The organism is Paenibacillus sp. MAEPY2, assembly GCF_000499205.1.
Classification (GTDB): Bacteria; Bacillota; Bacilli; order Paenibacillales; family Paenibacillaceae; genus Paenibacillus; species Paenibacillus vandeheii.
The window spans coordinates 173,014-403,699 of sequence record NZ_AWUK01000004.1 but is presented as its reverse complement, the minus strand read 5'-3'; the positions used below and the strand labels follow the sequence as shown (position 1 = coordinate 403,699).

The window sequence follows — 230,686 nt, the reverse complement described above, 5'->3', positions numbered from 1 at the left end:
GTTAACAAACCAAAAAGCCGTGTCCACGTAAACAGAAAACATTCTGTTCCACGTTGGACTCGGCTTTTGTTCCTATTCCTACTCTTGTTCCGGTCCCTTACCACCATACAGGGTAAGTAACGGTTCTTGAACCCGAACTTGTCCCGTAATCAAAGGAACCACTTCCTCATAATCCGTAGAATTCGTTACAATGATAGGTGTTACCGTATGATAACCTGCAGCCTTGATCTGAGCGATATCGAATTCCAGCAGCAAGTCTCCCGCTTTCACCCGATCACCTTCCTGAATATGTGATGTAAAGTGCTGACCATCGAGCTTCACGGTATCGACCCCGACATGGACCAAAATCTCAGCCCCCGTATCAGATACAACAGCCAGTGCATGTTTCTTCTTGAAAGCCACGGTAATTGTACCGTCAAAAGGAGCAACGACTCGGCCGACTGCCGGCTCAATCGCAATGCCTTTGCCCATCGCGCCCGATGAAAATGCCGGGTCAGGTACATCGCTAAGATCCACAATGGTTCCCTCGATCGGGCTGAGTACTTCTTGATCCGATGAAGCCGCTGTTCTTTCGGATGGCTTGGTGGTTTCCGTGCTTTTTTCTTTTTCTTCTTCTTCAACCGGATCTTTGAACCCCATAATGTAGGTCAGTGCAGCCGCAACAACAAAGGATACGCAGATCCCAAGGATCAGTCCAGGGAAGCCCTCCCCACCCGGTCCATAGAAGATCGGTAAAGTCAGCAGGCCTGGAGCGCCCGAAGCGAATGCCTGAGTACCTGCTTGACCAATGATGGCCCCACCAACAGCACCACCGATAACTCCTGCGATGAATGGACGTTTGAGTGGAAGAGTCACACCATAGATGGCAGGCTCGGTAATCCCGAACAGGGCTGTCAGTGTGGATGAACCCGCCAGCGTTTTCAGCTTTTTATTTTTGGTTTTCAGCATAACACCGAAGGCAGCTCCGGTCTGTGCGAAGATGGAAGCTGTCGCAGCCGGCTTGACGCCATCACGTCCATACACAGCAACGTTGTTAATGAATACGGGAATGAGACCCCAATGAATTCCGAAAATAACGAGCAGCTGCCAGCTTGCACCCATAACGGCTCCTGCCAATAACGGACTGAATCCGAAGGCGGCCACGAGTCCTGATGCAATAGCATTACCTACATATACTCCAAATGGACCGAATACGAGCAAAGTAAGTGGTACCATAATGACTAGCAAAAATAATGGAGTGACAAAATTTTTCACACTTTCGTGAAGAACTTTATTGAAGAATTTCTCCAATTTGCTCATGACAATCACTGCCAGAATAATAGGAATAACGGTAGATGAATAGTTCATCAAAATGACAGGTATCCCGAAGAAATCAATTGGCGTACCCTCCGCCTTGAGTGTAACGATGGAAGGATAGATTAATGCGCCTGCGATCGTCATCGCCACAAACATGTTACCCTGGAATTTGCGGGCGGTTGTAACCGCTAACAGCAACGGCAGGAAATAAAACAGACTGTCTGCCGCCGCAAACAAGATCTTATACGTGGTTTCCGTCGTTTCCAGCCAGCCGACATTACTTGCAATGAGCAGCAATCCTTTCAGGATACCGGCCCCCGCCATAACCCCTAGCAGCGGAGCAAAAATACTGGAAATCACATCAATAATGCCACCTAGGCCTTTTGCGGCCTTCTTCGGCTTTTCCTTATCGGAAGAGTCATCCAAAATGTTGCTGATCTGACCAATGGCGCTGTAAACCTCAGGCACCTTATTGCCAACGACTACCTGGAACTGACCCCCGTTTTCCTTGACTGCGATAATTCCCTCTGTCTTTTCCAGCTTGGCTTTGTCTGCCTTGGCATCATCCTTCAATACAAACCGCAAACGTGTTGCGCAATGTACCAGTGATACCACATTCTTTTCGCCTCCGACCAGCTCGACGATCTCTTTTGCGAGTTTTTCCTGACTCATGCTGTGCACCCCCATATTTACTAAAACAGGCATCTTACCGATTTTTTTGCACGCAAAAAACCTAAGCCTTGAGTAAGTTTTGGACACACATCGGGTCCTGTCTTCTCATGACTTAGGTTTTGCCTGCATAACCAGTAACAATCCCAGTTAAATCGTATTCAATTCCTGTTAATCTCATATTATTATGATTTAACCAAATTTGTCAACATTTAATTATTAACGATTAACAACACGCTCAATGTGGACGGTCAGATACAATTTCTCTTCGTTGGTAAGCTGATGGTTATATTCCTTGTTAACGAACATTTCGATTTTCTCCGCACATGCCGCTGCTTCCGGGTGCTTCTCTTTGATCATGTCATAGAAGTGGTCATAGTTGTTGTCATAATGCGTTCCGCTTAATACCCTCTGGGAGAAGAACTTCAGATGCGTAATGAAGCGAAAATAACTGAGAGACTCTTCATCGAATTCCATCTTGAAGTGATATTTTGCTATATTAATAATCTGTTGAATAAACTTCGTGATGTTCATCGTTGTAATGACTTCTTCATTCATCTCTGCATTGACAATATGCAGGGCAATATACGCTGCTTCATCCGGTGGAAGCTCAATATCCAGTCTGGCCTTAATCTGTTCCAGCGTTTTCAGACCCAATCCGAACTCAGCCTTGTACAGCTGTTTGATTTCCCACATCAGTGCATTCTTGATTTCAACCCCTTCACGATATCGTTCAATCGCAAAGTTAATGTGATCTGTTAGGGAAACATAGATATTTTCATTCAGGTTACGGCCCAGATTCTCTCTGGCATAGCTAATAATTTCCTCCACTATCTCGATTAGTTCCATCGGCACTTCGCGCAGCAGCATTTTGAAATTGTCGGATGTCTGCTTGTTTTTAAGCGCAAAGACTTTCTGGATGCGGGTCTCGTCTACTTTATCCCCCGGTTTTTTCTTAAAGGCAATCCCACGCCCCATCACGACAAGCTCTGCTCCATCCGCTTGATAGATGCTAATGACGTTATTATTGATAACCTTTGCTATTTTCACTTCAATCCCCCCGTCACGATCCACTCTCTTGGCAGTCATATATCCCTTTTGGGCGTACAAAAAAAACCTGAAGCATCACAAAATAAACAAGACATGTACGTCTGTTTTTTTGGTGCTTAGGTTTTGCCTACTTCAAGTAGTAACAATCCCAAAACGATATAATTGCGTCAAGTATAGCGCGAAGAGACATATATGTCAACGCTTTCAATGAGGGAACAATCGGAAGTTCCATGAAGAATGGTCCTTCCGATCATATGAGGGAGAATTATCCCGATAATGCACTTTTTACTCTTCACCTAAATTGCTGCCATCCGATTCAATAACGTTTTTGTACCAGTGGAAGCTCTTCTTCTTGATTCGCTTCAGGTCACCCTTACCTTCATTGTCACGATCCACATAGATGTAACCATAGCGTTTTCTCATCTCTCCCGAAGAAGCACTGACAATATCAATGGGCCCCCAGCTGGTATAACCGATAATCTCTACACCGTCCTGCAGAGCTTCACCCATCTCGGCAACATGGCGTTTCAGATAATCAATGCGGTACGCATCATCAACCTCACCTTCAGGTGTAACCACATCATTGGCTCCAAATCCATTTTCCACAACAAACAGCGGTTTTTGATATCGGTCATGCAGTTGATTGGCTGTAATACGGATACCTTTGGGATCAATTGTCCAGCCCCACTCCGATTTCGCCAAATACGGATTCGCTACTGAACCAAATACATTGCCAGTCGTCATGTTTTTGACCACTTCAGGGTCCGTGGAGGTTGTACGACTTGAATAATAACTAAATCCGATATAATCAACCGTATGGTTTTTCAGAATTTCAGCATCTCCTGGCTGCATGGCAATATTCAATCCATGGTCCTTGAAGAAACGTTTGGCATAGCCCGGATACTCTCCTCGCGACTGAACATCAATGAAGAAATAGGACTCCCTGTCTTTCTCCATGCCCTGGAATACATCTTCCGGATTACATGTATACGGATAGAAGCTGCCTGCCGCAAGCATACAGCCGATCATTGCGCCGGGAATTATCTCATGACAGGCTTTAACAGCCAGAGCACTTGCCACCAATTGATGGTGTGCGGCTTGATACTGGATCTCCTTCACATTTTCACCATCCTTGAAGACAAGTCCCGCACCCAGGAATGGCAGATGCAGCAGCATGTTAATTTCATTGAAGGTCATCCAGTATTTCACCTTGTCCTTGTAACGGCTGAATACGGTTTTGGCATAGGTTTCAAACAGACTCACCAGTTCACGATTTCTCCAACTGCCATATTTCTCAATTAGATTAACCGGTACATCGAAGTGAGCAAGTGTTACTACTGGCTCGATACCATGTTTCAACAGTTCATCGAACAATTGATCATAAAATTGCAATCCCGCTTCATTTGGCTGAGCATCTTCTCCGGTCGGGAATATCCGTGCCCATGCAATTGACACACGCAGCGCTTTGAATCCCATCTCGGCAAACAGCACGATATCCTCGGGATAACGATGGTAAAAATCAATCGCTTCATGTGAAGGATAGAACTCGGTTTCCAGCGGGGTCAATGCAGGAACATTGCCCTTCATGATGCTTCTGCGATTCTCTCCTGTCGGCAGCAAGTCAACAATACTCAGCCCTTTGCCATCTTCCAAATAAGCGCCCTCTACCTGATTGGCAGCAATGGCTCCACCCCACAAAAAGTCTTTGGGAAACTTAAAATTAGTCATCATTCATTCTCCTTCCAAATATGTAATTCAGATATCCGCTCCAATCGCAAGAAACATTAATAAGACAAAATATTTAAGTTGAATTACACATTTACATCATAAACGGAGAGGACAGAAAAAATCTGGAGAAGCGAAGCTAAAAGCTTTCTGAAAGAAAGCTGCATCGGAAGCATATGCTTTGCCTTTATCACCGGATTTTTCCTTTGAGAAAAGGGAATCAAAAAATCTGGGATAACAGCGATTGGAAGGTTATTCTGTCAACGGAGTGTTCAGTGTAAAATCTTTAGTTCAAATTATATAACAGATCCATTCATTTAATTGTTGAATGGGTCTATTGAACTTTTCTATTATACTTTCCAGGGACGGTATCCTAATATGGATAATAACCTACTTTTTATATAGGAATTATATAGTATGGAGAATGCCAAGATGCCGCATTGGAAGCGAAATCTGTACATTTTGTGGTTTGGCCTGTTTTTTAATCATATGTCTTACACTTTGTCTGTTCCGTTCTTTCCGCTGTTTCTGCAAAATGATCTCGGTATTCAGAGCGGGTTGGAAGTCTGGTCAGGCATTTCGATCTCAATCAGCTTCCTGATCAGTGGACTATGTGCTCCCTTCTGGGGATCGCTGGCTGACAGATACGGCAGCAAACTGATGCTGATTCGTTCGGGTGTGGGTCTCGCCATTGCTCATCTGGCTAATTATTTCGTTTATGATCCTTACACGTTTATTGCTGTTCGGATATTTCAGGGACTCATGGCCGGCTTCAATCCCGCCTCCATTACGTTGGTCGGCACCAACACACCAGAGAAGCATGTAGGTTATGCGCTTGGCGTCATCTCCACATCCACGGCTGCCGGGGGAATTCTGGGACCGCTTGTGGGTGGTGTACTAAGCCATTGGATCGGGCTGCGCGGATGCTTTATCGCATCGGGAATCATTACGCTGCTCTCGGCTGTGATGGTGATATGGGTAAAAGAAGCCCGCGGTCCCCGTACTATGGTTCGCACAAGTATTCTGGGTGATCTGAAAAAAGCAGCCTCCACTCCCGGATTAATGCGAATCTATGGTTTGATTTTACTCATTTCGACTTCCGTGCTCATTATTGAACCTGTGCTGACGCTTTATGTGGTCCAGATTGGCGGCGACGTCAATAGTGCAACACTTAGTGCAGGAATCGTTTTTTCGGCCATCGGCGTAGCAACGGTCATCATGGGTCCGCGCTGGGGACGGATTGGCGGGAAGATTGGCTACGAGAAAACGCTGTTTATCGGTCTGCTGGGCGGCGGCATTGGCAGTTTGCTGCAATTGACGGCGTATAACCTCATTTATTTTGGAAGTCTGCGATTTATCTATGGCCTGTTCTTCGCTGCAGTGTATCCAGCCTTGAATGCGTTAATTATCCAATATGCGGATCGTGATTTCCGGGGAAGGGCTGTCAGTCTGAGTCAGACCGCGAATCAATTCGGTATTGTACTCGGCCCGTTATTCGGCGGTTTTCTGGGCGGATGGACGGGGATTCCTTTTGTTTTTCTGTTAACAGGCATTGTCCTTCTAGGAGCAGCTTGGATAGTCCGAGTAAGCGGTAGGAACCAGGCGAATAAAACGGGATTAGGCATGGCACCAGCAGAAGCAGGCGGAAACAGCATAAAGAAATGATGAAACGACTCTCAGCGAAAAAAGGATACTCGGACTGAATGGGTCATCACCACAATATAGGGAGGAATTCATATGACACAACGAAGATTGAGATTGGGAGCAAACTTGAATGGAGTCGGCAATAGCATCTCTTTTTGGCGACACCCGGATATTCCGATCAATGCCAGTGTTAATCTGGATTTCTACAAGAAGCAGGCGCTTAAGGCTGAGGAGGGGAAATTCGATCTGCTCTTTATTGCGGACGGCCTCTTTATTAATGAGAAATCCAATCCGCATTTCCTGAATCGTTTTGAGCCTTTAACCCTGCTCTCCGTTCTCGCGGGGGCAACCTCACGCATCGGGCTGGTTGCGACGTTGTCCACCTCATATAGTGAACCGTTCACGGTGGCAAGACAATTTGCCTCTCTGGATCAGATTAGTGGAGGACGAGCCGGATGGAATGTAGTAACCTCACCACTGGAAGGCTCGGCACTGAATTTTGGCAAAGGCGAACATCCGAACCACGCGCTGCGTTACGAAATTGCAGAAGAACATCTGAATGTGGTCAAAGGGCTGTGGGACTCCTGGGAGGATGACGCGTTTATTGGAGATAAAGAGAAAGGCGTTTTCTTCGATCCATCCAAGTTACATACGCTGAACCACAAAGGAGAGCATTTCTCCGTTCAGGGGCCACTTAATGTGGCGCGCTCGGAGCAGGGACACCCGGTCGTTTTCCAGGCAGGTTCTTCTGAATCCGGCAAGGATCTGGCAGCCCGATCAGCGGATGCTGTGTACACTGGGCATGAGACGCTGGAGGAAGCCAAGGAGTTCTATCGTGATGTGAAGGCAAGAGCGGTGGCTTATGGGCGTAAGGCAGAAGATATCTTGATTTTCCCTGGCATCGGTCCCATCGTGGGCAGAACGGAGGAAGAGGCCGAGCGTAAGTATCAGGAGATCGCGGAGCTGGTCGATATTGACCATGCACTGAATTATTTGGGACGTTACTTTGATCATTATGACTTCTCCCAATTCCCATTGGATGAGCCCTTCCCGGAGATTGGTGATTTGGGCAGTAACAGCTTCCGCAGTACAACGGACAAGATCAAGCAGCAGGCACGAGAACAGGGATTGACCCTCCGCCAAGTCGCATTGCTTGCATCGACGCCTCGCACATCCTTTATCGGTACACCGGATCAGATCGCAGATCAGATTCAGGAGTGGTTCGAAGGCGAAGCCGCAGATGGTTTCAATATCCGCACAGTCGTACCGAACGGACTAGCGGACTTCGTGGATCTGGTCGTGCCTGTTTTACAAGAGCGCGGGCTTTTCCGTACCGAGTATGAGCATGAGACACTACGGGGTAATCTGTGTCTTGAGATTCCACGCAATCGTTATTCATTGGAGACGGCAAAATAAATCAATTATGGCACATCGAACTTGCTTCCAGTTCAGAATGCTTTAAAGGCGATCCATAAAGCCTCCATAATAACGACAGCACGAAGAAACCAGCAAGTCGCCCATCATCGGGGACTTGCTGGTTTCATTCGTTAAGCTGTTGCAGTTATACGACTATACTCTCAGATCAATCTCAAACGTCTTGATTTCATAAGGTTCAAGAGCAAAAGTTATCGGTGTATCATACAGGAGTTCGCCCTCCGGTACTTCCATAAGATTGCATTCTCTCCACGCTTGAATCCGTAGATCGCTTGTCAGTTCATGCGTATTCATGCTGCCGGAATAATCATGAACGCGTACGATGACACAATTGGAATCCTCGGCCTTCTTGACCGCCGAGATCATGGCTGTGCTGCCGGACAAGGTGAACATTGAGCGACTTGGCTGCTCTGATTGGCCCTGTGTATATCGAAGTGGAGCATTCAGAAGCCAGGCCTGCTGCACGGTTCCACCCACCAGCCAATCCCCTTGGTGCGGAAGAAGAGCATAGGTGAAGTGGTGGAACCCTTGATCGGCATGTGGATCAGGATGCGTCGCGCTCTTGATCAGGGTTAACCGCATCACGTTATCTTTAATGTCATAACCGTATTTGGAATCATTCAGCAAGCTGACGCCATAACCTCTGTCGGACAGATCGGCCCATTGATGGCCAACGGATTCGAAACGTGCCCAGTCCCAGCTTGTGTTCCAGTGCGTTGGCCGTTTAACGTTGCCGAACTGAATGTCATAGGTAGCTTCGGTAGAGCGGACACCGACAGGGAAGGCAACCTTCAGCAGTTGCTGCTGTTCATGCCAATCCACCTCAGTGTCATAATCAATCCGGCGATGCCCGGCATATAAAGTCATGTTCTGCGTAATGGTAGAGCCAAGGTATTCCCAAGCGAAACGGATCACGGCCTGAAGCGACCCGGTCTCTATGACTTCAATGCTGGTGCATTTCGTAATCTCTCGCATATCTTCCTGATAGAAGATATCAATATCCCAGGCCTCATGGGCCAGCGGTTTATCCTCGAATACCTGAAGCACATTGCCTCTTGCCCCTTTGGCAAGCACCTCACGTTGTGACTCTTTATCGTAAAGGCGGGTCAACTGTCCATCCTCGTTCCACTCGAGCTGATAGAACGGTGTCTCGATTCCATTCGTTGTATGGGTGAATGAAGAATGCACAAGTCTCTCGTTTACCGTACTGCTCTGGAAGTGAATTGTGGTATACCCCAGCGAAGGGATATCCTTCACCTCAACGGACCAATCTCCATCCTGGTATTGAGCGTTCAGGATTACGCCGGAATCGCTCAGCCAGGTCCCCGTTGCCAATTCGCCTGATGCCGCAGGAATGCTCACGATTTCTGTAACGACCCATGGGGAGGAGTTCCAAATGGTATACGTATGTGGAGATTCTCCGCTGCCAGCGATAGCGGTCCGAGCCTGCGTGTCCACGTGACGGCCAATCTGTTCGGCTTCTGCATATTCAATTCTGCTGTCCTCATACACCTCCGTGATGGAGGAACCGGGAATGATGTCATGGAACTGGTTGCGCAAAATGATTTTCCATCCCTCGGTCAAGGACTTCGCTTGATACAGATTCCAGTCATTGTGCACAATACTTTGCAATGCATTCAGCCATTCCGCTTCACGGTAAGCCAGCTCAAGCTTGCGGTTCATCCGTTTGTTGTACGCCTGGCTGGTATACGTTCCGCGGTGATATTCCAGATACAGCTCGCCATCCCATGTATGGATGTACGAATCGGTTTTCTCCACCGTCTCCTGCAGCTTTTCAAAATAATCATCTGCGCGTCCGGTCTTGACCTTGGGCAATCCGGGCAGTTGATCCAGTCGCCGTCTCATCTCCAGCATTTCGCGGTTAACTCCGCCTCCGCCGTCTCCGTATCCGTATGACAGCAGCAGATCCTGGTTCATCTCCTTATCGCGGTAGGCATCCCAGATGCCCTTGACCGTCTTCGGAATGATTTTTCCGTTATAGGTATAGAACCATGACCCCGGCTCGGACCAAGGCTCGGGTGTAGTAATGAAGTGGGTCAGCACCTCTGAGCCGTCAATTCCTCGCCAGTGGAATGTATCGAATGGCATGCGGTTGTATTGGTTCCAGCTGATTTTGGTCGTCATGAACGTATGAATGCCGGATTTTTTCAGAATTTGCGGCAAGGACCAGCTGTAGCCGAACACATCCGGCAACCATAGATATCGGCATTCTGTCCCGAACTCTTCTTTTAGAAAACGAGTGCCGATCAGTAACTGCCGAACCAAAGACTCGCCAGAGGTCAGGTTGCAGTCTGCCTCCAGCCACATGCCTCCGCCTGCTTCCCAGCGCCCTTCAGCGACACGTTCCTTGATGGATTCGTACAGCTCCGGATAGTCCTCTTTCACATATTCGTACAACTGAGGCTGGGTTTGGAGGAACACGTACTCCGGGAACATCTCCATCAGGCGCATAACGGTGGAGAAGGAACGAGCGCATTTCTCACGCGTATGCTTCAACCGCCACAACCAGGCAACGTCAATATGAGTATGGCCGATACAGGTGACAGTCACATCAGAAGCTTTGTCCATCGTACTCAGTCGTGCACTCAGGTCATCCCTTGCGTCATGGACAGATGCATAGAAGACATCGGACTTAGGCTGCGACCAGTCAATGAGGCGGAAGGATTGCTGGAGCGCATGAAGCAGCTTCGTACGTTCCGGTGTATGGGCATCCAGAATTCGGACCGTTTCCAGAATCGCTGACCCTGTAAATACAAGATCATCCACAGCTTCATCCAGCCAGCACAGTTCTGCCTGCCTGAACGTATGTGTCTGATTGCGGGGCTGACCGCCACCTTCCAGACCAGACCATAAGCGGAAGACCAACTCACTGGTGCTGCCTGCCGCAGAGGCTGGAAAGAACACTTCCTTGTGGTTGGAATCCACGCCTTGATAAGGCTTGCCATCCCAGTAGAACAGCGACTCAAAGCCGGAATTGTTACCACCGCCGGTATCGCCAAAATCAAACAGGCCGACAATTCGTTTATCCTCCCAAGAGGAAGGGAACGCGGCTTTTGTTCTCAGCCACAAATAGAGATCTCGACCAGTCCAGTTCTCTCCTGTATGCATAGGCTTCCAATCACTATCGTCCCCCGGCAGGGCAGGGTTAATCTCTTCTCTGCGGTCTTCGCAGGCAAGAAAAGCATGTAAAGGTAAACGATCCCGGTAACGGAGCTCGGATAATTCATTGATACGTGCTTGAAGTTTGTTTTCAGTAAGAAACATCGTTAAGAACCCCCAGTACATTTTATCGGGGAGTGATTCATAGTTAGAGAGCATCCAAAGCGAGTATGTATTACATATATTCATAGGGGAATGCGCCCATTATAGCGCTTCCATTCGCTTTTGACAAACCAAAATATGGATTACATAACTGGAGCAGGTCATTGTCGAATTTAACCAAACGGTGATACACTGAGTTGGAAATGGGTCTGGAGGAGGCGTTCAGGCACGAATGTCCAGGATACGAACCATGTATAGAAATTACCTGAAGAAAAAAATGTTCAACAAAATTCTGTTGTTTTATTCCATGGTCATGGTTCTGTTATTCATCAGTGTCTCCGTGCTGGCCTACCGCTACTATGAGCAGCGGGTCGTACAGGAACAGATGGATGCCAGTCTGCAGGAACTGGATATTGTCAGTATCAATCTGAATCAGCAGTACGAACGACTGTATAACGCCGTGCAGCAGATTTATACCGACGCCATGATCGGTGACGATTTGAAGTATTTTCTGACTCATGAATATGAGGATTTTCTCAATTGGCGCTTGAATCAATATGCTTACAGCTACCGTACGGAGCGCGGGAACTTTGATTATCAATTGCGCCTGCTGCTAAAGGATGAAGCCTCGATTGCAAATGTCGTGTTATACAGCACGGATCAGGATTTCTTCTATGTTCTCAATCGGGAGACCCAGCACTTTTATTATCAACCCAAGCTGTCAGCAGGGCATAAGGACTGGTTCCAGCGGCTGCGAAGTGCACCGTGGCAGTACATGGGCAGTGAACCGCTTTTCGAAGGGAAAATGGATGATGTCCCTACCCCATACAGCTACGCCAATGTGCTCAAGGACTCCGTGACATTGAAGCAGTATGGTGCAATTATGTTTGAACTGAATACAGATCGGATCAAAGGGCTGCTGCGAGACAGGCTCGACGGCAAAGACAACAGGATCATGCTGATGACCGGGGAAGGTCAGGTGATTTTCGATTCGCAGGGCAAGTATGATAACACCGTCTACCCTTATTGGGGGCAGATGAATTTACCGGAGGATTGGGTGAATCTGGAGGAACGCTCAAAGGTGCAGCTGCTGAATATCGGGAATACAGGAATGGTCGTGGCTGCTATTATTCCGGAGTCGCACATTAAACAGAGCCTTCAAGCGATTCGTCTCAGTCTTATCGGGATTGTTATCCTGTGCATCATTGTTAGTTTTGCGGTAACGTTCACCATCATCCGCCGATATTCCAAAAAAATTCACAGGCTCGTCCTTTACATGCGGCGCTGGCAGGAGGGGGATCTGAGTAAGCGGATCGAGATGGAGGGTGAAGATGAATTACAGCAGATTTCGCAGAGATTTAACCATATGTGTGATCGGCTGGAGTCTTACATAGAGACGGTATATGTGTCGGAGATCAAGCAAAAGAATGCGCAGCTCGTGGCTTTGCAAGCCCAGATCAATCCCCATTTTCTGTACAACACGTTGGAAAGCATCCGCATGAAAGCCATCAGCATGGGAGCCAGGGATGTTGGACAGATGATTTATATTCTTGCTACGATGTTCCGTCATTTGATCAAAAAGCAGACACATGTAACCTTGGCGGAGGAAATCGAGCTATGCGGCATGTACCTGGCTTTGGTTCAGTACAGGTATGAGGACAAGTTGGAGGTGGAGACTCATATTGAAAATGCAGCGGCGGGGAGCATGATCGTCAAGTTGTTAATCCAGCCAGTCATTGAAAATTACATTGTGCATGGTTTTCGTACGAATGATGATGATAACCGGATTACCATCACCGCCGCAGAAGCAGATGGTGTGATCCGTATTCGTGTAAAGGATAACGGAAAGGGGATCTCTGCGGAAAGGTTGCTTGAACTGCAAGACGCGCTGCACACGGGCGATGAAACTTCTGGGACATCCGATCAATCTTTGGGTCTTAAGAATGTCCACGACCGCATACGTCTGAATTATGGCAGTGATTATGGTCTTCACCTGAACAGTGTGGAGGGCGAAGGATGTGAGGTGACGATCAGTATTCCAGTCACAAGGGAGGAAGCGGGATGAGAAGTGTAATGTTGGTCGATGATGAGCCGCTCATTGTAAAAGGAATGCAAGCCATCATTGATTGGGATCAGAATAATATGCAGATTGCGGGTACGGCTTGCAATGGGTTGGAAGCGCTAGCAATGATGGACGAGGGCCATGTCGATCTGATTATTACGGATATCATGATGCCGCAAATGACCGGACTTGAGCTGATCCGGGAGATCAAAGAGCGCAATCCGTATACCAAATTCATTATTTTGAGCGGCTACGAAGAATTCAAATATGTGCGGGAAGGCATCTCGCTGGGGGTAGAGAACTACCTGCTCAAGCCAGTCAATATGGACGAATTGGAAGCAACCATCAAGCACATGCAGCGCGACTGGGAGCAGGAGGAAATCCGCCAGATTCAGATGGATCAGAGCTGGAGGATTCTGCGCAACAATATTTTGCAGCGGTGGGCGAACGAGACCATTGACGCCAAAGAATTTCGGGAGCGTGCACAGCTGCTGGAGATTCCCATGAACAAGTCCAGTTATTGTGCAGCCGCTCTGCGGATTGTAGGGGATGACAAAGGGAATGATCCGCAGATACACCTTGCGGGAATCGCTGAGAAGTGCGAGCTGCTCGGAAATCAAGGCCTTCCGGATGGCTGTGGGGTAATCTGCTTTCCCGATCAGGAAGGAGATATCATGGTGCTGTTCGTTTCAGCCCGTACGGAAGTTTGTGATGAATGGCGGCTTCAGGCACTCAGCAGGATGAAGCAAGCGGTCGCCGAGGACACAGGTGCACGTGCATGGGGGATCATCGGCCAATCGGAGTCGACCTATCTGGGTTTTCCGAAGAGCTGCAAATCCGTAAAGCTGTGGCTTCAGAATCATTTGTTTATGGATGGTGATACCTTCATCATGCGAGTGGAGAGCGAAGAAGATGCCAATCCGCATCAGGAGAAGCCTGGGCCAGCGATGGAGCAGTTCCACAAGCTGCTGCGGGATGGGGAAAGTACAGAGGTGGATCGGTTCATCGACGAATTCTTCATGGTTGAGGGTAAGGAACGCTGCTTCCCGAGAACACCGTTCTTTAATTCTGCCATCCAGCTGATGCTGGCTGCCAAGGAATTGGAGAAAACACCTGACTATGGGGAAATCTTCGGACCATTGTCCAGAATTCATACGCTCAGCAAACTGAAACAATTGGTGAGAAAAACCGTTCATCGTACGCTGAATACATATCATACCGCCGAGAAAACGTACAGCCCGCATATCATGGCTGTCTTGGAGGTAGTGAAGAATCACTATCAGGATGAGCTTTCACTAAAGACGCTCAGTCAGCGGCTGGAGCTCCATCCGAACTACCTCGGCCAATTATTTCAGCAAGAGGTCGGCACCACCTTTTCCGATTATGTGAACCAGTACCGAATTGAGCGCGCCACTCATTTGCTGTTATATTCGGACAAAAAGACAGCCGAAATCGCGGGCGAGGTAGGCTACTGGGACTCCACTTATTTTTACAGACAATTCAAGAAATATGCGGGTGTTTCTCCAACAGAGCTGCGCTCCATCTACATGAAAAAATAAGCCGGGTTTTGCCGGCTGAATGAAGACACACCCCGGGCGGGTGTGTTTTTTGCTATGGGATGAATGCACGATCTTTAATTAATCCATCAATTTATTGGGTTTTTCAACTATCCCAAAATTGGTAGCGCTTGCATAATGGAGGAAGGAGTGAACGAGGAATCCAAAGCACCAAAAGGGCTTAGGTCTGCCAGTGTTGATTATAGGGGATTAATGCTGGATGCAGCTAAGCGATAGTGAACGCGATTATAAGGAGGGACAGCCGTGCTGGGCATCTTCAAAAGTCTGATGAAGAACAAGGCGTTTCTTCTGCTGGTACTGCCGGGAGCAGCGTGGTTTATCATTTTTGCCTATTTGCCAATGTTCGGAACGATTATTGCTTTTAAGGACTTCCGGATTCATCCGGGCGGATTTCTTGAAAGCGTTCTAAAAAGCGATTGGGTCGGGTTCAAGAACTTTGAGTTTCTGTTCTCAACCAGTGACGCCTATATCATCACACGTAATACTATTTTGTATAACCTGGGTCTGATCTTTCTCGGATTGGTGCTCGCAGTGACGCTTGCGATCATTATGAACGAACTGCTGAATAAACGGCTCGCGAAGATCTACCAAACCGCGATGTTTATGCCTTATTTCTTGTCCTGGGTTATTATCAGCTATTTCGTCTTTTCGTTTCTGAGTGTGGAAAAGGGTGTGTTCAACCAGATCATTACCTATTTCGGAGGAGATCCGGTCAGTTGGTACAGTGAGACAGGGTATTGGCCGTATTTTCTCATTCTGCTCGGCCTGTGGAAAGGTGCAGGTTATGGCAGCGTAGTCTATCTGGCAGCAATCGCGGGTATCGACCGCTCTTATTATGAGGCAGCGATGATCGACGGCGCTACCAAGTGGAAACAGATCCGGTACATTACGCTGCCACTGCTCAGGCCGCTGATGATCATTCTAACCATTCTGGCGATTGGCGGTATCTTCCGTTCCGACTTTGGATTGTTCTATCAGGTTCCACGGGATTCCGGTGCACTGTATCCAGTCACCAATGTCATCGACACGTTTGTATACCGCGGCTTAACCATTATGGGCGATACGGGAATGAGTACGGCTACAGGATTGTATCAATCGGTTGTCGGTTTGATTCTTGTCCTGCTGGCAAACTATGCTGTGCGTAAAATTGAAAAGGATTATGCCGTATTCTAGGCTGCGGCAAGGGAGGTGCTATCCATGAGTAACTTAAGCGAACCGATAAAGCGGGCATCTGCCCCTGCGAAGAGGAGCAGAAAGACACCAAAAGATCTGAATGCCATTTCACCGTTATCCAACGTGATTTTTAATATAGCGATCGGTCTGTTTGCCTTATCTTGTATCTTTCCATTTCTGTTCATCATCATCATCTCATTTACCGATGAGAAGACGCTGGCGATCAATGGATTTAAATTAATTCCTGAAGTCTGGACGCTGGATGCCTACCGATTCCTTATGGAATCCGGGCAGCAGATGGCCCAATCGTTTGGGGTTACCTTAACGGTGACGGTTGTCGGAACCGCACTGACACTGTATTTGGTCACCACGTATGCGTATGCCATCTCGCGCAAAAATTTTGCACAGCGTCGGTTTTTCAGCTTTTTGGCCTTCTTCACCATGCTATTTTCCGGCGGTCTCGTTCCCAGTTACATTGTGGTTACGCAGGTGCTGCACTTGCGGGATTCGATATGGGCGCTTATCCTGCCGTCGATCATGAACGCTTTTTACATTATCGTTATGCGTACATTTTTCACGACCACCGTGCCGGATGCGGTTATTGAGTCGGCCAAAATCGACGGAGCTACTGAATTCGGTATCTATACGCGCATCGTACTGCCGATTTCGTTGCCGGGCATTGCGACTATTGGATTGTTCAGTACGTTAGGATTCTGGAATGACTGGTTCAATGCGCTGCTCTATATCGACAATGCGAAATTGATTCCGCTCCAGACATTGTTGATTCGAATACAGAACAATATGGATTTTGTTGTGCAAAACAGCAGCCGGGTCGTGTCCTACGACATTGCCTCTACACTGCCAACGGAGACCGTCCGCATGGCGATGGTTGTCTTGGCTACACTGCCGGTTGCGCTGGCGTATCCGTTTTTCCAAAAGTATTTTATACAGGGTCTGACCATTGGTTCGGTCAAAGAATAAGTCTGGTTGTGCCTGCCCCAAAGGGCAGTAACAATAACATTAATAAGGGGGATACACATGAAGACAAGAAAAATCGCTCTGTTCATGGCTGCTTTGATGCTTGCTTTTGCTACGATGCTTGCAGGCTGCGGTGGCAGTAATACCAATGATACAAGCGGGAATGCGGCATCCGGGGGAGAATCCGGCGATAAGGACACAGTGAAGCTCAAGGTATATCTGATTGGTGGTCCACAGCGCGATCTGCCAATGGTACAGGAAGAAATGAACAAATACTTAATGGAGAAAATAAATACAACCGTCGACATCACGATGATTGACTGGGGTGATTATTCCAAACGGATGCCGGTTATTACCGCTTCGGGCGAAAATTATGATATCGCTTTCACCTCTTCCTGGGCTTATGACTATCTGCCAAATGCTACTAGAGGGGCGTTCCTGCCAATCAATGATCTGTTGGATAAATACGGTCAGGGCATTAAAGAGCAGCTTGATCCACGCTTCCTTACAGGCTCACAGATCGGTGGTCAAAACTATGCCGTGCCAGTTAACAAAGAGCTGGCTTCACAATGGGTATGGCGCTTCAACAAGCAGTACGTGGATAAATACAACATGGACATCACCAAGATTCGTACATTAGAGGATCTGGAGCCTTACCTGAAGCAAATCAAAGACAATGAGCCGGCCGACATCACTCCGCTGGCTGTTCCGAAGGGCTTTAAGCCTTATCTGGCATTCGACTTCCTGTTGGGTGACGAATTCCCAGTCGGCATCAACATGAACGGTGACACTAGTAAATACGTTAATGTGCTGGAATCCGAAGAGCTGAAGAGCTCACTGAAAACCATCCGCAAATACTATCAGGCTGGTTATCTGCGCAAGGATGTAGCGACATTGGAAGGCATCGACAACATCAAGACGGGTAAATGGTTTGTTGACCGTGAACAGACTCAGCCTTACGCCGAACTGGGATGGTCCAGAAGCGCGGGCTATGATATCGTGACTACACCGATGCAGGATCCGGTTATTTTCACCGGCTCGGCAACAGGCGCTATGCATGCGATTTCGGCGAACTCCAAAAACCCGGAACGGGCCATGATGTTCCTGAACTTGCTGAATACTGATCCGTATCTGCGGAACCTGATCAACTACGGCATTGAAGGTACACATTACAAAAAGATTTCGGATAACGTCATTGAGGACCTGCCAGCGATGAAGGACGGATTCCAGATGCCTGGTTTTGCTTTGGGTAACCTGTTCCTGACCTACATGCACAAGGAAGATCCAGCTGATAAGTGGGAAGCGTTCAAGGAGTTCAACAATTCCGCGAAGGTTGCTCCAAGCTTTGGCTTCAACTTCAATCCGGACCCGGTGAAGACGGAAGTGGCTTCCATCTCCGCCATCGTGAAGGAATTCTACCCATCCATCATGACGGGTGCGGTTGACCCGGATGAGCATCTGCCGAAAGCGATCGAGAAGTTGAAAGCGGCAGGTCTGGATAAAGTGATTGCAGAAGCGCAAAAGCAATACGATGAATGGCAAGCTGCAAATCCAAAATAAGCCTGAATTATAACGTAGACATGGAAACGTCTGTCCGGTTTGACGGACGTTTCTTTTTACCCTGATTGGATTGCCAAATTGGATTGGAGGGTACGGCATGAAAAAGCTTGGTGCTAGTCTCATATTGGTTATAATGGTATGCGCTGCTCTTTCCTCAGCGGCCTTGGCGAAGCAACCGTATTCATCGTATTGGTTGCCGGAGCAATTGCTCCAATGGAATCCGGTTTCCGACCCGGATGCGGCCTTCAACCGGAGCACTGTTCCGCTCCAGAGCCGTTTCACGGGGGACGGTGTTAACCCGAATGCAACGAAAGATCCGAAAGTAATGGCCTTGTCTGCGCTGAATCAGGGAACCAGCGGCGTTCCATCGCAGGGCTCGGATACATTCTCTGCGAATACGTTCTCTTATTGGCAGTATGTCGACAAGCTCGTATATTGGGGCGGCTCGGCGGGAGAAGGCATTATTGTGCCGCCAAGCGCTGATACGATTGATGCGGCACACCGGAACGGAGTGCCTATCATGGGTACGGTGTTCTTCCCGCCATCCGTGTACGGTGGCAAATATGAGTGGGTGAAGCAAATGCTTCAGCAGAACAGCGATGGTTCCTTCCCGGCGGCGGATAAACTGATCGAGGTCGCTGAGTACTACGCTTTTGACGGCTGGTTTATCAACCAGGAGACCGAGGGCGGAACAGCAGCAGACGCACAGTTGATGAAGTCATTCCTCCGTTATCTTCAGGATCATAAGCCCGCGGGTATGGAGATCATCTGGTATGATTCCATGACGAGGGAAGGCAATATTTCCTGGCAGAATGCGCTGACGGACCGGAACGCGATGTTCCTGCAGGATAACGGGAAAAAGGTATCAGAAAGCATGTTCCTGAACTTCTGGTGGAATGACCTTGGCAGTTCTGCTGCCAAAGCCAAAAGCCTGGGCAGATCACCATTCGAACTGTTCGCAGGCATCGATGTCGAAGCTAAAGGGTACGATACCAGTCTGAAATGGAATTCGCTGTTTCCTGAGGGGAAATCGGCTGTAACTTCGCTCGGCATTTATCGGCCGGACTGGTCGTTCAACAGCGCGGACAGCATGACTGATTTCTTTGCCCGTGAGAATAAGTTCTGGGTGGGACAGAACGGCAACCCGGCCAATACGGCGACAAGCCAGGCTTGGAAAGGGATTGCGAACAATGTGGTTGAATCATCGCCGATAGATCAGCTGCCATTCACCACTAGCTTCAATACGGGCAGTGGCGAGAAATTTTATGTGGATGGCACGCAGGTGCGGGAGACCGGATGGAATAACCGCAGTTTGCAGGATGTACTTCCGACATGGCGCTGGTTTGCAGAGAGTAAGGGCACGGCGTTGAAGCCTTCTCTCGATTGGTCGGATGCCTACTATGGCGGCAGTTCCCTGAAGGTAGCGGGTACGCTAAGTTCGGCAAATGCCACCCATCTGAAGTTGTATCAAACCGATCTGAAGATTGAGCCAGCTACCAAGCTGTCGATCACGTACAAAACGCAGAACAAGCCGAGCATGAAGGTTGGGCTAGCTTTTGCAGACCATCCGGACCAGTTCGTCTTTCTGGATGTAAAAGACAAAAAGGCATCGGGTTGGACGACGGACATCTTGAATCTGACGCCTTACAAAGGAAAACGGATTGTGGCACTGTCTTTGTATTTTGACAGCAAGGAAATCATATCGGATTATGACATCCATATTGGTCAGATCTCCATTCATAACAATTCTAATCCAGTGAAGCCACTTGAAGCGGTTCAAGAATTAAATGTCATCCAATCCGACTTCCGCGGGGGCATTTACGGCGATGCCAGGTTGCAATGGAAAGCGTTGGACGAGGAAGTTCAACAATATGAGATTTACCGCGTGCTGCCCGACGGCAAAGAGACTTGGGTTGGTGCAACCGCGAATAACGTGTTCTATGTGCCTGAGATGAAGAGAATCAATGCGGAACAGGCGACTGTACTGAAAGTCGTGGCAGTGAATGCAAAATATGAGCCCGGCCAGGCTGCCAGCGTTACCATCCAGTGGCCAGCGTATCCGAAGCCGGAAGCAGGATTCAAGGCCGATGCAACACTTATCACACCTGGCCAGCAAGTGCATTTCAGTGATCTCTCTTCCGAGGTGACGGAAGGCTGGTCGTGGACTTTTGAGAATGGCAGTCCGGCTGTCAGCACGGAGCAAAATCCAGTGGTAACGTATGACAAGGAAGGCACGTACCGTGTGACACTTACAGCTACCAACAGCTCGGGGCAGGATACGGTAACGAAGCAAGCTTTGATCACCGTCAGCAAGGGCGCTTCCGGGGTCAAGAATGTCGCACTTGGCAAAACGGCGACTGCGGACCATGCCTGCGGACCTGCTGAAGGCGCAGGAAAGGCGATCGACGGCAAGGTGACAGACAACAGCAAGTGGTGCGCACTGGGGAATCAGCAACATTGGTTGCAGGTTGATCTTGGTAAAGAACATCAGATCAGTGGTTTTGTCATCAAGCATGCGGAGAGTGGTGGGGAGTGGTCCGGTTTTAATACGAGCGACTATTCCATCCAGGTCAGTGCTGATGGCGTGAACTGGTCCGATGTAGTTCAAGTACAGGGGAACACGGCAGCCGAAACATCGGACGCGATTGCGCTGGTTAAGGCTCGTTATGTGAAGCTTAATGTGCTGAAACCAACACAGGGCGGCGATACAGCAGCCCGAATCTATGAGTTTGAGATTCGAGGGTTGCAGCCGTAGTTGCAGTTAAGAAGTAATGAATGAAGCGGTGATATTAGCAAAAAAGGAACCATGCCACCAACACCGTTTCAATGACGGCTGGCTATTACTGAAGTAGACGGTCGTCTAACGAGTGTGCCGCACTGCATCAGACCACGGCTGAATATGACTGAATTTGAGGCTCACAGATCATTGGATCTTGTGAGTCTTTTTACGTTTATGCTGGATTCACTTGCAAAGGTTCTAAAATCGTTGTTTTAGATAAAAAATCGGTTTTGCAATCAAAGACATGGCTAATGAAAAGTCTTATATTGTAGTTAAAATGATAAGAAGGGAGTGAGGGTGATGAAGAATAGAAAGATCATGTTTACTCGTCCGCTGCAAGTGGAGACGGTAGAAGAGGACTTTATTTTGCCAGATTTAGGGGAGAAGGAAGTATTGGTAAAATTGATCTATTCCCTTATCAGTCCAGGAACGGAGCTGGCGATGTTATCGGGAAAAGAAGAGTGGGCCAAGCTTCCCGTATGTCCGGGGTATGCGAGTGTAAGTGAAGTGATCAAGGTGGGGCAGGGTGTAGTCCATGTTCAGCCCGGGGACGCTGTGTTCCATTATGGTCAACATGCTGAATATCAAGTGGTATCCACAGAGCACGTTTTCATCAAGGTACCTGAAAAGCTGGATTTGAAGTGGGTTCCCTTCACGCGCATGGCAACAGTGGCGTTCACCTCGGTTCGTGTATCCAATATTGAACTTGGGGATATTGTCGGCGTGACGGGGCTCGGATTGGTAGGGAATTTGGCTGCTCAATTGGCGCGCCTGCAAGGTGCAACGGTGATTGGTGTGGACCTGTCACCGGAACGAATCCGAACAGCTCAGGCATGTGGGGTTGACTATACGCTTCATGACGGAGAAGATAAAGTAAAAGAAAAGATACATGCTATAACGAATGGAATAGGGGTCTCCACTCACATTGAGGCGACGGGTGTGCCCAGTGTAGGTGTCCAAAGTCTGGAGTGGATCGCAAAGCTGGGGGAGATTATTTTCCTGGGCAGTCCACGAGGCGAATATAACACGGATGTCACCGATATATTGAATTATTGCCACCTGTATGGACGAGGCTGCATTACGTTTAAGGGGGCACATGAATGGCGCTTCCCGGTGGAACCGAACGAATTCGTTAAGCATTCCCTGGTGAGAAATTCGAACATTGTATTTGAACTGATGTTAAAGAACAAGCTGCATATCGAGCCATTGATCAGTCATGTGATGAAGCCGGATCAAGCGCAAGAAGCATACGAAGGCCTAAGAATAAATAAAGACCAATATAACGGTGTATTGTTTGACTGGTCCTAGGAGGAGATTGGAATGATTAGAGGGTTAACAAGAGCAGGCTTGGGGAACATCGAGTCCAATGAACAATATATTACGAATGCTGCAAAATACGGATTTCAGTCTGTAGATTTGAATCCGCTCTCATTCATTGAAGAGGTTGGCAAGGAACAGGCCAAACATCTGTTGGAAAGCAATCAGGTAATCATCGGTTCATCCGATCTGACCGTAGACTGGAGAACCACAGATGAACAATTCCGCGAAGGACTTCAATCTCTGGTTCAAATGGCAGAAGCCGCTGCTTCGTTGAACTGTTACAGCTGCTGTACCTATATTTTACCTTCCACGGATCAGCCAGCAGCATCGTTTATGGCGGCAGCTACCAAACGATTGAGACTGTGTGCAGATATTCTGGACGCATATGGAATTCGACTGGGATTGGAGTTTGTTGGTTGCCATCATCTGCGAACTCAATGGAAGAATCCATTTATTTGGAGTGTGGGGGATACGCTGGACTGGATCGAAACGATCCATGCTCCCAATGTAGGTTTGTTAGTGGATTCCTACCATTGGCATACGAACGGTTTAGCGATTGAAGAAGTGTTGAATCTTAAGAAGGAACAAGTTGTTCATGTCCATATTAATGATGCCTATGATCTACCCATTGAAGAATTGCTGGATTATGAGCGTTTATACCCTGGAGAGGGAGTAATCGATCTGCCGGGGTTCTTAAAAAACCTGAAGGCGATTGGTTACACAGGCGTCGTATCTCAAGAGGTGCTGGCACCAACGCCAACCCTCGATTCAAGTGAATTATTTGCCAAGTCCAAAGCAAGCTTCGATAGCGTGTTTGCCGAAATATAAACCGGATCATTGAGAAGGCAGTTGGGGGGATCACATGTGTATGAGCCATGGATGAATAGCATTTCGCCATTCGTAAGGGCGGCGAGAATGACGGAATCATTTTCTTTGGCAGGGGAATGGATAGACCACGATCATGTGTATACATATATTGAACAAGGGGAAGCGGAGTTCTTCTTGAGTGGTGTGAAATACCTGGTCCAAGAAGGCGATATGGTACTGATGCATCCATTCATGTCTCATATCATTCGGTCCACCTCCACGCAGCCATTGATTCAGTATATTTTTCATTTTGATCTGTATTATGAGGAAGAGCGAAGTTTATTGAAGAACACGAGTGCTACTCATATTGAAAGACCCGATATGGCCGATAGGGAAATGAAGCTGGCTTCCATACGCCACATCTCTCATTTGCAGTTAGCCGATCGAATCGAATGGAAAAAGAGATTTGCGCTTATGCATAAGGAGTTTCAGGAGCAGCGGGGAGGATCTTCGTTAATCACGAAATCCATATGTTTGGAATTGCTGCATCTGTTTTTCAAAAATCAATCCGAAGATCAGGACCAAGAGGGGAACATGACCAAGGGGTGGGCATTCATTGAAAAGTCGATTCGTTATATTCATGAATGCTACGCCGACCCTCAATTAAATAATACTGCCATCAGTAGACATGTCGGTGTATCGACGAACCATTTATCGTATTTGTTCAAAAGCAAGCTGGGGATTACCCTTCACAAATATGTGACACATATCAGAATAGAGCAATCCCAGAAAAGAATTATAGAAGGAACACATAATTTAACCCGGATAGCCGAGGAGGTTGGCTTTTCGAGTATTCATCTGTTCAGTCGGTCTTTCAAGGCTGCTGTAGGCATAACGCCAAGTAAATATGCAGCGATGAAATCGAGGGTAGAGTAAACTCAGTAAAGTTCATACACCCGTATGACAGCAATGATGATCATAAAAAATGGCCCATACATCAAGTATGGGCCATTGGTGTTTCACGGGGCATAGGATTGATGTAGACGTTGAAGCGCACTTCGAACATCCCCTTGAAAATAACCCCCATGGTAGCAAATGAGCGTATCGATCTCATATCCAAGTAAACGTTGAACAGAACGAACCGCTTCTTTCAGGTCCAGTGTATGCTGGGGATTGGCGATTCCGAGCTCCCCATTGTTCTCAATGACCACTGCATCACCAGCGATCAGAGTGCGACTGGAGGGAAGATAAATGGATATATGCCCTGGTGTATGACCGGGTGTGTGTATAATTTCCATGCCTTCACACCATGGCAGTAGCTCACAATCATGAACCGTCTGATCAACCGGACTTGGCTCAATTCTTTCCAACGTACAGATGAATTCCTTCGCTGCGAGCTGCTCTTTTTCGGGCAAAAGGCAAAGTGTTGCTAGCGCTTGCTCCAGCCGCAATGAGGTTTTCGTGCCATTAATATATGGAGCTTCCTGTTCATGCGCGATAATCCGGATATGGGGATGGGTTCGCTTGATCTCTGCGAGAGAGCCTACATGATCCAGGTCATGATGGGTAATGATTAAGCCAGTCAGATTGGACAACGACAACTCAAGTCTATTCAATGCTTTTTCAATATGTGGAATGAAGCCGGCGTACCCGCAATCTACCAGAAAGGTATGCTGTTGATCACCAATCAGGGCAGGTGTAATCACCTGCGGCATCCCGTTGTATTCAAATTCGATAGTTAGTGGTTTAACGTATAAACTCATGAAGTAAAGGCACCTCCTGATTTGGATCCTTCAGAAACAGATTACCGTATGCTATTAACAACGAGCAAGGACATACATGATGCAGTATTAATATTGCCCGCGTTTATGCTGAAGCAGGATACGGCGGATACTGCGCTCTGTCAGGTAATACTGCTGTGCCAGAAGACGAACAGAAATTCCAGATTGATGAGCCTCAGCAATCGCCTTATTGCGTTTTCGCAACATGACTCTCGAACCGGAACATGCTCCCCATGGTTTCTTAGATTCTTCCTGTACCGGGATATACAAATAGGTTCCCTGAATATATTGTTGAATGTGCTGCACCAGTTCTGGTGGCAGTACATACGCGGCATTTTTGTATTTCATCTGATTTTGCTCCTATCTATATAACGTAATGGATATATAGAAGGGCAAAGCTCTTACCTTCAATGCTGTTCGAAAAGGCTCCAGGCAAATATGGAAAGAATGCTCTGCCCAGAGCCGGATGCATCGATTCGAACCATCCCGTCAGCTCCTTTCTTTAGTTCAGGATGATGTGCATATGGACGTGAACGTGACATACAGTTGAAATTGGCATTGTATTACACTGGAGGGGGACAGTCAACCGAATGTTTCTTGATCTTGCTGTGGAGATGGTTTGTGGTTGACAACTAAATATAAGAGATATATAGTATATTCAGAAAACAAATAGTTAGGATGAATGAAATGGCATACTCTACAGCCTTATCTCAAGGAATTTCGATTTTGCTCTATATTCACGCTCTATCGGAGGAGAACTGTTATAACTATTTGTCCACCAAGTTGATTTCGGAGCAATTAAATATTCCCGTACCAACGACGGTGAAAGTCATTCGAAACCTGAACAATGCCAATCTGACAATGGCAAAAGAAGGGGCCAAGGGTGGCATATTGCTGGCAAAGCCTTTATCTGAAGTGACGTTGTTGGATGTCTTTCTCGCTGTTGAACCCGGCAAAGCCTTGTTTAAAGTTCATACCGATGTAACACTCCAAGGACAAGACGTGGACGACGTGAAGCAAAAGGTCCTTCATCATCTGGAAGGCGCGGAGATCGCCATGCAGAATTATTTAAAAGACATACGGTTAACCGATCTGTTCGATGAAGAGAAAAAGGGTTAACCTCTTTTTTTGGGTTTAACTAGATATAATATATATCTAGTATATTTCTTTTTATTATGAGAGGAGCAGTCAAAATGAATTTGCATACAACAGTGGTTGAAGCCAAAAACGGGGTTCCCATCCCCCAATTGGGTTTCGGGGTTTACAAAATAACGAAAGAAGCAGAATTTACAACAGCGATTCGCGAGGCCATTCAGGTCGGGTACCGACATTTTGATACCGCCCGCATCTATGGGAATGAGAAAGCGCTGGGGGCAGAGATTCGGCATAGTCAGATCCCGCGCGAGCAATTTTTTATCACGTCGAAAGTCTGGAATACGGATCATGGCTATGAAGCGACCAAGAAAGCTTTCCAGGAAACGATAAACAAGCTGGGTGTCGATTACCTCGATATGTACTTAATCCATTTTGCCTCGCCCAAGTATATCGAAACGTGGAAAGCCATGGAGGAATTATATGAGGAAGGCAAGATCAGAGTCATCGGGGTCGCGAACTTTGAGATTCAGCATCTGGAGGAATTAAGGAAGCACGCGAAAATCTTTCCGATGATTAACCAGATTGAGACCCACCCGGAGTTTCCGCAGAACGAATTACGAGCCTATATGGACAAATATCAGATTTTGCATGAGGCGTGGGGTCCGTTGGGGCAGGGGAACAAGGTATTGTTGCAGCATCCTGTATTGAAGGAAATCGCTGATCATCATCGCAAGACAGTGGCTCAAGTCATTTTGCGTTGGCATCTGGAACGGGGCGTCATCCTGATTCCCAAATCATCCAAACCAAAGCGGATCAGAGAGAATAGTGAGATCTTTGATTTTGAGCTGTCCACGGAAGAAATGGAGAAGATCAGCCGTCTGAATACGGGGAAGAGATACTCGATCCATCCGACGGGTTATATTGTAAATCCGATCTATAATAAATTGATGAAACTTTTTATCTAGGAAAATAAGCCCAAAAAGAGAGTCGTGGATCAACTTCCAGTGACTCTTTTTTTTTGTGATGAAAACATTGACAATTCGTTAACAATTCCAGGATTTCCCGATTACATATCACTCCTATAATTACAATCGTGATAGGTCATTTTTACTATGAACGTGGAAGTTTGGGGGGATGAGCCGGACAAGCTCTCATAAAGACGATACATGCAGAATACCAGACAGCAGGGCACGACAAAACAAGACAAATTAAATGGATAAGAGAAGGGTGACAAGAGCCAATGTCAATGAAAAAGGCGTTAGTAGTGTCCATGGTAGCCACAGTGTTAGGTACTTCTGTAGTCAGTGCAGTATCGGCTGCTCCTGCAGTGAAACCTGCGGCTAATGCAGCTCAGGTGCAAAATTCCACGCTTACAATAAACGGTAACAGCGTCGTGGTTCGTTCCATCGTTCAACATGGCGAGACACTTGTGTCACTTCGTGATGTGATCAAAGCCATTGGCGCGCAAGCAGAAGTGAATAGTGGAACGACAATGATCAAGTTGAATGATCACAACGTAACGCTCCAAAACAATAGCAAACAAATCGTGGTAGATGACGTCAAGGTGAATCTGAATCAACCGGTTACCATCATTGGTGGTACAAGTTATATTGCCCTTCGTCCCTTGGTAACCAGCGTAGGCGGAACCATCGTAATGAGAGGCGGGCAGCTTGAAGTCAGCACGGTGGCACTCATCGACGGTGTGGAGAATCCACGTTTTGCTGGAGCTGACAAGCTGATCGTCTCCAGGAGCGATGATAACGGAAGAACCGATTATCTTGTAAATACGACAAGTGGTCAATACGATCTGTTGTTAACGACTGATGGCGGATCGGATCTCGTGGTGTCCCCGAGCGGGGAACAAGCGGCATATACGAATGCGGAAGGAGCCGTATACGTTATCGATCTGAAGACGAAGGCTTCGAAACTGATCACAAGCGACGACAGCATCAAGCCTGAGTTGGTATGGTCTGCTGACGGGAATGCAATCTACTTCATGCAAGGGGATAAAGGGTCCGTCATTGCTAAGCTGAATCTGGCAGATGGCGCGATAACGAAATTGGTCGAAGACAAGGTGGACTACAAGGAAAACCTGAATGTTTCTGCGGACGGCCAAAAATTCATCTACACCGTTACAACACTGGGTAAGGTAACGTCCGATGCAACCAATGTGGATGAGGACAATGTGTCCATCGATTTTTCAGCAAATCAACAGCAAATATTTTCGTATAACACAGGAGATGCAAAACCAGAGGCTGTGAAGCTCACAACATCAACAGACGACAAGGTATTTGTATGGTCTGCTGACGGCCAAAAAGCCTACTACGTGAGTGTACCTTCGGAAGACGGTAAAGCATCATTGCTGTCTGTGGATTCATCTCAAAAGTCCACTCCAGTGTATGCCGAGTACGATGTAGAGCAAGCGATTCTGTCGGGTGGCATCTTGTATGTACTGGCGGCCCAGGATGACAGCAATAGTGTGATCCTTTCGATTGACCCGGTAACTGGCAAACAAACCAAGCTGTACACCGTATCTTCCGATGTATCTTCCATTTCCCTTGCCGGATCGCAAATCTCTGTGGTGGAGAACGGCCGAGTTCTGGTACAAGCTGGTGGCAGCTGGAGAGCTGTTACGAAGTAATGTTTGACATGAAGTAACATTAAAGCTTTTTAATTCGAGAGGAGTTTAATTAACATGAAAAAATGGATCAAGCCCTTCACAGCAATGCTTATGGCTGTATCTCTAATTGGTGGACTTGGTGGCGCAACGACGGCATCTGCTGCCAAGAGCACAGAGAAAGGCAAAATTGTCATTAACGGTTCCTCAGCGCTGCTTCCGCTCACGCTTCAGGCTGCCAGTGAATTCAAGAAAGATAATCCAAAAGTCAAAATCTCCGCTTCCGCAGCAGGTTCCATCACAGGTCCTCAATCCGTTCGTAAAGGGATCGCGGACATTGGTGCTGTGGACTGGGATGCATCCAAAGATGTACCTGGCTTCAAGAAATTTGATGGCTTGGTAGCCAACCCGGTAGCTGTAACAGTGTTCACGGCTGTTGTGAACAGCAATGTGGGTGTAAGCAATTTGACAACCAAACAACTGCAGGACATCTTCTCCGGCAAAGTGACAAACTGGAAGGAAGTTGGCGGATCGGATGCCAACATCGTTGTGGTTAACCGTAAGTTTGGTTCCGGCACACGAGTTAACTTCCAACAAAAAGCACTGGATGGTAAGGACTTTATGAGCAAAGGCGACAACTACAAAGAGGTTGGCTCCAGCGGTGATATGAAAACCACGATTGAAACGACACCTAATGCGATTGGTTATATTGACCTTCCTTATGTAACTAGCAAAATGAAGGCTGTATCGATCAATGGTGTAGCACCAACTGAGAAAAACGTCCTGAACAAAACATATAAAGTATGGGGCATTGGATATTACATGACCAAAGGTCAACCTACAGGAGCAACTAAAGCGTTCATCGAGTATATCCAAAGCAGCAAGTTCCAGAACGGTTCTCTGAAAAAGCTGAAATTCATTCCGCTTGCTGCCGTTAAATAACAAGGCTGCGAACGTTCGCCATTTGTGTATTTCATAAGGAAAGGGATAGCCAGCTTCTGCGCACGGTCGCCAAGCTGGCTTCTCTATGTGAAAGGAAGAGTCCTTCATGATCGATTTGAATCCATCCACGAACAGCGCTGCTCCAAGTGAGCTCGACTCAAGCCTTGGCAAGGCTCCCGGTTCGGGCACAAGGTTCGACCGCAAGGCCCGTCTAAGGTGGTCCAACAAACTGTTTCGTATGGTTTGCATCGGCAGTACACTGTTTGTTTGCCTGGTCCTGTTATGCATTCTGGTTCTTATGCTTCGCACAGGCGTGCTCACCTTTGCGGACGTTTCACTGACCGAGTTCTTCTTCTCCACCAACTGGGACCCGGAAAATGAACATTACGGGGCACTGATCTTTATCTTGGGAACGCTGGCCTTGACCGGTCTTACCATGCTGTTTGCCGTTCCGATCTCTGTCATTATTGCCGTGTTTTTGGCCGAAATGACGCCGAAATGGCTTCGCCAAACGCTGCGTCCTGTCCTGGATTTGCTGGTTGGTATCCCTTCCGTGGTGTACGGTTTCTTGGGACTGACAATCCTCATTCCCTGGCTCCGGAATCTCAGTGGACATGATCTGGCGGACGGTTTACTTGCGGCGTCCATCGTTCTTACGATCATGGTGCTTCCCACAATCAGCCGGATCAGTGATGATGCCATATCCGCTGTACCGAACAAGTACCGGGACGCTGCATATGCACTCGGTGCCAACCGGTTTCAAACTGTAATCCGTGTGGTTCTGCCTGCGGCGAGAAGCGGGATCATGTATGCTGTCATTCTCGGAATGACCCGCGCCATTGGGGAGACGATGGCTGTAGTAATGGTTATCGGGAATACGGCACAGCTTGCAAACAGTCTGTTCACGCCCACTGCAGTGCTGACCAGTAATATTGTCATGCAGATCTCTAGTGTGGAATTCGATTCGACCTGGAATCATGGCCTGTACATGATGGGCTTTATCCTGCTCGCGATTTCCATCCTGATGATCGTAGCAGTGAGAATGCTTCAGAAGAAAGGGGGACACTTCTCATGAGTATAAAAAAGCAGGCAACTCCGGTCCCCACCTATTCATTTGCCAAACGGCGGAGCAGTTCCATGTTCATGGACAAGCTTTTTACAGGTTTGGTATGGGGTATAGGCATTATCGTCATTTTATTCATCGTCGGATTGTTGTTCTTGCTTCTGGAAAAGGGGCTGCCTTTGCTGAGCTGGGATTTCCTGTACGGGGTGCCGAGCGAGATTGAAGAAGGGGGCGGAATTGGCCCGGCGCTGTTCAACTCGTTCTATGTGTTGATTCTCTCCCTGCTCATCTCCATTCCGATTGGTATGGCAGCCGGAATCTATCTGGCAGAATTTGCGCCAAACAACAAGCTCATGGAGATCGTGAGAATTTGCGTGGAGGGTCTGTCTTCGGTGCCCTCCATCATCTTCGGATTGTTTGGGATTGCGCTGTTTGTCGAGTATTTTGAGATTGGCCTTACGATTCTGGGCGCAGCGGTCAGTCTTGCCTTCCTGAATCTGCCTGTGCTCACAAGAGTGACGGAGGAATCGATCAAGGCGGTTCCGGTTGAACTTCGTAATGGATCGTTTGCGTTAGGCTCAACGCATCTTCAGACCATCCGCCATGTATTGCTGCCTGTAGCCCTGAACGGAATCATGACAGGCATCTGCCTGACCGCTGGTCGAGCATTCGGAGAGAGTGCCGTCATCATTTTGACTGCGGGGGTATCGACTTCCGGGGAGATGTGGGACTTTAATCTGTTGTCGCCGGGAGGAACCCTGGCTGTGCATCTATGGTATATCCAATCGGAAGCGATTGTACCGGATGCGGAAGAAATTGCCCAGAAGGCTACGGCAGTGCTGATTTTTGTGGCCTTGCTCATTAATATTTTGTTCCGTGTGCCACTTTGGCTGAATGCACGCAAAACACAGGTTTAAGACGAGAGGCGTACGGATCAGACTATCGGGTGGGTGCATCGCATTCAATAGACGCATCACACCAACAGAATATAAGAATCTTATGGAGCTCACCGTATTCATCCAGCAATATATTCTAATTCAACACTGGGAGGGCACGTTGTGCAGCCAATCATTGAAATCAACAAACTGAATTTATATTACGGCGAGTTTCAAGCGCTTAAGAATGTTTCCATTGAAATCCCGGAGCGGGCTATTACCGCTTTTATCGGGCCGTCCGGGTGTGGGAAATCCACGCTGCTGCGTACACTCAACCGCATGAATGACCGGATCCCTGGAACACGGATCGAAGGTAAGGTGGCTGTGGGCGGAACGGATATCTACAATGGTGAAGTGCACGTGGAATCCTTACGCAAGAAAATCGGAATGGTGTTTCAACAACCGAATCCTTTTCCGAAATCCATCTATGAAAATGTAGCCTTTGGCCCAAAACAGCACGGTATTCATGGCAAAAAGAAGCTGGATGAAATTGTGGAGCAGAGCCTTCGATCCGCTGTCCTGTGGGACGAAGTGAAGGATAACCTGAAGCGTTCAGCGCTAAGCCTGTCCGGAGGGCAGCAGCAGCGCCTCTGCATCGCACGTGCACTCGCGGTCGAGCCGGACATTCTGCTGATGGATGAAGCTACCGCATCGCTTGATCCCGTCTCGACGTTCAAAATTGAGGAACTGACGCATGAATTGAAGGAACGCTATACCATCGTGATGGTTACGCACAATATGCAGCAAGCAGCCCGGGTTTCCCAGCAGACGGTGTTTTTCCTGAATGGGGAGGTCGTGGAATACTCCGCTACCCAAGACATGTTCGCCGAGCCCGTTGATTCGCGTACGCAGGACTATATTAGTGGCCGATTTGGTTGATTGTGAATCGGCAAGAGGTGGAGGTCTTTCAGGCATGATCTGAAAGGCTTTTTTTCTTTTCGATTATTCCAACAGACCACGTTGCTTCAGTAATTGTGTCGTAACCTTCCACAGCTTGATTTGCATTCCAGCATCTCCGCCAGGATACACAGGAGTAATGGATGCCCCGCTTCCAACATTGAAATATCCTCCCGAAACTTCACTATATTCCGATTCCACTGCCAAACGAGTCATGATATCCGCACCCCGCCGTGGGTCGCCGATATGCAAAAACATTAGAATGTGCTCAAGCACACTCGCAAACCACAACTCTCGTCCAAGACCCGTAACATTAAAACCTGGATTCAAAGCATTCACTCGAATTCCAGTTCCATCCCATTGACGGGCAAGCTCGCCAGTAAACATAATATTGAGCAGTTTGGTTTTGCCATAGATGGCGGAGGAGCCGCGTGCAGTAAAGGGATTGGTATCCGTCAAGTCATCGGGGAGCAACAACTTACCATGATTCCGTGAGGCTTCAGATGCTACATTGACGACTCGGGCGTGACCTGCCTGAACCAGAGTCGTATGCAATGTGTGCGTTAGCAGCCAAGGAGCTAAATAGTTCACGGCGATCATCTCGGCAAACCCTTCGGAAGTGACTCTTTGTTCAAAAGCATGAAGACCCGCATTATTCAAAAGTACATCGATACGCGGATAAGCGGCTGCAATTTCATGCCCCATACGTTTTACATCGCTCAGTAAGGACAAATCTCCAAAGAAAAAGTGGGTCTTGGCGGATGGCGCAATTTCCCTGATTTTGTTTCTGGTGGTCTCGGCGCGTTCTTCGCTTCGGGCTGTGAGTACAAGGTGTGCACCGCGTTTCGCGAGTTCCATAGCAGCAAGCTGACCTAAGCCGCTTGTTGCTCCGGTGATGACAATAATGGGTTGAGTTGTTTTCATAATGAGGTCTCCTTTTGACACGAATAGGGTTGAAATATATAATGGACATAAATCAACTATAAATATTAATTGATATTTGTCAACTATATATTCAAATCCTGTTTTGCTGTATAAAGGAGAGGGGAACCACAATAATGAGTGAAAATCCAGTCAAAACAAAAGCCAGAGAAACCCTGGAACTGGCACTTGGTGAGCAGATCCATGCGCTAATTAGTGCTTCGCATGCGCTAAATGTTCGCTCTGCCGAGCGTTTTGATGCGACTATGCAGCCTGCCGCTTTTCATTTGGTGCGGTGGTTGTATTCTTACGGTCCTACAAGCGCAGCAACTTTGGCAGAAGCAACTGCAATGGACCGCAGTTCGGTAAGCCGTTTGATTAAACAACTTGAGAAGGCAGGGTATGTAAGCAAGGAGCCGGACCCCGAAGATCGGCGCGGTGTTTTGTTGTCTTTGACGGAGCATGGTCAACAATCGACGGTGAGTGCGCTCAAGGAGAAGGAGTCCGCCTTTTATGAACGCATATCGAGATGGAATGAAGAGGAACTGGAGCGTTTCACCACCATGCTTCGGCAGTTTAACGGGTTGGATGGTTAGTGAGGGGTATCATCATAGTTTCCAAGGAAGCTTTGGAAGCTTATATCGGAAAAAAGTAGTGTTTTCTTTTCTTACATAAATCCAGGGTGGTGGGACGGGGGTCCCTATCGCTTTATATAAGGCCGTCCCTTCATCACTTGTCGAATATCCCTCGACACTTTGGATGTTCTCAAAATTAATCTTTCCTTGGAAAGATAACGTTTGTCCTTGAACAACGACATGGGGTGCACCTGCAATGACTCTTTTCGTTGTGTTGAGAATCCCAACTTTCCCTGTGCACCACATGACTAATTCGCTTAGTAATAAAATACTACCTAAGATAACAATGCTCACAATCCATCGTCTTTTTCTCATTGGTGTAACCTCCACTAATTAGGAATCAATCCTTACTTAGTTCATGTCTTTTAATGACATGATCTCGTCGGATACGTTATTGAGTTTGGCTGAATAAGGTTTGATCGCTTGAAGGAATTCATTAAGAATTTTCTTGCGATCTTTATCAAAAGTGGCAGAGGTTATGGAGCCCTCCTTCAGAACGATATCATCCTTCAGGATCTATTTGGAATAATTCACTGACTTATCGTAGTCGATTAGATGCGTAGCCCCCGTGAATTTGCCGTTGGTTATTGTCCCTTTGGAGAATGCCCACATTTCACAACCCGTTAACTCTCGCTTCACAGAAGTAAACATGTAAAAGCTAAATCAAAACCCAGTCAAACCCAGAGTACCTGCTTTATGAACTACATTAGCCATATTGGAAAGAAATAACAACTAATAGGTGACTTGTAGAGGTAGAAAATTCCGACAGAAATTAAAAGAATATATACCATATCAAACTTAACGGAGTTTACTTCCATCTACTAGGCGGATAAAACAAACGCTTGTGCCGCCTCAATTATTACTTTTTGGTGACTATATCACTAAAAAGTGGGTACTGTTTTTCTTGTAACTTTTCCTCCATACTATCGTTCATAGGAAGTTCATGAGGTGGACAGAGCATCCTATACAATATAAAAATTTATAATAGGAGTGTTATAGAATGGGGAAATTTGACGGAAAAGTAGCAGTTATAACCGGAGGTACAAGCGGTATCGGTCTCGCGTCGGCACAGCAGTTCGTACAAGAAGGGGCTTATGTTTTTATCACGGGACGCAGACAACGTGAACTGGATGAAGCAGTAAAGCAGATCGGTAAGAATGTTACAGGCGTTCCAGGTGACATATCAAAGTCAGAAGATCTAGATAAATTGTTCGAAACAGTAGAGCGAGAGAAGGGACACTTGGACATTCTCTTTGCAAATGCCGGACTAGGGTCATTGCTTCCATTAGGAGAAATTACAGAAGCACAATACTACAAGACTTTCGATGTCAACGTGAAAGGAACCATCTTTACAGTACAAAAGGCATTACCTTTGTTTCCAAATAAAAAAGGTTCGATTATACTAACGGGATCCACTGCCGGCTCGACGGGGATGCCAGCGTTTAGTATCTATGGTGCCTCAAAGGCAGCGATCAGACAGCTCGTCCGCAGCTGGATTCTTGATATGAAAGGGACCGAACTTCGTATGAACATCATTAGTCCGGGAACAATCGTAACGCCGGCGTATGATGAGTTATTTGGCTCCAAACTAGATTATTTCCTGGAACAGGCAAAAAATGATATTCCGCTCGGCAGAGTCGGACAGGTTGAAGAGATCTCAAATGCGGTCATGTTCCTAGCCTCTGATGAAAGCAGTTATATGAACGGCGTTGAATTATTCGTAGATGGCGGAGTGGCTCAAGTTTAACCAGGACATAATAATTATTAAACGACAAAGATTTATAAATAAACTTAACGCGCTTGCATTATCCCCTCCATGTAACGTACAATTTTCCCTTCAGTGATTCTTGAAGGATTAAGCGATACATGAAGGGGATATTCTCAGGTTGGGAGATGGTGCATTGATATGAAAACTTTTTACTGTGAACTGGAAGTTACACTAGAGGTTATCGGAGGAAAGTGGAAGGGGCTTGTTCTGTACTATTTAATAAAAGGACCTAAACGGACCGGGGAGCTTAAGAGACTCGTTAATAATATATCGCAAAAGATGCTGATTCAAACACTTCGGGAACTGGAAACAGACGGATTAATTCGCAGAAAAATGTACAATCAAGTACCGCCTAAGGTGGAATATTCAACAACGGAACTGGGTCAATCACTTGAACCCATTTTGAGATCGCTTTGTGATTGGGGGGGGAACTACGCAGGGCAATCCTACGCTCCGGGCGAGATTGAGATTTTGTATCTAGATTAAGTCTCTCGGAGCAGATTAATGAGGCGCTTGTGTGCCCGGTTTCCCCACTCTATCTGAAATAAGATGTGTAAATGAGAGTAGAAGTCATGTAGAGAAATATGACTAACGTAGAGATTAGAGAGCTTAGCCGAAAACCATAGAATCTCTCGAAAATGTGGATAAGTAGATTGACCAACTTCGCAGCAATATATACAGGCGCTGGGAGTTCACTAAGGCGAAGAATTTTCCTCATTTTACTAGGAATTTATGTATACGTTAGAATGGTCATAACCAGTAGGTGGAATCCGAGGTGCCGCAAATAGGTGGACATCAATATAAGACATTCAATGTAATAGCCTGTTTCATTCCGGATTGAACAGATGGTTCCGCTATAGAGTTCATTCGATATGTCGGTAGCGCCATATTCGAGTCGCTTGGCAGCAAATTTTGCTGTTAATACATCTTCTTGCTTGGACAAATCCTCAAATGCAGGGTCCATTGCAAACCTCCCTTGCGCATCCCTGTGTAAGAAAAGCATATTTGCACTATTACTCGTTTTTTTCCATTGATGGATATCTTCAGCAGCTACAGACTCGGCTTGAGTACCGACGATAATCATCTTTGATAATGCGGGGACCTCTTCCATCTGATAACGTGCAACCAAATTCAGGCCGTGCTTGGTTACAATCGGTTTATTTTCACGAGACACAGTTAATGTAGTCGTCGTTCCAGAAGCGGCATAGGTAAGGCAGCGGACAAATCTAATTCATCTGCACCTGGATATAGCAGTACCCCTGCTTTGTCCTTCTTCCATTGATAAGCTTGATTTAAAATATACGTGATATCACTCAACCCTGCCGTGAATGGTTCCATTTTAGGCTGTGTTACATAATGATAAGAGGGATAATTAATTTCACTTGCCACTTTCTTCGCAGCTGCCTCGCCCAACTGCTGGGAAATCACGTGAAGGGTCGCGTCAATTCCCGATGTAAGGCCGGCAGAGGAGATGATATTACCTTGGGAAACATAACGCTGATCTTTCATTCACCCACTGAATCTCAGGATAATTTTTGATTAGACGATTGATATCTCCCCAGTGAGTCGCAGCCATTTTTCCGTTCAGCAAGCCGGTATCCGCCAAATTTTCCGCGCCGTTACATATAGAAAGAAGAATGGTTTTATCACTCGAATGCTTGCGGATCCATTCACGGACTGGTGCATATTTCTTCTCATCTAAAATAGGCATAAACGGTATGACGATAATATCTGGACTTTTGCCAAGCATCAGGTCCATATCAGCAAACGAATAATGCGGGACAACATCCAGTCCTCCGGTTAAGATTTAATCTTGTGATCAGGTGCCACGCTGAACACATTGTAAGCTCCCGTTAGGGCAAACATTTCGTACGGGACAAGAAAATCAAAAACTTCTGTTACCTCGTTTGCCAGCAAAACAGCTACGGTTGGTTTGTCAGCATCATATGTAGGTATCTTTACATGATCCAATGCAGGAGTATTCTTGTTATAGAGCGACATTCCAGCATTCGTTGTATGGGTGAAACCGACGGCGCCTGCCCCTCCCACAATGATGATAAAAACGAGGACATACATCAAGATTCGTAGTACAACTTTCACTTACCAGTTCCCCTTCCCAAATTTAAAATCATTACCTCAAAAAATATACCAATTCAGAATCAACTACACACCTGACTGCGGTCGGGTGGGGGACTTGGCTACCGCAGGAGGGGAGTACTGGACTTTGGTCTATTCCCTTTTATAATCAAGACCCGATAGGGCTACATTCATATTCCGCCGTGCTAAAGGTTTTTCAATTTGATGATTTCGGTCTTTCTCTATTGGGATGAATGATTGTATAAAGGACGCGTTAATCGGTACAAGTTCTTGTCCTCGGACAGTATGTATACGCCAGTCAGTTATCTTCCTAATCGTCCCCTAGCAGTGGTGTAAATTCCCTGAATGGTGAACAAATTCTGAATTTTTCTTCACCCCCTTGCAACTTCTCTCTAGCACATTTCAAGACCTTAATATGGAGTAAGACTGAGCATAATCTTCATATACAAAACAAAAGACATCGTTAACGAAATGTAAAGCCACGCAGATATATGTCAAATTTTTAATAGGCGCTTTCATTGCGTTGACCTTGCCCCCAAAGTCTCTTATATTTACTCCGACACAATAACTCAGAACGGTGGTGGGAAGATCTTGTTCAACAATAAGGGAAAGAAAATGCTCGCTATGCTTACGCTTATACCACTGGCTACGGGCCTTGTAATGGGAGCTTTCCCTGCTCCAGTAACTTATGCGGATGCGGGAGATAACACGCCGACCAACAGCTCGGCAGCAGGGTCATGGCAAACGGGAGATTTGCACGTACATACGTTTGAGTCCGATGATGCGCAGAATTCGCTGGAAAATGTACTCGACGCGGGACTGACGAAGTATGGTCTGGACTGGATCGCGCTTACGGATCATTTGCGGTTATCCAAGCGGGATCACAACGGAGTAGACATTCCAGGCGGATCGATTCCGATGTCCCAGGGGATGAACGAATATCAGGTGCCACAGATCAAAGCGCTTCAGGAAGCAGGGAAATACGCTGGCAAAACGATCTTCTCCGGTTTCGAATGGGACATGCCGACGCATGAACACGTTGGGGTGGGGATTCTCACGGATGAGCCGAATTCAACCGAAGCGCTGGAAGCTGCGAATGAATTTGAATATCGTTTTACGAATCGCGCAGCGAATCTGTTCGATCCAACTGACGTAGCCAATTGGGATATGACAGGGGGACGTGCCTATACGACCCATCAGGATGCACTGGCTGCTATCCATTGGCTGGCAACCAAGTATCCAACGACGAGTTATGCAATGATCAATCACCCTTCACGGGGCAAAAACAAATATACTATCGCTGACTTCCGGGAGTTCAACGATCTGGCTCCACAAGTCGTTTTTGGTATCGAAGGTATGCTGGGCAACCAGATGGAACCAGATCGCGGCGGGTATAACACGAGCTACAACGTAGCCAATCCGACCGCAGATGATGGATACAAATACCGTACATACGGTGGTGTGGACTATATGGTCGCCAAGGTGGGCGGTCTGTGGGATGCATTGTTGGGAGAAGGGCGTCACTTCTGGAACTATGGCAATTCGGATTACCATTTCAAGACGATTGACACGAATTCCAGCGGTTATTTTCCGGGCGAATATGCCAAGACCTATTCGTGGGTTGAGGGTACAGGAATGCAAGCCGTGCTGGAAGGACTGCGTTCGGGGAAATCATTTTCCGTATTCGGTGATCTGATTAACGCACTGGACTTCACGGCTTCCGGCGCGGGCACTCAGGCTGAAATGGGCGGAGATCTGGGTGTGACCCAAGGCGACGAAGTGGAACTAAAAATCCGTTTCAAGAGTCCAACCACGAGCAACAACTATGAAAAACCAATCAACAGCGGCACGTCCGCTGGACAAATTCCGGTGGTCGATCACGTAGATCTCATCGCGGGAGATGTGACGGGCAAGGCGGAGAAGGGCACTGCTGCCTATTCCAAAGACACCAACGACTCTACTAAAGTGCTGGCAACCTTCACGTCCAACGATTGGACAACAGATGCCGAAGGTTACAATGTCATCACGTACAAGATCAAAGCCACAGACCAGGATAAATATTACCGCCTGCGCGGTACGAATCTGGGAATGGACGTTATTGGTGAGACCGTAAACGGTGAACCGCAGCTTGATCCCAAAATCACAACAGCTGATGCAGAGACTCGCTTCAACGAGATCAATGATCAGAACTATCGCGATCTGTGGTTCTACTCCAATCCGATCTTCGTGAGTGCTGCACCTTACAGTGATGCACAAGCGGTAACGGATACGCTTCAAGCGATTGACCTGGGCGATCTGAACGCGGTCACTTCCGACCTTACCCTTCCTGTTGAAGGGAAACATGGAGCCACGATTAGCTGGTCCAGCTCCAACCCGGAATTGATGGATGCACAGGGGAAACTTCTTACACAGCCTGAGAATAATGAGCGACTGGAATTGACAGCAACGGTACAACGTGGAAGCATGAGCGACACGAAGACGTTTAACGTCATTGTGGAAGGTACCAACAATCAGGTGCTTGTATTGAAAAGCAACATGACCACCGCTGACGGACAGCCGTATCACGCGGATACATGGACAAACCAGTCCGTAACGGTTAGTGTAACCAGTGCAGTATACGCGCCAGCCACTTCGGCGACGATCGAGCTGTCTCTTGATGGAGGTCAGACGTATGAGCCGTATACGGAGAATACACCTTTGGAGATAACCGAGGCTGGAGAGCATAAGTTGTTATTCAGAGCGACAGACGATTTGAACGAAACGTATACTTTACCTTTGGTGGTCAAAATAGACCGCGAAATCCCTGTCATCACCCTGCAAGGCAGCAGCCAGATGACATTAACGGTGGGAGATACGTATAACGAGCCTGGAGCACAGGCTGCCGATAATGTGGGAATCAGTGGTTCCGTGCAGATTGCCGGAACAGTGAACACACAAGCAGCGGGGATCTACACCCTTCGTTATAACGTAAAAGATATTGCGGGAAATGCTGCACAGGAAGTCACACGTACGGTTACCGTGCAAGCCCGTTCGGGCAATGGCGGTGGCAATGGGGGCAACTCAGGCGGGAATTCTGGAGGAAGCACACCAAGTGTGCCAACAACGCCTACCGTTCCAACCACACCAACCAACCCGGATACGGGGTCAGATTCATCTACTGAAGTGAAAGTAGAGGTAGGAGCGAATCAACCTGTACAAACGGGTCTCAAAGACGTCGTGCAATTCAACGCTCCGGCTGGAGCCATTGGAGAAAAAGATACGTTGCAGCTATCTGTCGTAGCCAAGGACCAATTGCAGAATGCAGCTTCGCTGAACGTACTGAGTCAAGCGGTACAAATCAGCCGCACAGGCGGACGGACATTGAATGAGCAGGCAGCACTTAGCTTGCAATATGACGCTTCCAAACTGCCTCAAGGAACACAGCCAGCGATCTATTATTATAATGAAGCTCGTCAGAGCTGGGTATTTGTCGGCGGGAAGACAGACGCAGCAGGATCGGTAACGACGAATGTGAATCATCTGGGAACCTTCGTAGTATCCAGTTACGTACCAGCCAATCTGTCCGATCTGAACGGACACTGGGCATCTGAATATGCAGATCGTTTGATTGGTATGGACGCAATCCAAGGGTACACAGATGGTACATTCCAACCATCCAAAAAGATTACACGGGCAGAGTTTGTTACGTTGATCAGTAAGGCACTGGCCTTGAAGTCTGTGCTGTCGGATACGACATTTGCAGACCAAAGCAATCTGCCAGACTGGGCGAAGAGCGACATCGCCGCAGCCGTACAAGCCGGAATCGTGAAGGGCTATGGAGACAACACGTTCAAGCCTAATCAGACGATTACTCGTGCCGAGATGGCTGTGATGATGGCGAATGCGCTGAAGTTAAGTACTGATGCACAGTCGGGAGCGAGTGGAGATACTGTAAAACCAAGCTTCACTGATGCGACGCAAACGCCGTCTTGGGCGCAGGAAGCACTGAATACAGCCGTTCAGGCCAAGATTGTGAACGGATATACCGACAATACGGTTCGTGCGGGAAATATGACGACCCGTGCGGAAGCCGCGGCAATGATCTATAAGCTGCTGTTGGCGCTTCACGTGTAAAAACACAATATTTAATGAAATAAAGCAAAGGTCATCCTGAAAGGGATGGCCTTTGTTTATTTTATAGTTAACTCAAATATTTCAAATAAATGATTATTTACTTGTCTCGTCCAACTTTCAATTTTATCACCTATATTAACTTCGTTGAAGTCAGCCTCGATTCGCATTTTAGTAATTTTGCATCTGCTTGATAAAGGTATCTACCATCCAATCAAAGAATCTTTGCTTCTCTTCATAATGTGGGTAGTGAGCCGAGTTCTTATAGGCAATGAATTCCTTTTGATTTCCTTCAATCTGGTCAAAAAACACCTTGGCGGCATGGGATGAAGTCATAAAGTCGTAATCTCCCATGACAAAATAAAAGGGTAGATCAAGCTTTGTAATCAAGGATGGCAAAGGACGGCTCATAGCCTCACTTATTAATATTTCTTGCGAATACATGATTCCTTTATTATAGCGAATGGTATCAAGCATATTGTATTCATTGCTGAACGTCATTCCCAGGAAGCTGGTGTCAGGGCTGTCCATCAACCTTGAAGCGCCTCCGTACCGTTCAACAATATCTCGCGGTGTAAACGCCTGTCCTTGTTTGATCGGTTCATAGACCTGCTCCAACTGGTCTACGTCTTCATGATTATCAGCCAACTGGGCTTGCTCCATAACGTAATTCCATCCGTCCATCTCGCTCTGTTGTGTATCTGCCATCTGCCCGATCCCAATGTAAGCTTCATATTTTTCGGGTGCTCGCTGTGCAGCAAGTGTTCCTATGTATGTTCCGTATGAATGGCCAATTAATATCACTTTCTTCCCCAGGCGTTGAGTAATATAATCCGTGACGGCCAATGCATCCTCTACCAACAAGTCAGCTGAGAGATTGGAATAGTCCTCGAAAAAATGATAGGATTTTCCGCTTGCTCTCTGATCATAGTTCACAATCGTAAACTGAGATTCTAATAAATCCTGGTACTTTTTGGCGTACGGAAGTTCAGATGAACCCGGTCCACCGTGTAAATAAAGGATAACTGGGTTTTCCAGATCCTCTCCTCTGATCATGATTTCATGTCTCGTACCATTGATTTTAACTTGTTCCAATACATGAATAGGGTTTGAACCTTTTATTTTTGGTGTCCATGTTGGAAAATAAAGAACTACGAGTGATAGCGTTAGAGTCGTAATGCCGAGCCACAAACCTGTTTTTTTGATTTTGTTCATAGGATATGTCCCCTCTGGTTCAATGTCTTGAAGTGATTATTGTTCATGAACTCATAACTCTATCTTACTTGACTAGTCATTGATTCAAATCGTACGCCAGATTGAATTTGTTCTCAGTCTCAGGTTGGGCATGTACAGCTTTATATAAAGTCGTTTCTTCATCGCTTGATAAAATAAAAATAACCACAAAACCCGTACATCATTTCTGTAACGGTTTTTGTGGCCTTCTTATTTTAATAGAAAATATATGCACACTATCGCACATCGCATGTGAATCACGACCCTTGAGGCTGCCTGAACTCTTTAGGGGTCATTCCACATTTTTCTTTAAATATCCGATAAAAGTACTTCATATCCTGTATTCCAACCACTCTGGCAATGGTTTGTACACTCCAATCGGTTTCGGATAACAGTTCATAACTTCGTTGTATACGTTTATTTTGTATCATCTGTGTCAGGGTGAGCCCGGTAACCTGCTTGAATGTTCTTTGGAAATGGCGAGGGCTTATGGCAAATCGTTCACACAAATGAGTAAGAATGGCGGATTCATTATAATGACTGGATATATAGTTCACTGCAAGTTGAATGTGGTCGGTCAGATCTCCTTGTGCAGACTGAAGATCACTTGGCTCGGCATGCCGTATGCGAGTTAACAAGTCCATCAGATGAAGATACAGTCGGTAACGATAGCCGGATTCCTTACATTGAAGTTCAAGGTGTAAAGAGTACATGATCTTCCCGAATTCTTTCTTGTTCTCCGTTACTTTGAAGCCGTTCCCCAGAGTACGAAATGGTTGAGTGAGCTCATCAATATCATGATGTTCGCGTAAATCAATTTTTCAAAGAAGTTTCTGTTGATATTTTGGTGGGAGTTTTTTGTGTAAAATCATGGAATTAACATTAGTAATATTCTACCATTTTATTGTATGATAAGACTGTAGTTAATTGGATGTTTGGTCGAATTATATTTGAATGTTAAGGTGAAACCGGTAATTTCACGAACTTCGTGAACATTACGTTATAAGACATACTAACAAGTAAAGGAATGCAGAAAATGAGTTACTTTGGGATACAATTACCTGTTGTGATTTTGGCAATAATAACGGCGTTTGTAGGATATCAATTTAATTATCGGGCGAAAAAGAAAGAGACTTATCTAAAGGAATTATCACAGAGTTATCATGAAGTTTATTTCCCTATGTTTATTAGATTGAAGAAAATTGTTGATGAAAAAGAGCAAAGTAAGAAAAACAATCTTTTAGTTGATTTCTTTGATTATTATCAACAAAATGAATCTAAGATACGGTTTATTGGTTCAAGCTTTAACTTGGAGGCATACTTTAAGTTAGAATTAAGTTACTTTGAAAATTTGAATAATCCAGGAAGAGTTAGTGAAAAAGCATTATTTGATAGCTTAAATGGATTCTATGTCAGTATAGAAAATGAATTCTGGGAAGCACATGATATTATTTACGAAGATCATTTACAATTTAGAAGTTTGAACAAGAAGAATATTTTCTTCAAGTTAATAATCGAACTGTTTATTTTAATGCATAACTTATCAACATTCCTATTTTCACTTGCAGGTTTATATCTTTATGCCTCAGTGTGGAACGAATATATTCAAAAATTTCCCAGTGAAGAGTTATCTCAATGGTTAAATGTACCATTTTCAATATTTACTGTTCTTATGTCAATTATTTTATTCTCATTCACAAAGATGTTATATGTTTCAGTTAAGAAGGAAAACAAAAGAAGTAATTCAATGAAAAAAATTCTGGGGAAAATCAGGTCTAAATTTCATTTTCGCAACTCATAGAAGGTTAGTACGTCGTATAATATTATATTCACGCTTCGAGCCTGACAGCTCTCGGTCCGTGAAAAGTGATCGACAGGGAAGTGGATTTAGCGGACACATCTGCCACCAAATAACCACATCGCCGCCGTTTCTGTTGGTCACTTAAGTCGTGGAGACGTCGTGGATACAGTAACGTTATCTCAATCGTCATCGAAACCAAAAGGAGATTTGAAAATAATGCTAATAAATTATCAATACATTGATGAAAAAAGATTAAATATGTATTTTGACCAGATTCCAATTAAGTTACCGAAAGAAAGAAAGCGAAAAACTTCAATTGGGCTATCTTTAGCTGGTCCGAAGGTCGATCTTACCGAAGAATCTTCAAATAAATCTTTTAACTCTTATGAAAAAATTGATATTTTAACTGCTTACTTAGAAAAGAACAAATTACTTGATTTTCAAAGACCCAAAGTCACTTATGGTAATGATGAAGAAGTTCCCTTTGTTTTAGAATCGTTTACAGCAAGAAAAGTAATATTTAATAAAGAACTTTTGACAAATATTCCACAACTACAACATCTAATTTTATGGATTTCAGATCCGGAAGATTCTGATTTAAGTGATGAACCTTGGACTTATAATGGAACATTTTTGTATTTAACTGAATTATGGTTGGATGACGGCCGGTATCATACTGTGTGGTCGGGTTGCTCTGCACTACAAGCTATTGTAAACAAAATTGAAGGTAGAAGCTTGCTAGATACTATTACAAATTCAGTTGAACCATTAGGAAGAAGGAACTTTACTCACCCAGTTACTAAATTGTCGAAACTAGGGGCCATAGCATTAGAAAAACGAAAGATTACTTCCTTGTACCAAAAACGTTATATAACCGATGAGCAATGCTTTACGAAAAACAAGAAAAAATATAGAGTAAATGATTTGTTAGGATATCCAATATACATTGCCAGTGAATTCTAAGAAGAAGTAAAAAGCAGATAACAACGTATATTCGCCGAGGAATACGCCCTTATGTCGCAAGATGCAATTAGCGGAGAAATAGATTCAGCGAACAACTCTGCGAGGCTAAGTCTTCGACCCGGCTCTGCGTGCCTTAAGGCTCTTGGGTTCGTAGATATAATATTGTTATATGTTATATGATATACAATGAATAACAATTCCAAAAGAGAGAGTGTTATCACATGAAGTCAAACAAGTACTTTACAAAAGAGATTTTGAAAGAAGCTAATACCGCAGCAATTCGAGAAAAAAGGAACAGAGCATTTAATGAATCGTTTATTGACCGACTAGAAGAAGGGGTGTTATTTCCAATAATTGATATCTTTTATCATACCAAAGATGAAATAAGAGTTACGATCATATTTGATAAAGAGGGTACAATTGGTTTTTTGGACATGTCATTTTTAAGATACGAGACATTACCAATTGCACAGTTTAATGATGATGGAAGTGTTACATTAGAGGATGAAGACTCGATAAATAAAAGAAGACCTTATCCTAATAATAGAGCTTGGGAAGAAGTTCTAATTAAAAAACCTGTTAGAAAACAAGGGTCGTTTAGAGAGAATGTTTTAAGGGCATATAGTAATCAATGTGCAATTTGCGATATAAACCATCCTAGAATACTACGTGCAGCTCATATTTGGCCAGTTTCTGATGGTGGACTGGATGAAGTGCAAAATGGAATAGCGTTATGCGTTTCACATGAAGTAGCATACGATGCTCAACTGTTCTCAATAAATCCTGATGGTTCGATTTTATAAATATAAATGACGATTTAAAGATTGATTATATGAATATTAGATTTCCTGATAATAATGAAGATTATCCGTCTGTAAGTAACTTTGAAAAACGAATGCAATTCTTTGACAAGATCAAATAAGTTTGGAGTGTAATTTCAAGGTAGTCATCGTACTTCAATATAACATTATATTCACACATCGTGCTGAAGGTCCTCGATCCGTCAGAGGTTATGGGCAGGGATGTAGTACAGCCGATCGATCCTACAAGCTAACCCTAATAGTGAATCCCTTCAAGCCTTAGGTGGTAGTATATTATGAAAACCCAACCGTTATATGAAAATACTGTTAAACAAAACGAAGAGACCTAATATTAGGTCTCTTCGTTTTGTTTATTTAATTCTTCTTCAACTATTCCTACTAACTCAGTAGCCTTCGTACCCAGCGCCGCAGCAATAGCAAGTAATGAATTTAAAGTAGGCTGGTGGATTCCTCTTTCCAGCATGGATATGTATGTTCTATCAAGATTAATACGGAATGCCAATTCTTCTTGGCTCAGTTTCTGCTTCTTGCGAATACTTTTTAATATCTGTCCAAAAACTCACAAAGTACCAAATAGATCGGCCAAGGAAAAGTCGCCGTATTTACTGCAACACGCACATAATCCGGTGGACTGGTTCCCTTGGTCCGAAGAGGCTTTTGAAGTCGCCAAGCGAGACAATAAGCCAGTCTTCTTTTCTATTGGGTATGTCTAGTTATTGACCCACACGTAACTGTCGTTGGGTCCATGGTGTTGACTTTGAATTTGTGTGTGCCTTATCTGATCCCCCAGATGTTAACCAGTCTCAATCAGTTGTCTGCGTTACAGATCGGGTTAGTAATGTCGCCTGGAGCCTTGTTTGCCGCATTATTTGGACTCTTGGGCGGGCGCATTACGGATAAAAAAGGGAATCGTTATCTGTTTTCGTGGGCTTTTGGGTTGCAATTCATTGCGTATACGCTACTGTATATTTTTACAGGTGGTTCGTATGGTGTAGTTTTGTTTGTTCTTATCGCAGCCAATACAGGGCTGACGTTTGCCCAGATTGCTCTGGCGAATACCGTATCCAGAACCTTACCGAGGCATGAGGCGGGTGTTGGTATGGGTGTCTATATGATGTGCAGCTTCATCGCTGGTGCGATCGGAACAACGATTCTTGGAACCACATTGGATGCAAAAGGGGCAAGCACTCAAGTATTCGGTTCAATTTATATCTTTTTTGGGATATGGATTGTGGTCTCCGCAGTATTATTTCTTTCCTTTACCAAAAAAAGTGGGTCGGAATCTGCATCAACCTAGGTTGTTCCTGGTGTCGCTGCTTTAAAATCGATAGAAGTTTTCTGTCATACGCAAGTTATTAAGCAAGCTGTACCGCAAGTCCTCAAAAGGATGGGGCAGCCTATTTGTTACTTTAGTTTACGGAAAGAATTCAGTATGCTGAAGCTACAGCAAAAAGATCGGGATAAATAAGGCAGGCAGCAGATTCAATACCTTGATATTTGTGATTTTCAATATGTTTAACCCCGTACAAAGCGCCAGGATGCAACCAATCAGAGTAATTTCTTTTATGATGTTCGTCGTCATGAAGACGGATAAGAAATCAGCCGAAAATATGTATTTCAATCAGCATAAGTGATAAGTTAAAATATTATAGGGCTAGATTCTAGTTTTAAATGAAGATCATTATCCTTATAATTACAAAATCAGTATGGGAAGAGAAAGTAATAATTCTTGTTCACCATCAATTGATAAGATAGATCAAATGAATCAGGGGTAGAGTTTAATGTTGTTCACTTTACTTAAGTGGATGCTATTTTTCCCTTATCTCAATAATCTCCCTTATATCATCAATGCCTAGCGCTTCAGCAATCCGTTCAATATGAGCAAAGTTGATATTCTCACGTTTCCCAGACTGTAACTCACTTAACGCAGCGTGGCGAATGTCAGACAACCTTGCCAGTTCGCGCAGTGAGATATTATGTTTCTCAGTGAGTTTATGGATATTGACGACGACTTTCTTAGCCATGAGTATCACTCCTAAAATTTCCATATGGTCTTGACGTTACGCATGAGCGTACCATATACTTTTTGTATATCTGGTACTCTTATGCGTACCAATTTTAGGAGTGGTGACATGACAAGTACCAACAGCGAAGACCTACCTTCGCAGTACGCACAACTCATCGAACAAGAAGACGATTACGTCGACCAACTGGTTACATGTAACAAACTCATCTTAGACGCCATGGACATCATCGCAAAGCAGGCAGGTCTGTTAGACATGGATACCGTGAAACAGGCTGCATATCACCTTCATGCGATGGAACAGGATTTGAACCGCAAGTTATTTAAAGTCAGGCTGGAGAAGAGCATCTTGGCAAATCAAATGAGCCAGTCTACATAAAACCACCTTAACTAAAAGACAGCGCAGGATCATATAAGATGATCTTGAACTGTCTTTTTGCCATTCCATCCAAACGATTTTTGCTCCCAATTAAGCATTGACTTTCCTCCCAAATCCCCCTAAACTTCAATTGTTAAAATACTTTTAAAAACATTCATCGAATGGTTCGAGATGAACGGAAGGAGGCATACAACTAACGATGTTACCTACATCACACAACACCCAGCAGGTGAAGCGCATTAACGTTGAACTTGTGAAGAATACACTCCGATCCATGGGCGTAGGCACGAAGGCTTCGATTGCGAACTTGACCAAACTCAGCGTGGCGACATGCGGCACGATCCTGAACGAATTACTCCAAACGGGTGAGATTATCGATCTGGGTCCAGACGAATCGAGTGGTGGAAGACCGGCAAGTCGGTATCAGTTTAATGCGGACTACGCAAGCGTACTGTGCCTGATTATTCGAACAGAGGGCGGCATTCACTCGATCACACATACATATGCCAATCTGAACGGAGAGATGGCGGACGAACAGACACTCTTTTTGGATGAGATTAACGTCTCGGTGGTAGAGGAATTAATTGCGAACCTGATCGGACAACACCACAATGTGCAGGCGATTGGTATCGGCATACCTGGTGTTGCACACAACGGCGTGATTGGGATTTGCGACGTACCGGATCTGGCCGGTCAACCACTTGGTCTTAGGCTCAAGGAGCAGTATGAAGACATAGAAGTAGTCATTGGCAACGACATGAATCTGACGGTGTATGGACTGTACAACCAGCAGCAATTTGAGGAAGAGAAGAACTTTGCAGTGGTTACCTTCCCAGAAAACCATTTTCCGGGTGCAGGCTTTATCATTGATGGTCGTCCGCTCACAGGGAACACGCAATTTGGGGGCGAAGTGTCTTTTTTACCTTTTGGAGTGTCACGGAAAGAGCAGTTGCGAATGTTGAAAACGGCTGAAGGGTTGCAGGAACTTGTGGTACAGACGCTAGTATCCATCATCGCGATCATTAACCCGGCTACGATTGTAGTCACAGGCGATACGATGGACCCGGCGATGCGGGATGGCCTGACGCAAGGTTGTCTGGATCGAATGATTCCATTGGAGCATATGCCGGAGTTGATCATCCAAAGAGATACTCGACGCGAGTATGTGACTGGGCTAGTCGCGGTGACGCTGGAGAGCCTGACCTACCGCATTCAGGTGATTGAGAAGCAATGGTAAACAATTACTTTTATGAAGTTAAGCAAAATATTTTACACGATAACGGAGAGTGCGGAACCAATCTGAAGAACGCCTTTATCACTGTATTTTCCCCTTCAGGAAGGGAATCAAAAAAATACAGGGATAACAGCGGTCGGAAGATGGTACTGCAATCGTAGTTATGAAGTGTAATCATTTTTCTGAACACAATGGAGGAACTTAATTTGAATCAGCAAGCAGGTACGCAAGGGAACAAACGAAAGTTCAACAAACTGTATGCCATGCAACTGGCCACGATCTTCCTGGGATTTATCGTATTCGGCATATCGGAAAATATTAAGGGGCCGGCCATTCCTCGTATCCAATTTGACTTCAATCTGGACGAGAAACAGCTCGGGACGTTGTTGTCCCTGAATGCACTGGGGTATCTGATCGCCTGCTCATTCACCGCTATCCTGGTTCGCAAATGGGGCATTAAGGCGGTTAGCATCATTTCATTTGCATCGATGATTCTCTCAGGTGTGTTCATTTATGTGTCTCATACATATCCACTTTTTGCTTCATCATACTTCTTCATGTATATCGGAAACGGCATGCTGGAGATTGCCTTGGCAATTCTGGGAGCGCGGATCTTTGTGAAAAACACAGGTACCATGATGAACCTGTCCCATTTCTTCTATGGGCTGAGTTCCACGGTAGCACCTTTGCTGGCGACAGGTGTGATGTCTTTGCACGTGTTCGGACACGAACTGGACTGGCGCGGTATGTATCTGGTGATGCTGTCGCTCTGTCTGCTGCCGATCATTGCAGCGCTGCGCAGCAAGTTTCCAGGGGATGATCTTCCTCATGAAGATCGGACTTCACTGAAGACGTTAACACGTGATCCAGCCATCTGGCTGATGGTGCTCATTCTTTCTTTTGGCGTGGTATCCGAACTGGCGGTTGGGGGTTGGCTTGTTAACTTTCTGGAGAAAGCCTACACGTGGGATACGGTCAAAGCATCTGGGCTGCTGTCTGCGTTCTTCCTGAGTTTTTCGTTGGGCAGACTGTTACTAGGGCCGCTTACTGACCGGATCGGATTCGTATTGTCGTTGATTCTGTTCTCTGCTTTTTCAGCGGTATGCACGTTCGTGGCGATCGCGGGCGGAGAGGGGCTGGCATTCTTCTTTGCCGTATCGGGGGCAGGTATTGCGATGATCTATCCAACAGTTATGGCATTTATCGCACGCAGATATCCGAACGGCAGTGACACCGCCATTACGTTCACGGTTACTCTGATGGGGATTGGTAGTGTCATCGGTAACTATGTGATTGGCTGGGTGATTGAGGGCGTGAAGAATGCGTATGGTCCAACCACTCAGCTGGGGCTATTGCGCGGACTTCAGGCGGGGTATGGATTTATCGGCTTATGTGCTGTGATCTGTGCGGCATCAGGAGTAGTTTTGTACGGGTATTTGAAGCGGAAGCAAGAACTGATTTAGATATGTAGATATCATTTTATAGTTCTAAACAGAAATTGATGCTTTATGCAGAAAGGAAATAAAGTGTTGATTGATGACGTTTCTTTAAGCTAACAGGAAACAATAACTCAATAAAAACAAGGAGGCAGCCGACCAACGTGATCGGCTGCCTTTGTTCAATTAACTCAGGTTAGTTTATAACTGCAAGTGCAGTCGTAAATCTTTAGAGATTAATACTTAAATTGGATTGTCAAACGCTCTAACTGCTGTGACATATCCGACAAGGTTGTGGCTAGGCTCGTAATTTGCTCCATTGAAGCCAGTTGTTCTTCTGAAGATGCAGCTATATTTTGTGAGTTGTCTGCAGCTTGAAGCGCAAGATTGGAGACTTGCTCTTGACCTGCTGTTATTTCCTGGACACTTGCAGTTATCTGCTGTGTAACACTGGCGAGTTCTTCCGTTTGTTGCGCGATAAAGTTTGTGGACCCCACAATTTTGTTGAACTGTTGTTCTGTCTCACTAGCAATCTGTATACCTGAGTCGACGTCCTGTTTAACTCGTTCCAACGTTTTAAGAGATTGCTCTATATCTGTACGCATATCATGAATCAACGTGGAAATCTGCCCGGATGACTGATTCGATTGTTCAGCAAGTTTTCTTACTTCAGAAGCAACTACGGAGAAACCGCGGCCTTCTTCTCCTGCACGGGCAGCCTCAATCGAAGCATTTAAAGCCAGAAGGTTAGTCTGGTTTGCGATATCCGTAATGGCATGTAGCATCGTACCGATCTGCTGGCTGCGTTCATCAAGCATCCTCATTACTACATCGGTTTCATTAACGGAGTGGTTAATCAGGTTCATTTGCTTCGCTGTGTGCTCTATGGCAGTACTACCTATATTCGCCAATTCCATCGCATCGACAGAAGAATCAGCAATAGTTGATGAACTTTCCGCTATTCGCTGGATTCCAATTGATATTTCCTCGAGTGAGTTGGTTGTTCTTTGAAGCATCATTTGTTGCTCTTGTGCAACGACTGCGGATTCTTGGATCGAAATGGTGATGTTCTCAGTTGCTTGACTGGTGTGCTCTGCTCCAAGGTTCAATTCTTTGGAGGATGAAGCAACTTGCTTTGTCGAGAGATCAACTTGTTTAATAAGATATCTCATGTTTTTAATCATTTCATTGAAGTCTTTAGACAACTCACCTATTTCATCTTTGGACTTCATTTTGACTTCTTCAACGGTCAGATCACCGTCCGCAACTGACTTCAGTCGCTTTGCGATCTTAAGGATAGGCTTCGTTAGACGCCCTGAGACGATGCTGACGATAACTGATCCGAGAACTACTGCAACTGCCGTAACCATTATTACAAGATAAAGAACTTGCGTTGCACCGCTGTTGAACTCACTTAAATATGCACCTGAACCGATGATCCAGCCCCAATGTGGATCCATTTCAACATATGAAACTTTCGTTTCTACTTCACCTGTATCGGGTAGAGCCCACTTGTAGGTGACAAATCCCCCTCCGGCTGATCCAACGTTAACAAGCTCTTTTCCCAAATACACGCCATCTTCCGTTACGACATCTGTCAAATCCTGACCTTCATTTGAAGGATTCATCACGGAATGAGCACCCTTATCAACTGCCCATGGATATCCTGTTTCCCCTACAGTATATTCACTTTTTACAGGCCGCTTATTATCTGCATTTTTTTCACCGAGCAGTTCGACGCGGAGTTTTTCCTGTGCTTGCTCCAATGTTAAATCTCCGCTCTCTACTTGCTCATTGAGGAGGTTAATCATGCCAATAACCATACTCACACTATTTTCAAGTGCTGCCTTGCCTGATTCATTCATTTCATTTTTCGAAACCGTATACGAAGTGAACCCTATCACGATCGTGGGCACAATTAGTATAGCCAAGCATAGAGTGACTAACTTTGTTCTCAAAGATCTCATTTTTAGTATTGATACAATCTTTGTTTTCACTGTATTTCCCCCTCAACACAACAATTTACAGCTTCCATAACTTCAATAGTTAAAATTTAAAGTAAAAGTCTGTACATAATATATCGAAAAAATATACTGTAAAATGAAGTCCTCAAGCTATGCCTTCCTCTTATCTAAATCCACTTGACCTACTAAAAGCATTACTACTTGGAGTTCGTGTTAGTTTTTGTTTTTTGTATAGCAATAAGTAATAGCAAAAAATGTTAGGATATGAATAAGTTATCATTATTGTTAGGAGGTTTCGTAGATGCTATATCGTAAGCTAGGTAACACGGAAGTAAGCATTCCTGTTATAGGTCAAGGGACTTGGAAATATGGTGAAGATAAGCAGAAAGAAAAAGAGGAAATAGAGGCGTTGCGTTTTGGTATTAGGAATGGACTTACTCTGATTGACACTGCCGAAGAATATGGGAATGGAGGAGCAGAGAAAATTGTTGGTCAAGCCATCCATGGTATTAGAGATGATGTTTTTCTTGTGACTAAAGTCTCTGCAAAAAATTGTTCTTACAAAGGTGTCCTTAGAGCGGCAGAGGCAAGTTTAGAACGCTTAAAAACAAGCCATATTGATTTGTATTTACAGCATTGGCCTAGTCAACAACATGATGTTTCAGAGACGATGGGGGCTATGGCTGAATTAGTCAATAAGGGATTAGTCAAATATGTTGGGGTGAGTAACTTTAGCATTCAATTAATGAATGAAGCTCAGTACCATTTAGGAACTGTGCCTTTGATATGTAATCAAGTACCGTATCATTTAAACGATAGAAGCATAGAGAATCAGATTTTACCCTTTGCAGAAGAGAATGGGATCACAATTATGGGATATTCGCCATTTGGATTTGCTCCTCATATACATACATTTGGTATGAAAGGTTTCCCTGAAGTGGGCTCAATAGAAAGAAATATATTGAACACAATAGGGGACAAGTACGGTAAAACAGCATATCAAGTTGCATTAAACTGGGTTTTAAGACAGCAAGGGTTAGTTACGATCCCGAAAGCTGCGAACAAGGAACACATCGTTGATAATCTAAATGCCTTAGGATGGGAATTAGAAAAAGATGATATTGACCAGATTGAGAATCACTTCCCATTATTAAAAAAGAATTAAATGAGAACCGCTAGCGCGGCGAAACTCGCTCTACAAATTTAGAAGATGGACGGGGAAATTCATCATCGTTATGGCTCGCTTTATCATTATGAAGTATATTCATGCTGTTAATGGACTACGCTTAAGGTTAAATGTGATCTTATGAAGGAGGACATCACTTCTTGAAATTTGAACTAGGGCGTTGCTTACTGAATGAACGATTGATGGAATCCGGAAAGTCAGTGGAATGGCTGGCAAAAGAATTACTTTTTAAACCGGAACGAGTTTACGACTTTATTGAAAACAAAAGAGTAATGCCGCTCAAAATTGCCATATCGATCGCCGATTCCATTGGTTGTGATGTTCGTGCCTTGTATGAATTAATTCCGAATGATAATGAAGCAATGTGAGATTAATGGAATAAGTGGTAGGTTGCAAGCATTAAGGCTACATATGTGATTCATTAAGCTAACGGGCAGGTTAGCATAAAAGATTATCTTAACGTTCAGAATTACCTTCAATAAGTACATCTTTGCGTTATATTATAATTAATTATTGGAATCGACGTGAATTCTCCAAGGAAACTTAATTGTGCACAAATAGTTGCGAAATGAAAACGTAGCATAACTATACTTCTGTTAAGAGGAGGGATAGGATGGATTGGCTTATGAGGATGAATCGGGCGTTGGATTACATCGAATTGAATCTAACCGAAAAGATCGAATTGAGGGAAGTTGCTCAATGTGCTTGTTGTTCTTCACATCAGTTCCAAAGAATGTTCTCATTCATTACTGATGTGTCTCTTGCGGAATATATAAGGAGAAGACGGCTTACACTCGCTGCAATTGAATTGCAGAATAGTGATATAAGAGTTGTTGACATTGCTATAAAGTATGGTTATGAATCTCCAGTTTCATTCGCAAGGGCTTTTCAATCGTTGCATGGTGTTAACCCAGCAATGGCTCGAGAAGAAGGGACAGCTCTCAAAGCCTATCCTCGGCTTTCCTTCCTTATTTCAATTAAAGGGGAAAAGGCTATGAACTACCGTATCGAGACAAAAGAATCCTTTCAAGTATTCGGAATTGAAAAAGTGTTTCAACTAAGCGGAGTAGATACTCCAGCAGAATTATGGAAGCAAAGCCATGCTAACGGCGAGGTTGAAAGACTTGCGGAAAATGCAGGCGATTTACCAGCCTTTTTAAATCAGGACTATCATAAAGTGCATGCTGTTTGTAGTTACAAAAAAACAGATGAGAATAGTTTTTCGTATATGCTGTCCGCATTTAAAGGGGATTCAAGTAAAACTGATGGGTACACAAGTATAACAATACCAGCTCAAACATGGGCGATTTTCCCATCTGATCTGTTCACATGGAATAAATTTGATGAAACAATTGAGACATTATATAAACGCTTCTTCTCCGAATGGCTTCCTACTGCTGGATACGAACAGGTCGATGGAATGGAATTTGAGATTACAGGAGGTAAAGACGGGCTTAATTTTGTTGAGCTATGGTTTGCAGTAAGGAAAATAAATAAGGTGTGATTGTATAAGAACGTCTTCTTTTTTTATTATAATTAAAACAAAATTTTTTTCAGCTAACGGGAAACTATAATTGATTAAACGACGAAAATGAAGCTGCCTGTGTTGGACCGGCAGCTTCATTATGTTAACGGGCAGGTTAGTTCAATCATGTCGCGAGTACCTCAAAGTAACTCACAAAGGCAGGAAAGGACGCAAAGCATGTGGAATAAATATACAACTTTATCTTTTTTGGAGGTTGTAAAATGGCGTTTCCGACACATATTGTATCTGCAGGCGGACTTGTAGAAGATGGAACTGGAAATATCCTTTTAGTAAAAGCCCATGACGATGGTTGGGTGTATCCTGGTGGGATAACTGAAGTGGGAGAAAACCTGATTGATGGTGTGATTCGTGAAATCAAAGAGGAAAGTGGAATAGACGCCACGGTTAGCCATTTAATTAGTGTTGTTTCGAATACAGCAATTCATAAGTGGTATGACGGTGTGACTGATGTCCCTACGAAGGTTATGTTTGATTTCGTGTGTAAAGCTGTGGGTGGAGAGTTAGCTACTTCTAATGAAACGAGCGAATGCAGGTGGGTTCCAAAGGGAAATGTTCTGGATTTGATTACTTTACCTGGAATCCGCATGCGTTATGAAGCTTATTTGAACTTTAACGGCTCTGTGAATTATATAGAGTATGTCACTGCGTCAACGACAGAATTTAATGTCAAGCTTCAAAGGAGTGTTTAGTTGTACGAGGAATCGTGTATTGAACTAACGGGTGACGAGAGTTGAATAAAGAAGAGAAGGCAGCTGGTCAGAGCGATCAGTTGCCTTTTTTAAGCTAACCGGCAGGTTAGTTCGGATTGGTGATATCACTGCGCTAGATCACTAGAACGAGCTGTGTGGTAAAATATAGGAGAACCATTCAAAAAGAATGGAGGAGGCAACAATAGATAATGCTCAATGTATACCGAAAACGTGGTCCATTCTTTTTGAAGAATAGAATAATTCAGATAGCATTTCAGTTTTTTATATCAGCGATAATCGGAGTTATATATGCATTTATGATCATTAATGAAACTATCAATGAATATCTTCGAAATATATTGCCGAGTAACGATGGACCGAATCTTCATCAATATTTGCCCATTGTGATCACTGTGTTCATTTACTCATACTTCATTCAAAGAAAAGAAAGAATTTTTCTAGAAAAAATCTCATTCAGTTGTCTTCATATTCTCCTTGCAATACTAAGCTTTATTTCTACTCTTATCGTTATAATGATGGTTCAATTCCCATTGATGAATTAATACATCATTACGCTTACGGGAAAGGGTAGTTAAATAAAAATGCGAAAGCAGCCGATTTATGTAATCGGCTGCTTTTTGTTAAACTAAGGGGCAGAAAGTTGTCCTTTCTTAATAAAAGAGTTTAAAACGTGATGAGTTTCGGTCGATCAAGGTTTACAAATCGATTTTCCAGTTGCCCATCATCTTGGCGACTTCGGGATCGCGGTACGATAAGAAAAGACTTTCCCGCGTATCAAGGGTGGAAATTTGTTCGATATCGTCCGCGCTCAACTCAAAATCAAAAATGTTGAAGTTTTCGACGATCCGCTCTTTTTTTACCGATTTTGGAATTACAACGACTTCATGCTGAACAAGCCAACGCAACACGACCTGGGCGACAGACTTATTGTGTTTTGACGCGATCGATGTCAGCACTTCGTTGCCGAACAGGTTGCCCCTTCCTTCTGCGAATGGTGCCCACGACTGGTGCTGCACTCCCTGCTCCTTCATAAAAGCACCATTCTCAATCTGTTGATAAAACGGGTGCGTTTCGACCTGGTTAACGGCAGGCACGATTTGATTATGCACGATAAGGTCCATAAGACGGTCGGGTAGGAAGTTGCTGACACCGATCGCCTTGATTTTACCTTCGCGGTACAGGTCTTCCATCGCACGCCAAGCACCGTAGTAATCGCCGAACGGCTGGTGAATAAGATATAGATCGAGATAGTCGAGCTGTAGCTTTTTTAAGGATTTGGAAAAAGCCAGCTTGGCGCGCTCGTAGTCGGCATCCTGAACCCAGAGCTTGGTCGTAATGAACAGCTCCTCACGCGGTATGCCGCTGCGCTTGATCGCACGTCCGACCGCTTCCTCATTCAGATAACCGGAGGCGGTGTCGATCAGACGGTAACCAGCCATCAGCGCTTCATATACGGAGTTCTCGCATTCTTCAGCATCTGGAACTTGGTAGACACCAAAGCCGATGATCGGCATTTTCACACCATTGTTTAATGTTACGGTTTGCATTGTAATTCCTCCTAGGGTTTAATTGTAAAACAGCAAACGGCGCGTATCCCGGGAATTGGGCACTGCAACGCTAATTCCACATACGGCTGAATTTGCATTACAATAAGCTTAGAACCTTCGTGCTACACGAAGGCAAGCGTCTTATAAATTTTTTTCAAGGAGGGTTTCACATGCATACGGTTAAAGAAGCCGCCAAGATAACGGGACTCACCGAGCACGCCGTGCGTTTTTACACGGATAAAGGCCTGGTGCCAAGCGTACAGCGCAATCAAAACAACATTCGGATGTTCGACGATGAATCGATCAACTGGTTGCATGGCGTCAAATGTCTCAAGCAATCCGGGATGCCAATTGAATTTATCAAAAAGTATATAGATCTATGTCTCGAAGGGGATTCGACCATCCCGCAACGCTTCGCACTCATGATGGAGCATAAAGAAGCGGCCCTCGTTCAGCTCGAAGAAGCCAAACGGCATATTGCACATTTGGAACAAAAGACCGTGCTATATCAGGCCATTTTGGACCAACGCACTCCAGACACAACCAATCCTGGTAACTGGGACAAAATTCAACATATGCATGCGGACGTATTTTACTCGCCCTCTGTTCGTAAGATGTGAGCGATATTCAAGCACATCAACCGGTTTGGAAAGAATCCTCGGTTTAAAACTCTTCATTGGCTTGCAATGAACAAGATTCATGTCAGTCTAAACTAAAGGGAAACGATAGTGGAATAATATACTCATTAAAGAGCAGGTACTTCGGTATCCTGCTCTTTTTATTAAATTAAAGGGCAGGTGGTTATTCATTCTTGAAATCAAAAAAAGAGCCGCAACCGCGGCTCAAATAAATTAGAAATTAAGATGTAGTAGTGGTTTAATATGCTCAGCTGCCGCACTAAACTGATCTGAAAATCCCTTCGAATTTTCGTATTCTTTTGGCAAGTTATTCAGGAATAATTTGACCTGTGTGACCACTTTCATGCGTACTTGAGAATCAGCGCGATTACCTTTTAATTGATCTTTTACAAGATAACCATATTCACCCCTAAATATTAAAAAGTCATTGATGAGAATATTTAGTTCAGGAAAAGTTTTAGTATTTTCTTTTAAGAGAGTTAATTGGTCATTCACTAAAATAATGGAAGTATACACATCAAACATTTGCTCAATTTCTCGATTAGACTCTATCTTACTGGTTTGAGAAAGTGTATCATCCAATTTCTGTACTCTCGCAACAAACCAGTATAATAATTCGAATTAACCTCAACTTCTTTCTTAGTGTTTAAGCTTTCAATTAAAATAAAAGTTGAAGCAATAATCAAGAGAACGACAACAACTATCATGATTTTAGAATATTTTTTCTTCATCATTAAATCAACGTGTGGTATGTTCTGCAATTACGTATACCCCTTAATATTTTTTTGTTATGTACACAATATTAGCGATACTACCACAAAAAAAGGGAATAGATCTATCTGTACAATTTACCAATGATGGGGTTTCTAAAATCCTGAATATCTCAGAGCTAGATGGAAATAATTTGTCTTAGTAGTCTAACCTGGAGGTGAATAAGTATGTTACGAAAAATACTTTTAAATGTTTCTTTAATAATGCTGATCTCAGGAATAACGCAGCCTACCAACTCATCCATTAACTCCGATATTAAAACCTACAGAGGATAAAAATGACTTGGAACTAAAATCAACTGGTTCTAGCAAACCAGTAAAAGATCCGGATATAAGTCCATACTTAGATCCAGATAAATTCAGATTTATAGGTCAGATATCTACAGAACATGGTACTTTTGCATGGGCAGAGAAACAGACGGTTTTTAACGAATCTGAAATAGCCCGCCAATTAAATCAAATCAACGATAAGACTAAACAATTAATGATTCCTATGTTTGGATCAGTATACCTCAGAGTAGATGATGACGCTGGTGAGAGTTAGAGAATAACATTTAAGATTATCAAATGAAAATCAATTGCACTCCATTAAATATAAGCGTGGTGGCGGAGATCTCAGAGTAACCGACTCTGGGATTTTTTTGTTTATGGATTAGTTAGTTAAGAAGGAATTACTTTCACTGATTTACTTTATTAAGGTAAAGGGAAGAATAGTTGAATTAAACAATGGCATAAAATTACCAAAAGCTTCGGAGGGAATGCCCTTGTCTAAACGGATGGTTTCATTGATTTTTGTCTTTATGCTTTCTCTCGGATTCAGTAATGACCTACTCATCGCATCAGCTAAACTACGCCAGCTTTTTCAAATGTTGAATTGGACAAGCTGAAAACTGTTGCAGATTTCGAATTACTTGCACCGTCTTACTCGGTTCAAAGCTACAAATTAGAGTTTAAGGAACCATATCCGTTTGTTCTTAATCAATCAGTTTCAAAAGTTAGACTTCATTTCTTTGATAAATCAGGACAGACCTATTTGTTTGGAATTGAAGAACACAAGGCGGTTGGATATAAAGTAAACCGAGTTGTCACTAACGTCGATGTCCGTAACCGAACAAGTACAACACGAACTATAGTCGAGGATTTTAAGTTTAATGAACATGGAGAGAAAATGAACATAAATGGAATCGAAGGGCGATTTGAACCATGGGCTAACCATATACCAGGAGGATACCTACGATGGGTACAAAATGATACTTTCATTGAAATGGACAGCGGAGAATTAACTAAAGAAGAAATGATCGCGTTAGCAAAATCAATGAGATGATTTAGTAATTCAAACTAACGGAAAACGAAAGTAATTAAGGCTGCCAGCTTACATGGGAGCCTATTTTATTTGACTTTAAGTAGACTACGAAAGCGGAATGACTTGTATTCTTGAAATTAAGCAACAAATTCTATATAAATCCGTTGTAGTATGAGAGAGGTGATATGATGTGACAAAAATGAGTAGTTGGATCTTAATGTTGGTATTCGTGGTACCCATGATATTTGCTGGGTGTTCATCAACAGAAAAAAATGAAGAAATTGTGACTCAAAGTGTAGTAGCATCTGATTTTGTTCTCGAAGTAACAACGCCAACTAGTATAGTTACTGGTGAAGCACTAAAAGTAAAAGGGACTCTTAAATATACGGGTATTCAACCCGTTGAAGTTTCCCATGGAAAACCAATCATTCGTTTTTTCTTTTCGGGTAGTAATGAGGAGCGTAATTATACGGATATGGCATATTTAACTGAGTTTAAGTCAGGTCAAATAGTTGAGGTTGAAGATGAATTTATAGTAACGAAAAAAGGGAAACAAAATCTCCTTGTAAATATTGCAGGGGATATCTCATTAACAATGAATCCAATTGAAATTCTTGTTAAATAATCTTATTAGAATTCTTATGTCGAATAAGAGCGGGGGCTATTAATATGAATGTTCAAGAAATAAAAGATTTTGTTGAAGAGTATAATTTAGAAGATCGGAGTTACTTAGGATTTTGGAACTATTTTAACAATTATAAGAAAGAATGTAATGATGAATTTAATAAAGAATTCCCCGAATATAATCCAAATAAAATAGAGTTGTTCGTGGATAGTGTATCACTTCGAATTACTAATTGGCCAGATGATGGCTATAATCATGTAGTAATTACACTTAGAGTACACTATAAAGAAGCATATACTGCAATGTATCAAATGATATTTAATTTATCTGGAGAAGTAGAGGATGATCACTTATCCTTATGAAATGAAAGATTCAGCAAAAGCTAAAGTGAACAAAAAATATACTAGCAGGTTAACTCAGCGCCACTTTGTGAATTACAGATGTAACTTTGATTGATTTGATAGCGTTATTAATATTGAAGAACGTCTTATAGGTTCTAGAATAACTAATAAAGAATACGAGGGATATAGTTGTGAAAAAAAAGGGGCTTTTTTTAGCTGTTTTATCATTATCTTTAACAACAGCGACCGTAACTGCCTGTGATTCAACAAGTCCAACTGAAGAGAATAGGTCTACTCCTAAGTCTAGTGTATCAAGCAAGTCCACAAGTACAACCCTTTTAAGCGAAGAAGAGAATAAACCCTCGCATTATATTGCTTCTGGAGGGGCAACGGTACAGCAGCCCTTTTCCGTAAATTCGGAATTTGTACATATAAAACTTCTAATGAAGAACAATAGTAGACATGAAGTCAATGTTAGTTTAACGCACTTAGATACTAGTAAAGTGTATTTCGCTTTAACAATTGCTGCCGGGGAATCTCGGGATTGGATAAATATTAATGAAGGTTTCACACAAGGCATGAGTACTGGGGGCTACTTGCTTCAATGGAGTGGTGGCGGTTATAGCGTTGATGGGGAAGTATGGGGATCAGCTGGTTCAGACCCGGACGATACTGCTCCTCTATCGTATTGAACTAACGGGCAGGATTGTTCAATAACTTCGCGAATACTTTAAAATGGATAATTTTCGTGAAGTTCAGTGTTAGCGGAAAGATACGCAAAAATAAAATTATGAAAGGCGGATTCTATTGAAGCCAGGGATTATAGTTCTTCTTAATGGTACTTCAAGTTCTGGAAAGACAAGCATATCTAATGAATTATTAACTCAAATTGATATCCCATTTCAACATTTATCATTTGATAATTTTATTAATGGGGTATTTCATAGTTATAAAGATTTCGTTAATAGCACATATCCGAGTATTGAAACAAATGGTGCAGAGGATGGACAATTAGTAAATCAAATTCTTGCAGATCCGTTGATTTCATTATACTACTCGACAATAAAACTATTTTCTGCGATGGGAAACAACGTAGTTGTAGATTCTGTTATAGGTAATGACAAATGGTTCAATACTTGTATTGAATTATTATCAGATCACCCTGTCTTATTCGTAGTAGTTAAATGTTCAAAGGAAGAACTTGCTAGAAGAGAACAACTTAGAGGAGACAGGGAGATTGGTTTAGCAAGTTCACAATACGATAACGTGTATTGCTTTAATGAGTATGATCTTGAATTTAATACTGAAATAATGAGATCGAGTGAGTGTGCTAATGAGATATTAAATTTTATAAGATCTAATAAAGAATACACTGCTTTTAAGAAGTTGATTAAGGGGAAAAGTGTAAGTAAATAGTCCAAAGAAGGCGTATCCATCAGCTAACATCATATTCACGCTTCGGGTCATTCGGCTCTCGGTCCTGTTAAACTAACGGGAAACGATAGTTCAATAATATGAAGAAAGCAGCAGATCAATGTGATCGGCTGCTTTTGTTCAAATAATAGGCAGGATAGTCAAATATCCAGAAAAAAGAAGCCTTTGTACCGAACATCAAACTTTTCGGCAATTTTTTGGGGAAGCCATATTGCTTCTCCGCAGCGTCTACAAAGTCAAAAATCGATAAAATATATAAGAGAAAACGAATGTCAATACAAACGATACAAGAGATAACTTTCGATCACTATTCCACGCTCGAAATCCGTTAGCCACATATAAAACAATCACTGAAAAGAGAATTATTAAAACGTTTCTCCAAAACAGCAAATTTAAAAGTACAGTTAAGGCAGTCAAACACCATATAACTGTAAACCATAGAGGATACTTCGATAAATATTTTTTAAGCATGTGCTCCTCCTGAAAATCCGTAATGAATTATTAACCTAATCTTATTCGTAACGGTTTGATTAATACCTTTATAGTCGATCATTGTGAACGGCTGTTTTGTTAAGTTATTAGGCAGGTTAGGTTAGTTATAGGATATACATTACCGATGTTTAATGCTAGATTGTAATTTAAGCAATCAGAAGAAAAAGGGAGATAGAGAACCGAGTCATGATAAAAAAAGTGTTACAAATAACTATACTATCAACTTTAGTGTTAACCCTTGTTGCTTGTTCTGTTACAAAAGATGGTGAACAATTATCAAGCGAACAAGGTCAAGCATATGAAAATGCAACCGCTACTGATTATGCTAGGCTTTTCAAAGGTAGAGGACAGACTGTTGTCTTTGCTAATGGAACCTCCCTGCACTATGAAGTTGCAGAAAACCATACAGACTCCATGGTTAGCGAAAACGATGGCGATTGGGTAGTCAAAGAGTCCTCGGAACAGCTCATTGTAAGTGTCAACAGCGAAGAAATCAATATTACGGATGCTCTTAAGGAAAAAGGTTATTTTTACTATAGCTATCGGGATGATGTTAACATTCTGCATCGACTATATATCGTTAGAAATGCAGGCGGTACCAAGGATTACGCAGAACGCTGGTACTCCCAAGCTGAATTGCTACCTGAGCTTGGCATGAGTGGAGGTTCAAGAGGACTCAGCGGACCTTTGGGAACGGCAATTATGTCTGCCGAAGTTGAAGTGAAATATGATAATGTTGATCTTGATTTTGCGCTACAAAAGCATTTAAAACAATATTGGAACGAATATGGGCAAGACTCATTGTAATCCATATGCTAACGGGTAGATAGCTTTAATAAAACCAAGAAAGCAGCTGACCAACGTGATCGGCTGCTTTTTGTTCAACTAACGGACAGAATACCACGAAGCTTAGGAGGAGTAGGAAGATGATTCGGGGAGTAATTATTGAAGGGATGTCTACTGTAGGAAAAACATCATTATTTTCTGCTATAAAGAGATTACATAGTCAAACACCGAATAGTGAAAAAACTATAGTTGCAGTAAGTGAACACTATTCACAAGTATTGCATTCATACCAAGGTGTTTTAAGATCCATGGATAAGGAAGAACATATTTCACTTCTAAGTCGACATGTTGATTATCTTGAACAACAATACGATTGGATTAACTCTCTTGGTCATTCAAAACCATCAAAAGGTATATTCTTTCTTTTAGAGAGGTTTCATATAAATCATAGAGCTGCATTTAAAGCCTCTCCTGAGATTGAGTTGCTTGAGAAACGTCTATTCAGGATGAATGCACATTGTGTACTCTTAACCTTGACCAAGGATGCTGTTAAGCCTAGGTTTATTGAAAGTCGCGGTGAAGCTTGGAAGTCATATGTGATGGGAAAGTCTACTGCTACCCAAGTATGTGAAACGTTTTTAGATAATCAAGAAAAACTTCGAACTGCTACGAAACAATCATTGATTCCAACTATAGAGATTGACTCAGATAAAGCAGACTGGGATGCTTATGCGAAACAAGTCCTTATAGATTTAAGCTAAAAGATGGCGTTCAACAAAGACACTAGGGCATCCAGTCAGAAATCGGTTAAATCAAATGTGAAGCTTCATTGATGAAACTAACGGGCGACAGTAAGTTCAAATAAGCGATGAGATGAAGAGGGGGAACCCGAAATGAAGACGATCAAGTGCATGATGGACCACCTGTACTGGGCGGACGGACGTATCTTGGACGCGCTCGAAGAGAGTGGGACGAAGAACAAGGACCTTCTGAAGCTGATTCGGCATGTTGCCGTAGCGGAACGAGTCTGGTTGTCCCGATTGCAGGGCAAGGGCAGTGCGCAATATTCGTTGTGGGAGGAAGCGGAAGACCTGACGGCGATCCGGACGATGTTCGAAGAAAACGCCGAACAATATCGCGTCTATATCGAAGGGCTCGAGGAATTCAAGTTGGACGAGATGATCGACTATGCGAATCAGAGCGGGGTTCCGTTCCGAACATCCGTCCGGGATATCCTGCTGCAGGTCCTCTTGCATGGGCAATATCACCGGGGACAGATCAACCGGGCACTCCGGATCGAATCGGCAGAGCCTGTCCAAGTCGATTACATCACGTTCGCGAGGCTCTAACGGGCAGGATAGCGTGGCCTATAGAGGACTGGATATTCATAGATAGGTTTCTTAATAAGAGGAAAAGAAACCTATCCTGGGATAACTGAAAGAGGATTAGAAAATATAGGTTTTAATTAATCATTAAACTCAACAAACACATGCATATACTTATCTAATCCTGGAAGACCGGTCGTTTCTTTGATATCCAAAAATTTAAGTTTTTCTTCCCAGTCCACTCTTTCTTGGTCGGACTCATCAGCAGCTACTTCAAAAATATATGCTAGAACAAAGGCATCGATACTCGAGACTCCGTTTATCAATTGTACCCAATCTTGCGGAAGAGCTACTTGGTTCTTACCAACTGCGATGCTCTTACCAGAGAAATTAAGAATCAATTCCTGTTCTTGATTTTTAATCGTAGTCAGTTTGTTCTTTCCATCCCATTTAATTGTTGCTCCGGATGCTTTAAAGACATCCTTCACTGGAACATAAATGGAGTTATACGTCGTTGTAGTCAACTTGTGGTTCTTTGTGATATTTAGTTCTATCTTTTTTAATGAAGGATTATACACATTCGCCGCACGTTCCTTAAAAGGTAGATCCAATAAGGATTGATCCAAAGCAGATGCAACGGATCCTACACCTACAACTAAACTTAACATCAACAATAGAGAAACTAATCGTTTCATCTTGATTCCTCCTTAAGCATTGTTGTTCACGTAACATAAACGCTACAAGCCAGGAAAAGGTTTCCTTTAAAATCCAATTTTATGAACGGTGATAAATCTTTTTTTCCAAAACGAAAATTATCCATTAATCTAACAGGCAGGATTGCTTAATCAAATATCGAATGCTTTAACGAACATTTCTATTAAGGAGGTTAGGCATGGAAATTAAGATACGAGAAATTGTAGCGAATGATTATAATGAAGTTGTTTTTTTATGGAACGATGTTCTTGAGATTCGAAATGTTAATGATGAAAACTTTCGAGTTACAACAGAAAAAATGAATGATGCCGGGAATTACAAAACATTTGTTGCATTATTCGAAAACGATGTGGTTGGTTTTGTAACTATAGTTCAGGCATTATCCATAGGGGTTTCGATTGGTTATTTACATATACAAGCTCTGGCCGTAAAAAAGGAATTTCAGCATCGTGGGGTAGGTACAAAACTGTTAAGACGCACTGAAAATTATGCTAAAGAACTCGGAATATCTAGTATTATTTTATGCAGCGGATTCAAGCGAACCGACGCCCATGCGTTCTATGAGCATAATGGCTATGACAAAGATTCATACTGCTTTGATAAGGCTGTTAACCTTGATTAGTAAGTAATAATTAAATCAAATTAATCAATTATTTCCTTTACTTAAGAGGGGTTTGAGACGTATAATCCGTTCAGATATCAGAGCAAGAAGAGGGGATAAATGATTATGAATAACGGGTTGGTCAACGCTATTATCGCGTATATCATGTGGGGGGTTCTCCCGCTTTATTGGAAGTTGTTTAGCGAAGTTCCGGCAGGCGAGATTCTGACGCATCGGGTTGTTTGGTCGTTCGTTTTTATGGGTATTCTGGTCGCCGCCCAGCGCCGCTGGGGTGATATAAAGAAGATTGCGACTAACCGCTCGCTCCTGCTGTCTCTCACCGCGAGCGGGCTGCTGATTGCTGCCAATTGGCTCATCTTCATCTGGGCAGTCAACAACGGCCATGTCGTCGAGACAAGCCTTGGCTATTATTTGAATCCGTTACTGAACGTGTTGTTAGCAGTCTTCTTCCTTCGTGAGAAACCAAACCGCGGCCAATGGCTTGCGATTGCCATTGCTGGCGTCGCGGTACTCATCATCGCGATTGACTATGGGCGGTTTCCGTGGGTCGCGATCTCGCTGGCTGCGTCATTTGGTTTGTATGGCCTGGCGAAGAAGAAGATCAAGCAGGACGCTTCTATAGGCTTATTTTCGGAGACGGCTGTAGTCCTGCCTGTCGCGCTCGGCTACTGGATCTATTTGGCCGTCGTGGGGAAAACGACGGCATGGACGCTGCCTGCACCGACGTTCATCGAATTGCTTCTTTCCGGCGTAGTCACGGCGCTACCGCTGCTCTTTTTTGCGCGTGCAGCCGCCCGGATGTCGCTGTCAACCCTCGGCTTCGTTCAGTACATCGGGCCGACGATCATGCTGTTACTGAGCATATTTGTATTCAAGGAATCGGTCTCGCCGGTTCTGCTCGTTGGCTTTGCGCTCATCTGGACGGCGCTTGTCGTATACGCTACAGCATCGATTCGCGGCACGAAACTCGCGAAGGCGAGCTGATGGCAAAGGATCACGGTATCATCATAATGGCTCTTTCCGTCCGATAAGGCGGAAAGAGCCGTTTTTCGTTTGTGATGTTATCTGGCGCTTCTAACCAGAGCATCCGAAAGACACATATAAGTTGAAAAGAAAGATTTTTAATCCTCTGAAATTCTTTCCAATTATAGTATGATAAGACTATCGTTAGCTTCTTCAAACATGGCCAGTGTTATCTCTGCGGCTAACGGGTAAAGGCCATATCGAATGACCACGAAGACCATCCTATAGATAAAGATAAGGAGATCCAAATATGACAGTAACTTCGATCATTGAACAAATCCGAATTATTGAATACGATCCCTCCTTTGCTGCCGCTGTCGCTGATATGTGGAACCGCAGTAACGAAAGTTGGGGAGGCGGCACCAACCAGAGAACAGAAGATACTGTTCGCCGGGAGATGGAGACTTCGTCCAATCTTCATGTATTTCTTGCCGTTCATGAGACAGAAGTTGTTGGCTTCTGCAGCTTTGCCCACTACCGTTATGACGAGAATGCCCTGTATGTACCGCTATTGAATGTGCGTCCCGATTATCATGGCTACAAGGTCGGACGTAATCTGATCCTGAACGCCGTTCGCAAGACCGTGGAAGCGGGATGGCCTCGCCTGGATCTGTTCACATGGGCAGGCAACACCAAGGCTGTACCGATGTACAAGAAATGCGGATTCTTCTGGGAGAAAAAAGATGATAACGTGCATCTCATGAACTTTATCCCGACCATCTTGCAGACGGAAGCACTTGCTCCTTATTTTGAAGAGCTGGATTGGTACGCAGACAGCACGCGTGAACTCGTCATTGAGCCGGATGGCCGACGGGTGCGTGGTTTCGATTTCTTTGATTATTCCTGGAAAAAGGGAGATGTCTCCCTGCGAGCCAAATTTGAGAAATCGGGTCGCGGGCTGACGGCACTTGAAACACCAGATTACGAAATCTCAACAGAGATCGATGATCATGATCTCGTATTTGGTTCCGCATACAAGGTTCGCTATCGGATCACGAACCGCTCAACTTCCGAGTTGAAATTCGAGATCAAGGGCCAGGACAACAAAAATATTCGTTTTGCGTTGGACGTTGCAAGAACGGTTGCTTCGGGAGAAACGGTAATTGTGGAGGGCGAGTTCCACCTTGATCCGGTTCAAGAGGAGCAAAGCCAGAATAAGACGCATCCCGTCGTCACGAGCACATGGCTGATCGGTGGCAGAAAGGCCGAGTTCCGTATAGGCGTTGCCCCGAAATTCCCGGCCAAGATCAACACAGCGTTGCCCGTAAAAGAGCTCTATACAGGCATCCCGGCCGAGCTGTACCTGAACGTGGAGAATAATTTTGATTCCGAAGCGGAATTCACTTTTGACCTGCCGGAGGATGCATTTCTAGAGTGGACAGAACCTTCGGTGCGCTTCACGGTCCCTTCAAAAGGCAAAGCCTCTGTACCGGTAACCTTCACCTTGCGTTCGTATGGTTTCTATTCGAGAGAAGTTGAGGTAACGGCTGTTCCGACGGATAGACAGGCGGTCTCTTTCACAACCAAGCTGTCTGTTCTGATGAAAGGTACACAAGGACGTTATGGCGGGGAAAACGGAGATCAGTGGGTGGCCGTGAACGGTGCATTCTCTCTCCATATGAGTAAGCAAGAGAACAACATGTGGATTGAATACCCTGGCTCGGTTCACACGTTCTGGTGGACCTATCCGAAGCTGGGTAAGCCATTTGCAGAAGAATTTTCCAAGAAGAAGCCTAGAGAAGTGAAGATTTACTCCGAAGGAGAAAATCAGGTTCTTGAAGCACTTTATGTATCGGAAGACTTCCCTGGTTTGGAGATCAAGTCCGTCGCCAAGCTGTCTGCCAATGGAATCGCTGAATTTCACCACGAGATTGGGAATACTCGCAGCACAGAGCTGGAAGAAGATATGTTCTTGATGACGAACTTCGGTTTCTTCGGTAACCGGCTTATTCTCCCGTATCAAGGCCGTTATGTGGATATGGGTGACGCGTACTCTGGCGATCCGAGCCATTGGGACAGCTCGCAAATTACAGAGAACTGGCTGTTCTGTAAGGAAGAGTACGGTGCTTGTGGTATCTATTGGGACCCTTCCCTGAAGCTGCTTCGTCCGGAACACACACTGGGGTTGCAGCATGAGCTTGGCCGAATTCCAGCAGGAGCCGTTGTGCGAACAAAGGCGACCGTATTTGCTCTGAACACCTTTGCCAAATGGCATGATTTCCGAGCTTTCGCTCGTAAACAGCCGATCACGGTTGTACCAACGCTGGACAACCATCTTGAGCTGGAATTGGGTGGTGGTAATCCGTTCGCCCAGGATGTGCTGACAGCAGAACTAATTGAACGGAAAATGGTTCCGCTCGCCGGACAGCTGGAACTGTACGTGCAGAATGGTAGCACACCGGAGCATGTAGCTGCTGATATGGAATTAACCCGAGAGCAGGACCTGCGCTCTGCTAAATTAGAGTTCTCCCCTGAGGGAAAGGATGCGACCGAAGAACGCGATCTTGGCTGGAAGGTTCGGGCCGTATATCGAGGTGAGGATCGGATTCATGAACGGACCGCCCTCTGGTATCCGCAGACAGGAACAGCCGTTGATTGCGTAATTGAAGAAGGTCCAGCAGGTCCTGTGTACACGGTGAGCAACGGAGTTATTTCGATGGCAGCTGCCCCTGGCTTCGGAAGTGTCGTGCATTCCTTGAAGTACCAGGGTGAAGAATGGCTGGACAGTACGTATCCGGAAGCAGCTCCACGTTCCTGGTGGAATCCATGGTACGGCGGACTTGGTGTGGGTATCCCTGGTATGAACGGTTTCAGCCGTCAGTTGGAACAAAGAAGCGCGGCTTGGACGGAGCGGAAGGATGAATTCGGTAACGTCTGGAAAGGAATTCAGATCACGACTCGCATCGAGAAGCATGAAGCGAATCGGGGAATCACGGTACAGCAGCATTACCTCATGCTGCCCGGCATTCCTGTTCTCTGTGAGATGCATTCAGTTACAAACGATAGTGGCTTGGCGCTGGATTACTCCCTAGCGGAGGAACATTTCTTCAAACCTTCGCCTGTCTTTGCTGATGGTTGGCTGGAACACCCCGAGCAAGGGCGGTACCCTCTCGGCAAGGTAGACGCTTATCTTCAGTCCAAGGGATTCTTGCGAATGGGTGCGGTTTCGCGTAAAGACATGCTGCATGCAGTGAATCGTTATCCTAATCAGAACGCTGCGGGGTTTGTAAACAATGTGGTGCTTGGTCACAGTGTGTATCACAATCTGCCACTGCTGAACGGGGAAACGGTCTGGACAGAGCCGACCTATCTGATCTTGGGGCAAATTCCTCTGAATCCAGAGGATGTACGTGGCCTTCTGCAGCTAGACTTTGCAACTTCAAAAGGTGAAAAGGAGGCTTAACATGCCGATTATTGATATTCACATTCATCTGTCGGACATCGACAGCTTTCATCGAACGGCGATAGATTTATCGAAAGTGGATTATTCTGCCGCTGGCCTCAAGGCGGAGTTTGATAAGAACGACGTTATTCTTGGCATCGGCATGGGGGTTACGGAGCAGACGAAGGGAGCGTTCCCGGATTCCAGTTCCCCCAACCCGATGGGACTTGATTTGGAAGAAACGGTTCCCTCATTCCTCATGGAATGCGTCGGCATTAATCCAAACCAGCTTGGTGGTGAACACGCTCAGGACGAGCTGGACCGGATTGAAGCACGATTGCAGGCGCCTGAGGTAGCTGGAATCAAACTATATGCGGGGTATTATCATCACTACGTTTATGACAAGATCTACACTCCAGTCTATGAACTGGCAGCCAAGTATAACGTGCCGGTCGTTATTCATACGGGGGATACGTACTCCATGAATGGATTGCTCAAGTATGCACATCCACTGACCGTAGACGAATTAGCCTTTCAACAGCGCGGTGTGAATTTTATGATCTGTCATTTGGGAGATCCTTGGGTGATGGATGCTGCTGAAGTAGTGGCGAAGAACCCGAACGTTTACGCAGATTTGTCTGGTCTTGTGGTCGGTGATCGGCCCCAATTCGAACGGTTTATGAACGAACCCTTGTTCATGGATCATTTCCGCCGGGCGCTGGTGTATTCAGATCATTACGAGAAAATGCTGTTCGGAACTGACTGGCCGCTTGCGCCGATCGATCTGTATGCCGAATTCGTCCGCCGACTTGTACCGGAGCAACATCATGAGAAGGTATTCTACGAGAATGCATTTGGACTATTTCCGCGCATTAAACAGCGAATTGCAGATCTGGGTTAAGCACCAGCTCATTAGTAACTGAGGGGAATGTATGCAGTGTATGTCATGGAAGGCATACGATGTTGATGCAGGATTCCTATCATGTAAGCTAAGCTCCTGACACTTCCGGTGGCAGGAGCCTTTTTTTATCCGGGAAAACGTGAATTCTTCCTACGGCTAACTTGGAATGAGTAAGGGATCAGGAGAACAAAGGTTGAGTTACCATCTTCATATATTTTTTTAAGTCGTCTTTTGCATGTGAGTGTTGTTCCCATACCCCAAGGTTCCAACTCATATAACGGATACCAAGATAACGAGACGCCAGGGAGAAGTATTTTTCGAATTGCTCTTGTGGAATATTGTATCCGTGGGAACTTAGAGCCTCACGATAAATCTCTACTTGCTTTAAGTGACTACAGCGTAGAGGAATATCGAAGAACAGGGAGCCATACCTTGCTTCCTCCCAATCGATATAATAGACATCCTCATTGTTGTGAACCAATACATTGCCGGGGTTCAAATCATTATGTATGATCGTATTCATATGTTCATCCCGGATTAGAATTTCAAGATCATCTACGATGCTACTGGCTACAGCTTCAATTTCCGATATGATCGTTAATCCAAATTCCTCAATGAATGCAGGACTTTCTATGGCTGTGTTCCACGAAGGTCGCCAACGATTTTCCAACATGTCGATGATATGATTTCGATCCACAGTGGGTATCCAGGGAAGTTCTTCTTTTAACCCCATATTCGTTCCATGTATGTAAGCCAGCGCTCGTAATTCTTTATTCTGAAGCAGTTCCAGATCCAGATGGCTATAATCGGTTTGGTAGTCCACATCCTGAATGCAGATCAAGCTGCGATCTTCAGTAGGAGGTTCGTTTGATAGGCTAAAGGGCACATTAGCCCCTTGTGAAAATAATCTGGACAAGGCGGAGCGTTCAATGAACGTAGCCTTCTTCGTAACGAGAGAAAGGTCCGTCTTTACTCCATTTACTATGAGCTCAATATGATGTCGAAGCAATTCTACGGCCTGAAATCCTGCTTGGATAGAGTTACTTTCCATGTTTAGGATGTGAGCATTCGAGAATACATACTTATTAATCGTTTGTTCTATTAATGGTTGTACTGTGATAGGTTCCATACTCATCTGTTATCTCCTTTCTGTCGGTCAGTTAGTAGCATCTTTAATATTATCATTGAGGACTGGCTCTGTCAGAAGCATAAAGTTATTAGTAAATCCATCTTTCTGAAGGAATATGGCTTCCATTTTTTGAGTGTTCATATCATAATAATAGATTCCTCGTTTCTGATCTGCACCTGCATCTGCTTGAACATTTTCCCCTAGGAAATAGAAACCTTGTCCGTCTTTAGACAAGAACAATCCACGGCTAGCCTTAATCGGGAGGTCAATCTTCTTTCTTAGTCCTGTTTTAATATCAACGATACTGTATTCAATTGGATATTTGTTAATATGTTTTGCCGTGGCAATCAGAATCTGATTCCCCCTTGCGGATAGAGTTAGAATTTGTTCCTTGTCCAGTTCAACAACCTTACGTGTCTGTTTCGAAATTCCATCAATCTCGATAATGGTATGTTTTGGAGGAACCATAGGCGTTTGGTTTTTATTAGACTCTTCCATCTGATGAAATTGCTCTTCTTCTGAGAACTGAATGGCATAGGTTTTGCTCGTTTCCGGATCATATGCAATTTCCCATGTGGTTGTATCCGAGTCATTGTCATTTAATATAGTTATTTCATGACTTTCTTTATCAAAGAACATGACTTTGACAGGGCGTTCTCCCTTCTTTACTGCAGCTAGTACCAATGTATTGTCAACGGTATTCGGAATAATCGTATTGATTGCAAATAAGCCCGAGCTCAACTGCTGAGCCGTTTTTGTCCTTTGATCATAAGAAAATAACTCATCACCCTTACCTTCTCCACTTCCTGAATAGTAAATGGTATCATCGGCTAAAGAAGCTGCGGTTAAGGGGTATTGGGAGTTATAAGGTAGTTCCGCCGTTTTAGTTATAGATTTAGTATGAAAGTCATAGGTGTACACATTCATGATCATGCCGTCACTGGTATCTGTTCCATTCACATATTCCGTGTTCGTAATCGAAATATATTCATTGACTTGTGGCTCAATAGTTGTCATTTCAAGTGGGTTCACTTCTTTCACTTGATTTTTTCCTGAACTACATCCCTCAAGAAGAAGTAGAACAATTATAACCAAAATGAATCTTGCTAGGAAAAACTTGTTTTTCATGATCTCATCATCCTTTTCATCAGAGAAGATACTAGAAGGCGACGTAAAATCGTCTTCTTTATAATATATTTTTTTAAACCGTGTAGGAGTATCAGTATTAAAATAAAAGAGAAAAAGACCATTTAAATGAAAAAATCAAGAATAAATGGCCATAAGGAATGCTCGTTGCCTTCTCTAAAAAAAATATTTTCTGCAAACGTTTTTCTTACTGAAAGATTAGATACTATCTACCGATATAAAGTTATCCCATACAAAATTGGACACTAACATCGCAGAAACGGAAGGTGGATTTATTGTTAATCGCGAAGGCGAGAGAACGCATGATCAACATGTCGTTCAGAGTCAAATTACCGCTGATGATCAGTTTGCTGGTAACAATCGTATTGGTGGTAACAGCGGTACTATCTTACAGCGTAGCGGCTATCATTACGCTGGACAAAAGTAAGGATGAAATTAAAGCAACTTCTGACCGGATTGGTGCAGGTTTGCTTACCTCACTAACGCTGGAAGAACAATCGACGTTTCTGATTACAGCGCATCGCACTTTCCGGGATTTACTGGAGATTCGAAATACGGAAGGACAGAGTGACGAAACATTTTTCTCGGAAAATAGTGAACTGGTGGATAAGGCCAACGGAATTTTAGGAGACAGCCTGGCCGGGATGAAGGGCAACAGCGTTCTTATTTTGTTGGACCAAAAAGGCACCGTTGTCGCAGCAAACAATCCTGAAATACTCGGTGGGGAACGCGCCAGCCGTTCGTATTTCCAACAGGCCATGCAAGGGCAGAACTTCATCAGCGAAGGTGTGATCTCTGAATCGTTGGGGACACTGGGGACCGTCTCTGCCATGCCGATCTATAATGATAACAAGGAAGTGGAAGGCGTCCTTGCATCTACGGCCTCGACCTCATTTTTCGTGAACCAGCTGCAGGACATCAAAATTAATGAAGAAGGCAAGGTCATTATTTTGGATCGTGTAGGCACCGTGATGTTTAATTCCGCAGATGAAAAGACGGAGGGACAGAAGCTGGAATCCGGTGAATATCAATCACTGGTTGATCTGCCTTCAAATGGAGAGCTGCAACAAGGTGAAATTAGCACGGAGGATAAAGTTGTATTCTATTCCAAAATCCCGAGAGCAGACTGGACGATTATTGTTGAAGATAAGTTAAGTGATGTACGGAAACCCTTGGTTGCTATGGCCAATAAAATGTATATTGTATTGTTCAGTGCCATTGCAGTATCTGTCATTGCAGGAATACTAATCTCGCTGCTTGTCACCAAACCAATCTCGAAACTGACTGTATTGTTCAGACAACTTGCTAGCGGAGATCTCACAGTACAAGCTGAGGGAACATATAGCGGGGAATTCAAGCAACTGGTGGAGAGTTTCAATACAATGGCAGAAGACAATAAACAATTGATCTCCAGCATGAACCACTCTATCGGTGTTCTGAATGTAAGTACAACCGAGCTGGACAGGTCCACACAGCAGACGTCGGCATCTATTGCGGATACAACGACGACCGCAATGGAAATATCACGGGCGATGGAATCCCAGGCGAATGATACGGAAGCCATTGTGGATAAATTCATGAACGTGGGTAACAAGATTGAGAATGTGAACGAGATGTCCCAGGCGGTCAAGCAAAGGGCGGATGGAATTACCGAAGCATTCAAAAACAATCAAGCCGTTATTGATGCACTTATCGCGGTGAATGATCAGAACGAGAGCGAAGTTCGCAATATCTCGCAGACTACTCTACAACTCGCTGAGAGCTCTTCCGACATTCATCAGATCACAGGCACCATCGCCGAGATTGCGAATCAGACCAAGCTGCTTGCCCTAAATGCTTCCATTGAGGCTGCAAGAGCAGGGGAGCATGGGCGTGGTTTCGCTGTGGTTGCTTCCGAGATTCGCAAACTTGCTGAACAGACAACGTCACAGTCCGAGGACATCAAGCGAATTGTAGGCAGAACGATTGAACATGTTGATCAGAACAATAGCAGTGTACAAGCGATCGAGGCGATTACACAACAGCAGAAGAGCAGTGTTAACCAGACCAAAGAGACCTTTACTTTTGTCACCCAAAACATGAATGACATGATGGATCAGGTTCAGGCTATCGCTTCCGAGATTGAATCCATTGAACGTGATAAGGATGACGTTATTGGAGCAGCACAGAATTTGTCAGCATCAGGGGAAGAAGTATCTGCATCTGTAGAGGAAGTGTCGGCTACAATGCAGGAACAGTCCGGCATGACCGAGCATTTGGCAGATATGGTGCAGACCATTAATGGATTGACCAAACAACTTGCCGAAGAATCATCCCGGTTCAAAATAAAATAGAAACAAGAAACAAGAAACAAGGGGCATAGTCCCATAGCTAGAGTTATAAGTAAAGCTACAATTTTACTTTCATATTTCTGACCATACTGATCTTTCCGTCCTATTATTAAAACCTCCCAGCCTGGTGAAAAACCAGCTGGGAGGTTTCTTTGTCCGTATTTAATCGTAACTTTTATCGTACGAACCAACTGAGCGGCTGCGGTGAAGTGTCTGCGGTATCCCGAAGATCATGGGCCTTGACATTGCTGCCGTAGATCATGGAATCACTGCTCAGTCGATAGGAAGGGAAGCTGTTCTCTGATTGCAGGCGAAGGCAAGGCTCGAAATAGATCTGTTGCTGTTTGTTAATGAGAAAAGGAAGCGAATCCGATTCAATCCGAATGTCATCACTGTCCGGCTCGCTAACGATCAGAAGCACTGCAGTACCATCACATCCGCATCCATCGGTGTCATAAAACAGCTTGAAATAGCCTGGCCGATCTCCCAGCATCGCGTTAAGTCTTGATTCTGCCAGCGGACTGACCTGAATGATCATAACGTCGTTCACACTCCTCTAATCACCTTATGAATTCGCTTACAATCTAATATATGGAACATGAATGCAGAATAGAAGGTAAAATAAATGAAAAGAAGCGAAATCGCATTCATATAAGGCTTATCTACAAGGAAAACCGATATTACATATCTCAATGAGTAAGGAGTATATTGCGGACATACCCATCGAGAGACGTCGCTGGTTCAGTCAAGCAACAGTACACAGATCGTGAATACCTACGACAAGCTGTTTATTTGACTCGTAAATGTGGCTCGGAATGAAACCCATTTCATCCCGATACCTTATCTGGTATGATAAGCAGGAATATTAGAGAAAAAGGATGGTTCCACATATGACACCGATTACCATATATGATATCGCCAAAGAAGCGAACGTATCCGTATCCACAGTCTCCCGTGTGCTGAATGATACGGCACCTGTGCGTGCAAGCACGAGGGAGAAGATCATGTCCATCATTGAAAAACACCAGTTCCAACCCAACGCGCAGGCGCGCAGTCTGATCAAGAAAGAAACGGGAACGATTGCGATCATCCTGCCGGACATTACGAATCCGTTCTTTCCGGAAGTGTTCTGGGGAGCGGAGAACGAGGCACGTGGATTGGGGTATACATTCTTCCTGTGCAATACGGCCGGTGATTACAGCCGGGAGTCCGAGTATTTGTCCATTTTGCGCGAGAAGCGGGTAGATGGCATTATTTTTCTCGGTGGACGAATTAACATGCAGGTCTGTCCGGATGACATGGCTCAGGAATTGATTGATATGGGCAAACGCATGCCGATCGTGCTGGTTAATGGCAATATTGCCAAAGGTGGATTCCATCGGGTGTACACGGATGAAGGGGCAGGGGCGGTTTTGGCTGCTGAACATTTGCTCGAACTGGGACATCGGGATTTTGCTTTTGTGGGCGGTTTGAAGGAGTTGTCTACCACGATGGTTAAGGTCAAAGCCATTCAGAAAAAACTGCGTGAGCATGGACTCGAAATTCCCAAAGAACGCCAACTGCTCGGAAGCTTCTCCATTGAAGACGGCAAACGAGAGATGTCCAAGCTGCTGGATCGCGGGAATCCTCCAACTGCGGTGATCTGTGTGAACGACTACACGGCAATTGGTGCGATTAAGGCGACCATTGAACATGGCTTATCGATTCCGAAGGATATTTCCATTGTCGGTTTTGATGATACGCCCCTCGCCAGTGCGGTTATACCGGAGCTGACGACGGTATCCCAGAATACGTATCAGCTCGGCAAGCTGGCCGTGGATAAGCTGCATGAGCTGATTAATCAGGGCAATCCGAAGAAACAGACTGTTCTGCAACCAGAGCTTGTTGTACGCCAGAGTAGTGGACCTGCACCACGATAAATGGGGAATGTTTGGAAAAGAAAGCGTTGACATTCCTTCGGAGGGTGAAATATAATGAGGTCGTAAATGAAACCCCTTTCATAAACTGGAACGGGTTTTAATTTTAAACTTTATGAAACCCATTTCATGAAACGGGTTTCAGTTGTCTGATCTTCCATTCATATTTCGAGGGGGCGTACGGTATGAGAAAAAGTTTAAAGGTCATTTCGTTATTGATGCTGGTCATGGTCATGGGTTTGACAGCCTGTAGCAAGGGCGATAGCGGTGCAGCTGGCGGCAAGGTCGATCTTAGCATGACGATCTGGGGCTCAGAGGACGAGAAGAAGATTTATCAGGAGAGACTCGACATTGTGAAGCAGACCTATCCCGATATTAATGTGAAACTGAACGTCGTTGCCGGGGACTATGACCAAAAGGTTCAGACAATGATTGCCGGAGGAACTGCACCGGACATCATGATGATTGCCGAGAACTATCAGGCGTACGCCTCCAAAAACCAAATTGTTCCGCTGGATGAGATGATCCAGGCCAACAATGTGAACATATCAGAGCGTTATTCGGACGACATTGCAAACCTGATGAAATTCGATGGTAAACAGTTCGGTATGCCGGACCGTGCAGGTGCGATGGTGCTCTTTTATAACAAGGATCTGTTCGACAAGGCTGGGGTGGAATATCCGACCAAAGAATGGACACAGGAGGATCTGCTCGCCGCTGCTCAGAAGCTGACGGTGAAGGAGAATGGTAAAACGGTTCAATGGGGTTACTACCCGGGCAGCTGGTGGCCGCAATGGATGCAATTGATCTACCAAAACGGTGGTTCCCTGTTCGATGAGAGCGGCAAACCTACCTTTAATACCGAACCTGTACGCAAAGCGTTGCAATTCATGAATGACCTGACCTTCACACATGGCGTGGGACCGACACCAACGGAAATTGCCGACATGGGAAATATCGGTGCTGACCCATTGTTCGCCCAAGGCAAGATTGCGATGGAAACGACGGGATTCTGGAATATCGGTTCACTTGCCAAAGTGGAAGGCATCAATTGGGATATTTCTCCGATATGGGGAGAGACCAATGCGTTCTTCAATGGCTTCACGATTACAAACGAGTCCAAGCATAAGGAAGAGGCATTCAAAATCATTGAGGCGCTGACTACACCTGAAGCACAATTGCCGATGATCAAAGCGGGTCAGGATGCCCCGGCTACGAAGGCCGGCCTGTCCAGTGATGAGTTCCTGAATGCGGAATACGGCGGCAAGAAAATCAACATGGCTGCTTTCAGCGAATCCACCATCTACGCAGAACCATTCAATCCGCAATGGAATGAAATGATGAAGCTCATTAATGACAAGCTGGGTGTCTACTTCAACGATAAAGCCTCACTGGACGATACGGTGACTGAAATTCAGAGCGGACTGGAAAGAATCTACAAATAGCATCGACAGGGGACAGACGGAATTCGGTATGAATCCGGGTTCCGTTTGCTCGCTTCGTTATGGGAGGGCTTAACGTGAGAAAAAAGGACGGGAAATGGTTTTATATTTTCATCTCGCCTTGGCTGATTGGATTCCTTGGACTTACCCTGGGTCCGATTCTGTTTTCCATCTACATGAGCTTCACCAATTGGGATCTGTTCCAGTCTCCTGAATTCATCGGTGTGGACAATTACAAAAACCTGCTAACCGATGACCCGATCTTCTGGAAATCCGTAGGCAACACCTTTTTCTACGCATTAATATCGATTCCGCTGGGCATGTCCATCTCGCTCTGGATCGCCTATTACCTTAACAAAAAAATTAAGGGAATCACCTTCTTCCGCATCCTGTTCTATCTGCCTTCCGTCGTGCCTGTGGTGGCGAGCTCCTTGCTCTTCATCCACCTGCTGGCGCCGACGGAAGGGTTGATCAACCAGGCGCTTGCCATATTCGGCATTGAGGGCCCGGCCTGGCTGCTGGATCCGAATTGGGTTAAACCTGCTTTGATCCTCATGTCACTATGGGGCGTCGGGGGCGGCGTGGTACTGCTGCTGGCGGGTATGAAAGGTATCCCTCAGGAGCTGTACGAGGCCGCCGCCATTGATGGGGCGAAGAGCTCGCAATCCTTCTTCCACATTACATTTCCGATGCTGACTCCCGTCATCTTCTTCAATCTCGTCACCGGAATGATCGGAGCGCTCCAGACGTTCGCACAGGTATTCATCGTCACAGCAGGTGGACCAGACAATGCCAGTCAGATGGTCGTTCCTTACCTGTTCCAGAATGCGTTCCAGTTCTACAAGATGGGGTATGCATCGGCCATTGCCTGGGTGCTGTTCATCATCATCATGGCGTTGACCCTGGTTGTGTTCCGTTCGTCGGCGCTATGGGTGCATTACGAGGAGGGAAAAGCCAATGAGTAATCCATCCACTGTGGAGAAAACGATATCCTACATCTTTCTGATTCTGGTCGGAGTGCTGCTTGCTTCGCCTTTCCTGTACATGATCTCCATCGCCTTGGCGAGTGATGCTACAACAGTAAAATCAGCCTTTACCTTCATACCACTCGAATTCCAATGGTCCAATTTCTACACAATCTTCACGAATAACAATCTGGGTACGTATCTGAAAAATTCAGTCATTATTACGGTGATTACCATTGTCGGATCGGTATTGTCCGCTTCGGTCGTATCTTACGGCTTCGCTCGGATTAAGGCGAGAGGCAGTCGGTTCCTGTTTATTGTACTGCTCAGTACAATGATGATTCCGGGCGAGGTGACGATGGTGCCGCAGTTTATCATCTTCCGTCATCTGGACTGGATCAATACTTTCTATCCACTGATCGTACCAAGTTTTTTTGCCGGGGCATTCAACGTATTTCTCATTCGGCAATTCGTCATGAGCATTCCAAAGTCGCTTGATGAAGCTGCCATGATCGACGGCATGGGACATCCGGGCATCTACTGGAAGATCATTATGCCGCTCACATATCCGATACTTGCCGCCATCGCCATTTTCTCATTCTCCTATAACTGGGGGAACTTCATGGGACCGCTCATTTACATTAATGATCCGGAGAAAATGCCGCTCGCGCTCGGTGTTCAGCTTCTGACCACGGTAGGTGGCGGACAGATGCCGCCATGGAACCTGGTTATGATTGCTTCCCTGTTCCTGACCATTCCGATGGTGCTGGTGTATCTATTCGGGCAGCGTTATGTCTATGAAGCGAATATCAGTGGCGGCAGCAGCGGAATCAAGTAACGGGAGGTGCAGCAGTGCAGAACCAGTCAAGCGTGAAAGCCAGCGACCGAATACGATGCTGCACATGGGGAAAGGGGCGTATGCATCATGGATCATAACAACCCCCCTTTTGAGAACGACAGGAATGATAACCATGATCATACCAAGCATGATTACCAAAATCCGATTCAGCATGACAGGAATGAACATAACAAGCATCGCCGGTGGCGCAAGCGGAGCTACATTCTGATGAGTGTGGCCCTGGTCGCGCTGCTTGCTGGAGGAGGAATTATCATCAATCATTTTGCCAATGAATCATCCAAAACAATTGCATTCCAAGGTGAGCCGGTACGTCTGAAGCTGGAACAGTCCTATGATCATTTTGAAGGCTGGGGTACGTCGCTCGCGTGGTGGGCCAACAATCTTGGAGGATGGAAAGATCAAGCGAAGGTTAGTGAAGTCATGGATCTGGTGTTTGATGCTGAGAAAGGACTTGGTCTGAACATTGTCCGCTACAATATTGGCGGGGAGGAGAATCCCGACGCGAAGGCCCTTCGGCCCGGAGGAGATGTTCCCGGCTTCCAGCCTGAACCCGGCGTGTGGGACTGGGAGGCAGATGCAGGACAACGTGCCATATTACAGGGTTCTCTGGAACGCGGAGTCAACATTGCCGAAGCGTTCTCCAATTCACCACCCTACTGGATGACGATCAGCGGTTCGGTTACGGGTGCGGTGGATGGCAGCAACAATCTGCGAGAGGATCAGTACGATGCATTTGCGGATTATCTGACGGAGGTCGTGAAGCATTATCGCGATGAGTGGGGCATTACGTTCCAAACGCTTGACCCGCTCAATGAACCATCCTCGGACTGGTGGAAGAAAGGCAACATGCAGGAAGGCAGTCATTTTACCAATGACAAACAAGCCGAGATTATCCAGAAGGTTGCAGCATCACTCAAAAGTAAAGGACTGGACGGGACAGTCATCAGTGCTGCGGACGATAACAGCATTGACGAGACCGTTCACAATTTCAGCCTCTATGATCAGGATACGCTCGATGTGATCGACCAGATTAATACGCACTCCTATAATGGTAGCAAAATGGAAGAACTGCGCACACTGGCCGAACGGTATGGCAAGAAGCTGTGGATGTCCGAGTACGGAACAGGCGGCAGCGAGCCGCATAATCACGAGGACATGACTTCCGTGCAGGAGCTGGCGGAGCGCATCATGTTTGATCTGAAAATCATGCAGCCTTCTGCCTGGGTGTATTGGCAGGCCGTTGAAGATGAAGGTGCCAACAATAACTGGGGCTTTATTCATGCCAATTTTAATGGAGAAGAGCAGTACGAGATGACCAAACAGTATTATGGCATGGCCCAGTTTACGAAGTTCATCCGTCCAGGTGCAAAAATTATTCCAACGGATGATGGGCGAACACTGGCTGCATACGATGCAGAGCAGAAGAGACTGGTATTGGTCATTCGCAATGAGTTATCTGCCGGAACTACAGCATTTGAACTGGGGGCGTTTGACCTCAATAGTACGTCTACAGCACAGGTGTACCAGACGTCACCGGATCGGAACATGGAGGAGCTTGAAGATGTTCCGGTGTATGCCAATGGATTGGAAGTATCGACTGCGGACAATTCTATCACCACCGTGGTATTGGAAGGCATAACAATGCAGGCGAACTGAGGGTTAAGCAATATATCATTTTGAATACAGGACATATGAACTTAAACACAGAGAAGGAGGGCTTATCTTTGACAGAGAAACCATCCCTTTTGCTTCAGGAGCAGGAGAAGAATACACAGGCCAGGGCTGAGCGCAGCGTTCAATCCGAACTGACTTACGATCAGCGCAGCTTCATCATGAATGGAAAACGAGTATTTCTGAACAGTGCTACCATCCATTATTTCCGTATGCCGAGGGAGGAATGGCGGGAGGTACTTATGAAGGCGAAGCTGGCTGGCATGAATTGCATTGATACCTATTTTGCCTGGAACGTGCATGAACCAGAAGAAGGACAATGGTCGTTTGAAGGAGACAATGATTGTGGAGCCTTCATGGATCTGTGCGAAGAGCTTGGCATGTACGTCATCGCGAGGCCAGGTCCGTTTATTTGCGCAGAATGGGATTTTGGTGGCTTCCCGTATTGGCTGGAAATGAAACCGGGAATCAAGTTCCGACAAAATAATGAAGCTTATCTCCATTATGTAGATCTGTATTTTGACCGGATTATTCCAATCATTCGCAAGCGCCAGCTATCTGCCGGAGGCACGGTTATTCTCGTACAGGTCGAGAACGAATACGGGTATCTGATGGATGATACAGCAGCAAGTGCTCATATGAACCTCCTTCGGGACAACTTGCTTCAGCGAGGGATCGACGTTCCGCTTATCACCTGTGTGGGTGGCGCGGAAGGCACGATTGAAGGGGCCAACTTCTGGTCGGGTGCTGACGGGCATTATGCGAAGCTTCGGGAGAAGCAGCCGGATACACCGAAGATCGTTACAGAATTTTGGACGGGATGGTTTGAAAATTGGGGTGGACCTTCTGCCATTCAGAAGACGGCGCCATTGTTTGAGAAACGCATGATGGAAATTCTTCGCACCGGCTATACCGGAATCAGTCATTACATGTTCTACGGCGGGACCAACTTTGGCGGATACGGTGGCAGAACCGTGGGCAGCAGCGATATTTTCATGATTACCTCTTACGATTATGATGCGCCGCTGAACGAGTACGGGCGGGTGACGGCCAAGTATGCTGTAGCCAAAACGTTATCCTATGTTGTCCATGCGTTTGGAACATTGCTGATGGAGACGGAGGAAGTGCCAGCAGAGCAGATCAAGGTACGTCATCCACAAGGCGTTTCGGTACGAGGCAGGTCTAAAGGCAGCGAGAAGATATGGTTTCTTGAGAGTCACAAAAATGAGCGGGAGACGGTTCACGTCACGCTGGAGGAAGGCCGGACACTCCCCGTATCTCTGAATCCGGGGCAGATTATTCCGATACTGGACAGGGTGGAGATTGCCCAGAATGTATACCTGACAGGCGGCACGATGATTACGGGCAATGAAGTAGTGCACGGAGAATTGACTCTGTTCATCATTGCGGAAGCGGGGCAGCGTTCAGTCGTGGAACTGGAAACGAACACCTTGAATGTACAGGGCAGCAGCATGCAAGTGCAGGTTGAACGTGATCCGGTGAGGGAAGCCTATCGCTTCGATCTGGTACATTTCCGAGAGCCAGGCATCATTCATCTGGAGGCGAGTGGTGTCCCCATCCGTTTCGTGGTTCTGGACAAGGAAACGATGAATCGCACGTGGAGAATCGATGGAGGTGGAGAGCCAGATCAGCTGCGATATGCTATCGGATTTGACGATATTGATGTCTCTCTTTCCGGCCAGGTCACGGGGATGATCTCTGATCCGAATCGTACGATTATGCTTCTTGGCAGCTGGACGGATGGTGAACGGGCGTTGACTGGACATGAGTTCTTACACGGAGAAGGAAACGATTCACAGAGCGGCATACAGGATGGACATGTTCAGGAGTCATCCGCAGCCATTCAGCATGCGCAGTTCACGACGCCACCAATGCTACCGAAACTGTCGGGTTCCCCTGAGCTGTCTCGTGTGACATTGACAGCGGAACAGCGTGCTTCGAGTGGTCAACCCGAGCATTTTTCCCAATACGGACAGGATTTTGGGTATTTGTTGTACGAGTGCGACTTCGACCGTCCGGAGGATGGAATCACCACGCTCATTCTGCCGGATCTTCAGGACACGGCCAGAATATATGTTAATCGTGTGGAGCAAGCGCTGGTGCGTCAAGTTGGTGCAGCCGGTGTCCAGGTGCAGACGACGAAAGGAAAGAATACACTTCAGGTGCTGGTACAGCATATGGGCAGGCTGAATTTTTCTCCATATTTGGGTGAAAGCAAAGGTCTGGCAGGACCTGTGTATATCGGTGGTTCCGTTCAGGATATCCGCCGGAATTGGCAGACCGAGCATGGGGTGGTTCACCTTGATGAAGTGAATCATCTTCAGGAGGCTCCGCTTCTGAGCAGAAGCTTTACGCTGGATGGCATGGACCGTGCGATTCTCGTTGGAGCGGTGAGCCAAGGGGTGCGCATCAATGGTAAGGATGTGCCGATGGAAGGGTATCAGGACTGGTTTTCGTTCAACACATTGGATCTTTCCATTTACTTACGACCGGGAGAGATCAACACGCTGGAGATGCCTTATCGCAGAACACCCTTGAACCGGTTGGAACTGATCCTTTACCGGAGCGAAGAGGAATTGAAGGATTGGCGCATGGTGGGTACGGATGCCTTGCTGCCGCAACAATGGGAGACGTATGAGGTATCAAATGAATCAGGTGATCTCACTAAAAGTGGGCTGGCTGCTAACTATAGTGGCAATCGTAGTGCCCTTTCTGTGGGTAGCGATTCGCATAGTCAGCCTGTTTGGTACCGCTGGCGCTTCTCCAGATCGGCTGTGCCAGAACAGTACCGAGTGAACCTGATGCTTCGCCTTACTGGGATGAGCAAGGGAACACTTCATCTGAACGGGCACCATCTGGGACGTTACTGGCAGATCGGTCCGCAAGAGGATTACAAAATTCCGGTATCCTGGCTCCAGGATGAGAATGAATTGCTGTTGTTTGATGAGGAAGGCCGGACGCCAGAACGGGTGCGCTTCTTGTATGATAACTTGTCCCAGTATCCATGGGTTGTGGTCGAGTAAATCTTCTTTTTATTGTACCCTGCAAGGGAATTGGGTCTGTTCTAATCAGTCGTGTCCTGTTCTAGCTCGTCGCCTTTATTCTCTTAGCCTCTCTTAGCGGAGACTGCTCGGATGATTGAATCTATAGATTCTGAATCTCCGGGCAGCTCGGCTAAAATGATGGACGACGCGGATCGGTATTGCATTTATTGAAACCGTTTACATAACAGAATGGCGTGTTGTCACATGATCTGTGAGGGGGGGGGGGATGTTTGGCAAAAGAAAGATATTCCTGTCCCACATTTTGGATAAGGAGATGACCCATGTTCACAACGAAAAGATGGAGTACAAGGTTATTCACTACTTGTAAGTCCGGCATGATCATGCTGCTCGTAGCACTGCTTCTATTCATCACGTTATTTCCCAATACAGCCAGAGCAGCAACAAGTGTCTACACGATCTCGATTTTACCAATACGAGCGAATCCAATCTGTATATCTACGAATCCTACAATGCGACGAATTACGGTTTGCTTAAAGGGCCAACCTATACACCCCCGGCCAATCTGATCCGTGATCCCAGCATCATGAAGCATACGGATGGGCTTTATTATGTCGTTTATACTACGAACTGGTCAGGCAATACGATCGGCATCGCATCCAGCCCGGATAAGGTGAACTGGACGTTTGTCCGCAATATTACGCTATCTGCACCCACCACGATTGCACATACCTGGGCACCGGAATGGTTCAAAGACAGCAATGGCAGTCTGAACATCATCGTGTCCATCTCCCCTGGCAACTATGAGAACTTCAAACCTTATGTCATCACGGCGACCAATGCAACGCTGTCTTCCACAACATGGTCTGCTGCCACTGAGCTTGCAGGCATTGCACCCAACTACATCGATACCTTCATCGTTAAGACCGGATCAACCTATCACGCATTTACGAAGAATGAGATCACCAAATATATCGAATATGCTACAGCTACTTCTCTCACCGGACCTTACACGTTCAAAGGAACAGGCGATTGGGCTGGCTGGGGCTCCTGGGTAGAGGGACCTGCGCTCGTCCAGCTGGATAACGGTTCCTGGCGAATCTATTTTGATGCTTATTCCACGCAAAAATATTATTACAGCGACTCTGCCGACGGCTTCCAGACCTGGAGCGCAAAGCAGGAACTTGCCGGTCTGACCGGATTGGTTCGGCACATGACCGTGTTGAAGGAGACAGGACAGCCAGGCGATATTCGAAGGCTGGAATCGTACAATGTGCCCGGCAGCTATATCCGCCATTACTTCCTGGGGTAATGCTCTTACCGAAAACGGGAAAGGGCAAATCGCCCAATATCCTGATCCGTATGACCTGTTTGCACCAAGTCAGACAATATTTTGCCTACTGCACTTGCAAATTTGAAGCCATGACCGGAAAAGCCGCCTGCCAGCCATACATGGTCATGGGCGGGGTGACGGTCGATAATAAAATCTTCATCCGGTGTGAACTCGTATTTGCATACCGCACCACGCTTCAGCTTTCCGGCTGCCAGAGGCATCCGAAGTTCAAGCAACCTCCGCAGATCACCCTCATCCGTTTCATCAGAGCCAAATGGCGCCAGTGAACTGCCAGGTGCCCACTCCTGCCCCGTATCGTGACGTCCAATCTTCAGACCTGACCCGCCAATGCTCGGAAATCCATAATATCCGCCTTCTCTTCCAGCCAGCGTGAAACCGGGAAAGTGATTCTCGGCGAACAATGCCTCTGGAGCATCGAACCATCCCACGGTTTTGCGTACAGCCTGAATGGGAAGGTTCACGAATGGTTTCAGCGCCTGAAACCATGCCCCGGCACTGAGAATGACTTGATTCGCATAATACGTATCGCCAGCAGATGTGACGACTCCAACGGATTCTGCGCTGCACTCGATATGTTCAACACGTGTATGCGTCAACAGAGTCGCACCTAATGCTTCGGCTACCTGACGGAAGGCGAGCACGCAGCGCTCACTGAATAAATACCCTGCATCAGGCTCATACATTCCCTCGTAATGTTCAGGTACTTCAATGCCTGGCCAGCGTTTCATGATCTCGGCGGCACGCAAGGTTTCATACCGAATCCCTGCATCGTCAGCATGGGTTAAACGATTGTGAAAAGAATGGATGTCCGGGTCCACTATATTCAAGACACCCGATGGTACAAGCAATTTGGCCCCGGTCGTATCCTCCAGTTCCTCCCACAGCTCCTGCGCCAGAAGGGCCAAAGCTACATAGTCTGGTCCCCCACTGTATACGTGACGGATAAGCCGGGGTTCTCCGTGATGGCTGCCTTCGGCATGTGGAGGATCAAAGGCATCAATCAGCAACACCTTCAATCCGCTTCGTGACAGATAATACCCCGCGCTCATGCCCATCGATCCGGCTCCAACGATAATGACATCATAGGATTGTGATATGACCATCCCTCCTTTTACTTATTTTCCAGAGCCCAATCGTATACAGGATAATCTAGTCTTCAAATCTACGGCAGTCAATAGAACGGGTTATAGAGAAAGCCGATAAGACAATAGAAAATTTTGATTAAGGATAAAGTTGTATGCATACCAAAATAGTGGTAAAGTTTTGGAACTAAACATTCCGACCTGATTAGTAGGTATTATAACTTAATTCAACGTGTATAACCAAGTAAACCAAGTACACTTGCCCATTAGATCGTGACAGTAGCCATTCCCCTAAACGGAAGGAGCAAAACAATGTTCTCCAATCCCGACTTTCAAGTTTTTGACATCCATGCCCATCTGCCCTATAAACTTCTGCTTTCCTCACATAAAACCCATGAATTGGTGACGCGCTATGGTAAGGAACGCAGTGAGCGAATGCGACTAACCTGGGATTTTCCAGCGGCTGAGGAGGCGGGCGAGGAAGCAGCCAAGCCGTTAATCGAACGGTGGGTAGATGAATTGAACAAATACAATATTGCCGGACTTAACTTTTTGACGGCTCTGGATAATGACAATTTGGCTGAGCAAATATCGATATATCCAGATCGGTTTACCGGTTTCGCCCATCATCCCATTGAAAATGAAGATGCAGCGACTGAACTTCGACGGGCGGTTGATGAGCTGGGGTTGCGGGGATATAAGTTGTTTGGTCCCCTCACTCCAATTCCCTATGACTCTCCTTCACTTGATTCGGTGTGGGAGTTCCTTGCAGAGCGGCGCCTGCCTGTCCTGATTCATTTTGGCATACTTGGTCATGCCGGAGGCATCGTTCATCATCCCAACATCAGTCCGCTCGCCATCTTTAACACGGCCCGAGCCTATCCGGATATTCCGTTCATCATCCCTCATTTTGGCGCAGGTTATTTTCAGGAGCTTCTGCATCTAAGCTGGAGCTGCCCCAATGTTTACATCGACACTTCGGGTTCTAATCAGTGGGTACGCTGGATGCCCTATGAGCTGAACTTGGAGACGTTGTTCCGTAAAACATACGAGCTGCTGGGTCCGGAGCGAATCATCTTTGGGACGGATGCGAGCGGATTTCCACGTGGTTACCCCTATCGTTATTTGCAGGATCAGGTACGGGTATGCCGGGAACTACGCTTCCCAGAAGCCGACATCGAACTCATCTTCGGAAATAACGCAAGACGTTTGTTGAAGCTGCCTGTTGGCAAAGCCGTCGGTTCCACCAATGCGTAAGCCAAGGAAATCAAGAACGTAATAACACTTTTGTTCAAAAAGAGGGGAGAGTGGCTTCACATGACGGGATCCGGTTATCGTTCTTTCAGGCCAAGCAAGACCCTGCGATTTTTAGTTGCAGGCTTACTCTTATTAAGCATTACGGCTTGTTCTGCCAAGCCGTCTGAAGAGTCCGGTTCGGCGGCAGCTACAGCTTCGGGTGATCAGACGCAGCCCGTCACCATTGAATATTGGCAGTACGAGTTTCCAGCCAAGGTTGAACTGATCAATAGTTTAATCCAGGAATTCGAGACTGAACATCCTAACATCAAAGTCAAACAAACCAATTTCCCGTACGACCAATACAATCAAAAGGTTGCCACACTTGTACCCGCCGGAAAAGGACCGGATGTCATCAATCTGTATTATGGCTGGCTGCCCAAATATGTGCAATCCGGTTATTTACAGCCGCTGCCTGAAAGCAGCTTTCCGGGCATCGCCGAGGCATTTTTCCCTTTTGTCGATACCGCCAAATTAAACGGAAGCTATTATGCTCTGCCTACAGGCGTGAGGACCTTAGGGTTGTTTTACAATAAAGATCTGTTCACCAAGGCTGGACTTGATCCCGACAAACCGCCTACAACCTGGGAAGAGCTTGTCTCGGATGCCAAGGCATTAACGGAAACAGACAAAAACGGGCAGTTGGTGACCGAGGGTTTCGCCTGGGAACCGGGTTCCCAGCTTCATCACTGGTTCCGGGACGGATTGTTATATCAGGCGGGAGGCAAAGATACAAGCGAGGATCGTCGGAAAATCCTATGGAATGATACACCCGCAGGGCTTGAAGCATTCAAGTATCTGGTTGATTTTGCGACCGTGCATAAGGTGGGCATTAACGGCTTTTACACCGATGATGCCAATGCTTTCAAAACGGGCCATGCTGCCATTAATGTGGATGGTTCATATCGATTGGGATCGATTAAAAAAGACGCCCCCGATTTGAATTTTGCTGTCGCACCGCTGCCGGGTTATAAAGGGAAATCCACACAGGCCTCATTCTGGGCCAATGCAATTCCAGCTAATGTTACCGGCGAGAAGCTGGAAGCAGCGACAACATTCCTACAATTTTTGATCAGCAAGGGTGTTCAGGAACAATGGGTCGAAAAGGTGGGTGAACTTCCCGCACAGAAAGAAGTGGCGCTTCAGGACAAATATGTGAATGACCCGCTGCTTGGACCGTTTATCTCCCAACTGAATGATGCCAACGCCCACTTTTTCATAGATGAGACGCAGGAGCGTACCTTGTTTGTGAACGCTGTGGATGAGGTGCTGCTTAATCATGTGCCGGAAGAAAAGGCCTTTAATGATCTGGTGTCCAAAACCCAGAAGCTCTATGATGACTACTGGGCGAAACAGGATAAGAAAAAATAAAGCCTGATCAAGGAGGCTGCGCAGCTATGAGGAATACCGGAGTGATCCCCTCGCGGCCGAAACGGCGATTATGGCTCGGATCGGGAATAGGAAGGCTCAATTACAGACATAAACAGCGGTTATTCATTTATGGTGGTTTGTCGATTCCGCTGATCTATTTTGTAGTCATCCGCATCTTGCCCATTCTGTATTCCTTTAACGTGAGCTTTCGCGAATGGGGCATGCTGTCACCGGATAAACCCTTTGTAGGCATCGATAATTATACGACATTGCTAAGAGACCCTCTATTTCTAAAGTCGCTGGTGAACACAGGGATTTACGTCGTTGTTGGTGTGCCTGCACAGTTAATCGCCGGGTTAATCGTCGCTCTGCTTCTCCAGCAAGTGGTAAAGCTGCGCGGATTGTTCAGGACGGCGTACTTTATCCCGTATGTAACCAGTGTAGTGGCGGTAAGCTGGATATTCCGGTGGCTGCTAATGAAGAACGGGATTGTAAATGCCTTATTTATTGAAATGGGTCTTGGACCGCAATCGTTCCTGTATTCGCCCTCACAGGCTATCTTCTGGATTATTGCGGTGATGGTTTGGCAAAATATCGGGTTTCAAATGCTCATTTTCCTGGCGGGTTTGCAAAACATCCCCAAATTGTATTATGATGCGGCTGCCATAGATGGAGCCACGAGCTGGCAGCGCTTTGTTTATATTACAATCCCCCTGCTCAACCCGGTCATGCTGCTCTCCGTCGTTATGGCAAGCATCGGATTTCTGCAATCCTTTACCCAGGTGCTCAATATGACAGGCGGCGGACCGTTAGATTCCACTATATCTGTCGTGCTTCATATATACAATTTGGCTTTCAAAAGTTTTGATATGGGTCTGGCCTCGGCGGCAACCGTCATTCTTTTTGCCATCATATTCATGCTGACACTGGTTCAGCTTAAAGTGCTGGGAGGCCGTTTTCAACAGGATTAAAAGGAAAGGACGGTGCTTCTCAAGCATGAGCAGATCTGCCGCATGGCCCAATACCCGCACAACGCACCGCTGGAAACGTTCCGGGTCAATGATCAGTTATCTATTGCTAACGCTCGGACTTGGGTTAATGGTGTTTCCGTTTCTATGGATGATATCGACGTCGTTCAAGACGCTGGATGAAATCTACTCTTTAAGCCTGATTCCCTCCAAAGTTACATGGGATAACTATGCGGCTATTTTTCAGGGAACCCCATTTCCCCGCTGGATGTTGAACAGCTTATATGTGGCCGTCATTGCCACCGTGAGCGTCTGCGTATTTGATTCGATTACGGGATACATTCTGGCCAAGTTTACGTTCTGGGGAAAGCAGGCAATCTTTGTACTCATCCTGAGTACATTAATGGTGCCGACTGAAATGCTGATTATTCCATGGTATCTTGTATCCAGCAGTTTCAACGGTATGGATACGTACTGGGGTATTCTGTTTCCAGGCTTAATATCCGGGTTTGGCATTTTTTTGATGAAGCAGTTCATGGAATCACTTCCCTCGGAACTACTGGACGCGGCACGAATGGACGGCATGGGAGAATGGGGCATTTTTCTTCGTATTGCTGTTCCGCTGGTCAGGCCAGCGTTTGCCACCCTCTGCATTCTGACATTCCTGGGCAGCTGGAATTCATTCATCTGGCCGCTCATTATTACACAAAGTGAGGAGATGTTTACCATTCCGGTCGGGATGGCGTTCTTTTCAAGCGAGGCCAAGGACAGCAGTAACTGGGTGCAGATTATGACTGGAGCAACACTTTCGGTTCTGCCGTTGATCATTCTCTTTCTGTGCTTCCAGAAGCAGATTATTCGTGGCATCGCCACAACAGGTCTTAAATAAATAAATAAATAAAAGTGTCAAACCTTTCTTTTAATATATAACAAAGCCGGATTCCATCAGGAGTGCCGGCTTTGTGACGCTCTCAATAGTTTCTACTGTAGGGATGGGTGCTAATAAAAGGGACCTTATGTTGTATAAGTAATTTACTTTTGATATGTTATTCAAAAGTGCAACAAATCCTACAAAAGGAAGGGGTTATTTATGTCAGTAGTTATAGCAACAGACGATTTGGAGCTCCCTTGTCCTAACTGCAATAGAGAAAAATATGTGATTACTAATGATAAAAAAGAACCTTGCACGAAATGTGATGGTAAGGGAGTTATACTAACTGCACTTGGGCAAACGTTACTTCACTTTTTCAAAAAACATTCTCAGACATAAAGCTCTCATAGGCAGAGAACTAATGTCGTATCGCAGCAAAAGGACTAGCACAATAGCGAGTCCTTTTTGTTATGCTTCAGCATAATCATGGGATACCATAAGCCTTGGTTACCATGGTCACAAGAAAGCCGGACGATGATCTGGCTTTTTGGTGATGCGTTCTTCCAAACGGTGCATTTTCCATATGGAAATAGGTGATTCGTCCATGGAAGGCAGAACCGACCTTGGATATAATCGGAGACTAAAGCCGCAGCAACGAGGAGGAATACTTCATTGAGAAAAGTGACGAGACATGACGGAACAGAATCGGAGGTAACTTTGCCGGGAACTGCCTTTTACCGTATGCGTGCAGAACAGACCGATAGAGAGTACGAAATCAGAGTTTGGGTGCCGGAGGGCGCCCCGCCAGCTTCCGGATACCCCGTGATCTACCTGCTGGATGCGAATGCGGTGTTTGGTACAATGGTTGAAGCCATGCGCGCACAGTCCTTGCGTCCGGAGAAGACCGGTGTTGTTCCGGCAGTTATAGTTGGCGTGGGGTATACAGCCCGGGAACCCTTTCCACCGGACAGGCACTATGATTTTATGATGTCGGTTCCCAAAGGGGAATTACCCCGGAGGCCGGATGGAGCAGCTTGGCCGGAGCATGGCGGCGCTGAAGCATTCACCCAATTTATCGAGGAACAATTGAAGCCGGATATTGAACGACGCTATGCCATTGACCTGAGCAGACAGTCTGTTGTGGGACACTCGCTGGGCGGGTTATTTGTTTTACAATTATTACTGGATCATCCGGGAACATTCCGAAATTATGTTGCAGGTAGTCCATCTCTTCATTGGAACTTGGCATGGATCGCCCGACAGCAAGAGACGTTTGTTTCCCGTATGACGGATAAACATTCGGAAATTCACGTTTTTCTTGCAGCAGGAGAGCTGGAGGGGAGTCATCCCAGCGGGGTTATTGAACGTTCCCGAGCTTTTACCCAATGGTTGAACCGTACTGATTCAAGGGTAGTCCGAGCTGATTTTATCTGTTTTGAAGATGAAGGTCACGTTTCTGTATTACCTGTGTTTATAGGCAGGGCACTGCGATTTGTATCCAGTGATTGAATGGGTTAGTGGCATCATGAAAGAACTGGTGGATATGAGGGCCTCCGAAAATTTGATATACTGAAAATAGGTATTGAGAATGATTATCAAATGGAGGCCTATAAATAGATGATTTCCCCTTACTTATACTCTAATCAAGAAGTGAATACCTCGTATCCACTCGACAGATTGACCATAAAATTACGTGATGTGGAGAAAATGAAATCCACGTCCGACTGGAACATTCCCCAGCAACATACCTCATCTTATGTGCTTGTCATGGTCACCGGTGGTGAAGCCTTATTGACACTGGATCGGGGTTCTATCCATATCCATGCACAAGGCGTATATTCCTGTGTACCCGAATCCACTTTTGGACTGACCTCTTTCGGAGATGAAGGAGCCGAAGTAACAATTGTGCGGTTTGACCTTTATCAAGAGCTTCATGATGATCCTGACACCCTGCATGTGGTTAAAGATACCCCGATGTTCAGATCTAGCAAGGAGCTGGCCGTATCACCAACCGTTCAGCTTTCATTTATGTGCGAAGAAATACACAATATGTGGCATAGCGGCAGAGCCATGGGGCATTTTCAGGCACATGTACAGTTTCTCCAATTGCTTGCAAGTCTTACGGAAGCATCACCTCCGCTCAAGGAAGATTCCCAGATGTTGATTCAGCGTACCAAAGATTATATTGATGAGCATTCCAATGAGAATCTAACCGTGGAATATCTGGCAGGCATGGCCGGACTGAGTCCGAAATACTATGTGGATCTGTTCAAGCGAAGATATGGAATGAGTACAACCGATTATATCTCTTCACTGCGCATGAACCGGGCAAAGCAGCTGATGGCCGGTACTGAAATGCGTCTGCGAGACATTGCCCATCAGGTTGGATACCAGGACGAATTTTATTTCAGCCGCAAATTCAAAAAAGCCATGGGAATATCGCCTTCGGTATATATGAACAGCCGCCGCCGTAAAATTGCCGCCTATCACATTGCAATTACAGGACATTTACTGGCTCTAAACATGATTCCTTATGCGGCACCACTACACCCAAAATGGACATCGTATTATTATCGAATGTATGGCAAGGACATCCCTGTACATCTGAGTGCCTATCGGATTGACATGGAGTGGCAATCCAAAATTCAGGCTCTGCAAGAGCATCAGCCGGACATGATTATCAGTTACGACTATTTGCGACCTGAGGAGAAAGAAATGCTTGAAGATATTGCGCCCGTTCATTACCTCACGGTCTCGGATCACAACTGGCGTTCACAGCTTCAAACTCTGGCTGAACATCTGGGGGCACAGCAGGATGCCAAGAGTTGGCTGGCAACTTATGATCATAAGGCGGAGCAGGTCAAAATGATGATGCAGCAGAAGCTTGGCCATGAGAAAGCTGTCGTTGTCCGTTTGTTAAAACATCAGTTCACACGTTATTGCTCACCTTCCATGCTGGAAGTGTTATATGGTGATTTGGCAGTTAAGCGAGCACACACCAGTGAAGAAGGGGAAATATATAACGAGCCGATTACGCTGGAACAGTTAAATGAAATGCAGACCGATTGGATATTTCTGATGGTATGTCAGGAGAGTGAGACTTTGTCCTTCTGGGAAGATGTGCAGAAAACATCCTTGTGGCAAAATATAAAGTCCGTTCAGAATAACCGGTTGTTCATTATTACGGCTGATCCATGGCTTGAGAACTCGCCTCTCGCCAACGAACGCATCCTGGATGATCTGATGGATCGCTATCGGTGAAAAATCCATAGAGATTCAGGACAGAGTCCATGGTTCTGTTCTTCATTCTTGTTTATCATTCAATAATGATTATTATTCTCAATTAGAATAATCGAAATTGAAGGGGGATCACCAGAGATGAGAAAGAAATTGGGGTTATGGCTGGTAATGATATGTATGCTCGCTGTATTGGGAGCGTGCGGCAATAAAGAGGACGCGTCAGGAAATGTGGAGAATTCGGCTTCGACCGGAACCACGGCGACGACCAATGAAACGGATACAGCTGAGGCAGCTGAAGGCACACGAACCATTAAATACTTAGATAAAGAGTACACAGTCCCAACAGAGGTTAACCGTATTGTTATTACAGGTTCCATGGAAGCGATGGAGGATGCACTGGTTCTTGATGTACATCCGGTAGGGGCTATTACTTTTGGCGGCGAATTCCCGGAGATGTATGCTTCTATCACGGATCAGGCTGAGTCCATTGGGCAGAAGATTGAGCCTAACTTTGAGACCATTCTGTCCCTGAAACCGGATATTATCCTGGGTTCCACCAAGTTTAAGCCTGAAGTGGCCGAGCAGTTAAGCAAAATTGCGCCATTTATTCAGGTGTCCCATATTGCAACGGATTGGGAGTCTAACCTGAATCTGCTGGCTGAGCTGACAGGCAAGCAGGAACAGGCCAAACAGGAGATTGAACAGTATAAGGCTGCTCTGACTATTGCTCAAGCTGAACTGGGAGACAAACTGGAAAACAAAAAAGTTCTGGCCGTACGTATCCGTAACGGACAAATGTATGTGTATCCTGAGTCTGTCTTTGTGAATCCGATTCTGTATGGAGACCTTGGATTCCAGGCTCCGGCCGAGATCCAGGCAGCAAAAGCACAGGAAGCACTTTCGGTGGAGAAGTTTGCAGAGATGAACCCGGATTATGTGTTTGTACAATTTGAGACATCTGAGAACTCCGACACCCCGAATGCTCTGACGGATCTGCAGAACAACCCGATTATCCAGAAGACAACTGCGCTGAAGGAAAATCACGCTTTTGTAAATGTCATTGATCCATTGGCTGAGGGTGGGCCGGCATGGAGCCGTATTGAATTTCTGAAGGCAGCCGTTGAGCAATTATCCAAATAATTAGAGCAAGGCGTGTATACTCCTATGCAAAAGAGAAGATTGAATCCGGTGGTGCTGTTCGCAGCAGCACCTCTGTTCATTGCTGTAACTATTCTGGCTTCCGTCATGTACGGAGCCAAGAGTATTGACGTTTCGACCATTACGGCAGCCATTTTTCATTTTGATACAGACAGCATCGATCATCAGATTATCGTATCATCCCGGCTCCCGCGTGTTATTGGCGCTCTGTTGATCGGGGCTTTTCTGGCGGTGTCAGGTGCGCTCATGCAGGGCATGACAAGAAATTATCTTGCATCCCCTTCCATTATGGGGGTATCCGATGGATCGGTAGTGGTCATCACCTTATGTATGGTATTTATGCCGAATACGTCATCGCTTGGTCTTATATTTTACTCTTTGGCGGGATCTGCACTTGGAGCAGGACTGGTATTTTTCATCGCCTGGTTATTGCCGGGTGGCATGTCGCCTGTTCGGCTTGCCATTCTGGGTACAATTATCGGTACATTCCTCGGCGGTGTATCTCAGGCGGTGGCTACCTATTATCAGGTGTCCCAAACGATCAGTTTCTGGTATAACGCCAGATTGCATCAGATGGACCCGGGCATGATCAAGCTGATTATTCCATTTGCCATCGTGGGCTTGGCGTTAGCCCTTATCCTTTCGAAATCCATCACTATTCTATCAATGGGTGATGATGTTGCAACAAGTCTGGGGCAGCGTACGGGATGGGTTAAGGCTTTATCCATTTTGAGTGTGGTCATCCTGACGGGAATATCCGTGGCTTTAGCGGGCAAAATCGCTTTTGTCGGTTTGTTGGTTCCGCATATTGCTCGATTCCTCTTCGGGGTGGATTACCGCTGGATTATTCCGTGTTCTGCTCTGCTGGGCGGTTTCTTTTTGGCCTGGTGTGACATTCTAAGCCGTTTCATTAACTCTCCGTTTGAAACGCCAATCGGAGTGGTCACCGCCTTGTTCGGCGTTCCCTTCTTCCTTTATCTGATCAAAACCAAAGGAGGGGGAAAACATGCCTGAACCTAAGCGGGGAAGATTATGGGCGGTTTTTTTCATAAGTGCAGTAATCATCGCAACAGCCGTTTATATCAGTCTGACCAACGGTGCCTTTGATATATCCGTGATGGATGTCGTCAAAACGTTATTGCGGCTGGACCCTGTCCATGAGCATGATCTGGTCATTTTTGATTTCAGACTGCCGCGTATAGTCATTGCACTACTTCTTGGCCTGGGACTTGGGATTGCCGGAGCTGTGATTCAGGGCATCGCGCGCAATCCGCTGGCGGATCCCGGCATGCTTGGCATTAATGCAGGTGCGGGAACGGCATGGTGCTGTTTATGCTTCTGTTTCAGGGGTCCATAACAGGTACAGGATGGTTATCCATTATGGCGATGCCGCTGTTTGGCCTGGTGGGTGGATTAACCGCTGTCGTTCTCATCTTGTGGTTTGCACAGGAGCGCGGGCAATTGGATTCCCAAAGGCTCATTCTGGTGGGGATTGCCATTGGCTCGGGATTTAGTGCAATTACGCTCTATCTTTCCCTGAAGATGAACCCCTCCGATTTTGAGATGGCAACGGTATGGCTGACAGGCAGCATCTATAATGCCAACTGGCGATACATATCGGCAATGATTCCATGGCTGGTCCTGCTGATTCCGTTGCTGTGGGCTAAATCCCGTGTACTGGATGTAATGCAATTGCAAGAGGCCAGCAGCATGGGACTCGGTGTGGATGTTCATCGGGAGAGAAAAATATTGTTGCTGGGCAGTGTTGGGATCGTCAGTGCCTGTGTTGCTGTGTCCGGAAGTATCGGATTTGTTGGGTTAATTGCGCCTCATATTGCCCGGCGGCTGGTAGGGCTTCATCATAAACGGGTCATTCCGGTATCCGGGTTGGTCGGCATGGCGATGGTTGTTGTAGGGGATTTGATCGGCAAAACGGTATTTGCCCCGGCAGAACTGCCTGTGGGCATCGTCATCTCCATCATTGGCGTTCCTTATTTCATCTTTTTGCTGCTCAAAAACCGGATGTAACAAGCTAGATTTGAAACAGGAGGGAAGGGTTCCATACATGAGTAAATGGGTACAGGAGTCCGTTAATGGCTGGACGCTCCATCTGCTGCTTCCGCCATCTTACACGGAGGGAGATCGTCATTACCCGGTCGTTTATATTCAGGATGGAGGTGCGGTAGCCAAAGCCTGCAGCAATCTGCTGGATCATTCCTTTCGCTCCGGCAAACTGCCTGAATTGATTTTGGTCGGTATTGAACCTCACAATCGCAACGATGATTATACACCATGGACTGTACCGGCGCTGAATGCATTTTTTTCGGCGTTTGGCGGCCAGGGAGGCATATATCTGAAGGCGATCACCGAGCAGCTGAAACCGTATGTGGACTCGTCTTACCGTACTCTTGCAAATGCAGAGAATACAGGTATACTCGGCTGTTCGCTCGGCGGGCTGATCTCTCTGTTTGCGGCGATGGAGTTCCCTCATGTGTTTGGGAAGGTTGGGGCGTTATCGGCCTCTATGTGGTATGAAGGATTCCTCGATTATATGAGTGACTATGCCTGGGCTGAACGCCGCGGGTTGAAGCTGTATATGTACGTTGGGAGTCTGGAGGGCGTGTACAAGGCTAATGCTCAAGCACAAATGCTGGGAAATACACGTTCTGCGTGTCGCATGATTTTGGCCCAAGGTTATCCTGCCGAGCGGCTGAATTACGTGGAGGAAGAGGGTGGGACGCATGACCTTTTGTTTTTTGCCAAACATCTGCCCGAAGCATTATCCTGGTTGTATCAGTGAGCATATGGCTTAAGGCAGTTCTCACTCTGTTTCGATATCGTCACAACTCAGCTTGTCCTTCCGAATTGGCACATGCTATATTGGGGAGATGTGAGGAGATGAGGATATGAAGCTGGTGTCCTGGAATGTGAATGGATTGCGGGCATGTGTTACCAAAGGATTCATGGATTATTATAACGAGAGTCAGGCCGATATTTTCTGTGTGCAGGAAACCAAGCTGCAGGCAGGACAGATCGAGATGGATCTGGGAGAAGACGTATATCAATACTGGAATTATGCTGTCAAAAAAGGATACTCCGGCACAGCCGTATTTACCCGGATCAAACCTCTATCTGTCTGGTACGGAATCGAGGAAGACAGTGAACCGGAAGGCCGGATGATTACGCTGGAGTTTGATCATTTTTATCTAATCAACGTATATACGCCCAACGCGAAGCGGGATCTGACCCGGCTTCCTTACCGTCTGGAATGGGAGGATCGGTTCAGGGGTTATATCCTGCAATTGGAGCAGACCAAGCCGGTTATCGTATGTGGTGACCTGAATGTAGCCCATCAGGAGATCGACCTGAAGAATCCGAAGCCGAATCTGGGCAACTCGGGATTCACGCTGGAAGAGCGAGGCAAGATGACCGACCTGCTGGCTGCCGGATATGTGGATAGCTTCCGCCATCTGTACCCGGATCGTACGGATGTGTACAGTTGGTGGTCGTACATGCCCAAGGTCAGGGAACGGAATGTGGGCTGGCGCATTGACTACTTCCTTGTGTCCAATCAACTGGCTCCGAAGGTATCCGATGCGCATATTGACTGTCATGTCATGGGCAGTGACCATTGTCCGGTGGGACTTACGTTGCAGCTGTAGATTGCAGAGGGTATATTAGTTTTTTTAAAAATTGAATATCATCATACCGCAGGTTTCCGTTATCGGAGATCTGCGGTTACTTTACGTTGTCTGGACGGTTGTCTTCCCTTTGGTACAGGTCTCAATGGTATTTTTCATGCTAGAGGTAGAGGAACAGAACTAGACTTAGGTTGGGGAAAGAACTGGACCCGGGATTGTTCCGTTTCTGCTCTTACTTGGGTAGGATTGAAGAATACATATAGAAGATGATGCGGGTAAGGGGTAGAGAGTGATGAATAAGGGGTTACGGAGAGGATTAAAGGGGCTGGGAGGCCTGATGCTTGCAACGGGACTTCTGCTGCTGGCAGGTACTGCATACGAGGCGTATCAGTCAACACAGGACATGAAATCCTATGCTGCACCGGGCAAGATGTATGAGGTGAGCGGACGCAACATGCATCTCTATACTACGGGAAGAGGAAATGCGACAGTCGTTCTCGCTTCAGGCTGGGGGACGCCGAATCCTTATGTTGATTTCAGCCCACTGTATAACAAGTTGAAGTCCCAGGTGAAAATTGCGGTGTATGATCGGTTCGGTTACGGGTATAGCGATTATACGGATCGGCCGCGTGATATCGATACCATGACGGAGGAAATCCATCAATTGCTGCGAGTATCCGGCCAACGTCCGCCATATATCATGGTAGGTCATTCTCTAGGATCGCTGGAGAGCGTGCGATTCGCACAAATGTATCCCGATGAGGTAGCGGGCATGGTCATGATCGATGGAGGAAGTCCCGAATATTACAGCACTGTGGATATGGAGCAACCGGATTGGTATTTCGATTCAGCCCGTTTTCTGGTGAAAACAGGAATTGTGCGTACATTGCTGCACTCGGATCGGATAACGAAATCTTTGGTCGTTAACCCGGATCTCGTCACGGAATCGATGAGAAAGGCTGCCACCATTTCCACCCTCAAGCATGCTTACAATGACAACGTGATTGGAGAGATGCGCAATTGCAAGATGAATGCAGCCCATATCCTGGAGCAAAAAAAGGAATTCTCCTTTCCGCTGACCATTCTGACGGCGGGTTCAGAGAAACCGAGCGAAGGCAGCCGGGCATGGCAGGCAGATCAAGCCGATTATGCTTCATGGTCCAGTCAAGGGACACAGGTCACTGTGGCACATGCCAAACATGATATTCATAACAGTCAGCCGGATATTGTAGCCAATGAAATTTTGAAGTTGGTGAAGCGGTCCGGTGAATTGTGAAGAACATAATCCAGCAAAATACAGCAAACAGGATGAGGAGGGCAGAATGGATGAAAAAGCTCAGAACCGCATCAAGATTTCTTTCCATACTCCTGGCGAGTTGTCTGTTGTCTCTGACGGTATTGTCTGTTTCCGTCTTGTTTGCTACCTCTTCCGTGGATGCTATACCTTTTCTCCATTCCGTTGGACATGATTAGAATAAAAGGAATATATCAGGCCTTGCTGCTCTGCATGCAAGGTATTTTTATTTCAAACTGGAAACCTGACAATTTACATGTTATGTTATATCATTATACTAGATAAAGTAGGCAACTATAGATGAAGACAGGAGAGGATTGAACATGGTCAAAGTTGGTATCGTAGGTTACGGAAATCTGGGCAAAGGTGTAGAGAAAGCGATTACTCAAAACCCGGATATGGAGCTTGTTGCTGTATTTACACGTCGTAACCCGGAGCAAATGGTTGCAGAAGGTACAGAGGTTCGTTTCGAGCATATCTCTGCTGCTGAGCAATACATAGGCAAAATTGATGTAATGATTCTGTGTGGGGGTTCGGCGACTGATCTTCCGGAGCAAACACCAGCAATTGCAAAATGGTTTAATACGGTGGATAGCTTCGATACACATGCCAAAATCCCTGAATTCTATAAAGAAGTTAACGCTGCGGCAGAGCAAGGTGGCCACGTAAGCGTCATTTCCACAGGTTGGGACCCGGGCTTGTTCTCCATGAACCGACTGCTTGCCCAATCGATCCTGCCAGAAGGTAAAGAGTACACATTCTGGGGTAAAGGGGTCAGCCAAGGTCACTCGGATGCCATCCGTCGTGTTCCAGGCGTTAAGGCTGGTGTGCAGTACACTGTACCTGTTGAAGAAGTAATCAACAGCATTCGTGCAGGGGAGACACCAGAGTTGTCCACACGTGAGAAGCATCTTCGTCAATGTTATGTGGTGGCAGAAGCTGGTGCGAACCAAGACGAGATTCGTGAAACGATTGTATCCATGCCGAACTATTTCTCCGATTACGATACAACGGTAACGTTCATTACGGAAGAGCAATTGAAGGCTGAGCATGAAGGCATGCCACACGGTGGGTTTGTCATTCGCAGTGGAGTTACAGGCGCAGGCCAGAAACAAATTATTGAGTTTGGTCTGAAGCTCGACAGCAATCCTGAATTTACTGCAAGTGTACTGGTGGCTTATGCAAGAGCCGCGCAACGTTTGAGTCTGGAAGGACATAAAGGGGCCAAGACGGTATTTGATATTCCACTCGGACACCTGTCTCCTAAATCGGCTGAGGACCTGCGTCGCGACTTGCTGTAGTCCGTTAATTCATTACCGAAGTTATAAGGCTTGATTATTGATATCTAAAATGTAATGCAACACAAACAGCTCGTCCTTCTAAATAGAGGGACGAGCTGTTTGTTGTATAGACGGAATTAGTGCATATTTAATGCATATACATGGGTACTCAATTCATACGGGGATAGTCTTCCCTACAGCCAGTGTCCAGGAATGTTTAAATGACCGGACAACTTGGTAGCAGCGCTACCTTTTGCCGAGTTGAGCTGGGATTGTGTCAGAAAGATGCTGCCTCTGAGATCCGCCCCACTCAGATCCGCATCCCGCAAATCGGCGCCGATCAAATCGGTGCTTCTCATATCTGCGTTTCGTAGGTTTGCCGCAATCATTAAGGCACCTCTGAAGCTCGCTCCCCGAAGGTCGGCCCCTTTTAGATTGGCACCCAGAAAATCTCTTCCGGTACGCTTTTTGGTCTTCGATGTGGATGGACTCTTATCTGAAGCCGTGGCTTTCGCTCGCACTATTTCGCTTGCCTGTACAAGCAGTTCGTTCACCACCGCCCGATGTGCGGGAATATCCAGATGTAATATGGCGGATGGCTCCAGGTCGGTTAGTCGTTCCGTTTCCCGGTATACGTTCTGCAAAGCCAAATGGATGGATGATGTTTCCGGCAGCTGTAGCATTTCATTAACATAGCTCATCATCTCATGAAGCTGCTTCATGATAGGTAAACAATCGAACATCTCAGCAGCAGATTCGGGATGATCACGCCAATCCTTGCCTCCATATGTAACTTGTGATAGTTTCTGACCTGCCCCAAAACAGTCGTATACCGTGCATCCCTTAAAGCCCTTCTGTCGCAGCTGTGTATGGATGCCACAGCGGTTATCAGTACGGAGATTGGGGCAGGGGGTGCCACTGGATTTATCAAAAGCAAAGTCAGATGACTTGCCATACGGCAAGGCGACACAGCATAGACCAAAACATTGCTCGCAGTCTGCACTTAAATGAAGGGCAGCCTGGTTGCTGCTGAATGTTTGGTTAGACATTTTTGCACACTTCCTTTAATTAAAAAACTTGCTATTTTAAGGTCATTACAACTTTACCATCACACTGGAATTCGATCAATTCCTATACTAATGTGCCGGGAACAACTCATCGGGTCGAAATGATCATAATGCTAAATTGAATCCATAGATAATAGGAATATAAATAAACCGCCTCCCGTGATGGAAGGCGGTTAAATTTAGTTAGTTAGCAACTGTAACACAATTAGACGATACCTTGCGCAAGCATAGCATCTGCCACCTTCAGGAAGCCAGCGATGTTCGCTCCGGCAAGCAGGTTTCCTGCACAGCCATACTCATCCGCTGCCTGAACACAGCTGGTATAAATGTTAGACATAATGTCATGCAGCTTGGCGTCCACTTCTTCAAATGACCAGGACAACCGCATGCTGTTCTGCGACATTTCAAGTGCGGACACGGCAACACCGCCAGCGTTAGCTGCTTTGGCTGGTCCAAACAGAACGCCTTCTTTATGGAACACATCAATCGCAGCCAGCGTGGAAGGCATATTCGCTCCTTCACCGATCGCTTTAACTCCGCCTTGCACGAGCAATGCAGCAGCCTGTTCGTCGATTTCGTTTTGCGTTGCACAAGGCAGCGCGATATCACAAGGGATAGACCAGATGCCTTCACAGCCTTCGGTATACACGGCATGTGGATGCTCTTTGACATATTCGCTGATCCGCAGACGATCAACCTCTTTTAATCTTTTTACGGTATCCAGATTGATTCCTTGAGCATCATAGATGTAACCACCGGAGTCACTACACGCCACAACATTAGCTCCAAGCTCCTGAGCCTTCTGAATAGCATAGATGGATACATTACCTGAACCCGAGACAACAACCGTGCTGTCCTTGAAGCTCAGTCCTTTGGATGCCAGCATTTCCTTCACAAAGTACACGCATCCGAATCCGGTAGCTTCCTTACGTGCAAGACTTCCTCCGTATAGGAGCCCTTTACCTGTAAGTACGCCGGCTTCATGTCCACCGCTGATACGTTTGTACTGTCCGAACATATAACCGATTTCCCGTGCACCTACACCGATGTCGCCTGCAGGTACGTCCGCATCGGAACCGATATATTTGTACAGTTCAGTCATGAAGCTTTGAGTGAAACGCATGACTTCCAGATCTGATTTTCCTTTTGGATCGAAGTCGGAACCACCTTTACCACCGCCGATTGGCAGGCCAGTCAGGGCATTTTTGAAAATTTGTTCGAACCCAAGGAACTTAACAATTCCCGAGTAAACGGAAGGATGGAAGCGAAGTCCGCCTTTGTACGGACCAATTGCGCTGTTGAATTGAACACGGAATCCCCGGTTTACTTGTACCTTACCTTGATCATCTACCCAAGGCACGCGGAATGTAATAACACGTTCTGGCTCAACAAGCTGTTCAAGCAAGCCATTCTCCCGATATTTCGGGTGAGCTGCAATGACAGGAATAAGCGAGTCCAGGATCTCTTTGACAGCCTGATGGAATTCACTTTCCTGTGGATTTCTGGCGATAACTGATTCGTAAACGGAATGAACATACTCTGCGGCAGATACTTGAGTTGAATCTTTAGTTATAGTCGACACTTTTTCAATGCACTCCTTTATTGTGCTAAAGTCTTGGGATGGCTATTTGTATAAATTGCATAAAAGTTTGTAGTTAAATATACAGGAAACAAAATAAAAATACGAGATGAAAACCCATAAAATGTTTTTTATGACGTTATTAAAATCTTCTATGGATCTGTCATATGATGTAAAGGTTAAGTTTGGAAGCTGTATGGACGCCTTTTTAACGTTATACAACGCAAAGTTAACGGAATAGCTGGATTAAAAAATTAGTTTTGGTAAGATGGTAGTAAGACCGCGGTATCCGTGGTTTTTTTATCTATATGAAGGAGGAGAACAACATGATGAAGAAAAACATGCGAATCAACATGGAGAACAGGGCTTGTATAGGAGGTGAGATCTATTATGAACCATAGGTCCTCCTTTCAAAACTGTAGAGAAATGCTGGTGAACCAGCTCATTATATTCGGTGAAGAGAAAAGAACATTTCTCGACGCCTATTTTGACGTACGTGATCCGGAACGCTTGCAGATGGAACGGCTGCTTGCGAACTATACGACGTGTGTGGAGAAGCTCCTCCTGGGTTCGGATGAAGCTCTGGACTCGGTGGTACTTATCGGTAGCTTGATCCGGTTTGAATACGCTGATTTTCACACATCGGATTCATTCACCATTGGTATGCCGGATGACGCGGACCCGGATGCGGGGCGTATTTCCTTCCTCTCCCCTGTGGGCCGGCAATTACTGCTTGGACTTAAGGGAGAAGTGAGGTCCATTAATATACCAGCTGGCTCCATGCGGGTACGTATTACGGATATTACGTTGAACAATGAATCCTTGAACCGGATGTCTACTGGGGGTGCAGATCATGCACTTTAAAGAGACGGATTTGCCGGGAATTGGACGCAAATACTGGCTGCACACACGCAGCGGTGAGCATTTGGTCATCGTCATCCATAATGATGAGCGACGTGACCTGTTTCACATGGAGTCAGGTGATTCGCCTGAAGAACTGGGAGACATGGTGTCACTGGTCACACTGGATGATGATGAGGCACGTGCGGTAGCGGCTATTGTTGGCGGCATGACGTACAAACCAACGTTTCAGGATGAGCGTGAAGTGATGCTGGAGGGGCTGTTAATTGAATGGCTCCGTATTGAACCGCATTCAGAGAGCATAGGAAGAACGATCGGAGAACTGAATATTCGCCAGGCAACAGGTGCGGTTATTCTGGCTGTGGTCGAGAAGAACAGGACGAAGCAGTTTAATCCGGGTCCGGACTATACCTTTACTGCGGGGGCTACGGTTGTTGTCGCTGGGGAACGGGATCAGATCAAACTGTTAAAACGGTTGTTATCCAATGGACGGCTCTAGCCTATGGATATGCTCATATTCGAAGTGGGAATTGCCGTTGCGCTGATTACACTTACGGGGCTAATATCTGCACGATTACGATTTTCAGTCATACCTTTCTATATCCTGATTGGCATGGCTGTTGGACCGCATGCACCACAGATTGGCATTGTGGATCTGCGTTTTATCGAAAGCTCGTCATTTATTGAATTTATGGGCAGGCTGGGCATTCTGTTTTTACTTTTTTATCTGGGGCTTGAATTCTCGGTTTCCCGTCTGCTGAAATCGGGCAAAGCCATTCTGACCGGAGGCATGTTCTACGTTGGACTAAATTTTGCTTCCGGTCTGCTGCTGGGCTGGTTTATGGAGCTGCCACTCAAGGAAACGTTGGTTGTCTGTGGCATTATGACGAGTTCTTCCACAGCTATTGTGGCTAAAGTACTCGTCGATTTGAAGCGCACGGCGAACCCCGAGACGGAGATTATTATGGGCATGATCATGTTTGATGATCTGTTCATCGCCATTCATATCTCGATCCTGACGGGGCTTGTACTGAGTGGGGCTACCTCATTCCTCAGCGTCTTTCTTGTATCCCTGTCTGCGCTGCTGTTCATTGTACTATTTCTGATTATAGGCAGGAAATGCATCAAGTATATCGATAAAGCACTCAACATCAAATCATCGGAGTTATTTCTGCTCACGGTTATGACACTGCTCTTTCTGGTGGCGGGTTTCTCGGAAACCTTACATGTGGCCGAGGCGATTGGGGCTTTGATGATGGGGCTGGTTCTTGGGGAATCGAGACATGCCAGCCGAATTGAGCATCAGATCATGCCGTTTAAAGATTTCTTTGGTGCCATCTTCTTTTTCAGCTTTGGCCTGACCATTGAACCATCATCCCTCGGCGGTGCCGTCGGAATGACGATCATTGCGGTGGTTCTGACGATTGCCAGCAACTACGGAGCAGGAATGATCGCTGGAAGACTGGCAGGGATGACTCCCAAGGCTTCTCTTAATGTGGGTTTCACGCTGGTGTCCCGGGGAGAGTTCTCCATCATTATGGCGAACATCGGCAAGGCCGGAGGTCTGATGGCATCCATTCAGTCTTTTGCCGTGTTATATGTGTTGATTCTGGCAGTGCTTGGCCCGATTCTGACTAAAGAATCGCCCTGGATTTACGCTCAATATGCTCGCTTGAGGAAAAGAATGAAACGAAAGGAGACGGGATGACACCTTGTAATCTGTTGCTGCACTTATGAAGTTGAAGCTCGAAGTGAGCAAAGGGATGCACAGGGCTCAACCTGGAGAAACTGGACTATAATCATTGAAGATTGTTATATAAAGAAATATGCTCAAAAGTATGCTTAATGAAAAGCCGTGCAATGCACGGCTTTTTTTGGTTATATATCAAGCCTTCTTTTGGAAGAATTCAGGTTAGGGGAACATGGATTCGAATGTTCTTGATATGAACCGCGACTCCGCCCACTTGAATTTCTGTAATTTCCTTGGAAATGCCCAGCGTTAATCTGGCTCGGATCTCCGAGGGACGGTTCATGGTGTATCCTTGTCTAATCGTATAGATTGTATCATTGGGATCTGAAAGTTGGTTGTATTTATGTAAATAACAGAGTAAAGCACCGTTAGATGTACCTGTTGCGCTCTCTTCCGGAATATCGTAAAGGGGAGCAAAATTCCGGCATTCTGCCAGAGCGACCTCTGCATCTGGTTCGAGTGCAAACACGTGATAACCTACGACATGGTTAGCTTTGCTAATTTCAGCGATAAGCTGAAAGTCAGGAATGATTTTTGGCAGAACATCAACATGTTTAACCGCAATCAAGATATCACGTAATCCGGTAGACACGATCTGCACAGGTAATTCGGCGTGCAAATCCTCTGTAGGAATACCCAGAGAATCCGCAATTTTTTGTCGGTCAACAATCTCTCCAAACTCTGGTAGCGCCTGAGACAGATAGACTTCACCATTATTCTGGACAACCACTTCAAGTATTCCGGCGAGTGTCTCCAGTGTGTACATACCTACCTCAACGATATGCTGTGCTTTCATTAAATAAAACAAAGCAATCGTTGCATGCCCGCATAGATCAACTTCATCATTAGGGGTGAAGTAACGTACTTTGAAATCTGCCTGATCCGATGGCATAACAAATGCCGTCTCTGAAAATCCAACTTGTCTGGCAATCTCCTGCATCTGGGATTCGGATAAGTGTCCTGCTTGTAAAACAACTCCTGCAGGGTTTCCGCCTAGAGGCTTATCGGAAAATGCATGTAACGTACTTACTTCAATGTCCACAATGCTACCTCGCTTGTTCGGTTATTTAGGTTCAACAGTTCTACATTATATCATGGTTCCTGATCAGGATTGTGACCCCAAACCTGCTGCGAATTCGTGAATATAGGTCAAGTGCACGTTCGGGAAGGGTAATGAAGAAGGAGAGCATAACGATAATCCTATGGAAAGGCTGGTATCTCTAATGAAAGCCATTGTGATTGAAGAGTTCGGTGGAGCAGAACAATTGAAGGAAAAGGAAATGACCAAGCCGACAGGTGGAGTGAATCAGGTGCTGATCCGCATTCGTGCTACTTCTGTGAACCCGGTAGATTTCAAAATCAGACAAGGCCATATGAAAGAGGCGGCGGATTCTTTCCCACTCATATTGGGCGGGGATGTCGCCGGTACGGTAGAAGAAGCGGGTTCGAATGTGGCCAGGTTCAGAGCGGGAGATCGCGTATTTGCCCGTCCTCGCCATTTCGGGACCTATGCAGAATATGTGGCTGTGGATGCAGACATTATTGCCCGTATTCCGGAAAATCTGAGCTTCGAGGAAGCAGCTGCCATACCATTAGCAGCCATGACGGCCTGGCAGGCACTTGTTGACCATGGACGGCTTGCCAAAGGACAGAAGGTTCTCATTCACGCGGGAGCAGGTGGTGTAGGAACCTTTGCCATTCAGATTGCCAAACATCTTGGCGCTGAAGTGGCTTCCACCGCAAGTGAATCGAATGAGAAATTGCTCCGTTCGCTGGGTGTGGATCATTTTATCAATTATAAAAAAGAAGACTTCTCGGAGATTCTCTCCGGGTATGATGTCGTGCTGGACACGATGGGTGGCGATATTCAGCGTGACAGCTTCAAGGTATTAAAGCCGGGTGGACATCTGGTATCGCTTGTGGAACAACCGGATGAAACGCTGGCTAAGAAAGCAGATGTAACGGCCAACGTGTTCATGATGGAACCCAAAGGGGACCAACTTGATCAGTTGGCTGAGCTCGCTGCTGAGGGCAAGCTGAGACCCATCATTGATGAGACATACCCCTTAAGTGAACAAGGACTGCGTGATGCGCACGAAAAAAGCGAAACCCATCATACACGCGGGAAACTGGTCATTCGAGTAGAATAGATGAGGATTAACGTTGAATGTTTAAGTTAGATTTTTGTTCTGACGTACACCTCCTAAAATTGACATTGGACATACCCATATGGGGAACCGGTGAGATTTTAGGAGGTGTATTTTTTATGCGGAAAGAGAGCACACGAATAATATAATTTGAAAGAATGGAATATTACGGTATATACTTGATGTAAGTATTGAAAAAGGAATGAGAACGATGTAGTCTTTGAAGACTTAGATCCCAAGGCCAGATCTCCGTGAGGTAGGAGTAAATAAACCTTAGGAGGATCTATAATGAAAAATAATATTTGGACAGGTCATAAAGTTAGATTACGTGCAATTCTCCCAACTGATTGGGATAAGTTCCACAATAATGATTCTGATTCTGACTGTGCTAGACTTTGCGATGTAATAAATTTCCCGAGATCGGAAGAGGGTACAAAGGCTTGGGCTGAACACCAGGCATCCCATGGTCCTGATGGGGATAAAATTATGCTCGCAGTCGAGACTTTAGATGGAGTATTAGTGGGAAGTATAAGTTCGAATAACTGTGATACCCGAAATGGAACTTTTACGTACGGTGTTGCTATCTTCAGAGAATTCTGGCGCAATGGTTATGCTTCAGAAGCTGTAAAAATATTGTTGCGATATTACTTTGAGGAGTTACGCTATCAGAAAGTTACCGCACATGTTTATGCTTTTAATGAAGGTTCACTAGAACTTCATGAGCGTCTTGGATTTGTCCAAGAAGGGAAACTCAGAAATATGGTATTCACTAATGGACAGCATTACGATGAATATCTCTATGGTTTGACTAAAAGTGAATACTCGAAAATGAAGATATGAGAGTAGGCTACCCTAGTGGTAGCCTTTTTTCAAATAACGGGAAACGATAAATTAAATCTGAGGCGGATGTAGGCTGAATCTCAGAACATGACCTTCTATTAGGTGTCTTGGAACTGGGTCTTGAATAAGATAAATATCCCGAAATTTTCCTGGATCGGTTTAAGCTAACCGTTACTTTAAAAAAGGTTTACAGGTAGACAATCTGATATTGAAATACAATAAGGAGGTTATCTGATGGTTGATGTTTTTGCTGTATCAGACATTATTGTTAAACATATTAAGACTCATTACCCTCAAGATGTTGCAATTGTCGGCTATTACGGATCATATTTGCAGGGGCGAGCAACTGAACGTTCGGATTTGGATTTCTTCTTTATTCCAGCAACGGCCAGGGGTAGAGAAGTGGAGTGCCAGTTTATGATCGACGGTATCAGTTTTGATTTCTGGCCCATCGGATGGGATCGTGCTGAAAGAATGGCAACATCTGAAGAATGGAATACGACGATTATAGCAGACTGTGAATTGTTATATGTCCGATCAGATGATGATCTGGTCAGATTCATGGAACTTCGCGAAACAATATCGAACATGGGAAGTAAATCCAGAACATCGGATATGATCAGCAAAGCTGAATCCGTATTAAAGGAATGTTTGATCAGCATAGCTAAAATGCGTCTTTCCAAAAATGCCAAGGATCTTTCCTATTGTCGAACCCAGGCTCAAGAGATTACGGGAAACATTTTCATGTCGCTTGGCTTTTTGAACCAAATTTACTATAAGCGCAGTTGGGGTCACTATCGTGAGCAAGTTAGAAATCTCCCCATTAAACCGGATCAACTGGACCCATACCTTGATACCATTATGTTCAGCCTTTCTCCAGATGAAATAATATCAGCGTGCGAGAAGCTGACAGCGGATACACTTTGTCTCATATCGGAGCGACAAAACAGCCAAGAAGATCTTCGCTCTTATAAAGAGCAACTGCGGGGGTACTACGAAGAGGAAAAAGGTATGATGAATAAACTGTTAACCGCTTGTGAAAAAGGCCATTACGAAACAGCTTTCTTCGTTGCTATTGGGGTGCAAGACGGATTATCCCGAATATTGTACGCGGCAGAAAAGGGACGCTGGCCTGGTATTATTGACATGGGTGAGCATCGCGAATTTTACGTTAATTATGGGTATCCAGATCTGGTTGCACTGTTGAATCCAAACGATTTTGAACCGTTGCGATTAGCCGTCCTGCAGCTTATAGATCAGTTGGAGAATCAGCTCAAAAGAGAAGGTGTATCTATCAACCAGTTCGACTCTGTTGCTGAGTTCGAATTATTTTACATAAACAGAGTTTGAGGACAGGGAATAATGAGGCGGAATGAATTCCAAAATAGATAATAAGAAGGCAAGTCTGTGTTTAATTATTATCAAATTTAAAAACTTTACTGACGGAAGGTGTCAGTAAAGTTTTTTTATAATAGGGGTATCAAATAGAAGGGGAGTGCATTATGCATACCAAAAAAGTGTATCTTTATGTATTTAATACGATGTCAGACTGGGAGGTAGGTTATTTAATTGCTGAACTAAACTCGGGAAGGTATTTTAGAAAAGGGCTGCCGCCGATAGAAGTGGTTACCGTGGGAGTTGATAAAAGTCAAGTGACTACCATGGGAGGGATGGACATACTGCCTCGCATTTCAGTTGATGAGTGTATGTTGGAAAGCACGGATGTGTTGGTTCTTCCGGGTGGAGATACTTGGATGGAAATCATTCACGAACCGATATTGAAGAAAGCTGCGACATCATTAGAACAGGGTCATATTGTTGCGGCAATTTGTGGGGCAACCTTTGGACTTGCAAGGATGGGATTGTTAGACTCCAGAAGTCATACAAGCAACGATCTGGAATATATGAAAATGATTTGTCCTCATTACATGGGAGAAAAATACTATGAGAGGGTACCGGCCGTAACGGATGACAATTTGGTTACTGCATCAGGCATAGCACCGTTGGAATTTGCGATGCATGTATTGCAGGTACTGGATGTATTTACACCGGAGACTTTAGATTCATGGTTCAAGCTATATCAGACTCATGATCCAAAATACTTTTTCGAGTTAATGAATTCTATCAAATAGTTGGCATTTCGATATTCTCGCATGGGGTGGAATAAGATATAATAGGAGGAATTTATTCCATTCTATGTATGAGGTGATTCGGATGTCCAATGAACTCATTCAAGCGATTCAATTATTAAAAGAAAAGAAGTGGGTGGATCTGACCCATACGTTTGGACCGGAATCTCCACATTTCTCAGCTTTTGCTGCGGCACAATTCGATACGTTGTTTAATCACGATCAAGGTTTCTTTGCTCAGAGTTTCAGGTTTCCCGGTCAATATGGTACGCATCTGGATGCACCGATTCACTTTGTGCGTGATACCCGTTATCTGGATGAATTGGGGTTGAAGGAGCTTGTGCTACCGCTGGTAGTCATTGATCAATCTGTAGTTGTAGAGCGCAATCCGGATTTCACGCTGGATGTCGAGCATATTCTTGAGTTTGAAAAAGAGCATGGTGTTATTGAAGCTGGCAGCTTTGTAGCACTGCGTACCGATTGGAGCAAACGCTGGCCCAGTCATGAAGCATTCGACAACAAGGACGCTGAGGGAAATAGTCATGCACCCGGATGGTCAGTCAGTGCGCTAATGTTTTTATTCGAGGAAAGAAAAATACAGGCGATTGGTCATGAAACCTTCGATACCGATTCAGCCGTGGATTATCAAAAGAACGGGTCGCTTCTGGCGGAATATTATGTACTTGCCCAGGATACATATCAGGTAGAGCTGTTAACGAATCTAGATCAGGTGCCGGCCAAAGGTGCGGTGATCTTCAATATCGTACCCAAGGCGGAAAAGGCGTCTGGCTTTCCAGTGCGCTCGTTTGCCATACTGCCGTAAAATAAGGTTGTACATAGACATATCGCAATTGACTCAGATGCAGTTCCTTCCGAATGACTCACATATGAGATTTTAACAAACAGAACGCTCAGATAAATAATAAAGGAGGCGTATTCCGCCTCCTTTTTATGTGGTTACTTTTGATCCGAAGAGGGATCCTGAGTGAATCGTTGTGAAATTTTCTTCTCTGTCTTCTTACGCCGTATCCAGCGCTTGAAAATACCTTCTTCTTTTCTTCCCTGCAGTGTTTCTTTCATGCCTTGGATCATAAATTCGGATCTTCGTCTGTCATCCCGACCAATCTCGCGCAATTCCTTAATAAATTTGTCGTCCATATCTGCCTCTCGCTCATTAAGTATATCTTCATTATACCGAACGTACGTTCTTTTATCAAGTTTTACCATAATCGAATTTTTGGGGCGATTCTAGTGAGATAGAGCACAGGATTTAGCCTTCTCCATATGTGAAAATGGAATAGAATTTTCAGTAAAATTTGTATAACATGTCTGGAGGGTGAGGGATGAGGAAGGGTGATGAAGGTGAAAGGAAGCATGAATGTGGACCTGGAAGGTCGTGGGTGCTCATTATTATGCAGGGGTTACTGGGCATTGGTGCGATCATTGGAGGGGGAGCACTCATTATCGATCCATCGGGAAGTCTTGTCAATATGCCGGATTCATTGTTAGAGCATTCTCCGTTTGGCAGTTTTTTGATCCCGGGAATTATACTAATGTTGGTTCTTGGCGTTGTGCCACTGATCATTGCCGTTTCACTCATTCGCTACACTCACTGGAAAATAGGTGAGAAACTGAATCTTTACTCGAATCAATACTGGGCATGGACGTACTCGTTATATACGGGATTTGCTCTAATCATCTGGATTATGGCTCAGGTATACTGGATACAGCATGTATCTATCATCCATCTAGTCTATTTTGCTTGGGGAGTAGGTATCCAGATCGTCACTCTGCTGCCTGGCGTACAGCGAAAATATCAAGCAGATTGCTCAACAAAAACATTCTCCTTATAAAATAAAACGGCTGTCATCTGGATCTTGGATTGATCCGGAGGACAGCCGTTTATCTGTATTGTTACTTGGAAGCCTGATAGGCGTTCAAGAATTCTTTCACTTTTGCCGGATCGGACTTCAATTCATTTCCGGTCTGAACTAGTGGGCTTACTGTGGAGTACGCTTTAAGTTTATTGTTTTTGTAGAACTGCAGTATGTCATCCTGATTAATGGAGTACAGTACGGATTTTCTCAGGTCACTGCTCTTGGCAACTTCCCGATTGGCAGTGTTGAACAGCAGATAGGAAACCGCATTGCTCGGAATGCTCTGCAATTGCAATTTGCTGTCACCTTTGATGATGTCATATTTCGTTTCAGGCACCCCGTAGTATAAGTGAATTTCGCTACTACGAAGAGCAGATAGCGCACTGTCGGCATCCGAGATGAATCGTACATTCACCTGAGAAATCTTGGGTGCATATTCAGAGCCTTTACGGTAGCCGGGATTCTGATAGAATACACCTTCATAATCATTTTTATATGCCAAGATATATGGGCCGCTGGCATACAGGGTGTTGTTGTACGAAGCACCTTCAGTCACGGTATTCTGATCGCCGTAAGGAATGTCTTTATTCACGTCAAACGAAGCTACATCATACGTATTGATGCTCTCGACCTGCTTTTTGGATACAATGCCAGCAGATTGGTGAGCCAGATAGTTCAATACTTGCGGGAAAGGTTCGGTGGTTGTGAGTTTCACAACTTGATACTTCCCGGCAGCGTTATTGGCTTTGTTTTTGTCCGTGACCAGTTCCGTAATTTTGGTGCCAAGCCCTTGTTCCAATGCTTCTTTAACCGTACCGCTGCCACTGGATTGCTGAATGGATTCCAAGGCGCCCAGATCGGTTACCAACTCGGCCTCCTTGATATGTTCGTGAAGGCTGTATGTCCGGTGATCCGGTACGGAATCTTTGTTTTTGGCGCGATCGAGAGAGAAGATGACGTCATCTGCGCCGACTCGTTCACCCGTATCTACAGCCTTTTTATTATCAATCTTGGCAAAGTTGATATCGTCTCTGAGAATGAAATAATACTCCGAGTTTCCTTCAGCAATACTGAAATTGTGAGAGAGTGATCCCTCTGCTGTGAGCTGATCGTCATCTGTCAGGTTAACGAGACGTACATACATGTTGGTATTCAATTGGTTGATGGACCCGTCGTTTCCTTTGATCGGGTCAAGGGAAGTCAGGACGGAAGCGGTTTGTGTCAGAATTAAGGGTTCTTTTGTATTTTTGGAGCTATCTTTGAATTCAATAGGTTCCCATGCCATGGCGCGGGATTTGGACAAGCGAACGGTGTCTGCATTCAAAATGTCTTTGTTCACAGCCTGACTTTTCAGGGAAATGTACAGCGGAGCGATATAGGCTTGATCCGTTACCAAGCGGTCCTCCAATTGTTTATACGTATCCTTGTATTCGTCCGGAGTCTGAGTAGCGGCTTGGTCAATAAGTTTATCGATTTCCTCATCTGCGAGAATGCTGTAATCCCCACCCGTTTTGAAAAGAGAACGGACCGCATAATCCGGGTTTCCAGTTACGGTTGTCCAGCTGGACAACGCAATATCATAATTCCCTGCATCCTGCTGGGATTTGTAGCTGCCGTAATCCGGCTGCAGATTCAGCTTTACATTGAAGCCGTTCTTGGTGAGCTGGTCGCGGATAATATTCACGTCATTTTCGGAAGAGCTCTGAGCCAGTAATTCGATGTCTACCGGTTTTTGGTTTTGCGTGTTCTCCGATGTATCGGATGGCGCAGTCTCGGACTGCGATTCCGTCTTGGTCTTCACATTGCAACCTGAGATTACAAGGACGAGAATCAATAGTAGTGCGATCAACGTACGTTTTTTCATGAAAATACCTCCAGATAAGTTCATAATTATTGTTCAAATTGAATTGAAAGCAGTAAGTTACGCCTTTTCCAGCTTTGGATCAAGCGCATCGCGCAGTCCGTCTCCAAGAAAGTTGAACGAGAGTACGAGCAGAATGATTGCCAGACCTGGATAAATGGCCAGATACGAATGGGTTTCCAGATACGTACTGCCCAGCTTGAGAATGTTGCCCCACTCAGGAATATGCGGCTCCACGCCGAGGCCCAGATAACTTAAACTGCTGGTGGCGATGACTGCCCCGCCGATGGTGAGCGTGGACTTGATAATCATGGGTGCGAGTGAGTTCGGAATAATATGTTTGAAAATAATAGACCGATTGTTGTAACCCAGCGCACGTGCGGCTTCAACAAATTCAAAAGTAGATACATAGAGTACACTGGCTCTCATGGTTCGTGCATAGGTTGGGATCGAGCCCAGACTGAGCGCCAGAATAAGATTGACCGTATTGGCCCCGAACGCCGCAATGATGGCGATAGCGAGCAAAATACCCGGAATGGCATAGAGAATATCCAGCAATCGCATGATAATATTGTCTGTATGTCTTCCATAGAATCCCGAGAATGCTCCGAGAATACCGCCAATGAATACCGGAATCAGAGTTGACATGAAACCCACGATTAACGATATACGGGCACCGAATACAATCCGGGAAAATAAACACCGTCCAAAGTCATCTGTTCCCAAGGGATAGGCGAGCGATGGGGACTGAAGCAAGGCCGAGTAGTTATTTTCTACAGCCATGCTGTAATCAAAAGTAAAGAAGCTGCAAATCGATATCGAGAACAGGAAAATGATAAAAAACAAACCGGACATTGCTGTGACATTCGGAGCGAGACGCTCCCACAGATCATTCCAGAAGTTGGATTTTTGTTTACCCTGTCTGCGAATTCGTCCAATGATGGAAATACCCAGCAGCAGTGCGAACACATTGCCTGTGACCGAAGTCAGGATGAGTATCGTACTTACGCCCAGCATCCAGCGCGGGATGATCGAGGCTGAGGTATATCGGGATACGATAAACAGCACAACCAAATCAATCACCAGGATAAACAGCAGCGCCGCCATGGCTGGCAAAAACGTATCCGCAACATACGGTTTGAATATATTGAGTGCCGAGACCCCAATAACGAACAGCTGGGTCAGCAGCATATACACCGCAAATGTATACTCAATGCTCTTTGTCTTTTTGATCAGGTGAAAAGCGGCCGTTACGATAAAGATATTGCCGGAAACGATACCCAGCAGCTGAACCCAGGCGAGTCTGCGAGTCAGCACAGAGATTGTGCCCTGCCGAATCAGGTCTCTCCGAATTCGGAGCGTCAGCACACTCTGGACCAGCGTGAAAAATAGATAGATTCCGAGTGCTGTCAGCAGAAATGGCCTGAACACCTGGAGGCTCCAGTCATAGATGTTGAATAACAGTAACATCGACAAGAGAAGGGAAGTGACCCAGGCGAAGCTCGCCTGACTGTACTCCTGTGAAGACTTAAGTCGAAAACGCATTTCTTGTGTAAGTGAACCCGATTTTGTCATCATGCACCTGCTTTAATATTGTTTCATCTTGGAACGTACCCGCGGGTCAATAAAAGCGTAGAGAAGATCTACCACCACATTAATAATGGAGATTGTAATCGCTGTGTACACTACTCCGCCCATAATACTCGGAATATCGGGTATAAATTGTTTATCCACAATGTAGCTGCCGAGCCCGCTAATATTAAACACTTTCTCCGTTACTGCCGCCCCTCCAAGCATGCCTCCGAATTGCAGGCCAACCACGGTTACAATTGGAATTAATGCATTACGTACCGCATGTTTCAGCATGACATGTCGTTCGCTTAACCCTTTTGCACGGGCAGTCATCACGTAGTCCTCATGAATAACTTCCAGCGTGGAAGAACGGGTCATACGGGCTACTGCAGCGGTTAATCCGGTTCCGAGAACTATCGTTGGCATAATAATAGAGAGCCAGTTCTGCGGATTGAAGGTAGCGGGAAGCCACTGCAGCTTGATCGAGAAATTCAGGATGAAAATAAGTCCTTGCCAGAAATTCGGAATCGATAATCCAATCAATGCAATAAACATGAATGTGTAATCAAACAGTGAATTGGGCTTGATCGCCGAGATAATCCCAATTGGCAATGCAATGACAAGGGCAAGCAGCAAGGAGATAACGGCCAGTGTTAAAGTGATTGGGAACTTTCTGGCGATCGTAGCCGTGACATCTTCATTCCCTGAAAAAGATTTGCCGAGATCAAACAGTGCTATGCCCTTGATATTGTTCCAGAGTTGGACAAGGTAGGGCTGATCCAGGCCATACACATGGTTGAAAGCCGCGATCTGTTCCTGTGTCGCCGTCTCTCCGAGAATGTTGGCTGCCGGATTGAATGGAGACAGGTATAAGATGGTGAAGACAAGTGTAGCTACACCCAGGATGACGAATACCGTCATCAGAATTCTTTCAAATATGTACTTTAGATAAGGATTGCCATACAACAGCATCATGGCGTACATCAGACAGCCCGGAATAACCGATGCCGCAAGAAACCACGGTTTATCAATCAGGGATTGGAACGTATCCGCCATCGTCAGGCGCTGTTTCCCCTGTTCCTGAAGCTTGCTGAACGTTCGTTCCTTTAACTCCTTCTGAACGGATTCCTCCAGCCACTCCTCCGTCTGACGCTCAAACTCAGCCTTACTAACTTGCTGCTGAAAGAAACGGTGTTTACGCCTCAACTGTTCTTCCACGTCCGTGCGAAGTTTATCCCGATAAGAACTGGATAGCATATCACGCTCAACAGCCTGTTGAACCAGGGCCCAGCCATCCTTTTTTTTTCTAGATTGCCAGACCAGAAGCACAATCAGATTAACGGGCAGTCCGAGAATAAATAGAACATATCGATAGGAGGGATGAAGCAGCATTTTGCCATAAATAAAACCCAGGGTGTATACAAGCTGTGACATTTTGCTGCCTTTTGCAAGATTCAAACCATGCGAGCCTCCTTTCATTTGATTTTAAATTGCATTATTCCGATTGATATAGTATATATTATTTAGAGTCTATTCAATTGTCAAGGTATAGAAGAGTATACATATGAGCACATGTGAAAATATGGATGAGGGCTGGTGATCACTTGCAACCTTTGCTGAAAGTAAATGAGTTGTCTGTTTCTTTTCATTCCGGAGAGAGTGAATTTCAGGCGGTGAAGGAAGTCAGTTTTGAAGTGCGGAAAGGGGAAACCCTTGGCATTGTAGGGGAATCCGGCAGTGGGAAGAGTGTGACGGCACGTTCCATTATGAGACTGCTTGCATCTCCTCCTTCGCAGATGAAAAAGGGTGAGATTCTGTTTAAAGGGGTAGATCTGGTCCATAAAACGCAAAAAGAGATGGAGAGCATCCGTGGCCGTGACATCGGCATGATCTTTCAGGACCCTATGAGCTCTCTTAATCCGACCATTAAAATAGGGAAACAGATTACCGAAAGTTTGATTAAACATCAGAAGCTATCCAGAGGAGAAGCGAAGAAGCAGGCGATCGCCATGCTGGAGCTGGTTGGTATCACCCGGAGTGAAATACGTTTCAATCAGTATCCACATGAATTTTCCGGAGGTATGCGTCAGCGGGTGATGATTGCCATTGCTCTTGCTTGCCGGCCTGAATTGCTGATCGCAGATGAACCCACAACTGCGCTTGATGTAACCATTCAGGCCCAAATTCTTAATTTGATGAAAGATATGCAAGCACGGCTGGGCACTTCCATTATTCTGATTACCCATGATCTCGGCGTAGTGGCAGGCATGTGTGATCGGGTCGTGGTCATGAAAGACGGGCAGATTGTGGAATCCGGGACAACTACAGAGATTTTTGCAAATCCAAAGCATCCATATACATCCAGACTGCTAAATGCATTGCCTCGATTAGATGAGAAGAAAAAGCCGAAACTCGTTTCGTTGGTGCCACGCGATCTGGAGGATGATCAGCCTCTGTTGGAGGTGAAGTCGCTCAGACAGCATTTTAATCTGGGCAAAGGCAACACCTTAAAAGCTGTGAACGATATCAGTTTCGAGATTCGCCAGGGGGAGACACTTGGGGTCGTGGGCGAATCGGGCAGCGGGAAATCGACTACAGGTCGAGCCATTCTGCGACTGCATGAGCCTACAGGTGGGGATGTCCTGTTTAAGGGAGTACCCCTCAATCGCCTTTCTGCCTCAGAGATGAAAACGATGAGGCGGCATATGCAGATTATTTTCCAGGACCCGTATGCGTCGCTTAATCCGAAATTTAGAATCATGGACATTATTGGGGAAGCCTTGGATATTCACGGTCTTGCCGGCAGTCCCGCTGAACGGGAAAAGCGTGTGGAGGAATTGCTGGAGATGGTCGGCCTCGATCCGGCTCATGCCCAGCGTTATCCTCATGAATTTTCAGGTGGACAACGGCAACGGATCGGAATCGCTCGTGCGCTGGCCGTGGAACCTGAATTTATTGTATGTGACGAGCCGTTGTCTGCGCTGGATGTGTCCATTCAGGCCCAGATTGTACAGCTGCTTGAAGAGTTGCAGCAGCGACTCGGTCTTACATACCTGTTTATCGCACATGACCTGTCCATGGTGAAACATATCAGTGATCGTGTTGCTGTCATGTATAACGGGAAGATTGTGGAGTTAGCAGAAAGTGAAGAACTCTATTCGAACCCTCAGCATGCATACACAAAGGCATTGTTGTCGGCCATCCCGGTTCCGGACCCGGCTGTGGAGGCGATGAAAAAACGTCATCCTGTGAGTGAAACACCTAGAGAAACGGTAGAAGTAGAAGATCGCTATAATCTGGAGCAGTCCAGGTGGGTGGAAGTAAAAGAGGGACATTGGGTGGCGATTTCCGGATAAGGTGAAACATTCAACTTCATCATAAAATGAACCCCGGCAGTGATCTGTGGAAGATCATTGCGCGGGGTTCTATTCCATGCCCGGCAGGCACGGTGGATATATTACTTGAACTGAACAGATTTCTTAATGGTATCGATCTCGGCCTTCGATGTGTCATCCAGATATGTGAAGATGAAGTTAAACGCATAGCCTTCAATAATCGTACTGTAGTAATCTTGCGTAATGGTTGAACCATTACCCGCATCCATCGTGATTTGCATCAGGTCCATCTCTTTGCCACCGATGGTTTCGGTTGTAAATTCTTTGTATTCATAAGGGAACTGGCTGTCCACCATGAATTTCTTCGTAGCTTCCAGATAATCTTTACCTGTGCGAATGCCTTGCAGCAGGCTTACTTTTTCAGCAATCGCCATAGCGGAAGGACCAACCTGTCCTCCATCCAATGGATATTGTGAAGCCATCAACAGGTTCAGTGTTTTGGCCTGAGATAGTTCAATTTGTTTTTTCTTCGTTTCATCGTCTCCAGCAATAGCCTCGGAGGAAGCGCTCGTCAGCTCGTTCATGCCGTCTGCATCCTGGAACTCCCAAGCTTCCGGGAATTTCAGTGATACACCGAAATAGTCATTGTTATAAGAGCCTTTTTCCGTAGTTCCCAATTCAACCTCTTTGGAGTTATCTGTTTCCTTGGACTCGGAAGTGGATGCTTCAGAGCTTTCTGTACTTTCCGTATCTTCCGTCTTGGCTGTGTCTGTATCTGTGCCGGCAGTGGTTTCTGTTGGAGTAGAATCATTCGTTTTGGCGTTGTTATCCGCTTTTTCGCCGCAAGCTGCAGCAACCAACAAAATCATAATCAACATGGCAAACAATGAAGCTTTTTTTGGAATAGACATATTACCCTCCTGAAAATGTGTGTGTTCTCTTTGTCTCTCTCTAATCCTGCGTACCTAAAAAGCTTAGCACAGATGTTCGTGTTTACCACCTATAGGAATCTATAGGGGTACCTTTATAGATAAGACAGACGGCTGGCAATTGAAACAGCTTCGGTGCTGGATTGTACACCTAATTTGTTAAAAATCACTTTTTTATGATGATTTACGGTACATTCCTTGATTTTCAATTTCAAAGCAATCGCTTTAACCGTTAGTCCGTTAGAGATCATTTTCAGGATGGTTAACTGGCGTTTGGTGAACTCTACCGATTGATGTTCTTCGACCGACGCGGCAAGGTTACACTGATAACGATTTTGCATATGAGCCGGGATCAACTTGGCGATTGCAATCAGTTCGCTCTGGATGTCCGCATTAATAGTGGAGACGTCCAGATAGCCGACATGCTGATGACCAACAGATAAAGGTGCAGCATAACAGTGCCAGCTACGAAAAAGAGGGTTCTCATGCTGCTCAGGTTGCAGCTGGACAGCTCCATGTGTGTCCATTGATTCGGATATGGCATTGACACCACAGCTTCTTGCCGTAAAGATCATACCCGGACGGATGGGTGACTGTTTCACCACTTGTTCCAAATCATGGCTGTAATCCATGGCAAGCAGGACCCCATGCGAGTCGGTGAGCAGAAAGAGATACGTGCTGGACAGATTTTCTTTAATCACTGAGAGACTCTGTTGGAAGGCACTAATCAGAAAATGATTGATTTTGCGAACCCTGTCCAGATTAGCTTTCGTTACATATTGGATATGTGCTGTACTGGGAGCGACTCGTTCGCTCTCGGACCAGCTCTTTCGTAAGGCAGATGTTCGTGCAGACATAAGATGTCCTCCTTGGCTATCCATTTTCCCAATAAACATTTAAAATTAAGTCTACCTTTTCCAGAATCGGTTTCAAGCGGCTTAAGGATGAATTGCTTAACGTAGGACTTGGGGGTTACGATGTCTATTTCAGGGCGGGATTTTACATGAGTATGAAAGAGTTATATCAAACGCCCTAAGAGCAGCGATTATACGAATGCCTCGATAAGTTCAAACGGGTCAGTGAGTGGATGGAGCGGAAAGTTGATTTTGCAAAATAGATATGTTACGCTTACATTACAAGAGAAAAACAACAGAATACGCAATAACATCTTTTGATGGATTGTAACTGTGAAGACAGGCAAAACCTAAACTGATGGTGAAATGAAGGCTCTTTTTTTGCGAGCTATTTTACCTTGAGTTTAGGTTTTTCTTGTTTTTTGGCTTGAAATACAGCCACTTTATCCCGGAAAAACCCAAATAAAATTCGAAAAGAGGTTGTTCGATATGACCACGGCAAAAAAAGGATTCCCCGAAAACTTCCTGTGGGGAGGCGCTACAGCTGCCAACCAATTGGAAGGTGCATTCGATCAGGACGGCAAAGGTCTCTCTACTGCGGATATGATTGCGCATGTTCCCAAAGAGAAACGTACAGGTGGACATGCCATGGAAATCTCCTCTACACGAATTGAAGAGATCCTCTCCGGCAAAATTGAAGAACGTTTCCCTAAACGTTTTGGTATTGATTTCTATCATCACTATAAAGAAGATATTGCATTGTTTGCCGAAATGGGCTTCAAGGTATTCCGTTTGTCCATTCACTGGGCACGTATTTTCCCGAACGGTTATGATCAAGAGCCGAACGAAGCTGGCCTGAAATTCTATGACAACGTCTTCGACGAACTGTTGAAATATGGAATTGAACCGCTTGTGACGTTGTCTCACTATGAAACTCCGCTGGGTCTGACACAGAAATACAATGGCTGGGCAGGCCGTGAAGTGATCGGGCATTATGTGAGATATGCAGAAACCGTGTTCAATCGTTATAAAAATAAAGTGAAATACTGGCTGACGTTCAATGAAATTAACGTTATGTTGTTTAGCCCATACACTGGCGGCGGTATCCTGATCGATAAAGTGGACAACCAATTGCAAACGACGTATCAAGCGCTGCATCACCAATTTGTAGCAAGTGCACTGGTAACCAAGCTTGCCCATGAGATTATTCCTGGTTCCCAAGTGGGCTGTATGCTCGCCCGTATGGAAACGTACCCGGCGACCTGTAACCCGATAGATGTTCGACTGGCGCAACATGAAAATCAGATTAACCTCTTCTTCACGGACATGCACGCTCGTGGTCAATACCCGAACTACATGGCTCGTTATTTTGAAGAAAACAATATCGTGGTTCAGAAAGAAGCAGGCGATGATGAAATTTTGCTGAACAATACCGTTGATTTCATTTCTTTCAGTTACTACATGTCCGTAACCAAATCTGCATCCGCCGACAAAGAAGAAACAACAGGCAACCTGACTGGTGGCGTCAAAAACCCTTATCTCGAAGCTTCCGATTGGGGTTGGGAGATCGATCCAATTGGCCTGCGCGTAACGTTGAATAACTTCTGGGATCGTTACCAAAAACCACTGTTTATTGTCGAGAATGGTCTGGGTGCATATGATCGCGTGGAAGAGGATGGTTCCATTCATGACTCCTACCGCGTGGATTATCTGAAAAAACACATTGAACAAATGAAAGAAGCGATCAAGGACGGTGTAGATCTCATTGGATTTACAGCATGGGGCCCGATTGACCTCGTGAGCATGTCCACGTCAGAAATGTCCAAACGTTATGGATTCATCTATGTGGATCTGGATGACGAAGGTAACGGAACACTTAAACGTTCGAAGAAAGATTCGTTTGACTGGTACAAAAATGTAATCGCCAGCAATGGTGAGCAGCTGTAATTTGGCCTGATTCCTGTATCTTATCTTGAACCCGGATTGCTTCATATCATTAGGCTATTCGGGATTGTTACCGCATAAGCGGGCAAAACCCAACATTAAAGCAGGCTATCGGTAGCTCATCTGATATGAAGCCCTTTAAGTTGGTGCATTGTCCGCTTTTTGATGTGATCAGGGGCATAGGGGCAACTGTTTTAACAAAGAATGAACATAACGTAAACAGAGAGGATGACAGAGATGACAACACCATTTCCGAAGGATTTTCTATGGGGCGGCGCAGTCGCAGCCAATCAGCTCGAAGGAGCATATAATACGGATGGCAAAGGCCTGTCTGTTCAGGATGTAATGCCGCATGGGATTACGACGCCAAGAACGGAAGGACCGACAGAGGATAACCTGAAATTGATCGGTATCGATTTCTACAATCGTTACAAAGAGGACGTTAAGCTGTTTGCTGAGATGGGATTCAAAGTGTTCCGCACCTCCATCGCCTGGTCCCGTATTTTCCCTAAAGGTGATGAGTTGGAGCCAAACGAAAAAGGTTTGCAGTTCTACGATGATCTGTTTGACGAATGCCACAAATACGGGATTGAACCGCTCGTAACAATCTCTCATTATGAGACACCACTGCACTTGTCAAAAACATATGACGGCTGGGTTAACCGTAAAATGATCGAGTTCTACGAGCGTTATGTAACTGTCCTGTTTAACCGTTTCAAAGGCAAAGTGAAGTACTGGCTGACGTTCAATGAAATTAACTCCATTCTGGAAGAACCATTCATGAGCGGCGGGATTTACACGCCCAAATCCGAACTCTCCAAACAGGATCTGTATCAGGCAATTCACCATGAGCTGGTGGCAAGTGCGCTGGCCGTCAAACTGGGACATGAGATCATGCCTGGAGCGAAAATTGGCTGTATGGTACTCAGCATGCCAACCTATCCGTTGACACCAAATCCGGATGATGTGGTAGCTGCAATGCATGCGGAACAGCGCAATGACATCTTTGCCGATATTCATGCACGTGGCTATTATCCGAAATACATCAATCGTTACTTCAAAGCGAATAATATCAACATCAAGTTTGAAGATGGCGATGCTGAAATCCTGAAACATACGGTGGACTTCATCTCGTTCAGTTACTATGTAAGTATTTGTGAGACAGGTGACCCACAGAAGCGTGTTGAAGGTAAAGGAAATCTGTTTGCAGGTGTACAGAACCCTTATCTCAAAGCAAGTGAATGGGGTTGGCAGATTGATCCGCAAGGCCTGCGCGTGACGCTGAATAAATACTGGGACCGTTATCAAAAACCGTTGTTTATTGTCGAAAATGGTTTGGGTGCAGCAGATGAGCTGATCACAGACGAAAATGGCAATAAAACGGTGAATGATGATTACCGGATTCAATATCTGAATGATCACTTGGTACAAGTGGGAGAAGCGATTGAAGACGGCGTTGAAGTTATGGGTTATACCTCATGGGGCTGCATCGATCTGGTGAGTGCATCCACAGCAGAGATGAAGAAACGTTATGGCTTTATCTATGTGGATCGCAATAACGATGGAACGGGAACACTGAATCGTTACAAGAAAAAATCATTCCATTGGTACAAAGAAGTTATTGGTACAAACGGCGCAAGTCTAAAATCCGATAACTATTAATTTCTAGTTCCAAAGACATATGTGGGTAGCATCTTCTTGTGTCGTATTTAAGCACATTAACCGCTTTCACGAAAACATTGTCAGATAGATAATTATATGGTAAGATGGGCCTAAGGCTAATGAATACTGGATTGTTACTGTTCAATCAGGCAAAACCAGAAGCGGGCATGTGTTTTATGACCTGTTTTGGTTTTGCCTTTTACTACTTTGACGGTGCAAGGTGATGTGAAGAAATGAAAATTGAGAAGGTGCTGAACAACAACGTAGTTACTGTGATTGATCCGGGAGGAAACGAACTGGTCGTCATGGGACGAGGCATAGCCTTCAAAAAGCATACTGGTGAAACGATAGACGACAGTCTGGTCGAAAAAATATTCTCATTGGAAAGCAAGGAAGTATCGCAGAAACTGAAAACGCTTCTGTCTGATATTCCAGTTGAATATGTTGAATGCTCGGATGAGATTATCCGTTATGCCGAGACCGTGTTGGGTGAGAAGCTTCATGAGAGCATCTACATTTCACTAACGGATCATATTCATTTTGCCATTGACCGGCATCGTCAGGGCTTGCAGATTCGTAACGCATTGTTCTGGGAGATTAAGCGCATGTACCGCAAGGAATATGCTATTGGACTCAAGGCGCTGCAGATTATTGAAGAAACATTGGGCGTCCTGCTTCCCGAAGACGAATGCGCATTCATCGCCATGCATCTGGTAAATGCACAGATGAATGGTGAGATGAGGGAAACCATCAGTATTACGAATATCGTTAAAGATATACTCAACATCGTACGACGCAGCTTTGTCATTGAACTGGATGAGGATTCACTGAGTTATTATCGATTCCTGACGCATTTGAAGTTCTTTGCTCAGCGCGTATTGCATGGTACAGCGATTGAAGATAAGGAAGCAGATAATCCGCTTCATGATCTGGTGAGCAAACAATATCCTGAGGCACATGCTTGTGCTGTTAAGATTAACGACTACACCCGCAAGATCTATAACCGGATCTTATCCAAGGAAGAAATTCTATATCTGACGATTCACATTGAACGTGTTGTCAGAACGGAACAAACAATCGAATAGTATGGGATTGTTACTGCAAAAAAGGCAAAACCTAAACGTTGAATAATGATAAGCTGAAACTGCTTTGTCATTATTCAGTGTTTAGGTTTTTTTTTAACCTTCATTACACATAAAAGGAGCAAAACACAATGGATAAACAACAATTGTCCAAGGATATTCTGAAGCTTGTTGGTGGCGAAGAGAACATTGATCAAGTCACGCACTGTATGACAAGACTCCGGTTCAACCTGAATGACAACAAAAAAGCGGACAAAGCGACGCTGAAAAATACACCTGGCGTTATGGGCGTTATGGAGAATGGCGGTCAGTTCCAGGTTATTATCGGGAACGATGTGCCTGTTGTATATAATGCACTTGTAGGCAACATGTCCAAATCACCTGATACCAAACAAGCTGCTTCAAGTGAAACAGGTAAAAAGAAAAATCCGCTGAGTGCGGTATTTGACTTCATCTCAGGCGTATTTACACCAATTCTGCCAGCGATCACCGGTGCGGGGATGCTCAAAGGTATTGTGGCATTGCTCCTTACCTTTGGATGGATTGATGCTGCAAGTTCAACGTATATCATTTTGTCCGCGATTGGCGATGGTGCATTCTACTTCCTTCCCATCATACTGGGGATCAGTACAGCACGTAAGCTTGGGAGCAACATGTACATTGGCGCGGCAATTGGTGCATCTGTTATGCACCCAACGATTACGGCATTGCTTGCACCTGGAGAGAATGTATCGTTCATCGGTTTGCCAGTTGTAGCTGCGACTTATGCGTCATCGGTTATTCCAATTCTGATTGCGATTTGGCTGGCTTCTTATGTAGAGAAAGCCATCGATAAAGTTACACATGCATCTCTTAAGTTGATTGTTGTACCAACCGTTACTTTGCTTATTATTGTTCCAGTGATGATGATCGCTGTAGGACCGCTTGGCGTTATTATCGGTAATGGTTTGACAGACGGAATTAACTGGTTATTTAACAACGCGGGCTTGTTTGCAGGATTGCTTGTTGGTGGAACATTTTCGCTCTTAATTATTACAGGTATGCACTATGCACTGGTCCCAATCATGATCGGTTCAATTGCGACATTGGGATTCGATTACTTGATCCCACTCATGATGGTTGCTAACTTTGCACAAGCAGGTAGTGCATTGGGTGTCTCTCTGAAATCCAAAAACAAACAAATTAAATCTATGTCGGCATCAACGGGTGTTACTGCTCTAATGGGAATTACAGAACCTGCAATGTATGGGGTCAACATGCGTTTCAAAAAACCATTTGTTGCAGCCCTGATCGGTGCCGCGGTTAGTGGAGCATTTATCAGTTTCTTCCAAACCAAAGCTTATGTAATGGGTGGGTTAGCGGGTCTGTCCGGTATTCCAATGATCATCGGCCCTACATTTGTATATGCTTTAATCGGAATTATCATTGCTGTTGTAGTTTCAGCAATTCTGACGTACATTCTTGGATTTGAAGATGTCCCTGAAGCAGTACAAGCAGATGCAGCCACTTCATCGGCTGGGCCAGTAACACCGGTAGCAGCGGATGTGAACAGCTCTGCTTCCGCAGTAACGGCTATTGAAGAAACTAAATTACAGGATCAAGACGTATTTAGCCCAATTACTGGTGAAGTTAAATCGCTGAGCGAAGTTCCGGACCCTGCATTCTCGGAAGAGATTATGGGTAGAGGTTTTGCAATTCAGCCGTCCGAAGGTCGTGTGGTTTCTCCAATCAACGGAACGGTATTCTCGCTGTCGAAGAGTGGACATGCTATCGGTTTGGTCAGCGACAATGGTGCTGAGATGCTGATTCATATCGGGATTGATACCGTGAAACTAAAAGGTCAATTCTTCTCCCCTAAAGTTCAAGCTGGAGCGAAGGTTGCCGTTGGTGATATACTCATGGAATTCGATCGGGAAGAAATTGAAAAAGCTGGCTACACAACGATCACTCCGGTAATCGTTACGAACATGCATCAATACAACTCAATTGAATCTGCCGGACGTAGAGCGATTAAAGAACAAGAATTGTTGTTCACGGCAAAAGCTTAACGAGCATCAAAACAAAGCAGCAGTCTCTCCGGTAGGAATTCCGGTAAGGCTGCTGCTTTGTTATGGGTATAGGCGATATTTCCATCGCTGATATCTGCTGTATCCTAAACCGAGCGGGAAGGCAGAAGCTCCCGAACCAACTGCACAAAGTGCTGCGCAGGTTTGGACAGATGACGATTGCGATGCCACACAAGCGCAGAATCTACAGTGGATTGCGCATCCTGGATACGATAAACATGGAACGGATGCTCATGATATAACTGCAATACCGTATGGGGCACGATAGAGCTTGCAAAACCGAGTCTTACCAGTTCCAGCAACATGTTAATATCCGAGCATTCGCCCGCGATGGAAGGATTTACGTGATGCTCACGGAATTTCTGCAGTATCAGTTCGAACATCCCGAGTCCTTCGGTACTGGGAAGCAGGAGAGGGATGTCAGCCAGCTTTTGAAAATAAATCCCGCTCTCATCCGCTGATTTTAGCGGTGTAGAAGAAATATAAAAGAGAGCTTCCTGCGGTAGATGCATCACTTCATATTGCTCTGTATGGACAGGCATTCGTACACAAGCGAGCTCAATTTTGCCTTCGCCCAAGAGTTGGCAGAGCTGCGCAGATTCATTTTGCTGAATTTTATAGGTCACCTGGGGGTGTGTTGTCCGAAATTGCTGGAGCGCTTGCGGAATCAAACGATCTGAAATGGTATTAATGCCAAGCGACAGCTTACCGCGAATGCCATAGCGGAAGCTCTGCATTTCCATGACAGCTTCCTCCATGTATTTGGTCATCGTCACCGCATAATCATAGAAGCTTCGACCCGCCTGTGTCAGCTCCATACTGCGTCCTTTGCGTTCAAACAAAGCCACGCCAAGCTCATCTTCCATCAGCTTGAGCTGCTGGCTTAGAGGAGGCTGGGCCATGTGTAATCTGCGCGCTGCCGCCGTGATCTGTCTCTCCTCGGCAATCGCGATGAAATAGCGACATTGTTTGATATCCACGTGTGTTCTCCTTATATGCAGCGATATGTTTTTCGTATGGGAAACCAATAAAACATGTATTTTTATTATACTTCCATCCTATGTTACCATACATAAGATTTAAACACTTCAAATCACACATATGGATTATGATCTAATGAATAAATGCCGTGAGGATGACGACGAATTGGGGGGCAAGGTGCAATGCTGAACACAATACACGCAGCTGCTGAAGCTGGACATACAGATGCTGTGCTGCGATTTATCGCACAAGGAGCCGGATTGAATGACCGGGATACACGCGGACGGACGGCTCTGATGGCGGCGGTACATGGCAACAAGCCAGAAACCGCAAGGTTGCTTGTTGAAGCCGGGGCGGATGTCAACATCCAGGATCAACGACTGGACAACATGTTACTGTATGCCAGTGCGGAAGGCTTGCGGGAAATGGTGGAACTGGCTATAAAAGCTGGTGCCGATACCCGGCTTACGAATCGCTTTGGAGGTACAGCACTGATTCCTGCTGCAGATCGAGGCCATGTCGATATTGTGGAAATACTCCTGACAAGCACGGATGTGGATGTAAATCATGTCAACAATCTTGGCTGGACAGCCTTGCTGGAAGCGGTCATTCTGGGGGATGGCGGTACTCGTCACCAGCAGATTGTAGCATTGCTTTTGCAATATGGTGCAGATCCGCTCATTGCTGACCGGGATGGAGTTACAGCACTTGCGCATGCCCGCAGGAATCATTATATAGAAATGGAGCGAATGTTAACCCAATCATGAACAGACATCAAGAGCAATCTTTGCAAAATCATATAAAGGGCGCGTCATCGCTTGCATTGGCAGGCATTCAGTGGTTCTTCTTCCTGTTTACCAACACGGTGGTGGTGCCGTTATCTATCGGACATAATTTCCAGCTTTCACCGGAGGCCATTGCTGCATCGATGCAGCATGCCTTTTTGCTTACCGGGGCGGTGTGTATATTACAGGCGTTCTTCGGACATCGTTATGCCGTAATGGATGGTCCCTCGGGATTATGGTGGGGACTGACGCTAAGCTTAACGGCCTCAGCTTCATCGGCAGGCATGAGTTTGGAGCGTATTGGAGGAGGATTGGCTGCAGGTTTCCTGTTAGCTGGTCTGACGATGATGATCCTTGGCTGGCTTGGAGCGGCGCATGTGCTTCAGAAGCTGTTCACACCTATGGTCAAGAGTGCGATGTTATTCCTGATGACGATTCAATTGACCATGAATTTCTTCAAAGGCATGATTGGATATACTGAGTTTGGCACATTCAATCTGCCTGTAGCGGCGTTGTCCGTTGCGATTGCGTTTCTTGTAGCCTTGATTCAGCTTAAGGGAAGAGGCAAGCTCGGGAATTACTCTATCCTGATTGGTATCGTGACAGGGTGGATTGCCTACAGTCTTGTGTTCCCTGGGCAGCATACGAGCGTATCCGGACATCATGAGGTAAGCCTGTTTTCCTGGTTTCCTTGGGGGCTGCCAAAGTGGGAGCCGGGCATTGTCATCACGGCTTTTTTTGTCGGGCTGGTGAATATGACGAACTCCATTACCACGTTAAGCTCCGTCGAAAAGATATATGGAGTGCAGACGACCAACCAACAATATAAACGATCATACACACTCACGGGATTGTTCACCATGTTATCTTCGTGTGTAGGTGTGCTGCCTTTCGGTTTATTTGCTTCATCGGTTGGTTTTCTGGAGAGCACCCGTATTCTGAAACGGGCTGCGTTTGTGGTTGGAGCAGGCATGTTATGTATTTTGGGACTCACACCTTCAGTGACGGCTTTTTTTGCACAAATTCCGCCCAGTGTAGGGAGTGCCGTGCTATTTGTAGCTTATTTGCAAATGTTCGGGACGGCCCTGAGAACACTTGAAGGCACCACCTTTAATTCGAAAACAATCTATCGTGTGGCGCTTCCGGTTCTAACTGGTGTTGCTGTAATGAACATTCCTGCTGAAGCCTTTCATGCTTTGCCTATGTATCTCATTCCGATCATTAGCAACGGACTCGTTATCGGGGTCGTGGTGTCACTTTTGCTCGAAATTACGGTAGATTGGTCCAAGATGGACAATACAACTCTTGCTACGAAGGCAGCCTGAATACTTGAAATATGGAAACAGTCCGGTTCGTCGGGCTGTTTTTTTTTAGGTTGGTACTCCTCCGGTTACTTCACCATAATTTTGCCTTGCCCCGCCAGCATCCTCATTTCTCTGAATAAACGCTCATGATTGCCTTGCTGGATCTCCAGCTGTACGCCGTAGTGCCAACGATTATTCTCTTCATTGCCCCAACGCAGTGTCCCTTCCAAATACAAGGGATCTTCAAAAAGCAGCAAATTCATGCCGATTCGGATGGTATTGGACTCCACATGCAGATTTAACGGAAATGAAAGCTGACAGCCGGATCGGCTGATATCGCATAATTCAGCTTGAATGGGTTTCGGTGGTGCAGAGGCGCCGTTAATGCTGAGAATAAAAATTTCGAACGTTATCGGTTCCTTTAAAGTATAGCGAAAGGGTTCTCTTCTAAGGTTAATTGCCATGGTTTCCTCCACAAAATCACAAAAAGTCAGTTATGATTATATCGTCATTTTTGCTAAAAAAATGAAGAGATTAACCCTGTTGTTAACGCCTTAATTATCTACAAGTGCAGCAGGATCACAGATAGCTCCGAGGTTTCTTTAACCCAGGTGTGTGGCTTGTTATAATGGTTGGATATGGTTCTGATCTTCTCTACTGGATGAGAGGGGAAAGGGTGCGGGGGTTTATTATAAATAAGAAAGGAAGACGGAAAATGAACGGGAAATTTCAGGTGTTCACGGATACGGCAGCACTGTGCTTGTATGATCTTGCGGCACTTAAGCATCGAATGGAAGACACGCCGGACTGGTGGTCCATTCCCGAAGATGAACTGGCGGAAGTGAATGCAGGCAACTGTTTGTTTCTGAACTTGGGTGAAGATGGACAGTATGAGGTGCATTGGAGTCTGGATGATTCGGTGAAGGAAGTGGAGACAGCACGGGTGTATTATTTACGTGTTCCCTCTGGTACCGTGTATCTGGGAGCTGCCGATGATGTCACCGGAGGCGAGCTGGAGCCTGATGAGTCATGCGGAGGTATGCTGCTCCAGTTGGAACCCGGAAACTACGCGTGCAGGGTGACGAAGGAAGATAATCAAATATGGATTGTCATGAAGCCCAGTTTGCAAAGCGAGAACAGCTTAAGTGATTTAATTCGAATTTAGCGTTATAGATATGCGATTGAGGGAGGGTGATGGACTTGTACAAGGCCCAGTTAGAACGCATACAGGAAAAATTGAACAAGCTTCAAGCTCTGGACCCTGAACGGAATCTGTTTGGGGCGGAAAATCATCAATATGAAATGAGCCGTTCCCACATGTGGAATCCTGGAATTGGGATGTTGACTGGTACGATGACAGCAAGGAAGAGGACGAGTGGGCAGCGCTTGAACATGAGTATTATGATCCGAAATGGGAGGTGCCGTGTGGGCTGGGAATATGGCATTAGAACAACCAAACCTGCAATTTTACCTGGGGTTGTGAAGAGACTGGCGGACGCCTTAACTTTCTCCGAAATGTATAAGCTGGAGCATTATGAAGATGGTTTTGTATTGCTTCAGGAGGGTTCTTCCTGGCCTGAAGCTCTACAAGTCTCGATTGAAGTGGCATCGGGGATGAATGAAGTTGCGGCTGGAGAGTTGTACATATATTGTCTGTTTCATACCTGGGGTGAGTTCGCAGCAGATTGGCTGAGACAGATGAAAACGGCTTCGAAAAGGGATGACGGCGCATTGGAATGGTTTGAACTTTAACAGAGATGTGGATTGTCAATACAGAGCCTCTTCGTGAATAGATGGGGCTTTTTTTGCTGAGAAATAAATAAAACCGTTTGGATTGTTCGCCCGTCTTATACCACAGAACGAGAGAGAGGGAGGGGGTTGCGGGGTGGAAACCAAAGCCGAGATGAAAAAGATGCTGTTCGTACAGAGCGAAGATGAGACGGCATTTGTTCAGTCCATTATGGAGCATCAGGACACACTGATCTCCATTGCTTACAGTTATCTGCGCAATCGTCATGATGCACTCGAAGCGGTGCAGGAGATGACATGCCGGGCCTGGATTAAACGTCGTTCTCTGAAAAATGAGAAGGCATTCAAATCGTGGATTATTCGTATTCTGATCTACGTGTGCATTGATGAACAAAGACGTCGCAAGCGGGCCACACCACTGCCCAATGAAGGGTTGGAGGAGGCGACAGCCGAGTCTGCTATTGCACGATTCAATGATAATAAACTTGCGATGTGGTCCATGCTTGAGAAAATCAAACCGAAATACCGTCACGTATTACTGCTGAAATACTATAACGACATGACATTGATTGAGATCGCCTCCATTCTCGGCAAACCGGAAGGCACCATCAAGACCTGGCAGCATAAAGGGTTGGAACTGTTACGGAAGCAGATGAAGAACAGGGGGGATTGGCATGAGAACTAGCCCGGAGGAACAGGCACTTTTGGCAGATGCTTCCCAGACTAAGTTGGAGAGACAACAGCTGAATCCGGCGGACACGGCATTTGCGATTCAGCGAGGTCTGGCACAGGCCAGAACCCGGCGAATGACAAGTCATGTACAATTAAAGTGGATTACGGCAGTGTTGGTAACGGCTTTGGCTGCAGGGTGGTTCCTGCTTGGTCCGCTTGGTAGTTCTACACCACAACAGGCAATGTACAGCCCGCCTGCACAGAATTGGGGAGTTCTTGAACCTTTTCGAGAGTTGGCTGGAAAAAATGTAGACGGCAATACGATTTCATCCGCAATTAACAATGGTTATGTGCAGCTCGTGAATCGTTCTGTGAAATCAGGAATATATCAGTTAACCGTCAATGCAGTGATGGCGGATGAAAACAAGATGATCGTATTGTACACAGCCCAGACGGAAGCTTCCCAGGAGATATATTCAGTTCCCAAAACGAATATGCTCAATGGCATGACGAACCAATCGCTTGGCAATGGCGGTATAAGCAGCCTGTACACCCCAAATGGTAAGTATACACTTTACGGAAGTAGCACCGTTGAAATGGATGGGAATACACCGCTTCCTGAACAAGTGAAGTTCGATTTTCGCATTTCATCTGTAGTTCCTGATCTGTTGGCTGACACGAATAAGGTTAAAAAAGATACCAAATACCAATTTTCGAAACCGATGGAAGTGAGCTTCGATCTGGACCCTAAATTTTCGCTGGCTAAGACGGAGAAGATTAAACCTAATCAGTTATTTACGATTGGGGGGTATGAGGTGATGTTATCTGAAGTAGAGATATCACCATTGGTAATACGAGCAAAATTTATCTATGAACCTAATCAAAAGATTGATTATAAAACCAAAGTCTCCATCAGTGATGTGGTCAACCCTACCGAGATTGTGTCTACAACCAAGGATGGGAAGCAAACAAAACTATCCTCAGTGTCAGGTAGCGGAACGGAAGACGGTTTGATCTATTCCTTCAGCAGTAATCTGCTGGATGACCCACAATCACTGGTATTAAAACTTCGCGGTGAACCGGGCAAAGTATACGATGATTTACAGGAAGCCGAGAAACATAAGCTGGAGCTGAAAATTAAATAGCATTCAAAAGGAAGGGCGATATAAAGTCATGGTTTATGCAGATGACTTTGTGTCGTCTTTTCATTTTTCTCATACGGGGCCTGATGTTGCAAAAAAATAAAAATTAAGACTAAAATGCAATTTTTGTATTGTCACATCCGATGTTACACGATATAATCTACTTGTTTTTCAGGATAAATTTATAAAGGATGGTGAAAATTTGAAGAAATTCTCGATTCTTTTACTCGCTGTAACGCTGTTATTGTTGACAGTCTCCACAGTCTCTACGGTGCCCGCTACATATGGTGCGGCCAGTTATCCCAACACAGGTACGAATGGTTTAACGGGTTTTGCCAGTAACGCCAAAAATGAAAGTGGTGTCCAAATCAGCCACGACCGGTGGCAAAAATGGTCAGGTCATTTACATCAGCAACTTGAACGATCTGAGAACACATTTGGCTGGCACTGCGGCAAAAATACTGGTCATTGAACAAAATATTTCTTCCTCTATATTGCAAAAAGTCGAATTTGGATCGAACAAAACGTTGGTAGGCTCCTTTGATAAACACACGTTAACGAACATTCATTTCAGATCCACATCCAGCTCAAGCAATGTCATTTTTCAAAATCTGACTTTTGAACACGCTTCCAATATTAACGCCAACGATGATATCCAGATGTATATTACATCAGGCTCCAACTACTGGATCGATCATGTGACGTTCTCCGGCCACAGTTACAGCTCCAGCGGCAGTGATCTGGACAAGCTTCTGTATATTGGGGATCGCGCAGATTATATTACGATTAGTAATTCCAAATTTGCAAACCACAAATACGGAATTATTCTCGGGTATCCGAATGATGGCAACAGCAGCTATAATGGTGTACCTCATGTAACCATGGCAAATAACTATTTTGAAAACCTGTATGTACGTGGTCCTGGTCTCATGAGATACGGTTATTTCCATATCAAAAACAATTACGCCAACAACTTTAACCAGGCCATTACGATAGGTGAAAAAGCACGCATTTATTCTGAAAACAATTACTTTGGTGCAGGCGCTGAAAAAGGCGGCATTCTGGATGATAAAGGGAACGGTGAATTTACGGATACAGGAAGTACACCTGCGTTAAGCAGTCCATCCTCTCCTCAAACGAGCTGGAGACCAAGCACCAACTACAGCTATGAAGTTAAGACAGCCAGTTATGCACGCGAGTTTGTCACCAAGTATGCAGGTTCGTCTAACACCACGCTTGTATTCGGCAAATAAGCTGGATTATCATAAAAAGCCCATATCACTGATAGGGGCTTTTTATGATGCAAATAACTCAACCCTGATATCTAAAATATCAGCACATATTATATCTCTTCATATATAAAAAAATGATAATGAAATTCCGATATACTTTAAGCGAGGTTTCTTTCATCTTTATGAAGACCTAATGTACTAGATTAAGGCCCTAGGAATTTGCAGTTTAACTATAAAGCAGGGACCATAGACCGATAGAGTATAGTGCAGAGCTGCCTCGCAACTACATATTTTTCATAAAAAGGGCGGGAATTTCATGAATCGTTACGACGAAATTATCTGGAAAAGGAACAAGCTGATCTGTATCATCCTGTGGGTTATTGTAGCTATAGGTTTTGGTATGTCCTTTTTGGCACCAAAGTTGCTTGTCTCCAATGGTGTAGCTGTATTGTTTACCGCTTGGGTGACATACGCCAATGCCAAAAAGAAGCATATTCATTTAATCCCATGGCTGTGCACGATCCTGATTACCACATGTGGAGTCTATGCAGGCTGGGGGAGTGTTAATATCACTTTAAGTCTGGTCATCACTTCGGTGTTGTTGCTCTACCCTGACAAAAAACTGTTCACTACCGGATTTATCGTACTTCTCATCATTAATATTATACAGGTCGTTCTGGTCGAGACACAGAGCTCCGAAGAGTTTATTGGCCATATCGTTGACGTTGGATTGTTTGCGCTTACCGGAGTCATTCTGATGCTGGTTTCCCAGTTGAATCAAAGACTCTTCCGGGATAGCGAAACGCGCTGGCAAGAGGTGGAGCATTCCAAAATGAGAGTGGAAACGATGCTTGAAAAAGTCAAAGAATCCGTAGAAGCACTATCTCGGTTCACGGATCAATTGAAACGAAAAGTAACGGAAACCGGCTCCATTACCCATGAAGTGACGCTTGGATTCAGCGAAGTGGCCAAAGGTGTTGAATTCCAGGCTACCAGTGTGGCAGAAATCTCAGAGTCCTTGTCCATGTCGGATCAACATATCCGTGATGTTGCTAGCTATTCGCAGCAGATGAAAGAACTGTCGGCCAGCATGGCAGCGAGCACGGAAACCGGCAGCACACAGATGGATCATCTGAATGTTCAGATGCAGGAACTGTATGAAACGATTGATACCACGGCTGATGACATGAAAAAGTTTAACGAGGAAAGTGAGTCCATGTCGCTGATGCTGAACAGCATCTCGGATATTGCAAACCAGACAAATCTGCTTGCGCTTAATGCAGCAATTGAAGCAGCGCGTGCAGGTGAACATGGACGTGGATTCGCGGTGGTGTCTGAGGAAGTTCGTAAGCTGGCAGAACACTCGGGTCAATCGGCTAATGATATCGCAACTATTTTGTTCCGTTTGAAAGGACAGACACAGGCGCTGACGGATCGATTCGAACGTATTCGCCTCGCTTTGCAAGCAGGGAAAGATAGTGTGCAAACGGCAGAAGAGGTCTTCCATACGATCAACAGTAATTCGCAGCAAGTATTGAATCAGGCAGCAGATATCGAGAGCAGTTCAGTTACCATGAGGGAATCCTCTACAAAATTGGTTAATGAGGTTTCGGAGATTTCAAGTGTGACCCAGCAATCGAGTGCCGCTACAGAAGAGATTCTCGCCAGTATGGAAGAACAGCGCAATCTGACTCAGAAGATGGTGGACAGCTTCGGAGAACTGGAGCAATTGATTGTGGATCTGAATGAGTTGGTGTCGAGCGGAAACGAAGTACGTTCTACAACCGATACCTTATAAAATATGGGAGAAAGAAGAATATGTAAAAACGATTACTGACAGGAAGTTTGGGTTATTGGGGGAGCAGAACGTGAAGAATGCAGTAATGGAAAAAAGGACGGATAGCGGCGACCATACAGATTCAGCGAAGAATGAAAATCGCGATAGACGCATTCGTTTCTATGATCGGAACTCGCTTGATGATATGGACTGGCCCAACACGGAGGACGGCAGATATGCAAAAGCATATTTGGAACCCATGATATTGCAAGGGCCGCGGGACTTCATTATCAATGTAAGCACAACCCTGCTCATTGCCCGGATCGACGATCTTGTTCTTCCGATAACAGTAAATGAGACAGAGTACGATAATGCTTACGTTTGTTCTCCTTATACGCATTATGTGCGGTATGCCAAGCAGGAGTTGACGCTGCTTCGGAAACCGTTGCTGGAAAAAGGTTTATCAGCGCTGCTCACTGTGGTGGGGTGGGGAATGCAGCGATCACAGATAAATAAGGTTGTACATATAAACAATTGGCTGTTATCAACGAACCTGTATCCGGCCATGTCCGGTGAACAGGCAGTTTGTCTGCTCACAGCGGTAAGGGAGCGATATCCTGAGCATGCCGTCGTATTTCGCTCCTTGTGCCCAGGGCTTCACCCGGATCTGACGGACAAACTGAAGCAAGCAGGCTGTCAACTGATTCCAAGCCGGCAAATTTATTTGTACCGGGCAAATGATCCGAATTTCGGCAATGCGAAGTCGCGCTGGCTGCTGAAACGGGATTACGAATTGCTCGCCAAGCACGGATATGAATTCGTTTCCGAAGCGAATCTGACGGAGGAAGATATTCCGCGAATCGCGGAACTGTACAAGCTGCTATACCTTGAAAAATATTCTTATGATAATCCGCAATTCAGTGAGCATTTCATTGCTGCAGCAAAAGCTTCTGGAGCGCTGACCCTGTATGGTCTGCGGAAGGAAGGGCGTATCGATGCGGTTATGGGATACTTCTGCCGAAATGGGGTGATGACAACGCCGCTGTTCGGTTACGATACGGCGTTGCCCCAGTCCATCGGTGTATACCGCATGTTGTCAGCTTGCCTGATTGGACAGGCTCGTGAGAACGGCCATCTGCTGCATGAGAGTGCTGGTGCTGCGCAGTTCAAGCGCAACCGTGGCGCTGTGTCGGATTTCGAATATTCCGCCGTGTATGAGCGCCATCTGCCATTGGGCAGACGCTTGTGCTGGCTGCTGCTTGATCGGCTTTTGAACCGTGTGGGTGTGCCGCTGATGCGTCGGATGAAGCTATAAACATGCAAAATCAGCGCACTGACGCTGTCTTATACGGGGTGTGCGTGCAGAGTTGGCTCCCCACACAACAGGTCAGTCATCGTGAAGCGTACACTTATTTAGACTCGCCTCCATACATAAAGGTGCCTGATCAGATATGTTCGGCCAGTTGCACTTCGAAGCCATCCGGGTCGGTAATGTAAATAAACCGCAGATGCGGATTGGGCTGGACGGGGCCACGTGCAATCGGGATGCCTAATGCGGCGAGCTGCTCCATGGCTTCGTCCAGTGACCTTACCTCATAGCCGATCGACACACCAGCATCTTGCTTGAGGAGGGTATCACTGCCTTCGATTAGTTCCAGCTTCGTTTCATTTTCCGGACCTAGCATGGCAATCTGCCGTCCCCGGCTTTCGAATCTGCGCTGGATCGGAAGTCCGAGCATGCCGTGGTAGAAACGGAGCGATACTTCCAGATCGCGTACCCGAAGTGTAATCCAGTTTAATCTGATCAACATAGGTGAATCTCTCCTTTTGGCGTCATATTCATTAACGTTATGTTTATTATACGATAAGCTTGTGTATGGGCCTATAATGGCAACGAAAGGTTTAAGCAGTTGAGTTCTTCCACGCAATGAGGATTACGAGCGGCCAGAATCAGAACTTCCCGAGAGAAGTTGCATGTAAAAGTGAATTCGAAAAAAACTGCCCGAGAATATTCTCGGGCAGTTTTACGGAGCGTACCGTTCAATGAACGGGCTCTTTTTTTATTTAATCAGGTCAATCGCATCCTGTGGAACAAAGGCTTCTACGCCATTGTAGACAATTACGCCATCCAGGGTAGTCTTTTTGCCATTAACGAGCGCAACATTTTTGTAGATTTGCAGTTCAAGCTTGGTGCTTCCCTTGGTTACGAGGATTTTCGGATTTTTGGCATCCGTCAAATCCAGCTTGTACGTTGCCCCTTTGGCAGTGAAAGCCTTTTTCGCGGGTACAAACAATTGTTTGCTCACGCTATCGAGATCAAGGTTCATCACACGTGCCATGTATTTGGCTACGTCCGTATTGTCGATGACACCGAAAGGTCGATCATTATTTGGAGCGTACGTATACAGGACAACATCTCCGCCTGTGTGACCGCCAGTGGTCCAACCAATTCCGGAACGTTTGCTGATCATCGGTCCAACCGTATAATTGAGGCTGCCCGGGCTGGCCGCTTTAATGGCAGCGATTTCCTCGGAAGTCAGGTCGGTAATGCCATAGTATTGCTTCATCACCGCTTTGATGTTGGTACGTTTGGCATTCAGCTTGGATTCCAAACCTTCGCCTGTTAGCTTGGCCTTTTTCAGAGGTCCGATAAAGGTAGACAGCTGCTCTTTATCATAAGTGCCTGTAGTTGAGGCGTTACCAATAGTCAATCCACCGTTTTGGTGGTCCGTAACAGCGACAACGACGGTTTCTTTATCTTTTTTGGCAAAATCCATGGCTACTTTAACAGCATCGTCAAATGCCAGCACATCACTGATAATGCCGACTGGATCGTTGGCATGCGCTGCCCAGTCCACTTTGCTGCCTTCGACCATCAGGAAGAAGCCGTCTTCGTCTTTGGAGAGAACTTCAATGGCTTTAGAAGTCATCTCGGCGAGGCTTGGTTGCTTCGCTGGATCACGATCCATGTTATAGGCCATGCCTGCCGGTGCAAACATACCCCACAGCTTGCCTGATGTGGAAGCTTTCATCGCTGCCGGAGTCGTTACGTAATCATAGCCCAGTGCTTTGATAGATGAGACGAGATTCTCGCTATCCTTGCGTCCCGCAGGCTCCAAATAACTGCTTCCTCCGCCAAGCACAACATCCATACCGTTATAAACCTGTTGTTTGCTCAGTGCATCATAGTTTTTGCGATCCGGATAGTGAGCCGAGAAGTCAGCTGGTGTGGCGTGCATAATTTCGGATGTCGCAATAATGCCCGTTGCTTTGCCTGCCAGTCTCGATGCTTCCAGGATAGAAGCGACCGGTTTCTTGGCATCTCCCGGAGCGATGGCCTTTTGTCCAGGCATTGTCGCTTTATCCGGCAGTACACCGACATATCCTGTATGTGATTTGTGACCTGTAGCAAAGGCTGTTCCCGCAGGGGCCGAGTCCGCAATCGGCGCATCCGCAGAGTGTGTACGAACCATGCCACTGGCCATGGAGTCCAATGTCAGAGAGGATCCCTTATACCAGCGAGCCAAAGCTGTTGCGTCGTTCGCCATACCGTCCGGGATCAGGATGATAACATTTTTGATCGGTGAAGCAGATGAGGTGGTGTCTTCCACAGCCCAAGCTGCACTACTGCCTCCCAGCGTAGCCGTAACAATCGTCGTTACCGCGAGCATCATTTTGGCTGCACGGGTATTGAATCGGTTTAACATGAACACATCCTCCTAAATAATATGTATAGTTTGGTATCCAAGACCAGTGTATACAATGAATGCTAAACGAGCGTATGTATTGCATTAACTAAATGTAAATTTTACGATTAGAGAAGAACTGGACAGATTGCAGCATCCTCTTGTATGTTAGGGGAAATCAGGCGGCACAGGTAGTTCATTATTCCATTGGTCAGAATAGGTTCTAGAGGTGGTCAGAGCTTATCCTATTGTTAAGGGGGTGAAGATACTTGAAGCAGGATCGGATGAAACATAGACAGGTTCGAACATTTCAACCTCAAACGCTGCAACAGACAACATATGGGCCAATTGACGGCAGAACCTACGAGCAATTCGATACGCTGGGTTGGCTTGGTGTTCCTTATGCCGTTCCTCCGGTAGGTGAATTGCGCTGGAAAGCTCCGCGTGAACCGGAGGCATGGATGGAAACAAGATCAGCCAAGGAATTCGCTGCAAGCAGTTTGCAATTATCCGGTATAGATACTACAGGCAGTGAGGACTCGCTATATCTGAACATCTGGCGTCCGGATACAATCAGCTCGAAGCTTCCGGTTATGGTATTTCTGCATGGCGGCGGAAATATGACGGGATCAGGCAAAGATTTTCAGGGGGAACAGCTTGCGCGTAATACGAACAGCATTATTGTTTCGGTAAACTATCGATTGGGAGCCCTTGGATTCTTTCAACATGCTGCATTGAAAACTGGAAATGCCCTAGATGATTCGGGCAATTATGGTTTGCTGGATGCATTACGTGCCTTACAGTGGGTTCAGGATAATATAGAAGGTTTCGGTGGAGATACTGCCAATGTTACGTTGGCCGGACAGTCTGCGGGAGCACGTGACGTCCTGGCAGCGATGATCTCACCGCTTAGTAAAGGGCTGTTTCAGAAGGCAGCTGCTTTCAGCGGCGGCCTGACCACTGCTGCACCGGAAGAAGGAAAGCAGAAATCCGAGGATGCCCTCGTTAAATTACTCGTGGGAGAAGGGATAGCGACTTCTGTGCAAGAAGCGAAAACATGGATCGGCATTCAGTCTAAGTCACTGCTGGAGAGTTATCTGCGTGAATTGCCTGCGGACAAACTTGTCACTGCATTTGGTTCAACGGCAATCCGGATGGAGTCATTCCCGCATCTGTTTCGTGATGGGTCGGTCATTCCAAAAGAAGGTTTCGAGGCTATTGACAGCGGTAACTATGTACAAGTGCCTGTATTGCTCGGCAGTCTGGAAACGGAGTTCTCCAGCTTTGCTTTAGGTGATGAGAACTTTACACCCTCGATTAACGATGAAACGCTGTTCACCGCTGAGACCAAGGCAGAGCAGTATGCTGCAGCCCTGAAATACGGTAGTGAGGTTTATGCTGGTTTTAATGCAGAGCGGGTGGCTGAACGCTTGACAAGTAAAGCAGGGCTGCCGCCAGTATATGCCTATCGTTTTGCTTGGGGTACACAGCCAAGAGTTATCTCGGAAAGACTACAAACTCTGCTGGGGGCATCACATGGAGCGGACATGGATTTCTACACAGGACACGCAGACGGGGTAGCCGCCTCTTTCCCTGAAGGCTATTTTAGCGAAACCAATAAACCAGGCCGTGAGGCGTTGTCTGCCGCGATGACAGCATATCTGAAACAGTTTCTGTACACTGGTAACCCAGGCAATGGCGGATCTTCGGAACTAGCGACATGGACACCTTGGACCAAAGATGCCAAAACACCAATCATGCGTCTGGACGCAAGCAATACTACTACAGAGATTGGAATGTCCACACAGTACAATGGAGGCAAAGAAGTCGTGATGGCAAAAATGAAGAATGAATTGTCTGATGAGACTTACAAGCTGCTAACAGAGAGTGTATTTGCGGGACGTTTCTTCTGGGAATAAAGGCTGCATAGCTAGATATGTCTATCGTTAAAAGGATTGGTGTCCTACAGTAGTTGAGTCACGTGAAAGGACGCGAGAGAATGATCTCTCGCGTCCTTTTCTAGTTATAGGAGAATACCTAATTTAGTTGTTCAGAAGACATCTGATCTATTTTTTTGCAAAAAAACTAAGTGTTCCCGTACTCTCATCTGCACTCACAAACAGGTCGCGTCCATTGACACGATGAATTCCTTCCGGTGACTCTCCAGCAGTGGGGATAAGCCCCAGATATGCAGGATTTACCGGATCAGCAAGATCGAAGAACAAAATGGCATCTGCTCGTTCGGAAGCGACCGCTGCATAAGTTTTGCCTTTAATCGTAGCAACCGTCAGATTCTCGACTTCACTACCTTTGTTCGGACTGCGATCATCCGGGTATAAGCCAACCTGGGCTGTTGCTTCATCGATAAGGTTCTCACTGTCATACAGCCGTTTGCCCTGCAAATCCCAGACAGCAATGTTGCGTCCGCCTGCTTTTACACCATCATCAAATTCATTTTTACCCAAATCGCCTTCATTGGCGGTCAGCAGATATTTACCGTCAGCAGAGAAAGCAATGCCATCCGGCTCATAACGAGCAGTCAATTTCTCGGTAAACTGGACTACGCCATCATCTTTCAAATCGGCAAGATGTGAAGTAGTCCCCAGCGCAAAGATGGAGGTAATCTGCTTCGTTTGCAGATCAACGATGGCAACGGCATTGTTTTCCTGTAACGTAATGGCCGCTGTTTTGCTGTCCGGACTGATCGCAACATACTCCGGTTGTGGATCATGCGGATAACTGACTCCAGCTACATGATCCAGAGAAACGGGCAAGTTGGTGATCTCACCTTCCAATACGTTTCCGCCTGCAAAAGAGACAATCATAATGCTGCCTGGACGTTTCGCATTCGCATAATCAATTTCATCGGCTGCTTTGTTAATCTCTTCATCTTCAATGGCGATAACCGCATGCAGCCCATCAGGGGACAGGGCAATGGAGTCAGGTCCTATACCAAGTTCATACGTCTTGACTGTTTTGTAAGTTGTGAGGTCGACAACCGCCAGCAATCCCTGACTTGCTTCCGTGTCTGTATCACCTGTACGTATGACCGCCAGTCCATATTTGCCATCCTTGGATACCGTTACGCTCGTTACTTCCGCTTTGGCGGAGAGTTCATGGAAGCTGATGGTACGCAGTACGTGGATATTATTCAAATCGGCAATATCCACGACGGAAATGCTGCCATTGTCCGCTTCGGTTACGAGCAGCCGTTGTCCATCCGGAGTGGATGCTGATATTTCAGCTTTGCCGCCGGGCATTTGAAAGGAAGCTGTACGTTCAAATCCGGTTTTATTTTGTTCGAGGATCAATTGATCCGTAATCAGCTTTATTGTTTTTGGAGATACATAGGTTGTTCCTTTGGTGATGTAGCTTTTACTATCGAGGGAGGTGTTCACACCATTAATGGTAGCTGAGGATGTCCCTACTGGGATTTGTACTTTAGTGCTTCCAACCTGAATATCGACACTGCGACGCTTTCCGTCCCAAGTGACCGTTCCTTGCATATTTTCGATAGCGGTACGTAAAATCACATGATCGTTGACGGGTCCAGATGCGTTAGCCGCACTGACCATGGATGTGTAACTTGTTGCTCCTGCCGTTAAGATGGCTGTCATAGACAGGACGGCTAGCCACTGATTTCTCTTTTTCAATGTAACAGATCCCCTTTACCGTTTCGTATGTATGACATGTACTGTTTTAGTATAGATTTGAAATGTTATGAAAAGGTAAAAGTATAAAGGGACTTGTGTAAACTGAATATGAATTTAGGTCGGGGACTGGTGGAAAAGAAGAAATTGAGGTAGAATCAAGTGAGAATAATTCTCATTTGTCTCATCCTTTTTATGAGGATCATGATTAAGATATAGACGAGGTGAATACACATGGGCTTTGATTCGTTAGCCGTTGTATACCAGCATTACTTAACGCAGGAACCATTCAGTCAGCAGGATGAAAACACGTACCTGCTCTCCGCTAAAGCGGGCAGTGGCAATATTAAAAGAGTAACCACGTATAGTGGTATCGAAATTGTGTATTCTCAGATTCATTATAGTGAGCCGTGTTCTACGTTCTTTGCGTCGAATATTCCTATCATTGAGCTGCAGTTTGCCTTGTCAGGTGCGCGTTATGTAGACATATCCGGTCAGGAATATACGCTGTCCACTGGACAGGGAGCACTTCTGATGATGCGTGATTTTGAAGCCTGGTTCCATCCGCCTGCGCAGGAGAATTATACTTCTTTTGCTCTCGGGATTCCGATCTCGTTGTTCAATTATGCGGGTGCACATTTGGCCACAAGCCAATGCATTCGGTTTCAGGACATTTTGGGACATCGTATTTTCAAACCCATCGTATTTCAGTTGGATCAAAGAATACGAACGATGATTGACAGTCTGATTGTGGAATTGAATAACCCCTATAGATCGTCTTTAATGATGGAAGCGACCGCATTGGAGATATTGAATCGGTTTATGATTCAGCTGTTTGATCTGGCGCCGATTCCAGCGGGGTTCTCTAGAGAAGATATACGGAAGCTGCATACCGCTCGGGAGATTATGGAGGCTTGCATGGTGGACCCACCATCCTTATTGGCATTATCCAAACAGGTGGGCTTGAATGATTTTAAATTGAAAAAAGGCTTCAAGGCGCTGTTCGGTACCACCGTCTTTGAATATTTACGCCAGATTCGTCTGGATAACGCCATGAAATTGCTGCGCAACCAGGAGAACAACGTCACCGAGGCAGCGATAGCGGTTGGTTACAGTAATATCAGTGCCTTTTCCCAGCAATTCTATCGCAAATTCGGCGTTAAGCCTTCGGAAATGAAAAAAATATATTAATAATCCGTCTTACCGTCAATTGTTCCGTATGGGGGCAGTCGAGTTACACAGAGCCTTGTATACTCCAGGTACAGTGGATACTGTACTGATAAATAAAGGAGTGTATGAGCGTGAACAGAATTAGAGGAAGTATCTTTTTTAGCGTGTTTGCAGCCATGTTGGGTCTTATGCTTATTGCTCCCATTATGCCGCCGCTTATTCGCGAATTAGGAATGAAAGAGAGTCATTCCGGGCTTATTATTTCGCTCGGGTCAATTGCAATGGCTGTAATGGCTCCGGTGTGGGGCAGATTCAGTGATCTGAAAGGCAGAAAACCAATTATATTAATTGGATTCATAGGTATGTCTGTCAGTTGTGCTTTGTTCGCTTTGGCCTTGTATGGTGGATTGAATGCTTGGATGGGAGGGGGTCTCCTGCTAACCCTTCTGATTGTGACGCGTAGCTTGATTGGAGCATTCATACCGGCGGTGCTGTCTTCTTCCCAGGCATATATGGGAGATGTGACAGAAGGGGAAGAGCGAGGAAGCGGCATGGCGATTATTAGTGCAGCCAATGGGATGGGACTCGTATTTGGCCCTGCGATTGTAGGGGCTTTTACCATCATAGGTCTGCTGTGGCCGCTATATTTTGGCATCTTTATTGCCATTGCTGCCTTTATCATCGCGTTGTTGCTTATTCCAGCAGCCAGACCCGTCATTCAGGATAAACCGCCGAAGGTCAACCCGTTCCAACGCGGATTACGAATGTACCTTGCTGCAGGATTGGTGACGATGGTTGGCATTATGACGCTGCAAGTCATTGGCGGATTTTATTTTCAGGATCAACTCAGTCTATCTCCAGCCGCAACAGCCAGAATGGTTTCGTTTGGGCTCATGTTCTCCGGGGCAGCGATGCTGATCATGCAGGTGATTCAGATGAAGTGGCTCAAATGGCGGCCGCGGCCCATGATTCTGCTCGGTTCTCTTTTTCTGATGGGAAGCATGGTTCTGTTTCTGGTCTCAACTCAGCTGTCCATCTATTATTTCTCATTTTTCCTGTTCGGTATGGGTTCGGGTCTGATGATGCCTGGTTTTATGGCGGGAGCTTCTCTCTCTGTCAGCAAAGAACAGCAGGGCGGTGCAGCCGGATTGGTTGCAGCGATTCAGGGCATATCGGCCGTGATTACCCCATTGCTGACAACAACGCTGTATCAAGTAGATAAACATATTCCGTTTATGCTGGTAGCCCTATTGGTTGTTGTCATGGGCGTAGTCATGCTGGGGATGAAAACGAATCAACCGAGTTCGGTAACCGGGTAAATTAGGAAGGGGCTAGTATACAGCTGGACGAATCTGGGCCGCATTCTATTGCAGTTCCAATAAATGCGGCCCGCCAGCTGTTCCAACCCCACCAACCGTTATCCAAATCTGATCTTGAGCACACGCACGCAGCTTTACTTCGCAATCGGATTGGAAGTTCACTCGAAAAAGCCCGTGCTTGCACCTGAAAACATAAGACTTCACTTGGCCTTGATCATCTCACAGCCGCAGCCTGCATCAGCTTGTAAATCTGGCGGGTCGTGTTTACGTTCCGGACCGTCATATATTTGTACACCTTGGAGCCTATGAGCTTGCTCATACCACTCTTGGTGACAAGTTCTTTACTGACGGAATATAAAATGGCTCCGGGAACATATAGCAATGTGCCGATTTCCGGTTTGATGGGTAGCTTGTCCAGCACTGAAACGTCATTCACCTCATCCCAGAGGAACATGACATCACTTTTAGCCATCGCATCATTGGTCCATTCCTCCGGCAGTGCCTGAACAACAGTCCGGACTTCATCCAGATTACGTACCATCACCTTGATCTGTAAGCCAAAATCGACAGCTATGGCTTGTTCAAGAATCTGGGCTAATTCCGCATTCGCATTGACGCGATCCTGATGATCGGCAAAGATAATATTGCCTGAGTTGATATACGTCACCACATCCAGCAAGCCCGCTTGTTCAAACGTTTCTTTCAACTCTTTCATATTGATTTTATTGTTTCCGCCTACATTGATGCCTCGAAGCAAAGCAACATAAATCATGTTCACGCCTCCATATCCCTGGTTGGGTCCTGTACTCTTGGGACCTTGTAAATGTATGTTTTATTTCTAACCATTAGCGAAACGACAAATACTCCAATACATGCGCCACATGCTCTTCTCCCAGCAAATCATTCAATCGAGGTTCCACAAGCTCCAGATATTCGGGTTTGGTTTCGTAAGATTCCTCATCCTTCAATTCTCCACCATAAGTCCGTGCAGCTTCTATCAGGATAGCGACTGCGGTAAAAAAGTCAGACAATGACTCAGCGACCCGTGTTGGTTCGCCGCCTTCAAAGGCTGCATACACAGGCGAGTCAGGTGCTGCTGTGTCCACAATCAAGGGATCATCATTCACATTGGCGATGACAACATGACCTGGTTTCCATGAGGCAGCTTCCTCATAAGGCTCGTTCATGCCGACCCATCGATAGCCTAACTGCTGCCGATACAGATGTTCAGGTGCAACGAAGAAGATCACGGCTGCATCACCGATTTCGACAGCCGCATTTTTCAACTTGAGTGTACCTTCGGCCTTCGCATCGACCATCTCATAGTGATTTGTATAGATATTGAAGCTCTGGGGAGAGAGGAATTCGTTCGTCCACTTCCGGTTGATGATGTTGTGTGAGAGGACGAAGATCATGGTTTTTGAAAAGTCCATAAGCTTCATTATATAAGTTCTGCTGTTCCACAAAACGGGTTAAGGCAGCTTCCAGTTGTTGCATGGGGATTGATTCCTCCTGGTCTTCTGGTATGTGTTCTTGCCTAAGTAGCTACTCCGTTGATCATAAGAATTATACTATATCAGAATGGGAAGGGCTTACAGATTTATTCAGTCTCAACGGGCATCAGATGGAGGATGGGCTGAGCTACAGCAGGAAAATTAATATTTATTATTCATTTCCCAGCATTTTCCGATATAATAACTTAATAGAACGAAAGCAAGAGGATACTACCTCAGAGAGGTGATTGGAATGACGGTTGACGTCCTAGTACGCAACAATGTAAAGGTACTTGGTACCGGCGGGCAAACCATTGTGTTTGCTCATGGGTTTGGATGTGATCAGGATATGTGGCGCTATATCGTTCCGAGTTTTATGGATAACTACCGTGTCGTTTTGTTTGATTACGTAGGCTCGGGCCAATCTCAAATTGACTATTATGATGCTGACAAGTACAGCAGTCTGCAAGGATACGCACAGGATGTGCTTGAAATTATGGAAGCGCTCAATCTGAGAGACGTCGTATTTGTCGGGCACTCTGTAAGCAGCATGATTGGCATGCTTGCATCCATTCAGGCAGCAGAATATTTTAGACGTATTGTAATGCTGGGGCCTTCTCCCCGTTACGTAAATGATCTTCCGAATTATTACGGCGGTTTTGACCGACGCGACATAGATGAGCTGCTGGAGATGATGCAGATGAATTTTGTTGGTTGGGCGAGTTATCTTGCTCCAATCGTGATGCAGAATCCCGAGCGGAAAGAACTGACAGTGGAGTTGGAAAAGAGCTTTTGTTCAAGGGACCCGCATATTGCGAGGCAATTTGCCGAGGTGACGTTTTTCTCGGATTGTCGGGATGATCTGGTGCGGGCTTCTGTACCCACATTGATTCTCCAATGCTCAGACGATAGCATCGCTCCAGTTGAAGTGGGGGATTACTTGCATGCCCATCTGAAGAACAGCAGACTTCTACAGATGACGGCGAAGGGACATTATCCTCATTTGAGTCAGCCAGAAGAAACAAGTCGTTTCATTAAAGACTATTTGCAGAGCGTGTAAAGTAAAAGGAGAGGAAAGGGCAATTTTCCATGGACCTACAATTAGATCTGGCACCTTGCGGATACTTCTCCATCTCTGACTCGGGCATCATTCAATCCATTAATCAAGCCATGCTGGGCATGCTGAAATATGAACGCACCGAGTTGTTGGGGAAGCATATTGAGTCGACGATGTCGGTGACCAACAAGTTGTTTTTTCACACGTATTTTTACCCATACATCCAGCTATATGGTCATGTGGATGAAATGTATTTCTCGTTTCGCACCAGCGATCAGCAGGATGTTCCGGTTCTTCTGAACGGGGTTCGCCAGACTCGCAACGGAGAAAGCATAATTGACTGTGTCGTAGTGATCATGCGCAAGCGAATCGAGCATGAGAAGGATATATTGCAGACCAAAACAAAGCTGCAGGAATTATATCAAGCTACGCATGAGGCGAATAAGGAGCTTGAGCGATTGCATGAGGAGTACAAGTTAAAACAGCAGGCATTAATCAAAGTGAATGATCAGTTGGAGACGATGGCTTCTACGGATTTGCTTACCGGACTTAAGAACCGCAGATATTTCCAGGATAAAATGGTTGAAAGCCTGACGTTTTTTCGGGACTCCCAACGTTGTTTTTCCCTGCTGGTCGTTGATATTGATCATTTCAAAAATATTAATGATACGTACGGGCATCCGATCGGGGATTTGGTGCTCGGCAATCTGGCGGGCCTGCTGCAATCAGTGTCACGCAGTACGGATGTGGTCGCGCGTTATGGCGGAGAGGAATTTGTCATTATTCTTGCGGATTGTGATCAGGAGCAGGCGATGCATACAGCAGAGCGATACCATTCACAAGTCGCTTCCGCTGATTGGGGCGAATATAACATCACGGTGAGTATCGGTGCAGCTACTGTGGCGGAGGAAGACACGGAGCAGTCCCTGTTCCAAAAAGCGGATAAGGCGCTGTATGCCTCTAAAACCGGAGGAAGAAATCGGGTGACACATGCGTCAGAAGCAGAGCGTAACGACTCAAACCTTCATAATTAAATGATAACTGTCGATATAGTATTTAATGCTATTATCCAAATTAGAGGAAGTGAGCACATCATTATGAATCAGGTTGAGGCTGTTTTGGCTGCAATGCCGTTCATTCGGGAAGCTGCACGTCAGGATGTATCCATCTCGGTAATGGACAGGGAGAAGTTTTTGTTTTTCCAATCTGGGAATGCCTTGAAATATGATTTCATGGCAGGAGATCCGCTCCCGGATATCCACAGGGATTTTAAGATGTTACAGAATGAGTCGAAAACAAGGGAGCATTATCCGGCCGAACTATTCGGTATCGCTGCGGATTCTTATTTCCATCCCATCAAGAACGAGCAGAATGAAATAGAAGCAGTGATTTGCATTACATACAGTATGGATACGCAGGATCAATTGAAAAAGCTGATGAATCAGGCTGACGAAGTCACCGGCCGACTGATTGAGGGCATTCAGCATGTTGCTGCTCATTCAGAGGAATTGAGTGCGACTTCGGAAGAAATCTTGAGTAATACGAAACGGGCGGTTGAGGATTCCGGAAACGTTAATGAGGTCGTTCTATACATTAAAGAGATTTCGGAGCAGACTAATCTGCTTGGCTTGAATGCTGCAATTGAAGCAGCGCGGGTCGGTGAGGCCGGGGCAGGATTCGGGGTGGTCGCCACCGAAATTCGTAAGATGTCTACGGGAACCAAAGAAGCTACCGGACGGATTGAGCAGTCGCTTGACGCTGTAAAAAAATCCGTATTGAGCATGGAGCAAGAGATTGCCCAGATTTCAGTTTCTTCGCAAGAGCAGGCGAAGCTGGTCACAGAGTTTATGAATGTGATCGATCAATTGAATGAAACAAATCACGGCTTGCGCAGGCTGGTCGAAAAAATAACGGATGACGTGGACTAATTCCGTCGATACATGAACGAAACGCTCAACCACAGATGTGGTTGAGCGTTTCTTATTTGCTTCGGGATGAACTTGGGTCAGCTTCCTTTTAGGAATACTGTTTATTCAGCAAAGCAGTATCGTAGTATTCTTCAAATGACTTGATCTTGTTGTGTTCAAATTTGAAGATTTGCACGTAAATGCCGTTATACTTGATTTTTTTGTCGTTACCCCAGGGTCCGTTGGCAGTGATGTCGATGTTGCTCCGTGTTTTGGTAACAATGGTATTCGGATTTTCGCCGACCATAAACTCGTCAATCGTCCATTCGAATGTACCTTTCATATCAGTGAAAATCGGATTGAAGAAGCTTTTAACAGCGTCCCAGCCTTCTTGAACAGCATTGTGCAGGACGGCGACTTCTGCTGTAACAAACGGTGTAATCACAGCCGGGTTTTCCTCAACCCATAGTGAATAAAATTGGTCGGTATCACCCAGATACAGCGAGAAAAATTCTATAATGACATCCATGTTTTTGCGGGCGTCTTCATTTGCAGTATCCATTGACGCGTTAACGGTTACATTTTTGATCGTTTTGGAATCCATATATTCCACTCCCCTTTCACAACAAAGTATAAATTAAAGAATCTCAAATCATAATAGACTGTTTCAGTAGAGTGTAAAAAAACTGTACAAATACGTCGATATGTAAAGAGAATGGCCAAGACACCATAGGAGCGTTAGAAACTCAGGAGGGAGATACCTATGCTTAGAAAAATCACGCCTAAAGAACTCCTGGCTGAATCCCTGATTGATTTGGCCAAACGGAACCCGATTCAATCCATTACCGTCACCAACATCACGGATCATTGTCAGGTAAGCAGACAGATGTTCTATTATCATTTTTCGAGCAAGTACGATCTGATTGCCTGGATATATAGTGACAAAGCGGATAAAATCATCAATCAATATATTGAGAAGGAGCCCTGGGGACGAGTAGCCGGAAGAATTGTAGCGTTTATTAAAGAGGACTATCTCTATTTCAAAAAAGTATTTGACGACGATACACATTTATCTTTTTATAATATTATTTTTCAGTATACGGTCGAGTGCCACACCAAGCATATCCAGAAAAAATTGGGTCTCGCCTCATTGCCTCCGGATATTCTGTTTGCAATCCAGTTTAATGCCTACGGAGGAGTCAATGTCACCAAAGACTGGCTTGAAAACGGCATGAGGGAATCCCCCGCCGAATTGGGGGAATTAATTTTTTCCGCCATGCCTCAGCCTATTAGAACGTATTTTAACAACGAATCGTAGAATCACTTTACCGGCATTATCCAGTCACTCTTTCCGGTTACTCGTGGCTCATAAATCCATATCCCTTGGCAGGGGAACTGGCTTGGAGAGTGAAGTCTTCGTTGGCGTCATCCATAAATTTCGGATTCACATACAATGATTGAGCATCATTTCCTGATCCCTCGACGTAGGAGGTGAAGCCGGCATACTCCCTGTTTTTCCAGATCCATAGCGCATCTTCTTGTGGTGCAGGGGAGTAGTATACGTTATGATCAAACACATTCCCCGAATTACTGGTGTATTCATTGTAAATGAGCACGTCAGAGCTATTTGATACGAGAATGTTCCGCTTGAACGTATTGTTCTTCGTTTGGGCTTGCATGAACAGCTGCCCATTGCCAGCATCCAGCAGGTCGTTATCAACTATTGTATTGTACATAATCGTACTGCCCTCGGTAGAACCGCGTTCCTCATCATAGCCGCCCATGGCGATGCCTGTCAGCCTGTTATGGAAAATGAGATTATCCTGCAACGTAATGTTGCTCGTTGAACGTCCGGCGTGCTCCGAAGCAATCTCGATCCCGATATCGTTGCGGTATACTCGATTATGGTCAATGATATGATTTTTGCCTCCATCTACATAGATTCCCCCAGCAGAATTGCTGTCATTGGGGAGGTTCGTTCCATAGGAAGGGTTGAGATTGGAAGAAATATTATAGATTTCGTTTCCTCGTACAATGCCGTTTCGCGCCTGATCATAAGTGTCATCCTCGGATGTACCTTCATATCCGATCAGATCAATACCAATGTTGTCGCTGTCATGAATGGTGTTGTCCAAGATTGCAAACGTATCCACATTCCCGTTGACTGCAAGTGTCTCACTTGAACCGAGCACGAGATCATACAGTTCATTATCCTTGATCATAATGTCCCGTAAGGCTTGAGGATGCTCCGTACCATAAATTGCAATTCCATGGGCATCCCGACCCTGCAAATCCGGTCCTGAGGGCTTGGCATCATTTGCAATGGAATGAACGGTGTTGCCCAGGACTTGAATGTGTTCCCCGGCTCCGTGAATATAGATGCCAGTAGGCACTTGACCCCGAAGAGAGGTTGTAAAGTTGCGGATTTCGAGATTTTGAATCGTAATAAAGCTGGCACTTTCGACTTCAATTAAACCTTCTATACCGCGTACGGATAGACCTTCACCATCGATGACGGCCTTCTCACGAGGATAGCTAGAGAAAAGGGTAGGATTGCCGGAGGCATTGCCGCTTCGGGTTATTTTCACCTTTTGATGATATACCCCTTCCCGTAAATAAACGATACTGCCTGGATTGGCATGATCTGCAGCATGCTGTAGCGTTCTCCAAGGTTCTTGAATGGTTCCTGTATTCTGGTCATTTCCATCGGGTGCTATGTAATACATTTCTTTGGTGGCGGGTGTTTGAACCGAATCTGGTGAAGGCATGGAAGAGCCCTCATCCTGACAACCTGTTGCGAGAAGCATTAGAATCAGGGCCAGAACGTATTGTGTGACTGTACGAAGCAAAGTGTTTCCTCCTTATGAATTTGCTATAAAGTTTGATTATAGCAGATTTGAATGGAGGAATAGGGGCGTGATATGCTCATAGACAACTAGCATGAGTGGAAGAATGGAGGATTACGATGTGGAATGGTATTTTTGAATGGGAATGGATAAATCCATAGGGGGGGAGCAAGCAGAATGTAAAGTAGGCTGAAGGGAGCAATAATTATGCATAAATTAACCGCAAACGAATTAGTGGATCGGGAGAATCATGCTTGGGAGGAACTCAAGGAACTGTTGGACCATGGACAAAATAAATATACCTATGTTCCTGCACAGCGAGAGGTCGGAGAGGACGCGCTTTATCGCCTACAAGTAAGCACTAAATCCTATTTGGGGGCTGTTGCCTATGAGACAGCGGGCATTGTGCTGGATGATGGCTGGATTACGTTGCTTGGATCGGGAGGTGATCAAACCTTCGGGAGTCTGACCAGTTGGAATGGTGTGGCTGACAAGCCTTGTGTACCCGCACTGGAAGGCATGATGGTCGTCGCTTACGATGCTGCGGGTGGATTTTTCGGAATGGATACGGGTAAGTATGGCTGTACAGGACATGTATACTATTTTGCCCCTGACACGCTGGAATGGGAATCGACAGAACTGGCTTATTCGGGCTTCATCAACTGGTTGGCTAATGGTGATCTGGAGCAGTATTATCAGACCTTTCGCTGGAAGGGTTGGCAGAACGACATGGTACAGCTTCAGATAGGACAAGTATTCGCCTATTATCCACCGCTTTGGACGGAAGAGGGCAACGGCGAGAGCAGCAGCAAAGCTCCTGTAGCTGTGGAAGAAGCCTGGAAAGCAGCATTGGCTGGGAAATGATGTGCTATGACAGGATTGTACGGAGGGAGTGTATGAATAATTTGAATATCGATAACATTCAGAAGCATTACGGCATTGTGTTTCCGCACGAATATCTGGAGTTTCAACGGGAGGCCAATGGTCAAGCATTTGATATGATTGAAAATGGAGAGGTCATCGACTGGGAGATTCGTTTCTCTGCACTCGATAATCAGTTCATTGCGAATAACATCAATCTGGTAGATGACGTGAATCCCGATCCACGACGGATTATTCCGTTTGCTTGGAGTGTCAGCAGCGGCAACAACTACTTATTGGATTACCGAAAGAATTCAGAATCTCCTGCCGTACTGGTTATGGACCATGAAGAAGCGATGGTACGCGAAGATGCCGAGAGCGAATCAGAGACGCCGGAGGAAGCCCAGCAACTGCTGGAGGAAAATGTACGAGAGATCGCTGCCAATTTCAATGCATTCATAGCTTGTTTAAAAGCCAGACCGAGTGATCCAGTTGAGTGATTCACCGTTTGAATATCCTCGTGAACGACAAAAGGCTCGCGCTATTCGCGGGCCTTTTACTCAATCGAATACATGAATGTTTTGATTGAATGATATAGAATACATCCTAGTTTGCAACCTATCCAGTCTCAGTCATTGTAACCGTAGAAGTCGATCGTGCAGCTTTGTTATGCCAGACCACGATGACTAGCGAGATCAGACAGACTAAGAGCAGACATCCATATACATAATGATAGGCTTCCTCTACTGGAACACCCGGAATGCTATGCAGCAGCAGCCCACAGACAGCGACGGATACTGAACCGCCAAAAAATTGGATCAACTGTAACAAGCCCATACCGGAACCGATCTGCGCTTTGGGCAGCATCCGAGATGCTTCATTATTCAGCGAAGCTATCGAGGCGGAGAGTGCCGGGGAGAAAAAGAGATATCCGCCGGTGATAATCAAGGCAGACTGATTCAGTCCCAGCATAAACAGAGCAAGAACTGATGCAAGCAAAATGTGTCCGATCATTAGAAAACGTATATTGCCATAACGATCAATCCAGCGACCTACGAAACGGGTGCAGAATGCCGAGACGATGGCTCCAGGAGCAATCAGCAGACCAATAGCGAGCGACGAACGTCCGAACAGATCAGCGAGCACTAGCGGCATCAGGAACAGATTGCCCAGATTTACGACCAGAACACAGAAGCCGATGATCAGTAGCCGGGAAAACCCGGGTGTTCGGAATACATGTGGATTCACAAAAGGCAGGCTTGCCCTGCGAATATACACGATGTGCACAATAAGTGAAATGACACCGATGGACAGCCATAACCATGACTGCTGAGTGATGGCAACCAGAAGGGTAGTTGCATTAATCACGGTTAATGCTGCACCGATCATGTCAAAAGGATTCTCCGGTTTGGCCGTTTCACGCGGGAGAAAATAGAGCAGTACGGGCAGTGCAAGCAGGACAAGCACCGTAATAGCGAAAAGTCCATTCCAGCCCCAGTACTCACTAATAAGTCCGCCGACAATGGGGCCAAGCCCAAACGCCATAGCGCTACCTGATGAGATCAGTGCGATGGCAGCTCCGCGCCGTTCCAACGGGATGTAACGGCTTGCGATGACAAGCCCAAGCCCGGCCATGACCCCTGCACCCGCAGATTGCAAAATGCGTGTCAGCAGAAGGATCGCAAAGCTGTGAGCAAATAATCCGAATAATGAAGATAAACCCAAAATAAGCAATCCCACCGTCAGCAGTTTGCGCACCGGGATACGATCAGATAATCGACTGTAAATCACCGTCGACAAGGCGTAACCAATGGAGTAGCTTGAGATGACCCAGGATCCGAGATCAGATGTAATCTGAAGATCATGGATAATAACAGGTAAAGAGACGTTAAACATGGTGGTATTCATCACAACGATGAACAGGCAGCAAGTCCAGAGGGGCATAACAATTTTATCTTTCACGTGACCATTCCTGTCTATTCATTCAATAATTATTGAAATTCAATATTATATTTTACGCTTAATCATATCATATGGCAATAATGTCATAAAAATAATATCGGCTTATATTGTTACTTAACACTTGTATTGTGATAAGTGTGAAAATGATTTTAAACAAAATATTTCAGGTGATAGCCAAAAACAGGCGCCACTTCAAGGGCCGCCTGTCTTGGTATGCTGATCTATTTTTCTTATGAAACAGTGGCTTGTTTCCCCCGATTGCGAATCCATTTGATGACATCCATCAGAATGACGGCGGCGAGAGCGAGTCCTCCTGCGATCAGAAACTCATTCCAGCCAAACGCAGCCGGGATGGCAAAGATGCCGCGTACACCCGGGATCAGCGTGATTGCGTAAAGGCAGAGACAAACCAGGATGGAACCAAGAACTAATTTGTTGGTGGTGAAGCCGACCTGGAAAATCGTCTGTGTGTTGGAGCGTGCTGCAAAAGTTTGCAGACTCCGTGCCAGAATCAAGGTTGTAAAGGCCATGGCCACACTTATTTCCTCCGAGATTCCAAGTCCGATATATTGGGAAACGATGACCGCCACCCCGATCAGGACGCCGCGAGTAATGACGGCCTGTAACGTTCCGCCGGCAAAGATGCCTTCGTTAATATCTCGTGGTTTGCGTCGCATGACATCCGGTTCAGCTTTTTCGGTACCGAGTGCAATGGCTGGCAGCGAGTCATTCACCAGATTGATAAAGAGCAGTTGCAGCGCTGTAAAAGGGTTCACCCAGCCGACCACAAGTGCAAACAAAATGGCGATAATCGCCCCGAGGTTTCCTGCAAACAGGTACGCAATAGCTTTTTTGATATTATCAAATACCATACGTCCCACACTGACTGCATTCACGATGGACACAAAATTATCATCCGTCAAAATCATGGCTGCCGCATCTTTGGCGACATCCGTCCCGCTGCCCATCGCTACGCCGATGTCGGCCTGTTTCAGTGCAGGTGCATCGTTGACCCCATCTCCGGTCATGGCTGCAATCTTGCCTTTACGCTGCCAAGCACGCACGATCCGGATTTTATTTTCAGGAGATACACGTGCGTACACCGAGATATGTTCGAGCTGCTGGTCGAGTTCTTCATCCGACAGTTTGTCCAGCTCCGCTCCGGTAAGGGCCAGGTCGTCCGGGCCTGCAAGTCCGATATCAATACCGATGGCTTGGGCTGTTGTTTTGTGGTCGCCGGTAATCATGATGGTACGAATGCCCGCCTTCTTGGACTCTTCGATGGAACCATATACCGCTTCACGCGGCGGATCGATCATGGCTGTCAGACCAACAAGTGTTAAATCATATTCGTCCTCTATCGTGACCTGATTTTTGTCATCAAACTTTTTGTAGGCGTAAGCCAGCACACGGAAAGCGCGTTTGGAGAACGCTTCGTTCTTCTCTTCAAATTGCGTGCGAATCTCAGGCGTCAATGGCTGAACTTCACCGTTTATGAAAACATGACTACAACGGCTAAACAGAACATCCGGGCCACCTTTGGTCAGCAAAGCGGTCTGTCCCTCAAACGTATGCACCGTACTCATCAATTTCCGATCCGAGTCAAAAGGAAGCTCGGCTTCACGCGGAAACTGGTCACGAATTTCATTGTAATCCTTGTTCACCCGGTTACTGAAGGCGATGAGCGCTACCTCGGTGGGATCACCAAGTTCCTTGCCTTCCTGGTTAATATTCGAATCATTGCAGAGTACTGCAATATGTAACAAGCGGCGTTCCTCTGCAGACCACTGTTTGGGATCGTCGGGGAATTGGTCTTTCGTGCCATGGGGAATGTAATAGTCCACCACGGTCATTTTGTTTTGAGTGAGCGTTCCTGTTTTGTCGGTACAGATAATGCTGGCAGAACCTAATGCTTCCACGGCAGGAAGACGTCTGATAATGGCGTGCTGCTTGGCCATTTTATTCGTTCCCAGAGATAATACAATCGTCACAATGGATGAAAGGGCTTCAGGTATGGCTGCCACGGCTACGGCAACAGCAAACATTAGGGCATTCACAATGGATGGGCCGATATTTTCGGTTCCTTCCGTTAACCAGACACGACCTGCTTCGATGGCGAAAATGATAATCGATAGGCCCAGGATGAAAAAGCCCAGCTTTTTGCTGAACGATTCCAATTTGCGTTGTAACGGTGTTTCTTTGGCTTCGGCATTTTCAATTAATTCAGCGATTTTGCCGATTTCCGTTTTCAGTGCGGTGCCTGTAATAACGAGCATGCCACGACCATACACGACCAGTGAACCACTAAATGCCATGTTGCGACGGTCCCCGATCGGTGCTTCTTCGGGAATGGCATGCGCATGTTTTTCCGCAGCTTCGGATTCTCCGGTCAGCATGCCTTCATTGATACGCAAGCTGCCTGATTCCAAAATGCGGCCGTCTGCCGGGACATAATCCCCTGCATCCAGCAAGACAATATCGCCGGGAACGAGTTCCCGTGCGGGAATCGTTTGTTTCTGCCCGTCACGAATGACTTTGGCTTCGGGAGCAGACATTTGCCGGAGTGCGTCCAGAGAACTTTCGGCCTTCTTGGTCTGCACAACGCTGATTACCGCATTTAACAGAATGACGAGAAAAATGATTAGCGATTCGATCAGGTGTCCAAGGACGATCTGAACAGCGGCTGCGATCAGCAGCACGATAACCATGGGATCTTTAAAATTTTCAATAAATAGCTTCCAGATGGGGGTTGCAGCTTTTCCTTTTAACTCGTTATAGCCTTCCGTCTCAAGTCTCTTTGCAGCTTCGGAGGTGGTGAGCCCATCCGTGGAACTCTGAACGTCCTGAAGTGTCTCCTCTGCACTGTGTCTGTAATGTTGCAAATGACCAGCTCCTTGGATCATAGATTTCGGATATTAGATTTCTTTGTGTATATAACCTTGCAGGCGTCTAAGAATCAGTAAAACTTCATCAAATTTATGAACTCCATAGGTAGAATCTCCGCGTCTGGTGAATCTCATTCGTTTGCTATGATTGCGCATTGTATATTACAGCTACTTCGTTGCCGAATGACACGGTTATACTGATTACGTTGTGGGACAAATTTCGTTTTATAGATGTGGTTTAAACTATAGTGGGGATACGGTGTGTTGGATATGCTTTTGCTTTATTTTGATTAGGTCATTATACCTTGCGCAAAAATCATGAAATAAAAGGGGAATTAGTTTTTTTATCCTATTGAAGTTTTTTCATGGAAATGTGTATATAGATAAGGGCATATCATAAAACTCGGTTTTACCGCAGCATAAGGAGAAGGTACATATGAATGACAGCAGCATCGAACAACTCTTGAAACTAGCAGGAGGACAGGAAAATATTCGTCTTGTGCAGCATGACGTGAATACCACTACGCTGACATTGCATAACCGTACAGGCCTAAATATGTCAGTGCCTGATTTTGACGCAGATATTCGTATAACAGGTGATCAATGCTACATAACACTTGAGGACGAATTTTCCCAACTATACCATACGCTACAGGCCATGGGAGTGGGGAAAGCAGAAGGGGACGCACTGCCAGAAATAAGGCGTACCAGCAAAAAATCATTGTTATATTTTATTTCCGATGTGTTCAGGCCTCTGATGCCCGCCATCCTGGGAGCTGCAGTGCTCAAGATTGTGCTAGCCATCATTACGTTATTTAACGTTTACAGTTCTACGGATTCCTCTTCGTTGATGGGCAGTCAGACAATCCTGATATTTAAATCCATTGGAGATAGCGTGTATTATCTGTTGCCAATCCTGGTAGCCATCAGTACAGCCTATCGGTTAAAAAGCAATGTTTATGTTGCCGCAGCGATTGGCGGACTAATGTTCTACCCGCAAATGACCGCTTTACTGTCAGGTGAAGAAGATGTTCACTTTATGGGAGTACCCATTGTGTCACAAGCGATCTTTTTTTCAGCTTCCATTTGGGTGATTTTGACGATATATGCGGCGTCCTATCTGGAAAAAGTAGTTGAGCAAATAAGCTCAAGAGCCTTCAAAGAAATTATTGCTCCATTGTTGACGTTTCTGATTCTCGTTCCACTGGTTCTAATGATACTTGGTCCAATCGGTACTTGGATTGATCAGAAGTTACCGGATGTGGTGGGTTCATTACTGAATGATGCACCGATTGTAGCACTTATGCTGCTGGGAGCGGTTTATTCCCTAATGATGATCGCTGGATTACATTACTGGCTTTTACCTATGATAATCAATGAATTGATGGTGAATGGTTTCTCCCTCATTATCCCTGTCACGTTAGTTGCCTTCGTTGCACAAGCAGGAGCTTCACTAGCTACTGGGCTGAGAAGCAAACAGTGGGAATTCAGGAAGCTGGCTTTCTGGGCAACAGGAACAGCTCTATTAGGTGTTCCAGAGCCTGCGATGTATGCGGTCAATATGAGAAAGAGGGCTTCATTTTATTCGGCATTGCTTGGCGGTGCTGCAGGAGGACTGTATTTCGGGCTGATGTCCGTCAAAGCAGTTGCATTGGGTGGGTCCGCAAGTCTACTGGAAATTCCGCTATTTATGGAAGTAGGGAGTCTGAATCTGCTACATGTCTGTGTTGGTATAACGCTTTCTTTCTGTGTGTCAGGTGTGTTCACCTACTGGATGTTAGGAAAAGAACGGAAACAAGTATAAATTAAGAAAAGCCCGTACCTGATGGTGCGGGTTTTCGTGTATTGTAGAGTTAATAACACGACTTCAATTAAATATATTTTTGATGTAGTAACACTTAAAACTATGGATTCTTTAGCCACAGAAAGGATTACAATATGTCCAACAACATAGATTGGGTGGCACAATGGAAGTTAACCAAGCCACTGACAGACCAATGGATGACTGCGGGCAAGCTGCATCACTTTTCAAGTCATGCCTTGCTGCTCATCCTCGATGGGAAAGCGATCTGGAATATTAATGGTCATAGGGTTCAGGTATCTTATGGAGAGTTGATTGCTGTGCAAGAAAACTCTGTGATTGAAGTGATTGAGGGTGGCAATCTGGATTTGGCCGGATGGCATATTCAGTTTGATACATATGCAATTTTTCCTGACCGAGGTGAAATGGAGAAATATGAATGGCATGTACCGTCAGGAGATACGTATCAAAAAGTACAATTAACCGGTGGCACGCTGGCGATTCTCAGTCAGCAATGGAGTGAACACAGTTCTCCTGATTGGAATGCAACCCGGGTTGGAAATCAGTATCTGATATATGAATTGCTGCAACATGTATATCGTGAGCAGTCGGAAGAGCATTCGACCGTTGAGCAAGGTATTCTCCGCTCTGTGGATTACATGCAGCAGCATTATGACCAGGTCATCACACGAAAGCAATTGGCTGAGATCGCAGGTATCACTCCCTGGCATTATTCCCGCAAATTCAGTGAGCGATATGGGAAGCCACCTCTGGATTACCTGGCTCATTACCGAATCTATCGTGCTCAAGAGGAGCTGTTGTTAACAACGGCGACCTCTCAGGACATTGCCAAGAAGACCGGATTCGAGGATGCTCATTATTTCAGTCGTCGTTTCAAACAGCTAACAGGCGTTTCCCCGAGAAATTATAGACAAACGTTGCCCCTGCGTAATATCGTATGTCTTTCCCCGCTTTGTGCGGAAGTGTTGATTCACTTGGGGGTTATTCCACATGCCGTTATGGTGACACCCTTGCTTTTGCCTGAACATCAGCATGAACTATTTGAATTGCATCAGGTGAAGATGCTGGAAGTCCCGCAATATGAGCTGGATGTGGAACGGATTCGGCAAGTTCAGCCTGAATGGATTATAGGAAACGTATGGACAGAAGAGATCAAGCAAAGACTGCGCACCATTGCACCCATCTTAACGGGTCTGAATAACGATGTGGAGACCCTGCTCCATCAACTAGCCGGTTTGTTTCACCGTGAAGATACAGCCTATGAACTTCATTTGCAGCTTCAATTGGAAGTGAACGCAGTACAGCGACAACTGGAACATCTAGTCCAATCTTCCTCCACTGTGATGGTACTGAGGGTAGAAACGTTTGGTTATCGATACATGGGTGGTCATTCTAATGGGGTATCCCATGTGCTGTATGAACAGCTCCAATTAACTCTGCCACAGCCGCTGCAAGCAGGGGAGGCGTGGTTTAATCCTTGCTCACTCGACTTATTGGCCAAAGCTAATCCAGATTACCTGTTTGTTGAGAAACGGGTCATGCAGCACTTTAGTGCTGAAGATAATATGAAGAAGTTAGTGGAGAGCTCCCAATGGAATGACTTGGAGGCTGTAAAAAACAACAGGGTATTTCTCGTGGATACTCGCCTGTGGGTGGATGGTCGCGGAATTATCGGACACAAAATGATTTTGAATGAAATTGTGAATAGTCTGGTCACCAATGTATTGTAGAGCACAATAATCCAACTGAATACGCACCATCTCCTATGGAAGGATCTCTTCCTATTTGCTAGTATTTGATAATAATAATCATTATCAATATTACATAAGGGGCGAGTAGATCATGTCACGAAGGTTTAAGAGTTTTGGAATGGTGCTGTTGGTGTTAAGTTTGGTACTTTCAGCCTGTTCCGGTACTTCCAATAAGGAAGCAGGAGCTTCAACTGAAGATAGAGGGAGCAATGAAACGAAGGTTGTTCGGGATCAGTTCGGTGAAGTGACGATTCCTGCACATCCCCAGAATATGCTAGTCTTCGATTCGATCTATGCCGAGTATCTCATTGAGATGGGTGTGATACCGCAAATGGTTATATTCGTTCCGGAGGTTGAACCGGAATATCGTGCTTCTTATTTTGAAGGACACGGCGTGCAAATGATAGAAGCAGAACAATATCAATATAATTATGAACAATTGCTTGCGTTGTCACCAGATATGATTATTACCGTAGGCGAAGGTATGGATAAGGGAGCATATGACGAATTGACCAAAATTGCTCCAACGGTGGCTCTGGAATCCAACAGTGAAATGAAGCAAGCGATGCCGAAGCTGGCTACCCTATTTGACAAAACAGAGGAATCTGTCAAAGTGCTGGCAGAGTTTGATGAGAAGGCGAAGCAGGCACAGCAGAAAATTGCTCAGGCCATCGGCGACAAAACTGTGCTGGTCCTTCGAGTGGAGCACAATCGATATCGTTTCATGGGCCCCAAAGGAGGAAGCAGCAGTGTCTTTTTCTATGATATTTTGGGTCTGAACAGTCCAGAAGTCATCAAAGACTCTACAGACTGGTTTAGCCAGTTTTCCCTGGAATTTTTGCCTGAAATGAATCCGGATTATATTTTTCTAGAAGACAGAACACTGAAAGGCTATGATACGAAAGAATCTATGGATAACCTGAAAGAAAGCAAAGTATGGGCAAGTCTGAATGCGGTCAAAGACAATCATGTCTTTCCGCTGAAAACGAGTGATTTTGTAACAGGTGTAGGCCCTATCGGATCGGCCAAGTTATTGGATTATGTCGTTGGAAAGTTGGTGCCCTAGATGAATACTGGAGCGAAGCAGCCATTGGATATTTACGATATAACGATCGTTGGTGGTGGACCTGCGGGAATGTATGCTGCATTTTACAGCGGGATGAGAGCAATGCGGACCAAAATTATTGAAGCCAAAGAGGAATTGGGTGGATTTATGCGTACGTACCCGGAGAAGCTGGTCTGGGATGTGGGCGGGGTTGATCCGGTTCGTTGTGAGAAATTGATTGATTCTCTGGAAAGACAAGCAAGAACCTTTGACCCAACAATTGTGTTCGGCCAGGAAATTGCGCAGATGGAACGAGGTCAGGACGATATATTCGTGCTTACTTCGAAGACGGGTGAGCGTCATTATACACGGACTATCTTATTATGTGCAGGCAGAGGCATGACGCAGGTTCAGAAGCTGGATATCGAGGGTTCCAATCGGTATGAGCTGACGAATCTTCACTATACCATTACCGATCTGTCGAGATTCAAGGATAAGCGTGTGCTGATCTCCGGAGGCGGGGATTCCGCGATAGATTGGGCGAATGAAATGGAGGGATTGGCGCAGGAAGTCATTGTGGTTCACAGACGACATGAATTTACGGCACATGAGCTGCCGGTTGCCCAGATGAAAGCTTTTGCCCAAGTCTTGACCCCTTACAGCATCTCTCGCTTATATGGTTCAGGAGATAAAATAGGCCGTGTTGACCTCGTGCATGTAGACAACGGGGAAATCATGCCAATTGAAGTGGATGAAGTGGTAGTAAGTCATGGATACGATCGTGATTTTGGTAACCTGGTCCACTGGGGACTCGAACGTGAAGATTACGGTATCTCGGTTGATCCGCGAATGTGCACGAGTCAGCCAGGTATATTCGGAGCCGGTGATTTCATCACCTATGGCAGTAAGGTTCGGCTGATCGCCGGTGCCTTCAACGATGCAGTACTGGCGGTAAACAGTGCGAAATTGTATATGGAACCTAGCGCTTCCGATATGGCAGGGGTATCTTCCCATAATGCCCGTTTCTTCGAGAAAAACAAAGCTATTTCTACCTTGTGAATTAACATGTATAGAACGGAAAAATAAGTAAGGAGCCCGACCCGTGTCGAGAATTTCTCGAACATGAGTCGGGCTTTTCTTAATGAAACTTCCATGCTCAACTAACCATAAGTTACCCCCGTGGTTCTTGATAAAAATTAATATAACTCATGAGTTCCTTTATTCCTGAAAATTGCATGGCCAGTTGGCTGTTAAGCTTTTGCAGGGCCAGATGGAATGCCTTATTGATCTGTGCATAATCCTGCGTGCCGACGGTGTTTAGAAGCTCTTTCATATGTTCAATGTAGTAGACGGATTTTCGCAAACTGCTAATGACCAATATCTTTCTCAGCTCAGCTCTGGTGTACATTCGATAACCATTGTGCTTGTCCCGTTCCGAACGAATTAACCCTTCTTTTTCCCAATGTCTGATGGCAGAAGTGTTGACCCCAGCTACTTCAGCGACTTTCCCAATCGTCAATGCATTAGTGATTTTAACATTCCTATATTCAGAAAAATCGGTCTGTTGGATCATGATCCATATCTCATCAACCCGTTGTTTTTCCAGTTGGGTGTTATACAACTGCTGGTTCAAAAGCCAAAGTGCGTCGTTGATTTCCCCACGTTTAACTTTCCTCATGACTTCATATACAACGGGAATCTCATAACCCTTTAATAACGAACGAATGGCGATGAACGCTTGGAAGTGAATGGACGTATAGTACCTGTGGTTGCTTGCGGTCCGTGGAACGTTGGGAATCAGGCCTTCTTTTTCATAGCGTCTCAACGTGGTTGTGCTAATAGCCAGTTCAGTTGCAATCTGTCCAGGTGTATATGTAAAGTTCATTTGCTTCTACTCCTCATGCCTCAAGTAAAACCTTCAAGTGCTACACTAACATAAAAAGAGGCAATGGGTCTATTTGATCCGCATTTTATAATAAAAACCGGAATATTGCATCAATGTTATAGACTAAATGTATAAACTGCAAAAAAAACTGAAATGGTGGGGAGTTGGACATTGAACTGCAGTAGGATGAGATGTGAATTAATCGTTTTAATAGACAACTTTTCTCATAATAGGCACTTAAATTTTCTGAATTATAGTTAATTGTCTATGCCCCCCGTGATTGTTAGACATAGTATGTGGAGAAATATCACGGAGGTGAGCTAATTGATAAATCGTCATGGGAAACATATTTGTAGACGTAAATTTAAAAAACAATTGCATTGTGGTGTTAAGGGTAAGATTTTTTTAAGGGTTAAACCTAAAATTGTGATTAATGCACCGCAAGGCTCTCCAGGGATTCCTGGTCCAATTGGACCGGTAGGTCCGACGGGTGCTCCAGGGGTTCCGGGACCAGCCGGACTGCAAGGGGTTCCTGGTATACAAGGACCAGCTGGTCCGGCTGGAGCGATCGGAGCAGTTGGCCCTGTTGGCCCAGCTGGTCCAGTTGGCCCTGCTGGTGCAACGGGCCCAGCTGGAGCAACAGGTCCTGCCGGTCCTGCCGGGGCTGGAATAACCAATTTCCTAAGTGTTTTCCGAGCAGATCCTGGCCCAGGTACTGACACAGTTCCAGGAAACTCACCAATAACGTTTACCGGAGTTTTGGCTAATGTAGGTGGAGCATTCACCTTCGTCCCGCCATCTCCGACGATAACAATCAATGAAACAGGAAGTTACTTTATCTCTTTCACCATTCATAATCAGAGCGATGCTGCTTTCAACCTCACAGTGAATGGAACGCCCTTAACACCCGTGCCTTTCACGGGTAATGGAGGAGGACCCATATCTGCTGAAGTTATTATTACGGTCACAACAGTTCCAACGACGATCCAACTGGTAAATGCGAATGCAACTCCTGCACAGTTGCATAACAATCTAAATACCACTTTGACAATTCTGAAGCTGACTCCTTAATTCCGATTCTCAATATAGTTTATGTGAGCATATAAATAAAAGTTTATGTCTTTTATCCAGTCAATAAGTCTAATTATTCTAAAAGATAGACTGAATTATCGGGGGCTGGAGAGCGGTAGGGCGATGAAGCTAAGAGACATCGCCGCTGCTCTCTCCGTTTCCGAAGCCAAGCCCCCAAAGTCTGGTAAGCGAATCACGGTGCTGGTAGCTACCGAAGGTATGAAGTCACTGAGATTATGCCCATCGTTACGCTCAAGCTGGACAAGATACTTAAGCAAGAGGAAGCTCTGGTTAAAACATGAACTGTCCAAAAAACGCCATTATAATGTTTTAAACTAAGGGAAAACAACAAAGGAGTGGTTCATTTGAAGAAAATGATTAAGATGAAAAATGGTTCAGAGATGGAAGTGGGTCTAATCGGGAATTCCGATCGCAAAGTCATTATGCTGCCCATCGCTAAAAAGTCCGTAACCGGACAAGAAGCCGAAACCCTAAAGTTATGGGGTGTTGATCCTGAATTGGGTGCAAAGTTTATCGCTGGACTTTCGGATGAATTTCAGATCCTGCATTTTGATTATGAAGGCCACTACATGGCACATCCCCATCCGGAACATTTTACGTCCGAGTATATAACTCAGGATTTATTAAGAATTGTGGATCAAATGAATGTGAATCGATTCAGTTATTATGGATACTCCTGGCTCGCCCTTGTCGGGTTGCAGCTCGCCATTCGAACCAATAGACTCGAAAGCCTCATCATGGGAGGATTCCCGCCATACGAGGGACCGTATGAGGAAATGCGAGTAGTTACCGCAAGGACATATGAAGCAGCATTGAAGCAGCATGGTAAATTGGAACATGAACCAGAAGGACAAGCATCGATGAATTCGGAGCAGATGTACCCGGAAGAAGTGGATTGGGACAACATTCAGATCCAAATTGATCCGGATCAAACCAAACAATTTATCACCATGTACGAAAGTTTATTGGATTTTGATGACCAACTCATTCAAGATCAGCTGAGTATCCCGAGATTAACTTTTGCAGGTGAGAAAGATACAATTGTATATGGTGAAAAGTTTGGAAATGTGACAGTGGATATCGCTGGACGGCTGCAAAATAATAAATCCATTCTTGAAAACTTCGGTTGGACCGTCGAAATCATTAAGGGAGCGGATATGGATCACACCAAAGCGATGCAGCCCAGTACCGTTCTCCCTGTTATCCATCCCTGGTTAAAAGCTCATCTAAGCTGAGGATCGGCAGGAACAAAGTTGGTAAAGTTGGGATTACTGTGTTACATCGTCCAAAGCTCTTTGTTTGCGCTGCTGATAATCCAGAATGGATTCATATAACAACTGTTCGTTGAAATCAGGCCACATCACATCCGTAAACCAGAGCTCGGAATACGCGGCTTGCCATAATAGAAAATTGCTTAACCGTTTCTCCCCACTTGTTCGGATCAGCAGATCGGGGGCAGGATTTAGTCCGGTATACAAAAACGTTTCGAATTCCGCCTCGGAGATTTCCGAGGTTTCGTTGTTTTCTTCTTTGTTTTCCTCAATGTATGTTTTGATGGCTTGCACAATATCGTTCTTTCCTCCATAATTCATCGCAAAATAAACAGCCATCCCGCTGTTGGTTTGAGTTAGTTCTACCACTTTGCGCATCGCTTCCTGGGTTTCTTCTGGGAATTTGGAGATATCACCAATAAAATTAACTTTGATATTATTCTGATTCAGCTCCTGGACCGTTGTATCCTGTACAAATTCGACCACCAGACTAATGATGTAATCGACCTCTTCCTTGGGCCTTTTCCAGTTTTCCGTAGAGAAGGCGTACAGCGTGAGAGAGGCGATTCCGTTTTTGTGGCACATACTTATCGTTTCCCGCATCGTCTGCATTCCTGCATAGTGTCCGGCACTTCGAGGTAACCCTCTTCTTGTCGCCCACCGGCCATTACCATCCATCATAATTGCGATATGTTTAGGTACAAACCCGTTCCAGTCGATGCAATCTTTAACATTTGGTTTTTCTTTAACTACTCGCCACTTCAATGAATGTTCCTCCCGCTCCTCAAGCTAAAATGGGTAAGACATGTGTAATGGATTTAATTTGTTCGGGTTGATTTCCAGAATTTATATATATTATATAGGATTGTATAGGAACAGTCATGACTGGCTTAACACTCACCAATACCAGAATGAGCCTTTCAATGTTTTAAAACACGCTGCGAAGAAATCATACAAATATGTGAATTTATGGTGAATTCCATGCGCTTTCGGTCCATGATGGTTCGTTCTCCATTATAATAAATCAAAACGGACGAGGAGATGAACTCCAGATGAAAAAACAAATGTGGATCATTGCCGGTTTAGTGATTGTAATTGTGTTGGGAGCTTATCTGATTGCAAGCAATGTAGGGAAGGAAGAAGCAGGTAACGCCGAAGCAACCAATGTCAAAAAAATGGTTGAAGATATCAGTACACGCAAGGAGACACCGGAATCAGCCTCCATTAATGCCACCCAGTTAATTGTCACGGATAATGGCAACCAAACGACAACCTACGACTTGCCTGAAAATGAATTTTTCCTTTCCATTGCGCCCTACGTGGAGCAGACCCATCCATGTGCAATTCATAGCCTGACCGGTTGTCAGGGCGAAATGGAAAATAAGAAGTTCATGGTGACGATCCATGACTCCGAAGGGAATACGCTCATGAAGGATGCTGAGATAAAGTCCGGCTCCAACGGTTTTATGGATTTCTGGTTACCCAGGGATAAGTCATATCTTATTCGTGTGGTGCATGATGGAAAGGTGGCAGAGACCCAGCTATCTACATATGAAGAAGATAATACGTGCATCACAACGATGCAGTTGAGTTAAAATGAGAAAGGCGTATTTATGCAGTTGTTTGATGCAGTGGAAAAATAGGCTACGTGTTGTAGCGAACGTATCCATATTTGGGAACAGGATGTCTCCTGTGTTCTGGATGAATGTGCCGCGGCGATTTTGACGAAGCTTTCAAGCCAATTGGTTTCTACTCTTGAATGCCGAGGCTTCCGTCCGATTCATGGAAGAGGCCAACAAGGGAGAGCCTGGGAATAGGGATGAGCTGTTTGCCGAGGCTTATCTTCGTAATCAAACCATTCAGAAACCGGGTGCATATACAGCCGCTATTCCCAAAACCAATCACGGGAGCTATACCGATCTGGCTGGCGTATCTCCAATCATTAATGAAGCAGGCGCCGATGTAGCAGCCAATTTCCAACTTATTAATGAACTGTCGCTGAGCTTCTTTGACCAGCATCTCAAAGGAATAACCGATGGATGACATTCAGACTGCGCATCCTGAAATTAACTTGATCAAGTATTAGACTAATAAGTGTTAAGAGAGCCCGCTTTGAATGCGGGTTCTTTCAATTTTGAATTGACAAAATTGCATCCCTACGGGATAATTCATTAGTGATAATGATAATTGTTATCATATAAATACATATAAATAGGGGAGAAAAGTGATATGAAAAAAGGATTAAAAGGACTTTTGATCATGCTAGCGTTTGTGCTGGTCCTGGCGGGATGCGGAAAAGCCAACACTACTACAGATGCAAGTAAGGATGCTGATTCCGGGAGCGCTCCGGCAGAAGAGACAGCAGGTCCTGTGACGGTGAAGCATAAACGCGGAGAGTTGACGCTGGACAAGCCAGCAGAGCGTGTTGTTACGTTGGAATGGACATACACTGAAGATGTGGTTGCACTGGGCGTTCAACCAGTAGGTAATGCAGATAACGCCAATTACAAAGTCTATGTATCATCCGAAGCAGGGCTGGATGACAGTGTGACGGATATTGGAACTCGGAGTGAGCCGAACCTGGAAGCGATCGCTGCATTGAAGCCAGACCTCATCATTGCCAATGCAGACAATAATAATGCGGTTTACGATCAGCTTAATGCAATTGCACCAACAATTGAATACGACCCGTATGATGGCGATGGCTATAATTATGACAAAATGACAGAGATCTTTAATAACATCGCAACTGCGCTTGGCAAAGAGGACAAAGCGAAGCAAGTACTGGATGAACTGGATCAGCATTATGCAGAAGCCAAAGAAAAACTGGCTGCTGCAGGTAAAGATAATTTCCACTTTGCTTTGACACAGGCATTCACGTATCAAAATGCGGCCAGTCTGCGCATGTTTACCGATAACTCGGTCGTGATTGGCACGTTGAACAAAATTGGTTTGGTTAATGATTGGCAGCCTGAAAAAGTAGAAGGTTATGGTTTCTCTACAGTGGGGATTGAATCCTTATCCGATGTACAGGATAGTAACTTCATTTATATTACACAGCCAGACGATGACGTTTTTGGTACAGCAATGAAAGATAACTCGGTGTGGAACGGACTCAACTTTGTAAAGGAAAAACGCATATATCAACTGGATAGCACGACATGGACATTTGGTGGACCAATTTCCTCCAAAGCGTTGGTTGATGGCGTTGTTGAGGCGATCACCAAATGAGTTCGGTTCAGGCAACTAGGCCAGCAACGAACTGGCGTACAATAAGCATATATGGGGGCGGTTTATCCGCTCTCATCGTGCTTTTTTTTGTAAGCCTTTGTTATGGTGAGGCAGCCATTTCATTCCACACCGTTTGGGACGCACTTACTGGCAGACAGAATACTTTAGAACACAATATGATTTGGGATTTGCGTATGCCACGTACGGTTATCGGTATTATTGCAGGAGGGGCTCTGGCTGTAGCGGGAGCGCTGTTACAGACGATTACTCGTAATCCACTCGCTGCGTCAGACACGCTGGGCATTAATGCAGGAGCGTACTTTATTGTGGTGCTGGGAACCATTCTTTTTCCGGGCGTGCTCAGTCAGTCACCTTTTCTATTTGCAGTTCTTGGTGGTTTGGTGGCAGCATTCGCAGCTTATTTCATGGGTGGCGGACGAAGATCCAGCCCGGTACGACTTGCTTTGTCTGGTATGATTGTGTCTATGGTGCTTGGTTCATTTACAAGCGCACTGCATATTTTTTTCTCCATGGAAACGCAGGGGCTGTTTCTTTGGGGTTCAGGAACACTCGTCCAGAATGACTGGAGTGGCGTAGCTTATGCTTGGCCTTGGGTCATTGGTATTACCGTTCTCGCGTTAATCCTGTCCAGACAGTGGGATATGCTGGAGTTGGATGAATCAACGGCGTCCTCATTGGGACAAAAGGTTGGACTCGCTCGTGCCGGCGGTTTGATTATCGCGGTATTGCTGGCTGCGGTGATTGTCAGTGTAATCGGGCCGATTGGCTTCGTGGGACTCGTAGCACCACATTTGGTTCGATTGAGTGGAGTACGCTCCAACCGATTGCTGCTACCAGGTGTTTTTATATGGGGAGCGGCTCTCCTGGTTGGTGCGGACGTACTCGCCAAGATGGTGCATAACTCCAGCATGGAGCTGCCAACAGGTGCTGTAATGGCGATCATTGGTGCACCGTGGCTGATCTGGCTTGTACTCACACGTATGAAGACAGCGAACGGGTCGGGCATGTCCACTTCAATGAGCACAGGAGCACCTTCACGTCGCTTTGCATTCGGCCCAATGGCCGTATTATTTTCGGTCATAACCGTAGTGCTTATCTTTCTCAGTACCATGTTTGGCGGTATGCGAATTCCGCTGGCCGATCTGTTACCGAGTCTATTCCAATCAGATGGACTATTCTCCGCATTAGTTCAACTTCGAATTCCGCGTACGCTTGTTGCTGCAGGAGCGGGGGCTGCACTGGCGATCAGCGGTGTGCTCATTCAGATGGCGGTACGTAATCCGCTGGCGGATGCCTCCATTGTTGGTGTATCCTCTGGTGCAGGGCTTGGAGCAATGATGGTCATCATTTTGTTCCCGGGTCTGCCTATGTATTTGCTGCCGATCGCGGCAATCATTGGTGCAGCCATTGCGGCAATCATTGTATTTTCCCTCTCATGGAAGAAAGGGCTGAATCCTTCTGCGGTTGTGTTGCTGGGAATTGCGATGTCTGCCATTGCAGGAGCAGGTATTCAGATTCTGATTGTACGTGGTGCGGTATACGGCAGCAGTGGATATATATGGCTGACCGGAAGTACCTATGCCCGTACGTGGGATCAGGTGAAGACTATCGGTATATTTTTAGTAATACTCGTTCCGGTGGCTTGGTGGCTGGCTCGCAGATTCGAACTGTTAGTATTCGACGATAATAGTGCATCAGGACTTGGACTGAATGTACGCCGTACACGATTACTGGCAATGACGACGGGTGTACTACTGGCAGCAGGGGCTGTTGCTTGTGTAGGGACCGTTGGTTTTATCGGTCTGATTGCACCACATATGGTTCGGCTACTGACGGGACATAAATTAAGACGATCGATGTTTTTATCCGCATTGGTGGGGGCAGTCATGCTGGTGCTGGCCGATACGATCGGCAGAACGGTCATGGCGCCAACAGAGATCCCATCAGGCATACTCATTGCGATCATTGGAACACCGTACTTCCTGTATCTGATGTATCGTTCGAACTGGCGAAAGTCCGTATAATAAAAATAATTCAGGAAGCCTGCTCCTCGAGCAGGCTTTTTGTTATCTGTTTGTCTTGTATTTCTCCACTGAGCGTAGTCTCACTTTTCAATACCTTGCCTGGAAATAATAAAATCCCCCCCCTGATTAACAGTGTGGAGATCACGTCAACGAACGTGGTGCTCATGCCCACTGTGTACCTAGGGGGATTTCTACTGAGTAACGCTAAGCTCTTATTGTGGTTTATATGAATTGTTCTTTAGAATCCCACTGTTGTCTACGGACAGGATCGCTTGCTGCAATGTCTCTTTATCCTGAACCAAAGCAAGTCTCACATATCCTTCACCCGAAGGGCCGAAAGCACTCCCGGGCGTTACGATTACCCCGGCTTGGGTAACCAGATCCATGGCAAACTGTTCTGAAGTATCGTAGTGGTCTGGAATCCGACTCCAGATGAACATGGTGGCTTCGGGTTTGGCGATAGGCCAACCGAGGTTGGTGAAGCCATCGCATAGAACGTCTCTACGCTCCTCATAGGTATCTCTGACCTGCTCAATTTCGCTCTGATCCCCTGTAATTGCAGCAATGGCTGCCTTCTGAATCGGCAGAAACATGCCGTAATCCATGTTGGATTTCAACTTCTTAAGCACGGATACGATATCCGGGTTCCCTACGCAAAAGCCGATCCGTGCCCCGGCCAATCCATAGGTTTTGGATAACGAGTTGAATTCAATGCCAACATCCATCGCGCTGGGATAAGCAAGGAAACTTCCGCATGTTTTTTCATCGAACACCAGCTCGCTGTATGCATTGTCATGGAGAATGATAATGTCATATTTCTTGGCAAACTCAATCAGATCCAGATAGAACTGCTTGGGTGCCATCGCTGTCGTGGGATTGTTGGGATAGGATACAAGCATGAATTTTGCTTTGCGCGCAATATGCTCCGGTATGTCCTGAAGTTGAATGACATATCCGTGTTCTTCTTTTTGGGGCATATAATACAGCTCGGCTCCTGCGAGAAGAGGTCCATCGGCAAAGACAGGATAACAAGGATCGGGTACCAGGACCAGATCGCCTTCATCCACGATGGCCAGAGAGATATGCGCAAGTCCTTCCTGTGATCCAAGCAAGGAGCATATTTGGGTTTTCGGGTTCAGTTCAACATGGTAACGACGCTTGTACCATTCACTGACCGCTTGCAGCAATTCACTCTGATCATTTACAGCATATGTATAGTTTGAAGCATCTGCTGCTGCCTCGCACAAAGCCGTCATGATATGTTGGGCCGGGGGAATGTTGGGTGTGCCAACACTTAGATCGATGACCGCATCTCCGTTCTCCAGCCGCTTGCGCTTGATTTCTAGCAAACGGGTGAAAATCCCTTCACTGAAGTGTTCCATACGTTTAGCAAACTTCATGATGATTTATCCTCCATCCTGATCTCCCCTTGGGGAATAACACTTGGAGGTATTATAGCAAAGTTTTCAGGTGATAAGTAAGCGCGAAATGTGTATCCGACTTCTCAATACGATTTTCTTCATTTACAATTAAAGGAAAGCTAGACAGATAAGTATTAGAGAATGGAGGGTGACCAATAATGAACGAACCGTGGGCAGCTTCGATGAGTGGTGTTCCCTGGAACGAGGATAAAATGGAAAAGGCTATCGTACAACTACGGAACAGGGCTACGATTAGCTTTGTTGTCGGGCTGGACGAGGTGCATGATCTGCGAAAGCTGGATGAGCATGTATTTGCCAAACGACCAGATTTGATTTTGAATGTATCCAATACAGATGTGAAGGGGCGGTATTCAGAAGAGTTTCTGGAGGCACTTGCTGGTTTAAAACATGTCACTGCTTTGCAGCTGGATCTCAAGCAACCACAAGATTTAAGTGTATTGAGTGCGCTGCAAAAGATGGAGTTTCTGAATATTCGCTCACCCAAAAAGCAAAACCTGGACTTCATCCGAAATTACAAATACTTGACTTACCTCGCACTTAGCGGGAAATTTCCCGATCTCTCGCCGATTGAGGACTGCATTCGGTTGAGTACCCTCATCTTGAACTGTGACATTGATCAGCTTGATTTTGTTGTAGACTTACCATTTATGGAGTATTTGGCTCTCGATCACTGTACATTGAATGGTTCACTCGAAGTACTGGCTGAATCGAATATCCGTATGCTGAGATTATCGTCCGTAAAGAATCTAACCGAGATTGATGCAGTGGGGGCATTACATCATCTGGTCTATCTGCATCTGTCATTGCCCAAAATCGAGCGGTTGTGCGACTTCTCGCATTTGAAGAATCTGCGTCAGCTTGAACTGGATTTCATGAAGTCTCTGCAAGAGATTGAGAACCTGTGGACTGCGGATCAATTGGAGGTGCTGGAACTGAAAGAGATACATAAGGCGATCAAGGCTGAGGCATTCGAACGTTTGACTGAAATGCAAAGTTTACGACAGGTGGATTTTCGTTTTATTGATTATAGTAAAGGTCGGATTTCTAGTATGAGCAAACAAATGATTGAAGCGGGAAAAGGGCATCTGCTCTATGAACAAATTCCTAAAGAACAACGAATTCCTTCGATGGCTCTTGTGCACCTGTCCAAAATTCTAATGTAAACTGACAGTACACCAGCGCCTGCTTCCGAGCGGACGCTGGTGTATTTACAATCTACGGTTCTTGCCCGCTCACATCTGGTTAGCCATGGCTGGAGGAGATGAATGGCTCATCACCCGCATGACGCTTGCGATATTCTCCGGGGGTCAGCCCGTACCGACGCTTGAACATGCGGATAAACGAGTTTACATTTTGATAACCGACCTGTGTCGCAATGTCCTGAATTCGCAGATCTACATTCACAAGCAGTTCCTTGGCCCGCTCAACCCGCAGATTGTTCAGATATTCGCTGAAGTTGATGTTCGTCTTTTCCTTGAAAATACTGGAGAGGTACCCCGATGTTAAATTCAACTTGTCGGCGACAATATTCAAATTAATATCTTCCCCATAATGATGATCCAAGTAGTCCAGCACAAAGCTAATAACCGGATCACGCGTTTCCAACTGGCTGCGTACTGCCGCAAGTACAGGTTGAGCCTGCGCCTGAAGCCATTCCCTATATTGCTGCATGGAATGGAAACCAGCAAATGACTCTCCCGGAGGAGAAGAGCGAATCTCTGATTCGATGTGCGTTAGATTCAGCTTCATCACCGTCTTGCCAATTTGTTCTACGGCGCCGATTGCAAAGGTGCGGAAGTCTTCTGCGGCTGCATCCTTGTGCTGCAGTTGTTCCAGCTGGCGATCCAGCCAAGCGAATACGGCCTCATCATTGCCAGATTGCAAGAGGTTGTGCAGTTCCTCGCCATAGGATACCTTCACATGGAAGGCATTCGAAGAAGAAGCACGTGGCTCTACAATAACCTGCGTCTCCCCGTTTAACCTTCGTTCTTTCAACAGCATGGACAGATTGCTGTACGCATCGGTAAACGGAATCTCCCCGGAATAAACCGGACTTACCGCGATCGTCAGATAGAGCGTTTCTTCGACAGCCAGCAACTCCTTCAGTGTATCCAGCGCCTGCAAAATACCGCTCTGCGGACCAGGATCGAACAGCAGCAGAAGCAGTTGGTCCTGCTCGGGCTGAATGGCAACGCTATTGGTATTGCTGCTGGTGAACAGGCTCTGAATCAGCTTCCATAATAACAGGGTATGCTGCCCGAATTCATCCGGCTGGGATTTGAAGCCCACCTTGAACAGAATGGAGACATAGGGCTGCTCGGATTGCTGGACATCCTCAAGCTCCGCCAGATAGGAGCTGAGCGGGATATTTTTTACTTTATGGATATAAGCGTACTGGCGTACGAGAGAGTTCTTCTGTGCAAGATCGCTTTGAATGTAACGGTTATTCTCCAGAATGGAGCTCAGACGGTCGCCGATCATGGCGAATTCTTTTACACTGCTCCATTTATCTGGCCCGCTGTCCGAATTTCGGTCCAGAGCAGCAATAAGGCGCTGGAGCGGCTGGTTTAATCGTAAGCTGAAAAACAGGGAGGAAAGCAGGCTAATCAGTATAGCAGCGCCGAGCAGGACAGCCAACAGCAGCTGCATACCTCGCATTTCCGCGGCAATCACCGCGGCTTGGGTAACCCGGACATAGGTGAACCCTGTCTGCTTACCTTTTTCATAGAAGTAATACTGATCGCCGATACGTTCATGTTTGCTTCCATCTGCAAGTAGCTGCGTATTCAGCATCTCCCCCTCCATTGTAGTGAACAGCAGGCGTCCCTCATTGTCCAGAATGTAGAACGGATTATTGCCGGCATCACCATACGTGTCTTGCATACGCTGTGGATTCAGCATAACAATGCCGTACACATCCTCGTAAGGAATGGCTTTCATCATGATTGGCATCAGTTGACCGAGGGAGCGGGAGAAATGAAGAGTGTTTTCCGTAAAAGCTGCGGCAGGCATCACTTTCAGGAACTGGTTGTTCATCGTTTGAGTTTTCCAGTAATCCGGCGGATATTCTTTACTATAATAATATTTACCGAACATATCGCTGGCACTGCTAAGACCTTCCTTCTCCAGTACATAGTCTTCTTGCTTGAAATAGAGAATGAAATTGTCGATATGCAAAAAAGGATTGGCATACAGCGTGGAGAGGTCTGACTTGACCTCAGCGGGAATATCGTAGCGGCGGTTTTCCTTAATGTGGCTCAAAATGCCCAGGTTGGCTGTCCAGGTATCCGATTGAGTGAGGGCCAGAATCATATTTTGGGTCAGTCGAAAGTGATTCTCATACCCTTCAACGGTCTGAGCAAGGCCCAGTTCATTTTGTCTGACCATCTCCTGATATACTTTGTTACTTAAGTACAGATGGGAGAACAGGTTAAATGAAGCCAAAATCAGGATGACACTGAGGAAGCTCAGCATTAGCTTGACAAACAGTCCATTCAGCGCAAATTTGCTTGTAAGCAGTCCCTTCATTATGACATTCCCCCTTGTAGTACAGCCCCGGATCGAGTAGTTATTCCTATCATAGCGGCATAAAGCTAACACAAACAATATACACTTTTACAGAATTATACGCAGATATCTGGAAAAAAGGTGTAAAGGCGAAAAGTTATATAACATGTAGATAGCGCTTTCTAAAGGATTATAGCTATAATTCGGAGACGAACCCCGGAATTTCAGGGTAAGTTATCTGACATGTGAGTCGATTGCAATCATCTAAGCAAGAGGGGGCATGCCGATGGCTGATGCTGGCGTAACGCAACGTTCACTGCAAAAGAAAGCACACCGGCCGCCTCGGCGGAAGTCGCGTTTGATCAGAACCTGGAACAGGAACAAGGCGCTATGGCTGCTCTTCCTGCCATGCCTCCTGTATTATTTGATCTTCCGCTATGCGCCGATGTTTGGTCTGGTCATCACGTTCAAGGATTACAATCTCTTTAAAGGAATATGGGCCAGCGATTGGGTGGGATTCAAATATTACCGGATGTTTCTGGAGAATCCCGATTTTTGGCCGCTGATGAAGAATACGTTTCTGCTGGGACTGTATAAGCTGGTGTTTGGCTTCCCAGCCCCTATCCTGCTGGCCATTCTGCTCAATGAGGTACGCAGGGCGGCATTCAAGCGTTTTGTACAGACGGTCAGCTATCTGCCGCATTTCATCTCGAATGTGATTGTGGCAAGTATGGTGATTATGTTTCTCTCCCCAACAGGAGGGCTGATTAACAATTTGTTGGCAGGGATCGGCATCGGACCGATCAATTTCATGAATGAGCCCGGGCTGTTCCGGGGCATCTATGTCCTGTCGGAAGTCTGGCAGCACATCGGCTGGGAGACCATCATTTATCTGGCTGCGCTGACGGCCATCGATCCTCAGTTGTACGAAGCGGCGGATATGGACGGAGCAAGCCGATTACGCAAAATCTGGCATGTCACTCTGCCCGGTATATCTCCCGCCATCGTCATCACGCTGATTCTGAATATCGGCAAAGTGCTGGAGATCGGCTTCGAGAAGGTCTTCCTGATGCAGAATCCGGCGATATACGATACGGCGGATATTATCAGCACGTATGTTTACAGGGTGGGCATGGTACAGGGGAATTTCAGCTATGGTGCGTCCATTGATTTGTTCATGGGAGTCATCAGTCTGATCTTCATCTACACGGCCAACTGGCTCAGCCGCCGATTAAGTGAGACCAGTCTATGGTAGAAAGAGGTGTGGCGTGAAATCACTGCGATTTTCCTGGTTTAACGTTGTGGCATCGCTGATTCTGCTATTTGTGGTGGTGGTCACACTCTATCCGTTCCTTCATATGCTTGCGGTTTCCCTCAGCAGCAATGTGAATGTCATGCAAAACAATATTTCCTTCTGGCCCAAGGGCTTCAATCTGAGCATGTACAAACTGGTACTGGGCGATCCGCAAATCTGGACGGCTTACCGCAATACAATCATTTACACCGTGCTTGGTACACTAATCTCGCTGGTGGTCACCTCGACTGGAGCCTACGCCTTGTCAAGAAAAGACATGGCACTGCGTAATAGCTTCACCGTCCTGATTGTCATTACGATGTTCTTCAGCGGCGGGATGATTCCGACCTTCCTGGTGGTCCGTTCCCTGAATCTGGTGGACACCGTATGGGGCATGGTTCTCCCGGGGGCAGTCAGCACCTGGAACCTGATTCTGATGCGTACTTTCTTCTCGGGCATCCCCAAAGAGCTGGAGGAATCGGGACGTATGGACGGTCTGAACGATATCGGCATCTTCATCCGTATTATTGTGCCGCTGTCCAAGGCATCCTTTGCCACGATTGCCCTTTTCTATGCCGTGGGCATGTGGAATAACTTTATCTTTCCATTGCTCTATCTAAGGTCTCCCGATCTGTTTCCGCTCCAGGTGCTGCTGCGTAATCTGGTGCTGGCTGGCAGTGCAAGTTCAGGTGACGTAACGTCCATTGGGGGAGATAACCTGGTGGTGGAGGAATCCCTCAAATATGCGACCATCATGGTCTCAACGCTGCCTATTCTGGTCATTTATCCGTTTGTACAGAAGTATTTTGTCAAGGGAGCCATGGTAGGTGCGGTCAAAGGCTAAAGTCTATAGGCGAACAAGGAATGCATCGCAAATTCAGATTAAGGGAGAGAAGCTTATGGGCAAATGGAAATCGGTAATACTTCCCCTGCTGATCGCAGTAACGATGGTGGCAGGGTGCAGTGGTGGCAATGGTGCTGACCCTCAAACGAATACCAAAGGGAACAGTACCGGAATCACCGATAACTCCACTGGAGCGGAAAAGACCTTCACGGCGCTGCTGGACAATAATGCCACGTTCCCTTATTCCAAGAGCTGGCCGATCTGGAGCTGGTTAAAAGAAAAGACTGGCGTCACGCTAGAAGTGCAGACACCTTCCGGCAAGCTGGATGAGAGCCTGAACCTGGCGATTGCCTCCAAAACGCTGCCTGATCTGATGTATATGCCCAATCGCAAGGATTCGAATAAGTTCGGTCAGCAGGGCGCACTGGTGGATTTGATGGAGCATATGGACAGTATGCCGAATCTGAAGGCATGGATGAAGGAATATCCTGAGGAGGCGAAGGCTGCCCTGTCCGCTGACGGCAAAATGTATATGTTCCCCAACCAGGGCTTCGGCGAGACGAATCGTATGATCTGGATGTACCGGAAAGATGTTTTTGACAAGGAAGGCATTCAGGTTCCAACAACCTATGAAGAGTTGCATACGGCCCTTAAGACGTTGAAGGAGAAATACCCGGACAGTTACCCGCTCTCGATCCGCTACGGCCAGATCCCGGATGAGATGAATGCGAATATGACGGTGAACTATGGAACCGGTGAAGGTGCCTACTATGATTTTGATCAGAAGGAATGGCGTTATGGACCGACAGAAGATAATTACAAGGCCATGGTGGGGATGTGGAAAAGTTTGTACGATGAAGGGTTGGTTCCACCCGACTTCTTATCCCTGCAAACCAAGCAGTGGCAGGACATGGTCTCTACTGGAAAATCGTTCGTGACCATTGATTATATCAGCCGGATTGATTTTTTTAATAATGCTATGCAGCCGGAGAATCCGGAGTTCAATATGCAGTTTATGGCCCCTCCCGCAGGCATTTCAGGCGGCAAACAGCTGAATCCGTATTTTCATTATATGGAAGGCGGACTGACGGTGGCTTCCACCTCCAAGAATATTGATGATGTGATGAAGTATATGGACTTTTTCTATTCCGAGGAAGGGCGTACGCTCAGCAGCTGGGGTGTAGAGGGCGAGACCTTTATAAAAGAAGGCGATACGATCAAGTTCAAGCCGGAGTATAACGATGTCATTGAGATGCGTAAACAGACAGGGCTTCAGACCAGCGGAACCTATACCTGGATTGATTTTAACGCCCATTTGTCGCTGTTCTCGGACGATCTGAAACATGCTTATGAAGAAGCTGTCAAATATGATCCCCCCGCCATGCAGCCAAGACCTGCTTTTACGGAAGTAGAAAATGAGGTCATATCCATTACGGGTCAGGCAATCAAGAAGCACCGGGACGAGAGCTTTGCCAAATTTGTCACCGGCTCCCGGAGTCTGGCGGATTGGGAGAAGTATGTGGAGGAAATCAACAATCTTGGCGTAGATAAGCTGCTGAGCACCTATAAGGAAGCGTATGACCGTGTTCAGAATGTTCAGCTGAGCGCGAAATGAGCGAATGTACGGCACAGGAATCCTAGACCATTACAGAATGGCAAAGGGAGGCTTCGCTTATGAAAAAGCAGCATCTGCGTGTGTACTCCGGATTCAGACTGGGATTGTTTCTGTTGATCTGGTTGGTGACGATTGGAATAGCTGTCCCTGGCAAGGCAGAAGCGGCGGGGTCAATTACACTGGACGCTCCTGCGGGCGGATATGTGTCGGATGGAGGGCTGGTGGAAATTGGGGGCAGTTATACGGATTTGTATGACATTCGGTTGTTTGTCGACGGAACGGCCCAATTTGAAGTGGTATTAAATGATCCGGATGGGGATGACAGCGGCACCTGGTCTTATTTGCTGGATACCTCAGGCTATAACGGGACTGTGGAACTGGTGGTCCGTGGACTGGATACGTCCACTCGTTACGGGGTGTGGGGCCAGCCTGCCATTCTTACCGTTAATAACCCGGCAGGTGCTGTCCCCGTTGTAACCATTACCGGACCATCTGAGGGTGTGTCTCTTAGCGGTCAGGTTGAAATCTCTGTCGAGATCAGTTCTCCACTTCCAATCCTACTGGTAGAGGTTCGGGTGAACCGTGGACCATGGGAAGAGGCTGTTCAGCAAGGCTCTGCGTATGTATATACCTGGGACACAGCGGGACTTGGCGATCGAACGGTCAGTCTGGAGGCCAGAGCGGCCAGTACGCCGGAGCGTTATGGTTATAGTTCAACGGTGTACGCCCAGGTTGGAATCGGGACGCATGAGACAGCCGTTCCCCTGCCTGTACAGGAGCGCGCCATGTGGATCTGGGAACCGGAGAGTTACAAGCTGCTGTTGAACCCTGGATCTCGCCAGGTGCTGGAGTCATTCATCACCGATACGCAGACATTCGGTCAAACGCCAGTCCAGACACTCTATCTTGCAGTGGGCGGTTATGCCGGATACGATGCGCTGGAAGCGCAGGAAGTAGAACTGCGTTCTTTTGTGAGCTGGGCGCACAGCAAAAATTTACAGGTGCACGCGCTAATTGCAGGTGGAACTACGCCGGCCTATATGGGCGCTTACGAGAAATATCACCATCATGCCGTGCAGGAAATGGAGCAGGTGATCAATTACAATCTTGCAGCAGGGGATTTGGAGAAATTTGACGGAATCAATGTGGATATTGAGCCGTATATCTCTCCCGACTTTAAAGATCCGAGTCATTTCCTGCAGAAGGAATACTTGGATGGCCTGCAAAAGATGATTAGTCGCCGGGATACCGCAGGCATTCGTCTTCCATTCGGCCCTGCGGTGCCCAAGTGGTATGACACATCGGACCAGGCGGCAAATATTGTGTGGAACGGCTCCAGCAAATGGCTCTCCGAGCACGTTCAGGATATCTCCGACTATATCTCCATTATGGATTACCGGGATACGGCGGATGGCTCCGCTGGCATTATTGCCGGGGCTGCTGGAGAACTGGCCTATGCGGATCAGATTGGAAAGCCGCATTCCGTGGTCATTGGTGTGGAAACGCTGGATATTGCCAATAGCGGCGACCCGGAGACCATTACCTTCTGGGAGGAGGGCCGCATCCACATGGAAGCAGAGCTGGATAAGGTGTATGCAGCTTACGGGCAGAGCAGCAGCTTCGGCGGTATTGCTGTCCATCACTATGACTCCTACCGGGCACTTCCTTCTTATTGGGGACCAGGCGGTGTAGTGTGGACAGCGCCAGATGACCTGGAAGCCCCTTCAGCCCTTCCGGGGGTTCCGTCTATTCAGGCCACTGATTATCAGACTGTACATCTGAATTATGGAATAGCTTCAGATAACATGGAAGTGGAGCGATATGTTATATATCGAAGTACCGTGCAGGGTTTCATGCCTGTTGCTGCGGATATCGTCGGATTCGCTCGCGCCCTGAATTACCAGGACAAGGGACTGCTGCCGGATACGACATATCACTACCGTATTGCGGCCCGCGATCTGAGCGGCAATATCGGGCCACTCACCGATGAAGTGTCGACGACAACTGGTAGTACCCCATTGAAGCCCATGATTGTAACAGACATGAATCTGGTTTATAGCGGATCAGGAGTATCCGTCACTCTGAAGGTCAGGGATTACAGTACAGGCGCGGTGCTGACGGGGGCGACAGTGGAGGGGAGATTTACTTATGCTGCGGGACGTTACACCAGCGGGATAACGGGAGTTAATGGAAGTGTGACGCTTGGCTCAGAAGCGGTGGGAACAGGCAGGCAGGTTGGTTTTGAGCCGCGCAGAATCCGTTACAACGGCTATTATTATGCAGCGGGTCATGATTCGCCGCATACAACGCTGCTGACGCTGAATGCTGGCAATTGATCAAGCAGGCAAGAAATGGCTTTAAGGAGGAGGAAGCACATGAATGCGGATGAATTGGTGGAACCGCTAAAGATTCATATCGTTGAGCACATGTCAGTACAGGTTTATGCTGATCGGGTTCAGATGGGGGCAGCGGCAGCGGCTGCGGTTGGGGCAAGATTAAGACACCTGCTTCAGGATACAGAGCGCCAGGTTCGCATGGTTTTCGCTGCAGCCCCTTCCCAAAACGAATTGTATGAGGGTCTGGTACGAGAGCAAGGCATCGATTGGTCGCGGATCTGTGCCTTTCATATGGATGAGTATATGGGTCTGGAGGATACGGCTCCACAGCTTTTCGGACGATATTTAACGGATCGGCTGTTCAGTCGGGTGCAGCCTGGGCGTGTGGAGCTGTTGGATGGGCTACACGATGTGGAGCAGGAGTGTCAGAGATATGGAGACCTGTTGCGTGAAGCTCCTATTGATATCGTCTGCCTAGGGATTGGAGAAAATGGGCACATTGCCTTCAATGATCCGCCAGTTGCCGATTTTGAAGATCCGAGAGTCGTCAAAGCAGTGGAGCTGGACGAAGCCTGTCGCCGTCAGCAGGTGAACGATGGGTGCTTTGCTCGACTGGAAGATGTGCCTGCGGAGGCGTTGACATTGACTGTTCCGGCGTTAATGGCTGGAAGGGAGCTGTTTGTGATTGTGCCAGGGGCTTCCAAGCGGAATGCGCTTGCAGCAGCTTTACATGATCCGATTAGCACGGCATGTCCCGCTACCATCCTGCGTACACATCCCGGAATCACGATGTTCACAGACCGGGAAGCCTACGGCCTGTGAACATGCCAATGATCGGGAAGCATTACAGAACGGGGATGCCCATTGAGGTGAAAGTCAGAGATGGACGTATCACTGCTGTTACTGAAATTGAAATATCGCCTTCCGTAGATTGCCTGCCTTGGCTTGCGCCTGGACTTGTGGATTTACAGGTGAACGGCGGATGGGGGCTGGATCTGAACACGGCCCTGCTGTGTCCGGATACGGTTTTGCAGTTGACACGAAAGCTCCAAAGACAAGGGGTTACAAACTATTGTCCAACGTTGATTACAAACAGTTCCGTACGGCTGGTTGAGGCGGCTTCCACCATTGCAAAAGCCGTTCGAATGAACCCGGATATGGCCCGGGGAATTGCGGGCATTCATCTGGAAGGCCCGTTCATCTCACCGGAGGATGGCCCACGCGGCGCGCACCCAGTGCAGCATATTGTTCCCCCGGATTGGGAGGCCCTAAGTCGTTGGCAGGAAGCTGCCGAAGGGTTGATTCGCATCATTACCCTTTCCCCGGAGTGGCCTGGTGCCGCTTCATTTATCTCCCGGTGCAGGGAATCCGGTATTCTGGTCTCCATTGGACATACGGCAGCAACGCCAGAGCAGATCAGGGAAGCGGTCTCCGCAGGAGCGCTGATGTCTACACATCTTGGCAACGGCGCGCATCTGATGCTTCCCCGTCATCCTAACTATTTGTGGGAACAACTGGCGGCCGATGAGCTGTATGGCTGTATGATAGCGGATGGTCACCATCTTCCGCTGTCCGTGCTAGCCGTAATTCTACGGATGAAACGAAACCGTGCCATTCTGGTCAGCGATGCCGTCTCGCTGAGCGGTATGCCGCCAGGCTCCTACAACCTGCACATCGGTGGAGATGTGGTATTGACGGCGGAAGGTCGGCTGCACCTTGCTGGCCAGCCGGAGCTGTTGGCTGGATCGGCGATGATGCTGCCGGATCAAGTGGGGTATCTTGTTGATGCGGGGTTATCCGGGCTTCCTGATGCCTGGGATTGTGCATCGGTGCATCCGGCCCGGCTGCTTGGGTTTGAACAGGCCGCAGGACTTGCGATCGGAGCTCCTGCAGATATCGTTAGCTTCAATATGGACGATGGAAAGTTGAGTGTTTTGCAGTGCTGGAAGAACGGCCGAATCAGTTCAGAGAGCCAATAATAGGGGGAGAGCGATGCAGAGCTTAATACCACAACCGAAGCAGATTGTAGCGACCGAGGGAGGTCCCTTACGTCTGAATGGTGAGGAAAGACTGAGCCTTTTCATGGAGCAGGATGATCCCCGATTGGAAATTCATTGCCGCCGGGCATTTCCGGGGATGGGATATACATGCTCCGGGGTAAAAAAGGGTTATTTGCTAGTAATCGAAGGTCTTTCAGGACAGGAAACGCAGCAGGAAGTCCATGGGGTTCAAGAAGCCTATGCAATTCATGAAGTCCAAGAAGTCCAAGAAGCTCAAACAGTTCATGAAGCTCCTGAAGCTATGGGAGCACAACCGAAAGGCCTAATCATCTCTGATGTTAGTTCATTCATCGGAAAAGACGAGACAGACCCGTCCGGGCTGGACGTACATCATCCACAAGGATATAAGCTGGAGGTATCGAACGGAAGGGCTGAGGTGTACGCACTGGATGCTGCGGGTCTGTTTTACGGATTACAGACATTGGTTCAGCTGCGCGGACCGGATGGTGTCATCCCGGCGGTGTGCATAACCGACTGGCCGGATACACCTTTGCGGGCCATGAATTTCGACCTGCGTCAGACGTTCTCGAAGCCGGAACTGCTGACGGAGTATTTGGCTGAATTCGCCCGTTATAAGACGAATGCGATTTTAATTGAATACGAGGATAAATTTCCATTCAGGACCTATCCCGAGTTCACACATCCCCGGCATGCGTTAAGTCTTTCACAGCTGGAAGAATTAAAGCGGAACGCCCATGAGCATTTTATAGAGATTATTCCGCTCCAGCAGAGCTTTGGACATCTGGAATATGTATTGCGTCACGAAGGTTGGCGGCATCTTCGCGAGACAGAGCAGTCCATCGGGGAGATCTGCCCGTCGCACCCGGAAACCTTTGCGTTGATTACTACGCTGCTCGGGGAGATGATTGATGCCCATCCGGACTCACGTTATATCCACCTCGGCTGTGATGAGGTCTACAGCTTATGCGAATGCGAACGCTGCAAAATCGAGTTTGGAGGCGTGAGGGAACGAGCGTTTATCGCCTTTGTGAACCGTCTGATTGCATTTACGTCAGAACGGGGGAAACAGCCGATTTTCTGGCATGACATGCTGGATAAATGTCCGCCAGAGGAATTGGCTAAGCTGGATCAGCGAAGTATCGCCATGATCTGGATCTACAACGGGCGCAATATCGAAGCGGAGGTTACTTCGCATGCGGATAAATTCAGGTCGTTCGGCATTGAAGTTATGGGAGCGCCGGCAGTCCGCAGCTTTGACTGGGCTGAGCATCAGAATTATCCGGTACTGCTGAACCGGACAGACAACTTGCTACAGTGGGCAGAGACGGCCGACAAGCTGAATCTTGGCTGCGTGGTTGCGACCAACTGGACGGGGCCTTTCAGCCTCGGTGTTCCGTATGGTATTTTTGAAACCACCTGGTACCCGATGCTGCTGCATGCGGATTTGGCCTGGAATCGCAAAGCGGATGCGGCTACCTTCATCGACCGTTTTCTGGAACGGTTTCATGGCATTGATCCTGTTACCGGACACAATCTTCTCGGCAATTACAGGGTGGAGGATTATTACGATGTGATCTGGAAGCTGATGAACGAAGTGCGACAGCATAAGGCAGAAGCGGAACTGATTGCGATCATGCATGATTTTGAGGTGGCAACAGATCGTTCGCGGGCCATTCACAAATATGCCTACCGCTGGGAGCTCTATCCCGGCGACGATGCGGAGTGGCGCTCGCTCCATAACAATTATTCGAGAAACCGTCGCGGACGTGATGGTGTCCTCCCTCGGATGAAGGCTGCGCTGGAGCGTTACCAGCCTTCTGATATGGCGGAGCATTTTGTGAAATCCAGGTTCTATCTGCATGATTATCTGGAGCGCACGCTCTATCAAGAACTAGGTCTAAATAAAATTCCGACACCATTCAATCTAAAGGCAATGAGTCTGGAAGACAAAGTAGCCATGATGTGCGTAATAGGCACTCCATCGACTCGGGCCGAGCCAGATTTTCGTGGCAGAATGACAGAGCACCGATTCGGGGGCATCGGCATCTTTCCCCATAATATTGAGAGTGAGCAGCAGACATATGCGCTGCTTGCAGAAGTAAAGAACATAGCCCAAGATAACGGCAGCCCTTTGCCTTATTATGTTTCGGTAGATGAAGAGGGCGGCACTTTGTCCAAATTTAAGTCCTTTTTTCCCTATATCCCTGGCAACCGGGCAGTTGGGTTAAGTGAAGACCCGGAAGCCGCCCGGCTGCTCGGTAAACTCATCGGCAGTGAGCTGCACTCCCTGGGCATTCCCATGAACTGGGCACCGGTGCTGGATGTGAACACGAATATAGATAATCCGGTTGTGGGTGTTCGCTCCTTCGGAGAGGACCCGCAGTTGGTAGCCCGGTTCGGTCGTGCCTATATAGAGGGAATGCATGAAGCAGGTGTGGCGGTAACGGCAAAGCATTTTCCCGGCCACGGGCAAGTGAGCGGAGACTCGCATATTGTTTTGCCTGAATGTGAACTCACGTTTGATCAGTTAATGGGGGGGCCGCTACTTCCTTTTGTTGAAGCCATTGAAGCCGGGGCGGATTCAATTATGATGGGGCATCTGGTGTTTCCCAACATTCCGGAATCCGGTGGACTTCCAGCCTCCCTAAGTCCTTTCTTTGCCACGGAACTGCTGCGGAAGCAGTTGGGCTTTGCGGGGGTGATCTGCACTGATGATATTGAAATGGGGGCAATTCGCAAAAATTTCAGCCCGGAAGACGTGGGTGTGCTGGCCGTTCAGGCAGGGAACGATATGATCCTGATGTGCCATACGCCAGAATTTCAGAGTCGGGTGATCGCAGGTATTCTGGCCGCTGTTAGGGATGGACGCATCAACGAGGCGCAAATCGACGAGTCGGTTCTTCGTATCCGGCAGCTATATGCTCAATTCGAGCATTACCAGGCGCCTGCACAGCCGATTGCCAGACAGCAGTGGGCGGATGAGGCACTGAAACTGGCTCGTATGACTGTAAAAGTTAGCCGGGACCCGGACAGCTTGCTTCCACTCAAGGATTCGCTGAAATATTTGCTGATTCTACCGCAGCAGGAGCAGCTGACCCGAGCCGATAATAGTGGGTCTGCCGAGATTAGGCTGGCCTCCTTGTTAAAGGCGAAAGGCATGGCTGTGGAGACGCGCTACTGTGCGATGAAGCCTGATGCGGAGGAGATAGAATTCCTGGTACAGCAAGCTGCTGATGCGGATGTCGTTATCCAGGGCACCCTTAATGCTCATCTGTTCACAGGTCAGCTGGCGCTGTCCAAGGGCTTGGCTGCGGTTAAACCACTGCTGAATCTCGTGCTGCGTAATCCCTATGATGACACCGTACTGCCGCAAGCAGCCGGAAGCATATTGCTGTGCTCAACCTCTGATTATTCACTGCAGGCGCTGGTGGAATATATGACAGACTCAACGTGACATGCCAGTAATCAGCTGCTCAACAGGGCAATGAAACATATATATATCCAAAAAGCACAAAAGCACAAAAGCTCATATGCACTTGTCAACCTTTAATCTCAAAACACCCCCCGCTGATCTAGCCTGAAATCACAGGGTCCAGGAGGGAAATCCCAAAAGCCCGCTACTGTGCGGGCTTTTGGTCAATCTTTAGACTTTGGTTTTCTTCCTCAGGCAACCGTTTTCATCTTAGCTCTGAATTCCGTCACCCACGTCTATTTCAAAGACGTTATTGGGCCATTGGGTTATACCCAGTGGCTAACTAGACTGAAATACAACAACATCGTCTTCTAAAAAAAGTTTTATATATCCTTACCTATAGCAATAGCATTTGTTTAAAGCTGTCTCATGACAAGTGGCTTTCTCGACATCACCCATGCTGCAATGAGCATGGCGAGAGCCACTAATATCCCCGATTCTCCAGTCCATAGCAGAACGTTCTTGCCAGTGGAAGATATATCGAAGGCATCCTGGATCACGGCATTCCAACATGCATGGAGCAGAATCGCGGGCCATATGCTGCCCGTTGTTAAGCGCAATCGGCTGATCAAATAACTGAAAGAGGTTACTGAAATCATAAAGAGGACAACTGATAAGGCCGGATATGGACCGGAATAATAATTTGCAAAAAGCATTACGGGAAGGTGCCATACCCCCCAAATAATTCCGCTCGTCAGCACGGGTCTAGGTACACGGGCGTTGATTAGTCGAGTGAGCATATATCCCCTCCAGCCAAGTTCTTCTCCTGAACTGCTGATCACACCAATTGCAGTACCCGCAAACATCTGAAAAAGTATAGTTCCTGCAAGGATAACGCCAGATGGGCCTTGAATGAACGAATCCGGTGTGACGTACTGGACCAGTCCCGTAATCCAGGCAATTCCATAAGCAAACAAACCAATGACGACTGGAAACAGCAAAATGAAAGGTAACGATTTCAATGTCTGCTTCCCCCCAATCCGCAGGGAAATGTCTGAGATGCCTTCACGTAGGACGATACGGGCGAAGATGGAGGACAAGCCCGGTGTCCACATAAGCAGCAGGCCAAAAATCGGTGCTTTCGTGATCAGTACATAACTGAGGATGGAGAGCGGGATGAGCATGGCGAAGTATACATACAGCCCCCGCCTGGCCGATTGAATCTGATCCTTTTCCTCGTCTGAACCTGTGTTAGGGTTGGTGCTAAGATTTGTTCTCATTGTGATAGCTCCTTTAATCAAAATATGTATGTCGCTTTGCAGTATAACAGTGGATATATCCTGATCAGAACAAACTGCAGCCCAGTTTTTGACTAAGACTCTAGCCCAGTAGGAACAGGACTAAAGTATAGCAACGAGGTTTGAAAAATGAGGTGAACCGAGGCAATCCCTAAACAGTATAAATTCGCACAACACCTTGTTGACAGCACAAAGAGCACGTATCAAACGCGCTCTTTGTGTGTTTATTTTTCTCTGGCTGCCATATTTTTTATAATCGCGCTGGAAATTCGATTCGATTATGCGTTCATATCCGTGATCGCCGGAATATTGATCTCTTTTACACAGGATGCTTTGGACAGGCTGACGATGCATTTTACAATAGAAACCATATCCTGAAGAGGGATGCGTGTACCATTATACTCGGAAAGAGCGCGGTCAATGCCATCTTTATATGGAACTTCAGCTGCAAGTTCACCCGGGTTAATACACGTAACCGCGATCCTGTCGTGTCTTGTATGTTCTCTCAAGGCCTCCGTAATCCCTCGAATGGCAAATTTGGAGGCTACAAAAGAAACCTGGCTACTGTTTGCATTGCTTAGACCTGCAGTCGAGCCGATCAGAATTATTTTGCCAGCTGTGGATTGTCTGAGATGGGGCAATAATGCCTGAATGCAAACAATAGCGGATGTTATATTCACATGAATCAGATTACTGATGTCGGCAGGGGTGTCCTTATCGAACGTATAGTGGTCCTCAAACCCCTCTTTTTCCCAAATACCTACATTGTAAATGAGAACATCCAGTGCCTCGTTCTGGAGTTTATCGACTACAAGTGTGGCTGCATTGAGATCAGACAGATCTGCCTGTATCCATATTCGTTCTACACCATCGTTAAGCTTCAAATTATCAGGTTCGGTTCGAGACACTACCCATACTTTATCGCCTTGATCGGGCACTCCTCTCACAAATGCATCTCCTAATCCTTTGCTAGCACCAAATACGAGATAGGTTTTCAATTAAATTGCTCCTTCTTTTTAAAGTGTCAGTCTATGGGTACCCGCTCAAAAAGCAGGCTCTTTATTTTCCACCAGTATAATTTCTTCTCCTTGTTGTTGCCTTAATGCTATATTTTCCCGCCCCCATGTACACATTACATCCACAATCTTATTGGCGGTAACTCCATACTCTGTAAGGCTGTATTCGACTTTGGGCGGCATCTGTTGGTACACCTGTCTTCTGACAAGGCCGTCCCTCTCAAGCTCGCGTAATTGCTGGATCAGGACCTTTTGCGAGATACCGTCTATACTGCGCTGTAATTCTCCTGTCCTTTTTACGCCGGACATTAATAAACATATGATTAGCGCTTTCCATTTGCCGCCAATAATTTCGAGTGTCGCTTCGATTCCCAGGTTATATTGCTTCATGACATATCACCCCGTTCATGTTACTTCTTATTGATACGGTATAACTATTCATTTTCTCACAATAGAGCTGATGAAGTCCATACACACTTTGAAGTAACCATCTTACTTTCGGGTGTGTATTTTCTTTTATTAGGGCTTATATGATAATGACCGTGTTCGCAAAAGAAGTCTGTAGTTGAACCGAGAAAGGAATGTTAATCATGAAAACACTTGTCATTTTGGCACATCCGAATATTGAAGTTTCAAAAGTGAATCAACGCTGGAAAGAGGAGCTGCTGCAACACTCAAGCGATATTACAATTCATGAGATTTATAAAGCCTATCCTGACTGGAACATCGATGTTTCCAGAGAACAGAAGTTGCTGGAGGCATTTGATCATATTATTCGTATGGATCATCAGGAAACAAGCTGCAAGGGAAAAAGTTGGGCTTGGCCATGTCCATTGGTGATAAGCAGGAAAATTATACGCGGGATGGTTCAGTGTCCTTTACTGTAGATGAGGTAGTCACACCATTCAAAGCCAGCATCAATCATGTTGGCGCCGTAGCGTTACCGTATTTTGCAGTCTTTGGTGCCTCATTCCAAGCTACCGATGAAGAAATTAACCAAAGTGCACAAGAGTATATCCGTTATATCCATAAGTATCAGAGTGAAGTTGGGAATCTATTGATTTAAGAAATCTACTTCATACCACTGCGGTATTTTAAACAGGTATGTGCAAAAGCCCGCTTGGTGCGCGGGCTTTTGGTGTATATTGTGGTTACCTTCGGTACGTTTATTTTATTATGTGATACCATTCCCTCAGGAACATTTCAAGGGGTACTGGTCCCGTTTGCGCCAGCGGGTCCTGGTGGTCCTACTGGTCCAGCGTCCCCGGTAGCTCCACAATATTGGAGAAGGTAAGGGCTGCGAGCGTAGATAATAATTGAAGCGTTCATTGCAACCCCCGATGTTTGCATGTAGGATTCCAGCCTGGAACGAAGGTTAGTAACCTCTAAGAGTCTCTTAGTGTATAAAATAGTATAGTATACTAGAGAAAACGTGTGGTCTCATTTTAGTCTCAACTCTAAGAGAAAGAGGTATAAACGCAGGATGTACCCGCTATCGGTTAACCAAAATGATTATGCAGCGCGAATCATCGGATTCGCTCGGGAAAAGCAGGATTTCGCCAGCTGGTTAAACTTGTCGGAGGCCGATTCACGAATCTTTTCCGTCTCCGGGATCGGAGGTATTGGGAAAACGACGCTTCTGACCGAGCTTGCCCATGTGGCAAGAACGGCTGATGTGCGGACCATCTGGATAGATGGAAGAATCTCCATGCAGACGACAGGGGCGTTTTTGACGCATCTGGAAATGAGCCTGGAGGTGGAATACGGCCGATTGCGCAGCGTAGACGTGCCCCAGCTTGCACATGTCTTAGAGGAATTGACGGGACAGCGAACGGTGCTCCTGATTGATAACTGTGAAAATCTGGAACGGATCGAAAGCTGGCTTCTGTCCAGCTTCCTTCCAAGACTAGTTGGAGCACAGTGTCTATTCGTGTTTGCTTCACGGATTGGTCTGCCCGTTACGTGGCAGGCAAATCCGATATGGGGACAACGAATCGATAGTTTCCCGTTAGAGTTGTTCTCACGCAAAGAGGTGTTTGATTACGTGCAGGCAAGCGGATTGCCTGTTTCCGTGCAATGGGAGCTAGAGTACCGGACAAGCGGTCATCCGCTGCTGCTTGCACTGACCGTCGACATGCTTCGGCGGCAAGACGGAGAACCCCGGATGTCACAGCTTCCGGGAATACTAAGCGCGGAGTTTTTGAAGGAAGCGGCTTTGCCTTGGATGGTAGAGGCTTTGCAGGTGATGTCCATTCTCCCTTCCGCTGATCAAACCATCCTCAATCAGCTGTTGGAGAAACCGCTTACAGCCTCGGAGTATATGGACCTTGGCAGACTATCCTGTGTTCGAAGAGAAGCGGACGGTTTGAGTCTCCATCAGTTGGTCTCCTGTATGCTGCGCGAGGATTATGAAAAGCGAGACCCGGGACAGTATCAATCCATGCGCTCCAGGGTATTGGAACTGCTGGCGGAGAGATATCCAGCAGCAACTAAGCTGGGACAGATGCAGATCGCAGCGCATGTGCTGGAGCTGTACCGGGAACAACTGCCTGCTGTGCATGCCTATGCTGATTTTTCTGGAATACGTCAGCAGCATTATGAGCAACAAGCATCCTTGAATCCGAACGAATTGGCCCTGCTACACCGCTATCTGGAGGCCTCGCTGGCCAGAGGCGATTGGCAGTCGGAACTGGTGGAGAGCGGGCAGCATCATGCATTGCTGGACGATATTGTACACGTTGCTCCCGAAGGGCTTCGCTTAATTCGCAACGGTGACGGCAAGCCGCTGGCGTTCTGCGCGGGTTTGTGGCTGAGTGAACGCACATGGCCGTTGATCGAACGTTATGCGCCTGCTTTGGCTGAACTCATGCCCAAACTAGCTGGTGATAACGGGTATGATGCGAGACGTGATGGAGATACGGTATGTGTATTGCTGGCTGCGGTGGACGTGGAGCAGCCATATTATCGCCCGGAGGAGCTGGGGGCCATGCTGTTCCAGAACTGGCTCATTGATACGGCAAACGGCTTGCGTGCGATCATCCCAGCGGCAGACCCGCAACTCGGCACACTCCTCTCGCAGTTGGGCTTTGACAGAGGAGGCGGTATTCCGGATGAGCACGCGCCATCTAGACGCAGCGGGAGAGAGCAGGTAACGTTGTGGGAGCTGGATTTTCGCCAAATCACGTTCGAAATATGGGTCAAACGATTGCTGCAACAGAGCTTGCACGATAGCGGACCAGTGGAGGCGGAGGCGCTGCGTGCCGTTCCCTGGAGTGAAATGAAGCAAATGGTCCAGCATATGTATGATGACTCGGTTTTGGAAGCAATACCCTCTCTGCAAGCGGCGGGTTGTGAGCCAACGTCGGCAAGGGAACTAATTCTGTGCCTGCTTACAGAAGTGACACCGCGGTATCCGCTCACGGAGTTCGAGCAGCGCATTCTGAGGGATGGCTACCTTCAGCGGAACTTCCGCAAATCGCAGTTGGCTGAAGCCTTACATATGAGCCGTGCGACCTTCTACCGCCATGTACGGCAGGCATTCCAGCATCTGGGTTATGCCTTCACGGAGGCTTGGACGGAATCGAAAGGATAGGGATTGCGTCGAAGCGATGTAATATTGGGCTGGTTCCAATGCTTGATTCCGACTCAGCAGGAGCTTCCCTTCGGGGGAAGCTCCTGCCCTGTATGAATTCCCTTTGGGAGGAATAGCGAATGTTCCACTGATTCTGGCGGAGTTGCAGCCAACATCGTTATGACATCTGAATATCATAACGCCTATGTTATAATGGTGAAAAGGAGGAGTCATTATTGAATAAACAAAAAATTGTCATTATTGGCGCAGGGATTGTCGGGGCGTCCATGGCCTATCATCTGGCCAAACGAAACCAGGATGTAACCCTTATTGAACGACACCCCGCGGCGGCGTGTGAAGTCACGGATAAGTCTTTTGCCTGGATACATACTTCTCATAGAGTGGCTCCCGAATACTGGCATTTGTACGATGCAGCTTTGGAAGAATATCATGCGCTTCAGCAGGAGATACCCGAATTAAAAATTCATTGGCATGGAGCGCTGACTTGGGACACTCCGCCCCTAAGGGAGCAACTCCACTTTCAAAATATAAATCGGGAGCAGCTTGAAGCATTGGAGCCAAATCTGAAGGAATATCCGGATGAAGCGATGTATGTTAGCGAAGAAGGTGCAGTAGACCCTGTAGTGTTAACGGAGCTGTTGTTGAACAAAGCGCAGGAGTACGGAGCAAAGGTTCAGTTCGATACCAACGTTACACAACTGCAGCAAGAAGATTCCCGCCTGGTTGGCGTCCATACGTCCAAAGGTTTTCTGGAGTCGGATGTCGTGGTATTGGCCGCAGGTACAGGTGTCTCCGAACTTTGCAACCCGTTAGGTTGTTCCGTGCCGGTAACGTCGTCGCCCTCCATTCTGATTCGGATGAAAACGACGAATAAACTGATCCATACATTGATCTCGAATGCGCAATTTGAAGCGCGTCAACTGACAGATTATACGCTGCTGGCTGCGGAAGATTATATCGACGAGTCGGAGGAAAACGGACCAGAGGCTGTTGGTAAGCGAGCATTCGACACGTTGCGTCGCAGTCTGAAGGACGGGAATCAACTGGAACTGGAAAGCATAAAGGTCGGTCTGAGACCTATGCCTGAAGACGGCTATCCAATCGTGGGTTTCCAAGATCACATAAAGGGACTTTATCTGACGGTGATGCATTCTGCAATTACGCTGGCTCCGCTGATTGCACGTTTTGCTGCAAGTGAAATCATCGATCGGGAATCAAGAAGTGAATTAGACCCTTGTCGACTCTCCCGATTTTAGGACCACATTAAAAAGAAAAAGAGTACATCGCCACTTGACCGATGTACTCCAACTTACCTACAGCATATCTGCTCAATTCTTCTATTCCTCTCCGGTAGCCACCGGATTCTCTTCATAACTAATCCAATCGCTCCAGCTTCCGGAATACAACTTCACATTTGAATATCCCGCTTCTTCGAGCGCAATCACATTGGGGCAGGCCGAGACGCCAGAACCACAATACACAATAATCGCGCCATCTTTGTCCAGTTTGCTGAAACGTTCTTCCAACGCTCCAGCACCTGTCCAGCGTCCTTCCGAGTTCAACACATCTTTCCAAAAATAATTCAGTGCGCCCGGAATATGTCCAGCCTTGGTATCAATCGGTTCCTCTAATCCAGCATAGCGGCGGGCATCGCGGGAATCGATCAGCACAGCTGAGCCGTCAGTAGACGCCTTTTGCATATCCTCAACACTCGCCAGCAGTCCTGGCTGCACATTCACTTCAAACGAAGCCGGAATCTGAACAGGCACATCCGTGGTCACCGGGAACTTGGCATTCTGCCAGGCAGAGAAGCCTTCGTCCATAACATACACCTGTTCATGTCCCAGATAACGAAGTAACCACCACAACCGCGATGCGTTCATACCACCTTGGTCATCGTAGGCAATAATGCGTGCATTCGAGCCGATGCCAGCTTTGGAGAGGCGATTTGCCAGTTCAGCCGGATCTGGAAGCGGGTGACGCCCTCCGTGTGTGGATACGGGAGCGGACAGATCCTTTTCCAGATCCAGATAAACTGCACCTGGAATATGCCCCGCATCATAAGCTTCTCTCCCGGCATTGGGTTGACCAAGCAGGAATCGGCAATCGGCAATGACGACATCCGGTTCGTACATTCTGGCGAGCAGCCAGCGCATGGATACAATATTTTTCATGAAAACACACCGCCTTATATGTAGTGGGATGGATTCAACCGGAACCTGCGTGATGCAGGTCCCAGTTGTTTTTTTAGAAATATTCGAATACAAACGCAAGTTACACCACTGTAGGTTCAACAGGCCCTTTTCCAGCTACTGGAGCATCTGAGGGAATGGGTTGTGGTTTGGTTTTGCCATACCGGATGAAGATCCATACCCCGAAAATAATGACAACCCCGGCAGACATTTGAAGCCCATTGAGGGATTCACCGAGTAGCATCCAGGCCAGCAGTGAAGAAAATACAGGTTCCCCCAGTACACCCATGGATACCGTCGTAGCATTCATATATTGAAGCAGCCAATTGAAGAGATAATGACCAAAGATCGTTGGCACGATGGCGAGCAGCAGGAAAATTCCCCACTCGGAAGCCGCATAACCGCCAAACGGGTGACCATTAACCAGATTATATACCGCAAGTGTACAGGCAGCTACGAAAAATACCCAGAAGTTATAGGAGAAGGCACTTAGTCCAGCACGCAAAAACTGTCCTAGCAGCATGTGTACCGCCACAGCGATTGTCCCGAGCAAAGAAAGAATGTCCCCTCGCAGCGCTGTGCCTGCCAACTGGAAATCTCCAGCACCAATAGCGATTGATCCGAGCAGCGCGATACCCATGCCGATGATCATCATGCGGTTGATCTTGGCTTTGAACAGCCAGACGGAACCGGCGAGAATCAATATAGGCTCCAAAGCGAGAATGACCGTTGAACTGGCTACACTCGTGAGCCGAAGCGATCCCATCCAGAGCAGGAAATGGAGGGCCAGCATGACACCGGATGCGAGCAGCAAAGCCCATTGTCTGAAATTCAAACCCATCATCTCATGACGGAATTTCCACACAAAAGGCAGCATGAGCAGATTGGTGAGGAACAGTCGGTACATCGCAATGACGGCGACATCGGCTGTGGACCAACGTACAAAGATGGAAGAAAATGAAATGGCAATAATGCCGACAAAGAATAGCAGAAAGATCGATCTGCCGGCACGGTTCAAGCTAGTCATGGATGTAGCTCCTTCTTGAAGTCAAATGGCGTAAATCAATTTATTATACAGGACAATGCATCCGCAGGAAAAGTATAAGAGAAGAAATAGATAAGTAGATTGTAACCGGGCTTGTAACTATTCTGTCATTCTCCAGGACCATTTTTCTATTAATCTTCTATATAGAGACATGAAACGATATAATGTACCAATAATCGGGAAAAAATGAAAGTAAGGAAGTGGCCTGGAAGTGAGAGTTCAACAACAGAGAGCGGGAGAGAGTGGCGGCATTCCGCATAGAACAAGCCGAACCAAGACGCATGGACGAAGAAGAATCCGGTATGGGAGACTGAGTGCTGCACTGGTGCTTCTGGCACTGCTCATTATCGGTTTAACATATGCATTCATTGGCATGACGCACTGGATCAAGGATTATGTAGCACCCCCTCCAGTAGCTGCAATTGAACAGCCAACCAAGCTTGGCATGATTGAAATGACTCCGGAGTCCAAAGAGGAGCCTGCGCGGTTCCAGGGTCAGGTGCGCAAGCTGGCATACATAACGTTTGATGATGGACCAAGTGAATATACCGATCAACTACTGGATATTTTGAAGCAGCATGAGGCAAAGGCAACCTTTTTCATGATTGGGCGCCAGTTGAATCAGCACAAGGAAGCGGTGGAGCGGCTTGTCAAAGAGGGCAGTTATCCTGGTCTTCACAGCATGACACATAACTATAACAAATTGTATAAGAGCGGAACCTCCGCTAATTTTGTGAAGGAGTTCAAGAAGGAGCAGAAGATGGTCCATGACCTCATTGGCTTCACACCACACCTGATTCGTGCTCCGTATGGAAGTAGCCCACAGATTGGAGAAGACTTCAGGGGCGACATTGCCGCGGCCGGATTCAAAATGTGGGATTGGACTACCGATTCTCTCGATTGGAATTTACCGGGTCAGCCGGACAAAATCGTGGAACGTGTCAGCAGTAGTGTGCACCGGGATAAGGAAGTGATCCTGATGCATGAGCGGGAACAGACCGTAGAGGCACTGCCGCGCATTTTAAAACTGCTTGAAGATCGGGGCTATGAGTTTGAGGTCTACGATCCGAGCGCCCATTGGGTAGCTAATTTTAGCGGGGATACCCGGTTATAAACAGGCATTTTGCATAAATACTGAAATAAGCGATAAGTCATCGAGCGATAGATGCAAGAGAGGAGGCACCCCGAGGTGCTTAGAAGAAAAAAGATAGCTCTGGCCGGGGTCAGCATATTGCTGGCTCTGCTTGTCAGTGCTTGCGGTCAGCCGCAGGTTCCTGCGGCAAATCAAGTCAATCAACTAATTCTTACCGATCAGGAGATGAACCAGAGCCTGAAGGAGATTGTCCGTCATGAACGGGAAGACATGGAGTTGTACGGATCGATTTTGAGTAAAGGAAAGAATAGAAACAGTAACCTGGAGGCTCTGCTGGATCAGGCGGACGGACATATTTCCGAGCGAAGAACTCTGCTTGAACAGGCTGAAGCGGTAATGAGCAGGACAAAAGAACAGATGGAAGAACTGCGAACTTCGCTGGATCAGTTATCCTTTGAAAAAGAAGAGAACCTGGCTCAGGCTCACACGGTATTGGATCAATATGAGCAAAGAGCTGCGTCGTTTGCAGCGTTTGTTGCTTCCTACAGACAGAGTCTTGATGCGGACGAGCAATTATATTCATTGATGAGAGGCAGCGTGGAGCCTAATCTGGTCAAGATCAAACGTGCGATTCGGGAACGGAACAGCCAATATGCCAAAGTGGCCGAGTTAAGACAACAGTTCAACAAGCAGACGAAAGCGTTCAACGGAGCCAACGCAAAGCTTGTGAAAATGGAGCAAGCCGGCTGATTACTCATGGTGTTAACGGGCTATTGAACATTTGCATGATTGAGCGTCTTGTCAGCCGTGTAAGTAATACTAAGCTGTCAAGTTAACAAGTCAGGCAACATGGACAAGCATCATTGCGTATAAGCTAACGGAGGTGTTCATATGCGAAATACTATGAATATTAGTGCATCATTACTTGTTTTGGTTATGGGATTCTCGCTTGTGGCCTGCGGCAACAGTAGCCCTACTGCTCAGCCACCCGCGAATAATACAGAAGAACAGACGACGGCACCAGGGAAACAGCCTGAGGAGAGTGCTGTGATCGAAGCTGAAGGCATTTTGACCGGATGGGCAGACCCGCACACGGTTGAAATTCGTGTGAATGAGGAACCAATGTCTTTCCAGGTGGGTGAGGATGTGCAGAAGTCTTTTGATGACATTGACGATGAAGATTCCGTTCAATTCAAATATGTAGAGAAGGCCATTAAAGGCGACACGACGGTCAAACAATTGGTGCTTACGGAAATTACCAAGGTCAAGTCCGATGATGACAATAACGGTTCGAATGCAGGCGGTAATGTTACCTCGGATCGTCCAAAGACGTCTGAGTTGGAAGTGACTGTAGAAGGCATGACCGAAAAGCGTCCGGTTACATTGGCTCAAGCCAAAGGTTACTCGTTATATGTCTTTGAACCAATGACATTTGATGCGGACGATCATGAATTGACCATGAAGATTGATCCGGATTACGAGGTAGAGATTGAAAAACTGCCTTCGGATTATAACCTGAATGAACTGAAGGTGGATGCGAAGAAAGAACTGTCAGAAACCGGAGCGGTTGAGCAATTAAGTGAGGAAAAGCTTAGCAATGGCCCGATGAAAGAGGCAAAATTGTTCATGATGTCTCAAAATAATAAGAAAACAGAGTACTTCATCGTAAAAGAGCTGGATGGCACTGGCTTCGCTTTCCATATCCATGCACCGGTTGGCGAACCATCAGAAGGCTTCCTGCCAATGGTTTATGCCTCCATTAATTCCATCATGCACGAGTAAGCGTGCTTGGATAATGAATATGTATGCCGTGAATTTTGGAATAAGCAAATTTTAAATCACAGATGATATGAGGCAGTCTGTTCCTTGGAAACAAGAGAGCAGGCTGCTTTTATGTATCATTTCATTTTATCTGTTTATCTGTTTAGTTCCTCGTCCAATTGTATTTTTCTTGTCAATCGATGCAAAAATGAATTACCATTTAATTCAGCTATATCAAATCCTGGGGCGAATGAGGGGTTATTAAATGCGAATGCGAGAAAGAAAGATAAGGGATATCCGGGTGACAGATGTTCATGATATTTATTTGCTGAATCAGGAATTTAACCCGAATTTGCATGTATTCTCCGAGCAGCAGGTTAAGGCAAAGATTGAAGTCATTACAACGAAAACCAATGATAAGATTTTGGTGTGTGAGCAGGATAACGAAGTTATTGGCTACATCCATGGAAGTCCATATGAGTTGCTTTTTGCCGACTCCCTACTGAATATTTTGGGCTTTGTTGTGAAGGAAAAGGCTAGAAATCAGGGTACAGGCAGCCTGTTGATCGAGTCTCTGGAGCAATGGGGAAAGAATAACGGCTACTCCGGAATTAAACTACTGTCACATCCAAGTCGAATCCCGGCTCACCAATTTTACGAACATCGTGGATATGTATTTACAAAGGATCAGAAAAATTTTATTAAAACATTTCAATAGATTATCTTTTTAATAGAGCCGGAAGGAACGATGCGATAGGCATTGTCCCTCCCGGCTTTTTGCTGTATGTCTGTTCAGTTTGCTGGGCCAAACCCATTTGGCCTATTCTGTGTCGGTTAAATTTGCAATCGACTTACGTATTAAACTTCTTTACGCCATATTAGGCCATGTGGGAGAATGGAGGAAGTTATTTGAGTAGTTGAATCGCAGAGGAGGGATCGACGATGCTGCTAAAGGATCGTTTCCAAGGTTGTTTCATTGGACTTGCCGCGGGAGATGCACTGGGAACTACAGTGGAATTCAGCAGTCCTGGCACGTTTGAGCCTGTTACCGATATTGTGGGCGGAGGTGTATTTGATCTGGCTCCGGGACAATGGACGGATGATACGTCGATGGCCCTCTGTCTGGCCGAAAGCCTGGTGAGAAAAGAGAGCTTCGATCCAGCGGACCAGATGCGCAGATATACGAATTGGTACCAGGTCGGTTATATGAGCAGTACGGGAACCTGCTTTGATATTGGCGGTGCTACCCGCAATGCACTTGAGCGGTTTGTGGCAACCGGTGAAGCGTATAGTGGCTCAACCGACCCGATGACCGCGGGCAATGGTTCGATCATGCGGCTCGCACCTATTGCCATGGCATATGCCAACGAGCCGGATCAGGCAGTGCGGTATGCTCGGTTGAGTTCCAGAACGACACATGCCGCTGTTGAAAGTGTGGAAGCATGCGAAGTGCTGACGGCGATATTGGTTGCAGGACTGCGCGGAGCGGACAAGGACGTCATGCTGCAGCCTCAAACCTGTCGCCAGTGGAGGGACGAGAAATCATTTTCACCCGCGATTGAAGAAGTTGTCCAAGGATCATACCGCCATAAAGCACCGCCTGAAATTCAGGGGAGCGGTTATGTTGTTCGTTCACTTGAAGCAGCGTTATGGGCATTCCACCAATCCTCGACCTTCGAGGAAGGTGCGCTTCTGGCAGTGAATCTGGGTGATGATGCGGACACCACGGGAGCGGTGTATGGGCAAATTGCCGGAGCCTATTATGGATTGAGCGGTATCCCGGCACACTGGCAAGAGAAGCTGGCCATGCGAAATACGCTGATTGAATTGACGGAGGCATTGTGGTCAAAGGCGGAAACAAGATAGAAGAGACAGGAGAAGAGAACATCATATGCGTAAGTCAGAATCATCTAAAACGGAATTGGGAGTTTCGAAATCCGCTAAGCGAGAGGCGTTTCCCTTATCCCTTTTATGCCTGACGGTAGGGGCCTTTGCTATTGGCATGACGGAATTTATTATTATGGGGCTACTGCCCAATGTAGCAACGGATTTGAATGTGAGCATTCCGCAGGCTGGACAACTGATTACGGGTTATGCGCTTGGCGTGGCGGTTGGTGCGCCGATACTGACTGTGTTCACCCACAAGATTCCGCAGAAAAAACTGCTGGTGCTGCTGATGTGTATTTTTATCATCGGTAACGCGTTGTCTGTTATTGCTCCGACTTATGGGCTGCTTATCTCGGCACGTATTCTGACGGCATTTGCCCATGGTACGTTTCTGGGAGTAGGCTCGCTGATGGCAACACGGCTGGTTGCACCGGAGAGAAGGGCAGGGGCGGTATCCGTTGTACTGGCTGGATTAACGATTGCCAACATTATTGGTGTGCCTTTTGGAACATTTATCGGGCAACAGCTCGGGTGGCGTTCATCGTTTGGGGCCATTACCATTCTAGGCATCATCTCATTGATTGGCATCATTCGTTTCATTCCGGTGATCCAGCAGGGACCCCCAGCAAATCTGGGCCAGCAATTCCGGAATCTGGTTCGACCACAGGTGTTATTGATACTACTTATTGGTGCGCTGGGTTGTGGAAGTCTTTTCGCTGTGTTCACCTATATTACACCGATGCTAGTCGATATTAGTGGTTTTGCTGAGCAAAGCGTAACCTGGATTCTGGTGCTGTTCGGTGTCGGGGTTACTTTGGGCAATATACTTGGGGGCCGTCTGGCGGACTGGAAGCTGATGCCTTCCCTGATGGTTAACTTCGGTATACTGGCAGTTCTGTTGGCAGCATTAACGCTGACGCTGGACAATCCGTATCTGGCGGTAATCACCATATTTTGTTGGGGCGTTGCGGCATTTGGTATTATGCCAGGGCTGCAAATTCGAATTATGAATATGACCCGTGAAGCACCGCTGCTGGCGACAACGTCGAGTCACTCAGCTTTTAATCTGGGTAACGCAGGCGGTGCCTATTTGGGCGGGTTTGCAATTACGCATACGGGGCTCATCTCGGTACCGTTGTATGCAGCAGTTATTGCGGCACTTGGACTTGTGGGATTATTCGTTAGCGTGACAAGGGAACGCAAAACTAGGTTACCGGAAATCGCCGATGCTGTAGAGCCGGCACCAGTGAATTAAATATAGACAGGTAGATGCAGCCTTCACTCCGCATTGACATGTGGGATGGAGGCTGTTCTATGGATGGATTACAGTTTCAACTAGAAAAAGACAAACCAGCCAAGTTACAGTATTATTGGTATATCATAATAATTAGAAAGGATGGATTTCAATTTGAACAAAACATTTGCTATGTTAATAAGCCTCTTATTAGTGTTTCTATTTATAATCCCAATAAGTGATGCGAATGCAGCCGGGTCGAGCACAGTAAAGACAAAAATCTATTCGTATAAAGGCCAAAAGTATGTTCAAATTATTGGCGGAGAACAAAAGGTCAGGGATAAAATAAATAAAACACTCAAAATCCATGCCGTAAATGCCGCTATACAGAATACATATCTAAAAAAACAGCAAGATTACTTTTACTGGAATACCACTGCACAGACTAAATACAATCAAAACAATTTACTTTCTATCGTATATACAGATTATTATTTCAGAGGCGGCGCACACGGGTATGAAGAAGTAACGACTTATAATTATGATCTAACAACAGGAAAACGTCTCTACTTGAACCAGGTGGTTCAAACTAATAAACAAGCTGTTAATCTAGCTGAGGGTATTGAATCAGGCCTAAAGAGTAATGAGGATGTCTTCCCGGACAGTTTTTATAACTTTCCCTTGTCTAATACATCCAGCTTTTACTACCAAAACACAGGAATTGTCATAGTATTTAATCCATACGAAGTTGGGCCTTATGCGGCGGGATTTATAGAGGTAAAAGTTCCTTTCTCCAAAATTCAGTCTGAACTGAGCAGGCCATTTTTTGAGTTAAATAAAAACTCCATTCAAGAGTTGAAGAGTGGGAGAATACCGGGGTTTGAAAATATAAGTTTTGGACAAACGAAAGTAGAAGTATCGAAAGCGCTGAAAAGTTCGGGTAGTGAACCCTATTATGAACCGGAAATGGGAGGACTTTTCTGGATATTTGAAGGGGTAGAGTATGCTTCCTTTAATTTTGGGGAGGGAGACACAGACCGTCTTGACCATATTTATTTGAGTTGGAAAACCCTCCCTATGAAAACCTTCAGTGACATTGAGAAGATATTGGGAAAAGGTCAAAAGGGTGAGAACCCTGATATTCAAGGAGAATATTTACTCTCCTATCGTTTTGGGGACACCCGGGTCCATTTCGCCTCCAGTTCAACCGAGGGACTTATTCACGGCATTACAATCTCACATTACTAAGAAAAGATGCTGACTTTGTAATTTCCAAGTGGCGGGGCGGAAACATTGTACCATAGAAAGTCGCTAATCTAGCGGCTTTTTTACTTTCGTTGTAGGAGCTGTTATTTATTATTTCCTGTTTCCACTCGGACTTGAAAGGATCGTTATTGTGAGAAAAAACATTAATTATATTCTGATCTTGCTGATCATTTGGGTAGCGCTACTGTATCCTATTCGTTCTGCGTGGTTTGAAGGTGTAAATCAGATTCCTGAAGATCTTCATGGTATTTATTTACTGTTCTTGTTCTTTGGATATCTTATTTGTTCATCTGGGCTGGGGCTTATGCTTTACAAGATGTGTTTTAAACGAAAAGAATAGTAATTACAGTAGTTGAAATCATTCATTTTTCCAAGGAGAAGGTGACAACTTGTACTACTACAAAGGTGCGTTCAGAGAAACGGACAATTTTATCTATTTCAAAAGTGATGTTCAATTAGTCGAGAATGATGTCGTGATATTTGGTGAGAAGAAGTATTTTATTGATAGTGTCGAGAAAGAATTCCTCATCCTTCAGAAAGTGGGCTCCATCGTTTCAGTGAGTGTATAAATCTTCGCGAATAACTTCCCTTTTTCAAGTGTACGTGCACTTCTGGGCACACGCCTACATACAATAAATCGACCCTGTTCCCACATGTGCTCAGGCCAGATCGTTGTAAAACTGCAGGAGGTGTCATCTGTGCCCGGATTGTTTACCGCAATTGCCCTATTCATCAAAGAGTTAACGTTACTCGTCTCGTATGTCAAAAATAATGCATTTCCCCAGCCACTGGCTGAGGATGATGAAGCCAAACATTTACGCCTTATGGCTGAAGGCAACGCACATTCACGTAATTTGCTTATCGAACACAATCTGCGCCTCGTCGCGCATATCGTCAAGAAATTTGACAATACTGGCGAAGACCAGGAAGACTTGATTTCGATTGGAACGATTGGTTTGATTAAGGCGATCGAAAGTTTTCAACAAGGCAAAGGGACCAAACTCGCTACGTTTGCTGCCCGCTGTATTGAAAACGAAATACTTATGCATTTGCGTTCCCTGAAGAAAACACGCAAAGATGTATCTCTACATGATCCAATCGGAACGGACAAAGAGGGCAATGAAATTACATTAATCGATATTCTCGGAACAGAAGCCGACGACGTTGTAGATAAGGTGCAACTCAAGATTGAAAAAAGTAAGATTTACCGCAATCTCGACATCTTAGATGATCGGGAGAAGGAAGTTGTTATCGGCCGATTCGGCCTTGAGGCAGGCGGGGAAGAGCGCACCCAACGCGAAATAGCCAAGGAACTTGGCATCTCACGCTCCTATGTTTCACGGATTGAGAAGAGGGCGCTAATGAAGCTGTACCATGAATTTTATAAACAAAAGAGCTAGAAATCCAGAACTCTCATTAACCCCGAAATGTAGCCAGCTTTATTCCACAATAGAGCCAATAAAAAATAAGAAGCTTTCCTGGACAATCTTGTCCAAGGGAAGCTTCTTTGGCTAAAGACCAGCTAAACGCATATTTATCAGTATTGCTTTTCGAAGTTAAGCTTCAGCCAATGAAGGATTCGCTCGACTACATCCATATACCGCTGGCCGACGAGCAATCCGGTATGGGTCGTGTCCCACAGCCTTGCATATTCAGCGCCAAGCTGTTCTGCAGTCAATTGACCTCTTCGTTCCTCATCATCGGATTCTACGGCTTTGATGACGAGGCTCGGACATGTAATTAAATCGCCGTTGATGGATACACCTCCGCTTGACCCAAATGCCGATGAGAAGGTGAGAAATGCCTTCGATGACTCTATTTGCAGATATTTACGCTGGAATGCAATGTCTTCTGTAGTTTCGTCGATGCTGCTTTGCTCCTCACGGGCCGGGGGAGGGATGACAATGTCAGGTATAATTCGATTTCTCTCAACTATTTCATTTACTGCATCTTGGAATCAATCGGACGCGAGTGTCCATCCTGGATGACCTCCTGGAACAGTTCTTTGGATTCCGTAGGCCATGTACCTTGCTTCAAAAGTGCTTCCAAATCGCCTATGGTTACCGGGCGTGCGTGTCGTTTGAGCACGTATCCGAGCTGCCCGTTTGGTTCCATCGTGGCTGTTTCCAGATCGGCAATACTTGTAATTCCTTTTTCCCGCAACTGCATCTCCAATTGATCTACCGAATAGCGCATGCGTTTCAAATTCGGCAGATTTAACTTCCCGTCCTCCACGACAACCTTCGATTTTCCACTCATCAGTTTTTCAAACCAATTAAACTTCACTTGCAATTGTTCAACGATCAGGAGCATGAGGATAAATACCGCAGCTGACCCGATTGCTTTGCCAAGCTCATGGTTCGCGATAGGCTGCACAATCGTGGTCCCGATCGAGATAATGATAACGGTGGTGGCGACACTCATCTGCGTGATTGATTTGCGTCCAGCAATCCGCAGTAAAATCATGCCAATCAGTACAAGTAAGATGGATTTCCAGATCCAGTCCATTGGTTGTATTCCTTTCTGCACCAAATCATCTGTTTATTTCTTAGCCTGTTCTTGATTTGGTTGAAATATACAATTGTTTAGGAGGAGAGATATAGATAAGGAAAATAGTCCCGATATTATAAGGACCATTATACTACATCCTAAAATAAGGAAATGGCCGATATTATGATGGAGAGCTTTTTTCTAGCAAAATGAGGAGTGATACAGCGTACAATGTATACGAACATAATACAAAAACACCTTTCCCAAGGAGATATTGAAGGTGCAATGAAGCAAGTAGCAACGATTGGTCAAAAAAAGGATACGTCACAATTGTCTTCCCTGATTGATCTTCTGAAATCTACGGAAAACAAAGACCTTCGCAACGAAATTGCGATCGCTTTATCTGACATTGGAGATGATCGAGCAGTCGAACCTTTAATTGAAGTCATCACAGACCCCAAGACATCAGGAAGCAGAGGCACGTTGCTGTCCGCTCTTGAAAACCTGAATTACATAGTACATATAGAGAACATTATTCCATTTATCGGCGATTCCAGTCTGGAAGTGAGTGCGCAGTCTTTCATGCTGCTGGAGCAAACGATGGATAGCTTATCAGATTCACAAAACCTTAGGTGTCAACAACGAATTGAAATCCAAATCTCAAATAACCAAAGCAAGCTTTTGGAAGTTGCATTGGACATGTTGAAGAAATGGAGGGAATCTGCTGTAGGAACAATAGGAACAAGATGAATCCACTCCTTTCAATCTCACCTCCCCATCGTTTACAATAAGGAATTGAAAGCAGCAGATGAAGGAGCGGGTCATATTGGCAAAGCAGAAATACTATGTCGTTTGGGCAGGAAAGCAGCCTGGGATATACAGCACATGGGCGGAATGCAAAGCACAGACGGATCATTTTACCGGAGCAAAATATAAATCGTATGAATCGAAAGCTGCTGCCGAAGAGGCGTATCGTGCGGGATGGAAAGGAAACTGGGGTACGGGAGCAAGCGGATCAGGCAGTGCATCGAAGACGAAGTCTGGCAGTAGCGGAAGAAGCGCAGGCATGGAGACCTCTGCAGAAATCGACTATGACAGCATCTCGGTTGATGTGGGTACGCGCGGGAATCCAGGGCCGGTGGAATATAAAGGCGTAGATACCCGCACGGGTGAGATTATTTTCTCCGTTGGGCCAATCTCCAAAGGTACAAACAACCTTGGTGAATTTCTGGCCATCGTACATGCCTTGGCATATCTGAAAAAAGAGGGAAGCACCAAGACAGTCTATACGGACTCTGTCAATGCGATGAAATGGTTAAAGCAAAAAGCGGTGTCCACGACACTCGCAAGGGATGCTTCCACGGAAGAGATTTGGCTGATGATTGACCGTGCAGAGCAGTGGCTCCGAACGAATACGTACAGCAATAAAGTGCTAAAATGGCAGACCAAGCAGTGGGGCGAAATCAAGGCAGATTACGGCCGAAAATAGCCCTATTTCTCTACAATTTCTGTATTATTAATTTTCTATGAGAAACGATGTTTACAATTTCCAGTTTCCATTCTATAATCAGTTCATTATGATAAGTTACACATATGAAGGAGCCTGTCATCAGCGGGCTCTTTTATATTTATGGACCATTAAATCCATAGATTGTTAAAAGAGTATACTTTGCAGGAGGCAGACATGAGTTCCATTTATAGAAGTGAAGAAGGCAAGAGCAGCATACTTGAGGAATACGAAGCGTATGTTGAGCAATTGGGCGATGGTTTTACACGAGAGTACGTCGAGACACGTTTTGGACAAACGCATGTTTTATTAACAGGTCCAGAAGACGGTAAGCCGTTATTTATTCTCCAGGGCGGAAATTGTGTGAATCCGATGACGTTGTCATGGTTCTCTTCCCTATTCAAAGAATACCGGATCATCGCGCCGGATACGATCGGTCATCCAGGCTACAGTGAAGAAACACGAATTTCGGCAAGGTTTGATAGTTTGGCTTTGTGGATTTCTGATTTGCTGGACCACTACAAGATCGAAAAAAGTGCGTTTATCGGACCTTCCTTTGGAGGCGGAATTATCCTAAGACTGGCAACCTACATTCCGGACCGAATTGCATGTTCTGTTCTGGTAGCACCCGCTGGCTTGGCCGTGGGATCCAAAATTAAAATGGCTCAGGATATCGTGCTGCCACTCGTCACGTACAGAATGACTTCTTCTCCTACTTCTTTGCAAAAGATCGCGGATATCATGTCATGCAGCTGTATGAAGGAAATAGATAAAAATATTATCGGGAAAATCTTCAAATACGTCAGTTTGGAGCAGGATATGCCGAAGCTTACGGAGCAGGAGGAACTGGTGAATTATACATCGCCAACACTGCTGCTGGTGGGAGAGAAGGATGTCTTTTTCCCCGCCGATAAGGTTATTGAAAGAGCTCAGAAGATTATTCCGAATGTCAAAGCAGTCAAATACGATACAGGTCATTTTCCATCTCAAGATGTGTTAATCCAGATGAACCAGGAAATTCAGCAATTTTTACAGAAGAATTATTAAATTTAGAATTTTTTCAATATTTCCGCATGAATGTGATTCAAATTGCATCATTTGGTTTATATAGATGGTTGGCGATGAAACGCCTGTCTGTTGGAACTGAATGATGCAACATGCGGCAAGTCTTCCGATCGACAAGGTTGAAAAGAGGGTCTGTTATGAAAAAGGACAATTGCAAAATGGCATTGCAGCGCAATGTAATTTTAAATGATACATATCAGGTAAGACATCTTATGGCTAGCAGCGAGCTGGCTATTGTATATGCAGGAAGAGATCGAAATACAGGGGCGAAGGTAGCGATCAAGGAGTTTTTTCCCCAGAGACTGGCAGCACGGCAGACCGACAAGCGGGGAGTGTTCTGTTCTTCCCGAGGGTTCAATGGTCAGTATCAGGAACTTCTTGCCGCATTTTTGGTAGAAGGAGAGCTGCTATCCACGCTGGAGCATCCTCATATTGTTCCGTATGTGGACCATTTTGAAGAAAATGACACAGGGTACCTTGTAATGGAGTACTGCCCAGGCATAACCCTGACCGAATATCTGATTGAGCGAAATCATGCGCTGGATGCTGCATTTATTACGGAGACGCTGCTTCCGCTGGTAGATACACTGGACTATATTCATAAGCAGGGAATTCTTCATCGCGATGTGAAGCCATCCAATATTATGGTGATGGAAGACGGTACGCCCAAACTACTGGACTTCGGCTCCGCAGCTCGCTGGCCTGTACAATCCGGCGAAAAGCAGGCGATCTTTACCTCTGCAGGGTATTCACCGCTTGAGTTCTATTCCGAGAAATCCAGTCAGGGACCGATGTCAGACATATACAGCCTGGCAGCGTTGCTTCATTATTGGACATGCGGTCAACCCCCAATGGATGTGAAGCAGCGATTGTTCCGCGATGAATTACCGTCGGTGCGTTCTCATAATGAGTATGTGAACCGATGGCTCGCACGTGTGATTCACTGGGGATTGTCGGTCCGTTCCGAGCAACGCTGCGCGTCCCTCGCTTGGATTAAGAGATCGCTTCAAGTGCAAGCCTGGATGTGGAAAATACGCAAGCCTGGCACGGTAGAATGGGCATTGTCCGAAAATGAACATACCCAGGTTTACGAAGCGGAGCCGAAGAAACAGCATGAGACGGCTTGATTGCAGCCTTGTCTTATACATATAGTCGTAACAAATAAGCCAGTTTGGTCCTTTCACGGATCGAACTGGCTTGTTTTTTGTGTTTTTTTAGCCTAAAAGAAAAATTATTTCTTTTTTTTATTTATTTCCGGAAGAATACTTCATTCTAATTCCAAAGTCTGCATATACTCCATTGGAAAGATGGAGTGATAAGCCAGGAAACTGACATAAGCGCCGACTCCCGTCTTACACCAAACTGAGGGGGAATGTTGTGTGACCACCAACAGAAAGGGCTTCACAGTATCTTTGCTGCTAGTCGTCATGATGTCTATGCTGCTTGCCGCCTGCGGAGGAAATGGCAATACGGCGGATACGCCGAGTCCGGGAAGCACTGGGGAGGCGGGTACGGAAGCTGGAAAGCCGGTGACGTTGGAGTTCTGGACGATTGCGCTACAGCCAACCTTCAACGATTACTTCAATGATTTGATTTCTGCCTATGAGAGCAGCCACCCCGGGGTAACGGTGGAGTGGAAGGACTATCCTTATGATGCAATCTCCCAGCGTTTGTTGACCAGCACAGCCAGTGGCAAAAGCCCTGATGTTGTGAATCTCAATACCGAATTTGCCAGTCAATTGGGAAGCAAGGGAGCGCTGCTGAATCTGAACGAATACCTGACAGATGAGGAAGCGAAGAGTTACTTTGAAGGCATTTATAATTCTACGGTTTTGGATGGCAAAGCATATGCGCTTCCATGGTACACAGGTATCGAAGTGCTGTTCATGAATACAAAGCTGGTGAAGGAAGCAGGCCTTGATCCGGCAAATCCCCCTCAGACCCGAGAGGAGCTGGTGGAGTGGGCTCGTCAGGTCCATGAGAAGACTGGAGTGGCCGGATATGCGCAGCAGCTCGTCTCCAAGCTGTTTCCAATTGACGGCATCCCGATTCTAAATGAGGACAAAACGGCTGCCGCTTTTAATACGCCGGAAGCAGAAGCGATGATCGCTCATATGCGCGACTTGATGGCCGAAGGCGTGGTATTGAAGGAGGATGCGGAATTCAGCAAACAGATCCAATATTTTTCCGGAGAGCAGGTAGCCTTCCAATTGTCGGGTCCGACGTTTATCAACTTCATCAAGAAGTCGGCGCCGGATGTTTACAAGAATACAATTGCGGTAACGCTTCCAACGGGCAAAGCGAACCTGCGGCTCTCCAATTCCATGGATCTCGTCGTGCCACAGAAATCCAAAAATCCCGAGCAAGCAGTGGAATTTGCCGCCTTTATCACCAATGCAGCGAATCAGACCGCTTTCTCTAAGGTAGCCAACACACTCCCGTCAAGCAAAGCCTCCATTGAAGATCCATTCTTTACGGAATCTGACGGTTCACTGGAAGCCGAAGCCAAGGTAGCTTCCTCTCAAAGTCTCGATAAAGCTACGGATTACATGGTCGGTGTGCCGAATGCAGGGGATATCAACTCGGCGCTTGCACGGGGCTTACAGGAAATTCTGATGAACGGGGCAGATATCAAAGAAACGCTCAATGCGGTGGAGAAGGAAGTAAACCGTATTCTTAGCCAGGATTCCTGATTTTTGGTGTTATAGATTGATGAGGGGGGAGCACTCCCCCTTGATCCTGAAGGAGAGGGAGGCGTAGTGGTGTACAAGGCGATTCGATCTGAATCTTTTGCTGCATGGGCGTTTATGGCACCGGGATTGTTGTGTCTGGCGGTTTTTACCTTTTGGCCGGTTATTTACGGGATACCCCTCTCATTAACGGATTATTCTGTCATCTCGGAGACGCATTTTGTCGGTCTGGATAACTTCACCCGGGCCTTCCAAGATCACAATTTCCTGATATCGCTGTGGAACTCGCTGGTGTATGTACTGATTGTGCCGGTGATCCAAATCATCTCGATCCTCATGGCCATTCTGGTCAATAGTCGCATTCCGGGCGTCAAAATGTTCAGGGCCGCCTATTACATCCCTGTTGTAACCTCCATGGTTGCGGTGGCACTGATCTGGAGCTGGCTGTTGGGCAATAACGGAGTTGTCAATTATCTGCTGCTGAAGGTTGGCATTCTCAGTGAACAGGTCTCCTGGCTTTCCACGAGCAGTACGGCGCTGTATGTGCTGATGTTCATCACCATGTGGAAGGGTCTCGGTTATTACATGATGCTCTATCTGGCAGGACTCCAGAACATTCCGGCAGATCTGTACGAAGCTGCAAGGGTGGACGGAGCAGGACCGCTGAGACTGATTGTTCATGTGACGCTTCCGCTGCTGCGGCCGCATATTCTCTTTTGTACCGTAATTTCGGTGATGGGCGCCGTACGTGTGTTCGATGAGGTCTATATTCTGACCAAGGGTGGGCCGGGAACGTCCACATTGACCTCAAGTGTTTATATTTTTCAAAAAGGGCTGGAGCAGTTCAATTTCGGTTATGCCTCGGCGCTTGGGCTGATCGTCAGTGTGATGATAGCAGCGCTCAGTGTGTTGGTGTTCCGGCTGAACCGGAAAGGCGGGGTGAATACCTATTGATTCGGAGTACGCTATCGTCTAAAACAATGAAAAAAGGCCTTCGTTATTTGATCACTTACGTATTGCTGATCCTGCTTGCCCTGTTTATGATGGGCCCTTTTCTGTGGTTGCTCAGCGTATCGCTGATGCCTGGCCGTAATGTATTTGCGAATCCTCCGGCGATCCTCCCTACCTTCATCGCGTTCGATAACTACGTACAGGTGTGGGAGTTCATGGATTTTCCACGTTATATCATAAATACGGTGGTGATTACGCTCCTTGGGGTGGTGTTTAACATCTTCTTGTCCTGTCTGACGGCGTATCCACTCGCAACCTTTCGGTTCAAGGGACGTAACCTGGTTTTCACGTTGCTCATCTCGACCATGATTATTCCATCGGCGACGGCGATGATTGTGCATTATTTAACCATTCAGGCCTTTCATTTGGGCAATACATTCCTTGGGGTTGTGCTTCCGGCTGCGGTGTCGGTATTTAATATTTTTCTGATGCGGCAAACGTTTCTGGGCGTACCGACAGATATTCGGGATTCTGGCAAAATGGATGGGGCCTCTGAGTTCCGCATCTTCGTACAGCTTGTCATGCCATTGGTGAAACCGGGGGTTGCCGTCATCGGTTTGCTTGAGGTCATGGCATTCTGGAACAATTTCCTGTGGCCGATTGTGGTGCTGGATGATCCGCAGAAATATCCGCTGGCCGCAGCCCTGACATATCTGAACGGGCAGTTCTCGTATAACTTCGGCTGGATTGCCGCGGGAACCATGATCTCGGTGCTGCCGATTATCGTTGTGTTCCTGTTCACCCAAAAATATTATATGGAAGGCATTGCGGGTGCGATTAAAGGATAAGAAACACAGAAAGGGTGATGGCATCCATGCCGAAGCAGTTTAAGCTAACATTTGTCCCGCTGGATGAGCGGCCTTGCAACTATGAGTTTCCGTATTTATTGGCGCAAGGAACGGAATTTACATTGGAGCGTCCCCCGCTTGAACTCATGGGCCTGAAAAAGCGTCCGGGCGATGTAGAGCAGTTGTGGACCTGGTTCGAGGAGAACTGTGCCGGGGCGGACGGAGCAGTCGTTGCACTGGATACGCTGCTCTATGGCGGGATCATTCCTTCAAGGCTGCACCAGCTGCAGCTGGATGAACTGACTGCTCGTCTGGAGCGGCTGCGTGGCATTAAGCAGCGGTATCCGCAGCTAACCCTGTACGCGTTTCAACTGATTATGCGCTGCCCGCAATATTCTCTGTCAGATGAGGAGCCGGATTATTACGCCGACTGGGGACGGGAGATTTTTCGTAAAGGTTTCATCAGCCATCGGCTGGAACTGGGGATGGCGACTGAAGAGGAGATCCGCGAGCTGGCCGATATCGATAACCGTCTACCAACGGAAGTGCTGGAAGATTACCTTGGACGCCGGGCGATCAATATTGAAGCGAACAAGCAAGTGCTGGCCCTGGTGAAAGAAGGAATTATCGAGTTCATGATTGTGCCGCAGGATGATTCTGCGCCTTATGGACATACAGCCAAGGATCAGGAGAAGGTGCGAGCAAGTATTACCGCCCTTGATCTGGAACTTAAAGTGTATATGTATCCTGGTGCGGACGAAGTTGGTTGCGTATTACTCACCAGAATGATGAACAAGGCTTGTGGCAAGATGCCGTTGGTATATCCGCGATTATCCTCTGTTCAGGGAGCGTTTGTTACCCCGCTGTTCGAGGACCGTTTTTTCTATGAGACGCTGAAATATCAGATTTTGGCCGCAGGTGGGCTGATTGTACCCAGTGCGACTGAAGCGGATCTGGTGCTGTTAATTAGCACACCGGGGGAAACGATGGCGGAGGCGGTATCGCAGCAGCATTCTTTTTACAGCTATGATGTATACCGGAATCTGATGGAACTAGTTGAATATGGACATTTTCTACTGAGGAGCAAGGAGAAGCCAGTCGCTGTAGCGGATGTCGGATATGCCAATGGTGGGGATCAGAAGCTGGTCAAGATGCTGCGGCAAAAAGACATGTTGTTTGATCTGGCTGGATACGCCGCCTGGAATACCAGCTCCAACTCGCTTGGAACCGTCATTTCGCAGGCCATGATTTATCTGCTCTATGGTCGTACACCGTCGCATCTTGATTTCCTGGCTCTCCGGTATGCTGAAGATGTCTGCTATTGTTCAGTCGTTCGGGGAGAACTTAGCAATGGCCCGGTGCAGGAGATGGGTTATGGCAAATACATGCTGGATGGGTCTCGCGGACGAGTTGCCGCCCGAGTAGAGGAAAGACTGCGTCAAGAGCTTGCTGTGCGGATCAATAGTGCAGCGGGGAGCATCCAGATTACGGACTGTTATATGCCGTGGAACCGGATGTTCGAAGTCGGCTTGTCTGTACGATTTGTACCATCCAACCCGGGTAAGGAAAGCAGAATATAAGAGAGAGGGTGAGAACCCTGACAAAGGTAGTGCTGGAGAAACTGCATTTGGGTCTGATTGTTTCCTGCCAGGCGTTGGCTGACGAACCGCTGCATGGCGCGGCGATGATGGCCCGGATGGCTGCGGCTGCGGAGGAAGGTGGGGCTGCTGGGATTCGGGCGAACGGGGCAGCTGATGTGCGAGCGATCAAGAAGGCGGTTTCGCTGCCGGTTATCGGCATCGTGAAGCGCAATTACCCGGACTCTGCTGTATACATCACCCCAACACTCAGAGAAATTGACGAGCTGCTGGAGGCCGGCGCAGATATCATTGCATTTGATGCGACCCGCCAGAACAGACCGGAAAATCATACATTGGAGCAAATCACCACTTATCTGAACGCATGTGGGGCATCTTCCATGGCCGACATCTCGATTCTGGAGGAAGCTTTATACGCTGAATCGCTTGGAGTGAGCTGTGTTTCGACTACCCTATCGGGTTATACACCGTATTCCCGGCAGCAGGAAGGGCCCAATTTGGAGCTGCTGGAGATGTCCGCCCAGCAGTTGAAGATTCCGGTCATTGCTGAAGGACGGATCAGTCAGCCCTCTCAGGTGGAAGAGGCGTTTAATCAGGGGGCATACGCTGTTGTGGTAGGCTCTGCGATTACCCGGCCACAGCTGATCACCCGGCGGTTTGCAGCAGTGACCAGAAAAGTGAGGATGAAGAGTAATGGAGATGAATGACCGAATTAATACGTATTATCCTTCCATGACCAAGTCGGAGCAGAAGGTGGCCAGGTGCGTCCGTGACAATCCGGATAATATAATCTATTTTTCTGTGACTGAGCTGGCTGATTTTGCTGGTACCGGAGAGACCACGGTGATGAGATTCTGCCGTAAAATCGGGTTTAAAGGCTATCAGGATTTCAAGCTGATGCTGGCCCAAGGGCTGCCGAAACGGCAGAACCAGCCAGACGGGGAGCAGGGAGAGGACGATTACGCCGACCATTTATGTGCCTCGATGGTGGGTGTGCTGCAATCCAGCTTGGGTATGCTGGATCGGGAGCAGTTGGATCAGGCGGTGAAGTGCCTTGACAGCGCAAGACATGTGCAATTCTTCGGCGTGGGCTCGTCAGGCATTACCGCTATGGATGCCAAGAACCGCTTTCTGCGCATCGGGCGGCGTGCGGAAGCGAATTCCGACAGCCATATTCAGTCCATGATGGCGGTAACGATGGGAGAAGGTGATGTGGCTTTTGGCATCAGCGTGTCCGGCAGCACGCTGGATACCAACGACATGCTGATGAAGGCCAAACAAAACGGGGCTAGGGTGATTGCCATGACGAACTATGCCAAATCCCCCATTGCGTCTATTGCAGATATCTTGCTCTTGACCGCGGGGAAGGAGTCTCCCCTTGAAGGCGGTTCTGTAGGGGCTAAAATCTCTCAGCTGTTTATTATCGACTTGCTCTGCCAGGGACTGGAGAGCGAGCATGGCGAAGAGACTAAGAAGATGAAGGAATTAACGGCCAGGGCGGTTATCGACCGTATTTATTGAAGGGTTTGTGTGAATAGGGGGAAAGCAGATGCCGCAGGTCATTGGCGTGGATGTAGGAGGCACAGGCATTAAAGGGCTTGTGGTCAATGAAGCAGGAGTCGTTCTGGTGGAGGCTACATGTGCAACCGAGGCCCGGTTGGGCCGGAAGGCTATACTTGGCCAGCTGCGCGGGTTAGTAAGTGAACTGTTGTCTAGATGTGTAGACGTTAAGGCACTGGGCATTGCCTCGGCAGGAAGGGTGAATGTGGGAACGGGTGAAGTGATCCACGCAACGAATAATTTACCTGGCTGGCAGGGAATGCCACTGACACAGTGGGCAACTGCGGAATTTGGCCTGCCTTCAACTGCCGATAACGACGCCAATGCTGCACTGCTCGGCGAGGCGTGGCTTGGTACTGGCCGCGGTAAGCAGGACCTGGTTATGCTGACACTCGGAACTGGGGTTGGTGGGGCCAATATGGCATTTGGCAGGATGTTACGGGGAGTAGACTGGCGCGGTGGGGACTGGGGACACAGCGTGCTGGTGCCTGAAGGTCGGCCCTGCAATTGTGGTAAACGCGGCTGCGTGGAGCAATACATTTCCGGTAGTGCATTGCTGCGGTTGGCGCGGGAACAGAAGGACAACATCTATACTCATGGTCGAGAGATTATGACCGCTGCAGGCCAGGGAGAAGCAGCGTCCCTGTACATTTTGGAGCGTTACATAGCTGATTTGGCCTTGGTTATTGCGAATATATCTGCCTCGGTAGATCCCGAAGTAATTATTCTTGGCGGCGGAGTGACCCAAGATCAGGCTATATGGTGGCCGATGCTTACCTCTAAGCTATCCAGTGTCGGGTTAGCAGACCGGGTATCCGTAGCAGAACTCGGTAACTGGGCAGGCTGTTTCGGGGCGGCGCAGCTGGCATTGGAACGCCTGCGCGAGGAGGGTGTTGGCTGGTCTGGCGGCAGTGAAGGGGAGGAGACAAAGCATGAGAGTTGAACAGGAGAAACGCAGTGACATCATCATTATTGGTGGAGGTCTTGGTGGGACGGCGGCTGCGCTGGCTGCAGCGAAGGCAGGGCAGAGAGTGCTTTTGACGGAAGAGACGGACTGGCTTGGCGGTCAATTAACCTCACAGGCAGTGCCGCCGGATGAGCACCGTTGGATTGAACAATCTGGCAGCACAGCATCGTACCGCGAGTTCCGCAGCAGGGTCAGAGATTACTATAAACGGAACTACCCGCTTACGGATGCTGCCAAGAGCAATCCTGTTCTCAATCCCGGTAATGGCTGGGTGAGCCGTTTGGCGCATGAGCCGAAGGTAGCGCTTGCCGTTTTGCATGAAATGCTGGCCCCTTACGTGAATACCGGCCGGATCGAAGTGCTCTATCATACCGTGCCAGTTCATGTGCATACAGCAGGTGACCGGGTGACAGGCGTGACTGTGCGTGAATGGCGTAGTGGGGGAATGAGTATGCTCCGAGGTGCCTACTATCTGGATGCCACAGAATGCGGCGATGTGCTTCCCCTTGCCGGAGTAGAGCATGTAAGTGGGGCCGAATCTCGGCGGGATACGGGGGAGCCGCATGCCCTGGAAGATGCGGACCCGCTAGACATGCAGTCGATTACCCATGTGGCGGCGGTGGATTATTTACCAGGTGGAGACTTCACGATCCCCCGTCCGAGGGATTATGATTACTGGCGACAGTATATTCCCTCGTTCTCGCTGTATCCGATCCTGAGCTGGTACGCTTCGGATGCCAAAGATACCTCCAAGCTGAAAGAGTTCACGATGTTCCCGAATGATCAAGGCATAACCTCCCTGTGGGATTATCGGCGGATCGTTGACCCGGCTATATGGACAGAGCCACTGAATGATGGTGAAGTCACGCTGCTCAACTGGGCACTGAACGATTATTACGCCGGGCCGATCATTGGCGTATCGCCGGAGGAACGCGAGCGGCATCTGGAAGCGGCGAGGCAACTAACTCTTTCCTTAGTATACTGGCTTCAGACAGCAGCTCCCCGCCTGGACGGCGGAAAGGGCTATCCGGGCGTAAGGCTGCGTGGAGATGTGCTCGGTACGGAAGACGGTCTCGCGAAAGCGCCGTATATTCGGGAATCACGGCGAATCCGAGGCGTATATACCATTACCGAGCAGGATGTGAGCAAGGAATTGCGCGGAGCAGAGGGAGCCAAACGTTACGAGGACAGTGTGGGGGTCGGCAGTTATCATCTGGATCTCCATCCAACAACCGTGAGCCAGCGGACTTTTTATATTCCGAACCATCCCTATGAGATTCCGTTGGGTGCACTCATCCCGGTGCGAGTCAAGAACTTGCTTCCGGCTTGCAAAAATATCTCCATGACCCAGATTGCGAACGGTTGTTACCGTCTGCATCCCACCGAATGGAATATTGGCGAGGCTGCCGGCACCCTTGCCGCTTATGCCATTGCACAGCAAGTAGAGCCCTCAGAGGTGAGGGCTTCGGCGAAGCATCTTCACGCCTATCAGGCACAGCTGATTCGGCAGGGTGTTCAGCTTCATTGGACAGATGCGGAGCTGGAAGGGGAGTGTTAGACCTACTTTTAGTAGAAGAATGGAAGGAACTCCTTATACTATTTAATCATTATATTTGAACTCATGACCCTAACTCCGATACAATGTTCTCATAGAGTCTGAGAGAATGGATTCAATATAGCTCAGAAATGGAGAATTACAATATGACTGATTTTATTAACGCTGAAGATATTAACGACATGATTCTGGCTGCGGCTGCTTCAGAGCTGGAGCAGATGGTGGATAAGATATGCGACCTGTTGGGTACGCCCTTGGAACAAACGACTGAACTGGAGCGGCAGGTCATGGCTGCATTTGGTTTTGGGGCGGTATACGGCATTACTCATCGGGATCAACTTAAGGAACCACAGGCTCATGCACTGAGCATCCGGATGCTAATCAAGCCGTTTAACTACAGTGAGCAGCAGGCTGTGGATTTTGCCGATGATCTGATCCGGGTGGCTTCAGACCGTGAGGCTCATCCGGTAATGAACACGATTATTCATCGTGGGATTGATGGACACCGTCAATTTAACCAGGAGGACGACGAAGGGCTGGCCCGCAACATTCAAGAGATTTTGGCGGCGGTACAACCGGAGAGAAACTGAAGAAGCAGAGCGTACACCTTTTAAAGTAATGGTACTGTCATTATATATGTCTAATGAATTGTTTAACTTGAGTGGGGGAGATGATGGCAATGGATTGGATGAAATTAAGTAAAGAGCTCTCATACGCCTTGCGTCACGCCCCGTGGGAGTATGAGCTGGAGTTGGACGAAGAGGGTTGGGTAGAGATTCCGCAATTATTGGTGGCTTTACATGAAAGTCCACAGTGGAAGGGTGTCACGGAAGTGGATCTGGAGCAGATGATTCTAGCCTCGGAGAAAAAGAGACATGAGATCCGTTCTGGCCGCATCCGGGCATTATATGGTCATTCGACCCCGCAAAAGATATCCAAAACACCTGCCGATCCGCCGGAAATACTCTATCATGGCACCCCGCTGCGGTCGGTTGCTCCCATTATGGAGCAAGGTTTGCAGCCGCGGCAAAGGCAGTATGTACATCTGTCCGCAGATATCGATACCGCCAAAAAGGTGGGACGAAGACGTGATGATCAACCTGTAATACTGAGGATTAATGCCGCTCAAGCGGTCAAGGACGGACTTCTCTTCTATCATGGGAATGAAAATATATGGCTGGCTGATCACATTCCGGCACGTTACATCAAGCAATAATCACGGTCTTGAAGTCCAAGCCGGCTGATCCCGGCTGGCGAATAGTAGACCATTTCTAAGGAACTCAGGACGACTTATTTCGCCTTCAGATGCTCTTTCTAATAAGTAAGGAACCACAGACACGTTATTTACTGAAAATACCTGTCAAAAACGCTGTAAAACGCAGTTTATTCTGATATAGCGTGTCTCAGGTTTCTTAGATTTCCGCGGTCACTTCAAATCCCTGAATAAGACGCCTCCGATTCGTTAGTGCGCGCTTGCTTGTACATTCAAGATACCATGCGCTGACACGTTCAGGTTGGCTTCTGCTTTCCGTGGGTTTGAAGACACGCACTAGTATAAGTGATCTGTTCAGCTTCCATATCGTGTTATAGTTCTTAGCTACATCAAAAAGGACACATCCAACATTCGCTGGTGTGTCCCTTTTTAATTTTTCCATTATTCTGTTCTTCACAGTTTATAAAGCAGAGAGAATTCAGATATCTGGAAAGCTCTCATACTCAAAACTTACTTGCCCAAAATCGCTTTAACACCCTCGCTCAATGGTTGAGCCGGACGGCCAAGCAATTTCTCCAATGTATCGCTCTCTACAGCCAGTGCGCCTTCACGGATGGCACTTTGCATTTCTACAAGCATCGATACCACAAAGTCAGGCAGACCTGCACCTTTCATAATGTCAGCGTATGCGGCATCGTCCACGTTTTGCACGTTAATGTCCTGCCCAAGCACTTGCCCAACAATAGCGGCGAGTTCAGCTTGGGTACGCAGTTTGCCGGACAACTCATATACGGAATTTTCATGTCCCTCACCTGTAAGGACAGCAGCAGCAGCATGTGCATAATCACTGCGAGTAGCCCAGCCTACTTGGCTGGAGTCCGTTGCATGCACCCACGGTGCGCCTTGGGTAACTGCCTGAACGCTTCCTGCTTCATTCTCCAGGTACCAATTGTTACGCAGGAAGGAATAAGGGATGCCCGATTCACGGATAGCCTGTTCAGTGGCACGATGTACTTCAGCCAAGGAAAGGGTGTTTTTCTCTGCATTCACAACGCTGGTATAAGCGATAAATCCAACGCCTGCTTTCTTGGCAGCATTCACGGCAGCCTGATGTTGGCGAATACGCGTTTCGTTGTCACCATCGGTGGAGATCAGCAGCAGCCGATCTACCCCTGCAAATGCTTTTTCCAGCGTTTCGGGTTGATCGAAATCACCGTGACGAACGTCAACGCCTTGAGCACGAAGGGCGTCAGCTTTCTCCGGGTTGCGTACACTTACAGCTAGATCCCCAGCAGATACCGTTTTTAACAAAGCCTCTACGACCAGTGAACCCAAGTGACCTGTTGCGCCAGTAACCAAAATTTTCATTGTCTTTTCCTCCTAGGGGATATGTTTTGTTTTGATATTCGGTGATACACCAATTGGAAACATATGATGTAATCGTATGTGTTATAACAGGTGTGATTACAACGAAAGGTTTAAAAAAAGCTCGCAATGAGCTTTTTCATTCAGAGACTTTAACCTGATCCATCATCTGCTGTATCGTTACACGATTCAAGCGCTGCTCCATCGCTGTCTGAGCCTCAATCAGCTCAGCACGCAAGGTTTGTTCGATCATGCTGCCAACAGGACAATTCGGATTCGGATGTTTGTGAAAGTTAAACAACGCACCGTCCTCCACGACCTCAAGAGCACGGTATACATCCAGAAGTGTGATGTCTGCCGGGTCCTTTAGCAAGGAGGCACCGCCCACGCCGGGT

At 46.3% G+C, this 230,686-nt stretch carries 198 protein-coding genes and 5 pseudogenes (2 of these 203 running past the window's edge); 148 read left to right on the top strand and 55 right to left on the bottom strand.

Annotated features, from left to right (window positions below):
- On the top strand, positions 1 to 5 hold the 3' end of the coding sequence (locus tag P364_RS38460) for a hypothetical protein (protein WP_256984432.1). Its footprint begins 127 nt before the window's first position; only the last 5 of its 132 coding nucleotides appear in the window; its start codon lies beyond the left edge, outside the window; it ends in the stop codon at positions 3 to 5.
- Between the two features lie 73 nt (positions 6 to 78).
- Here P364_RS38460 and P364_RS0103295 read toward each other — a convergent pair whose 3' ends face one another.
- The 3 genes from P364_RS0103295 to P364_RS0103285 all read right to left on the bottom strand — a co-directional run bounded on the left by P364_RS0103295 (position 79) and on the right by P364_RS0103285 (position 4,743).
- The gene (locus P364_RS0103295) at positions 79 to 1,968 is read right to left on the bottom strand and encodes a beta-glucoside-specific PTS transporter subunit IIABC (RefSeq protein WP_024628736.1); all 1,890 of its coding nucleotides are present in this window, start codon (positions 1,966 to 1,968) and stop codon (positions 79 to 81) included.
- 216 nt (positions 1,969 to 2,184) lie between these two features.
- On the bottom strand, positions 2,185 to 3,015 hold the full coding sequence (licT, locus tag P364_RS0103290) for a BglG family transcription antiterminator LicT (RefSeq protein WP_024628735.1): 831 nt from the start codon (positions 3,013 to 3,015) through the stop codon (positions 2,185 to 2,187).
- Between the two features lie 285 nt (positions 3,016 to 3,300).
- Positions 3,301 to 4,743: a 6-phospho-beta-glucosidase gene (locus P364_RS0103285; protein ID WP_024628734.1), complete on the bottom strand. Its 1,443-nt coding sequence runs from the start codon at positions 4,741 to 4,743 to the stop codon at positions 3,301 to 3,303.
- A 414-nt stretch (positions 4,744 to 5,157) separates the two neighbouring features.
- Between P364_RS0103285 and P364_RS0103280 the strand changes: the two genes are divergently transcribed.
- Both P364_RS0103280 and P364_RS0103275 read left to right on the top strand, forming a co-directional pair.
- Positions 5,158 to 6,405, top strand: a complete 1,248-nt coding sequence (locus tag P364_RS0103280; protein WP_024628733.1) for an MFS transporter — start codon at positions 5,158 to 5,160, stop codon at positions 6,403 to 6,405.
- Positions 6,406 to 6,477: 72 nt separating this feature from the next.
- Complete coding sequence (locus P364_RS0103275; RefSeq protein WP_029880689.1) at positions 6,478 to 7,800, top strand: LLM class flavin-dependent oxidoreductase; 1,323 nt, start codon at positions 6,478 to 6,480, stop codon at positions 7,798 to 7,800.
- A gap of 153 nt (positions 7,801 to 7,953) precedes the next feature.
- Here the strand turns inward: P364_RS0103275 and P364_RS0103270 are convergent, their stop codons facing one another.
- A complete protein-coding gene (locus P364_RS0103270; protein ID WP_024628732.1) occupies positions 7,954 to 11,103 on the bottom strand; it encodes an alpha-mannosidase in 3,150 nt (1,049 codons plus the stop codon).
- Between the two features lie 229 nt (positions 11,104 to 11,332).
- Between P364_RS0103270 and P364_RS0103265 the strand changes: the two genes are divergently transcribed.
- The 9 genes from P364_RS0103265 (at position 11,333) to P364_RS0103225 (ending at position 24,292) form a co-directional block, all read left to right on the top strand.
- Positions 11,333 to 13,165, top strand: a complete 1,833-nt coding sequence (locus P364_RS0103265; protein ID WP_024628731.1) for a cache domain-containing sensor histidine kinase — start codon at positions 11,333 to 11,335, stop codon at positions 13,163 to 13,165.
- On the top strand, positions 13,162 to 14,721 hold the full coding sequence (locus P364_RS0103260; protein WP_024628730.1) for a response regulator transcription factor: 1,560 nt from the start codon (positions 13,162 to 13,164) through the stop codon (positions 14,719 to 14,721). Before P364_RS0103265 ends, P364_RS0103260 begins: the two co-directional genes overlap by 4 nt.
- A gap of 285 nt (positions 14,722 to 15,006) precedes the next feature.
- Positions 15,007 to 15,912, top strand: a complete 906-nt coding sequence (locus P364_RS0103255) for an ABC transporter permease (RefSeq protein ID WP_373456334.1) — start codon at positions 15,007 to 15,009, stop codon at positions 15,910 to 15,912.
- A gap of 24 nt (positions 15,913 to 15,936) precedes the next feature.
- Positions 15,937 to 16,893, top strand: coding sequence for a carbohydrate ABC transporter permease (locus P364_RS0103250; protein ID WP_024628728.1), 957 nt, complete (start codon positions 15,937 to 15,939; stop codon positions 16,891 to 16,893).
- Between the two features lie 57 nt (positions 16,894 to 16,950).
- Positions 16,951 to 18,450, top strand: a complete 1,500-nt coding sequence (locus P364_RS0103245; protein ID WP_024628727.1) for an ABC transporter substrate-binding protein — start codon at positions 16,951 to 16,953, stop codon at positions 18,448 to 18,450.
- 97 nt (positions 18,451 to 18,547) lie between these two features.
- Entirely contained in the window at positions 18,548 to 21,205 is a 2,658-nt protein-coding gene (locus tag P364_RS0103240; protein ID WP_024628726.1) for an endo-beta-N-acetylglucosaminidase, read from the top strand.
- 324 nt (positions 21,206 to 21,529) lie between these two features.
- A complete protein-coding gene (locus P364_RS0103235) occupies positions 21,530 to 22,537 on the top strand; it encodes a zinc-dependent alcohol dehydrogenase (protein WP_024628725.1) in 1,008 nt (335 codons plus the stop codon).
- Between the two features lie 12 nt (positions 22,538 to 22,549).
- Positions 22,550 to 23,377, top strand: coding sequence for a sugar phosphate isomerase/epimerase family protein (locus P364_RS0103230; RefSeq protein WP_024628724.1), 828 nt, complete (start codon positions 22,550 to 22,552; stop codon positions 23,375 to 23,377).
- Between the two features lie 36 nt (positions 23,378 to 23,413).
- Positions 23,414 to 24,292, top strand: a complete 879-nt coding sequence (locus P364_RS0103225; RefSeq protein ID WP_024628723.1) for an AraC family transcriptional regulator — start codon at positions 23,414 to 23,416, stop codon at positions 24,290 to 24,292.
- An 83-nt stretch (positions 24,293 to 24,375) separates the two neighbouring features.
- Here P364_RS0103225 and P364_RS0103220 read toward each other — a convergent pair whose 3' ends face one another.
- A complete protein-coding gene (locus P364_RS0103220) occupies positions 24,376 to 25,119 on the bottom strand; it encodes an MBL fold metallo-hydrolase (protein WP_024628722.1) in 744 nt (247 codons plus the stop codon).
- 87 nt (positions 25,120 to 25,206) lie between these two features.
- Positions 25,207 to 25,485 (bottom strand): CD3324 family protein, encoded by a 279-nt coding sequence (locus P364_RS0103215; RefSeq protein ID WP_024628721.1) that lies wholly within the window; start codon positions 25,483 to 25,485, stop codon positions 25,207 to 25,209.
- A 339-nt stretch (positions 25,486 to 25,824) separates the two neighbouring features.
- On the opposite strand from P364_RS0103215, the gene P364_RS0103210 reads away from it, so the two are divergent.
- The 7 genes from P364_RS0103210 (at position 25,825) to pstB (ending at position 32,668) form a co-directional block, all read left to right on the top strand.
- Entirely contained in the window at positions 25,825 to 26,256 is a 432-nt protein-coding gene (locus P364_RS0103210) for an RrF2 family transcriptional regulator (protein ID WP_024628720.1), read from the top strand.
- 74 nt (positions 26,257 to 26,330) lie between these two features.
- Positions 26,331 to 27,197, top strand: a complete 867-nt coding sequence (locus tag P364_RS0103205; protein WP_024628719.1) for an aldo/keto reductase — start codon at positions 26,331 to 26,333, stop codon at positions 27,195 to 27,197.
- A gap of 281 nt (positions 27,198 to 27,478) precedes the next feature.
- A complete protein-coding gene (locus tag P364_RS0103200) occupies positions 27,479 to 28,873 on the top strand; it encodes a stalk domain-containing protein (RefSeq protein WP_024634548.1) in 1,395 nt (464 codons plus the stop codon).
- 54 nt (positions 28,874 to 28,927) lie between these two features.
- Positions 28,928 to 29,791 (top strand): phosphate ABC transporter substrate-binding protein, encoded by an 864-nt coding sequence (locus P364_RS0103195; RefSeq protein WP_024628717.1) that lies wholly within the window; start codon positions 28,928 to 28,930, stop codon positions 29,789 to 29,791.
- 106 nt (positions 29,792 to 29,897) lie between these two features.
- Positions 29,898 to 30,866, top strand: coding sequence for a phosphate ABC transporter permease subunit PstC (pstC, locus tag P364_RS0103190; protein WP_024628716.1), 969 nt, complete (start codon positions 29,898 to 29,900; stop codon positions 30,864 to 30,866).
- Entirely contained in the window at positions 30,863 to 31,771 is a 909-nt protein-coding gene (gene pstA, locus P364_RS0103185) for a phosphate ABC transporter permease PstA (protein WP_024628715.1), read from the top strand. Before pstC ends, pstA begins: the two co-directional genes overlap by 4 nt.
- 141 nt (positions 31,772 to 31,912) lie before the next feature.
- A complete protein-coding gene (gene pstB, locus P364_RS0103180) occupies positions 31,913 to 32,668 on the top strand; it encodes a phosphate ABC transporter ATP-binding protein PstB (protein WP_024628714.1) in 756 nt (251 codons plus the stop codon).
- Between the two features lie 63 nt (positions 32,669 to 32,731).
- Here pstB and P364_RS0103175 read toward each other — a convergent pair whose 3' ends face one another.
- On the bottom strand, positions 32,732 to 33,610 hold the full coding sequence (locus P364_RS0103175; protein WP_024628713.1) for an SDR family NAD(P)-dependent oxidoreductase: 879 nt from the start codon (positions 33,608 to 33,610) through the stop codon (positions 32,732 to 32,734).
- A gap of 134 nt (positions 33,611 to 33,744) precedes the next feature.
- Between P364_RS0103175 and P364_RS0103170 the strand changes: the two genes are divergently transcribed.
- A complete protein-coding gene (locus P364_RS0103170; protein ID WP_024628712.1) occupies positions 33,745 to 34,203 on the top strand; it encodes a MarR family winged helix-turn-helix transcriptional regulator in 459 nt (152 codons plus the stop codon).
- Positions 34,204 to 34,215: 12 nt separating this feature from the next.
- Here P364_RS0103170 and P364_RS0103165 read toward each other — a convergent pair whose 3' ends face one another.
- Positions 34,216 to 34,557, bottom strand: coding sequence for a hypothetical protein (locus P364_RS0103165; protein WP_024628711.1), 342 nt, complete (start codon positions 34,555 to 34,557; stop codon positions 34,216 to 34,218).
- Between the two features lie 685 nt (positions 34,558 to 35,242).
- On the opposite strand from P364_RS0103165, the gene P364_RS0103160 reads away from it, so the two are divergent.
- Positions 35,243 to 35,989, top strand: a complete 747-nt coding sequence (locus tag P364_RS0103160) for an SDR family NAD(P)-dependent oxidoreductase (protein ID WP_024628710.1) — start codon at positions 35,243 to 35,245, stop codon at positions 35,987 to 35,989.
- Positions 35,990 to 36,148: 159 nt separating this feature from the next.
- Positions 36,149 to 36,496 (top strand): winged helix-turn-helix transcriptional regulator, encoded by a 348-nt coding sequence (locus P364_RS0103155; protein ID WP_024628709.1) that lies wholly within the window; start codon positions 36,149 to 36,151, stop codon positions 36,494 to 36,496.
- Positions 36,497 to 36,884: 388 nt separating this feature from the next.
- Here the strand turns inward: P364_RS0103155 and P364_RS38655 are convergent.
- Positions 36,885 to 38,110: pseudogene (locus tag P364_RS38655) on the bottom strand (DJ-1/PfpI family protein); the annotation flags it as partial.
- Between the two features lie 588 nt (positions 38,111 to 38,698).
- On the opposite strand from P364_RS38655, the gene P364_RS0103145 reads away from it, so the two are divergent.
- Positions 38,699 to 42,220: an S-layer homology domain-containing protein gene (locus P364_RS0103145; RefSeq protein WP_024628704.1), complete on the top strand. Its 3,522-nt coding sequence runs from the start codon at positions 38,699 to 38,701 to the stop codon at positions 42,218 to 42,220.
- 168 nt (positions 42,221 to 42,388) lie between these two features.
- Here P364_RS0103145 and P364_RS0103140 read toward each other — a convergent pair whose 3' ends face one another.
- Both P364_RS0103140 and P364_RS0103135 read right to left on the bottom strand, forming a co-directional pair.
- Entirely contained in the window at positions 42,389 to 43,432 is a 1,044-nt protein-coding gene (locus tag P364_RS0103140) for an alpha/beta fold hydrolase (RefSeq protein ID WP_024628703.1), read from the bottom strand.
- 275 nt (positions 43,433 to 43,707) lie between these two features.
- On the bottom strand, positions 43,708 to 44,163 hold the full coding sequence (locus P364_RS0103135) for a helix-turn-helix transcriptional regulator (protein ID WP_024628702.1): 456 nt from the start codon (positions 44,161 to 44,163) through the stop codon (positions 43,708 to 43,710).
- Positions 44,164 to 44,486: 323 nt separating this feature from the next.
- On the opposite strand from P364_RS0103135, the gene P364_RS0103130 reads away from it, so the two are divergent.
- The 3 genes from P364_RS0103130 (at position 44,487) to P364_RS35040 (ending at position 47,017) form a co-directional block, all read left to right on the top strand.
- Positions 44,487 to 45,251 carry a hypothetical protein gene (locus P364_RS0103130; RefSeq protein WP_024628701.1) on the top strand — a complete coding sequence of 255 codons (765 nt, stop codon included), beginning with the start codon at positions 44,487 to 44,489 and terminating at the stop codon, positions 45,249 to 45,251.
- Positions 45,252 to 45,410: 159 nt separating this feature from the next.
- Positions 45,411 to 46,214 carry a hypothetical protein gene (locus tag P364_RS0103125; RefSeq protein WP_152532661.1) on the top strand — a complete coding sequence of 268 codons (804 nt, stop codon included), beginning with the start codon at positions 45,411 to 45,413 and terminating at the stop codon, positions 46,212 to 46,214.
- Positions 46,215 to 46,435: 221 nt separating this feature from the next.
- Entirely contained in the window at positions 46,436 to 47,017 is a 582-nt protein-coding gene (locus tag P364_RS35040; protein WP_052016469.1) for an HNH endonuclease, read from the top strand.
- A 349-nt stretch (positions 47,018 to 47,366) separates the two neighbouring features.
- On the opposite strand, the gene P364_RS36735 is transcribed toward P364_RS35040, so the two are convergent.
- The gene (locus P364_RS36735) at positions 47,367 to 47,582 is read right to left on the bottom strand and encodes a helix-turn-helix domain-containing protein (RefSeq protein ID WP_081717893.1); all 216 of its coding nucleotides are present in this window, start codon (positions 47,580 to 47,582) and stop codon (positions 47,367 to 47,369) included.
- Between P364_RS36735 and P364_RS36730 the strand changes: the two are divergent.
- A pseudogene (locus tag P364_RS36730) lies at positions 47,581 to 47,742 on the top strand (DUF255 domain-containing protein); the annotation flags it as partial. The gene P364_RS36735 and the pseudogene P364_RS36730 sit on opposite strands and share 2 nt — an antisense overlap.
- A gap of 44 nt (positions 47,743 to 47,786) precedes the next feature.
- Positions 47,787 to 48,332 carry an MFS transporter gene (locus tag P364_RS0103115; RefSeq protein WP_236642125.1) on the top strand — a complete coding sequence of 182 codons (546 nt, stop codon included), beginning with the start codon at positions 47,787 to 47,789 and terminating at the stop codon, positions 48,330 to 48,332.
- A gap of 144 nt (positions 48,333 to 48,476) precedes the next feature.
- On the opposite strand, the gene P364_RS38650 is transcribed toward P364_RS0103115, so the two are convergent.
- Both P364_RS38650 and P364_RS0103105 read right to left on the bottom strand, forming a co-directional pair.
- Positions 48,477 to 48,656 carry a DUF554 family protein gene (locus P364_RS38650; RefSeq protein ID WP_201770144.1) on the bottom strand — a complete coding sequence of 60 codons (180 nt, stop codon included), beginning with the start codon at positions 48,654 to 48,656 and terminating at the stop codon, positions 48,477 to 48,479.
- A 187-nt stretch (positions 48,657 to 48,843) separates the two neighbouring features.
- The gene (locus P364_RS0103105; protein WP_024628698.1) at positions 48,844 to 49,059 is read right to left on the bottom strand and encodes a helix-turn-helix domain-containing protein; all 216 of its coding nucleotides are present in this window, start codon (positions 49,057 to 49,059) and stop codon (positions 48,844 to 48,846) included.
- Between the two features lie 108 nt (positions 49,060 to 49,167).
- Between P364_RS0103105 and P364_RS0103100 the strand changes: the two genes are divergently transcribed.
- The 3 genes from P364_RS0103100 to P364_RS0103085 all read left to right on the top strand — a co-directional run bounded on the left by P364_RS0103100 (position 49,168) and on the right by P364_RS0103085 (position 52,134).
- Entirely contained in the window at positions 49,168 to 49,437 is a 270-nt protein-coding gene (locus tag P364_RS0103100) for a hypothetical protein (protein WP_024628697.1), read from the top strand.
- 199 nt (positions 49,438 to 49,636) lie between these two features.
- Complete coding sequence (locus P364_RS0103095; protein ID WP_024628696.1) at positions 49,637 to 50,674, top strand: ROK family protein; 1,038 nt, start codon at positions 49,637 to 49,639, stop codon at positions 50,672 to 50,674.
- A 260-nt stretch (positions 50,675 to 50,934) separates the two neighbouring features.
- Complete coding sequence (locus tag P364_RS0103085; protein WP_094939587.1) at positions 50,935 to 52,134, top strand: MFS transporter; 1,200 nt, start codon at positions 50,935 to 50,937, stop codon at positions 52,132 to 52,134.
- Between the two features lie 209 nt (positions 52,135 to 52,343).
- Here the strand turns inward: P364_RS0103085 and P364_RS0103080 are convergent, their stop codons facing one another.
- Positions 52,344 to 54,104, bottom strand: coding sequence for a methyl-accepting chemotaxis protein (locus P364_RS0103080; RefSeq protein ID WP_024628694.1), 1,761 nt, complete (start codon positions 54,102 to 54,104; stop codon positions 52,344 to 52,346).
- 268 nt (positions 54,105 to 54,372) lie between these two features.
- Between P364_RS0103080 and P364_RS0103075 the strand changes: the two genes are divergently transcribed.
- From P364_RS0103075 to P364_RS0103060, 4 genes are all read left to right on the top strand, one after another.
- Complete coding sequence (locus P364_RS0103075) at positions 54,373 to 55,236, top strand: aldo/keto reductase (protein ID WP_024628693.1); 864 nt, start codon at positions 54,373 to 54,375, stop codon at positions 55,234 to 55,236.
- A gap of 161 nt (positions 55,237 to 55,397) precedes the next feature.
- The gene (locus P364_RS0103070) at positions 55,398 to 55,625 is read left to right on the top strand and encodes a hypothetical protein (RefSeq protein WP_024628692.1); all 228 of its coding nucleotides are present in this window, start codon (positions 55,398 to 55,400) and stop codon (positions 55,623 to 55,625) included.
- 245 nt (positions 55,626 to 55,870) lie between these two features.
- Positions 55,871 to 56,761, top strand: coding sequence for an AraC family transcriptional regulator (locus tag P364_RS0103065; RefSeq protein WP_024628691.1), 891 nt, complete (start codon positions 55,871 to 55,873; stop codon positions 56,759 to 56,761).
- A 242-nt stretch (positions 56,762 to 57,003) separates the two neighbouring features.
- Positions 57,004 to 57,492, top strand: a complete 489-nt coding sequence (locus P364_RS0103060) for an NUDIX hydrolase (RefSeq protein WP_024628690.1) — start codon at positions 57,004 to 57,006, stop codon at positions 57,490 to 57,492.
- A gap of 716 nt (positions 57,493 to 58,208) precedes the next feature.
- Here the strand turns inward: P364_RS0103060 and P364_RS0103050 are convergent.
- Positions 58,209 to 59,060: an aldo/keto reductase gene (locus P364_RS0103050; RefSeq protein WP_024628688.1), complete on the bottom strand. Its 852-nt coding sequence runs from the start codon at positions 59,058 to 59,060 to the stop codon at positions 58,209 to 58,211.
- A gap of 170 nt (positions 59,061 to 59,230) precedes the next feature.
- Here P364_RS0103050 and P364_RS0103045 point away from each other — a divergent pair, with 170 nt between their 5' ends.
- The gene (locus P364_RS0103045; protein WP_024628687.1) at positions 59,231 to 59,680 is read left to right on the top strand and encodes a MerR family transcriptional regulator; all 450 of its coding nucleotides are present in this window, start codon (positions 59,231 to 59,233) and stop codon (positions 59,678 to 59,680) included.
- 231 nt (positions 59,681 to 59,911) lie between these two features.
- Here P364_RS0103045 and P364_RS0103040 read toward each other — a convergent pair whose 3' ends face one another.
- Positions 59,912 to 60,280 carry a hypothetical protein gene (locus P364_RS0103040; protein WP_024634547.1) on the bottom strand — a complete coding sequence of 123 codons (369 nt, stop codon included), beginning with the start codon at positions 60,278 to 60,280 and terminating at the stop codon, positions 59,912 to 59,914.
- 471 nt (positions 60,281 to 60,751) lie between these two features.
- Here P364_RS0103040 and P364_RS0103030 point away from each other — a divergent pair, with 471 nt between their 5' ends.
- From P364_RS0103030 to P364_RS0102990, 9 genes are all read left to right on the top strand, one after another.
- Entirely contained in the window at positions 60,752 to 61,012 is a 261-nt protein-coding gene (locus P364_RS0103030) for a hypothetical protein (RefSeq protein ID WP_024628684.1), read from the top strand.
- 330 nt (positions 61,013 to 61,342) lie between these two features.
- The gene (locus P364_RS37255) at positions 61,343 to 61,792 is read left to right on the top strand and encodes a DUF4367 domain-containing protein (protein WP_024628683.1); all 450 of its coding nucleotides are present in this window, start codon (positions 61,343 to 61,345) and stop codon (positions 61,790 to 61,792) included.
- Positions 61,793 to 61,961: 169 nt separating this feature from the next.
- Positions 61,962 to 62,396: a hypothetical protein gene (locus tag P364_RS0103020; RefSeq protein WP_024628682.1), complete on the top strand. Its 435-nt coding sequence runs from the start codon at positions 61,962 to 61,964 to the stop codon at positions 62,394 to 62,396.
- 44 nt (positions 62,397 to 62,440) lie between these two features.
- Positions 62,441 to 62,758: a hypothetical protein gene (locus P364_RS0103015; protein ID WP_024628681.1), complete on the top strand. Its 318-nt coding sequence runs from the start codon at positions 62,441 to 62,443 to the stop codon at positions 62,756 to 62,758.
- A 170-nt stretch (positions 62,759 to 62,928) separates the two neighbouring features.
- Positions 62,929 to 63,429, top strand: a complete 501-nt coding sequence (locus P364_RS36015) for a hypothetical protein (protein ID WP_024628680.1) — start codon at positions 62,929 to 62,931, stop codon at positions 63,427 to 63,429.
- Positions 63,430 to 63,544: 115 nt separating this feature from the next.
- Positions 63,545 to 64,153, top strand: coding sequence for a chloramphenicol phosphotransferase CPT family protein (locus P364_RS0103005; protein WP_024628679.1), 609 nt, complete (start codon positions 63,545 to 63,547; stop codon positions 64,151 to 64,153).
- Positions 64,154 to 64,849: 696 nt separating this feature from the next.
- Positions 64,850 to 65,470, top strand: coding sequence for a hypothetical protein (locus P364_RS0103000; protein WP_024628678.1), 621 nt, complete (start codon positions 64,850 to 64,852; stop codon positions 65,468 to 65,470).
- A 119-nt stretch (positions 65,471 to 65,589) separates the two neighbouring features.
- Positions 65,590 to 66,210 (top strand): hypothetical protein, encoded by a 621-nt coding sequence (locus P364_RS0102995; RefSeq protein ID WP_024628677.1) that lies wholly within the window; start codon positions 65,590 to 65,592, stop codon positions 66,208 to 66,210.
- Positions 66,211 to 66,342: 132 nt separating this feature from the next.
- Positions 66,343 to 66,798 carry a DinB family protein gene (locus P364_RS0102990; RefSeq protein WP_024628676.1) on the top strand — a complete coding sequence of 152 codons (456 nt, stop codon included), beginning with the start codon at positions 66,343 to 66,345 and terminating at the stop codon, positions 66,796 to 66,798.
- Positions 66,799 to 66,914: 116 nt separating this feature from the next.
- On the opposite strand, the gene P364_RS0102985 is transcribed toward P364_RS0102990, so the two are convergent.
- On the bottom strand, positions 66,915 to 67,469 hold the full coding sequence (locus tag P364_RS0102985) for a stalk domain-containing protein (protein WP_024628675.1): 555 nt from the start codon (positions 67,467 to 67,469) through the stop codon (positions 66,915 to 66,917).
- A gap of 197 nt (positions 67,470 to 67,666) precedes the next feature.
- On the opposite strand from P364_RS0102985, the gene P364_RS0102980 reads away from it, so the two are divergent.
- The 4 genes from P364_RS0102980 (at position 67,667) to P364_RS0102965 (ending at position 73,416) form a co-directional block, all read left to right on the top strand.
- The gene (locus P364_RS0102980) at positions 67,667 to 68,110 is read left to right on the top strand and encodes a GNAT family N-acetyltransferase (RefSeq protein WP_024628674.1); all 444 of its coding nucleotides are present in this window, start codon (positions 67,667 to 67,669) and stop codon (positions 68,108 to 68,110) included.
- 105 nt (positions 68,111 to 68,215) lie between these two features.
- Positions 68,216 to 69,094 carry an EamA family transporter RarD gene (rarD, locus tag P364_RS0102975; protein ID WP_024628673.1) on the top strand — a complete coding sequence of 293 codons (879 nt, stop codon included), beginning with the start codon at positions 68,216 to 68,218 and terminating at the stop codon, positions 69,092 to 69,094.
- A gap of 289 nt (positions 69,095 to 69,383) precedes the next feature.
- Positions 69,384 to 72,536: a GNAT family N-acetyltransferase gene (locus P364_RS0102970; RefSeq protein ID WP_029880680.1), complete on the top strand. Its 3,153-nt coding sequence runs from the start codon at positions 69,384 to 69,386 to the stop codon at positions 72,534 to 72,536.
- Between the two features lies 1 nt (position 72,537).
- Positions 72,538 to 73,416, top strand: a complete 879-nt coding sequence (locus tag P364_RS0102965) for an amidohydrolase family protein (protein WP_024628672.1) — start codon at positions 72,538 to 72,540, stop codon at positions 73,414 to 73,416.
- A 178-nt stretch (positions 73,417 to 73,594) separates the two neighbouring features.
- Here P364_RS0102965 and P364_RS0102960 read toward each other — a convergent pair whose 3' ends face one another.
- A complete protein-coding gene (locus P364_RS0102960; protein ID WP_024628671.1) occupies positions 73,595 to 74,551 on the bottom strand; it encodes a phosphotransferase in 957 nt (318 codons plus the stop codon).
- A gap of 21 nt (positions 74,552 to 74,572) precedes the next feature.
- Positions 74,573 to 75,673, bottom strand: coding sequence for a hypothetical protein (locus P364_RS36010; protein ID WP_024628670.1), 1,101 nt, complete (start codon positions 75,671 to 75,673; stop codon positions 74,573 to 74,575).
- Between the two features lie 293 nt (positions 75,674 to 75,966).
- Between P364_RS36010 and P364_RS0102950 the strand changes: the two genes are divergently transcribed.
- The gene (locus P364_RS0102950) at positions 75,967 to 78,024 is read left to right on the top strand and encodes a methyl-accepting chemotaxis protein (RefSeq protein WP_094936887.1); all 2,058 of its coding nucleotides are present in this window, start codon (positions 75,967 to 75,969) and stop codon (positions 78,022 to 78,024) included.
- Between the two features lie 172 nt (positions 78,025 to 78,196).
- On the opposite strand, the gene P364_RS0102945 is transcribed toward P364_RS0102950, so the two are convergent.
- Positions 78,197 to 78,571 carry an iron-sulfur cluster biosynthesis family protein gene (locus P364_RS0102945; protein ID WP_236642207.1) on the bottom strand — a complete coding sequence of 125 codons (375 nt, stop codon included), beginning with the start codon at positions 78,569 to 78,571 and terminating at the stop codon, positions 78,197 to 78,199.
- Positions 78,572 to 78,911: 340 nt separating this feature from the next.
- Between P364_RS0102945 and P364_RS0102940 the strand changes: the two genes are divergently transcribed.
- The 7 genes from P364_RS0102940 to P364_RS35030 all read left to right on the top strand — a co-directional run bounded on the left by P364_RS0102940 (position 78,912) and on the right by P364_RS35030 (position 89,209).
- Positions 78,912 to 79,940, top strand: a complete 1,029-nt coding sequence (locus P364_RS0102940; RefSeq protein ID WP_024628667.1) for a LacI family DNA-binding transcriptional regulator — start codon at positions 78,912 to 78,914, stop codon at positions 79,938 to 79,940.
- Between the two features lie 182 nt (positions 79,941 to 80,122).
- Positions 80,123 to 81,382 (top strand): ABC transporter substrate-binding protein, encoded by a 1,260-nt coding sequence (locus P364_RS0102935; RefSeq protein WP_024628666.1) that lies wholly within the window; start codon positions 80,123 to 80,125, stop codon positions 81,380 to 81,382.
- 74 nt (positions 81,383 to 81,456) lie between these two features.
- The gene (locus P364_RS0102930; RefSeq protein ID WP_024628665.1) at positions 81,457 to 82,344 is read left to right on the top strand and encodes a carbohydrate ABC transporter permease; all 888 of its coding nucleotides are present in this window, start codon (positions 81,457 to 81,459) and stop codon (positions 82,342 to 82,344) included.
- On the top strand, positions 82,337 to 83,182 hold the full coding sequence (locus P364_RS0102925; protein ID WP_024628664.1) for a carbohydrate ABC transporter permease: 846 nt from the start codon (positions 82,337 to 82,339) through the stop codon (positions 83,180 to 83,182). The genes P364_RS0102930 and P364_RS0102925 overlap by 8 nt, the downstream gene beginning before the upstream one ends.
- An 87-nt stretch (positions 83,183 to 83,269) precedes the next feature.
- A complete protein-coding gene (locus tag P364_RS0102920) occupies positions 83,270 to 84,859 on the top strand; it encodes a glycoside hydrolase family 30 protein (RefSeq protein WP_236642206.1) in 1,590 nt (529 codons plus the stop codon).
- A gap of 68 nt (positions 84,860 to 84,927) precedes the next feature.
- Positions 84,928 to 87,918, top strand: coding sequence for a beta-galactosidase (locus tag P364_RS0102915; RefSeq protein WP_024628662.1), 2,991 nt, complete (start codon positions 84,928 to 84,930; stop codon positions 87,916 to 87,918).
- Between the two features lie 508 nt (positions 87,919 to 88,426).
- Entirely contained in the window at positions 88,427 to 89,209 is a 783-nt protein-coding gene (locus P364_RS35030) for a glycoside hydrolase family 43 protein (protein ID WP_236642205.1), read from the top strand.
- A gap of 5 nt (positions 89,210 to 89,214) precedes the next feature.
- On the opposite strand, the gene solA is transcribed toward P364_RS35030, so the two are convergent.
- On the bottom strand, positions 89,215 to 90,354 hold the full coding sequence (gene solA / locus P364_RS0102905; protein ID WP_024628661.1) for an N-methyl-L-tryptophan oxidase: 1,140 nt from the start codon (positions 90,352 to 90,354) through the stop codon (positions 89,215 to 89,217).
- Between the two features lie 291 nt (positions 90,355 to 90,645).
- Here solA and P364_RS0102900 point away from each other — a divergent pair, with 291 nt between their 5' ends.
- From P364_RS0102900 to P364_RS0102830, 15 genes and pseudogenes are all read left to right on the top strand, one after another.
- Positions 90,646 to 91,590 carry an amidohydrolase family protein gene (locus P364_RS0102900; RefSeq protein WP_024628660.1) on the top strand — a complete coding sequence of 315 codons (945 nt, stop codon included), beginning with the start codon at positions 90,646 to 90,648 and terminating at the stop codon, positions 91,588 to 91,590.
- Positions 91,591 to 91,650: 60 nt separating this feature from the next.
- Positions 91,651 to 93,000, top strand: a complete 1,350-nt coding sequence (locus P364_RS0102895) for an extracellular solute-binding protein (RefSeq protein WP_024628659.1) — start codon at positions 91,651 to 91,653, stop codon at positions 92,998 to 93,000.
- Between the two features lie 26 nt (positions 93,001 to 93,026).
- Positions 93,027 to 93,971: a carbohydrate ABC transporter permease gene (locus P364_RS0102890; RefSeq protein WP_024628658.1), complete on the top strand. Its 945-nt coding sequence runs from the start codon at positions 93,027 to 93,029 to the stop codon at positions 93,969 to 93,971.
- 25 nt (positions 93,972 to 93,996) lie between these two features.
- A complete protein-coding gene (locus P364_RS0102885; RefSeq protein WP_024634566.1) occupies positions 93,997 to 94,857 on the top strand; it encodes a carbohydrate ABC transporter permease in 861 nt (286 codons plus the stop codon).
- Positions 94,858 to 95,058: 201 nt separating this feature from the next.
- Positions 95,059 to 95,238, top strand: a complete 180-nt coding sequence (locus tag P364_RS0102880; RefSeq protein WP_024628656.1) for a tryptophan RNA-binding attenuator protein inhibitory protein — start codon at positions 95,059 to 95,061, stop codon at positions 95,236 to 95,238.
- Between the two features lie 273 nt (positions 95,239 to 95,511).
- Complete coding sequence (locus P364_RS0102875; RefSeq protein WP_024628655.1) at positions 95,512 to 96,348, top strand: alpha/beta hydrolase; 837 nt, start codon at positions 95,512 to 95,514, stop codon at positions 96,346 to 96,348.
- Positions 96,349 to 96,456: 108 nt separating this feature from the next.
- Positions 96,457 to 98,100, top strand: a complete 1,644-nt coding sequence (locus P364_RS0102870) for an AraC family transcriptional regulator (RefSeq protein WP_024628654.1) — start codon at positions 96,457 to 96,459, stop codon at positions 98,098 to 98,100.
- A gap of 117 nt (positions 98,101 to 98,217) precedes the next feature.
- Entirely contained in the window at positions 98,218 to 99,219 is a 1,002-nt protein-coding gene (locus tag P364_RS0102865; RefSeq protein WP_024628653.1) for an ABC transporter substrate-binding protein, read from the top strand.
- A gap of 24 nt (positions 99,220 to 99,243) precedes the next feature.
- Positions 99,244 to 100,251 carry a FecCD family ABC transporter permease gene (locus P364_RS0102860; protein WP_024628652.1) on the top strand — a complete coding sequence of 336 codons (1,008 nt, stop codon included), beginning with the start codon at positions 99,244 to 99,246 and terminating at the stop codon, positions 100,249 to 100,251.
- Positions 100,244 to 101,265, top strand: a pseudogene (locus P364_RS35025) (FecCD family ABC transporter permease). The gene P364_RS0102860 and the pseudogene P364_RS35025 overlap by 8 nt, the downstream one beginning before the upstream one ends.
- Before the next feature lie 37 nt (positions 101,266 to 101,302).
- Positions 101,303 to 102,037, top strand: a complete 735-nt coding sequence (locus P364_RS0102850; protein ID WP_024628651.1) for an alpha/beta hydrolase — start codon at positions 101,303 to 101,305, stop codon at positions 102,035 to 102,037.
- A 106-nt stretch (positions 102,038 to 102,143) separates the two neighbouring features.
- Positions 102,144 to 102,899: an exodeoxyribonuclease III gene (locus P364_RS0102845; protein ID WP_024628650.1), complete on the top strand. Its 756-nt coding sequence runs from the start codon at positions 102,144 to 102,146 to the stop codon at positions 102,897 to 102,899.
- Between the two features lie 271 nt (positions 102,900 to 103,170).
- Positions 103,171 to 104,154: an alpha/beta fold hydrolase gene (locus tag P364_RS0102840; protein WP_024628649.1), complete on the top strand. Its 984-nt coding sequence runs from the start codon at positions 103,171 to 103,173 to the stop codon at positions 104,152 to 104,154.
- A 50-nt stretch (positions 104,155 to 104,204) separates the two neighbouring features.
- On the top strand, positions 104,205 to 104,351 hold the full coding sequence (locus P364_RS37515; protein WP_161634256.1) for a hypothetical protein: 147 nt from the start codon (positions 104,205 to 104,207) through the stop codon (positions 104,349 to 104,351).
- Between the two features lie 144 nt (positions 104,352 to 104,495).
- Entirely contained in the window at positions 104,496 to 105,473 is a 978-nt protein-coding gene (locus tag P364_RS0102830; protein WP_029880676.1) for a diaminopimelate dehydrogenase, read from the top strand.
- A gap of 173 nt (positions 105,474 to 105,646) precedes the next feature.
- Here the strand turns inward: P364_RS0102830 and P364_RS0102825 are convergent, their stop codons facing one another.
- Entirely contained in the window at positions 105,647 to 106,501 is an 855-nt protein-coding gene (locus P364_RS0102825) for a pentapeptide repeat-containing protein (protein ID WP_024628647.1), read from the bottom strand.
- A 223-nt stretch (positions 106,502 to 106,724) separates the two neighbouring features.
- On the bottom strand, positions 106,725 to 108,101 hold the full coding sequence (gdhA, locus tag P364_RS0102820) for an NADP-specific glutamate dehydrogenase (RefSeq protein WP_024628646.1): 1,377 nt from the start codon (positions 108,099 to 108,101) through the stop codon (positions 106,725 to 106,727).
- A 387-nt stretch (positions 108,102 to 108,488) separates the two neighbouring features.
- On the opposite strand from gdhA, the gene P364_RS36005 reads away from it, so the two are divergent.
- Genes P364_RS36005 through P364_RS0102805 form a run of 3 tightly spaced genes read left to right on the top strand, consistent with a single transcriptional unit; the run spans position 108,489 to position 110,667 of the window.
- Positions 108,489 to 108,962: a GreA/GreB family elongation factor gene (locus P364_RS36005; RefSeq protein WP_024628645.1), complete on the top strand. Its 474-nt coding sequence runs from the start codon at positions 108,489 to 108,491 to the stop codon at positions 108,960 to 108,962.
- Positions 108,952 to 109,458, top strand: a complete 507-nt coding sequence (locus tag P364_RS0102810) for a cation:proton antiporter regulatory subunit (protein ID WP_024628644.1) — start codon at positions 108,952 to 108,954, stop codon at positions 109,456 to 109,458. The genes P364_RS36005 and P364_RS0102810 overlap by 11 nt, the downstream gene beginning before the upstream one ends.
- Before the next feature lie 3 nt (positions 109,459 to 109,461).
- The gene (locus P364_RS0102805; protein WP_024628643.1) at positions 109,462 to 110,667 is read left to right on the top strand and encodes a cation:proton antiporter; all 1,206 of its coding nucleotides are present in this window, start codon (positions 109,462 to 109,464) and stop codon (positions 110,665 to 110,667) included.
- Positions 110,668 to 110,866: 199 nt separating this feature from the next.
- On the opposite strand, the gene P364_RS0102800 is transcribed toward P364_RS0102805, so the two are convergent.
- Positions 110,867 to 111,751 (bottom strand): PhzF family phenazine biosynthesis protein, encoded by an 885-nt coding sequence (locus P364_RS0102800; protein ID WP_024628642.1) that lies wholly within the window; start codon positions 111,749 to 111,751, stop codon positions 110,867 to 110,869.
- A gap of 181 nt (positions 111,752 to 111,932) precedes the next feature.
- On the opposite strand from P364_RS0102800, the gene P364_RS0102795 reads away from it, so the two are divergent.
- The 5 genes from P364_RS0102795 (at position 111,933) to P364_RS0102775 (ending at position 116,648) form a co-directional block, all read left to right on the top strand.
- Positions 111,933 to 112,859 (top strand): NADP-dependent oxidoreductase, encoded by a 927-nt coding sequence (locus P364_RS0102795; protein WP_024628641.1) that lies wholly within the window; start codon positions 111,933 to 111,935, stop codon positions 112,857 to 112,859.
- Positions 112,860 to 113,144: 285 nt separating this feature from the next.
- Positions 113,145 to 113,696: a GNAT family N-acetyltransferase gene (locus tag P364_RS0102790; RefSeq protein ID WP_024628640.1), complete on the top strand. Its 552-nt coding sequence runs from the start codon at positions 113,145 to 113,147 to the stop codon at positions 113,694 to 113,696.
- 234 nt (positions 113,697 to 113,930) lie between these two features.
- Positions 113,931 to 115,046 (top strand): hypothetical protein, encoded by a 1,116-nt coding sequence (locus P364_RS0102785; RefSeq protein ID WP_024628639.1) that lies wholly within the window; start codon positions 113,931 to 113,933, stop codon positions 115,044 to 115,046.
- Positions 115,047 to 115,198: 152 nt separating this feature from the next.
- Positions 115,199 to 115,828: a type 1 glutamine amidotransferase family protein gene (locus tag P364_RS0102780; RefSeq protein WP_024628638.1), complete on the top strand. Its 630-nt coding sequence runs from the start codon at positions 115,199 to 115,201 to the stop codon at positions 115,826 to 115,828.
- 82 nt (positions 115,829 to 115,910) lie between these two features.
- Positions 115,911 to 116,648 carry a cyclase family protein gene (locus P364_RS0102775; RefSeq protein ID WP_024628637.1) on the top strand — a complete coding sequence of 246 codons (738 nt, stop codon included), beginning with the start codon at positions 115,911 to 115,913 and terminating at the stop codon, positions 116,646 to 116,648.
- 134 nt (positions 116,649 to 116,782) lie between these two features.
- On the opposite strand, the gene P364_RS0102770 is transcribed toward P364_RS0102775, so the two are convergent.
- Complete coding sequence (locus tag P364_RS0102770; RefSeq protein WP_024628636.1) at positions 116,783 to 116,983, bottom strand: hypothetical protein; 201 nt, start codon at positions 116,981 to 116,983, stop codon at positions 116,783 to 116,785.
- A 185-nt stretch (positions 116,984 to 117,168) separates the two neighbouring features.
- Here P364_RS0102770 and P364_RS0102765 point away from each other — a divergent pair, with 185 nt between their 5' ends.
- Entirely contained in the window at positions 117,169 to 117,678 is a 510-nt protein-coding gene (locus P364_RS0102765; protein WP_024628635.1) for a hypothetical protein, read from the top strand.
- A gap of 61 nt (positions 117,679 to 117,739) precedes the next feature.
- On the opposite strand, the gene P364_RS0102760 is transcribed toward P364_RS0102765, so the two are convergent.
- Genes P364_RS0102760 through P364_RS0102750 form a run of 3 tightly spaced genes read right to left on the bottom strand, consistent with a single transcriptional unit; the run spans position 117,740 to position 122,593 of the window.
- Entirely contained in the window at positions 117,740 to 119,566 is a 1,827-nt protein-coding gene (locus P364_RS0102760; RefSeq protein ID WP_024628634.1) for an ABC transporter substrate-binding protein, read from the bottom strand.
- Between the two features lie 57 nt (positions 119,567 to 119,623).
- Positions 119,624 to 121,138: an ABC transporter permease gene (locus tag P364_RS0102755; RefSeq protein WP_024628633.1), complete on the bottom strand. Its 1,515-nt coding sequence runs from the start codon at positions 121,136 to 121,138 to the stop codon at positions 119,624 to 119,626.
- 12 nt (positions 121,139 to 121,150) lie between these two features.
- Complete coding sequence (locus tag P364_RS0102750) at positions 121,151 to 122,593, bottom strand: ABC transporter permease (RefSeq protein ID WP_024628632.1); 1,443 nt, start codon at positions 122,591 to 122,593, stop codon at positions 121,151 to 121,153.
- A gap of 146 nt (positions 122,594 to 122,739) precedes the next feature.
- On the opposite strand from P364_RS0102750, the gene P364_RS38570 reads away from it, so the two are divergent.
- The gene (locus tag P364_RS38570; protein ID WP_024628631.1) at positions 122,740 to 124,491 is read left to right on the top strand and encodes an ABC transporter ATP-binding protein; all 1,752 of its coding nucleotides are present in this window, start codon (positions 122,740 to 122,742) and stop codon (positions 124,489 to 124,491) included.
- Between the two features lie 101 nt (positions 124,492 to 124,592).
- On the opposite strand, the gene P364_RS0102740 is transcribed toward P364_RS38570, so the two are convergent.
- Positions 124,593 to 125,381, bottom strand: a complete 789-nt coding sequence (locus tag P364_RS0102740; RefSeq protein ID WP_024628630.1) for a hypothetical protein — start codon at positions 125,379 to 125,381, stop codon at positions 124,593 to 124,595.
- Positions 125,382 to 125,494: 113 nt separating this feature from the next.
- Positions 125,495 to 126,256 carry a LuxR C-terminal-related transcriptional regulator gene (locus P364_RS0102735; RefSeq protein WP_024628629.1) on the bottom strand — a complete coding sequence of 254 codons (762 nt, stop codon included), beginning with the start codon at positions 126,254 to 126,256 and terminating at the stop codon, positions 125,495 to 125,497.
- Positions 126,257 to 126,742: 486 nt separating this feature from the next.
- Here P364_RS0102735 and P364_RS0102730 point away from each other — a divergent pair, with 486 nt between their 5' ends.
- From P364_RS0102730 to P364_RS0102715, 4 genes are all read left to right on the top strand, one after another.
- On the top strand, positions 126,743 to 128,200 hold the full coding sequence (locus tag P364_RS0102730; RefSeq protein ID WP_024628628.1) for a glycoside hydrolase family 1 protein: 1,458 nt from the start codon (positions 126,743 to 126,745) through the stop codon (positions 128,198 to 128,200).
- A gap of 234 nt (positions 128,201 to 128,434) precedes the next feature.
- Positions 128,435 to 129,859, top strand: coding sequence for a glycoside hydrolase family 1 protein (locus tag P364_RS0102725; protein WP_024628627.1), 1,425 nt, complete (start codon positions 128,435 to 128,437; stop codon positions 129,857 to 129,859).
- A 233-nt stretch (positions 129,860 to 130,092) separates the two neighbouring features.
- A complete protein-coding gene (licT, locus tag P364_RS0102720) occupies positions 130,093 to 130,944 on the top strand; it encodes a BglG family transcription antiterminator LicT (RefSeq protein ID WP_024628626.1) in 852 nt (283 codons plus the stop codon).
- A gap of 128 nt (positions 130,945 to 131,072) precedes the next feature.
- The gene (locus tag P364_RS0102715; RefSeq protein WP_024628625.1) at positions 131,073 to 132,989 is read left to right on the top strand and encodes a beta-glucoside-specific PTS transporter subunit IIABC; all 1,917 of its coding nucleotides are present in this window, start codon (positions 131,073 to 131,075) and stop codon (positions 132,987 to 132,989) included.
- A 104-nt stretch (positions 132,990 to 133,093) separates the two neighbouring features.
- Here the strand turns inward: P364_RS0102715 and P364_RS0102710 are convergent, their stop codons facing one another.
- Positions 133,094 to 133,987, bottom strand: a complete 894-nt coding sequence (locus P364_RS0102710; protein ID WP_024628624.1) for a LysR family transcriptional regulator — start codon at positions 133,985 to 133,987, stop codon at positions 133,094 to 133,096.
- A 183-nt stretch (positions 133,988 to 134,170) separates the two neighbouring features.
- Here P364_RS0102710 and P364_RS0102705 point away from each other — a divergent pair, with 183 nt between their 5' ends.
- Together P364_RS0102705 and P364_RS0102700 are read left to right on the top strand one after the other, a co-directional pair.
- Entirely contained in the window at positions 134,171 to 134,755 is a 585-nt protein-coding gene (locus tag P364_RS0102705; protein ID WP_024628623.1) for an ankyrin repeat domain-containing protein, read from the top strand.
- Positions 134,752 to 136,098, top strand: a complete 1,347-nt coding sequence (locus P364_RS0102700) for a uracil/xanthine transporter (protein ID WP_052016463.1) — start codon at positions 134,752 to 134,754, stop codon at positions 136,096 to 136,098. Before P364_RS0102705 ends, P364_RS0102700 begins: the two co-directional genes overlap by 4 nt.
- A 65-nt stretch (positions 136,099 to 136,163) precedes the next feature.
- On the opposite strand, the gene P364_RS0102695 is transcribed toward P364_RS0102700, so the two are convergent.
- Complete coding sequence (locus P364_RS0102695; RefSeq protein ID WP_024628621.1) at positions 136,164 to 136,541, bottom strand: PilZ domain-containing protein; 378 nt, start codon at positions 136,539 to 136,541, stop codon at positions 136,164 to 136,166.
- Positions 136,542 to 136,792: 251 nt separating this feature from the next.
- Between P364_RS0102695 and P364_RS0102690 the strand changes: the two genes are divergently transcribed.
- The 7 genes and pseudogenes from P364_RS0102690 to P364_RS0102660 all read left to right on the top strand — a co-directional run bounded on the left by P364_RS0102690 (position 136,793) and on the right by P364_RS0102660 (position 143,964).
- Positions 136,793 to 137,242, top strand: a complete 450-nt coding sequence (locus P364_RS0102690) for a DUF6386 family protein (RefSeq protein ID WP_024628620.1) — start codon at positions 136,793 to 136,795, stop codon at positions 137,240 to 137,242.
- Between the two features lie 29 nt (positions 137,243 to 137,271).
- On the top strand, positions 137,272 to 137,829 hold the full coding sequence (locus P364_RS36720; protein WP_236642443.1) for a hypothetical protein: 558 nt from the start codon (positions 137,272 to 137,274) through the stop codon (positions 137,827 to 137,829).
- A gap of 133 nt (positions 137,830 to 137,962) precedes the next feature.
- On the top strand, positions 137,963 to 138,511 hold the full coding sequence (locus tag P364_RS0102680; RefSeq protein WP_024628618.1) for an RNA polymerase sigma factor: 549 nt from the start codon (positions 137,963 to 137,965) through the stop codon (positions 138,509 to 138,511).
- Complete coding sequence (locus tag P364_RS0102675; RefSeq protein WP_024628617.1) at positions 138,501 to 139,643, top strand: DUF4179 domain-containing protein; 1,143 nt, start codon at positions 138,501 to 138,503, stop codon at positions 139,641 to 139,643. The genes P364_RS0102680 and P364_RS0102675 overlap by 11 nt, the downstream gene beginning before the upstream one ends.
- Before the next feature lie 199 nt (positions 139,644 to 139,842).
- Positions 139,843 to 140,893 (top strand): annotated as a pseudogene (locus tag P364_RS35020) (pectate lyase family protein).
- Between the two features lie 295 nt (positions 140,894 to 141,188).
- Positions 141,189 to 142,670, top strand: a complete 1,482-nt coding sequence (locus tag P364_RS0102665) for a methyl-accepting chemotaxis protein (protein ID WP_024628616.1) — start codon at positions 141,189 to 141,191, stop codon at positions 142,668 to 142,670.
- Between the two features lie 70 nt (positions 142,671 to 142,740).
- The gene (locus P364_RS0102660) at positions 142,741 to 143,964 is read left to right on the top strand and encodes a GNAT family N-acetyltransferase (RefSeq protein ID WP_081717901.1); all 1,224 of its coding nucleotides are present in this window, start codon (positions 142,741 to 142,743) and stop codon (positions 143,962 to 143,964) included.
- 130 nt (positions 143,965 to 144,094) lie between these two features.
- Here the strand turns inward: P364_RS0102660 and P364_RS0102655 are convergent, their stop codons facing one another.
- Positions 144,095 to 144,460, bottom strand: a complete 366-nt coding sequence (locus P364_RS0102655; protein ID WP_029880667.1) for a VOC family protein — start codon at positions 144,458 to 144,460, stop codon at positions 144,095 to 144,097.
- A gap of 249 nt (positions 144,461 to 144,709) precedes the next feature.
- Entirely contained in the window at positions 144,710 to 146,356 is a 1,647-nt protein-coding gene (locus P364_RS0102650; protein WP_024628613.1) for an alkaline phosphatase, read from the bottom strand.
- Between the two features lie 248 nt (positions 146,357 to 146,604).
- On the opposite strand from P364_RS0102650, the gene P364_RS0102645 reads away from it, so the two are divergent.
- Positions 146,605 to 148,254 (top strand): carboxylesterase/lipase family protein, encoded by a 1,650-nt coding sequence (locus tag P364_RS0102645; RefSeq protein ID WP_024628612.1) that lies wholly within the window; start codon positions 146,605 to 146,607, stop codon positions 148,252 to 148,254.
- A gap of 147 nt (positions 148,255 to 148,401) precedes the next feature.
- Here the strand turns inward: P364_RS0102645 and P364_RS0102640 are convergent, their stop codons facing one another.
- Positions 148,402 to 149,988 (bottom strand): choice-of-anchor I domain-containing protein, encoded by a 1,587-nt coding sequence (locus P364_RS0102640; protein ID WP_024628611.1) that lies wholly within the window; start codon positions 149,986 to 149,988, stop codon positions 148,402 to 148,404.
- Between the two features lie 231 nt (positions 149,989 to 150,219).
- Between P364_RS0102640 and P364_RS0102635 the strand changes: the two genes are divergently transcribed.
- Positions 150,220 to 151,176 carry a helix-turn-helix transcriptional regulator gene (locus P364_RS0102635; RefSeq protein ID WP_024628610.1) on the top strand — a complete coding sequence of 319 codons (957 nt, stop codon included), beginning with the start codon at positions 150,220 to 150,222 and terminating at the stop codon, positions 151,174 to 151,176.
- Positions 151,177 to 151,286: 110 nt separating this feature from the next.
- The gene (locus P364_RS0102630; RefSeq protein WP_024628609.1) at positions 151,287 to 152,474 is read left to right on the top strand and encodes an MFS transporter; all 1,188 of its coding nucleotides are present in this window, start codon (positions 151,287 to 151,289) and stop codon (positions 152,472 to 152,474) included.
- 214 nt (positions 152,475 to 152,688) lie between these two features.
- On the opposite strand, the gene P364_RS0102625 is transcribed toward P364_RS0102630, so the two are convergent.
- Positions 152,689 to 153,246 carry a DUF1697 domain-containing protein gene (locus P364_RS0102625; protein WP_024628608.1) on the bottom strand — a complete coding sequence of 186 codons (558 nt, stop codon included), beginning with the start codon at positions 153,244 to 153,246 and terminating at the stop codon, positions 152,689 to 152,691.
- 73 nt (positions 153,247 to 153,319) lie between these two features.
- On the bottom strand, positions 153,320 to 153,916 hold the full coding sequence (locus P364_RS35015; RefSeq protein ID WP_236642204.1) for a hypothetical protein: 597 nt from the start codon (positions 153,914 to 153,916) through the stop codon (positions 153,320 to 153,322).
- 304 nt (positions 153,917 to 154,220) lie between these two features.
- On the opposite strand from P364_RS35015, the gene P364_RS0102615 reads away from it, so the two are divergent.
- The 3 genes from P364_RS0102615 to P364_RS0102605 all read left to right on the top strand — a co-directional run bounded on the left by P364_RS0102615 (position 154,221) and on the right by P364_RS0102605 (position 156,952).
- Complete coding sequence (locus P364_RS0102615) at positions 154,221 to 155,027, top strand: alpha/beta fold hydrolase (protein ID WP_024628607.1); 807 nt, start codon at positions 154,221 to 154,223, stop codon at positions 155,025 to 155,027.
- A 29-nt stretch (positions 155,028 to 155,056) separates the two neighbouring features.
- Complete coding sequence (locus tag P364_RS0102610) at positions 155,057 to 156,058, top strand: sensor domain-containing diguanylate cyclase (protein WP_024628606.1); 1,002 nt, start codon at positions 155,057 to 155,059, stop codon at positions 156,056 to 156,058.
- A 63-nt stretch (positions 156,059 to 156,121) separates the two neighbouring features.
- On the top strand, positions 156,122 to 156,952 hold the full coding sequence (locus P364_RS0102605; protein WP_024628605.1) for a methyl-accepting chemotaxis protein: 831 nt from the start codon (positions 156,122 to 156,124) through the stop codon (positions 156,950 to 156,952).
- An 88-nt stretch (positions 156,953 to 157,040) separates the two neighbouring features.
- Here P364_RS0102605 and P364_RS0102600 read toward each other — a convergent pair whose 3' ends face one another.
- Entirely contained in the window at positions 157,041 to 157,535 is a 495-nt protein-coding gene (locus tag P364_RS0102600; protein WP_024628604.1) for a nuclear transport factor 2 family protein, read from the bottom strand.
- 159 nt (positions 157,536 to 157,694) lie between these two features.
- Between P364_RS0102600 and P364_RS35995 the strand changes: the two genes are divergently transcribed.
- Positions 157,695 to 158,249 (top strand): TetR/AcrR family transcriptional regulator C-terminal domain-containing protein, encoded by a 555-nt coding sequence (locus tag P364_RS35995; protein WP_024628603.1) that lies wholly within the window; start codon positions 157,695 to 157,697, stop codon positions 158,247 to 158,249.
- Between the two features lie 37 nt (positions 158,250 to 158,286).
- On the opposite strand, the gene P364_RS0102590 is transcribed toward P364_RS35995, so the two are convergent.
- On the bottom strand, positions 158,287 to 159,780 hold the full coding sequence (locus tag P364_RS0102590; RefSeq protein WP_024628602.1) for a right-handed parallel beta-helix repeat-containing protein: 1,494 nt from the start codon (positions 159,778 to 159,780) through the stop codon (positions 158,287 to 158,289).
- 204 nt (positions 159,781 to 159,984) lie between these two features.
- On the opposite strand from P364_RS0102590, the gene P364_RS0102585 reads away from it, so the two are divergent.
- Together P364_RS0102585 and P364_RS0102580 are read left to right on the top strand one after the other, a co-directional pair.
- Positions 159,985 to 160,641, top strand: a complete 657-nt coding sequence (locus P364_RS0102585) for a DUF2625 domain-containing protein (RefSeq protein ID WP_024628601.1) — start codon at positions 159,985 to 159,987, stop codon at positions 160,639 to 160,641.
- A gap of 32 nt (positions 160,642 to 160,673) precedes the next feature.
- Positions 160,674 to 161,138, top strand: coding sequence for an SMI1/KNR4 family protein (locus P364_RS0102580; RefSeq protein ID WP_024628600.1), 465 nt, complete (start codon positions 160,674 to 160,676; stop codon positions 161,136 to 161,138).
- Positions 161,139 to 161,256: 118 nt separating this feature from the next.
- Here P364_RS0102580 and P364_RS0102575 read toward each other — a convergent pair whose 3' ends face one another.
- Positions 161,257 to 162,600 (bottom strand): MFS transporter, encoded by a 1,344-nt coding sequence (locus P364_RS0102575; RefSeq protein WP_024628599.1) that lies wholly within the window; start codon positions 162,598 to 162,600, stop codon positions 161,257 to 161,259.
- Between the two features lie 230 nt (positions 162,601 to 162,830).
- On the bottom strand, positions 162,831 to 165,482 hold the full coding sequence (locus P364_RS0102570) for a cation-translocating P-type ATPase (RefSeq protein WP_024628598.1): 2,652 nt from the start codon (positions 165,480 to 165,482) through the stop codon (positions 162,831 to 162,833).
- 439 nt (positions 165,483 to 165,921) lie between these two features.
- On the opposite strand from P364_RS0102570, the gene P364_RS0102565 reads away from it, so the two are divergent.
- From P364_RS0102565 to P364_RS0102550, 4 genes are all read left to right on the top strand, one after another.
- Positions 165,922 to 167,289, top strand: a complete 1,368-nt coding sequence (locus P364_RS0102565; protein ID WP_024628597.1) for a PTS transporter subunit EIIC — start codon at positions 165,922 to 165,924, stop codon at positions 167,287 to 167,289.
- Between the two features lie 134 nt (positions 167,290 to 167,423).
- Positions 167,424 to 169,037: a helix-turn-helix domain-containing protein gene (locus P364_RS0102560; RefSeq protein ID WP_024628596.1), complete on the top strand. Its 1,614-nt coding sequence runs from the start codon at positions 167,424 to 167,426 to the stop codon at positions 169,035 to 169,037.
- 112 nt (positions 169,038 to 169,149) lie between these two features.
- The gene (locus P364_RS0102555; RefSeq protein ID WP_029880664.1) at positions 169,150 to 170,124 is read left to right on the top strand and encodes an ABC transporter substrate-binding protein; all 975 of its coding nucleotides are present in this window, start codon (positions 169,150 to 169,152) and stop codon (positions 170,122 to 170,124) included.
- Positions 170,125 to 171,162: an NAD(P)/FAD-dependent oxidoreductase gene (locus tag P364_RS0102550; protein ID WP_024628594.1), complete on the top strand. Its 1,038-nt coding sequence runs from the start codon at positions 170,125 to 170,127 to the stop codon at positions 171,160 to 171,162.
- Positions 171,163 to 171,274: 112 nt separating this feature from the next.
- On the opposite strand, the gene P364_RS0102545 is transcribed toward P364_RS0102550, so the two are convergent.
- Complete coding sequence (locus tag P364_RS0102545) at positions 171,275 to 171,988, bottom strand: MerR family DNA-binding transcriptional regulator (RefSeq protein ID WP_024628593.1); 714 nt, start codon at positions 171,986 to 171,988, stop codon at positions 171,275 to 171,277.
- A 426-nt stretch (positions 171,989 to 172,414) separates the two neighbouring features.
- Between P364_RS0102545 and P364_RS0102540 the strand changes: the two genes are divergently transcribed.
- Entirely contained in the window at positions 172,415 to 173,059 is a 645-nt protein-coding gene (locus P364_RS0102540; protein WP_328285944.1) for a BclA C-terminal domain-containing protein, read from the top strand.
- 365 nt (positions 173,060 to 173,424) lie between these two features.
- Entirely contained in the window at positions 173,425 to 174,315 is an 891-nt protein-coding gene (locus P364_RS0102535; protein ID WP_024628591.1) for an alpha/beta fold hydrolase, read from the top strand.
- Positions 174,316 to 174,348: 33 nt separating this feature from the next.
- Here P364_RS0102535 and P364_RS0102530 read toward each other — a convergent pair whose 3' ends face one another.
- Positions 174,349 to 175,116 carry an isoprenyl transferase gene (locus tag P364_RS0102530; protein ID WP_024628590.1) on the bottom strand — a complete coding sequence of 256 codons (768 nt, stop codon included), beginning with the start codon at positions 175,114 to 175,116 and terminating at the stop codon, positions 174,349 to 174,351.
- Between the two features lie 287 nt (positions 175,117 to 175,403).
- On the opposite strand from P364_RS0102530, the gene P364_RS0102525 reads away from it, so the two are divergent.
- The 4 genes from P364_RS0102525 to P364_RS0102510 all read left to right on the top strand — a co-directional run bounded on the left by P364_RS0102525 (position 175,404) and on the right by P364_RS0102510 (position 179,627).
- Positions 175,404 to 175,946: a CueP family metal-binding protein gene (locus P364_RS0102525; RefSeq protein WP_024628589.1), complete on the top strand. Its 543-nt coding sequence runs from the start codon at positions 175,404 to 175,406 to the stop codon at positions 175,944 to 175,946.
- Positions 175,947 to 176,133: 187 nt separating this feature from the next.
- A complete protein-coding gene (locus tag P364_RS35005; RefSeq protein ID WP_052016459.1) occupies positions 176,134 to 176,394 on the top strand; it encodes a hypothetical protein in 261 nt (86 codons plus the stop codon).
- A 186-nt stretch (positions 176,395 to 176,580) separates the two neighbouring features.
- Positions 176,581 to 177,582, top strand: coding sequence for an ABC transporter substrate-binding protein (locus P364_RS0102515; RefSeq protein ID WP_024628588.1), 1,002 nt, complete (start codon positions 176,581 to 176,583; stop codon positions 177,580 to 177,582).
- Entirely contained in the window at positions 177,579 to 179,627 is a 2,049-nt protein-coding gene (locus P364_RS0102510; RefSeq protein ID WP_024628587.1) for an iron ABC transporter permease, read from the top strand. Before P364_RS0102515 ends, P364_RS0102510 begins: the two co-directional genes overlap by 4 nt.
- A gap of 212 nt (positions 179,628 to 179,839) precedes the next feature.
- Here P364_RS0102510 and P364_RS0102505 read toward each other — a convergent pair whose 3' ends face one another.
- Entirely contained in the window at positions 179,840 to 181,027 is a 1,188-nt protein-coding gene (locus P364_RS0102505) for an aminotransferase class I/II-fold pyridoxal phosphate-dependent enzyme (RefSeq protein ID WP_024628586.1), read from the bottom strand.
- 179 nt (positions 181,028 to 181,206) lie between these two features.
- Between P364_RS0102505 and P364_RS0102500 the strand changes: the two genes are divergently transcribed.
- Positions 181,207 to 182,232: a hypothetical protein gene (locus P364_RS0102500; RefSeq protein WP_024628585.1), complete on the top strand. Its 1,026-nt coding sequence runs from the start codon at positions 181,207 to 181,209 to the stop codon at positions 182,230 to 182,232.
- 79 nt (positions 182,233 to 182,311) lie between these two features.
- On the opposite strand, the gene P364_RS0102495 is transcribed toward P364_RS0102500, so the two are convergent.
- Complete coding sequence (locus P364_RS0102495; protein ID WP_024628584.1) at positions 182,312 to 184,597, bottom strand: helix-turn-helix domain-containing protein; 2,286 nt, start codon at positions 184,595 to 184,597, stop codon at positions 182,312 to 182,314.
- A gap of 265 nt (positions 184,598 to 184,862) precedes the next feature.
- Here P364_RS0102495 and P364_RS0102490 point away from each other — a divergent pair, with 265 nt between their 5' ends.
- From P364_RS0102490 to P364_RS38020, 7 genes are read left to right on the top strand one after another with little or no spacing between them, the layout of a single operon-like run.
- Positions 184,863 to 185,831 carry an ABC transporter permease gene (locus P364_RS0102490; RefSeq protein ID WP_024628583.1) on the top strand — a complete coding sequence of 323 codons (969 nt, stop codon included), beginning with the start codon at positions 184,863 to 184,865 and terminating at the stop codon, positions 185,829 to 185,831.
- Positions 185,832 to 185,844: 13 nt separating this feature from the next.
- On the top strand, positions 185,845 to 186,714 hold the full coding sequence (locus tag P364_RS0102485) for a carbohydrate ABC transporter permease (protein ID WP_024628582.1): 870 nt from the start codon (positions 185,845 to 185,847) through the stop codon (positions 186,712 to 186,714).
- 55 nt (positions 186,715 to 186,769) lie between these two features.
- On the top strand, positions 186,770 to 188,329 hold the full coding sequence (locus P364_RS0102480) for an extracellular solute-binding protein (RefSeq protein ID WP_024628581.1): 1,560 nt from the start codon (positions 186,770 to 186,772) through the stop codon (positions 188,327 to 188,329).
- A gap of 59 nt (positions 188,330 to 188,388) precedes the next feature.
- Positions 188,389 to 190,665 carry an Ig-like domain-containing protein gene (locus tag P364_RS0102475; protein WP_024628580.1) on the top strand — a complete coding sequence of 759 codons (2,277 nt, stop codon included), beginning with the start codon at positions 188,389 to 188,391 and terminating at the stop codon, positions 190,663 to 190,665.
- Positions 190,666 to 190,704: 39 nt separating this feature from the next.
- The gene (locus P364_RS0102470; RefSeq protein WP_024628579.1) at positions 190,705 to 191,487 is read left to right on the top strand and encodes a glucosamine-6-phosphate deaminase; all 783 of its coding nucleotides are present in this window, start codon (positions 190,705 to 190,707) and stop codon (positions 191,485 to 191,487) included.
- A gap of 2 nt (positions 191,488 to 191,489) precedes the next feature.
- The gene (locus P364_RS0102465; protein WP_029880661.1) at positions 191,490 to 192,644 is read left to right on the top strand and encodes an N-acetylglucosamine-6-phosphate deacetylase; all 1,155 of its coding nucleotides are present in this window, start codon (positions 191,490 to 191,492) and stop codon (positions 192,642 to 192,644) included.
- 13 nt (positions 192,645 to 192,657) lie between these two features.
- Positions 192,658 to 196,140 carry a glycoside hydrolase family 3 N-terminal domain-containing protein gene (locus P364_RS38020; protein ID WP_236642203.1) on the top strand — a complete coding sequence of 1,161 codons (3,483 nt, stop codon included), beginning with the start codon at positions 192,658 to 192,660 and terminating at the stop codon, positions 196,138 to 196,140.
- A 374-nt stretch (positions 196,141 to 196,514) separates the two neighbouring features.
- On the opposite strand, the gene P364_RS0102450 is transcribed toward P364_RS38020, so the two are convergent.
- The 3 genes from P364_RS0102450 to P364_RS0102440 all read right to left on the bottom strand — a co-directional run bounded on the left by P364_RS0102450 (position 196,515) and on the right by P364_RS0102440 (position 198,802).
- Positions 196,515 to 197,378, bottom strand: coding sequence for a type II CAAX endopeptidase family protein (locus P364_RS0102450; protein WP_024628577.1), 864 nt, complete (start codon positions 197,376 to 197,378; stop codon positions 196,515 to 196,517).
- A 296-nt stretch (positions 197,379 to 197,674) separates the two neighbouring features.
- On the bottom strand, positions 197,675 to 198,394 hold the full coding sequence (locus P364_RS0102445; protein ID WP_024628576.1) for an SDR family NAD(P)-dependent oxidoreductase: 720 nt from the start codon (positions 198,392 to 198,394) through the stop codon (positions 197,675 to 197,677).
- A gap of 45 nt (positions 198,395 to 198,439) precedes the next feature.
- Positions 198,440 to 198,802 (bottom strand): winged helix-turn-helix transcriptional regulator, encoded by a 363-nt coding sequence (locus P364_RS0102440; protein ID WP_024628575.1) that lies wholly within the window; start codon positions 198,800 to 198,802, stop codon positions 198,440 to 198,442.
- Positions 198,803 to 198,993: 191 nt separating this feature from the next.
- Here P364_RS0102440 and P364_RS38565 point away from each other — a divergent pair.
- From P364_RS38565 to P364_RS0102425, 3 genes and pseudogenes are all read left to right on the top strand, one after another.
- Positions 198,994 to 199,478: pseudogene (locus P364_RS38565) on the top strand (NAD(P)H-dependent oxidoreductase).
- 417 nt (positions 199,479 to 199,895) lie between these two features.
- Positions 199,896 to 202,004 (top strand): hypothetical protein, encoded by a 2,109-nt coding sequence (locus P364_RS0102430; RefSeq protein WP_024628574.1) that lies wholly within the window; start codon positions 199,896 to 199,898, stop codon positions 202,002 to 202,004.
- A gap of 215 nt (positions 202,005 to 202,219) precedes the next feature.
- Complete coding sequence (locus P364_RS0102425) at positions 202,220 to 203,260, top strand: NAD(P)/FAD-dependent oxidoreductase (protein WP_024628573.1); 1,041 nt, start codon at positions 202,220 to 202,222, stop codon at positions 203,258 to 203,260.
- An 81-nt stretch (positions 203,261 to 203,341) separates the two neighbouring features.
- On the opposite strand, the gene P364_RS0102420 is transcribed toward P364_RS0102425, so the two are convergent.
- Both P364_RS0102420 and P364_RS0102415 read right to left on the bottom strand, forming a co-directional pair.
- Positions 203,342 to 204,178 carry a sulfurtransferase gene (locus tag P364_RS0102420; protein WP_024628572.1) on the bottom strand — a complete coding sequence of 279 codons (837 nt, stop codon included), beginning with the start codon at positions 204,176 to 204,178 and terminating at the stop codon, positions 203,342 to 203,344.
- Positions 204,179 to 204,278: 100 nt separating this feature from the next.
- Positions 204,279 to 205,223 (bottom strand): DMT family transporter, encoded by a 945-nt coding sequence (locus P364_RS0102415; protein ID WP_024628571.1) that lies wholly within the window; start codon positions 205,221 to 205,223, stop codon positions 204,279 to 204,281.
- Positions 205,224 to 205,452: 229 nt separating this feature from the next.
- On the opposite strand from P364_RS0102415, the gene P364_RS0102410 reads away from it, so the two are divergent.
- The 9 genes from P364_RS0102410 to sigK all read left to right on the top strand — a co-directional run bounded on the left by P364_RS0102410 (position 205,453) and on the right by sigK (position 213,882).
- The gene (locus tag P364_RS0102410; protein WP_236642202.1) at positions 205,453 to 206,355 is read left to right on the top strand and encodes a polysaccharide deacetylase family protein; all 903 of its coding nucleotides are present in this window, start codon (positions 205,453 to 205,455) and stop codon (positions 206,353 to 206,355) included.
- A 75-nt stretch (positions 206,356 to 206,430) separates the two neighbouring features.
- The gene (locus P364_RS0102405; RefSeq protein ID WP_024628569.1) at positions 206,431 to 207,084 is read left to right on the top strand and encodes a YkyA family protein; all 654 of its coding nucleotides are present in this window, start codon (positions 206,431 to 206,433) and stop codon (positions 207,082 to 207,084) included.
- A 141-nt stretch (positions 207,085 to 207,225) separates the two neighbouring features.
- Positions 207,226 to 208,116, top strand: coding sequence for a hypothetical protein (locus P364_RS0102400; RefSeq protein WP_024628568.1), 891 nt, complete (start codon positions 207,226 to 207,228; stop codon positions 208,114 to 208,116).
- Between the two features lie 250 nt (positions 208,117 to 208,366).
- On the top strand, positions 208,367 to 208,813 hold the full coding sequence (locus P364_RS0102395) for a GNAT family N-acetyltransferase (RefSeq protein WP_024628567.1): 447 nt from the start codon (positions 208,367 to 208,369) through the stop codon (positions 208,811 to 208,813).
- Between the two features lie 224 nt (positions 208,814 to 209,037).
- Positions 209,038 to 209,961 carry an ADP-ribosylglycohydrolase family protein gene (locus P364_RS0102390; RefSeq protein ID WP_024628566.1) on the top strand — a complete coding sequence of 308 codons (924 nt, stop codon included), beginning with the start codon at positions 209,038 to 209,040 and terminating at the stop codon, positions 209,959 to 209,961.
- 25 nt (positions 209,962 to 209,986) lie between these two features.
- Positions 209,987 to 211,237, top strand: coding sequence for an MFS transporter (locus P364_RS0102385; RefSeq protein ID WP_024628565.1), 1,251 nt, complete (start codon positions 209,987 to 209,989; stop codon positions 211,235 to 211,237).
- Positions 211,238 to 211,390: 153 nt separating this feature from the next.
- Complete coding sequence (locus tag P364_RS35990) at positions 211,391 to 212,464, top strand: DUF3298 and DUF4163 domain-containing protein (RefSeq protein WP_024628564.1); 1,074 nt, start codon at positions 211,391 to 211,393, stop codon at positions 212,462 to 212,464.
- Positions 212,465 to 212,871: 407 nt separating this feature from the next.
- Positions 212,872 to 213,051 carry a hypothetical protein gene (locus tag P364_RS0102370; protein ID WP_024628562.1) on the top strand — a complete coding sequence of 60 codons (180 nt, stop codon included), beginning with the start codon at positions 212,872 to 212,874 and terminating at the stop codon, positions 213,049 to 213,051.
- 129 nt (positions 213,052 to 213,180) lie between these two features.
- Complete coding sequence (gene sigK / locus P364_RS0102365; protein ID WP_024628561.1) at positions 213,181 to 213,882, top strand: RNA polymerase sporulation sigma factor SigK; 702 nt, start codon at positions 213,181 to 213,183, stop codon at positions 213,880 to 213,882.
- Positions 213,883 to 214,019: 137 nt separating this feature from the next.
- Here the strand turns inward: sigK and P364_RS37510 are convergent, their stop codons facing one another.
- Entirely contained in the window at positions 214,020 to 214,160 is a 141-nt protein-coding gene (locus P364_RS37510; RefSeq protein WP_161634255.1) for a hypothetical protein, read from the bottom strand.
- A gap of 263 nt (positions 214,161 to 214,423) precedes the next feature.
- Positions 214,424 to 214,990: a DUF421 domain-containing protein gene (locus tag P364_RS0102355; protein WP_024628559.1), complete on the bottom strand. Its 567-nt coding sequence runs from the start codon at positions 214,988 to 214,990 to the stop codon at positions 214,424 to 214,426.
- A gap of 267 nt (positions 214,991 to 215,257) precedes the next feature.
- Here P364_RS0102355 and P364_RS35985 point away from each other — a divergent pair, with 267 nt between their 5' ends.
- The 14 genes from P364_RS35985 (at position 215,258) to P364_RS0102285 (ending at position 228,929) form a co-directional block, all read left to right on the top strand.
- A complete protein-coding gene (locus P364_RS35985; protein ID WP_161634254.1) occupies positions 215,258 to 215,722 on the top strand; it encodes a HEAT repeat domain-containing protein in 465 nt (154 codons plus the stop codon).
- 76 nt (positions 215,723 to 215,798) lie between these two features.
- Positions 215,799 to 216,461 (top strand): ribonuclease H, encoded by a 663-nt coding sequence (rnhA, locus tag P364_RS0102345; RefSeq protein ID WP_024628557.1) that lies wholly within the window; start codon positions 215,799 to 215,801, stop codon positions 216,459 to 216,461.
- A gap of 195 nt (positions 216,462 to 216,656) precedes the next feature.
- The gene (locus tag P364_RS0102340; protein ID WP_024628556.1) at positions 216,657 to 217,526 is read left to right on the top strand and encodes an alpha/beta fold hydrolase; all 870 of its coding nucleotides are present in this window, start codon (positions 216,657 to 216,659) and stop codon (positions 217,524 to 217,526) included.
- Between the two features lie 155 nt (positions 217,527 to 217,681).
- Complete coding sequence (locus tag P364_RS0102335; protein ID WP_024628555.1) at positions 217,682 to 218,671, top strand: serine/threonine protein kinase; 990 nt, start codon at positions 217,682 to 217,684, stop codon at positions 218,669 to 218,671.
- Between the two features lie 252 nt (positions 218,672 to 218,923).
- Positions 218,924 to 220,237 (top strand): ABC transporter substrate-binding protein, encoded by a 1,314-nt coding sequence (locus P364_RS0102330; protein ID WP_024628554.1) that lies wholly within the window; start codon positions 218,924 to 218,926, stop codon positions 220,235 to 220,237.
- Positions 220,238 to 220,306: 69 nt separating this feature from the next.
- The gene (locus P364_RS0102325; RefSeq protein WP_024628553.1) at positions 220,307 to 221,188 is read left to right on the top strand and encodes a carbohydrate ABC transporter permease; all 882 of its coding nucleotides are present in this window, start codon (positions 220,307 to 220,309) and stop codon (positions 221,186 to 221,188) included.
- Between the two features lie 26 nt (positions 221,189 to 221,214).
- A complete protein-coding gene (locus P364_RS0102320; RefSeq protein WP_052016477.1) occupies positions 221,215 to 222,033 on the top strand; it encodes a carbohydrate ABC transporter permease in 819 nt (272 codons plus the stop codon).
- Positions 222,034 to 222,059: 26 nt separating this feature from the next.
- Positions 222,060 to 223,613, top strand: a complete 1,554-nt coding sequence (locus P364_RS0102315) for a DUF4127 family protein (protein ID WP_024628551.1) — start codon at positions 222,060 to 222,062, stop codon at positions 223,611 to 223,613.
- 17 nt (positions 223,614 to 223,630) lie between these two features.
- Positions 223,631 to 224,338, top strand: a complete 708-nt coding sequence (locus P364_RS0102310; RefSeq protein ID WP_236642209.1) for an N-acetylmannosamine-6-phosphate 2-epimerase — start codon at positions 223,631 to 223,633, stop codon at positions 224,336 to 224,338.
- Positions 224,325 to 225,152 (top strand): MurR/RpiR family transcriptional regulator, encoded by an 828-nt coding sequence (locus P364_RS0102305; RefSeq protein ID WP_024628549.1) that lies wholly within the window; start codon positions 224,325 to 224,327, stop codon positions 225,150 to 225,152. The genes P364_RS0102310 and P364_RS0102305 overlap by 14 nt, the downstream gene beginning before the upstream one ends.
- Before the next feature lie 28 nt (positions 225,153 to 225,180).
- The gene (locus P364_RS0102300; protein ID WP_024628548.1) at positions 225,181 to 226,134 is read left to right on the top strand and encodes an ROK family protein; all 954 of its coding nucleotides are present in this window, start codon (positions 225,181 to 225,183) and stop codon (positions 226,132 to 226,134) included.
- The gene (locus P364_RS0102295; protein WP_024628547.1) at positions 226,124 to 227,716 is read left to right on the top strand and encodes an FAD-dependent oxidoreductase; all 1,593 of its coding nucleotides are present in this window, start codon (positions 226,124 to 226,126) and stop codon (positions 227,714 to 227,716) included. The genes P364_RS0102300 and P364_RS0102295 overlap by 11 nt, the downstream gene beginning before the upstream one ends.
- A 143-nt stretch (positions 227,717 to 227,859) precedes the next feature.
- On the top strand, positions 227,860 to 228,303 hold the full coding sequence (gene imm48 / locus P364_RS0102290) for an Imm48 family immunity protein (RefSeq protein WP_024628546.1): 444 nt from the start codon (positions 227,860 to 227,862) through the stop codon (positions 228,301 to 228,303).
- 89 nt (positions 228,304 to 228,392) lie between these two features.
- On the top strand, positions 228,393 to 228,929 hold the full coding sequence (locus P364_RS0102285) for an RNA 2'-phosphotransferase (protein WP_024628545.1): 537 nt from the start codon (positions 228,393 to 228,395) through the stop codon (positions 228,927 to 228,929).
- Between the two features lie 507 nt (positions 228,930 to 229,436).
- Here the strand turns inward: P364_RS0102285 and P364_RS0102280 are convergent.
- Both P364_RS0102280 and P364_RS0102275 read right to left on the bottom strand, forming a co-directional pair.
- Positions 229,437 to 230,294: an SDR family oxidoreductase gene (locus P364_RS0102280; RefSeq protein WP_024628543.1), complete on the bottom strand. Its 858-nt coding sequence runs from the start codon at positions 230,292 to 230,294 to the stop codon at positions 229,437 to 229,439.
- A gap of 136 nt (positions 230,295 to 230,430) precedes the next feature.
- Positions 230,431 to 230,686 carry the 3' portion of an Rrf2 family transcriptional regulator gene (locus P364_RS0102275; protein WP_024628542.1) on the bottom strand. 170 nt of this gene lie beyond the right edge of the window, so 256 of the gene's 426 nt are visible here — the last part of the coding sequence; its start codon lies off the right edge, out of view; its stop codon occupies positions 230,431 to 230,433.

Excerpts from the sequence above, each read along its gene's own strand:
- P364_RS35985 (WP_161634254.1), top strand. The coding sequence starts at position 215,258 with ATGAAGCAAGTAGCAACGATTGGTCAAAAAAAGGATACGTCACAATTG.
- P364_RS0102790 (WP_024628640.1), top strand. The coding sequence starts at position 113,145 with ATGAAAAATAATATTTGGACAGGTCATAAAGTTAGATTACGTGCAATT.
- P364_RS0102390 (WP_024628566.1), top strand. The coding sequence starts at position 209,038 with ATGCTGCTAAAGGATCGTTTCCAAGGTTGTTTCATTGGACTTGCCGCG.
- P364_RS0102495 (WP_024628584.1), bottom strand. The coding sequence starts at position 184,597 with ATGAAGGGACTGCTTACAAGCAAATTTGCGCTGAATGGACTGTTTGTC.
- P364_RS0102450 (WP_024628577.1), bottom strand. The coding sequence starts at position 197,378 with ATGAGAACAAATCTTAGCACCAACCCTAACACAGGTTCAGACGAGGAA.
- P364_RS0102400 (WP_024628568.1), top strand. The coding sequence starts at position 207,226 with ATGCGAAATACTATGAATATTAGTGCATCATTACTTGTTTTGGTTATG.
- P364_RS0102980 (WP_024628674.1), top strand. The coding sequence starts at position 67,667 with ATGGAAATTAAGATACGAGAAATTGTAGCGAATGATTATAATGAAGTT.
- P364_RS0102655 (WP_029880667.1), bottom strand. The coding sequence starts at position 144,460 with ATGTTGATCAGATTAAACTGGATTACACTTCGGGTACGCGATCTGGAA.
- P364_RS0102895 (WP_024628659.1), top strand. The coding sequence starts at position 91,651 with ATGACGGGATCCGGTTATCGTTCTTTCAGGCCAAGCAAGACCCTGCGA.
- P364_RS36010 (WP_024628670.1), bottom strand. The coding sequence starts at position 75,673 with ATGAAAAACAAGTTTTTCCTAGCAAGATTCATTTTGGTTATAATTGTT.
- P364_RS0102920 (WP_236642206.1), top strand. The coding sequence starts at position 83,270 with ATGGATCATAACAACCCCCCTTTTGAGAACGACAGGAATGATAACCAT.
- P364_RS0102475 (WP_024628580.1), top strand. The coding sequence starts at position 188,389 with ATGAAAAAGCAGCATCTGCGTGTGTACTCCGGATTCAGACTGGGATTG.
- P364_RS0102665 (WP_024628616.1), top strand. The coding sequence starts at position 141,189 with ATGAATCGTTACGACGAAATTATCTGGAAAAGGAACAAGCTGATCTGT.
- P364_RS0102565 (WP_024628597.1), top strand. The coding sequence starts at position 165,922 with ATGAATGACAGCAGCATCGAACAACTCTTGAAACTAGCAGGAGGACAG.
- P364_RS0103260 (WP_024628730.1), top strand. The coding sequence starts at position 13,162 with ATGAGAAGTGTAATGTTGGTCGATGATGAGCCGCTCATTGTAAAAGGA.
- P364_RS0103255 (WP_373456334.1), top strand. The coding sequence starts at position 15,007 with ATGAAGAACAAGGCGTTTCTTCTGCTGGTACTGCCGGGAGCAGCGTGG.
- P364_RS35005 (WP_052016459.1), top strand. The coding sequence starts at position 176,134 with ATGGAAGAGGCCAACAAGGGAGAGCCTGGGAATAGGGATGAGCTGTTT.
- pstC (WP_024628716.1), top strand. The coding sequence starts at position 29,898 with ATGATCGATTTGAATCCATCCACGAACAGCGCTGCTCCAAGTGAGCTC.
- P364_RS35995 (WP_024628603.1), top strand. The coding sequence starts at position 157,695 with ATGCTTAGAAAAATCACGCCTAAAGAACTCCTGGCTGAATCCCTGATT.
- P364_RS0102525 (WP_024628589.1), top strand. The coding sequence starts at position 175,404 with ATGAAAAAACAAATGTGGATCATTGCCGGTTTAGTGATTGTAATTGTG.
- P364_RS0102880 (WP_024628656.1), top strand. The coding sequence starts at position 95,059 with ATGTCAGTAGTTATAGCAACAGACGATTTGGAGCTCCCTTGTCCTAAC.
- P364_RS0102465 (WP_029880661.1), top strand. The coding sequence starts at position 191,490 with ATGCCAATGATCGGGAAGCATTACAGAACGGGGATGCCCATTGAGGTG.
- P364_RS0102430 (WP_024628574.1), top strand. The coding sequence starts at position 199,896 with ATGTACCCGCTATCGGTTAACCAAAATGATTATGCAGCGCGAATCATC.
- P364_RS0102515 (WP_024628588.1), top strand. The coding sequence starts at position 176,581 with ATGAAAAAAGGATTAAAAGGACTTTTGATCATGCTAGCGTTTGTGCTG.
- P364_RS0103215 (WP_024628721.1), bottom strand. The coding sequence starts at position 25,485 with ATGAAATACAAAAATGCCGCGTATGTACTGCCACCAGAACTGGTGCAG.
- P364_RS0102805 (WP_024628643.1), top strand. The coding sequence starts at position 109,462 with ATGGATATGCTCATATTCGAAGTGGGAATTGCCGTTGCGCTGATTACA.
- P364_RS0103220 (WP_024628722.1), bottom strand. The coding sequence starts at position 25,119 with ATGAGTTTATACGTTAAACCACTAACTATCGAATTTGAATACAACGGG.
- P364_RS0102420 (WP_024628572.1), bottom strand. The coding sequence starts at position 204,178 with ATGAAAAATATTGTATCCATGCGCTGGCTGCTCGCCAGAATGTACGAA.
- P364_RS0102785 (WP_024628639.1), top strand. The coding sequence starts at position 113,931 with ATGGTTGATGTTTTTGCTGTATCAGACATTATTGTTAAACATATTAAG.
- P364_RS0102870 (WP_024628654.1), top strand. The coding sequence starts at position 96,457 with ATGATTTCCCCTTACTTATACTCTAATCAAGAAGTGAATACCTCGTAT.
- licT (WP_024628626.1), top strand. The coding sequence starts at position 130,093 with ATGAAAATTGAGAAGGTGCTGAACAACAACGTAGTTACTGTGATTGAT.
- P364_RS0102470 (WP_024628579.1), top strand. The coding sequence starts at position 190,705 with ATGAATGCGGATGAATTGGTGGAACCGCTAAAGATTCATATCGTTGAG.
- P364_RS0102765 (WP_024628635.1), top strand. The coding sequence starts at position 117,169 with ATGAGGAAGGGTGATGAAGGTGAAAGGAAGCATGAATGTGGACCTGGA.
- P364_RS35015 (WP_236642204.1), bottom strand. The coding sequence starts at position 153,916 with ATGAAGCTTATGGACTTTTCAAAAACCATGATCTTCGTCCTCTCACAC.
- P364_RS0102810 (WP_024628644.1), top strand. The coding sequence starts at position 108,952 with ATGCACTTTAAAGAGACGGATTTGCCGGGAATTGGACGCAAATACTGG.
- P364_RS0102395 (WP_024628567.1), top strand. The coding sequence starts at position 208,367 with ATGCGAGAAAGAAAGATAAGGGATATCCGGGTGACAGATGTTCATGAT.
- rarD (WP_024628673.1), top strand. The coding sequence starts at position 68,216 with ATGAATAACGGGTTGGTCAACGCTATTATCGCGTATATCATGTGGGGG.
- P364_RS0102505 (WP_024628586.1), bottom strand. The coding sequence starts at position 181,027 with ATGAAGTTTGCTAAACGTATGGAACACTTCAGTGAAGGGATTTTCACC.
- P364_RS0102985 (WP_024628675.1), bottom strand. The coding sequence starts at position 67,469 with ATGAAACGATTAGTTTCTCTATTGTTGATGTTAAGTTTAGTTGTAGGT.
- P364_RS0102510 (WP_024628587.1), top strand. The coding sequence starts at position 177,579 with ATGAGTTCGGTTCAGGCAACTAGGCCAGCAACGAACTGGCGTACAATA.
- P364_RS0102335 (WP_024628555.1), top strand. The coding sequence starts at position 217,682 with ATGAAAAAGGACAATTGCAAAATGGCATTGCAGCGCAATGTAATTTTA.
- P364_RS0102770 (WP_024628636.1), bottom strand. The coding sequence starts at position 116,983 with ATGGACGACAAATTTATTAAGGAATTGCGCGAGATTGGTCGGGATGAC.
- P364_RS0102500 (WP_024628585.1), top strand. The coding sequence starts at position 181,207 with ATGAACGAACCGTGGGCAGCTTCGATGAGTGGTGTTCCCTGGAACGAG.
- P364_RS0102615 (WP_024628607.1), top strand. The coding sequence starts at position 154,221 with ATGACGGTTGACGTCCTAGTACGCAACAATGTAAAGGTACTTGGTACC.
- P364_RS0102795 (WP_024628641.1), top strand. The coding sequence starts at position 111,933 with ATGAAAGCCATTGTGATTGAAGAGTTCGGTGGAGCAGAACAATTGAAG.
- P364_RS36720 (WP_236642443.1), top strand. The coding sequence starts at position 137,272 with ATGGACTTGTACAAGGCCCAGTTAGAACGCATACAGGAAAAATTGAAC.
- P364_RS0102860 (WP_024628652.1), top strand. The coding sequence starts at position 99,244 with ATGCAAAAGAGAAGATTGAATCCGGTGGTGCTGTTCGCAGCAGCACCT.
- P364_RS0102355 (WP_024628559.1), bottom strand. The coding sequence starts at position 214,990 with ATGGACTGGATCTGGAAATCCATCTTACTTGTACTGATTGGCATGATT.
- P364_RS0102610 (WP_024628606.1), top strand. The coding sequence starts at position 155,057 with ATGGACCTACAATTAGATCTGGCACCTTGCGGATACTTCTCCATCTCT.
- P364_RS0103165 (WP_024628711.1), bottom strand. The coding sequence starts at position 34,557 with ATGAGAAAAAGACGATGGATTGTGAGCATTGTTATCTTAGGTAGTATT.
- P364_RS0102900 (WP_024628660.1), top strand. The coding sequence starts at position 90,646 with ATGTTCTCCAATCCCGACTTTCAAGTTTTTGACATCCATGCCCATCTG.
- P364_RS0102740 (WP_024628630.1), bottom strand. The coding sequence starts at position 125,381 with ATGTCTATTCCAAAAAAAGCTTCATTGTTTGCCATGTTGATTATGATT.
- imm48 (WP_024628546.1), top strand. The coding sequence starts at position 227,860 with ATGACTGATTTTATTAACGCTGAAGATATTAACGACATGATTCTGGCT.
- P364_RS0102885 (WP_024634566.1), top strand. The coding sequence starts at position 93,997 with ATGAGCAGATCTGCCGCATGGCCCAATACCCGCACAACGCACCGCTGG.
- P364_RS0102555 (WP_029880664.1), top strand. The coding sequence starts at position 169,150 with ATGTCACGAAGGTTTAAGAGTTTTGGAATGGTGCTGTTGGTGTTAAGT.
- P364_RS0102700 (WP_052016463.1), top strand. The coding sequence starts at position 134,752 with ATGAACAGACATCAAGAGCAATCTTTGCAAAATCATATAAAGGGCGCG.
- P364_RS0102965 (WP_024628672.1), top strand. The coding sequence starts at position 72,538 with ATGCCGATTATTGATATTCACATTCATCTGTCGGACATCGACAGCTTT.
- P364_RS0103130 (WP_024628701.1), top strand. The coding sequence starts at position 44,487 with ATGAGTTACTTTGGGATACAATTACCTGTTGTGATTTTGGCAATAATA.
- P364_RS0102960 (WP_024628671.1), bottom strand. The coding sequence starts at position 74,551 with ATGAGTATGGAACCTATCACAGTACAACCATTAATAGAACAAACGATT.
- P364_RS0103280 (WP_024628733.1), top strand. The coding sequence starts at position 5,158 with ATGGAGAATGCCAAGATGCCGCATTGGAAGCGAAATCTGTACATTTTG.
- P364_RS38020 (WP_236642203.1), top strand. The coding sequence starts at position 192,658 with ATGCAGAGCTTAATACCACAACCGAAGCAGATTGTAGCGACCGAGGGA.
- P364_RS0102840 (WP_024628649.1), top strand. The coding sequence starts at position 103,171 with ATGAATAAGGGGTTACGGAGAGGATTAAAGGGGCTGGGAGGCCTGATG.
- P364_RS0103105 (WP_024628698.1), bottom strand. The coding sequence starts at position 49,059 with ATGGCTAAGAAAGTCGTCGTCAATATCCATAAACTCACTGAGAAACAT.
- P364_RS36005 (WP_024628645.1), top strand. The coding sequence starts at position 108,489 with ATGAACCATAGGTCCTCCTTTCAAAACTGTAGAGAAATGCTGGTGAAC.
- P364_RS0103230 (WP_024628724.1), top strand. The coding sequence starts at position 22,550 with ATGATTAGAGGGTTAACAAGAGCAGGCTTGGGGAACATCGAGTCCAAT.
- P364_RS37515 (WP_161634256.1), top strand. The coding sequence starts at position 104,205 with ATGAAAAAGCTCAGAACCGCATCAAGATTTCTTTCCATACTCCTGGCG.
- P364_RS0102600 (WP_024628604.1), bottom strand. The coding sequence starts at position 157,535 with ATGGATTCCAAAACGATCAAAAATGTAACCGTTAACGCGTCAATGGAT.
- P364_RS0102845 (WP_024628650.1), top strand. The coding sequence starts at position 102,144 with ATGAAGCTGGTGTCCTGGAATGTGAATGGATTGCGGGCATGTGTTACC.
- P364_RS0102760 (WP_024628634.1), bottom strand. The coding sequence starts at position 119,566 with ATGAAAAAACGTACGTTGATCGCACTACTATTGATTCTCGTCCTTGTA.
- P364_RS0103135 (WP_024628702.1), bottom strand. The coding sequence starts at position 44,163 with ATGTACTCTTTACACCTTGAACTTCAATGTAAGGAATCCGGCTATCGT.
- P364_RS0103205 (WP_024628719.1), top strand. The coding sequence starts at position 26,331 with ATGAATTTGCATACAACAGTGGTTGAAGCCAAAAACGGGGTTCCCATC.
- P364_RS0103000 (WP_024628678.1), top strand. The coding sequence starts at position 64,850 with ATGATAAAAAAAGTGTTACAAATAACTATACTATCAACTTTAGTGTTA.
- P364_RS0102690 (WP_024628620.1), top strand. The coding sequence starts at position 136,793 with ATGAACGGGAAATTTCAGGTGTTCACGGATACGGCAGCACTGTGCTTG.
- P364_RS0102550 (WP_024628594.1), top strand. The coding sequence starts at position 170,125 with ATGAATACTGGAGCGAAGCAGCCATTGGATATTTACGATATAACGATC.
- P364_RS0103295 (WP_024628736.1), bottom strand. The coding sequence starts at position 1,968 with ATGAGTCAGGAAAAACTCGCAAAAGAGATCGTCGAGCTGGTCGGAGGC.
- P364_RS0102775 (WP_024628637.1), top strand. The coding sequence starts at position 115,911 with ATGTCCAATGAACTCATTCAAGCGATTCAATTATTAAAAGAAAAGAAG.
- P364_RS0103245 (WP_024628727.1), top strand. The coding sequence starts at position 16,951 with ATGAAGACAAGAAAAATCGCTCTGTTCATGGCTGCTTTGATGCTTGCT.
- P364_RS0103170 (WP_024628712.1), top strand. The coding sequence starts at position 33,745 with ATGAGTGAAAATCCAGTCAAAACAAAAGCCAGAGAAACCCTGGAACTG.
- P364_RS0102650 (WP_024628613.1), bottom strand. The coding sequence starts at position 146,356 with ATGTTAAACCGATTCAATACCCGTGCAGCCAAAATGATGCTCGCGGTA.
- P364_RS0103100 (WP_024628697.1), top strand. The coding sequence starts at position 49,168 with ATGACAAGTACCAACAGCGAAGACCTACCTTCGCAGTACGCACAACTC.
- P364_RS0102865 (WP_024628653.1), top strand. The coding sequence starts at position 98,218 with ATGAGAAAGAAATTGGGGTTATGGCTGGTAATGATATGTATGCTCGCT.
- P364_RS0102545 (WP_024628593.1), bottom strand. The coding sequence starts at position 171,988 with ATGAACTTTACATATACACCTGGACAGATTGCAACTGAACTGGCTATT.
- P364_RS0103240 (WP_024628726.1), top strand. The coding sequence starts at position 18,548 with ATGAAAAAGCTTGGTGCTAGTCTCATATTGGTTATAATGGTATGCGCT.
- P364_RS0103065 (WP_024628691.1), top strand. The coding sequence starts at position 55,871 with ATGGATTGGCTTATGAGGATGAATCGGGCGTTGGATTACATCGAATTG.
- P364_RS0102755 (WP_024628633.1), bottom strand. The coding sequence starts at position 121,138 with ATGACAAAATCGGGTTCACTTACACAAGAAATGCGTTTTCGACTTAAG.
- P364_RS0102285 (WP_024628545.1), top strand. The coding sequence starts at position 228,393 with ATGGATTGGATGAAATTAAGTAAAGAGCTCTCATACGCCTTGCGTCAC.
- P364_RS0103175 (WP_024628713.1), bottom strand. The coding sequence starts at position 33,610 with ATGAAAACAACTCAACCCATTATTGTCATCACCGGAGCAACAAGCGGC.
- P364_RS0103210 (WP_024628720.1), top strand. The coding sequence starts at position 25,825 with ATGGCATACTCTACAGCCTTATCTCAAGGAATTTCGATTTTGCTCTAT.
- P364_RS0102675 (WP_024628617.1), top strand. The coding sequence starts at position 138,501 with ATGAGAACTAGCCCGGAGGAACAGGCACTTTTGGCAGATGCTTCCCAG.
- P364_RS0102480 (WP_024628581.1), top strand. The coding sequence starts at position 186,770 with ATGGGCAAATGGAAATCGGTAATACTTCCCCTGCTGATCGCAGTAACG.
- P364_RS0103140 (WP_024628703.1), bottom strand. The coding sequence starts at position 43,432 with ATGAACAAAATCAAAAAAACAGGTTTGTGGCTCGGCATTACGACTCTA.
- pstA (WP_024628715.1), top strand. The coding sequence starts at position 30,863 with ATGAGTATAAAAAAGCAGGCAACTCCGGTCCCCACCTATTCATTTGCC.
- P364_RS0102300 (WP_024628548.1), top strand. The coding sequence starts at position 225,181 with ATGCCGCAGGTCATTGGCGTGGATGTAGGAGGCACAGGCATTAAAGGG.
- P364_RS0102605 (WP_024628605.1), top strand. The coding sequence starts at position 156,122 with ATGAATCAGGTTGAGGCTGTTTTGGCTGCAATGCCGTTCATTCGGGAA.
- P364_RS0102995 (WP_024628677.1), top strand. The coding sequence starts at position 65,590 with ATGATTCGGGGAGTAATTATTGAAGGGATGTCTACTGTAGGAAAAACA.
- P364_RS0102925 (WP_024628664.1), top strand. The coding sequence starts at position 82,337 with ATGAGTAATCCATCCACTGTGGAGAAAACGATATCCTACATCTTTCTG.
- P364_RS0102990 (WP_024628676.1), top strand. The coding sequence starts at position 66,343 with ATGAAGACGATCAAGTGCATGATGGACCACCTGTACTGGGCGGACGGA.
- P364_RS0103275 (WP_029880689.1), top strand. The coding sequence starts at position 6,478 with ATGACACAACGAAGATTGAGATTGGGAGCAAACTTGAATGGAGTCGGC.
- P364_RS0103250 (WP_024628728.1), top strand. The coding sequence starts at position 15,937 with ATGAGTAACTTAAGCGAACCGATAAAGCGGGCATCTGCCCCTGCGAAG.
- P364_RS0102305 (WP_024628549.1), top strand. The coding sequence starts at position 224,325 with ATGGAGATGAATGACCGAATTAATACGTATTATCCTTCCATGACCAAG.
- P364_RS0103270 (WP_024628732.1), bottom strand. The coding sequence starts at position 11,103 with ATGTTTCTTACTGAAAACAAACTTCAAGCACGTATCAATGAATTATCC.
- solA (WP_024628661.1), bottom strand. The coding sequence starts at position 90,354 with ATGGTCATATCACAATCCTATGATGTCATTATCGTTGGAGCCGGATCG.
- P364_RS0102295 (WP_024628547.1), top strand. The coding sequence starts at position 226,124 with ATGAGAGTTGAACAGGAGAAACGCAGTGACATCATCATTATTGGTGGA.
- P364_RS0102780 (WP_024628638.1), top strand. The coding sequence starts at position 115,199 with ATGCATACCAAAAAAGTGTATCTTTATGTATTTAATACGATGTCAGAC.
- P364_RS0103160 (WP_024628710.1), top strand. The coding sequence starts at position 35,243 with ATGGGGAAATTTGACGGAAAAGTAGCAGTTATAACCGGAGGTACAAGC.
- P364_RS0103085 (WP_094939587.1), top strand. The coding sequence starts at position 50,935 with ATGCAACTGGCCACGATCTTCCTGGGATTTATCGTATTCGGCATATCG.
- P364_RS0102970 (WP_029880680.1), top strand. The coding sequence starts at position 69,384 with ATGACAGTAACTTCGATCATTGAACAAATCCGAATTATTGAATACGAT.
- P364_RS0103060 (WP_024628690.1), top strand. The coding sequence starts at position 57,004 with ATGGCGTTTCCGACACATATTGTATCTGCAGGCGGACTTGTAGAAGAT.
- P364_RS0103235 (WP_024628725.1), top strand. The coding sequence starts at position 21,530 with ATGAAGAATAGAAAGATCATGTTTACTCGTCCGCTGCAAGTGGAGACG.
- P364_RS0103265 (WP_024628731.1), top strand. The coding sequence starts at position 11,333 with ATGTCCAGGATACGAACCATGTATAGAAATTACCTGAAGAAAAAAATG.
- P364_RS0102940 (WP_024628667.1), top strand. The coding sequence starts at position 78,912 with ATGACACCGATTACCATATATGATATCGCCAAAGAAGCGAACGTATCC.
- P364_RS0102935 (WP_024628666.1), top strand. The coding sequence starts at position 80,123 with ATGAGAAAAAGTTTAAAGGTCATTTCGTTATTGATGCTGGTCATGGTC.
- P364_RS0102560 (WP_024628596.1), top strand. The coding sequence starts at position 167,424 with ATGTCCAACAACATAGATTGGGTGGCACAATGGAAGTTAACCAAGCCA.
- P364_RS0102340 (WP_024628556.1), top strand. The coding sequence starts at position 216,657 with ATGAGTTCCATTTATAGAAGTGAAGAAGGCAAGAGCAGCATACTTGAG.
- P364_RS0102440 (WP_024628575.1), bottom strand. The coding sequence starts at position 198,802 with ATGAAGCAATATAACCTGGGAATCGAAGCGACACTCGAAATTATTGGC.
- P364_RS0102635 (WP_024628610.1), top strand. The coding sequence starts at position 150,220 with ATGGGCTTTGATTCGTTAGCCGTTGTATACCAGCATTACTTAACGCAG.
- P364_RS0102625 (WP_024628608.1), bottom strand. The coding sequence starts at position 153,246 with ATGATTTATGTTGCTTTGCTTCGAGGCATCAATGTAGGCGGAAACAAT.
- P364_RS0102490 (WP_024628583.1), top strand. The coding sequence starts at position 184,863 with ATGGCTGATGCTGGCGTAACGCAACGTTCACTGCAAAAGAAAGCACAC.
- P364_RS0103200 (WP_024634548.1), top strand. The coding sequence starts at position 27,479 with ATGAAAAAGGCGTTAGTAGTGTCCATGGTAGCCACAGTGTTAGGTACT.
- P364_RS0102580 (WP_024628600.1), top strand. The coding sequence starts at position 160,674 with ATGAATAATTTGAATATCGATAACATTCAGAAGCATTACGGCATTGTG.
- P364_RS0102315 (WP_024628551.1), top strand. The coding sequence starts at position 222,060 with ATGCCGAAGCAGTTTAAGCTAACATTTGTCCCGCTGGATGAGCGGCCT.
- P364_RS0103050 (WP_024628688.1), bottom strand. The coding sequence starts at position 59,060 with ATGCAAACCGTAACATTAAACAATGGTGTGAAAATGCCGATCATCGGC.
- P364_RS0102850 (WP_024628651.1), top strand. The coding sequence starts at position 101,303 with ATGAGTAAATGGGTACAGGAGTCCGTTAATGGCTGGACGCTCCATCTG.
- P364_RS0103155 (WP_024628709.1), top strand. The coding sequence starts at position 36,149 with ATGAAAACTTTTTACTGTGAACTGGAAGTTACACTAGAGGTTATCGGA.
- P364_RS0102695 (WP_024628621.1), bottom strand. The coding sequence starts at position 136,541 with ATGGCAATTAACCTTAGAAGAGAACCCTTTCGCTATACTTTAAAGGAA.
- P364_RS0102735 (WP_024628629.1), bottom strand. The coding sequence starts at position 126,256 with ATGTCTGCACGAACATCTGCCTTACGAAAGAGCTGGTCCGAGAGCGAA.
- P364_RS0102385 (WP_024628565.1), top strand. The coding sequence starts at position 209,987 with ATGCGTAAGTCAGAATCATCTAAAACGGAATTGGGAGTTTCGAAATCC.
- P364_RS0103045 (WP_024628687.1), top strand. The coding sequence starts at position 59,231 with ATGCATACGGTTAAAGAAGCCGCCAAGATAACGGGACTCACCGAGCAC.
- P364_RS0103015 (WP_024628681.1), top strand. The coding sequence starts at position 62,441 with ATGAATGTTCAAGAAATAAAAGATTTTGTTGAAGAGTATAATTTAGAA.
- P364_RS0102715 (WP_024628625.1), top strand. The coding sequence starts at position 131,073 with ATGGATAAACAACAATTGTCCAAGGATATTCTGAAGCTTGTTGGTGGC.
- P364_RS0102585 (WP_024628601.1), top strand. The coding sequence starts at position 159,985 with ATGCATAAATTAACCGCAAACGAATTAGTGGATCGGGAGAATCATGCT.
- P364_RS0103195 (WP_024628717.1), top strand. The coding sequence starts at position 28,928 with ATGAAAAAATGGATCAAGCCCTTCACAGCAATGCTTATGGCTGTATCT.
- P364_RS0102825 (WP_024628647.1), bottom strand. The coding sequence starts at position 106,501 with ATGTCTAACCAAACATTCAGCAGCAACCAGGCTGCCCTTCATTTAAGT.
- P364_RS0103095 (WP_024628696.1), top strand. The coding sequence starts at position 49,637 with ATGTTACCTACATCACACAACACCCAGCAGGTGAAGCGCATTAACGTT.
- P364_RS0103075 (WP_024628693.1), top strand. The coding sequence starts at position 54,373 with ATGCTATATCGTAAGCTAGGTAACACGGAAGTAAGCATTCCTGTTATA.
- P364_RS0102890 (WP_024628658.1), top strand. The coding sequence starts at position 93,027 with ATGAGGAATACCGGAGTGATCCCCTCGCGGCCGAAACGGCGATTATGG.
- P364_RS0103285 (WP_024628734.1), bottom strand. The coding sequence starts at position 4,743 with ATGACTAATTTTAAGTTTCCCAAAGACTTTTTGTGGGGTGGAGCCATT.
- P364_RS35040 (WP_052016469.1), top strand. The coding sequence starts at position 46,436 with ATGAAGTCAAACAAGTACTTTACAAAAGAGATTTTGAAAGAAGCTAAT.
- P364_RS0102705 (WP_024628623.1), top strand. The coding sequence starts at position 134,171 with ATGCTGAACACAATACACGCAGCTGCTGAAGCTGGACATACAGATGCT.
- P364_RS0102320 (WP_052016477.1), top strand. The coding sequence starts at position 221,215 with ATGAAAAAAGGCCTTCGTTATTTGATCACTTACGTATTGCTGATCCTG.
- P364_RS0102280 (WP_024628543.1), bottom strand. The coding sequence starts at position 230,294 with ATGAAAATTTTGGTTACTGGCGCAACAGGTCACTTGGGTTCACTGGTC.
- P364_RS0102830 (WP_029880676.1), top strand. The coding sequence starts at position 104,496 with ATGGTCAAAGTTGGTATCGTAGGTTACGGAAATCTGGGCAAAGGTGTA.
- P364_RS0102730 (WP_024628628.1), top strand. The coding sequence starts at position 126,743 with ATGACCACGGCAAAAAAAGGATTCCCCGAAAACTTCCTGTGGGGAGGC.
- P364_RS0102725 (WP_024628627.1), top strand. The coding sequence starts at position 128,435 with ATGACAACACCATTTCCGAAGGATTTTCTATGGGGCGGCGCAGTCGCA.
- P364_RS0102415 (WP_024628571.1), bottom strand. The coding sequence starts at position 205,223 with ATGACTAGCTTGAACCGTGCCGGCAGATCGATCTTTCTGCTATTCTTT.